The organism is Saccharopolyspora hattusasensis (assembly GCF_050972075.1).
GTDB lineage: Bacteria > Actinomycetota > Actinomycetes > Mycobacteriales > Pseudonocardiaceae > Saccharopolyspora > Saccharopolyspora hattusasensis.
Window position 1 is genome coordinate 733,364 of record NZ_JBPCDC010000001.1, and the last position, 227,517, is coordinate 960,880.

Sequence of the window (227,517 nt, forward strand, 5' to 3'; positions counted from 1 at the left end):
AAAGCGCCCCCTGCATCCGAATCGTGGATGCAGGGGGGACGCTTCAGCTGTCGCGCCAGGGGCGTAGGCGTCCACGTCGTGCGTGTAGCGCATCGCCACCTTGTGGCCCGTGCCGCTCACGGCGATGCCACGTTGCCCGCGCGGGGGCTATGTCCAAAGTGGACGTCGCTGTCGCATCCGGGGGTACGGGTCATCCGTGCAGCAGCGGTAGGAGCTGATCGCCCTGGCGCTTGATCTCCGGCAGGTAGGGGGTGTCGGAGAGCACGAAGTGGGTGATGCCGAGGCTCTGGTACTTCCGCAGCGACTTGGCCACGTCTTCGGCAGAACCGACCAGCCAGGTGGTGCCCGCACCTCCGCCGCCGAACTTGCCGGGCGTGGTGTAGAGGTTGTCGTCGAGGACCTCGCCCCGCGAGGCCAGATCAAGCAGCCGCTGCTGACCCGCGGCGGTCCGCCGGTTCGGATCGAGGAGGCCGATTCCCTTGACCTGCGCCATCTTCGCGACCTTCGCCTCGGCGTCGGCCCACGCCTGTTCGGTGGTGTCCCGCACCAATGTTGTGACCCGCAACCCGAACTCCAGCGGAGCGTGCTCGCGGCCCAGCTTCTCGCTGAGCCGCTTGAGCCGGTCGATCCGCTCGCTGATTCCGTCGAGCGGCTCGCCCCAGAAGAGCTGGACATCCGCTTCGGTAGCGGCCACCTCCTCGGCGGCTGAAGAGGCCCCGCCGAAGTAGAGCCGGGGGTGCTGGCGTTCGCCCCGGACGACCGGTCGGGGCAGCACTGTGGAGTCGGTGACGCTGAAGTGCTCGCCGCGGTAGGTGACGTTCTCCTCGGTCCACAGCTTGCGCACGATCTGGAGGAACTCCCGGGTACGGGAGTAACGGTGGGCCTGAGCGCCTTCGCTGTCGCCGTAGGCCGCCAGGTCGTCCTTGCCCGACACGATGTTCACCAGCACCCGACCGCGGGTTAGGTGGTCCAGCGTCGCGGCGGCGGCGGCGAAGTTCGCCGGACGCCAGTAACCGGGCCGGATCGCGATCAACGGCTGGAACGTCGTGGTCTGCGCGGCCAGCGCGGTGGCGACCGTGAAGGTGTCGGGTCTGCCCCATCCGGCGCCGATGAGCGCGCCGCCCCAGCCGTGTTCTTCGAGGGCTTTGGCGTGGCCGGTGAGGGTCGCCAGGCTGTTGTGTTCGTCGACGACGTCGTCGCCGCGATGGCCGGGATAGACCTGGTTCGGGATGTACCAGAGGAGTTCGAGGCTCATGGCTGAGTCCCCTGTTCTGATCGGTGGCCGGTTGTGCGAATTGCATGGGGCTCGCCCTGGAAAGCGATGCGCAGCGCGGACATCACGCCAGGGCCTTGAGCGCTGTCGGCAGTGGTCGGCTCGGCAACGGCAGCCCGAGACGCCCGCGGAGGGTGCGGTGGCCGTAGGCGTCCTGGAACAGGCCGCCCTCCGGCGTGGCGGAAGTGGCCGGGGGTCATCACCGACAGGTTGAGGTGGAATCCCTTCATGGTGTCCCTCTCGACGTGATGGCTCGGTCTGATCGCCCGGTGCGGTGGCCGGTTCCCACGAGAGGGCGGCCCGCCGGTTGCGCCGGGGACAGCGGTGCGGGTCGCCAGCCGAGCAGGGGCGCGAGTTCCCGCGCGCCGGAGGTGAGCAGGCGGACGTGTTCGTCGAAATCGGGCACCCCTGGGACGAAACTCACCAGCAGGTCGGTGATTTCGCGCAACGCGGGATCGGCGGCCAGCTCGGCGGCCAGTGCCTCCGGCGGACCGAGCAGCGCGCGGTCGCCCGTCAAGTACTCCTCGACGTCGAGGCCGGCGACGTCGCGCCGAGCGGAAAGCCAACTCTGCCAACGGCGAACGCCGGGCGTGACCAGCCGCACCGCCGCTTCGTGGTCCGGGTGCGGGTAGACGGCCCGGGAGACCTGCACCCGGGCCCGCCGGTCGGGCTCACGCCAGGCCGCGCGGTAATCCGCGATCCACCGCGCCTGCTGATGCTGCGCTTCGCGAACGGTCGTGCCGCGCCAGCCGGTCGCGCGGGAGAGCTGCAGCCCGTCGCCGGCGAGTGCGGCTGCGGCCGCCCCGGCACCGGCCCGTTGCGGGTCGCTGGTGGGGGCCTGCCACAACCGTCGCCGCACGCCGGCCGCGGGCGGGTGGAGCACCTCGCCGAGGCTGTTGAGCGCCGCACCCGCCAGCACCTCGTGCAGCCGTGCCACCGATTCGTCGAAGAGCCGGTGCCTGTCGGCCAAGTCCTTCCCGAATGCCTCCCAGGCACCCGGGAAGGGTCCCGACCCGACACCCAGCTCGAGCCGGCCGCCGCTGAGCTCATCGAGCGTCGCCGCGTCTTCGGCGACCTTGAGGGGATCCTCCAGCGGGAGTACCAGAACTCCGGTGCCCAGCGCGATCCGGCTGGTGTGCTCAGCGATCGCGGCGAGCAAGATCAGCGGCGCGGATACGTGCTCGTTGCCCTGCCGGAAGTGCCGCTGGATGACCCATCCCGAGTCGTAGCCCAGTTCCTCCGCGACCGCGAACAGCTCGATCGCTTCCCGGTACGCCCGGGCCGGCGGCTGATCACCGTCGAGGTGCAGGAGGAAGCCCAGGCGGAAGGGGCGGCCATCCTCGACACCGGCCCCGATCGTCTCAACGAGGTCGGTCATCTCAGAGCCTCAGCCCGGTACCGTGCACACCGTGCTCGTCGATCAGGGCCAGCTCTTCCTCCGTCAGCGGCGGGAATTCGAGCGCCTTGACGTTGTGGTTCAGCTGCCGCACCGAGCTGGCCCCGATCAGCGCCGAGGTCACCTGCGGCTGCCGCAGCACCCACTGCAGCGCCAGCTGCGCCAGGGACTGGCCGCGCTGCTCGGCGATCTGGTTAAGGGCGTTGGCCCGCTGCCGATAGGTGCCGTCGATGACGTCAGGTGAGAGGAACGTGCTGTTCTCCGCGCGCGCACCCGCCGGGATGCCCTCGAGGTACTTGTCCGTCAGCAGTCCCTGCGCCAACGGCGAGTAGACGACCAGGCCGAACCCTTCCTCGGCGGCCAGCTTGAGCAGCCCGTTGTGCTCCGGGCTGCGGTCGAAGATCGAGTACCGGGGCTGGTGGACCAGCAGCGGAACTCCCGACCGGCGCAGCAGGTCGGCCGCCTCGTGCGCCCGCCCGGGTGGGTAGTTGGAGATGCCGGCGTAGAGCGCCTTGCCTTGCTGCACCGCGCTGACGAGCGCACCGACGGTCTCCTCCAGCGGCGTGGTCGGGTCCGCGCGGTGGCTGTAGAAGATGTCGACGTAGTCGGTGCCCAGATCGCGCAGGCTGTGGTCGAGGGAGGCCAGCAGCGATTTGCGCGAGCCGCCCTTCTGGTAAGGGCCGGGGCCGATCGGGTTGCCGGCCTTCGTGGACAGGATCAGCTCGTCCCGGTACGGGGCCAGGTCCTTGCCCAGCACCCTCCCGAACAGCTGCTGCGCGGCGCGGTGCGGCGGGCCGTACCGATCGGCGTTGTCGAAGTGCGTGATGCCCAGGTCGAAGGCGTGCAGCACGATTTCGCGCTGGGTCTCGTAGGGGTAGTCGGTGCCGAACTTCTGCCACAGGCCGAAGGAGAACGCGGGCAGGTCAAGGCCGGAGTCGCCGGCACGCCGGTACTCGATCTTGTCGTAGCGGTCTTCGGCCGCCGCGTAAGTCTTCTCGAAAACGCCGTAGCTCATGGCTGGATTCCTTATCTGTTGCCGGTCAGCGGTTGCTCGTGCGGTCGCGGCGGAGCGCCGTCGGCTGCAGCGATGGGGTGTCGTGGCCGGTGTCCCGCTCGACGAAGTGCGTGCCGGGATCGACGATCTCGTCGATGCGGTCGAGGACGTCCGCACCGAGTTCGACGGTGGCGGCTTTGAGGTACGCCTCCAGGTGCTCCAGCGTGCGCGGGCCGATGATCACGCTGCTGACCGCCGGGTGGTTGAGCGCGAACGAAACGGCCAGCTCGACCAGTGCCAGGCCGTTGTCCTCAGCCAGCCGGGCCAGGGCGTCGGCGGCAGCCAGCTTGCGCTGGTTGCGCTCGAGGCTGATGTCGAACCGGCCGGGGACGAGGTCGGCGCGCGCGGATTCCGGCTGCTCTCCGCCGACGCGGTACTTCCCGGAAAGCCAGCCGGCGGCGAGCGGACCGTAGCTGAGCACGCCGACGCCGTACTTGCGCACGACGGGGAAGACCTCGCGCTCGGCGCTGCGAATGAGCGGGGAGTACGGCAGTTGCTCGGTGTGCGGGGCGATGAGCCCGTGCTTCTCGGCCAGCCAGTGCGCCTCGACGAGCTGGTGCGCCGGGAACACCGACGTGCCGTAGTAACGGATCTTGCCCTGCTTGATCAGGTCGTTGAGGGTCTGCAGCGTCTCCAGCAGGTCGGTGTGCGGATCCGGCCGGTGCGCCTGGTAGAGGTCGATGTGGTCGGTGCCGAGCCGGTGCAGGCTGTCCTCCACCGCACGGAGGATCCAGCGTCGGGAGTTGCCCGCGTGCTGGGGGTTGTCGCCGATCTGGCCGTGGAATTTGGTGGCCAGGAAGACATCGTCGCGGCGGCCCTTGATCGCCTTGCCCACGATCTCCTCGGACTTGCCCTGGGCGTAGACGTCGGCGGTGTCGACTGCCGTGATCCCGGCATCCAGGGCGGCCCGGATGATCCTGGTGCTCTCGCTTTCCTCCTGCCAGCGGCCGAAGTTCATGGTGCCGAGCGTCAGCGGTGTGACGAGGACGCCGGTGCGGCCGAGTGCGCGGTTGACTTCGATGGTCATCGGGTTCCTTTGGGTCGGTTTATCGGGTGGCTCAGAACAGCCCGGTTGTCGGCGGCTCCTCGCCGGTCAGGTGGTACGCGCCGGCCACTGCGGCTTTCCACTGCCGGGGGTTGTGGTTGGCGACCGTGCGGGCGTTGCGCCAGTGCCGGTCGAATCCGAGGTCGCGGTTGGTGATCGAGCCGCCGCCGACGTCGAAGAGCAGCTCGGCGGCGCGCAGCGCGGACTCGACGGCGATTACGCCGGTCTGCGCCACGGTGACCGCGGCCGCCGCGCCCGCGGCTCGCGCCTGCGGGCCGGTGAGGTCGTGCACGCCCGCCAGTGCGTCGGCGGCGAACAGCACCGCCGCGCGGGCTGCCTGTGCCCGGGCGGCGATCTCGCCCACGGTCTCGCGCACGTACGGGTCCTCGACGCTTTTGTCGGCTGTGCTGTGCTTGATCGGTCGCGCTTTCTCGCGGGCGAACCAGATGGCGTCGTCCAGCGCAGCGGCGGCGATGCCCGCTTCCACGGCCGCCAGGTAGAGCTGGGCGAAGGATCCCAGCCACGGGTTGTCGAACCGGGTGTTGTCGCGGACCTCGACTTCGTCCGCGTCGACTCGCACGTTCACCAGCCGCGTGGTGCCGCTCGCGGTGAGCCGCTGACCGACGGCGTCGAAGTCGTCGAGCCGCTGCACGCCCTCGCGATCCACCGGCACCGTGAAGCCCAGCACCGTCCCGTTCTCGTCGTGGGCCGAGCCCGAGAACCACGAGGCGTAGAGCCCACCGGTCGAGTAGTACTTCTCCCCGTTGATGACGTACCCGTCGCCGGCGCGCCGGATGGTGGTGTTGACCGTTCCACTGGCCCCGCCGGTGCGCTCGTTGGCGGTGCCGGCGAAGAGGTCGCCGTTGCGCAGCCGCTGCAGCGTCACCGCCCGGTTCGGCAGATCGCGCAGGGTCGCCACCCGGTTGGCGACGAGGTAGCTGTTTCGCAACGCCTGCGCCACGTTGGAGTCGGCCCTGGCGATGGCCATCACCAGGTCGGTGACGTCCCGCAGCGAGCCGCCGGCACCGCCGTCCTCCGCCGCGATGCCGACCAAGGTGATCCGCTGCTCGGCCAGTGCCCGGACGTCTTCGAAGGCGTACTCGCGGGCTCGTTCCCGCACGCCGGCGCAGGCTCCGATGCGCTGCAGGATCGGGGAAACCGCGGTGCGGATGCCTTCGACTGTGAACCGGCTGGGGGTGGGAAGCCGCGCAGCACGGGGCTCGGTCGCAGTGGCGCGTTCTGTGTCGACCAGTTCGGCACTCACCTCAGCGCCTCCGCGACCTCGCGCAGGCCGAACGCGGTCCGCAAGGTCGGTGGGAACGAGTCGGCAGCGGCGTCCGCGAGCTGCGGGACCAACCCCCGCAGCACGGTCACCACGTCCTCGGCGCCACCCGCGGGTACCAGTTCGAAACCGTCCAGCCGGTGCACGTCGGCCCAGGCACGGAGCTCATGGCCGACGGCTGCGGCGGCAGCCGGTTCGTCCGCGGCGACCTCGACGCGGCCGAGCAGCGCGACGTCCTCCCGGGAACGGCCGGCTCGCCGCAACGCCACCGTGAGCGCGGCGTCGGCACCGGCGGCACGCTCACGGTCGGCCACGACGACATCCGCTGATCGCGCCACCGCGGTCGGGTCGAGGTCCCCGAGATCTGCCACGAGAACGGGGCGTCCTTGAGCCGACGAGGGGCCGTCCAGGGGGCCTGCGACGCGGTAGAAGGCGGCTTCGTGGTTGATCGGTTCGATGAGCGCATCGTCGGCGACGAGGCCCGACTTCTGGTCACCGATCAGCGCCGCGCGCGGGAAGGACTCCCACAGCCGGGTCAGCACCAAGGCGTACTCCGCCCAGCGCTGGGCGGCATCGGTCGCGCTGGGGGCCGCAACGGTTGCCTCGCTCACCTCGTCGCCGCCGCCCGCGCGCAGGGCGACACCGGTTCGGCCACCGGCGGCCCGGTCCAGGGAGAGCACCCGGCGCGCGGCGTTGTAGGGCGCGTTGTGGGTCGTCGGGACCTCGGCGACGAAACCGACGCCGCCGTGGATGCCGGCGAGGTAGGCGCCTACGACGGTCGGGTCGAGCGTGCGGCCCGCTCCGCCGTCGACGAGCCGGATCGCTGCGACCCCGACTTCTGCGGCCACCGCCGCGATGGCGGCGGCTTCGGCGAGCGAGACCGGCGACGCGCCGTCGACCGGCCGGCCGGTCGCCTCGCCGACCGCGAGGGTGAGCTGGATCGCCTTGCTCATGCGGAGATCACCTGTCCTTCCTGGTACGGGTCGAGAAGATGGCGCTCGTGGGCCGCGGCGGGCACTGCGGGAAGACCGAGCCCGAGGTGCTCGCGCAGGGTCGTCCCGTCGTATTCGGTCCGGAACAGGCCTCGCTTCTGCAGCTCGGGAATCACGTGATCGGCGAAGTCGTCGAAGCCCGATGGCAGCACGTCGGGCATCACGTTGAAGCCGTCGGCCGCACCGGCGCGGAACCACGTTTCGATGTCGTCGGCGATCTGCTCCGGCGTCCCCACGACAATCCGGTGGCCACCGCCGCCGGAGAGCTTCTTCAGCAGCCGGCCGAGCGTCGGTCGTTCCCTCTCGATGATTTCCTTGACAACGCGGTAGAAGCTCTGCGAACCACCGGCCTCGTCGGGGTGGACGAGCAGCTCGGCCGGGATCGGTTCGTCGTCGCGCAGTCCGTCGAGGGAGATCCCGAGCTGGCCGGCCAACCGGTTTCGGGCGTAGGCGTCGGGGAGGATGTCGTCCAACAGCTCCCGCCGGGCCTTGGCCTCCGTCTCGGTGCTGCCCACGACGGTGGAAAGCCCCGGCAGCACCACGATTTCCTCGGGGCTGCGCCCGAACTCGGCTGCACCGTTGCGGATCTCGGTGCGGAACGCCCGGGCGTGGTCGAGGTCCTGATCGGCGGAGAAGATCACCTCGGCGACGCGGGAGGCCAGCCGCCGCCCGTCGCTGGAACCACCGGCCTGCACGACGACCGGCCGGCCTTGCGGGGAGGCGAATTGGGTCCTCGCCGCCCAGTCGGCGATGACCCGCTCGGTGAACTCGGCGGCGCGGCGGTAGCGCGAAGCGTGCTCGGGCTCGCTGGTGCGGCCGAAGTTGCGCGCCGCCACCGATCCCGCCGTGGTCACCACGTTCCAGCCGATGCGGCCGCCGCTGACGTGGTCGAGGTCGCCGAGCCGGCGCGCCAGTTCGGCGGGGTCGTTGTACGACGACGACAGCGTCCCGATCAGACCGATCCGCTCGGTCTGGGCTGCGATGCGCGCCAGAACCGTGGTGGGCTCCAGGTTGTTGCCGGTGCGGTGCTTGATACTCGGGTCGAGCAATGGGCTGTCCGCCAGGAAGACCGCGTCGAGTCTGGCTTCCTCGGCCTTCTTCGCGATCGAGGTGTAGTGCTCGATCCGGTAGCTCGCGGTGCCGTCGGTGTTCGGGAATCGCCATGACCCGCCGAAGACTCCCGCGTTGAGGATGTTGACGTTGATGTGCAGTTGACGTGACACGCTTTTCCTTGGGAGTGGTTTCAGGACGGCTTGCTTAGCGGTGCCGGTAGCGGGACCTCAGACCGCCCGGACGGTGGGAGCCCCTCCTTATGTATGTCCAGGGGCTGTCCTCGCCAGGCGACGTCTGAGAACCCGCGGCGGTGCAGGCTGAGTCCCACGCCGCAGAAGAGCCCGATTTCGCGCGAAATCGCCAACCGCCACGCCTGCAAGGTGGCGATTTCGCGAGAAATTGACCGTCACCCGGGTGAACGCCAATTTCTCGCGAAATTGCGCCGTCCACGAGGCTTCGCCGCCTCGACGGCCACCCACCCACGACGAACCTGACACCCACGGAAGCAGCAGAAGAGCCTTAATTCGGACCCTTTAGGGCACGCCGGCGGGGGCGAGCCGGGCGCCCGGGATCGCCGCCAGCAGATCCCGGGTGTACTCGTGCCGCGGCGAACGGAACACCCGCTCCACCGGGCCGGTTTCCAGCACGACACCGTCTTTCAGCACCGTGACGTCGTGCGCGATCAGGCGTACGACGCCGAGGTCGTGGGTCACGAACACGTAGCTGAGCCCGTACTCGGCCTGCAGGTCGACCAGCAGCTGCAGGATCTGCGCCTGGGCCGAGACGTCGAGCGCGCTTACCGCCTCGTCCAGGACGAGGACCTTCGGCGTGAGCGCGAGTGCCCGCGCGATCGCGACGCGCTGCCGCTGGCCTCCGGAGAGCTGGCTCGGGAGCCGGTGCAGGTAGCTCGCGTCCAGCGCCACCGCCTCCAGCAGCCCGACCACCCGGGCCGTCCGCTCCTGCTTGCGCGTCGCCAGTCCGAATGCGCGCAGCGGCTCCGCGATGATCCTGCTCACCGTGAACCGCGGGTCGAGCGAGGTGAACGGGTTCTGGAACACGAACTGCAGGTCCCGGCGGATCTCCCGCAGCTGCCCGCGGCGCAGGCCGCCCAGCACGCGATCGCCGACGCGCACCGTGCCGCTGTCCGCCGCGGTGAAGGCGGCCAGGATGCTCGCCAGCGTCGACTTGCCGGCCCCGGACTCCCCCACGATCGCGTGCGTCGTTGCCTTGCGCACCAACAGGTTTGCCGAGTCCAGCGCACTCAGCTCGCCCCGGCCCCGCAGGCGGTAGGTCTTGGTCAGCTCGCGTGCTTCCAGCACCGTCGGTGCTGCGGCGGGAACCAGCCGGGAGCCCGATGCCGGTTCAAGACGACCGAGGTGGCGCGCGGGGGCCGCGTCGAGCAACCGCCGCGTGTAGTCGTCGGTCGCGTTCTCCAGGACCTGGTGTACCGGGCCGTCTTCCACGATTTCGCCTGGCCGCATGACCAGAATCCGGTCGGAACGGTCCAGCGCGACGCCGAGGTCGTGGGTGACCAGGAGAACACCGATGCCGAGTTCCTCGCGCAGCCGCACCAGGTGGTCGAGGATGACCTTCTGGACGGTGACGTCGAGCGCGCTGGTGGGTTCGTCGGCCACGATGATCTTCGGCTTGCCGGCCAGCGCGATCGCGATGAGCGCGCGCTGCTTCATGCCGCCGCTGAGCTCGTGGGGGTATTGCTGGAACACCCGCTCGGCGTCGTTGAGGCCCGCGGTGCGCAGGCTCTCCAACGCGGCCTCCTTGTGCTGCGACGCGTTCTTCGCCGCGCGCTCGTTGAACCGGACCGCCTCGATCACCTGCTGCCCGATCTTCTTGACCGGGTTGAGCGAGGTGTTGGGGTCCTGCGGGATGAAGCCCACGTGGTTGCCCCGCACCAGTGCCATCCGCTGATCGTTCCAGCCGGTGACGTCGACGCCGGAATAGACGATGGAACCGGACCGGATCCGCGCGGAGCTCGGCAGCAGGCCGAGCGCGCCCTGGACCACGGTGGTCTTGCCCGAGCCGGACTCCCCCACCAGCGACACGAACTCGCCCGGCGCCACCCGCAGGCCGACCCCGCGGACCGCCCTGGTCCACCTGCGGTGCCCGGTGCGGTAGTCGATCGCCAGATCGGTGATCCGCAGCAGCGCCCGGTCATCCTCCGCCGCAGCGGCGGTCGCTCCAAAAGCGGTGGCAGTGTCGGCCATCAGTCGTGATCCTTCCTGAACGAGGTGCTGATCCGGTGGGTGGCGAGCACGACCACCGCCAGTGCCGCTCCCGGCAGGAGCGATATCCACGGGTAGACCGCTATGAAGTCACGTCCCTCGGCGACCAGGAGTCCCCACTCCGGCGTCGGCGGCGGCGCGCCGTAGCCGAGGAAACCGAGACCTGCCACGGCGAGGATCGAGGTGCCGATCTCCAGTGCCGCCAGCGCGAGCACCGAGCTCAGCGAATTCGGCACGATGTGCCGGAGCACCACGCCGAGCCGGCCGACACCGAGCCCGTACGCCGCGCGCACGTAATCCCGGGAGACGACGGTGAGCACCTCGGCTCGCATGACCCGCGCGAAGGAGGCGACGGACGAGATACCGACCGCGAGGGCGATGTTGTTGGTGGAGTAGCCCAGCACGGAGACGATGACCATGGCCAGCAACAGGTTCGGGATCGCGAGGAAGACGTCGACCACGCGCATGATCGCGGTGTCGGTCACGCCGCCGGCGAACCCGGCGGCCAGTCCCACAGCGGTGCCGGCACCGAACCCGATGAGCACGGCGAACAACGTGGCGGCCAGCGTGGTCCCCGCGCCGAAGACGCTGCGCGCGAAGAGGTCCCGGCCCAGTCGGTCGGTGCCGAACCAGTGTTCCGCGCTCGGCGGCGCGAAGCTGGCGCCGGGATCGCCGATGTAGGGGCTGTGGGCGGTGAACGCTCCGGGGAGCAGCGCCCAGCCGACCGCGACCAGCAGTATGATCCAGGCGAGCAGCAGTCCCGGCTTGCGGGCGATCCCACCGAGCCGGTCGAGCGCGCTGCGAGCGATGTCGGCCCACCGGCTGCCGGTGGGCGCGGTCAGGGCGTCGAATTCGACGGTCAACTGGTCCTCCTCAGGCCGCCGGACGGGCCGGTGGGCACGGCGAAGGTGGCGCGCAGCCGCGGATCCAGCAGCGGGTAGATCAGGTCCACGACCAGGTTGATCAGCGCGAAGGTGACGGCGACGAAGACGACGATTCCCTGCACCAGCGGGAGATCGAGCGTGTTGATCGCCGTCTGCGTCATTCGGCCGAGTCCCTTGCGGGCGAAGACCGTCTCGGTGATGACCGATCCCGCGACGAGGTTGCCGAAGGTGACCGCGGCGATGGTCAGCGCGGGCAGGCTGGCGTTGCGGAAGACGTCACCGACGATGACACGGCTGCGGGTGGCACCCTTCGCCCAGCTCGTCGTGACGTATCCCGAGCGGAACTCGGCGGCGAAGCAACGCACGAGGAGTTGCGCGATGGGACCGGAGACCGGGATCGCCAGCGTGATCAGCGGCAGCACCAGGCTCCGCCAGCCTTGATCCCCGAACGAGGGGAACCAGCCGAGCTTGAAGGAGAAGATCTGCAGCAGCAGGATGCCGGAGAGGAAGACCGGCACCGACACCGAGGCCGTCGGCAGCGACTCGACCAGGTTGCGCAACCACCGGTGCCGGGTCGAAGTCGCGACGAGCGCGATGGCGAACGCGATGACCAGCGCGAGCAGCAGCGCCCCGACGGCGAGCACCAGGGTGTGCGGGAGCACGTCGAGGACCACCGCGCTGACCGCCTGGCCCGACTGCACGGAGGTTCCGAAGTCGCCCCGCAGCGCGTGTCCGAGCCGGCCGAGGTATTGCAGGAGGACCGGCTCGTTGAAGCCGTAGCTGTCCGCGACCTGCGCGCGCACCTCCGGCGGCACGGAGTTGAGCTCGGTCGGGTCGAAGAGGAGATCGACCGGGTTGGCCGGCAGCACGAACAAGAGGACGAAGGTCAGGGTGAACGCCGCCCAGACCACGAATGCGGCCCGGCCGGCCTTCAGCGCAACGTAACGCAGCACGACTCTTCCTTTCGCAGGAGGGCGTGGCCCGCCGGGAGCCCGGGCTCCCGGCGGACGATCACTTCCGGTCGCTCTTCCAGGTGTCCACGAAGTGGTTGCGGGACTGGGCGTCGAAGACGATGCCGTGCACGTACGGCGCCTGGGCGATCACCTGCGAGGGGTTGTAGACCGGGTTCACCAGCGCGTACTTGTCGAGCAGGAGGTCCTGCGCCTCCTTGGCGTACTGGGTGCGCGCGGCCGGGTCGAGGGTCGTTTCGAGCCTGCCCAGCACCTGCGTGACCTCGTTCGCGTCGACCCCGGTGGAGTCCTTCGTGACGTACGCGCCGTTGCCGTTCTGCGGCCCGTACTGCAGGTTGAGGACCGCCGGATCGTTGCGGGAGCGGTTGGCGGCGACGACGTTCCAGTCGGTCTTCGCCTTGGCCTGCTGGGCGGTGTAGTCGGGGATCGGCACGACGGTGAGTTGCAGATCGATACCGATCTTCCGCAGGTCCTGCTGGATCGACTCGTAAGCCGGCTTGTTCACCACCAGGTTGTTGATGCCCAGCAGCTTGACCACCAGTTTCTTCCCGTCCTTGACCCGGATCCCGTCGGGGCCGGTCACCCAGCCGGCCTCGTCGAGGATCCGCGCGGCCTGCTCCGGGTCGTACTTCAGCACCGAGCCGCTGTAGTCGACGTGTCCGGGCACCGACGGTTCGAGGATCGAGTTCGCAACCGAGTAGGAGTCGGTCAGGATGGTCTTCTGGATCGTCTGCCGGTCCCAGCCGAGCTGGATCGCCTTGCGGACCGCGATGTCGTTGGTCGGGAACAGCGAGCTGTTGAAGTCGAACCGGATCGCCGTGCCGGACACGCCGCGGTGAAGTATCCCGAAACCCTGTGCGGACAAGGGCTTCTCGTCGGTCGTGCCGACGTCGAGGGTCGCGTCGATCGTGCCGGACACCAAAGAACCGGTGCGGACGCTGGCCTCCGGGATCGTGTTGAACACGATCCTGTCCAGGTATGCCTCGCCCTGGTGGCGCAGCGCGGGCGGAGCCCAGTCGTAGCCGTTTCGCTTGACCAAGACGGTTTTAGCCTGCGGCTCCCACGACTCGTATACGAACGGGCCGGTACCGATCACCTTCTTCGGGTCCGTCCGCTGCTCCGCGCTGAGCTTCAACGTCGAGGGCGACAGGAAGCCCGGTTGCGCATTGGCCGTGAACGAAGACGCCTGGAGGAAGCTCGCGAGCGGCTTCTCGAAACGGACCACGGCGGTGTACTCGTCCACCACCCTGGTTTCGAGGTAGCCGGGCAGCAGGGTGGCGCCGTTGGGCAGGATCCCCAGGCTCGGGTCGCCGTGCACGTACTGGTCGAAGTTGGCTTTGACGGCCTCGGCGTTGAACGGCGACCCGTCGCTGAACGTCACGTCCCGACGCAGGTGGAAGGTGAACTCGGTCAGTTCCTTGTTGTACTCCCACGACTGGGCCAGCCACGGCGTGATCTCACCGGTCTTGGGGTCCTGCCAGGTCAGCTTGTCGGTGATGTTGTTGCCGATCAGCGACTCGGCGTAGTTGGTGCCCCACTGCGGATCGGGGCTGCGCTGGTAGTCGATCAGCGCGAACTGCAGCGTGCCACCGCGGACGGGCGCGCCGTCGGCCGCGCCCGGATCGGCGCTGCCGCCCCTGGTTGCGGCGAAAGCGATTCCGGCGATCAGCAGGATGGCGAACGCGATCGCCGGCAACCGCCATTTCTTGCGCGCGAAGGTCGCGCTCTCGATGGAACTGCGAAGGTCGGACATGGACTTCTCCCGTGCTGGAAAGGCAGCGGACGACGGCACGAGCTGGTGACATCCGTCGTGGTCGGCAGGCATGGTCCTGCCACCGCGGGCGGATTTCTCTGCCGTTGGGCGGAAGAGGGCGCACAGCACTCTCACAGATTTGAAGGGCTCTGAAACCCGGAGGATTGCGCAGGTTCGCTGCCGGCATTCAGGCGCGAACGGTACGGCTGTCGATCAGCCCTGACACCGAGCGCTGGCGAAGAACACGAGGTCGACCTCTCGCCTGGACCATAGGAGTGAATCACTCACGAGGGGACTATATGTCGCGAAACAGGGCCAGCCAACGCATCCCACGAGGCAAGATCCCACGGAAAACACAACCGAAACACAAGGAGGCGGCCAGCTAATTAGGACGAAGCAATGTTGATGCCCTTGCCGAAGACGCCGCCGTCCGGTGGTGGCGGTCGTGGTCACGGTTGCCTCCTGGCAGGGGGATCCAGTCGTCGGCCGGGTCGGTGACGTCCGGAATCCGGCTACCGCGCAACGGAGTCTCCGGGTCGGAGTGTGTGACCGGCCTCCAGACCGGGAAACAACGACGGTCCGTGCGGGAGCGGCTGACGTCGAAGCCATGCCGTATCGGCAGCGGTGTTTCGGGCTCGGATGATCAGGAGGCCGAACACGCCGCGGAACCAATTCGCAGCAGATCCACGTGGCGGCGATTGGTCAGCAGCGGTCGGAGCACACGGCAACGCTATGGAGGCGGCCGACGCGATGTCAAGCGCGGTGCAGCATGTCACCGCCGGAGGCGCGAGGATTTCAGGTACTGGGACGGCAGCTGGCGGACGTTGACGTTCGAGATCTCGGGCAGCGATGCTTGGAAGACCGGATCGGCCACGCTACCCGGCGTGTGACGTCGCGGGCCGCTTCATTGGTCCGATGTGGATAGTGGAACTGAATCGGCCCGGATCCGTCCTTCCAAGGGGAGAAAATGGACGACCAGCGGAAACGCGCAGCGGTTCTCGATCGCCGACCAGGCGAGCTCAGGTCGATCGGCCTGGCACTGGACGAGATCGCGGCAGGCCGGCCGGCGATCGTCCACGGCTGCACGTCCGGTGACGGCGGCCTCGTGTTCGCCGCTTCGCGCGCGGACGTCGAGCTGACGGCCTTGGCGGTCCGCCATTCATCAGGCTTCCTGTGCGTGGCGCTGCCGCGCGGGCGCTGCGATGCGCTCGTGCTGCCGCCCATGTCTCCCCGGCTGCAGGAGCACCAGGGCGCGACGGTGTGCGTCACCGTGGATGCCAGCACGGGCGTGAGCACCGGCATTTCCGCCTCGGACCGAGCCAGGACCGCTCGCGTGCTCGCCGACCCCGACGCGGGCCCCGCGGACTTCACCCGGCCGGGCCACGTGGTGCCGGTGGCCGTCGGCGATGCCGGTGTGCTCGGCAACGCCGGACTCGCCGAATCGGCCTTCGACCTGGTCGGACTCGCCGGGATGCCACCGGTCGCAGTGTTCGCCCACCTGGTCAGCCCAGCGGACCCGACCCGGATGGCCACCGACGACGAACTGCGCGGATTCGCGGCGAGCGAGCACATCGCCGCCGTGTCGGTGCCCGAGATCGCAGCTGCTCGCCGGTCCGCCAGGTAAGACGACCAACTGCCGGGCACGCTCGCCACGGACGACGACAGTTGACCTTGCCTGGTCGAGGAAGTTCAAGCCGTGTTACTGACCGTGTACGTGACGGAGCCCCGATCGCATTGATCGGGGCTCCCAAAATTCTCGGCACTTGAAGCTACCGGCGATCCTGCGTATCGCCTCCCGTAACTCGGTCCCCCGGGGCACACCAAGCAATGGAACTTTGTCCGCCGCCTACCAGCCTATCTGGTCCAAATACCGTGTAGGGGCCGCGCCAACTCGCGCAAAACGCCACCGCGCGAAATCTTTCCCCTGGGTATTCGGCACGAAAACAATTGGAACCTGATCCCTCTTGATTTCCACTCACAACCCGTCCCGACGAACAGGAACCGGCCCGCGTGCCAACTCCCGTCGCCCCTTCGGCCGTACTGGTTCCTGCGAGCGCCACCGAGATCATTCCTGCGATCATCGCAGCAGTAATCACACGCCGTCGCATCATCCTGAACTCCTCTCAAGTTGACAGTCCGGGGACGAATGGAAGAGTAGTCGCCCGTCGCCGCATTCTGCTCGATAAAGCACCTTTGGTTCACCAAATCGGGGCCATTGTCCACCATCAGGGGGAGGCATACCGCACGAGAAGAAAACCTAAAGGCGGATTGTTTCCGCGTGCCGGGAAAGCATATTCCATAACGATATATGCACCTGCGCCGCGAACCGGCAGCGGGTCGTCGCGGGGTGGAACGTATATTGAATCCAAGTCCGGTTTGGCCGCAACGCCCAGCGCGAGTCATCGCGCCTGCGTGCGGCAGGAAGACTTGCGCTCGAACCCAGATGTCGTTTGTGGACGGATGCGTCAGTATTCGTGCATGAACCGGTCGAACGCGGCGTTGGCCACGCCCCACTCGTGAGTGATCAACTCGGTCGGCACGCCCGGCCGTGGTTCGGCGTCCACGGTGACGACGAACCCCGGCTCGGAAACGCGGCGGCGCAGCTGCACCAGGCATCCGCCGGCGGAGCGGCCGAACCGCTCCCCGTTGTCCTTGGACTCGACCTGCCCCGGCGTCAGGGCGGACAAGTCGTCGTTCGAGTTTTCCGCCATGCGCCCGTTGTAACCCAATCCGGCGGCCCCTGCACGGCGTTCAGCCCTCCAGCGACCTAATCAAGCACCCGCCGTTCGCCCGCACCCCGGTCCTACTGGTTCTTCGGAGCACCACCGGACGACGCCGGCACCGTGCTCTACATCGGCAACGATCACCCGCTTGCCGACCACTTCGGACGGTCGCGCGAGCTCGGCGAGATCGAGACCGGCCTGGTGAACATGGTCCAGGGCAACACGATCGCGCTCTATCAGAACCCGAAGCGGCCGTGGCACGCGCTGTGGCCGCGGATCCGCGCCAGCTGACGCTCAGCGAGGTCCCCAAGGCCCGCCGGGCCGTGGGCCGTTCGGGCCCGGCGGCTGCGGCGGACGCCCCGGCGGACGGTGCCCGCCAGGCGGGAACCCGCCGGGCGGCGGACCGCCGAAGCCCGGCGGACGCGGCTGGTAGGTCGGCAGCTGGCCCGGTGCCAGCTGCGCCGGCGGCGCGAAGAAGCCGGACCGCTCCTGCCGCGCCCACGGCGGCGGGGGCGCCTGCGGCATCCGCCGGAAGAACGCGTCCCGCGCAGTCCGCATCAACCCCAAGATGGCCTCCCGTCTGGCGAAGAACTTGTCCGGCGGGATCGTCTCCTTCTCCGCGTGCGCGTGCAAGAGTGCCAGTTCGGTTGCCGCCAACTGGTAGTCACCCATCGCCCGCGCCCCAGTCGCGCCCGCCTGCGCGCGCGCCCAGTGCCGGGCCTTCCGCCGCCCGGAGAGGCTGCCGAGCATCTGCACGTCGTTGGGCTGCACCAAGCCGCTCGGGATGTAGGCGGGCAGGTACTTGCGGATCAGGTGCACCAGCCGCTTGCGGTCCAGCACGACGACCACGACCAACGCGACCAGCACCAGGAAATCAACCAGGTACGCCACCACCATGCCCAGGAAACCGGCGAACGTCAGGCTCCCGTTCCACAGCGCGTGCAGGAAGACCGCGCCGCACCAACCGCCGACCACAGCGAAGAACCTGCCCGGGCCGCGGTGCGTCGCGGCGTAGGCGACACCGAGCCCGGTCATCGCGGTGTAAAGCGGATGCCCGAGCGGCGCGATCACGCCGCGGATCAGCACCGTCCCCCAGATCTCCCCGGTCTCCGCGCCCAATCCCTGCATGTAGTAGAGGACGTTCTCGACGAGCGCGAAGCCCAGCCCGCACATCCCGGCGTACACGATGCCGTCGGTCGGCCCGTCGATCTCGTGCCGCCGCACCCACAGCAAGTACAGCAGCAGCGCGCCCTTGAAGCTCTCCTCGACCACCGGGGCCACGACCGACACCGTGATCACCGAGGCGACCTCGGCACCCAGCGCCGGGGCCATCAGGAGCCCGCTGCCGGTGTTCACGATCAGCGCGCCGATGATGGCGACCCCGGCACCCCAGCCGAAGGCCAGCCACAGGTTGAGCTGCGGCTCCGGCTCCAACCGGTCGATGAGCAGGATCAGTGCGATGAGCACGACCGCGGTCGGCAGCGCCAGCGCGGTGCCGATCACGACGTTCAGCGGCCCGCCCTGCAGCAGGTAGAAGGCGAGCGCCAGCAGCAGGCAGAAACCGGACACCACCAGGCCGATGATCAGCGGTATCGGCGCGCGGTTGGAGCTGCGGCCTTCCAGGACGGACCGAGGACTGAGTGCGGGCATGCCCGCGAGCGTAGGAGATGGCCTCCGGATCGGCCCCGAGGACCACGCTCTTCCCCGGATCCGGCGCCTGCTATCGGCCATCCCGGTAGATCGACATCCCGGTGCCCACGTGGTCGAACAGCGTCGGCCCGAGCCAGAACCCGTCGGCCCCGCCGTCGACCTGCACGCCGCGCCCGTCCACCACCAGCTCGGCGCCCGCCTCGACCGGACGTCCATATAGGCGTTATGCGGTCCCGGTGGGCGGCGGTGACCGGCGGGCCCATGTCGCAGTTGCGCCGGCCGTCACCGACGTTGAGCTTGGCCATCCGCTCGGCGATCTTGGCGACGAGCTCGTCGCCGACCGGGTCGACGGCGAGGACCACGGAGATGGCCATGCACCGCTCCCCCGCCGAGCCGAACCCGGCGGACACCGCGGCGTCGGCGGCCAGGTCGAGATCGGCGGCCAACGCGACCCGCTTGGCCCAGCAGGCGCTACGGGATCTGGCCGAGGCGACGGCGCTCGCCGCCCGCAAGGCGAGGTTGCCGGTGCTGGTGGGGGTCATCGACGACGGCAGCCGAGCAAATTCCACCGCCTCGCTGGTGTCGTTGCACGTCGCGCTGCTGGCTTGGTCCCGTGAGTGGTTTTAGGCGCTCCAGCACCCAAAACCACTCACGGACCCAGGCACTTCCGGCACCTCATCGTCGGTCCTTGCCACCCCTCCCTGCGAAGCACGACCATGACCTCGCGCGCCACTGCGCACGGGGTGCGGGCGACGTCCTGCCAGCCGTACACCAGCCGGGCCGTTCCGCTGAGCTCGGCGAAGTTGTCCCGCCTGCGGTCCCGGAACGCCGTTTCGGCATCGCTGTGGTAAGTCCGCCCGTCCAACCGGACGATCAGCGGGACCCCGGTCGCCTCGTAGCTGCAGTCCTCCAGGAGTTTCCGGCCGAATGCGTTGACGGGCACCTGACGACGCGCGCGCGGAATCCCGTGTGCGCGCTCGACGTCGAGGAAGTAACGGGTTTCCAGCATCGACGTGAGCCCTTCGCCGAGCAGGCGAACTGCGCGATCAAGAGCGATCCGGTGGCGATAAGCAGGTCTTGCCGCCAACCGGGCGCGTATTTCCTCCGCGCCAACACGGTTCGCGGAGGCGACCGACAGCAATGTCCGCTCTGCTGACGCCTCATCGGGTTCGGCGGTGGCCAGGTCGATGACGGTATCCGCACGCGACGTCCGCGGCGGGTCGTGGGAAACGACGATTTTCTTGAAAGCGCGACTGCGGTGCACAACCACGCCGGCCTGCGGCAGGGCTGAAGTCCCGTACGGAACGGTGATGTGGATAGGGCCGTCATCGACCGGCCACCACCCCCATTCCTGCGCAGCGGTGCGGTGGCTGAGCGCGGCCGGGAGGTCGCCGTACAGGAGGGCGGCGGCAATCCGGGCCGATCGTGGGAGCGGACCGCTGAACAAGGCGACAACTCCGCGGTGGACGCGTTGCCACCTCCCGGCCTTGACGTTAGCCCGCACCACGTCGTCGCTGATCCCGAACTTCCGCAACTGTTTGCGGGCGAACACGGCGTGCTGGCTTCGGTTCAGCAGCTCCCAATCCGCCTGGTCCGATTCTCGAATGAGTAGAGGCACACCGTTAAAGAGAAGCGAGCTGCCCGCACGGATACACTCGTGAGCCTTTTAGGGGCCACAAGGCTTGGAATTACGCACGATCCGGGCATCCTCGACGGCAACATTCTGACGCATCCGCGCCGCCTCAGGATCCGGCGCCCCGAAAGCCCCGTGCGTACTTTTGGGCGTCATAGCACCCAAAAACACGCACGTGCACCTTCTGGTGGCGGGTGTAGCCGCACCTGTCCGGAGCCCGGACAGGTGCGGTTCGTCGACGCAGATCAGCGCGAGAACATCACCGATCGCACCTTGACCCCGGCCGGGGCGCTCTGCCCGGGCCGCAGCACGTAGAACACGTCGGTGGCGCAGCTGTCGTCCAGGTAGACGACCGCCGTGGCGTCGGTCCGGTTCTGCACCCGGTAGGCCGGGACGGACTGGTTGGGCAGGTCGAGCCGGTGGCAGAACCGCCCGGCCGGATCGAAGAGCCCATCCCGCTGGACCGCGCCGTACCGGTCGAACGAGTAGATGAACTCGCCCTGCGCCGCGAGCGCGGAACCGGGCAGGGTGAGCAGCAGACCGGCCGCACCGAGAGCCGCGGTGACAATTGCGCGTAGCCGCATCGAAATCGTCCCTTCTTCGGGAAAAACGGACACTACGCCGCAATAGTCGTGCGCCCGGCAGCACGCGCCACCCTGATCACCCGCCGGTGGGGTGATCACCGGCGGATTCACCGATCGGCCCTACCGCGCCACGGCCAGGGAGAGCGCGAAGTCCGCCGCGTCGTCCAGCCACCAGCGGTGCAGCTCGAAGCCTGCCACCGCGAGCTCGTCGCGGACGCGCTCGTGCCGGAACTTCGCCGAGACCTCGGTGCGGATCTCCTCGCCCTCGGCGAAATCCGCCGTCAACCCCAGTTCCGGCAGCCCGACCCGCATCGGCCGCTGCGCCCGCAGCCGCATCTCGATCCACTCCTGCTCGGCGTTCCACAACGCCACGTGCCGGAAGTTCCCGGGCTCGAAGTCGGCACCGAGTTCCCGGTTGAGGACCCGCAGCACGTTGCGGTTGAAATCCGCGGTCACCCCCCGCGCGTCGTCGTAGGCGCGGACCAGCCGGTCGGGTTCCTTCACCAGGTCGGTGCCCAGCAGCAGCCACTCCCCCGGCCGCAGCGCCGCGCGCACGGCGGCGAAGAACCGGGCGCGCTCGGCGGGGAGCAGGTTCCCGATCGTGCCGCCGAGGAACGCGACCAGCCGCCCGGCGCCCGCGTTCAACGCGGAGAGGCCGCTGGTGAAGTCGTCGACGACGCCGCGCACTCGTAGTTCCGGGTAGTCCAGCGCGATGGACTCCACCGCGGCGCGCAGCGCGGCGCCCGAGACGTCCAGCGGCACGAACCGCTCCAGGGTTTCGTTCTTGCGCAACGCGTCCAGCAACAGCCGGGTCTTCTCCGACGAACCGGACCCGAGCTCGACCAGGGTGGCCGCGCCGGTGATCTCGGCGACCTCCAGTGCGCGCTGCTGGAGGATCTGTTGCTCGGCCCGGGTCTGGTAGTACTCCGGCAGGACCGTGATCTGCTCGAAGAGGTCGCTGCCGACGGCGTCATAGAACCACTTGGGCGACAACCACTTCGGGCTGTCGGTCAGGCCCGCGCGGGCCTCGGTGCGCAGCTCCCGGGCCGCGTCTTCCTCGGTGAATCGGACTACCAGTTCCGGCTCGCTCATCGATCCCCTCCCGGCAACGACGACAGCTGCACGTTCTCGGTGTCCGCGACGAGCAGGCACCGGTCCGGGACCTCCACCCAGCCGGTGTCCGCGCCGAACGGCTCGGAGGCCACCGTCACCGCCGTCTCGGTGCGGCGCACCCACAAGGAATGCGTCCAGGTAGTGGCGATGAGCCGGGTACCGTCGGAGAGCAGCAGGTTCAGCCGCGAATCCGGCGCGGTGGCGACGACCTCGCCGACAAGCTCCCGCACCGCCTGATCCGGCTCCGCCCCCTCGACCAACCGCTGCCGCAACAACGCCCACAACACCGCCGAGTCGGTCGACGCCTCCAGGGTCAGCAGGTCCACGACTTCCAGTCGGACGGCCAGTTTCGCCAGCGAATCGGGCCAGCCGGTGACCCGGCCGTTGTGGCTGAACAGCCAGGTGTCGTCGGTGAACGGGGCGCACGCGCCAGGCGTCACCGGCATCCCGGCGGTCGCCGAGCGGACCGCCGCGACGACCGCGCCGCTGCGCACGTCCGCCGCGATCTGCCGGAAGGATCCGTCCGTCCACATCGGAATCGCGGCGCGGTAGCGGGCGGTGGCGCCGTCCGGCCGGTACCAGCCGACGCCGAAGCCGTCGGCGTTGACCGTGCCGCCGCCGCGCATGTCGTCGGGCGCCCACGCCTGCTCCAGCAGCGAATGGGCCGGTTCGAGCAGCAGTTCCGCCAGCGACACGGCTGGCCCCAAATACCCCACGTGTCGGCACATCGGTCAGTCGCGCTCCCCACGTCGTGGTGTCCGGGCGCACCGGAATCCGGCGAAGATCTGCCGCCGGATCGGGTAGTCCCAGTTCCGGAAGGTGCCGCGGCACGCGGCGGCGTCGGTGCCGAAGGAACCGCCGCGCAGCACCTTGTAGTCGGCCCCGAAGAACACCTCGGAGTACTCGCGGTACGGGAAGGCCGAAAAGCCGGGATACGGCAGGAAATCCGTCGCCGTCCACTCCCACACGTCGCCGATGAGCTGCCGCGCGCCGCACGGCGCGGCCCCGTCCGGGTACGCCCCGGCGGGTGCCGGTTGCAGGTGCCGTTGGCCCAGGTTGGCGTGTTCGGGCCGCGGATCGTCATCGCCCCACGGGTACCGGCGGGACCGGCCGCTGGCGGGATCGAACCGCGCGGCCTTCTCCCACTCGGCTTCGGTGGGCAGCCGCTTGCCCGCCCACGCCGCGTACGCCTCGGCCTCGTGGAAGCTGACGTGCACCACCGGCTCGTCCGGCGGTACCGGTTCGACGTGGCCGAACCTGCGCCGCAGCCACCGGTCGCCGTCGAGGCGCCAGAACCGCGGCGCCCGCGGGTCGGCGCGCTGCCGGTACGCCCAGCCCGCGCCGCTCCACCAGCGCGGATCGTCGTACCCACCGGCGTCGATGAAAGCCAGGTACGCGCCGTTGGTGACCGGCGTGCTGTCGAGGTAGAAGTCGTCGACGTGCACTTGGTGCGCCGGTCGCTCGTTGTCCAGCGCCCAGGGTTCCGCCGAAGTGCCCATCGTGAACGGCCCGCCGGGCACGAACACCTCGGCCTGCGGCGCTGCCGCACCGGGCGGCGGCGGGTCCGCGGTGAGGGCCGGCGGCCCGTCCCGCAACTGGTGGGTGGCCAGCATCGTTTCGTCGTGCTGCTGCTCGTGCTGCACGATCATGCCGAATGCGAAGGCTTGCTCGACCAGCCGCCGCCCCTCGAGCGGAACTCGGTCGATCAGGTCGTAGACCTTCGTGCGCACCGTCCCGACGTAGTCGCGCGCCTCGGCCGGCCCCAGCAGCGGCAGCTGCGGGCGGTCGGCGCGGGCGTGCTGGAAGGCGTCGTAGAGTTCGTCGATGTCCGGGCGGATCGCCGGCGCGCCGCCGACATCGCGCACCAGCCACAGTTCCTCCTGGCTGCCGATGTGCGCCAGGTCCCAGACCAGCGGCGACATCAACGGCGAATGCTGTTTGACGAGGTCCTCGTCGTCGACGGCGTCGGTCAGCACCGCGCTGCGCTGCCGGGTGCGCGCCAGTTCGGCGGCCACGTGCGAGCGCAAGTTCGATATCCCCAGTTCGGCCAGATCTTGCGTGCTTTCCACCGGTCACCTCCGGTTTTTCAGCGTTCGTCGGCCGCGGCGAGCCGCTTCGCCACGAAATCCGCCAGCCGGTCGGGCAGTCCCGCCGGGCTGTCCGGATCCTGCAAGTGCCGGCACGCCAGCTCGAATACGTCGTGGGCGGTGCGCGCCAACGCCCGGTCCCGCAGGCCGTGCCGTGCGGCGTGCACCCAGCGGCCGGCTGCCGGGGACGCCACCGAGAGCACCTTGTCCACCGTGGATTCCTCGCGGAACAGCGCGATCAGCGCCCCGGCGGGCAGCATCCAGTCCTGGCCGGGCTGCGCGTCGAGGTAGCGGACCTCGAAGTAGCCGCGCGGCCGCACCGGTGGGAACACCGTGGACAGGTGGTAGTCGAGATCGTCGCGGGTGGGAGGAGCCGGCAGCGCGCCGTGGATCCACTCGGCGAAGCTGATGCCGCTGGGCGCCGTCCAGTCGCCGTTGTCGCGGCGCAGGCACACGATCGTGGTGTCGAGCACCCGCTTGGCCCAGCCGGTGGCCGGGTCGACTGTGATCGGGCCGGGCCGGGTGCGCGGCGGATCGGTGCGCAGCAGCGCGCGGGTGCGGGTGGACACCCAGCCGGTACGTTCGCCGAACAGCATCGGCGAGTTCGCGAACATGGCCATCATCACCGGCCCCAGCGCGTGCAGCGCAGCCCAGCGAGCGGCCACCCGGTCCGGCTCGCCGGCGTCGAGGCAGACCTGCACCCCAGCGGTGCTGCACATCATCAAGCGGCCGTCCAGGCCGACGCGGTCGAAGGCGGTTTCCATCGCGGCGTAGCGCGGCACCCGCAGGATCCGGTTCGGGTACCGCCACGGGTCGGTGCCCTGGTCGCCGAGCACCAGCCCGGCAGCGCGCAACCGGCGCTCGACGTAATCGGCGTCGGCCGCGACGACTTCGAACAGCGACCGCATGGAAGTGGTGGGAAGGCTGGAGACCTCGACCTGGCCACCGGGTTCGACGGTGAGCGCGGATCCGTTGGGCAACTTCCGCTGCGGGCTGTCCGGGACCAGGGAGCGCGGGGCGTGCGGGCCGAGCGCGGCGATCAGCGTCGCCGGGTCGAGCGTTCGGGTCGGGTCGTCGGAGTGGTGCACGGTCCATTCGAGTTCGATGCCGAGCAGCCGCGGTGGGCCGTGCTTGAAGCACACCGACGCCACGTAGGCCTCCGCCTCGGCCCGGGTGCGGACCCGGGAGGCTGGGAAGTCAGCGGCTGCAGGATCGGTCGAAACGGGCAATATGATCACCGCCTGTAATTGGCCGGTTACCGACGCTACCGCTCCCTTCCGGCGTCCGCGACCCTTGTTCTTGAGCCCGGCAGCTGCTACGAGAACGGGGAATGTCGTTTCCCCGCCTGCTTTTCCCGACTAGCAACGCGGCACACGAGTAACGACTCCGCCGGCCGCGGCGACCATATGATTCGAGAGGGCCCACCAGGGGTGAGACGAGCGCAGCAAAACGTACGTACGGATTGCAATGTGGCGGCCGGACCTGGGACGATCAGACCATGCCTCGGGTCAGCCAGGACCACCTCGACGCCCGGCGCCGTCAGATCCTCGACGGCTCCCGGTCGTGCTTCGCGCGCTTCGGCTACGAAGGCGCCACCGTGCGACGGCTGGAAGAAGCGACCGGCCTATCCCGCGGCGCGATCTTCCACCACTTCAAGGACAAGGAATCGCTGTTCCTCGCGCTGGCCGAGGACGACGCGACCCGGATGGCCGACGTGGTCGCCGAGCAGGGGTTGGTGCAGGTTATGCGCAACCTGCTCGACGATCCCGCCGACGGCGGCGACACCCCCGGCGTGGACTGGCTCGGCGCCCGCCTGGAGGTGTCCCGCCGGCTGCGCACCGACGAGGAGTTCCGGGCGCGCTGGGCGCAGCGCTCCGAGCAGTTGACCACGGCCACCCGCGCCCGCCTGCAGCGGCAGCGCGACGCCGGGAACCTCCGCGACGACGTCGACGTGGACGTGCTGACCGCCTACCTAGAACTGGTACTCGAAGGCCTCCTGTCGCACCTGGCGATGGGCCTGCCCGCCGAGCACCTCGGCTCGGTGCTGGACCTGGTAGAGGAGAGCGTCCGCCGCCACCGCGGCGGCTGAGGGCCCGGGTCGGCGCCCTCGAAGCGGCGCTTGCGCTCCCACCGCCGCGGGGTTCTCAGCAGTCGTCCCGCAAGGACAGCCGCCCGGACATCCTGGAGTCCAGGCGACGTCCGAGCTTCCGTTGCTCGTGCCGCCGTGCAGAATGAGTCCGGAGACGAGGCCTGAGAGCCTGTCGGCGAATGCCGTCCGCGCCTTTGGAAGCGGCGTAGCCGCTTGCATTCACCTTGCCAAGACGACCATCGGCGGGTTCTGAGAGGTTTTCTGGCGAGGACGGCCCCTCCGCCGCGTATTGGACATACATCAGGAGGGGCACCCGCAGTCCAGGGAACCGCTCAGGTTCCGCTAAGCGACCACCCACCCAGGCCATTCACCAACAGGCTTTAAGGAGCAGTGCGGCGCATGTGGAGCGAGTGGTGGAACCGCTTCCTTGCTTCCGATCCGTCGCTTGCGCCGACTGCGCACCGCGGCTCAGGTGACGTTGTCGGTCGCGCTCGCGATCGCGATCATGCTACCGCTGCTCGCGTGGTGGGGGCAGCCGCTGCCGCTGGCGATGATCGGCGCGGTGGTGGCGATCAACTCCTCGCTCGGCGTCAACGACCCGGACCGGCGGCAGCAGCAGATCACCAACCTGCTGATGCCGCTGCCCGCTGCGTTCGCACTTCTGCTGTCGAGCTCACCGCGCCGTGGGCGCTGCCGCACAGCCTGCTGTTCCTGGTGGTGATCTTCGCGTCCACCTACATCCGGCGGTTCGGACCGCGGTTCTTCCCGCTGGGCATGGTCGCGTTCATGGGCTACTTCTTCGCGATGTTCCTGAGCCCGCAGCTGCCGCAGTTGCCCGCGCTGATCGCGGCTGCAGTCGCCGGAGCGCTGTCCGCGTTCGTGATGCGGTTCGTGGTGCTGCGCGACGATCCCGAAGGCGTGCTCGAACGCGGCCGCCGCACGCTGCTCGCCCAGGTGCACGGCCTGCTGCACGCGGTGCGCGACGTCGCCGAGCACCCGGATTCGGCGCAGCGCCGCCGCGAATTGCACAACCGCTCGGTCCGGCTCAACGAGACCTCGCTGATGCTGGAGAACACCGTCGGCCAGCTCGACACCTCGACGAGGCGGGCCGCGAGCTGCTGCGGCAGCGCATCCTGGACGTCGAGCTCGCGGCCGAGAACCTGCTCACCCCGCTGATGCGGCTGGTCGACCACCCCAGCGGCGGCGACACCGTGCCGCACGCGATCGGCGCGCTGCTCGCGGTGCTGCGCACCGAGCCGGAGGAGATCCGGGAAGCCACCCGGCTGGTCGCCGAGCGGATCGAGCAGCAGGGTTCGGTGGATGTCGCGATGGCGGTGCGGAGGCTCGGCGCCGGGCTCGCGGAACTGGCCGACGCGACCGGTGAACTCGGCTGGGAGCGCCAGGTCGAGGAAGCACCGGAACCGACCGAGGAAGCGGAACCATCCGACGACGGCGAGACCGGGCTGCAGCGGCCGGAGCTGCGGATGGCGATCCAGGTGACCTGCGCGACGGCGCTGGCGATCATGCTCGGCCAGCTGGTCTCGCCGAACCGGTGGTACTGGGCGGTGATCACCGCGTTCGTCGTGTTCATCAGCACCAACAGCCGCGGCGAGCTGCTGGTGCGGGCGTGGCAGCGCACCGCGGGCACCGTGCTCGGGGTGGTGGCGGGCATCCTGGTCGCCGCGCAGATCACCGGCAACACCCTGGCCGAGATCGCGATGATCCTGGTCTGCGTTTTCCTCGGCTTCTACTTCGCGGGCTACTCCTACGCGGTGATGACGTTCTTCATCACCACCTTGCTCGGCGCGCTCTACGGGATGCTCGGCACCTTCAACGTGGCGGTCCTGGAGGCTCGGCTGTGGGAGACCGCGGTCGGCGCGGCGCCGGGTGCGCTGGCGGCGGTGTTCGTGCTGCCCACCCGCACCCGCTCCCTGGTGCGCGACAACATCCAGGACTTCCTGCTGTCGCTGCGCGACTTCCTGCGCGGCACGGGCACCGAGATCAGCGAGCAGGGCACGGCCAACGGGCTGCAGGAGTCGATGCGGGAGCTCGACGATGGGCTGCAGCGGGTGATCAACAGCGCGAAGCCGCTGACCAGCTACCGGCTGCGCTCCCTGCGAAGCCAGGTCCAGCGGTCGGTGTCGATGCTCAGCGGCTGCGCCTACTACGTGCGCAACCTGGCGGTGGCGCTGTCGGCCACTGCCGACATGGTCGACGACGACACGCGCAACCGGCTTTCCGAACTGCTGTGGGCGCTGGCCGACGCGGTGGAGTCGATGACCGACGAGGCGCAGGTCAGCTTCGAAGCAGCGATGACCTCGGCGCACCGCACGGCCGACGCGCTGCACGACATCGCCGAATCACTGACCGACGGCCCCACTTCCCTGCACCGCAGCATCCGCTGGCTGGACCGCACCGCGCAGGTCGTCGAAGACCTGGCCCGCGAGCTCGGCGCGGCCACCCCCGAGAAACAACCGATCGGCTGAGCTCTCACGCGGAACCAGCGACCACCCCGGTGGGCGGAACGCCGATTTCGCGCGAAATCGCCGTTCTCCATGCTTGGCAGGTGCCGATTTCGCGCGAAATCGCCGCCTTCAGGCACCCACCGCGGAACGGGTCGCCGAGCTGGCCCGCGCCGTCACCGGGACCGGCGTCGCATTCCGCACCCCGACCGTCTACAAGGGAACCCCCGGTCGCGGACGCCCTGCGGGCGGCGTGCCCCGGGAACGGCCGGGGGACACGTACTTTCGCTGCCGGGTACGGTGTCGGATCAACGATTACGCTCCGTTCGATCCTGATCTCATTCCGTGAGGAGACGCATGTGAAGCGCTCGATCGCACTCGGTCTAGCCGTGACGGCGGTGCTGACCGGCACCGCCGTCACGGGGGTGATCGCCCAGGCCGCGCCTGGCCTGCAGTTCGGTACGTGCCCGGAGGACATCAGCAAGCCCCACCCGCAGATGCAGTGCGCCAACGTCGAAGTGCCGCTGGACTACGACGCGCCCAACGGCGAGAAGCTGCAGCTGCTGGTCTCGAAGACCCCCGCGCGCAAGCCCGAGGCCCGGCGCGGTTCGCTGCTGGTCAACCCCGGCGGTCCGGGCGGCCCGGGCATCGCCTTCGCCGGTTCGCTGTCCGGCAGGCTGCCCGCCGAGGTGCTCGACTCCTACGACCTGATCGGGTTCGACACCCGCAACACCGCGCACAGCAACCCGATCACCTGCGTGGACCCGGCGACCTTCTGGAAGAACCCGCTGCCCGACCCGGACTCTCCGCACACCCGGGAGCAGAACTGGCGGCGCGCCCAGGAGTACGCCGACGGCTGCCAGCAGCGCGCCGGCAAGTACCTGCCGCACCTGAACACCCCGGCCAACGCCCGGGATCTGGACCGGATCCGGGAAGCGCTCGGCGAGCAGAAGATCAGCTACCTCGGCTACTCCTACGGCACCTATCTCGGCGCCGTGTACGGCCAGCTGTTCCCGGAGCACGTGGACCGGATGATCCTGGACAGCGCGGTGAACCCGGACACCTCCGAGGTGTGGTACCGCAACAACCTCAACCAGAACATCGCCGCGCAGCTGCGGTTGGGCCGCTACTTCGACTGGATCGCCCGGCACGACCAGGTGTTCCACCTCGGCACCGACCGCGCCCGGGTGCAGGCCGCCTGGGACGGCATCCAGGCCGAGCTGCGCAAGGCCGCGCGCGGCAAGCTAGGCCCGTTGGAGTTCATCGACATCACATTCATGGCGCTCTATGGCGAGAACAATTGGACCGCGCTGGCCGAGGCGATCGCCGACTTCCGCCTCCGCAACGACGACCAGAAGCTCGTCGCGCAGGTCTCCACCAAGGATGCGGCCGCGGAGAACGAGAACGCCATCTACAACGCCGTCGAATGCGCGGACGCCCCGTGGCCGGCCCGCCGCCGCGAATGGGAGCGCGACTCCGCCGAGCTGGCCGCCAACAACCCGCTCGGGGCTTGGTACAACAGCTGGGGCGTCGCCCCGTGCCGGGTGTGGCACGGTCCCCGGCAGCAGCCGGTGAAGATCACCGGTGAGGGGCTGCCGCCGCTGCTGGTGTTCAACTCGGAGTACGACGTGGCCACCCCCTACGCGGGCGCCGTGGAGATGCACCGATCGCTGCCGTCCTCGGTGCTGGTCACCGAGAAGGACGCGGGCAAGCACGGGGTGTGGGCGTTGGCCGGCAACGCCGACGCCGACCGGATCGGCACCGACTACCTGGTCAGGGGCGTGGTGCCGAGCGGGAACGTCAGCGTGCCGGGCCACCCGGACCCGGACCCGAAGAACCCGGCGGCCGCCCGGACCTTCGACCTGCACTGAGTCCGTCCGCCGTGAGAAGGCCGGTTCCGGGATCGTCGGGACCGGCCTTCGCCCGCTTGCCCTGGCGGTCCGCTGTTGAAGCACCGCCACGCAGACGAGCCTGGAAATTCCCTAGTTCACGCCGTGCATGTAGCGCTTGATGCTCTTCGAGGCGAGCAGCAGCAGGACCGCGCAACCAATCGTGGCCACGCCGACGATGCCGAAGTAGACCTGCTGGTTGTCCACCGAGTACAGCTTCACGACCTGCGCGCCCAGACCCTGTCCCATCGCCGGGGCCAGGAAGTACAGGCCCATGGTCTGGGAGGCGAAGACCTTCGGCGCCAGCTTGGTGCTCACCGACAGGCCGACCGGCGAGAGCATCAGCTCGCCGACGGTCATGATCACGAACACCAGCGCCAGCATGACCGGCAGGTGCTTCTCGTCGCCGGCGACGAACTTCGACAGCACCACCCACAGGAACGAGACGCCGACGAAGAACAGCCCGCCGACGAACTTCTGCGGGGTGGACGGCTGCCGCTCGCCGAGCTTCGTCCACAGCCACGCCATCACCGGCGCCAGTAGGATGATCGCCAGCGAGTTGATGGACTGGAACCAGGAAGCCGGGATCACGAAGCCGAGGACGTTCAGGTCGGTGTCCGCCTCGGCGAGGTTCGCCAGCGTGTTCGGCTGCTGCTCGAACACAAAACACTTAAGAACCGGAACCGCGCATCTTGCGCGTGTGCTCCCGGAGCTGTTCCTTGCTGTCCTCCAGGTCGAACCTGGCTTGACCACCTGGCGTGAACAGCTCAGGTACCAAGATCCCAGCCTGCACGTACCTCGCCACTGAACGACGCGAGACCCCCAGCTCGTCTGCGAGCTGGGACGACGTGAGCAACTTCGGCCGGGGCATAAGCCCGAACGTGTCACGTTTGTCTGTCGTTGGCTCGGTTGCTGGCCCAGTCCGGTTAGCATAGCTCACATGTCCCAGTTGGCCCAGTCTGAGAGCGGCTACGACGCTGTCCTAGTCGACGGACGCCGTTGGTGGGTTTGCCCAATCGGTGGCCCTCGGTGCTACCGCGTGCTTGTCGACACGGGGCAGATGGCAACAGACGCTATGGAAATCCACGTAGAGCTACACGGCGTAGGAGTGCCCTGCCAGATATGCGGCAGCTGTCACGGAGCGCACTAGCATCATCTTCTCCGCAGAGCAACTCGGCTGTACCGTGGTCACATGAGTAACCAACGGTCACTAGGTGACCGCATACGGGAGCTGCGTGGGGCGATCTACACACAACAGGCGCTTGCGGACCGGGCGGGTCTGTCTGTTGTCCTGATCCGCAAGCTTGAGCAGGGTGCGAGGCAGACAACGAGCGTCGCAAGCCTCCACAAAATCGCCCGCGCTCTTGATGTGACACTCGCGGATCTACTGGTACCGGTCTCGATACCGGAACATGACCAGGACCAAGGGGTGACGGCGCTGAGACACGCTGTAAGTCTGGTGGGCGTCCCGAAGGACACCCCCGCAACGTTGCAAGAAGCAAGATTCGCGGAGATAGACACGTGGCGCATGTATTGGAGCGGTCAACACGACGTGGCAATGGTCAAATTGCCGCAGCAGATTAGACGCCTTGAGTCAGGGCTAGCGGCGTCAAACGAAACTGACCGGCCGGTTTACCTTCACTCCCTGTCTCAGGTGCTATGGGCTGCTGGACGGGTTCTTACCCTGCTACGTCACCCGGATGCAGCGTATCTAGCCACCCAGCGGGCTATCAGCCTGTCAGCCGAGTTGGGCGACCCTGTAATGACGGCAGCAGCTACGGGCTCTTTGGCCTGGCAACTGATAGTCGCCGGGCGGTATGCGGAATCACAAGACCTGTCGCTCTCCACAGCCGCATCAATTGAGCCGGGTAAAAACCACACGACTTCTCAAATGAGCGTATTCGGGTCCTTGCTTCTGCACGCAGGTAATTCGCATGCCCGTGCGGGTAACGCTGTGTCTGCAAAACACTATCTGGACGAGGCGAGGGAAATAGCCGCAAAGGTCCCAGACGGTCTACACAGCCACAACACTATCTTCGGGGCGTCATGGATAGCAATGCAGCACACTGATATAGCAATAAGCCTGGGGGAATTCGGGGATGCGCTAACGGCTTCCCAAACCATGCCGGGTGGACCTTCAGTATTGCCCCTGCAAACTCAGTGCAGACACAATACAGACCGAGCCCTACTTTATCTCAAGACAGGGTCCGCAGACAGGTCGATAGCGCTATTGTCTTCAATTTCCTCCGCTGCCCCATTTTGGTTTCGGAATCAGCGATTGCCGAAATCTGTTGTTGGGGACCTACTACACACCCCGGCATCGAAATCACCACAACTGCGCACTCTCGCTAGGACGTTGAACGTTCACTAGCCCAATCGGGTAGTGATACACGACGTATCACCTGCACTCGTCCTGCGCCGACAAACTTTCTCCCGGGCGGTCCCCGTCGATCGGGTACTCGCGAAGTGCCCCCCCGACCGATCGGCGGGGACTGCCCTACCAGAACAAGGAGGAGGAGCCAGTTGTGGGAACGAGTTCGCCGATGGCAGCTGGTCGGCCCGACCAGACGCCCGAGGGCAGCAACGTGCAGTGGTTCCGCTACAAACATGGCGTCGTCCGTGAATCGAAACGTGTCCTGCACTGCGCGGAGGGATCGGAAGAATCTCGGGATGGCACGGTGACGTCCGTGTCTGGGGAGAAGTTCCCACGCGTGCAGGTGGAGGTGTGCAAGGAAGGTGAGGGGGCACCGTGCGTTCCCTGCCTGCTAGTCGTCCTTGGCCGAGCGGATCGACTGGCCGATATTCCACCAGTGGTGAGTCAGGTTCCGGCCGACACGCTTGCTGTGATGCTTGCCGAAGTCCAATGGGCGATCAGCGATGCGCAGTTCAATATCGTGCGGGGGGACTACCCCCTGGAGAATCAGGTGGCGCTAGCGGACAAATTGCGGCGACTCTCCCATGTACTTCACGTTCGGGCGCATGCCATGAGATCAGGCGGGGGCACAGAGTGAGCGGACCAGTGTCCGCGATGGAGGGGTACGCGTGTGTGCCTGGGGTCCGGGTGGTTTGGACTGACCATCTCGGGTATGTGCACGAACGCAAGCCCGGCACCATTGCGACGTCGCGATGCGGGCTCAACATGGGCAAGTCCAATACGCCACCGCTCGTGAGACCGTGCCGCGACTGCCTTGAAGAGGCAATGCGGGAAGAGTCACCTGCCGAAGTGGCTATCGGACGGCATAGACGTACCGCATGACCCCAGACACGGCCCGGCATCGGTCCGTCGCGGCCGCACCCACGTGATTCCGTCATTTTCAAACTAGTACGAACGGTTTTAATGTAGTGAGAACTTCACCGCAAAGATTCAGCACCGATGAGTTGATAAATCTCACCAAGGGAGAGAGGGACGTCATATATTGTATTGCCTGCGAACTTACCGACAGTGAAATTGCGATGCGGTTGTTCATCTCGAAAGATACCGTAAAGTCGCGACTGGGTGGTCTCTACCGCAAGTTTAATCTACGCAACCGTGTCGGCGCGGTGATTCTGGGGTACGAGCTCGGCATCCTCAAGCCGTCAAATGTTGAGCAATTCAGAAATGTCGAAAGTTCGACGAGTGACCATACATCCCGCATATGTCTGCCGGTCCGCCAGCAAGACATGAAAGAAATGGAAGCTTTGGTGGATCTTCTTGCCAGGCGCGTGAAAAGACATCTCCTCACTGAGGCTATGTAGACGCGGCAGTAGCAGGCGGCGAATGTAGGACAAACAAAAAAGACCCCCTCCCGGCCGAAGCCGAGAGGGGGTTCTTGTGTTCTCTGACAACTAGAATGTACCGGTCCGGTTCGCTGTCCGGCAGGCTGCCCGCCGAGGTGCTCGACTCCTACGACCTGATCGGGTTCGACACCCGCAACACCGCGCACAGCAACCCGATCACCTGCGTGGACCCGGCGACCTTCTGGAAGAACCCGCTGCCCGACCCGGACTCTCCGCACACCCGGGAGCAGAACTGGCGGCGCGCCCAGGAGTACGCCGACGGCTGCCAGCAGCGCGCCGGCAAGTACCTGCCGCACCTGAACACCCCGGCCAACGCCCGGGATCTGGACCGGATCCGGGAAGCGCTCGGCGAGCAGAAGATCAGCTACCTCGGCTACTCCTACGGCACCTATCTCGGCGCCGTGTACGGCCAGCTGTTCCCGGAGCACGTGGACCGGATGATCCTGGACAGCGCGGTGAACCCGGACACCTCCGAGGTGTGGTACCGCAACAACCTCAACCAGAACATCGCCGCGCAGCTGCGGTTGGGCCGCTACTTCGACTGGATCGCCCGGCACGACCAGGTGTTCCACCTCGGCACCGACCGCGCCCGGGTGCAGGCCGCCTGGGACGGCATCCAGGCCGAGCTGCGCAAGGCCGCGCGCGGCAAGCTAGGCCCGTTGGAGTTCATCGACATCACATTCATGGCGCTCTATGGCGAGAACAATTGGACCGCGCTGGCCGAGGCGATCGCCGACTTCCGCCTCCGCAACGACGACCAGAAGCTCGTCGCGCAGGTCTCCACCAAGGATGCGGCCGCGGAGAACGAGAACGCCATCTACAACGCCGTCGAATGCGCGGACGCCCCGTGGCCGGCCCGCCGCCGCGAATGGGAGCGCGACTCCGCCGAGCTGGCCGCCAACAACCCGCTCGGGGCTTGGTACAACAGCTGGGGCGTCGCCCCGTGCCGGGTGTGGCACGGTCCCCGGCAGCAGCCGGTGAAGATCACCGGTGAGGGGCTGCCGCCGCTGCTGGTGTTCAACTCGGAGTACGACGTGGCCACCCCCTACGCGGGCGCCGTGGAGATGCACCGATCGCTGCCGTCCTCGGTGCTGGTCACCGAGAAGGACGCGGGCAAGCACGGGGTGTGGGCGTTGGCCGGCAACGCCGACGCCGACCGGATCGGCACCGACTACCTGGTCAGGGGCGTGGTGCCGAGCGGGAACGTCAGCGTGCCGGGCCACCCGGACCCGGACCCGAAGAACCCGGCGGCCGCCCGGACCTTCGACCTGCACTGAGTCCGTCCGCCGTGAGAAGGCCGGTTCCGGGATCGTCGGGACCGGCCTTCGCCCGCTTGCCCTGGCGGTCCGCTGTTGAAGCACCGCCACGCAGACGAGCCTGGAAATTCCCTAGTTCACGCCGTGCATGTAGCGCTTGATGCTCTTCGAGGCGAGCAGCAGCAGGACCGCGCAACCAATCGTGGCCACGCCGACGATGCCGAAGTAGACCTGCTGGTTGTCCACCGAGTACAGCTTCACGACCTGCGCACCCAGACCCTGTCCCATCGCCGGGGCCAGGAAGTACAGGCCCATGGTCTGGGAGGCGAAGACCTTCGGCGCCAGCTTGGTGCTCACCGACAGGCCGACCGGCGAGAGCATCAGCTCGCCGACGGTCATGATCACGAACACCAGCGCCAGCATGACCGGCAGGTGCTTCTCGTCGCCGGCGACGAACTTCGACAGCACCACCCACAGGAACGAGACGCCGACGAAGAACAGCCCGCCGACGAACTTCTGCGGGGTGGACGGCTGCCGCTCGCCGAGCTTCGTCCACAGCCACGCCATCACCGGCGCCAGTAGGATGATCGCCAGCGAGTTGATGGACTGGAACCAGGAAGCCGGGATCACGAAGCCGAGGACGTTCAGGTCGGTGTCCGCCTCGGCGAGGTTCGCCAGCGTGTTCGGCTGCTGCTCGAACAGCAGGAAGAACAGCGCGGTCGCCAGGAAAAGCGGGATGTAGGCGATCAGCCGGTCCCGCTCGATCTTGGTGATCTGCTTGCTGGAGAGCATCACCACGAAGTAGACGATCGGCAGCACGGCCGAGATCAGGCTGATCAGGTTGACCAGACCGTCCAGGCCCATCACACCGCTGACCGAAAGGCCCACCAGGACCGCGATGAACACCGCTGCGAGGCCGGCCGTGCGGCCCAGCACCCGGCCCTTGTGCCCGGCGCGCAGCGGGTTGACCGGTGCTCGCCCGGCCGAACCCAGGTTCTTGCGCCCGAGCAGGTACTGGACCAGGCCCAGCGCCATGCCGACGGCCGCCGCACCGAACCCGGCGTGCCAGCTGACCTTCTCACCGAGGGTGCCGACAACGAACGGGGCCAGGAACCCGCCGAGGTTGATGCCCATGTAATAGATCGAGAACCCGGCGTCGCGGCGAGTGTCGTTCTCGCCGTAGAGTCCGCCGACGAGGCCCGAGATGTTCGGCTTCAGCAGGCCGGTGCCGATCACCAGCAGCACCAGCCCGAGCACCACCGTGGCGACGCCGCCGGGCAGGGCGAGGCTGATGTGGCCGAGCATGATGACGCAGCCGCCGTAGAACACCGCCCGCTGGGCACCGACCACCCGATCCGCCAGCCAGCCACCGAGGACACCGGTCATGTAGACCGAGGCGCCGTAGACGCCGACCACCGACAGCGCGGTCGACTCGGGGATGCCCAAGCCGCCTTCAGCGACCGCGAAGTACAGGTAGTACCCGAGGATCGCTCGCATGCCGTAGTAGGAGAACCGCTCCCACATCTCGGTGAAGAACAGCGTCGACAAGCCGCGCGGGTGCCCGAAGAAGCCCCGCTGCGGTGCGTCCGCAACCGTGGGTGTGCTCACGATCACGTCCTCTCTTGTGTGACCTCGCGGCGGTGCCCGCCCGACGAACTGCGGCAGGTTACGGCTCCCAGAAGTGGCTCAGACCACCGGGGCGTAAACCCGCCGCGACGCGGATGCCGCGCACACCCCGATCCGGCCACACTGGACGCCTGGCCAGGGATTCCGCCGCCACCACTGGGCGCCCCGTGACCGAATTCACAGGAGGAATCATGCAGCTGTTGGATGCGCACCGCAGGGCCATGGCGGAGTTCGACAACCGGGTGGGGCACATCGGCGACGACCAGTGGGACTCCCCTACGCCCTGCGCGCAGTGGTGCGTCCGGGACCTGCTCAACCACCTGGTGTCCGAGCAGCTGTGGGCGCCATGGCTGCTCGACGGCGCCATTCTGGACGAGGTCGGCGACCGCTTCGACGGCGACGTGCTGGGCACCGAACCGGTCGGCGCGTGGCGGGAGGCAGCCGCGGCGGCCCGGCGCGCGTGGGACGAACCGGGGGCGACCAGCGGTGAGGTCAACGTCACCGGCGGCGTGATCCCGGCCGAGGACTACGGCTGGCAGATGACGCTGGACCTTGCCGTGCACGCCTGGGACCTGGCCCGCGGCATCGGCGACGACGACCGGCTGGATCCGGCTCTGGTCGCTGCCGTGCGCACGGTGTTCGCCCCGCAGATCCCGGCTTGGGAGGGCATGGGGATCTTCGCCCCGCCGCGACCGGTGGCGGCCGACGCCGACGAGCAGACGAAGCTGCTGGCACTGCTCGGGAGATCGTGGTGATGTTCTCGCCGCCGAATCTGCGACGGACACGTATACTGGCGACGTATTTTTCCGGATTTGCGTCTAGGAGTGACGTCTTCAGTGCGCGAAGCGCAATCCCCAGAGGGCAGTACCGGGCCGGGACATAGTCCCGGCTTTCCGCGACTGGTGGCCGATGCCCCGTTCTGGGGTGGTCGGTGATGGACATCCTGTTGGCCGTTCTCGGCCTTGTTTTCGTTGGCGTGTTGACGTTGGGCACCGGGTTGGCGGTTGCCGCGGAGTTCTCGCTGACGTCTCTGGAACGCAGTACGGTGGACGCGCATGTGCGTCAGGTCGGTGACCGGCGTGCGAGGGCGGTGCAGAAGGCACACCGGACGTTGTCGTTCCAGCTTTCCGGCGCCCAGGTCGCGATCACGTTGACCACGCTGGTCACCGGGTACGTGGCGGAGCCGTTGATCGGTGACCTGATCCGCCCGGGGCTGACCGCGCTCGGGTTGCCCGGTGAGGCGGCCGGGGCGGTGTCGCTGACGCTGGCGATCCTGCTGGCCACGACCCTGTCGATGGTCTTCGGGGAGATGGTGCCCAAGAACCTCGCCATCGCGCGCCCACTGCCCACCGCCCGTGCCGTGTCGGGCTACCACGCCCGGTTCTCGCAGGTCTTCCGGTGGCTGATCGATGCGATGAACAATAGCGCCAACTGGGTCGTGCGCCGTTTCGGCATCGAACCCCAAGAAGAACTCCGATCCGCCCGTTCCCCCGAAGAACTCGGCTCGATCGTGCGCTCCAGCGCCGAACACGGAACGCTGGACTCCTCGACCGCGCAACTGATGGACCGGTCGCTGCGCTTCGGCGACCGCACGGCCGAGGAATTGATGACCCCGCGCGTCCGCGTGGAATCCCTGACCGTCGGCGACAGCGTGATGGATCTGCTCGACACCGCCCGCCGCACCGGGTTCTCCCGCTTCCCTGTGCACGGCGGTGATTTGGACGAGATCCACGGTGTCGTCCACGTCAAGCAAGCGTTCGGCGTCCCCGCCGGACTCCGCGAAACGACCCCGGTGAGGTCGCTGGCCCGCCCGGTGCCGACCGTGCCGGAGACATTGGACGGCGACGCGCTGCTGAACCGGCTGCGCGGATCGGGGTTGCAGCTGGCCGTGGTGGTCGACGAGTACGGCGGTAGCGCGGGCATCGTGACCCTGGAGGACGTCGTCGAGGAGATCATCGGCGACGTCCGCGACGAACACGACCGCCGCGAAATCGCCGCGGTGCGCCGCCTCGGTGACGACACCTGGATCATCTCCGGACGACTGCGCCCGGACGAACTGGCCGAGGCCACCGGATTCGCCATGCCCGACGGGGAATACGAGACCGTTGCCGGCTTCGTGCTGGCTCGACTGGGACGCATTCCCGAGGTCGGCGACCACCTCATCCCGGACGGATGGCGGCTGGCCGTCACCCGGATGGACCGCCACCGGATCGCAGAACTGCGCCTCACCCACCAGCCGACCCACGCCGAGGCCGTGGAGGAGGTTCGATGAGCGACGGTTCCGCGATCGTGCTGGGTGTTGTCCTGCTGCTGCTCAACGCGTTCTTCGTGGGCGCGGAGTTCTCCCTGCTGTCCTCCCGCCGGGACCGGCTGGAAGCGCTGCTGGCCCAAGGCAAAACCCGCGCCCGAGTGGTGATCAAAGCCAGCCAGGAAGGCTCGCTGATGCTCACCAGCGCCCAACTCGGCATCACCCTCTGCTCCCTGGGCCTGGGCCGCCTCGGCGAACCCGCCGTCGCCCACCAACTCCGAACACCCTTCACCGCTCTCGGCATCCCCGACACCATCACCCACGCCGTGGCGTTCACCATCGCACTAGCGATCGTGGTCATACTCCACGTCCTCGTCGGCGAAATGGTCCCCAAAAACCTCGCCATCGCCGAACCCGAACGACTCGCCCTCTGGCTGGTCCCACCCCTGGTCGGCTTCGTCAAACTCGCCCGGCCACTCATCGCCCTGTTCAACATGATGGCCAACACCGTGCTCCGCCTGCTACGCGTAGAACCCAAAGACGAACTCGACACCGCCTACACCTCCGCCGAACTCGCCGAACTCCTCGTCGAATCACGCCGCGAAGGCCTCCTCGACCAATCCGAACACCGCCGACTCGCCCAAACACTGTCCTCAGTGGAACACACCGTCGCAGACGTCCTCGTCCCCCTACCCGACCTCACCACACTCCCGCAACACCCCACCCTCGGCGACGTCGAACAAGCCGTCGCCCACACCGGATTCTCCCGGTTCCCCCTCCGCCGCGGCGACGGAACACTCACCGGCTACCTCCACATCAAAGACGTTCTCGACCAAGCCGGACACGACCCCACAACCCCCATCGCCCCCGCCCGCATCCGACGACTACCCACCGTCCCAGCCCACGCCCGCCTCGACCACGCCATGACCTCCCTACGCCGCACAGGCAGCCACCTCGCCACCGCAACCGACACCACCGGCCAACCCATCGGCATCGTCGCCCTCGAAGACCTCGTCGAGGAATACGTCGGCACCGTCCGCGACGCCACCCACGTGCGCTGACGGCCGGGAGGTGCTTTCGGGTGCTGCAGCGTCCGAAAGCGCTCCCAGGCCGAGGCCGGGTGGGACGCCTTCGCGCAGGTAGACGTCGTGCTTGCCGGTCACGGGCCGCTGCAGGTCGACCGGCACCGGCTGCCACCTCTGCCCGTCCACCGAGGACGAGCCGCAGACCGGTCCGGGGACTTCCTGGACCTCGACTGGTTCCGGTTCCACCGCTGACCGCCGCCGCGAATTCGTGCTCGGCCTGCTGACCGCCACGGCGTCCCGCAAGGCCCGGCTCGGCTGCTTCGGCCTACACGAGTGGGCCATGGCCTACCGGACGCAACCGGAGGACTTCCGGCACACCGGGTGGCCGTTGCGGCTCGGCCACCACGGCACCGACGAGGTCGTCGAGTCGATTCCGGTCAACTGCACGCGCCACGACACGTTCCGGTTCTTCACCCCGCAGGCCCGACCGCGCAACGCCTGCAGCCCGAACGCGCCGACCAGGTGCGTCTGGAGCAGCCGGGCCGCCAGCACGTGAACATGGACATACCGAAGTTTCCGGTTCTTACAAGCCAAGGGCTTCTACGTTCTCCCGCCATTGACCTACCGAAGTTGGCCCTTCGGGCAAGGTACTCTAACCCGCTGATCTGCGGAAACTAACCAGCCAGAGCAAGCAAACGTTCTTGCAGCGCGCCACCTTGAGGACAGCGGCTAGACCTGGGTGTGTGATGTCGCGCTTGAACACTTCGCCCGCTGCTTCCTGGATGCCCCTCTCGTACGCCTCGATGATCTCTGGAGTAGCCCGCCTGCGTCCAGTCTCCACATTCCCGAGCGTGGACTTGGCGAAGTGTGTCGCCTTGGCCATGTCGTCAAGGCTCATCTTCACATCGTTCCGCCACGACTGCGCTCACGAACAAGGTGTCAAGAGGTGCACGGATGGCTAGTGACGATAAGGAAGATAAACAGCAGAACCCGGAAGAGGAGAAGCCAGAAAAACTCCCAACGCCGTATTGGCTTTGGAGCCAGCACTAATCAGTTGTCACCCGTTCAGGTGATTGCCTCAAGCCCCCAAATAAGGTAAGCAGGTTCCCATGTTCGCGATCACGCACCCGGGGCGAAAATGCTACATATGCAACGGCCGCAGGGTCATTGCAGTATCGATCCGGGACGACGATGGCGATGAGATTTTCGAAGATCGAATCTGCATTCGCTGTGGGGGCAAGGGAGTCATCACGGATGGATTCGGGCTTGAACAAATCCCAGAAGTACGAGAACCGAATTGGCCAAGTCAGACGTGTATCTGTGAGTACGAGCGAGACGGACCAATGGGGCACCCTCAGTGCCCCGCACGATAAGGAGAGACCTAATGCAGCCAAACACTCCTAGCCACAAGACGCCGCCTAGGTGCCCTGTGTGCGGGCATAACTTCTGCATTTGCCCCAAGTCGTAGAAACAAAAAAAGCCCCCTCGCGCAGAGGGAGGGGGCTTTCTTCATTGCACGGTCCTTAGAACCCGGTTGTACCAGAGCAGTTTACCACGGCGTACGGACCCTTGCTGGCGTTCTCGGCAAGCACCTTTCCGTCAACAGTGATCCGGGCACTTCAGCATCCGGCGACAACCCTGAGGATCTTGAAAATAGTCTGAGCCCGCCAGGGTTTATGAACGGGATCTTCGCCGAAATACTCCTCGTTTCACTTGACCGGGAAATTTCCGTAGTGCACGACTCCGCCGGGCCAGCGGGCCCAGTCGCCGAAGTGCCCTTTGTGAATCCCGGGTGCGCTCCATAATCGCTTCAACCTCGCCCTCGGCGACGCCCGCGATTACGTTAGCGACCATGCGACCGAACCAAGTCGAAAGGTCGAAGTCCTCGGTAACCGAGACAAGATCTTTCTCGTTCTCGAAACACCAAGACATGACCTTGTTCAGGTAGATACTGCCGGTGGCCAACCGATCGAGCTTCCAGGTAGCAACGATGTCCCAAGCATGGACCTTCTCCGGCTTGCTGAACCACGGCCCGAGCTCCGGCGCGTTGAACGGGTCCACGGACCGAGACACGTCGGTGTCGATCGCCCAATCGATCACTTCATGCCCGTTGGCCTTCGCCCATGAGCAGGTCAGCCGGGAAGTTACACCCTTCTAAGAGACTGTTGGGTAACTGGGGCGACACTGAGCGTGGCGTGATGTTGATCACGGTCGGTGTGTCGAGATGACAAAGAGATCATCCCCGCCGTGATCTTGTTGTGTGTGCAACTGCGATACCGGCGGGGATGATCGCCGCCCATGTTATCCGTCCAGTCTGACCGATGAGGTGTGGGCGGTCCTGGAGCCGTTGATGCCGGTACGAGACCGCCGAAAGGGCGGTATGGCAAGGAAATACGACGATCGCCTGGTGCTGGACGGGATCTTCTACGTGCTGCGTTCGGGTTGTCAGTGGCGGATGATTCCCCGTGATCTGCTGCCCTGGGACGCGGCCTATCGCTGGTTTCGGGACTGGAGTGCCGACGGCACGATCGACCGTGTCCACGACGCGCTGCGCGATCAGGTTCGGCGCCAGGCCGGACGCACGGCGGACCCGTCGGCGGCCGTGCTCGACGCCCAGTCCATCAAAAGCAGCGAGGGAGGGCAGGAACGCGGGTTCGATATGGGCAAGAAAACGACAGGCCGCAAACGGCACCTGGTCGTGGACACCCTCGGCCTGCTGCTGGTCGTCATGGTCACCTCCGCATCGGTGCAGGACCGCGCGGAGCGCGGCGGGCGCGAGATCCTGCGACGCCTGGCGGCCCGGTTCCCCTCGATCGCTCTGGTGTGGGCCGATGGCGGATACGCCAACTCCGTCGTCAACGGCCTGCTGGCCTGGGCGAAGGAAAAACTCGGACTGGTACTGGAAATCGTCAAACGCAGCGACGATGTCAAGGGGTTCCAGGTGCTACCACGTAGGTGGGTGGTCGAACGAACTTTTGGGTGGCTGATCCGCAACCGTCGCCTCGCCCGCGACTACGAACGCCTGACCGCGAACTCCGAAAACATGATCAAACTCGCGATGATCCGCCTCATGGCCACCCGGCTCGCCGGCCAGAGCATCCGGTGGTCCAACGCCACCGAACGCGAAGCCGCCCGCCGACTCACCGCCGAAACCAACATCGCTGCGTAACCACCCAGTTACCCAACAGTCTCTAAGAAGACCACGCATCGAGCTATCAATGTCGCTCGACCGTACGAGGGCTTGCCGGAACCGTCAGCATCGACGTCTTCAAATGGGCCTACAAGCTGGACCCGTTCGTTCCTGCGGAAATGGTCGCGGACTGCTTCGAGCTCGCGGTTCGGATCCGGGAGCTCGACATGCGGGCGCCCGTACGACCTGCGCGACCTCGGCTACGAGCCCGTACCGATCGAAACCCCCGACGGCCGCGCCGACTACGTCCGACGGCAGCGCACCTTCGCCACCGAGGCCGCCGTCCTGCGGCAACGCCTGATCGACACCTGCCACGAGATCCTCGACTGGGCCGCCCAGCCGGCGTGATCACCTTTCGCCGGCGGCGGCGCGGGCGGCGAGGATGCGGTTGACGTTGCGTTCGGACCAGTCGGCGATCGCTTCCACCGGCCCACGTAGGGAATGCCCGAGGTCGGTCAGCTCGTAGGTCACCTTCGGCGGCACCTCCGGGTACACGGTCCGGATCAGCAAGCCGTCGCGTTCCAGCGCGCGCAACGTCTGCGTCAGCACCTTCGGAGCCACCCCGCCGATGCCCGTGCGCAGCTGCGTGAAGCGCATCGGGCCGTCAGACAGCAGCGTCACTACCAGCACCGTCCATTTGTCCCCGATGCGGTCCAGCACTAGACGGGTCGGGCAGTTCGGATCCGTCAGATTCCCACGCTTGAGGATGCCGTCCTCGCTGGTAACCACGAGGTACTTATAACACGTTCGAGCAGTCGGTCACAACTGGTTACCTCAGGGCCGGGACCCGTGAGCACTTTTCGGTGCTATAGCACCGAAAAGTGCTCACGGATTTTTGGTAGTTCGCGATGCGAATCACCGGTTCGTTCGGTGGTAAATTGGATGAATGGGCAAGACCTCAGGTGAGGCGATGGGGGTCGTCACCGCGCTGGTACGTTCCGCTTTCCTCGTGAATGCCGTGTACGCCGAGTCGAGTCGCGAATACGGGCTGACACCGCAGCAAGGGCAGCTGCTGTGCGTGCTGATGGCGCAGCCGTACGGCATGGGCGAGCTGGGCGCGATGCTGGGACTGGCGAAATCGAGTCTCACCGGTCTGGTGGACCGGACCGCCCAGCGCGGCCTAGTCCAGCGCGAGGCGGATCCGGAGGACGCGCGCGCGGTCCAGGTCGCCCTCACCGCAGAGGGCCGCGATCTCGTCGACGAGTTCTACGCCGAGACCTGCCGCAGGATCGAAAGGCTGCCGGCCGGCCTCAGCGACACCGACCGCAGCGCACTCGCGGACCTGCTGGGCAAGGTGGTGCTGGAAAACGAGGTGCCGGTGGTCTTCCTGGAGCCCGCCCCGGCCATGCACCAGCGCTGAGGACGCCAAGCGATCCCAGAAAGCCGGTCACCGCGGAACGCGGGAACAGCAACGGGCGGCGAGGTCAGGTAATCCGGAAGCCGTAAGGCAGTTCGAGGCGGTGCGCGGCCAGCAGTTCGGCGTCGGCCAGCAGTTCCGCGGTGGGACCGTCCGCGACCACCGTGCCGTGGTCGATCAGCACGCTGCGCGGGCACAGCTGCAACGCGTACGGCAGGTCGTGGGTGACCATGAGCATCGTGCCGCCCCAGGCCAGCAGCACCTCGGCTAGTTCGCGCCGGGCCACCGGTTCAAGGTTCGACGACGGCTCGTCCAGCACCAGCAGCTCCGGCTGGCACGCGAGCACCGCGGCCAGCGCGACCCGCTTGCGCTGACCACCGGAGAGGTGCAGCGGCGAGCGGTCAGCGTGTTCGGCCATGCCCACCGCGTCGAGAGCCGACCGGACGCGTTCCGCCAACGCCTCGCCGCGTTCCCCGAAGTTCGCCGGGCCGAACGCGACGTCCTCCCGCACGGTCGGCATGAACAACTGGTCGTCGGGGTCCTGGAACACCAGCCCGACGCGGCGGCGGATCTCCTTCAAGTTCCGCGAATCCACCGGCAGTCCACCGACGTGGATGCTGCCCGACTCGGCGCGCAGCACGCCGTTGAGGTGCAGCGTCATGGTCGTCTTGCCCGCGCCGTTGGGGCCGAGCACCGCGACCCGCTCCCCCCGTTCGACGCGCAGGTCCACCCCGGTCAGCGCGCGGTGGCCGTCCGGGTAGCGGAACGCCAACCCGGAAACCTCCAGCGCCGGAGCGGAATCCGACTCGGCGGTGCGCTCCGGCAATGATTCGGTCAGGCGGTCCACAAGGCGACTCCCAGCACGACTGCGGCGACGGCCGGTGGCGCCATGCCCAGCCACCACGCCGCCGATGATGTCCGGCGCGATTCTCCCAGCTCGGGCATCGCACCCTGCCAACCCCGTGACACCATCGCCAGGTGCACGCGCTCGCCGCGCTCGTAGGACCGGATAAACAGGCTCCCGATCCCGCGCGCGGTCGCGCCGATCTGCCACAGGAACCGCGGATCGTGGCCGCGGCAGATCCGCGCGACCCGCATCCGCTTGGCCTCGGCGACGATCACCTCGGCGTAGCGCAGCATCAGCGTGATGATGGTGATCAGCAGCCTGGGCGCGCGCAGGCGCTGCAGGCCGACCACCAGCTCCCGGGGCGCGGTCGTGGCGGCCAGCAGCAGCGAGGTGGCCAGCCCGAGCGTGCCCTTCGCCAAGATGTTCCAGCCCGCCAGCAGCCCCTCGGTGGACAGCGCGAAACCCGCCACCTCCGTCGTCGCGCCGCCCGCGGTGAACGGCAGCACCAACGCGAGCACCACGAACGGCACCTCGATCAGCAGGCGACTGGCCAGCCAGCGCGGCGGAACCCTGGCCACCAGCACCAGCCCCGACAGCAGCCCGGCATACCCGCCGAAAGCCCAGAACACCTCGCGCGGCGTCGCCACCACGCACAGCACCATCAGGAAAGCCGCCACGATCTTGACCTCGGGCGGCAGGCGGTGCGGCGCCGAATCGCCGGGCAGGTGCAGCGCGCCGGCGTGGCCGGCACCCATCGCTACTCGCCTCCGGTCCGGCGACGCAGGCCCCAGAACAAACCACCCGCGGCACCGAGCGTGACCACCGCGCCGATCACGCCGGCCACCCCGGTCCAGCGGTCATCGCCACCGACGGCGTAATCCGCCAGCGGACCGCTGGCCAGCGCGTGGTCCTGGGCGTGCTGCGCGATGCACTGGCCGTCCAACCGCTCGCCCTGGTCGGTCTCGACCACGGTGCAGCCGCGCTGGGTGACCGCGTCCAGGCCGTCCGGGTCGGAATCCGCGAAGTAGGCGACCCCGCCCGCGATGACGAGGATGAACAGGCCGAAGACCAACAGGAAACTCCGACGCGGCGCACTCATCGCACGTTCTCCTTCGTCTGCTTCCCGATGCGCAACAGGTGGACCAGGTCCGGTCTGGCGGCTGCCACCGCACCCACCGTGGCGGCCGTGATCATGCCCTCTCCAATGCCGATGAGGCAGTGCACCCCGACCACCGCGAGCGCAGCGGTGCCCGTGCCGTAACCGGCGGCGCCGCCGAGCGCGTACTCGATGACGAAGCCGCCGGAGGCGGCGACGGTGTTCACCCAGGCCGCGACGAAGGCAGTCACCAGCAACCCGGCGCGGCTGCGCAGCGCGAGGCGGCGCAGCGCGAGCGCGACAAGGTAGCCGACGGCGGTGCCGATCAGCGCCATGTTGGTGATGTTCGCGCCCAGCATGGTCAGCCCGCCGTCGGCGAACAGCAGCGCCTGCACCACGAGCACGATCGCCACGCACAGCGCGCCGACCCACGGCCCGGCCAAGATCGCCGCCAGCGCCCCGCCGAGCAGGTGCCCGCTGACGCCGGGCAGCACCGGGAAGTTGATCATCTGCGCGGCGAAGACGAACGCGGCCACCAGCCCGGCCATCGGCGCCGTCCGGTCGTCCAGGTCGGCCCGCGCCTTGGCCAGCGCGACCGCCAGCCCGGCGATCGCCACGACCGCGAACAGCAGCGCCGTCTGCGCGTTCAGCAGCCCGTCACTCATGTGCATGGCGAGCGTGGTGGTCTGCACGACGCATTCCCTCCCAACCTGAGCAGTTGCGCATCGAGAGTAGTTGCCGCAATACCGCTATCACCAGTGTCTGGCAGGAGTCCTAGATCGCAGTTCGGCGCAAAAAACCGTCGACCCGGGCAAAACACCCGGGCCGACGGTTCAAGTCCCTTCGGTCAGTCGCGAACGGCCAGCGCCAGTTCACCGTTGGCGTCCTGCTCGGCGTCCAACACCTTGTCGCCGAGCAGCGTCGCGACCTGCGATTCGAGGAACACCCGCACGCCGGATTCCTCGATCACCTCGTCGCCGGCCTGCGGTTGGTCGGCGATCGACGCCTGCAGGCCCTGCTCAGCCGGCGCGATGCGCAGGCCGGAACCTTCCGGAGAGTCGCCGCCGACGAGGACGAGCTTGATGACCTCCGCCGCGCTCTCACTGATGGTGAGCATTGCTCCACTTCCTCTCGGAGCCGGTCAGGTGACCGGGCCACCGTGTCACCCCGCCCACACCGCACGCAAACCGAACCCGACCGGACGTGTCGCACCCACCCCGAACACGGAGGCGCCCCCGGCCGCAACGGCGGACCGGAGGCGCTCCCACCAACGGACGTCCCTCACGACTGGTAGGCGTCCAGGGGCGGGCAGGAGCAGACCAGGTTGCGGTCGCCGCGGGCCCCATCGATGCGGCGCACCGGCGGCCACACCTTCACCACATCGGTGCCCAGCGGGTAGGCCGCCTCCTCGCGGGAGTACGCGTGGTCCCAGTCCTTAGCCAGTGAGGCCGCCGTGTGCGGGGCGCCCACCAGCGGGTTGTCGTCGGCCGGCCACTGCCCGGCGACGACCTTGTCGATCTCCGCGCGGATGGCGATCATCGCCTCGCAGAAGCGGTCCAGCTCCGCCAGGTTCTCGCTCTCGGTCGGCTCGACCATCAGCGTCCCGGCCACCGGGAAAGACATCGTCGGCGCGTGGATGCCGTAGTCGGCCAGCCGCTTGGCGACGTCGTCGACGGTGATTCCGCTGGTCTTGCTGATCTGCCGCAGGTCAAGGATGCACTCGTGCGCCACGAAGCCGCCTTTGCCGGTGTAGAGCACCGGGAAGTAGGTGTTCAGGCGGCGGGCGACGTAGTTGGCGGCGGCCACCGCGGTCAGCGTCGCGCGGCGCAGGCCGTCGGCACCCATCATCCGCACGTACGCCCAGGAGATCGGCAGGATCGAGGCGCTGCCCCACGGCGCGGCGCTGATCGGGCCGACGCCGGAGACCGGTCCGGCTGCGGGCTGCATCGGGTGGTTCGGCAGGAACGGCGCCAGGTGCTCGCGCACGCCGATCGGGCCGACGCCCGGCCCGCCACCGCCGTGCGGGATGCAGAACGTCTTGTGCAGGTTCAGGTGCGAGACGTCGGAACCGAACTTGCCCATCCGCGCCAGGCCGATCAGGGCGTTGAGGTTCGCCCCGTCGACGTACACCTGGCCGCCCGCGTCGTGCACCAGGCCGCACACCTCGCGCACGGTGTCCTCGTACACGCCGTGCGTGGACGGGTAGGTGATCATGATCGCGGCGAGGTCGTCGGCGTGCTCGGTGACCAGCTCGCGCAGGTGCTCCAGCTCGATGTTTCCGGTGTCGTCGCAGCGGACCACGATCACCCGCATCCCGGCCATCACGGCGCTGGCGGCGTTGGTGCCGTGCGCGCTCGCCGGGATCAGGCACAGGTCCCGGTCGGCGGCACCACGGCTGCGGTGGTAGGCCCGAATCGCCAGCAGCCCGGCGAACTCGCCCTGACTACCGGCGTTCGGCTGCAGGCTCACCGCGTCGTAGCCGGTGACCTCCGCCAACCAGGTCTCCAGGTCCTTGACGATCGACAGCAGACCCTCGGCGTCCTGCGCGGGCGCGAACGGGTGCAGCGAACCGAACTCCGGCCAGGTGATCGGCTCCATCTCGGCCGTCGCGTTGAGCTTCATGGTGCACGAGCCCAGCGGGATCATGCTGCGGTCCAGCGCGATGTCCTTGTCCGACAGCTGCCGCAGGTAGCGCAGCAGCGAGGTCTCGGAGCGGTGGGTGTGGAACACCGGGTGCGTCAGGTACTCCGAGGTGCGCTCCAGCGCCGCGGGCAGCGCGTCCGGCGTCTCGATGTCGAGTTCGTCGGCGTCGCCGACGGTGACGCCGAAGGCCTGCCACACCGCCGCCAGGTGCGCCCGCGTGGTGGTCTCGTCGCAGCTGATGCCGACGTGGTCGGCGTCCACCCGGCGCAGGTTGATGCCGACCCGGCGGGCCGTGGCGACAACGTCGTCGGCCTTGCCCGGCACCCTCGCGACGACGGTGTCGAAGAACTCCCGGTGCAGCACCTCGACCCCGCCGCGGCGCAGCTGCTCGGCGAGCACGGCGGCCATCCGGTGCGCGCGGGTCGCGATCGACCGCAGCCCGGCGGGGCCGTGGTACACGGCATACATCGACGCCACGACGGCCAGCAGGACCTGCGCGGTGCAGATGTTGCTGGTGGCCTTCTCGCGGCGGATGTGCTGTTCGCGGGTCTGCAGCGCCAGCCGGTAGGCCTGGTTGCCGTCGGCGTCGACGCTCACGCCGACCAACCGGCCCGGCAGCTGCCGTTCGAGTCCCTTGGCCACGGCCATGAATCCGGCGTGCGGGCCGCCGAAGCCCATCGGCACCCCGAATCGCTGGGTGCTGCCGACCACCACGTCCGCGCCGATCTCGCCGGGCGAGCGCAGCAGCGTCAGCGCCAGCAGGTCGGCCGCGACGACGACCTTGGCGCCGCGCCGGTGCACCTCGGCGATGATCTGCTCCTGGTCGCGCACCGCACCGGAGGCACCCGGGTAGGACAGCAGCGCGCCGAAGAACTCGTCCTCCGGCAGCGCCTGCGCGCCAGCGGACAGGTCGGCGACGACGATCTCGATGCCCAGCGGCTCCGCGCGGGTCTCGATCACCGCGATGGTCTGCGGCAGCGTGTCGGCGTCCACCACGAACCGCGGCGACTTCGACCGGCCCGCGCGGCGCACCAGCGTCATGCCCTCGGCCGCCGCGGTGGACTCGTCGAGCATCGACGCGTTGGCCACCGGCACCCCGGCCAGGTCGGCCACCATCGTCTGGAAGTTCAGCAGCGCTTCGAGCCGACCCTGCGAGATCTCCGGCTGGTACGGGGTGTAGGCGGTGTACCAGGCCGGGCTCTCCAGCACGTTGCGCAGGATCACCGGCGGCGTGACCGTGCCGTAGTAGCCCAGCCCGATCATCTCGGCGTGCGGGCGACAGCGGCGCGCGAGCTCGCGCAGCTCGGCCAGCGCCTCGGACTCGGTGGCCGGCTCGGGCAGCGCCAGCTGCAGGTCGCCTTCCCGGATGGTGTCCGGCACGGCGTTCTGACCCAGCTCCTCCAACGAGCCGACGCCGATCACGTCGAGCATGCGGGCAAGCTCGGCCGGCATCGGCCCGACGTGCCGGTCGGCGAACGGCGTTCCGTGCTCCAGGGCGGCCAGTGGAATGCGATCGTGGGTCACGTCGGTCATCGCCAAACCTCAATTGTCGCGGCGGGCAAAGGGCGGCAGAACAGCCGGAACTGCTCTGCTCTCCCCCTCTGTCACTGTCCGCGAAGCGAACGCCTGAGAGCTTCACCCGGGAACCGGGCTTGCACCGTCGGCGGGATGCGCCACAGCCGTGGTGCATCCTCTTTCCAGAGGCATCTCGCCCGTGCGGTCCAGGTGGCCTGAGAGGTTGGCGGGGAGGTTTGCTCCTTCGGCGCCGACCACGGCCGAAGCCGGGCCGGACTCTCCCGCACGGGGTCGGCGATGTGCCGCAGCTTACCCGACCAGGGGGTCGAGCGGACCCGTGATGTCACCGGCCGCACACCACCGGCCGGGGCCGGCCGCGATCAGCCCGTTTCAGCCTGCCGGTCGCGCCGGCGGCGGGACAATTCGTCGTCGACCAGCGGCACCAGCTCGCCGCCGTCGGCCCGCTCGGCCGGGAAGTCGTGGATGGTGCCGCTGATCTCGCGCATCGCGCCGCTGACGGCGATGCCGAACACCCCTTGGCCACCTTGCAGCAGGTCGACCACCTCCTCGGCAGAGGTGCACTCGTAGACCGTCGTCCCGTCGCTGAACAGCGTGAGCCGGGCCAGGTCCTGCACGCCTCGGTTGCGCAGGTGGTCCACCGCGACCCGGATGTTGTGCAGCGAAACCCCGGTGTCCAGCAGTCGCTTGACCACCTTGAGCACCAGGATGTCCTTGAACGAGTAGAGGCGCTGCGAGCCCGAGCCGGCGGCGCTGCGGATGGACGGGCCGACCAGCTTGGTGCGCGCCCAGTAGTCCAACTGGCGGTAGGTGATGCCGGCGATCTGGCAGGCGGCCGGACCCCGGTAGCCGACCAGCTCGTCCGGCATTGCGGCGTCGGGGAACAGCTCGCCCTGCTCCGCGGCAGCATCCCGGTTGGGCGCTTCCTCGACCACGCCTGCCTCCCCTCGTCCGGCACGAAGCCGACGACGACGATCACCAGCGCCCGGACCGTCGCGATCCGGGGCCGCGAACACCGCCCAGCGACCGAATCACACCGGGGCAATTCGCGTAAGTTCGACGGTATGCCTGCCCCGCGGGGAGGTCAACGCGACGCGCGGGCCCCGGACGACCCGGCCCCCGCCCGCAGCGCGCGGACAGGGGCCGGGAGGTCTCGTCGGGTCGATCGGCAGGCTCAGGTGTCCGCGCCGCGGAAGTCCTCCGGCGACACGGAGTCGAGGAACTCGCGGAACTTCTCGACCTCGTCCTCCTGCTCGTCCGGGATGATCAGCCCGGCCTCGTCCAGCACCGATTCGTCGGCGTGGATCGGCACCCCGATGCGCAGTGCCAGCGCCACCGAGTCGCTCGGCCGCGCCGAGACCCGCACATCCCCGTCGAACACCAGCTCGGCGAAGAAGGTGCCGTCCTGGAGATCGGTGATCCGCACCTGTTCAAGGTCGCGTCCCAGGGCCCCAATGACGTCCTTCAGCAGGTCGTGAGTCAGGGGTCTCTGCGGCCGCACACCCTGCTGCTCGAGTGCGATGGCGGTCGCCTCGACCGAGCCGATCCAGATCGGCAGGTAACGCTCGCCGTGCGCCTCGCGCAACAGCAGAATCGGCTGGTTTGCTGGTAGTTCAACTCGCACGCCGACGACGCGCATCTCGCTGCTCATCGTCACATCGCCTCCTCCAGCGCGCCGAAGCGTGACATCCCCGTCGAGGATCGCGCACCGACGCCTCCGACGCTACCCGCGTTGCGGCGGACACGCCCATCCCTTAGCGGTCTGGTCGACCACCGAATTCGCGGCCTTCCTGCCGGTGCATCTGGCCCGAACCACAGGCTGAGCTCCTTATCGAGCATTACCAGCACGATACACCGCCCACCGCCCCGTTGGGCCGGTGGAAAGAGGACCGCTGCAACGTGGAAACCGGTTGCGACGTCGGGAAATTCCCCGCGCGAGGATGCAGTTGATCTCGGCTGCGCAGTACCTTGACGCGCTAGCGGGGCGACGCCGCTTCGGCGTCGCCCCGCTGGCGGGTCGACAAGTCGTTCCCAGGGCGTCCTCAGCGGGCGCCTGGGCCCCCATCGATCGGACCAGTAAGGAATACCAGGCGGAACTTCCCGATCTGCACCTCGTCACCGTTGGCGAGCACCGAGGTGTCCACCGGTTCCCGGTTGACGTAGGTACCGTTCAGGCTGCCGACGTCTACGACCACGAAGTCGTTGCCTTCGCGCCGGAACTCGGCGTGCCGACGGGAAACCGTGACGTCGTCGAGGAAGATGTCGCTGTCGGGGTGTCGTCCCGCGCTGGTGGTCTCCCGGTCCAGCAGGAATCGCGACCCCGCGTTGGGGCCGCGCTTCACCACCAGCAGGGCGGACCCTGCGGGCAGCGCATCGACCCCGGATGCGGATGCGGATGCGGATGCGGCGGCGGGCTCCGGGGACGCACTCTCGGTGCTTTCCGGCTCCGAGAGGAAGGGCCTGAAGACCGAGGTGGTCTCCGGTGACTGCTCCGGCGGAACATCGCCGTGCCCGGGGAATTGGCTCACCTGAGCTCTCCTCTACGCGGATAGATCGTGCCAAGTATGTACCCAACGTACAGTGCAGGTACAAGCACGGAACGCGGGACTCCCGACATCTTCCTCCCGGACCCCGACAGTCCGACGATCTTGCCTGGTCGGATCAGGATTCGGTCAGCTTCTGGTAGGCCTGGGCGTCGAGCAGGGCGTCCAGCTGGGCCGGGTCGGCGAGCTTGAGCTCGACCATCCAGCCGCCCCCCAGCGGTGCCGAATTGACCAGCTCCGGTTCGTCTTCCAGCTGGTCGTTGCGGGCCACCACCTCGCCGCTCACCGGGGCGTAGATCTCGGAGACGCTCTTGGTCGACTCGACCTCGCCCATCGACTCGCCAGAGGTGACCTGCTGGCCGGGTTCCGGCAGCTGCACGAACACCACGTCGCCCAGCTGCTGCTGGGCGTATTCGGTGATCCCGATGCGCACCGTGTCGTCGCCGGTGCGCTGAACCCATTCGTGCTCTTCGGTGTACTTGATCTCGTCCGGGGCCGCCACGTGGTCCCGCCTTCCTGGTCCGCTGGTGCTGTGGATCACCGGCCACGAGCTTCACGTGATCGGCTCGGCGAGCGTATTCACCACGCGGCACAGGCCGCAAGGCGACTCTCGAACCCATGCGCACCCATGCCGCACCAAGGGCACCTCTTGCCGATTTGCTCAACAAGAGGTGCCCTTCGCGCGGGACGACCGAACGGTGCTCAGACCGGTTTGGCGCGGGCCTGATGGACCGCCGCCACCACCTGCCCGAGGTAGAGGATGCCGGCCCACAGGTAGAGCGCGCCGCCCCAGCAGGTGAAGGCGTAGGCGATCGGGCGCACCACATCGGACAGCGGGAAGTCCTCCTGCACCAACAGCAACAGCGGGAACGCGTACATCAGGCAGAAGGTCGCGGCCTTGCCGAGGTAGTGCACGTCCGGCGGCTCGTAACCGTGCCATCGCAACGCCGGCAGGCACAGCGTGAGCACCACGTCGCGGATGACGAGCGCGGCGGCGACCCACCAGGGCACCACGTCGCGCAGCACGAAGGCGACCAGGGTGGCGACTATGTAGAGGCGATCGGCGGCCGGGTCGAGCAGTTCGCCGATGCGGCTGTACTGGTTGAGCCAGCGGGCGAGCTTGCCGTCGAGCCAGTCGGTGATACCGCTGATCACCAGCACCAGGAGCGCGAGCAGGTCAGCCTTGGGGCCGAGCAGCAGCCAGAGGAACACCGGCACGCCGGCCAGCCGGATCACGCTGAGCAGGTTCGGCAGCGTCCACCACGGATCGGCCCACACACCCGCGGCCGCCTCCCGGATCCGGGCTATGCCGGGATCGGGTCGTCCTGCTGCGGGTTCCTGGCCCGCCGGACCGGCGTTCATCCCGCCGTCTCCGCTCGTGGTGTTCTCCGTGGTGCGCTCAGCATCCTGCACCACGAGCCTCCCCTGAATGGTTGTGCGTCCTGCCCCCACTTCGGACGCAACTTGTGCATCCCGGCCAGATCAGGGTCTCACATTCCTCGCACAACACACTTGGCGGCCGGGCTCCCGCGAAGCCGGTCGATCGGGCTGCTCCGCGCGGCGGGAGCCGTCGGCCACCGGCGCGGGCTAGGCCTGCCTATGGCTCCAGCCGCGGCGGCGGAGATCCGCATCGGTGAGGAACCGGGCCCGGCCTCGGTCGTCGACACCCGCCCAGCGAGCCCCGGTGGACCCTTCGCGAACGTAGGAATGGCCACCGCTCCACACCACGCTGCACGGCGCGGTGGGCAGTTCGGCGGACGGGCTGCGTGCGGGTTCAACCCCGGCGGCAGCGGCCTCGGCGGACTGGGCGGCGAATGCCTGTGAAGACAGGGCCGGTTCCGTGCTCATCGTTGTAGCACCTCCGATTCGGTTGTCGGCGCGATGCGCCGTGGTGTTAGCCCGATCATCGACTTCGATTGATTGTGTTCGGCCGAGCACGCTCTGTCGCGCCGATCCGCCCACCCAGCGCCAAACGGACACGTTGTGTCGCCGAAGTGCATCCGGATATCCGAACGGCGCTCAGCGCGACCGAAGTCCGGTCACCGCTCGTCCGATCATCCGTGTTTCGGTTGTGACAAAAGCGTTTCGCACTTCGCTGCGGGTGACCCTGGCGCTACTCCGCGTTGTGCGGTAGGACCACAGGCGACATCGCAGCGGGAGCGGGAGGAATGTGGTCATGGGTGCGTATGCCGAGGCCTACCGGCGGAGCCTGGCCGACCCGGAGGGCTTCTGGCTCGACGCGGCGGCCGCGATCGAGTGGGAGCAGGCACCCTCGCGTGCCTTGGACGCCACCGGGGATCCGTTCTTCCGGTGGTTCCCCGACGGCGTCCTCAACACCTGCTTCAACGCGCTGGACCGGCACGTCCGCGATGGCCGCGGCGAGCAGACGGCGCTGATCTGGGATTCGGCGATGACCGGCGAGGTGCGCCGCTGGACCTACCGGGAGCTGCTGGACCGGGTGGCGCTGTTCGCCGGGGCGTTGCGGGCGCAGGGCGCCGAGCCGGGCGATCGCGTCGTGATCTACCTGCCGATGATCTCCGAGGCCGTCGTGGCGATGCTGGCCTGCGCGCGTATCGGGGCGGTGCATTCGGTGGTCTTCGGCGGCTTCGCGCCGAAGGAGTTGGCGGCGCGCATCGACGACGCCCGCCCGACGGTGATCGTCGCGGCGTCGTGCGGCCTGGAGCCGAACCGGATCGTCGAGTACAAGCCGATCGTCGACGAAGCGCTGCGGATGACCGAGCACCAGCCGAAGCGGGTGATCGTGTTCCAGCGCGAGCAGGCCCTCGCCGAGCTCGGCGAGCGCGACGTGGACTGGCAGGACGCGCTGGCGCAGGCCGAACCGGCCGATTGCGTGCCGGTGAAGGCCACCGATCCGCTGTACGTGCTCTACACCTCGGGCACCACCGGGCGCCCGAAGGGCGTGGTGCGCGACAACGGCGGGCACGCGGTCGCCCTGCGCTGGTCGATGGCCAACATCTACGACATCGGGCCGGGTGACGTCTTCTGGGCCGCCTCGGACGTCGGCTGGGTGGTCGGCCACTCCTACATCGTCTACGCGCCGCTGCTGACCGGGGCGACGACCGTGGTCTACGAGGGCAAGCCGGTGGGCACGCCAGACGCGGGGGCGTTCTGGCGGGTCATCGCCGACCACCGCGTCAAGGCGCTGTTCACCGCGCCGACCGCGTTCCGGGCGATCAAGCGGATGGACCCGGACGCGGAGCTGCTGGCCGCCCACGACGCCACGAGCCTGCAGACGCTGTTCCTGGCCGGCGAGCGGCTGGACCCGGAGACCTACCACTGGGCGTCGAAGCGGCTCGGCGTGCCGGTGGTCGACCACTGGTGGCAGACCGAGACGGGCTGGCCGATCTGCGCGAACCTGCGCGGGCTGGAGCCGATGCCGGTCAAGGCGGGGTCGCCGACAGTGCCCGTGCCCGGCTACGACGTCGTGGTGCTGGACCAGGCCGGGCAGCCGCTGCCGCCGGAGACCGACGGTGCGATCTGCATCAAGCTGCCGCTGCCGCCGGGCACGCTGCCGACGCTGTGGGGCGCCGACGAGCGGTTCCGCGAGTCCTACCTGTCGCGCTACCCCGGCTACTACCTCACCGGCGACAACGGCTACATCGACGCCGACGGCTACCTGTTCGTGATGGGCCGCACCGACGACGTGATCAACGTCGCCGGGCACCGGTTGTCGACCGGCTCGATGGAGGCGGTGCTCGCGGAGCATCCGGCGGTCGCCGAGTGCGCGGTGATCGGGGTGCACGACTCGCTGAAGGGACAGGTGCCGCGCGGGTTCGTGGTGCTGAAGTCCGGTGTGGACATCGCCGAAGAGACGCTGCGCGACGAGCTGATCGCGGCGGTTCGGACGCAGATCGGGCCGGTAGCGGCGTTCCGGGACGTGGCGGTGGTCGACGGGCTGCCCAAGACCCGCTCCGGGAAGATCCTGCGCAAGTCGATGCGCGAGATCGCCGATACCGGCGACACCAAGGTGCCCTCCACCATCGAGGACCCGGGGGTGCTGGACAAGCTGCGGCCCGCGCTTCGCGGCGAGGGGGGCCCAACTGTTCGGGGAGCTGGGTAAATATGTGTCGTTTCGGGTTGGCATGGTGTGCCGCGAAGGAACCTGGCAGGTAGGCCCGATACGCCCAGTTGGAGGCTGTCCGTTCGGAATTTGGTCTATACCTTTATGGGGCCGTTCCCCGATCATGGAGCGAGACACATGACCAGACCGCCCCTACCGACGGTTCGCAAGGCAGCGCTCGCCGTCGTGGCGGGTGCGCTGCTCACCGGTGGGCTCGTAGCTCCCGCCGGCGGCGCACCAGCCGTGGAGAACACCGTGATGGAAAACATCATCCCCGCCCCCGAGTCGGTGCAGCCGGCCCCCGGAACCACCTTCGAACTGACCGGGCAGACCTCGGTCAAAGCCGCCGGCGAAGCCGCCGAGGCCGGCGAGTACCTGGCCGGAATCCTGCGTCCGGCCACCGGATTCCCGGTGCCGGTCGACCAGCGCGCGCTCGGCTCCGGCGACATCTCGCTGGCGCTGGACGGATCGCCTGAGCTCGGCGCGGCCGGGTATCGACTGCAGGCGGCCGACGACAACATCGGCATACACGCGACCAGTGTCGAGGGCCTGTTCAACGGCGTGCAGACGCTGCGCCAGCTGCTGCCCGCCGCGATCGAGAGCCCGACCGAGCAGCCCGGGCCATGGACCGTGCCCGGCGGCGAGATCGTCGACAAGCCGAGGTTCGAGCACCGGGCCACGATGCTCGACGTCGCGCGACACTTCTTCACCGTGGACCAGGTCAAGCTCTACATCGACCAGGTCGCCCGCTACAAGATCAACTGGTTGCACCTGCACCTCACCGACGACCAGGGCTGGCGGATCCAGATCAACAGCTGGCCGCGGCTGACCGAGTACGGCGGTAGCACCGAGGTCGGCGGCGGCCCGGGCGGGTACTACACGCAGGAGGACTACGCGGAGATCGTCGAGTACGCCGCGTCCCGGCACATCACCGTCGTGCCGGAGATCGACATGCCCGGCCACACCAACGCCGCACTCGCTTCCTACACCGAGTTCAACTGCGACGGCGTCGCGCCGCCGCTGTACACCGGGATCGAGGTCGGCTTCAGCTCGTTCTGCGTGGACAAAGAGATCACCTACCGGTTCGTCGAAGACGTCGTCCGGGAGATCGCGGCGATCACCCCCGGGCCGTACCTGCACATCGGCGGCGACGAGGCGCACTCGACCACCGACGAGGACTACAAGCAGTTCTTCGAGCGGGTGATCCCGCTGCCCGCCAAGTACGGCAAGACCGCGCTGGGCTGGCACGAGTACGGCAAGGCGGCTCCGGAGGGCGACGCGGTGCTGCAGTACTGGGGCACCACCGACTTCGACCCGCTGCTCACCGATGCGGTCGCCCGGGGCAATAAGATCCTGGCCTCCCCGGCGAATAAGTCCTATTTGGACCAGAAGTACGACGAGAACACCGCGCTGGGCCTGCACTGGGCGGGCTACATCGAAGTCGCCGACGCCTACGGCTGGGATCCGGGCAGCTACCTGAAGGGCGTGCCGGAGGAGTCGATCCTCGGCGTGGAAGCACCGCTGTGGTCGGAAACCCTGGAGAACTCGGACCACATCGAGTTCATGGCCTTCCCCCGGCTACCGGCCATCGCCGAACTCGGCTGGTCTCCCAAGTCCGCCCAGAACTGGGAGTCCTTCAGCCAACGCCTGGCCACCCACGCCCCGCGACTGGCGGCATCGGGCATCGACTACCACCGATCCCCCCAAATCCCCTGGCAAGACTGAGTCGTTGAATAGTTGACTTTCTCCCCGCGCCTAAAGGCGGGGGAATCCAACCTTCACAGGTTGGGTTTCCTGCTTCATAGCCGACTGCGCGCGAGCAAGCTCGCCCCGGCTTACACCAGCTCCACAGGCATCGCCGGGTTTCCACCCGGCTACCGCTCGACCAGCGGCAAGGATGTTCTTCGCGGCGTTGTGGTCCCGGTCGTGCCGAGTGCCGCAGTCGGGGCACGTCCAGTGCCGCACCGACAGTTTCAGGTTCTTCAGCAGGTGCCCGCAGTTCGAGCAGGTCTTTGAGCTCGGGTACCAGCGGTCAACGACAACGACGATCTTTCCCGCTCGCTCGGCTTTGTATTCGAGCTGGCGCCGGAACTCGCTCCACCCGCAATCAGAGATCGCCTTGGCCAGTTTTCGGTTGCGGACCATGTTTCTCACCGCGAGGTCTTCGACCGCGACCAGGTCATTGTTACGAACCAGGCCCGTTGAGGTGCGGTGCAGGAAGTCCTGCCGCGCGTGCCGCACCTTGCGGTGCGCCCGAGCAACCTTGGCTTTAGCCTTGCGGCGGTTCGCTGAACCGCGCTGCTTGCGGGCCATCTGACGTTGATAGCGGGCAAGGTTGCGGGCCTTACGGTCCAAGTGACCGGCGTTGGGGATCTTCTCCCCGGTGGACAGGACAGCGAAGTCTTTCACGCCCAGGTCAACGCCGACCGTGCGGCCGGTGGCCGGGGCGTGTTCGGGCTCGTCGGTGTCCACGGCGAAGGTCACATACCAGCGGCCGTCAGGCTCGCGGGAAACGATCACCATAGTCGGATTCAGAAACTGAAGAACCTCTGCACCCCAGGACCACACATACTCAAGCGGCGCACCCAGCAACCACGACAAACGCCGATTTCGCGCGAAAACGCCACCCAGCAACCACGACAAACGCCGATTTCGCGCGAAAACGCCACCCAGCAACCACGACAAACGCCGATTTCGCGCGAAAACGCCACCCAGCAACCACGACAAACGCCGATTTCGCGCGAAAACGCGGCCCCTTCGACGGGGCGGGTCAGCGCGCGATGCCCTGGACGAAGCCCAGGTCCAGGAGATCCTGCGGGCGCAGGCGCAGGCGTCCGGCGAGTTCCGGCACTTCGGCCGGGTCGCGCTTGAGGATCGCGGCGCTGGATTCCGGTGCTATCACGGCGAAGTACGCATCCGAGGTGATCCAGGTCCGCTCCGGGGCCGCCAGCGCCAGGGCACCGCCCGAGCCGCCCTCGCCGACGACCAGCGTGGTGACCGGCACCTGCGCGTCGGCGACCGCGGCGAAGACCTCCGCGATGGCCGGCCCGATGGCACCGCGTTCGGCCGCCGCGTCGTTGGCCGCGCCCGGGGTGTCGACCAGCGTCAGCACGGGGATGCCGAGCTGGTCGGCGAGCCGAATCAGCCGGGCCGCGGTGCGGAACCCGGCCGGGGTGTTCGCTGTTCCTGTCTGGGCGGCGAAGGCGATGGTGCGCCCGTTGTGGTCGCCGAATCCGCAGATCATCCCCTCGTCGTAGCCACCGGCCCGGTCGCCGCTGATCTCGAAGCGCCGGGCGAGGTAGGCGTCCAGGTAGGCCCGGGCGCGCGGCCGGTCGGCCGAGCGCGCCCGCTGCACCGCGTCCCAGCCGGTCGCGGGCAGGGCGCCTGCGGTCAGCGCGGCCGGGACCGGGGCGGGTTCAGCCGGCCAGACCAGCTGCTGCGGGTGCAGCAGCGACAACAGGTCCGCCAGCACGCGGGGCAGTTCGGCATCGCCGACGACCCGGTCGACCTGGCCGTCGGCGAGCTTGCCCTCGGCGTGGAACGCCTCGCCGGTATCCCCCGCGCTGCGCACCCGGCTGCCACCGAAGGCGACCGCCGCGTCGGACGTCGCCAGCACGACGTCGGCCGCCGCCGCCAGCGCTACCCACATGCCGCCGGTGGTCGGGTTGCGCAGCACCGCGACGTGCGGGATCCGGTCCTTGCGGGTCAGCAGGCAGGCCCGCGCGATCTCCTGCAACTGGCGCAGGGCGCAGATCCCCTCCTGCATGCGGCTGCCGCCCGAAGCCACCAGCGAGATCACCGGCAGCCGGAGCTCCCGGGCCTGTTCGAAAGCCGCCACGATGCGCGCCCCGGACGCCTCTCCGACCGAGCCGCCGAGGAAGGCGAAGTCGAAGGCGACGAGCACCGCCTGCCGCGACCCGACCCAACCCCGCCCGCACAGGACAGACTCCTCCGCCCCGGTCCGCTCGGTCGCGCGGGCGCGCTGGTCGTCGTAGCCGGGCCAGCCCAGCGGGCCGTCCGCTGCCGACGGCCCGGCCGGGGGCTCGAACTCCTCGAACCCCCGGCTGATCGATTCGACCAGCGCGCGAGCCGCGGAGTGCTCAGCCATGCTGCAGCGCTTTCTTCTGCACCTTGCCCATCTCGTTGCGCGGCAACGCATCCAGGAACCGCACCTCGCGCGGCCGCTTGTGCGGGGTGAGCAGCCGGGCGACATGGTCGGCCAACTCCTGCTCGGCGACCTGCTGGCCGGGTGCGCGCACGATCCAGGCGATGATCCGCTCGCCCAGGTCGGCGTCGGGCTCGCCGGTGACCGCGACCTCGGCGACCGCCGGGTGCTCCAGCAGGCAGTTCTCGATCTCGCCCGCGCCGATCTTGTAGCCGCCGCTCTTGATGATGTCGGTGGCCTTGCGGCCGACGATCCGGATGTAGCCGTCCGGCGCGCGGGTGGCCACGTCACCGGTGCGGAACCAGCCGTCGACGAACGCCGCGTCGGTGGCGTCCGGCCGGTTGAGGTAGCCGCTGAACAGGTTCGAGCCACGCACCAGGATCTCGCCGACGGTCTCGTCGTCGCTGGCGGTGATCGCCTCGCCCTGCTCGTCGACGAGTTTGAGCTCGACCCCGGCGAACGGGCGCCCCACGTAGCCGGGCCGGCGGTCCCCGTCGGCGCGCACGCCGCAGTTCATGATCGTCTCGCTCATGCCGTAGCGCTCCACGACCCGCTGCCCGGTGAGGCGCTCGATGCGCTCGTGCTCGGCCGCGGGCAGCGCCGCGGAACCGGAGACCAGCAGCCGCGCCTTGCCGACCGACCGCCCGATCTGCGGGTCGCGCTCGGCGTCCTCGGCCAGCCGGTGGTACATGGTCGGCACGCCGAACATCATCGTCGCGGGCCCGGCGAGCTCTTCGGCCACGGCGGCGGACGAGAACTTGCCCAGGTGGTGGACCGTCCCGCCGAGCCGCACCGGGCCGAGCGTGCCGAGGATCAGCCCGTGCACGTGGAACAACGGCAGGGCGTGCACCAGCACGTCGCGGTCGGTCCACTCCCAGGCCTCGGCCAGCGCGTCGAGGTTGGCGCGGATCGCGCGGTGAGGCAGCACCACGCCCTTCGGCGGCCCGGTGGTGCCCGAGGTGTAGACGATCAGCGCGGGGTCGTCCTCGCCGGCCTCCGACGGCAGCTCACCGCCGCGGATGCCCAGGTCAACCTCGTGCACCGGCACGTCGCCGAGCCCCTCCGGGCGCTGGAAACCGGGCGGGGCCAGCAGGAGTTCCGGCTTGCTGTCGCCGAGGATGTGCACGAGCTCCCGCTCCCCCACCTTAGGGTTGATCGGCACCACCGCGACGCCAGCGCTCAGCCCTCCGATTACGGCGGCGCAGGTCTCCGGCGTGGCGGTCGCCCAAACCGCGATCCGCTTCGTGGTTCCGACCCGCTCGGCGATCGCGGCGGCCACCTCCGACAGCTCCCGGTAGTTCAGCGCGCGCGGCCCGAACCGCAGCGCCTCCTTCTCGTTGGGCTTTCGCAACTTGGGGAACAGCACGTGCGCCGCGCCGGCCATGACCACCTCCACGCTCCTCAATGTCCCGCCCGCGGACCGGCGATGCCCGGCGAGCCGGAAGCCGACAGTGGTCCACTGGCTTGACCACTTTCGCGCCGATCTCGACGCCGCGTCAAGGAAGTGTGGCAAAATTGGCTCATCCACTCGGCCAGATGGCCGGTGTTAGCCTTCTCACCATTGATTCCCGGCCTGGAGGAACCCGGTGCCCGAAGCCCTGCGCCCACTCGCCCGCCCCCGCCTGTACGAGCAGGTGGTGCAGCGACTGCGGGAGCACGTGGCTGATTCGGGCCTGCGCGTCGGCGACCGGCTACCGCCGGAGCGGGAACTCGCGGAGCGGCTCGGCGTCAGCCGGGCGTCGGTCAAGCAGGCGATCGTCGTGCTCGAAGTGCAAGGCCTCGTCGAGGTGCGCCACGGCGGTGGCACCTACCTTCGCCGCGAATCGCTGGACGCGGAACCGGTCGCCGACCTGGTCGCGCGCAAGCGCCGCCTGCCGGAGGTTCTAGAGGCGCGAGAGGCGCTGGAGACCAAGCTCGCGGAGCTGGCCGCGCAGCGGCGCACCGAAGCAGACCTCGCCGAGATCGACGCGGCGCTGGCGGACATGCGCCGCGAGATAGCCGAAGGCGGGCTCGGCAGCGAGGGGGACCGCCGGTTCCACGCCGCGATCACCGCCGCCGCGCACAGCTCGCTGCTGGGCGACTTCATGCGGACCATCGCCGCGGAGATCACCGAGAGCCGCCAGGAGTCGCTGCGCCAACCCAACCGGCCGGGCAAGTCGCTGGCCCAGCACGAACGCATCGCCGAGGCGATCCGGGCGGGCAACCCGCGCGCGGCGGTCACCGCCATGCGCCGCCACCTCCAAACGGTCAGCCGGGTTCGCCTCCTCTCCTGGGACCCGGACGCCGATCCCACCCGATCCAGCGAGGAGTGAGGGGCACCCGTCGCGGCGGAGGGTGGGCCGGTAGGCTCTGGCGGGCCTGTTCCAGCAGCTACGGAGCTTTCGACTTGATCCACCATCCAGGTTCGCAACGCGGGCGTGCCGTCGGCCGGGTGGTCCGGTGATCGGGTGGTTGCTGGCCACTGCGGGCACCGCCGCGCTCGGCAGCGTGTTCCCACTGGTCAACATCGAGCTCTACCTGCTCGGCGTGGTCTCCACCGTGGACGGCGTCAGCTGGTGGGCGTTCGGGCTGGCCGCGGCCGTCGGCCAAATCGCCGGGAAGACGCTGTTCTACCTGGCCGGCAAGGGCGGCTTCGCGCTCGGCGAGCGGTTGCGCAAACGCGTCGAAGTCAAGCGTCGCGGCAGGTGGTCCGCCTGGTTCGAGAAGTTCCACCAGCGGACGCAGGAACGCCCGTGGTGGGGACTGGGCGTGCTGTGCCTCAGCGCCGTCCCTGGCATCCCGCCCTACAGCCTGATGTGCTTTTTCTCCGGCGCGGCGGGCATTCCGCTGGTGGGCTTCCTGGCCGCAAGCCTCGTCGGCCGAGCGGCGCACTTCCTGATCGTCGCTGGTGCGCCGGAACTGCTGCACTGGCTCCCGTCCGCGCTGGGGTCGTGAGCGGTTGTTGCGGTAAGAACCGGAACAACAGCTCACGACCACACTTCACGCTGCGTCGAGTTCCTCGATGGCCTTGGCGCCGAGGGCGATAAGCGTGGCCAGGTTCTCCCGGCCAATGGTGAGGATGTATTCACTGCGATGTCCACAGTGGAGGGTTACGACGTCATTGCACCGATCGATCTCGTACCGCATCGTGACCTTCTCCGCCATCTCGACGTAGGACTCGACAGAGATACCGGAGTAGTGAAACAGGGCCATGCTCCCGACCTTCCTCAGTGGACGACTAGGGTGACTTCCCGGAAGAGCTTTAGATAAGTCCGACTGTCGGACTATCTTGAGATTAAGTCCAACAGTCGGACTTTGGTATCCCTCTGTCGGGTGCTGATCAGGAACTTCAGGAGGCATCGCATGGGCCAAGCTCGCCAGACCGTGGAGCGCCGACAGCTCGGCCTGATGCTTCGCAGATTGCGCAAGGAAGCCGCGAAGTCCCAGCAGGAAGCGGCGAAAGCGATCGGCAAGGTCCGGTCGCGCATCGTCGATCTGGAGGACGGTCGCAGCGCCACACCCGAGGACGATCTCATCAAACTGCTCGACTGTTACGGCATTGCCGACGAACAGCGCGAGACGGTGCTCGCCCTTGGCATGGAAGCCCGAAAGCGCCAGCGCAGAAGGACCTACACGGACCTGCTCCCCGGAGCCTTCCAACGCTTCGCCGACCTCGAAGCCAGCGCCACGGAGATCAGCAGCTACGAATCCGGCGTCATCCCAGGCTTGTTGCAGTCGCCGGGCTACGTGCGCGCAGTGATCGAAGAGTGCGACGGGGTCTGGTGGGACGCCACCACGACCGCCGAGCTGGAACAGCGCATCGCGTTCCGACTCGAACGGCAGGAGCGGAGCTTGAGCCTAGCCGAGCCGCGATCTTTTCGATTCGTGCTCACCGAGGATTCGCTACGAGCAGTCGTCGGTAGTCCGGAGGTGATGCGCGAGCAGGTACAACATCTGGCAGCCGTCATCGACACACGGGACGACCTCGTTGTGCAGCTCCTGAAACAGGACGCGATCCGAAATCCGGCCCGAGGTGGCGGTTTCACCGTCTTCGGCTTCGCCGACAGGGGATCCCCTGTCGGCTTCTCCAGCACGGTCTTCAGTCCCTCGACCTACCACAGCGACGAGGCCGACACAGCGGTCATGCTCCGCGCTTTCCGTGAGATTCAAAGCCTTGCGCTCGACCGCGACAGGTCACGACGATTGGTAGATCAGATCTTGAAGGGTGGCTGATCATGTCGCGAGATCAAACCGGCACCGGCTGGTTCAAAAGCTCCAGGAGCACTGGCAGCAGCGACAACTGCGTCGAGGTCCGGTTGCTGGACGGCTCCGTCCGGGTGCGGGACTCCAAGGCTCCCGAAGACGGCGTGCTGAGCTTCGGCTCCGCCGCTTGGAACACCTTCTTGAGCTCCTTAAAGCCGTAGCGTTTCCGCTGGTCACTACCCGTGAGTGGTTTTGGATGCCATAACACCCAAAACCACTCACGGGTCTTCGGCAGCGGAAATGGTGCGCCTTGCCAGTACGACCTCGGCGAGGGCTACGACCAGGGCGGCCGTGACGAAGCCGACCGAGACGATCAGGCCGTCCGAGATCGCCGCGTCGAAGCCGCTCGTCGTCAGGGTGCCGAAGAACAGACCCGAGGCCGCCGCCGTGCCCACCGCCGAGCCGATGCGCTGGCCCGTCTGCTGGACTCCCGCCGCCGTCCCGCCGTGGGCGGCGTCGATCTCGCTCAGCGTCACCGTCTGGTTCGGCGAGATCACCAGGCCGCTGCCGGTTCCGGCGATCAGCAGTGGCAGGGCCGTCACCATTCCGGCCGCCTCCCCCGGATGCGTGGCCAGCAACAGGTCCGTCGCCAGCAGGCCGAGCAGCGCCGCCGCTAAGCCGATGATCACCAATCGTCGGCCCATCCGGTGCACGATCCGGCCGCCGACGGCCGACGCCACCGCCGAGCCGACCGCGAACGGCGTCAGCGCCAGCCCGGCCTGCAGCGCCGAATAGCCGAGGCCGCGCTGGAAGTACACCGCCAGCACGAAAAAGATGCTCGTGAACCCGGCGAAGTACAGCAGCCCCAGCGTTGCGCCGAACGAGTAGCTGCGGATCTTCAGCAGCCGCAGGTTCACCAGCGGCGCGCGCCCCCTCGCCCGGTACCAGTACTCCCACGCCACGAACAGCGCCAGCAGGACCGCGGCGACGATCAGCAGGAACCACGGCGCGCCATGGCCGCTCTCCTGCTCGACCAGCGGCAACAACAGGCACAGCAGGCCACCGCCGAGCAGCAGCACCCCGACCAGGTCGAGGCTGCGGGACTGTTCGCGCGCGCCGTCGCGCGGCAGCACCCGCAGCCCATAGAGCACCGCCGCGATACCGATGGGCAGGTTCACGAAGAACACCCAGCGCCAGCCGTGCTCCTGCCCGGCAAGCTGGATGATCAGGCCGCCCAGCAGCGGGCCGATCGCCGTCGAGATGCCGACCACCGCGCCGAACAGGCCGAAAGCCTTGCCGCGCTCGCGGCCGTGGAACAGTCGCTGCATAAGGCCGAGCACCTGCGGGTTGAGCAACCCGCCGGCCACCCCCTGCAGCAGGCGGGCGATGACCAGCCACAGCGAGGTCAACGCGAATCCGGCCAGTGCGCTGGCCAGCGTGAAAGCCGCCAGCGCCAGCAGGAACATCCGGCTGCGGCCCCGGTCGTCGCCGAGCCGACCGGCCGGCACCAGGACCAGCCCGAAGGTCAGGGCGTAGCCGGAGACCACCCACGACAGCGCCGCCGCCGGCGCGTCCAGCCCCTGCTGGATCGACGGCAGCGCGACGTTGACGATGCTGACGTCGAGCAGGGTCATGAACCCGGCGACCAGGCAGATGGCCAGCACTCGCCAGCGCCGCGCGCTCTCCTGCCCCGCGGCGGTCTTCGCCACCGGCCTGGTGCTGTTCACGAGTTCAGCTCAGCACGTTCGTTCTGCGCTCGCACCATCCGAGACTCGCACCGGCATTGCGACCGACTGACTTATCAATCACAACCCACTCCATGCAGGATCGTCGCGACGGGCCATGTTAACGCGATTGGCCAAGCATGTTTCTCGAATGCGAGGCAGCCCACGGCAACCCGCCGGGATCGCAACACGCACAGTTCATTGCGATTCTCGCAACGTGCTGTTAGCGTTCCGTCCCGTGGAGGACACGACGGCCACGTTGCGCCAGCGAGTGCGCGATGTATTGCGCAAGTATCCCGGGAGCCAGCGTGCCTTCGCCGAGCGGATCGGACTGGACCCAACGAAGCTCTCCAAATCGCTGACCGGGACGCGCCGGTTCACCCCGGTCGAGCTCACCCGGATCGCCGAGCTCACCGGCGTCACGGTGAACTGGCTGATCAACGGCGGCGACGACATCGAGACGGTTGCCGCCGCGCCGCAGCGCACCGCACGGCCCGGGCGCGAACCCGGCGACCTCCGCGAAGCGGGCCGGTACCAGCAGATCCTCGACGCCGCCTGGACGCTAATCGCCGAGCGCGGCTACCACTCGGTGCGGATCGCCGACGTTGCCAAGGCCTGCGGCACCAGCGCCGCGACCATCCACTACTACTTCCCCGGCCGCAACGACCTGCTCACCGAGACCCTGCGTTACTCGGTGCGGCTGGCCTTCGACCGGCAGGTCGCCGAGCTGCACAGCATCGAGGACGCCCACGAACGCCTGCTGCGGCTGGTGGAGCTCCAGCTGCCCACGCCGGGTCTGCTGCGCGCGGAGTGGTCGATCTGGCTGCAGGTGTGGACCGAGAGCGCCCTGAACCCAGATCTCCAGGTGCTGCACAGCGATTCCTACACGCGCTGGCACGACACGATCGCCCGCACCATCCGGCAGGGCCAGCAGCAGGGCGTGTTCACCGACACCGACGCGGAAGAGCTCACCGTGACGCTGACCGCGCTCATCGACGGGCTGGGCATCCAGGTGCTCGCCGGGCGGCCCGGCCGGTCGGTGGAGCGGATGCGGCGGGTGCTGCGCGAGTTCGTCGAGCGCGAGATCGTCCGGCATTGAAGTGAAAACCCACCCGGGCGCGGATTCCGGTGCGCCCGGGCGATCAGCCGCATCCACGGAAGGGAGAGCCCCATGGGCAACGAAGTGATCATCACCGCCGCGCTCACCGGCGCCGGTGACACCACCGGCAAGAGCGAGTTCGTCCCGGTCACCCCGGAGCAGATCGCCAAGTCCGCGGTGGAGGCCGCCGCGGCCGGCGCGGCTGTGGTGCACATCCACGTCCGCAACATCGAGACCGGGCAGGGCTCCCGCGACGTGTCGCTCTACCGCGAGGTGCTGGAGCGGATCAAGGAGACCGGGATCGACGTGGTCATCAACCTGACCGCAGGATGGGCGGCGACCTGGTCATCGACGTCGACGACCCGCTCAAGCCGGTGGACGGCACCGACCTGGTCAACGGCCTGGACCGGCTGCCGCACGTCGAGGAGCTGTTGCCGGACATCTGCACGCTGGACTGCGGTTCGCTGAACTTCGGGGAGGGCAGCCAGCTCTACATCTCCACCCCGGACATGCTGCGCGCCGGCGCCAAGCGGATCCAGGAGCTGGGCGTCAAGCCGGAGCTGGAGATCTTCGACACCGGCAACCTGTGGTTCGCCACCAAGCTGATCGAGGAGGGTCTGATCGCCGCCCCGCCGCTGTTCCAGCTGTGCGCGGGCATCCCGTGGGGCGCCCCGCCGAACCCGGGCCTGCTGCAGGCGATGGTGAACATGCTGCCCGCCGGCGCGAACTGGGCGAGCTTCGCCATCGGCCGCGACCAGCTGCGCTGGGTGGGCCTGACGGCCGCGCTGGGCGGCAACGTCCGCGTCGGCCTGGAGGACAACCTCTACCTGAGCCGGGGCGTAAAGGCCACCAACGGACAGCTGGTCGAACGCGCGGTGACGATCGTCGAGGGCATGGGCATCAGGGTCGCCACCCCGAACCAGGCCCGCGAACAGCTCGGCCTCGAGAAGCGTTGACACCAGACGTTCCGTAGGCCCGGCGATTTCGCGCGAAATCGCCGCCCGTCCCCCATGCGGACCGGCGATTTCGCGCGAAATCGCCGCCCGTCCCCCGTACAGACCGGCGATTTCGCGCGAAATCGCCGCCCGTCCCCCGTACAGACCGGCGATTTCGCGCGAAATCGCCGCCCCCGACGCGAGCGGCTGCGGCCGCGTCGAAGACGACCTCGAAAAGGAAATTCCAAGTTGAACGAGAACACCCCCTCCCCCGCGGCGGTGCGGCGGGTCACGTGCATCGGTGCCGGTGTCATCGGCGGCGGTTGGGTCGCGCACTTCCTGGCGCGCGGCTACCAGGTGACCGCGTGGGACCCGGCCCCGGACTTCGAGGCCAAGCTGCGTCGGCTGGTCGACTCCGCCTGGCCCGCCCTGATCGAACTCGGGTTGGCCGACGGCGCCTCCCGCGACAACCTCGTCATCGCCCCGACGCTGGCAGAAGCCGTCGCCGAGGCCGATTTCGTGCAGGAGAGCGCGCCGGAAGACCTTGCGCTCAAACGGGATCTGCTGGCCCGCATCGACGGGGCGACCCCGGCGGGCGTCGTGGTCTCGTCGTCCACCTCCGGCTACGGCATGACCGAGATGCAGGTGGACTGCCCGACGCCGCAGCGGTTCGTGGTCGGGCACCCGTTCAACCCGCCATACCTCATCCCGCTGGTCGAGGTCGTCGGCGGCGAGCGGACCGAGCCGTGGGCGGTGCAGTGGGCAGCGGAGTTCTTCGAGGTCGCCGGCAAGTCGGTGATCACCATGGACCGCGAGGTGCCGGGCTTGATCGCCAACCGGCTGCAGGAAGCGATCTGGCGCGAGGCGCTGCACATGGTCGCCAACGGCGAGGCCACACCGGCGCAGATCGACGCTTCGATCACCGAAGGGCCCGGCCTGCGCTGGCCGCTGCTCGGACCGTGCCTGACCTTCCACCTTGCCGGTGGTGAGGGCGGCATGGCGCACATGCTGGACCACTTCGGCCCGTCGCTAAAGTCGCCATGGACCCGGCTGGAGGCGCCGGAGCTCACCGACGAGCTGCGCGACGCCATGGTCAAGGGCTGCGAGGAGGCCGCCGACGGCCGCAGCATCGCCGAACTGATCGCCGACCGCGACCTCGCGGTGATCGCCGTTATGCGTGCGATCGATGGCGTGCGCAACGGCAAGCCGTGACGGGGCTGCGGGAGTACCGGTGGATCGACTACAACGGGCCACCACAGCGAGGCCTACTACGTGCTGGTGTTCGGGTTCGCCACCGACGCGGTGATGGATCAGGTGGGGCTGGACGCGTCCTACCGCACCGACACGGGCTGCTCGCTTTACACGGTGGAGGCCCACGTGCGTTACCTGCGGGAGGTCAAGTCGGCTTCGGACCTGGTAGTGACCAGCCGCATTGTGGGCACCGGCGCCAAAAAGGTTCGCCTCTGCCACGAGATGTCAGTCGACGGTGCATTGGTGGCGACCGAGGAGATCATGGCGCTGCACGTGAACGGCCAGCAGGGCGGCACGACTCCGTTCCCGACGGCTGTGGCGGAGCGGTTCGCCGACCTGGACGAGCCCGCGCCGGAGTACGCGGGCCGATCCATCGGCTGAACGCCTCAGGTGGGCGGGACCCCTGGGTCCCGCTCACCTGGCGACAACAACCCGGTAGAGCACCGCACACCGCTGGCTAGGACGAGGAGCGTGCCGGCGGCAGCGAGCATCCGGGCTTCGGCATATCCGCCGACGGCGAGGAATCCGGGCGCAAGAGGCCGCTGCGCCCAACACCACCGCGAGGACGAGTTCCGCGGGTCCAGACCGACAATGCCGAGATCGTTTCGCGCCGTGCCACACCTGCATCAAATAGACCGTGCACAACACCTGGTTCAGGTGACCGCACCCGACACCACGAGCAGCCAGAAACCCGGATGCCGCAACAAGGTTGTGCGCTCTGCGCCGTGCGGACGGGACCACCGCCAGCCGGCCAAGGCTGCCACGGCGGACAAGACGATCAGGACGCCCAGGACGGCCGACACCATTTTCTCCCAGGTTGAAAGCGCGTTCGAGGCAGCGGCTATCCGGGGAAGGCGGGAGGTTGACCACGTCCATTCCCCCGCGCTGGGCGTACCGTTGACGGCAACAACCTGTGTCCTCGGGAGGTCGCGGGTGAACTCGACCGGTTTCGCGTCGGCGCACGACTGCGCCCGCGGGTTGTTCACAGGAGTCGGACTCGGCGACGCCATGGGCGCCCCGTTCGAAGGCAAGCCATCGGTCAGCGAGCTGACCTTGCGGGAGTTCGAGCACTCCAACCACCAGCTGCGCTACACCGACGATACCGCGCTGACCATCGCCGTGGCCAAACACCTGCTGGAGCGTGCCCGCCTCGGCGGGCACCTGCTAGACGAGGGCGAGCTCGCCGCCGCCCTCGCCTGCGCCTGGAACCGGGAACCGTGGCGCGGATTCGCAACCTCGGCGGCGGACCTGTTCGGGCAGCTCAACTCGGGCGTGCCGTGGCGGGATGCGGCCGTGTCGATGTTCCGCGGGCAGGGTTCGTTCGGCAACGGCGCCGCGATGCGCTGCGCGCCGGTGGCGTTGGCCGCGCAAAGCGCCCACCACGCCGCGGAACTGGGCCGCCGCGCGGCATCGGTGACCCATGGCCACCCCGACGGGCAGGAAGGCGCGGCGGTGCAGGCCTGCAGCGCGTACCTGGCCCTGCACACCAGCGGGTCGCTCGACCCGGAATCTTTCCTGCGCAAGCTGGCCCACGTCATCCACGAACCGGGGTGGGTGCGGCGGCTGCAAGCGGTCGCCGCACAGCTTGGGCACCGGGACCCGCACCGCGCCGCCGAGGAGCTCGGCAACGACGTGCGGGCCACGCATTCGGTGCCGCTGGCGCTGTGGGCGTTCCTCGGCCACGCCGAAAGCCCGGTCGACGTCGTGCGGCAGTGCATCCGGGCCGGCGGCGACACCGACACCATCGCCAGCATGGCGGCGGCGCTCACCGGGGCCATGCGCGGCGCCGCTGGCTGGCCGCAGTCATGGCTGCGCCGCTTGGAGGGTCTCGACCGGCTGCACGACCTGGGCGACCAACTCGCGCGGTTGTCGCCGTGAGCCGCGCGCCGTGTGGCCAGGCTCGTTACCGTTGTGGTTGATCCGGCCAGCAACCGACTGGAGGAATCGATGGACCCCGAAACCCCGGAAGCCGACGCCGCCGAACAGGCGCGCCAAGCCGAGGAAATGCCCGACGAGGAAGAGCCGGAACCGATCGAGGTCCCCCTCGACGCCGACCCCGCGGACCTCGCCGACCAGCACCGCCCGGTCCCGGTGGACGACTCCTACGACCACGACTGACCGGTCCACCGGCGATTCCAGCGAGCGTTCTCCAACCTCTTCTTGCATAGCGGTGCTGCGGGTAACGGAACCCCAGCGGCCTTCTCGGCTGTGGGAGCCCGGACGCACGTATGACCACGCGTCCGGGCTGTCCTCTCGGTCGGCATCGTGCTGGTCGACCCGATCCTGCGGAGCCTCGCCGAGGCCCGCAGCGCCACCGCCGAGCACTGAAGCCAGCCCCGCCAGCCGGGGTTGGCGCAATTTCGCGAGAAATTTACCGTCACCCGGGTGAACGTCAATTTCTCGCGAAATTGCACCCCGCCCCACGGCACGGCGCGGGGTGATCACGGAACGTGGTGGGTCGCTTCATCAGGGGTTGGTGCGATTTCTCGCGAAATTGTCCGCACCTGCGGGCTGGGCGGATCAGGGTTGGCAGTTGGGGCAGTGTGGTATGCGACTCGGGCTTCGACGCCGTCGAGAAGACCGCTGAGAACCCGCGGCGGTGCCAGTTACGAGGTGGGCCAAGGCGGCTACGCCGTTTGCGGCAGCCCCGTACCGATGGGGCTTCCGCATCGCGGCTGCGGATCGGCCAGTATGGGCTCAATGCGAATCGGCGCGCTGATTTCCGATTGAAATCGCCTCACACCGGGTCGGGGAGGACTCGGCCGGGGTTGAGGATGCCGTGGGGGTCGAGGGCGTTCTTGATCGTTCGCTGGGTCCATAGGCCCGCGTCGTCGAGCTCCTCGCCCAGCCAGCGCCGCTTGAGGTGGCCGACGCCGTGCTCACCGGTGATGGTGCCGCCGAGCTCCAGCCCCAGTTCCATGATCGCGTCGAACGCGTGCTGCGCGCGGACCACCTCGTCCGGGGCGTCGGAATCGAAGGCGACGACCGGATGCATGTTGCCGTCGCCGGCATGCCCGGCGCACAGCACCTGCACCCGGTGCTGCTCCGCGATCCTCTCCAGTCCCTCGACCAGGTCCACCAGCCGCCGCCTGGGCACGCACACGTCGTCGACCAGCAGCGACAGGCCGAGCTTCTCGTGGGCGTCCCCGACCAGCCGCCGGGCCCGCATCAGCAGCTCGCCCTCGGCCAGGTCGTCCGCGACGACCACCTCGGTGGCGGCGAAGGAACGAGCCACGCGCTCGAAGGCCGCCAGGTCGGCCGGAGCGGCCTCGCCGCGGTCGGACTGCACGAGGAGCATTCCTGCCACGCCGTCCGGGAAGCCGAGGTCTGCGATGCGCTGCACCGCGCGCACCGTCGGGGCGTCCATGAACTCCAGCACCGACGGCCGGTAGCCCTCCCCCAGGTATCCGGCGACGGCGCGGGCCGCGTCGGCGATCGTCGGGAAGAACGCGACCGCGGTCAGCGGCTGCGCTGCGGCCGGCCGCAGCGCGACGGTGACCTCGGTGACCACGCCGAGGGTTCCCTCGGAGCCGACCATCAGCCGGGTCAGGTCGTAGCCGGCGACGCCCTTGGCGGTGCGGCGCCCCGTGCGCATCACCCGGCCGTCGGCGAGCACCACCTCCAGGCCGCGCACGAAGTCGCCGGTCACGCCGTACTTCACGCAGCACATGCCCCCGGCGTTGGTGGCCACGTTGCCACCGATGGTCGAGATGCTGCGGGAACCCGGGTCGGGCGGGTAGAACAGCCCGTGCTCGGCGGCCTTCGCCGCGAACACGCCGTTGACAACGCCGGGCTGCACGACGGCGATCTGCTCGTCGGTGTCGATCTCGACGATCTGGTCCATCTTCTCCAGCGAGAGCAGGATGCAGCCGTCGATGGCGTTGGCCGCGCCGGACAGCCCGGAGCGCGCGCCCTGCGGCACCACCGGAACCCGGTTCTCGTGCGCCCACTTCAGCGTCGTCGCGACGTCCTCAGTGGACCGCGCGCGGACCAGCACCGATGGTTTTCCGGCCGGGCAGAAGGTGGCCCGGTCCCTGCGGTGGGCCTCCAGCACGTCGACGTCGTCGAACACGCGGCCCTCCGGCAACAGCTCCCGCAGCGGGTGCACGTCAGTGGCGGTCATCGGCTGCTCTCGTCTCCGGCCTCGGGGCGCATGGTCTTACTTCTGAACCTAACCCGTGCCTCCGCGGATCTCCCAGACCCGGACCCGCAGTGTGCGCTTGCTCGCCCGGGAACGATCATGGCCCACCCGCCGAGCGACGCCGCAGTTCACCCGCGACTATCCGGACCAAAGGCCGAACAAGGCGGCAAATCCCTCGCGCCAGCTCGGCCACATCGGCCGCCAGCCCAGCGTTTCGCGTAATCGGAAGTTGGTGGCACCGCGCTGCTCGGTCAGCTGGTGCACGGTCAACCAGTCCAGCTGCGCCCTGGCCTGGTCCATGGTCAGCGAAACCGGGGCCGGGCCGCCCGCCATCCGCGCGTAGGCCGGTAACCATTCCATCGATTCGGCGGGCTCGTTGTCCACGACGTTGTAGGCACCTGGCTCACCGCCGGTGACCAACGCGAGCACCGCCCCGGCCGCGTCGTCGACGTGGGTGAACGACGTCAGGCCGACGCCGTCGTCCACCAGCGGTAGCGCGCTGCCGCAGACCCGCGCGTGGATCGTCCCGCCCGGCGCGTAGTGGGTGTTCGGGCCGTACAGCGCGCCGTAGCGCAGCGTGACGCCCTCGATGTCCGGACAGGTCAGCACCGCTTCTTCTATCGCCGCAAGGGCTCGGACCGCGTCGCCCCAGCAGCCCGGCGCGTCTGTCCACAGTGGTGATTCCTCGTCCAGCACGTCGTGCCCGTGCGGGCGGTAGGCGGCGGTCATGCTCTGACCGATGATGCGCCGCGCGCCCACCTCGACGGCGGCCTCAACCAGATTCCGGGACCCGCGCTCGCGCAACTGCGCGGTGCGGCGCAAGCCCTCGTCCAGGTCGGCTCTTCCGAAGCCGGACGTCTGGTCGATGACCACGTCCGGCTCGACGCGGCGCAATTCCCGTCGCAATCCGGCCGAATCCAACAGGTCGGCGACTGCGACGTCGTCGGCCGGAGCCGCGCCGTCCAGCCGGTCCGCGTGGCGGACGAGCGCGGTCACGTGATGACCGCGGTCCCGCAGCAGCGGAAGCAGTGTTCTCCCGACCACGCCGGTCGCACCGGCGACAACCACACGCAGGGGCACTTCGACCTCGCACCGGGTTAAACGTCAGCGGGCTGGAAGCGTACCCCGGCGACGTACCCCTTAATGAGTGAAAAGGGTTGTCCTCCTCGGCGGCAGACCGGCACCGCAGGCGGCCCGGATCTGCCGCCCATCGGAGGCGGCATCAGAGCTCTCTCCGATGCGTCGTCATGCCTGTCCGGCACGACCTGGTTCAGATCACGCGGATGTCCGCGGCCTGCGGACCCTTCGGACCCTGAGCGATCTCGAACTCCACCCGCTGCTCTTCCTCCAGCGTGCGGAAACCGGTGGACTGGATCGCGGAGTAGTGGGCGAAGACGTCAGCGCCACCGCCGTCGGGGGTGATGAACCCGTAGCCCTTCTCCGCGTTGAACCACTTCACCTTACCGGTAGCCATTCCTTGTTTCTCCTGATTCTGCTGGCCAGGGTCGACACTGCGCAGACCCCCGGTCACCGAGCTGATCACCCGGTGCCCAACGCTGCTGCGGAGCACCACGGCACAAAAAAAGTGCCTGCGTTCTGGCAGGCACTTTCCAGTACTGCTGGGACCAAAACTGCAACCACCGCAAAGCTAGCACTCCGACTGCGGGTTGTCACACATCGATTGCCCCGTGTCAGTAACGAGCCAACCCGCAGTCGCAGCACCTCGAAACCGCTGGCGTCAGGGGATGCTCAGCAGCCCGCGACCAGCCGCCTCAGCGGCCCGATTCTCCTCGTTCCGGTGCTCGGCGAGCAGCAGTGCTGCGGTCCGCGGCGTGCGCCCCTCGGTGTCCCAGGCCGCCAGCAGCGGCGGGATCTTGGCCAGCATCTCCTCGCGCAACACCTGGAACGAGAGCACCGGATCGGCGTCGACCCGCCCGAGCAGCAACCACCACGCCCAAGCCACCGCGCCGGCGTTGGCGACGAAGTCCGGGATCACCGGAATGCCGCGCGTCGCGAGCATTTCCTCTGCGTCCGAGGTGACCGGGGTGTTGGCCGCCTCGATGATCACCTTCGCGGCGATCTCCGGCACCTGCGGCGCCTTGATCGTGAACGAGACCGCGGCCGGGATCAGCACGTCCACCTCGACGGAGAGGACGGCTTCGCGCGGCAGCCGCTGGACGTCCGGCGGCACCTGGGCCCGGTCGATCTCGCCGAAGCGGTCGCGGGTTTCCAGCAGCGCTGGGACATCCAGCCCGTCCGGGTGGAACAGGGTGCCCGCCGCGTCGGCCAGCGCGACGACCTTGAGCCCCGCCTCGTGCAGGTAGTAGGCCGCGCCGCCGCCCATCGTGCCGACGCCCTGCACGGCCACTGTGGTCTCCTGCTGCGCCCAGCCGCGGGCGTGCACGACGCCCAGGCAGCTCTGCGCGACGCCGTAGCCGCCGACCACGTCGCCGAGGAGCAGGCCGCCCGGCACCGGCGCGTTGAGCCCAGCGCGAACCCGGCGAAGCGTGCGCTCCGCGTCCGGCGCCCGGCGGATCGCCGCATGGTAAGACTGGTGCAGCCCGGCCTCGGCGAACACCTCGTCGATCAAGTGCTGCGGCACCCCGAGGTCTTCGGCCGTCACCCAGTGCGCATCGAGCCACGGCCGCATCGCCTGAACGAAACGGCTCAGCACGCCGCGGGCGGCGGGATCCTTCGGATCGCAGTCGATGCCGCCCTTCGCGCCGCCGACCGGCAGGTCGAACACGGCAGTCTTGCGCGCCATGCCTCGGGCCAGTGCCTCCACCTCGGACAGCGTGCAGCCGGCCCGCATCCGAGTCCCGCCGGTGGCGAGACCGGACACCAAGCTGTGCACGACCAGGTAACCGTTGCAGCCGGTCACCGAGTCCGTCCAGATCACCCTCATCAGCGGGTCGCGGTCGACGAGTGCCACGGGCCGAACCTCCTCTCAGAGCGCATACCTGACACGGGCGCGCGCGCCCGGGATCCATCAGTGATCGATGTTGCGGCGACCCGCGGGGCACCCGCGGCCGTCACCGGCACTGCCGAAGACTCCGGTCAGTGATGTCGCAGCCAAAGCGGGCAAGAAGACAACCAACGAGCCGGACTGGGGTTGCGATAAGACTCGGTTCGCATAGCACACCTCCCGCGTCCGGCTGGAATGGCTCGAAATTAAACGGGACCTCGTCGGATTGTCAACAATCTGCGCTCAGCGCTCTCGTTACGTCATCGGAACGGGTGCCTGCCCCCCGGTTACCTGGGAGTTCGGGGGGTCACAACTTGTTGCGAAACGTGATCAACTGGGCCGCGACGATCACCCGGACGGGGTCTTAAGCTTCCGGTCACGACGTACGACGGTGCCGCGCGAACCGGACCGGAACTTGGCCGAAACGGCTCCCACGGTTCCCGCGCGACTGGGAGGATGCAGGCATGAGCCAACCGGGACCCCATGACCGACCGGGATCGCTGGACGAGGTCGCGCAGCAGCAGCTGCTCCAGGAGATCGGCCGCGTCATCGTGCGCTCCCTCCCTCCCGGCTGGCAGCAAGCCACCGTCGAATACCGCGAACTCGGCGACCACCACGAACTCGTCGCGCAACTGCTCGCCCCCAACGGCACGGTCGTCCCGCTGGCCGTGCCCACCGAAGTCGCTGGTCTGTTCGTGCAGTTGCGCCACGGCATGTACCAGCCCGACCGCGGAACCTGGATCAGCGCGCTCTACCGGCTGCAGCGACCGGGTAGCTACACCGTCGACTTCAACGGCGACTACGAGCCGAACTGGCGCGTCGCTCCCCCACCCGAAGCCTTCGCCGAGGAGCTGCGCCGCTACCCGCGCCCCGCGGCGGCCACGCCGGACTGGCTGGCGCCGCCGAGCACCGGGCCGGGGCTGCGCACCGCGGAGGTCTTCGACGATGGCGGACGGCCGATCACCGAGCGGCCGGGGCTCGACCCGGCCGAGCTCGACCAGGTGGCGGAGTACCTGGAGCGGGCCCCGGTCGTGCTGGCCGCGCGCAGCTACGACACCGACCGGCTGGATCCGAACCGCAGCCCGGCGGTGCCAATGACCTTCCACACCGACGGCAGCTGGATCTGGCCCGGCGCGGTCGGCTACTACCTGCGCCAGCACGGCGTCGCGCCGGAGGCGGAGCTGGTGGCCCACATCCGCAGCCGCAGCTTCCAGATCCCCGAGGTCGACGAGTCCGCCCGCGAGCAGGCCGTCGCGGTCATCACCGGCGACGGCCGCTGACAGCCCGCTCGGCCCGGCGCGATTTCGCGCGAGACCGACAGCGCCTCGCGCGCTGAGGGGACGCCTCCGGGCGGAGTGGCGCGGCGAGCCGGACTTCTGGTTCGCCGAAGACCGGGCCGCTCCTCGGCGTGATGCTGCGACAATCTCGGCATGCGCGAGGTGGCCTTCATGGGCGGACCGGTGGCCACAATGGACGCCGCGCGCTCGTTCACCGACGCCGTCACGGTGCGCGGCGGCCGGATCGCGGCCGTCGGGGACGCCGCCGTACGAGCCCGGTTGACCCCGTCGACCGAGGTGATCGACCTCGGCGGCCGGCTGCTGCTGCCCGGTTTCCACGACGCGCACGTGCACCCGGTGTACGGCGGCATCGAGCGGCTGCGCTGCGACCTCACCGAATGCCTCGACGCCGCCGACTGCCTGCGGCTCATCGCCGAGTTCCGGCCGGATGCGGGCTGGGTGCTCGGCGGCGGCTGGGACACGGGGCAGTTCCCGCACGGCACAGCCGACCGCGCCGCCCTGGACGCGGTGACCGGCGACCGACCGGCGTACCTGCTCAACCGTGACCACCACGGCGCGTGGGTGAATTCCGCGGCGCTGCGGCTGGCCGGGATCGACCGGGACACTCCGGATCCGCCGGACGGCCGGATCGAACGCGACGCCGCCGGCGAACCCGCCGGGACCCTGCACGAGGGCGCCACCCGCCTGGTCGAGCAGGTGCTGCCGCCGGCCGGCGCGCAGGAGTACCTCGCGGGGCTGCTGGAGGGGCAGCGCTACCTGCATTCGTGCGGGGTGACGTCCTGGCACGACGCGATCATCGGCCCGTACCTCGGCTACGACGACCCGCTGGAGACCTACCTGAGCGCCGACCGGCAGAGCCTGCTGACCGGCAAGGTCCGCGGCGCGCTGTGGTGGGACCGCGCTCGCGGCAGGGAACAGATCGAGGAGCTCCGCCAGCGGCGCAGGCGGGCGCGCGGGCGGCGGTTCCGCGCCGACGCAGTGAAGATCATGCAGGACGGGGTTTGCGAGAGCTTCACCGCGGCGCTGCAGCTGCCCTACCTCGGCAACCACGGCCGCGGCATGTCCTTCGTGGACCCCGATGTCCTCTCGGCCGTGGTGCCCGAGCTCGCCTCCGACGGCTTCCAGCTGCACTTCCACGCCATCGGCGACCAAGCGGTGCGCGACGTGCTGGACGCGCTCGCCGCGGCCACCACCGGCCGGGACCTGCGCCACCAGATCGCCCACGTGCAGGTGGTGCACCCAAGCGATGTCCCGCGGTTCCACGAACTCGGCGTCACCGCGACGATCCAGCCCCGCTGGGCGGTCAACGATGCCGCCATGACCGAGCTGACCGTGCCGCACCTGGGACACCGGCGAGCCGGTTGGCAGTACCCGTTCCGGTCGCTGCGCGCCGCCGGAGCGGTGCTCGCCGCCGGCAGCGACTGGCCAGTCTCCGACGCCGATCCGATGCGGGCGGTGCACGTTGCGGTCAACCGGCGCGAACCCGGCACCGACGATGCGCCGTTCGTGCCGGAACAAGCACTGGACCTGGTGGATGCGCTCGCCGCCTACACCGCGGGCAGTGCCTGGGTGAACCACGTGGACGGGGACACCGGCACCGTCGAAGTGGGCAAGGCCGCCGATCTCGTCGTGCTAGACCGAGACCCGTTCTCGTTGCCACCAGAGGAAATCGGGCAGTGCCGGGTGGACCTGACGATGGTCGACGGCGTGGTCGTGCACGAGCGGAAGGCGTGACTCACCGCAGCGCCGCGCTGGGCTGGTCGGGCGATGCCGAATCCCGATCGTGTACAACCCGTTCCGCGGGCACTGGCCGTCGCGGCCTTCGCTGGTTTCGTGCCCAGGGTCGGCGACCATCGCAGATAGGTCAGGTGCGCGAACCAATGCAGCCCTTTCGACTGCCGGATTTCTACCTGTCCTACCCGGCGCGGCTGAACCCGAACCTCGGACGGGCGCGCGAGCACAGCAAGGCGTGGGCCTACGGGATGGACATGATCGACGTGCCGCAAGAAGGCAAGCCGATCTGGGACGAAGCGGACTTCGACCGTCACGACTACGCGCTGCTGTGCGCGTACACGCATCCGGACGCGGACAGTCCGGAGCTGGACCTGACTGGCACCAGGAATGCTGGCGATACTCCGACTCCGAGCTGCGCCACAACGCCTCGCTCGGGCCGGCACCGCTCAGCCCCACACCGCTCGGGCCGGCATCGAGCGTTCTCCGCGGTCCCAACGGCCTCGGCACCGCGCTGGCCCGCCTGGCATCGTCCTGGGACCCGGTGCTCGGCTGAGGCCCGACGCGGCGCAATTTCGCGAGAAATCGACCGTCACCCGGGTGAAGGCACAATTCTCGCGAAATTGCGCCAACCCCGGGTGACGGAGCCGGGCTTCAGCTACGGATCGTCATCACAGCTCACACCAGGGCGCCGTGCTGGATGACGTGGCGGGTGTGCTCGGGGTCGGCGAGGTTGGCGATGCCGGCCAGCGGGTCGCCGTCCAGAACCACGAGGTCGGCCAGGGCACCCACCCGCAGCGTGCCGATCTCGCCGGTCATGCCGAGGAGGTCGGCGGCGGTGCTGGTCGCCGAGCGGATGATGTCCAGCGGCTGCTGGACCTCGCTGCGGATCCGGAACTCCTCGTTCTGGCGGTGCATGCCGCCGAGCAGGTCGCTGCCATAGACGATCTTGACGCCTGCGCGGTGCGCCATTTCCAGCGCCGCCAACCCGGCCCCGAGCGCGTCGTCGACCTTGCGCCAGCTGTCCTCCGGCAGCCCGAACTCGCGGGCCTCGGCCTTCAAAGCCCGATAGGTCACCAGGGTCGGCACCAGGAACGCGTCGTGCACCAGGAACTCTGCCAGTGGCGTTTTCCCCTCGCTCGCACCGGGATTGGCGGTCGCCCAGGCCATCGCCGCCCAGCTGTCCACTGTGGATCCCGAGCGGATCCGCCGGTCCATCGAGGCAGCCGAGACCCAATGGTCGCGCTTCGGCCTGATGCACCGCCAGCCCCGCCGCAGTTGACACCGAAGGCAGTTCCGGGAGCGGATTTGCACGGCGGCGCGGTTAGCAGTCCTCGCGAGAACTACCGTCCTCGTCCCGCTGCAGGTCGCGTGAATACCCCATTCACCACGCCGGAACAGGAAATCACCGCGGTTGGGACCCCCGAAAATACAGGGGCCCCAACCCGCGAGCGGTTGACACAGCTCCCGCAACTCCTACATACCTGCCGCCCGCGAACTCTCCGACACCGGCCTCGGCCGAAAGGCCACGTCACTCGACGCGACCGGCGCTCCGGCCACGGCCGTCCAGTGCGCGAGGTACTTGGCCGCCTCGGCGGCCAGCAGCGCGTCCAGCTCGACCCGGTTCGCGTTCTTGCGCAGCCGCAACGGTTTGCCGCGACGCACGTCGAGCACCATCGGCGTCGCACCCGGCCGCAGGGCCGGCATCGCGCGCTCCAGGACCCGCAGCGCGAGGTTCGCGGAATCCGTGCCCAGCTGCGGCTCCTTCAGGTACGGCAGCACGACCTCGGTCCGACCGCCCCGGTGGCGCAACGCCAGCGAGCTGCGCTCCGAGATCGTGATCGCGAGCCCGCCGATCTCCCAACGCGTGGAAACGGTCGGGAGGCCGGTGACCTTGGCGCGCCCCCACCAGCGCTCGAATCCCGCATGCAGCTGCCGGAAGTGCGGTTGTTGCACCGGACGCGCCTGCCGCACCGCCGCCGCGACGATCTCCACCGCGTCCGGCGAGGTCACCGCCCGCCGCAGCGCCAGCCGGAACGGCCCGTAGAACGCCCACGCCATGCTCGTCTCATCGAGGTAGATCTCCCGCTGGTCCCGAACGATGCCCGCGCAACCACGCGGCGTGCTGCGCATGTAGTCGAGGAACGAACCGAGACTGATCTGCACACCGTCCACGAGTACCCCTTCCCGCAGTCGAGGGCAGCATCCAACGCCACAGCGAACCGCCCATCGAAACGACAGTCCACAGTGGTCTAAATGCGCCCAATCACCCTGCCCGACAACAATATTCTAGCACTTCAGAGACCCGTTTTAGAACACGCATTCGAGTGATTTTGGATCTTGTCGGATGGGCGGAGCACAGGCGACGACCGGACCGGCGCGATCATCTACGCGGACGCCACCGGCGTCCTGACCCGCGACGGTGCAATGCACGAGCCCGGCGGTCGTCAACCGCCCCGCGCGGCCCAGGTCACGCCAGCGCGCGGTATGCCGCTGCTCCCAGGGCTGCGATGGCGTCGCAGGCGGGGCCTCCCCGGTAGCCGGTGCGGGAGCGTTCGTCGGTGAGCTCGTCGACCAGCACCGCGACCACCGCTCGCGGCCGGTCGGCGCCGATCAGCCCCACGTCGTGGCGCAGCCCGAGCAGCTCGCCGGTCTTGTTCCAGCACTGCGCCCCGTCCGGCAGCAGCGCGGGCAGCCGGTCCCGAACCTGCTGCTTGGACAGGACTTCCAGCGCGTGCTCGGTCAGCTCCGGTGGCAGCGCCGCTCCCCTGGCCAACGCGTCGAGCACGCGCGCCTGGTCCAGCGCGGTGGTCTCGTTGCGGCCGTGGGCGTTGGGGTCCATCAGCCGGCGCTCGACACGGGTCGCCGTGCACCCCAAGTCGGCGGAGCAGTCCCGGATCGCCTCGAAACCGACCGCGTCGATCACCGCGTTCGTGGCGGCGTTGTCGCTGATCACGATCATCAGCGTGATCAGGTCACGCAGCGAAATCCGCGTCACGCTGGGAAGTTCCCGCAGGATGCCGAACCCGCCGACCCGCTCGGCGGGCAACTCGACGTATTCGTCCAGCTCGATCCGCCCGTCCTGCACGGCGCGCAGCGCGGCGATCATGATCAGCACCTTGATCGTGCTGGCGGCGTGCACGACCCGCTCCGCATCGACCAGCACGGGCTCCTGTTCGTCGAGGTCCCAGGCCGCGAACCCGGCCCGCCCGGGGAGGCCGTCGAACGCCAACTCGGCCCGCAACCGCTCCGCAAACCCCATCACTCGCCTCCCGTCGGGTGAAATTCGGCCTGGTGAGGGAAACCTTCGAGCGGCTGTGCCGACTGAAGAAGCGGCTGTGCCGCTGAAGAAGCGGCCGTGCCGATCGAGGGTGTCCCCACCCATCAGCTGCCCGGGCCGGATCAGGACGATGAACAGGACCGCGAACAAGGCCAGGTTGGCGACCATGATGGCCCACCCGTTGAACACCATCATCCGCAGGTTCCGGGAGCACGCCAGGCCCGGCTGCCCGATCATGTCCGGCCCAGGGAACGGCCCGGGGAACGGCCCGGACCAGTCGATCTGCGAGGAACGACACCAGCACCGCGGGCCAGGCTCTGCCGATCCCGGTCCCCAGCCGTCCCGCCCCGGCGGCCAGAACAGCAGGAACAGCCACAGCGGCAGTCCGGGCACGCGCAGCATCCGCCGGTCGGTTTGCTCCTCCGGTTTCGGTACCGTGCGGCGGAAGATCCCGTTCGGCCCGTCCCGAACAGCGACCCTCCGGTCTCAGCAGTCTCATCTCGCACCGAATACCTCACCGCTGGCGACGACGGTTCGCGCCCACGCGATGCGGGGACGTCTGTAGATGGAGATCATCCGGGAAAGGCGCGAAGCACGCAGCGGTAGCGATCCACATGTCGCCGCGGAAGGCGGGGAGAAGCACGTGTATCCCCTAACCAATCGAGCGCAAGCTGTGCTGTCGCTCAGGGGGAACAGAAATCACTCTTCTGATTCTCCGCGAACGCGCCCCCGGGGACTTACGGTGATCCCGGCGGCGGAGGTGTCGCGCGGCACACCTGCGCACTAGTACCCGAACGAGCTGGAAGAGGTGCATGTCGGTGCAGTCGACGTTGAACTCCGTGATCGGTCCGGACGCACCCGCCCGGGTCGACGGCGGAGGCGAGTACCTTTCGCGCAACCCTGCGAACCTGGAGGACGTCGTCGCCGAGGTCTCCCTCGGCGGACCCGGGACACTGCTGGCCGCGACCGAACAGGCGCAGCGGGCGCAGCGCGCATGGGCGCAGGTGCCCGCGCCGGTGCGCGGGCGGGTGGTGGCCGGGCTGGGCCGGTTGGTCGAGGCGAACAAGGAGCCACTGGCGCGGCTGGTGACCCGGGAGATCGGCAAGCCCTACGCCGAAGCGCTCGGCGAGGTGCAGGAGATCATCGACACCTGCGACTTCTTCCTCGGCGAAGGCCGCAGGCTCTACGGGCAGACGGTGCCCTCGGAGATGCCGGACAAGCAGCTGTTCACCTTCCGCGTGCCGGTGGGCGTCGCCGTGGTGATCACCGCGGGTAACTTCCCGGTCGCGGTGCCGTCCTGGTACATGGTGCCCGCGCTGCTGTGCGGCAACGCCGTGGTGTGGAAGCCCGCCGAGTACGCCGCGGGCGCGGCGCGGGCGCTGGCCGAGCTGGCCTGGCGCGCCGGGGTGCCCAAGGGCGTGCTCAACCTCGTCTACACCGACGGCGAGGCGACCTTCGAGGGACTGGAGTCCGCGCTGGCGGCGGGCACCGTCAACAAGGTCGGGTTCACCGGGTCCAGCGCGGTCGGCGCGCGGGTCGGCGAGCTGTGCGGCCGGTACCTGCAGAGCCCGTGCCTGGAGCTGGGCGGCAAGAACCCGATGGTCGTCGCCCCGGACGCCGAGCTCGACCTCGCAGTGGAGGGCGCGCTGTTCTCCGGGTGGGGTACCGCCGGGCAACGCTGCACCTCGCTGGGCAACCTGATCGTGCACCGCGACGTGCACGACGAGTTCGTGCGCCGGCTCGACGCGGCGCTGCGCGCGGCCACCATCGGCGACCCGACCGGTGACGTGCTCTACGGCCCGCTGCTGGACCAGAAGTTCGCGGACAACTTCGAGAACATCCTGGGCAACATCGCCGAGCACCACACCGTGCTGGGTTCGGAGTCGGTCGGGCGGATCGGGGATTCGGCGCCGCGCAAGGGCTTCCAGGGCGATGCCTCGACCGGGCTGTACTACCACCCGGTGCTGCTGGACGGGCTGCGGCCGGACGACCACGTGTTCCGCAACGAGACCTTCGGCCCGATCGTCGGCGTCACCACCTACGACGCGCTGGACGAGGCCATCGAGCTGGGCAACGCCCCCGGCTACGGGTTGTCCGCGGCGATCTACACCACCGACCCGGCCACCGCGTTCCGGTTCCGGCAGGGCATCGGGGCGGGCATGGTCAGCGTGAACAACTCGACCTCCGGCGCGGAGGCGCACCTGCCCTTCGGCGGAAACGGCAAGTCCGGCAACGGCAGCCGCCAGTCCGGCATCTGGGTGCTCGACCAGTTCACCCGCTGGCAGTCGTTGAACTGGGACTTCTCCGGCAAGCTGCAGAAGGCCCAGATGGACGTCGACACCGTCGAGCCGGACCTGGACTTCCGGCTGCCCCCGGAACTCGGCGGTGCCCGGTGATGCTGCCGGGCCGGGCCGAGGTCGTCGTGATCGGCGGCGGCGTGATGGGCATCAGCACCGCCTTCCACCTCGCCGAAGCCGGCGTGGACGTGCTGCTGCTGGAGCGCGACGATTTCGGCGAAGGCAGCACGAGCAAGGCCGCCGGCGGGGTGCGCGCGCAGTTCTCCGACCCGGTCAACATCGAGCTCGGGCAGCGCAGCCTGAACGCGTTCGAGGACTTCGCGCGGCGGCCCGGCGGCGAGATCGACCTCAAGCAGTTCGGCTACCTGTTCCTGCTGTCGGATCCCGACGACGTCGCGACGTTCGAGCGGAGCGTGCGGCTGCAGAACGGGTTCGGCGTGCCGAGCCGGATGCTGACCGTCACCGAGGCCTGCGAGCTCTCGCCGTACGTGGTGCCGGACGGGCTGCTGGCGGCCGCCTTCTCCCCCACCGACGGGCACTGCACCCCGGAGGCGGTGGTGCAGGGTTACGCGCAGGCTGCCCGGCAGCACGGCGCCCTGCTGCGGCGGCACTGCCCAGTGACCGGCATCGAGGTCACCGGCGGTGAGATCACCGCGGTGCACACCCATTTCGGTTCCGTCGAAACGTCGACCGTGGTCTGCGCGGCGGGCGCGTGGTCGGCGTCGGTCGGCGAGTTCGCCGGCGTCGAGCTGCCGGTCCGGCCGCTGCGGCGGCAGATCCTGGTCACCGAGCCCGTGCCGGACCTGCGGCCCCGGCTGCCGTTCACCATCGACTTCAGCACCAGCTTCTACTTCCACGACGAAGGACCGGGTCTGCTCATCGGCATGTCCGACCCCGACGAGGAGTACGGGTTCCGGCTCAACACCGACGACCGCTGGCTCGGGAGGCTCGCCGACACCGTGGCGCGGCGCGCACCGCGGCTGGCCGACATCGGCGTCGCGAACGGCTGGGCCGGGCTCTACGAGGTCACGCCCGACCACAACGCCCTGGTCGGGGAGGCGGCGAGACCGAGCCGGTTCCTATACGCCACCGGCTTCTCCGGCCACGGCTTCCTGCAGGGACCGGCCATCGGCGAAGTCATGCGCGACCTCGTGCTCGGCCGACCGCCGGTCGTCGACGTCACCGGCCTCGACGTCCGCCGTTTCGCCGGCACCGGGGTCCGGCCCGAGCACAACCGCGTCTGAAAGGCGGAACCCGGGCACATCCGCGGCCCTTTCGAGCGGATCCCCCGACACGCAGTGCGGCTCGGCCGCTTCGAGGACGAAGACTTCGTAAGACACGAGCGAATCCCCCCGATATCCGGGCTGTGCTCGGCGCAGCCGACGAAGGAGCGCGAACCGTGCGTGATCTGTTGCAGGAGATCGACGAGTGGGGCCCGGAGAAGGTGGTGTGCGTCTCGGACTCGCGCACCGGCATGCGGGGCGTGCTGGTCATCGACAACACCGCCCGCGGCACCGGCAAGGGCGGCACCCGGATGAGCCCGACCGTCACCGTCGGCGAGATCGCCCGGCTGGCCCGCGTGATGACCTGGAAGTGGGCCGCGGTCGACCTGTTCCACGGCGGCGCGAAGGCAGGCATCTTCGCCGACCCGGACGCGCCGGACAAGGAGCGGATCGTGCGGGCCTTCGCGCGGCGGCTGGCCGACCAGATCCCGGCCAGCTACGTCGCAGGGCTGGACATGGGGATGACCGAGCAAGACGCGGCGATCATCCAGGACGAGCTCGGCGACCGCGGCGCGGCGGTCGGCGTCCCCGAATCGCTGGGCGGCGTGCCCTACGACCAGTTGGGCGTGACCGGTCACGGCGTCGCCGAGGCCGTGGACGCGGCGCTGGTCCACCAGGGCCGCAGCGTGGCCGGGGCGCGGGTGGCGTTGCAGGGCTTCGGCGCCGTCGGGGCCGCCGCCGCGAAGCGGCTGCACGAGCTCGGCGCACAGCTGGTCGCGCTGTCCACGATCGACGGTTCGGTGCACGACCCGGCAGGGCTCGACGTGCCGCAGTGGCTGGACGCCCGCGCCGAGTTCGGCGACGCGTGCGTGGCCAAGGCCTCGGCGCAGCACCGGATCCCGCGCGGCGAGGAGCTTCAGGTGGACTGCGACGTGCTGATCCCGGCCGCCGGGCAGGACGTCATCGACGAATCCGTCGCCGCGGAGATCCGGGCCGGGTTGATCGTGGAGGGGGCGAACCTGCCGACCACGCCCAACGCCCGCCACCTGCTGGCGGGCCGGGAGATCACCATCGTGCCGGACTTCATCGCCAACGCCGGCGGTGCCATCGCAGCCGGTTTCGCCATGGACGCGCGGCATTCCGCGTTCCGGCCGGAACCGGCGGCGATCCTGCGGACGGTGGCGGAACGGACCCGCAAAAACACGGCTCTGGTCCTGGACACCGCGCAGGCCGGTGGCGTACTACCTCACCAGGCGGCGCTGGACCTGGCCAAGGAACGCGTGCGGACTGCGATGCAGCTGCGGGGCCGATTGCCGAGCGCCGCGACCGCGTGAGGACTGCCTTGAACTCACATCGCGCGGCGCTGCCGGCACTCGGGGCGAGCCGGCCCCGGGTGCACGGCTTCGAAGACGAGAGCAGAGGGGGTCAGGCGTGCTCAACCCGATCCACTTGAGAACCCTGCAGGAATGCGTTCGCACCGGCTCGTTCGCCGAGGCCGGGCGGGTGCTCGGCTACACGGCATCGGCGGTGTCGCAACAAATGGCGCTGCTGGAACGCGCGGTCGGCGCGCCGCTGTTCGAGCGTTCCGCGCGCAGCGCCCGCAGCACCGCGCTGGCGATCCGGCTCGCCGACCGCAGCCGCGACGCGCTCGGTGCGCTCGACGCGCTGGAGCGCGAGGTCCGGGCGATGGTCGCCGGGGAGGAAGGCAGCCTGCGGCTGGCCAGCTTCGCCACCGCCAACGCTCGCGTGCTGCCGGACGTGCTCGCCGCCGTGGTCTCCCAACGGCCGAGCGCCGAGGTGCAACTCGACGAGGGCGAGCCGGACGAGGTGCTCGGCGACGTGCTGGACGGCGTCCTGGACGCGGCCGTGGTCTTCGAGTATGACCTCGATCCGCGGCAGTGGCCGATCGAGCTGTGCGTGGAAGAGCTGATGGCCGAGCCGCTGCGGCTGGCGCTGCCCGAGGCGCACCGGCTGGCCGGGGCCGCGGAGGTGGACTTGCGCGAGCTCGCCGGGGACGCCTGGATCTGCACCCGGCCAGACACCGCGGGGGCGCGGGCGCTGGTGCGGCTGGCCGCCGCGGCCGGGTTCGTGCCGCGGATCACCTTCCGCAGCAACGACTACTCGGTGATCCGGGACCTGGTGGCCCGCGACCTCGGCGTGGCGGTGCTGCCCGGGCTGGCGATCCCCGACGACCACGTGCGCATCTCCCGGATCGCCGGCTGGCAGCCGCACCGCCGGGTAAAGGCCTTGTACCGCAAGCAGAACACGAACCCGCTGCTGCCGATCGCGCTGGAATGCCTGGCCAAGTCGTGCGCCCAGGTGGCCAACGACTGGCACGCGGTACCGGGCGCGTAGTGGGTGCCGTGAGTCTTGCGAATCGCTGTAGCGGCCCGAAGGGCTCACGGCACCGAGCCCTGTTGCAGACTCACAACCGCTCGCCATACGGAGGACCTATGAGCGACAAGACCGAACCCGTTGACGAGTTCTTCCGGACCGCCGTGGCCGGTTGGTCCGCCCGGCCGTCGACCGGGTCGGGGCAGGACGACGAACTGCTGGCGCTGTTCGACTCGCAAGCCGGCAGCAGGCACCTGGACTTCAAGGCGCGGCAACTGGGCTCGCAGGGCAAGGGCTTCTACAGCATCGGCTCGTCCGGGCACGAGTCCAACGCCGCAGTCGCCGCCGCGCTGCGGCCCACGGACCCGGCGCTGCTGCACTACCGCTCCGGCGGCTTCTACGTCCGCCGCGGCCGGCAGGTGCCGGGCCAGCACCCGCTGCGCGACGTGCTGCTGGGCATCGTCGCCTCGTCCGATGAGCCGATCTCCGCCGGTCGGCACAAGGTATTCGGCAACGCCGAGCTGTCCGTGATCCCGCAGACCTCGACCATCGCCTCGCACCTGCCGCGCGCGGTGGGCCTGGCTTTCTCGCTCGGCCGGACCGCCAAGCTCGGCGTCCCGGCCGCCTGGCCGGCAGATTCCGTCGTGGTGTGCAGCTTCGGCGACGCCTCGGCGAACCACTCCACCGCGACCGGCGCGATCAACTCCGCGCTGCACTGCGCCTTCCAGGGCCTGCCGATGCCGCTGCTGCTGGTGTGCGAGGACAACGGCATCGGGATCAGCGTGCGCACGCCGCAGGGCTGGATCGAATCCACCTACGGCGACCGCAACGGCCTGCGGTACTTCAAGGTCGACGGCGACGACCCAGTGCGCTGCCTGGCGGTCGCGCGGGAGGCCGCGGACTGGGTCCGCGAGCACCGCGCCCCGGCGTTCCTGCACCTGCGGACGGTGCGGTTGATGGGGCACGCCGGGTCGGACGTGGAGTCCGGTTACCGGTCGCGCACCGAGATCACCGCGGACTACCAGCGCGATCCGCTGCGCGCCACCGCAAAAGCACTGGTGGACAACGGGATTCTGCGCCCCGATGAGGTGCTCGCGCGCTACGAGGATAAGCGGGCCGAGGTCGCGCGCATCGCCGAGGAGGCGCTCGGCCGCCGGAAGCTGGGCAGCGCTGCCGAGGTGATGGCCTCGATCTGCCAGGACCGGCCGGACGTCGTCGCGCGCCGGGCGGGTGAGGTTCCGTCGTGGCGCTCGGAGTTCTTCGGTGATCAGCTCCCGGAGTCCGAGGGGCCGCTCACCCTGGCGCAGGCGATCAACCGTTCGCTGGCCGAAGAGCTGGCCCGCGATCCGCGCGTCGTGGTCTTCGGCGAGGACGTCGCCCGCAAGGGCGGGGTGTACGGGGTGACGCGCGGACTGCGCAAGAAGTTCGGCGGCACCAAGGTGTTCGACACGCTGCTGGACGAGCAGAGCATCCTGGGCACGGCGCTCGGCGCGGGGCTCGCCGGGCTGCTGCCGATCCCCGAGATCCAGTACCTCGCCTACGTGCACAACGCGGCCGACCAGCTGCGTGGCGAAGGCAGCACGCTGAGCTTCTTCTCCAACGGCCAGTACCGGAACCCGATGGTGGTGCGCATCGCGGGTTACGGCTACCAGAAGGGCTTCGGCGGCCATTTCCACAACGACAACAGCGTCGCCGCGCTGCGCGACCTGCCGGGCGTTGTGGTCGCGTCGCCTTCCCGGCCGGACGACGCCGCCGCGATGATGCGCACCTGCGTGGCGGCCGCGCACGAGGACGGCCGGCTGTGCGTGTTCCTGGAGCCGATCGCGCTGTACCACATGCGTGACCTGCACGAATCCAGCGACGGCGAGTGGCTGGCGCCGTACCCGGTACCGGGTGAGCACCACGTGCCGATCGGCCGCGCCCGGGAGCACGGCGACGGAGAAGATCTGACGCTGGTCAGCTTCGGCAACGGGGTGCCGATGAGCCTGCGGGTCGCGAAGCGGCTTGAGGAGCGTGGCATCGGGGCCCGGGTGCTGGATCTGCGCTGGTTGGCGCCGCTGCCGGTCGAGGACCTGCTCGCGTCGGCGCGCGCGACCGGGCGGGTGCTGGTGGTCGACGAAACCCGCCGCAGCGGCGGCGTTTCCGAGCCGGTGGTGACGGCGCTGGTCGACGGCGGGTTCCGCGGCCAGATCGGCCGCGTCACCAGCGAGGACAGCTTCATCCCGCTGGGCGCGGCGGCCAACCACGTCCTGCTCGACGAGGACAGCATCGAGACGGCGGCGCTGGAACTGGCGAAGAGGTGACCTTCGCCACTGGCCCGCGAGTGCTTTTGGGCTCAGCCAGGACGACTACGGTGCGCTCCGGGGCGCGCAGGCCGGGCAGCAGCTTGACGGTGATCTCGCGGACGCCGGGCAGGGCGCCGAGCTCGCCGCGGCGGTCCGCGTGATCACGCCGAGCGCAGGCCACCCCAACGTTAACCAACGCGGCCGCCGCCCCGGCCGCCGCCTGCGGCGGGCCCAACCGCAGGTCAGCGCGCGAGGGCATCCATAGTGAACTGCTCGGGGAAAGGTGAGCGCGCCACCGCCTGCTCCGCGGTGAGCGTCCCCGCCGCCACCGCCCGGCACAGCTCGGCCACGGCCGCCAGCTCGGCGCGCTGGCGCCGCACGAACTCGCGGTCCACCGGTTCGCCATGCCCGGGCAGCACGATCGGCGCGTTCAGCGCGAGGATGGCGTCCAGCGCGGCCGGCCACTCCTGCGGGTATGCGTCACCGAACTGCGGTGGTGCACCGTGCTCGACCAAATCGCCCGCGAACACGACGCCCGCGTCCGGCACGTGCACGACCAGGTCGTGGTCGGTGTGCGCCGGTCCGAAGTGGAGCAGCGCCACGTCACGCCCGCCGAGGTCGAGCACCGCCCGGTCATCGACCAGGTTGTCGGGCAGCGCGATCCGCACGGCGTTGATGCGGTCGGCGATCTCGTGCTCACCCCGCTCGCGGTAGTGCCGCGCCCACTTCTCGCGCTGACCCTCCCCCGCGGCCACGAGTCGGGTGCGGCACCTGTCGTGCGCCCAGACCGGGCACGGGGTGAACGCCTCGGTGCCGAAGCTGTGGTCGAAGTGCGCGTGGGTCAGGACCACCGACCAGGGCAGCGGCGTGACCTCGCGGACCGCCGCGGCGAGCTCGGCGCCCTGCCCGGCGTCCCCACCCGTGTCGATGACCAGGCAGCGTGCGCTTCCCACGACGAGGCCGACCGAGAGGTCCAGCTCGTCGTAGCGGCGCACCAGCACGCCGTCGGCCACGTCGATCCAGCTCCCCACTTCGCACCCACCTCGCAGTCACGGCGAATCGATACGAGCTCCACCCCGCGAGTGCATTCTCCGCCGTGCCTGGCACCGCGTCGGCCGCGCCCCGCTCCGGTGTCGGAGCTCAGTGCCCGTTCTTCGCGATGATGGCGTTCACCAGTTCGCCGCCCCCGGGAAGTCCATCATGATCCACACCGGTGCGGGGCAGGTCGTTGCCGGTGAGGTGTTTCAGGGCGTAGTCGTTGACGCCGCGGAAACCGGCGGCGCCGCACGACCGCCTCCGGGAAGGCGGCCGGGCTGGAGCCGCTGGAGAAGTTCAAGAACTTTGAGCTGGGTTCTTGGGTCCGGAGACGGGGGCACGCCGTTGCTTCGTCTAGGTTTCTGGCTTGTCCAGAGTCAGGAACTGAGGAGCGGAGAACGGCGTGCCGGAAGGCAGTTCATGGCGTGCCGTGGTGGGCGTCGTCGGTGGCGGGCGCTGTATCTCGCAACCACCCGGGTGTTTTTTGGAACGGAGCATTGCCACTCACGATGGGTGTCGGTCCGGTCGTGAGTGGCAATGCCGGTTCTTACCGGAACCATCACTCACGACGAGTGCCCGTCCGGTCGTGAGTGATGATGCCGGTACACCAATAGACGGGACAAACGGTCCGTTCACCTCATCCGCCCAAGAGCGCCACCCGGCGGCAGCAACGACGTACCCACCATCGCTGCACAACCCGCACCACATCCCGAACAGCCGCTATCAGCGCAAAAGCGCTCACGGGTCTCACGCCTGGAAGCCGTGTTGCCAGATCTCCCGGGATACCTTGATCGGATCGGCCACCACGGTCGACGGCACGTTCCACACCCGGGCCGAGCGGTCGGCGACGGTGTAGGCAGGCCACCCCGGGTCACCGGTCGCCGCGAACGAAACCCACGCCTTGCGCAGCTGGCCGGACAGCTGCTCGAAGCCCGGCGGGATCTCGCCGCCGAACATCGACTTGCCGAGCTCATCCGCAACGATTCCAAAGGTGAACGGCACGTCCAGCCCGTGGTGCGCGCCGAACGCACCGCCGCGCACCGGGCTCGACCAGGCGAACTCGTAGGCGTAGCTGCGGCCGCCAGCCGCGGCGTGCGCTTCAGCGCTCCACAGCGACGGCATCCGGAACAGCTGATCGCTGAGCATCAGCGAGAACAGCTCGGCATCCTCGATCCCCGGATACCCGGCGCGGTACCGGCCCACCACCGACGGATCCAGCCGCAGCCGCTGCGCCATCAGCACCGGGTCCTTGACCTCCGCGGGAAGGTCCACTGTGAACATTCGGGCTTCGTCGGCGGTGTATCCGCTGATCAGATCCACGTCGCGGCCCGCGCCGGCGCGCAGCGCGACCCACGGCAGGTCGTCGAGCACCTCGCCGTCGAGGATCACCGCGTACGGCGTGGAATTCGTCCAGTCCGCGCGGTTCTCGTTCTGCTCCGCCATCACTGGCAGCTGCGCCGCGTGGATCGCCTCCGACGGCACCGCCGCCAGCTCCTCGGCGGTGGCCGGGACACCGAGCGGACCGACGATGAGCTCGCTGAGCTTGCGCGCCTCGTCCTCGGCGCAGTACAGCGAGCCGACGCTCTGCGCGATCGCGCGGCGGAACAACCCGCTCCGGGCCGATCCCCCGATCAGCGTGGCCACCGAGGTCGCGCCCGCGGACTCGCCGAAGATCGTCACATTGCCCGGGTTGCCGCCGAACGCGGCGATGTTGTCGCGCACCCAGCGCAACGCCGCGAGCTGGTCCAGGATGCCGCGGTTGGACGGCGCATCGGCAACCCAACCGAAACCCTCATAACCGACCCGGTAGTTCACCGTCACCGCGACGACCCCGGCCTGCGCGAACAACGCCGGATCGTAGTCGGCGGCCGTACCTCCCAGATAGGCCCCGCCGTGGAACCAGACCATGACCGGCAGGCCGCCGCTGCGATCCGGGGTCCACACGTTGACGCTCAGGCAGTCGGTGCTGTCACCGGGATTCCACGGCGACGGGAACCCGGGGATCACCGCCGGTTGCGGCACCGACGCGCTGAACTCCAACGCGTCCCGCACCCCTTCCCACCGCTGCGGGGCAACAGGCGCCTGGAACCGGCGCGCCCCGTCCAGCGGTGCCGCGTACGGAATCCCCCTGAAAATGCTCAAGTCTTCGTTCGCGGTTCCCCGCACCGCGCCCTGTTCGGTCCGCACCAAAAGATCCATGCCCCCCATAAAACCAGCGAAAGCGCGGCCGTGTTGCCCGATCGACGTAGTGCACGGTTCACGACCGGTCGTCGAGTTCGGCCACCGCGAACGGCAGCGCTTCGCCGAGCTTCTCCAGGTCCGGCAACGCCGCGCGATTGGCGTGCACGCCCACGTGCACGGTGGCGCGGTACTGCGAGACCGCGATCGCCAGCGCGTGCCCGGCCACCAGCGGGGCCACCGGGTACAGCTCCGCCAACTCCGCCCCTCCCAGGGCGGCCCGGAAACCCGGCAGCGGCACGTTGGTGATCACGGTGTCGAACAGCAGCGCGGCACCTTGCCCGGCCAGCGGCGCGGCCACCTGGTGCACGATCTGCGGGACCCGCCCGGCAAGCACCGGGAACGCTCCCGGCCCGCGCAGCGGACCCGCGCTCTTGTTGCGACCCATCGCGACCCGGATCGCCTGCAGCCGCGCCACCGGGTCCGGCTCCCCCACCGGCAGATCGCACAGGTAGCCGGACAGCTGGTTGTTCCCTCGCGCGTTGTCGCCGCGACGACAGCTGACCGGGATCAGCGCCCGCAGCGGCAGCTTGTCGGCCGGGTGCCCGCGCGCGGCCAGCCACCGGCGGAACGCCCCGGCGAGCACCGCGAGCACGACGTCGTTGGTGGTGCCGCCGTGCCGGGCGCGGATCCGCCGCAGGTCAGCGAGGCCGATCGGGATCAGCGCCACCCGCCGCGCCGCGGAAGCGGAAGCGCGCAACGGCGAATCCGGGATCGGCAGCCGCATGCTGCGCACTACCGACGAGGCGATGCCGAGCGTTTCACCGGACTTCGACAGGGTTCCGCGAACCGCATCGAACAGCTGCTGCGGTTTGCGGAGCAGGTCCAGCGGGCTGCCGTCGGGTTCGGGCAGCGGTTCCGGCGCCTCGGGCGTGAAGCCGTCGAGCAGCCCCAAACCCGTCTCGACCGCTTCCCGGCCATCGGCGAGGGCGTGGTGGAACTTCGCCAGCACCGCGAACCGGTCCCCGTCCAGCCCGGTGATCAGGTGCAGTTCCCACAGCGGACGGCGCCGGTCCAGCGGGTCCGCGATGAGCTCCGCGACCAGCTCGGCCAATTCCTGCCGCCCGCCCGGCGAGGGCACCTGGTGGCTGCGCACCTGCTCGGCCGCGTCGAATTCCGGCGCTTCCGCCCAACGGGCCTGGCCGGGCAGCCACGACTGGCCGAGCCGCAGCCGCAGCCGCGCGATCCGCTGGGCCCGCTCGGCCAGCAGCGCCAGCAGCCACACCCGGTCCGCCGGTTCCGACGGCCGGAACACCGCGACCGCACCGATGTGCATCGGCGCGGTTTCCTGCTCCAGGCACAGGAACGCCCAGTCGAGCGCACTGACCTCGGTCGTCATCATCGCCGCACCTCACCACGCGATTCGAGAACAGCTTGCCGGAAACAATCCGGGCCGGAATCGGAATAGTTCACCGGACTGGTTACGGAATTGTTTCCACCCCGGAAATTCCCAGCGATCGGCAGACCCGGGAGGTGATCTGATCCGCGAGCGAATCGAATGACCGCCCCGACGAAGCGGAAAATCGATTCGTCTTCTACGGGCCGCCCGGACTCGAAACCGGGGCCGCCGCCGACGGGGCGGGCAGGGCCTGGAGGTGCTGGCGACAACGGCACTGAGGTGGTCCCTCCTGTCACGGCGGGCAACGCCCGACGACGCCGGGCACCGCCGCGGCAACGCTTGCGGCTCGCTCCTGACGGCGCGCGCGGTCCGGGGTGGGTGGCGATTTCGCGCGAAACCGTCACATCCCACGCGTGCCGGATGACGATTTCGCGCGAAATCGCCGCTCCCCTTGGACCGATTGCGGCCGGATCGACTGAATTGAGCCGACCGAGCCGCGAATGCGTCGACTTTAAACCAAAACGAGGACGGATGAAAACGAGGACCGCCGACAGCGACGAGCATGATGCAGGCCTTGATCGCTCCGATAGGTACCGATCAAACGCTCCGGGTCACCCATAAGTATGCATGGCGGCCGCCCGCGACGGCGCGGCGGACCGGATTCGATGACACCGCGCACCCGCCGCGCGCGGAGCACGACGTCGCGCGGTGAGCGAACTCACCCAGCTGCCGGACCCGGAACGCGAGAACCTCCGCCCGCTCGGGGACGGCGGTTCCCGGTCGCGCGAGGTCAGCTCACGGCGCCCAGTGGTCGAGCATGGCCGCGAAGGTCTCGAAGGCCGCCTTGTTGTAGCCGTAGGGCGCTTCCAGGTGGACGCTGAGCGGGAAGCCGAGGTCGTGCACCCCGTCGATGACCCGCTTGTAGAGGTCCACGACCCGCTGCTTGCGCTGCTCGAAGCCCAGGTCCGCGGTCTGCGCCACGAATTCCTGCTCGGCGGCCACGGCCGGGTTGCCCGGGTCCTGGATGAGCCACTGGATCAGATTCTTCCTGCTCTCCACACCCGGGATGAACCCGAAGGAAAGCAGGATCTCCGGGCGGTGCGGCGTGGTCCGGGCGAACTCAGCGAGGAACCGGACGATCGCGTCGGAGTAGAGCAGCTGGGTCATGCCGTAGGTGGCGCCGCGCTCGCACTTGAAGCCGAACCGGCCCTGCTCGCCGTCCCGGGTCGGGATCAGGATCGAACCGCGGTGCGGCACCACGTCCTGGAACTTGGCCAGGGCGTCGGTGGGCGCGACGCCGGGCCCCTCGCCGTCGGCCATGTTGCGCGGCACCCCGACGAACGCGATGCCGTCCATGCCCGCGTCGCGCAGGTTGTGCAGGCGCTCGGTCAGCTGCTGCTCGTCGTGGAAAGCGGTGACCTGCGTGCACAGCCCGCGCATGCCGCCCAGTTCGGGCTCGATCGTCCGCCAGAAGTCGATGGTGTCCATCTTCTCCCGGAAGTCGACCGGCCGGTCCCCGTCCTCCTGGATGATGCCGGGGATCATCACGTGTTTGATGTGACCGGCCAGCCCGGCGGCGCGGCTGAGCCCGGCGACCTTGCGACCTTCCGCGACGGCCATCTGCACGCCACCGTCGAGGGCGGGCGGTACCAGTTCGAGTGCGATGGTGTTCATGTCGGCCTCAGGTTTTCCTTCTGTCGGCTTTCGGTCACCGCAGCGCCCGGTCGAGATGCACTCCTGCGACTGCTCTTCTCGACGAGCAGGGACCGTTTTTCCTCTGATGACTGGGGATTCTTTCGCGGAAATGCGAATTGCGTTATCCTGAAAGGATCGTCGTTCAGCCACTCGCAGAAAAGGCTGTGCATTCGGATCAGCGACGCGGCCGAGCCCCGGCCGGGTACGCGCTTTCGCCGGTCGGCGAATCCTATGGGCGAAATCGGTTGCGCGGAGCGCGGTTTCAGCGCCGGGGCGGATGTCCGGCGGCTTCCCCGGCCGAGGAGAGCCGCCGTTGCGACCCGGTACCGCTGCGCGAAAGCGAAGCGGTACCGGGCAGTTCGATCAGTAGCGGTAGTGGTCGGGCTTGTAGGGGCCGTCGACGTCGACACCGATGTAGGCGGCCTGCTCCTTGGAGAGCTTGGTCAGCTTCACACCCAGAGCGTCCAGGTGCAGGCGGGCCACCTTCTCATCCAGGTGCTTGGGCAGCACATACACCTGCTTGTCGTACTCCCCCGGCTTGGTGAACAACTCGATCTGCGCGATCGTCTGGTTGGTGAAGGAATTCGACATCACGAAGCTGGGGTGCCCGGTGGCGTTGCCCAGGTTCAGCAACCGGCCCTCCGACAGCACAATGACCGAATGCCCGTCCTCGAACACGTACTCGTGGACCTGCGGCTTGATCTCCTGCTTACGGACACCAGGCGTTTTCTCCAACCCCGCCATATCGATCTCGTTGTCGAAATGACCGATGTTGCCCACGATCGCCTGGTGCTTCATCCGCCCCATGTGCTCGGCGGTGATGATGTCGAAGTTCCCCGTCGTCGTGACGAAGATGTCAGCGATCTCCACGACATCTTCCAGCGTGGTCACCTGATAACCGTCCATCACCGCCTGCAACGCGCAGATCGGGTCGATCTCGGTCACGATCACCCGCGCACCCTGGCCCCGCAGCGACTCCGCCGAGCCCTTACCCACGTCGCCGTAACCACACACCACCGCGACCTTGCCGCCGATGAGCACATCCGTGGCACGGTTGATGCCATCGATCAGCGAGTGCCGGCACCCGTACTTGTTGTCGAACTTCGACTTCGTCACCGAGTCATTGACATTGATCGCCGGGAACAACAGATCCCCGGTCTTGGCCAGCTCATACAGCCGGTGCACACCGGTCGTGGTCTCCTCGGTCACACCCTTGACCTCACCGGCGATCTTCGTGAACCGCTTGCCGTCCACGGCGACGCTGGCACGCAGCGTCTCCAGGATGACCTTGTACTCCTCCGGGTCATCATCTCCAGCCTGCGGCACCACCCCGGCAGCCTCGAACTCCACACCCTTGTGCACCAACAGCGTGGCGTCACCACCATCATCGAGGATCATGTTCGGACCCTCACCACCACCGAACTGGAACAACTGGTCGGTGCACCACCAGTACTCCTCCAGCGACTCACCCTTCCACGCGAACACCGACACACCCGCAGGCGCCTCCGGCGTCCCGTCCGGACCCACCACAACCGCAGCGGCGGCCTCGTCCTGGGTCGAGAAGATGTTGCACGACACCCACCGGACCTCGGCACCCAGCGCGACCAGCGTCTCGATCAACACCGCCGTCTGCACCGTCATGTGCAACGAACCCGCAATCCGCGCACCCCTCAACGGCTGCGAGCCCGCAAACTCCTCACGCGTCGCCATCAAACCCGGCATCTCATGCTCAGCCAACCGGATCTGATGCCGCCCGGCCTCAGCCAACCCCAGATCCCGGACAGCGAACTCCAGGCCGTTGACCTTCTGCAACTCGACGCTCATGACTACCTTTCTCTACTTCCGGATTCAGACAGGCGGGAATCAGGTGTTGAAGTACTTCGCCTCTGGATGGTGGGCGATGATCGCGTCGGTGGACTGCTCGGGGTGCAGCTGGAACTCCTCTGAGAGCACCACGCCGATGCGCTCGGCCGCTAACAGGTCGACGATCTTCGCCCGGTCCTCGATGTCCGGGCAGGCGCCGTAGCCGAAGGAGTACCGCGCGCCGCGGTAGCCGAGCTTGAAGTACTCCTGCACGTCGGCCGGGTCCTCCTCGGCCACCGAACCGCCCGAGGACCACAGAAGCTCCCGCCGGACGCGGCGGTGCCAGTACTCGGCCAGCGCTTCGGTGAGCTGCACGCCCATGCCGTGCACCTCCAGGTAGTCCCGGTAGGCGTTCTTGGCGAACAGTTCGTTGGCGAAATCGGCGATCGGCTGGCCCATGGTGACCAGCTGCATCGGCAGCACGTCCACCTGGCCGGTCTGCTCGGCCTGCTCCCGCGACCGGAAGAAGTCCGCCAGGCACAGCCGCCGGTCGCGCTTCTGCCGCGGGAAGAAGAACCGGTGCCGCTCCGGGGCGTCCGGCTCTTCCTTGTCCAGCACGACGAGGTGGTTCCCCTCGGTCACGCACGGGAAGTAGCCGTAGACCACGGCCGCGTGCTGCAGGATACCCGCGGTGGACAGCTCGTCGATCCAGTGCCGCAGCCGCGGCCGGCCCTCGGACTCGACGAGTTCCTCGTAGGACGGTCCCTCGCCCTTCTTCGCGCCGCGCAGGCCCCACTGGCCGAAGAACGTGGCCCGCTCGTCCAGCAGTGCCAGGTAGTCGGCGACCGCGACGCCCTTGACCACCTTCGAGCCCCAGAACGGCGGCGTCGGCACCGGTGCGCCCGCGTCCACATCGGACCGCGTGGTGTCGGTGTACTCCGGCTCCGGCCCCTGCTCGGCCTTGCGCTTCTCGGCGATGCGCAGCGACCGCTCGCGACGAGCCTTGCGTTCGGCCTTCTTCTCCCGCTCGGCCGCATCGTCGGCAGGCGCGTCACCGCGCTTGACGGCCATGATGCGGTCCATCAGGTGCAGGCCTTCGAAGGCGTCCTTCGCGTAGCGCACATCGCCCTGGTAGACCTCGTCCAGGTCGTTCTCCACATAGGACCTGGTGAGCGCCGCCCCGCCCAGCATCACCGGGTACTTCTGGGACATCCCCTTGGAGTTGAGCTCCTCCAGGTTCTCCTTCATGATCACGGTCGACTTCACCAGCAGCCCGGACATGCCGATGGCGTCGACCTTGTGCTCCTCGGCGGCTTCCACGATGGCGCTGATCGGCTGCTTGATGCCGATGTTGACCACGTCGTAGCCGTTGTTGGACACGATGATGTCGACCAGGTTCTTGCCGATGTCGTGCACATCGCCCTTGACCGTGGCCAGCAGCAGCTTGCCCTTGCCGCCGGAGTCGTCCTTCTCCATGTGCGGTTCGAGGTGGGCGACCGCGGCCTTCATCACCTCGGCGGACTGCAGCACGAACGGCAGCTGCATCTGGCCAGAGCCGAACAGCTCGCCCACGACCTTCATGCCGGCCAGCAGGTTCTCGTTGATGATCTCCAGCGGCGGCTTCTCCGCCATCGCCGCGTCCAGATCCGCTTCGAGCCCGTTGCGCTCGCCGTCGACGATCCGCCGCTCCAGGCGCTCGAACAGCGGCAGCTTCGCCAGCTCCTCGGCGCGCGAGGCGCTGCTGGACTTCGCGGTCTTGCCCTCGAAGAGCTCCATCAACTTCTGCAGCGGGTCGTATCCCTCGCTGCGCCGGTCGTAGACCAGGTCGAGCGCGACCTGCCGCTGCTCCTCATCGATCTTGCTCATCGGCAGGATCTTCGAAGCGTTCAGGATCGCGGTGTCCAGGCCTGCTTCCCGGCATTCGTTGAGGAACACCGAGTTCAGCACCTGCCGCGCCGCCGGGTTGAGTCCGAACGAGACGTTCGACAAGCCGAGCGTCGTCTGGACGTCCGGGTGGCGCTTCTTGAGCTCCCGGATCGCGTTGATCGTCTCGATGGCGTCCTTGCGGACCTCTTCCTGGCCGGTGGTGATCGGGAAGACCAGGCAGTCGATGATGATCGAAGACTTCTCCAGACCCCAGTTGGTGGTCATGTCCTCGATCAGCCGCTCGGCGACCCGCACCTTCCACTCGGCGGTGCGCGCCTGGCCTTCCTCGTCGATGCAGGTCACCACGACGGTGGCACCGTGCTCGACCACGAGCCTCATCACGCGCTCGTACCGCGAGCCCGGCTCGTGACCGTCCTCGTAGTTCACGGAGTTGACCGCGCACCGGCCGCCCAGGTGATCCAGACCGGCCTCGATCACGTCCGGCTCCGTGGAGTCCACCATGATCGGCAGGGTCGAGGAGGTCGCCAGGCGCGACGCCAGTTCACGCATGTCGACCGTGCCATCGCGGCCGACGTAGTCCACGCACAGGTCCAGCATGTGCGCGCCCTCGCGGGTCTGGGCCTTGGCGATCTCCACGCAGTCGTCGTAACGACCTTCCAGCATCGCCACGCGGAACGCCTTGGAACCGTTGGTGTTCGTGCGCTCACCGATGTTGAGGATCGACGCGTCCTGTTCGAACGGCACCGACTGATACATCGACGAGATCGACGGGATGTGCTCGGGCTGGCGCACCTTCGGCGGCAGCGACGCGACGGCCTCGGCCACCGCGCGCACGTGCTCGGTGGTGGTGCCGCAGCAGCCGCCGACCAGCCGGGCGCCGAAGTCGTTGACGAACCCGACCAGCGCGTCGGCCAGCTCGTCGGGCTGCAGCGGGTACACCGCGCCATTGGGGCCGAGCTGGGGCAGACCGGCGTTGGGCATTACCGAGATCGGGATCCGGGAGTTCTGCGCCAGCACCCGCAGGTGCTCGCTCATCTCCGCCGGACCGGTCGCGCAGTTCATCCCGATCAGGTCGATGCCCAGCGGCTCCAGCGCGGTCAGCGCCGCGCCGATCTCGGAGCCGACCAGCATCGTCCCCGTGGTCTCCACGGTGACCTGAGCGATGATCGGCAGCTGGCGACCGGCCTGGGCCATCGCCCGCTTCGCGGCCACGATCGCGGCCTTGGTCTGCAGCAGGTCCTGCGAGGTCTCCACCAGCACCACGTCGATGCCGCCGTCGAGCATGCCCAGCATCTGCTCGACGTAGGCGTCGCGCAGCACGGTGTAGGGCGCGTGGCCCAGCGTCGGCAGCTTGGTGCCCGGACCGACCGAACCGAGCACGTACCGCGGCCGCTCCGGCGTCGAGTACTCGTCGGCGGCCTCGCGGGCCAGCGCCGAGCCCTTCTCCGCCAGCTCCCGGATCCGTTCCGGGATGTCGTACTCGCTGAGGTTGGCCAGGTTCGCGCCGAACGTGTTGGTCTCGATCGCGTCCGAGCCGGCCTCGAGGTAGCCCCGGTAGATCGAGGACACCACGTCGGGCCGGGTCACGTTCAGGATCTCGTTGCAGCCCTCCAGGTTGGCGAAGTCGTCCAACGTCAGGTCGAACGCCTGCAGCGCGGTGCCCATGCCGCCGTCGGCGACGAGGACGCGTTCGCCGAGGGCGGTGAGGAACCCGCTCGGATCGTTCTGCCGGTCTGGCATGCCCTGCTACTCCCGTTCTCAGCGAAGCTTCGGCTGGACCTCGGCCGCGGCGGCGTCGCCATACGCCTCGGCGATGCGGGCGACGAACGAGTCGCGCTCCACCTCGTACTCCTGGGGGCCGTCGGTCTCCAGCGAAACGGTCGCCAGCGTGCAGCCGAGCTGCAGCGAGCGCTCCAGCCCGAAGTCGTGGGTCAGCCCGGCCAGGAACCCGGCGCGCAGCGCGTCGCCGACGCCGGTGGGGTCGCCCTTCTGGTTCTCCTTCGGCGGCACGACCTCGATGGTCGGGTCCGACTTGGACTCCACCTGCACGCCCTTCGGGCCGAGCGAGGTCACCCAGATGCCGACGCGCTCCAGCACGTCGGTGTGGGTCCAACCGGTGCTCTGCAGCAGCAGGCCGTGCTCGTACTCGTTGGTGAACAGGTACTCCGCGCCCTCGACGAGCTTGCGGATGTCGTCGCCTTCCATCCGGGCGAGCTGCTGGCCCGGGTCGGCGAGGAACCGGTAGCCGCGGTCCCGGCACTCCTGGGTGTGCCGCAGCATCGCGTCCGGGTCGTTGGCGGAGATCACCACGACGTCGAGGCCACCGAGCCGGTCGGCGACCGGCTTTAGCTCGATCTCGCGGGCCTCGGCCATCGCGCCCGCGTAGAACGAGGCGATCTGGTTGTGGTCGGTGTCGGTGGTGCAGAGGAACCGCGCCGTGTGCTTGGTCCCGGAGACGTGCACCGAGTTGGTGTCCACTCCGTGGCGCTCCAGCCATGCGCGGTACTCGTCGAAGTCCCGGCCGACGGCGCCGACGAGGGCCGAGCCGACGCCGAGCTGGCCGAGGCCGAAGGTGATGTTGGCCGCGATCCCGCCGCGGCGCACCTCCAGCTCGTCGACCAGGAACGACAGCGACACCTGCTCGAGGCGATCAGCGACGAGCTGATCGGTGAACCTACCGGGGTAGGACATCAGATGGTCGGTGGCGATCGAACCGGTCACCGCAATCCGCACTGCATTACTCCTTCACCAGGGTAGTCGGCTGCCGCTGCGGCACCGACCACGAAGCTCTACTGGACCCGGGCCGGCACAGCGGGCTGCGGGGCGCGCGCCACGCCCCGCAGTCCGCCGCCACGGCTTCGGTCAACGTCAGATGCCGGCGGCGCTCTTCAGCGCCTCGGCCCGGTCGGTGCGCTCCCACGGCAGGTCGACGTCGCTGCGCCCGAAGTGACCGTACGCTGCGGTCTGGGCGTAGATCGGCCGCAGGAGGTCCAGGTCACGCACGATGGCCGCGGGACGCAGGTCGAAGACGTCGTTGATCGCCGCCTGGATCTTGACCGGGTCGACGTTCTCGGTGCCGAAGGTCTCCACGAACAGGCCCACCGGGGCGGCCTTGCCGATCGCGTAGGCGACCTGCACCTCGATGCGGCTCGCCAGGCCCGCCGCGACCGCGTTCTTGGCCACCCACCGCATCGCGTAGGCGGCGGAGCGGTCGACCTTCGACGGGTCCTTGCCGGAGAACGCGCCGCCGCCGTGGCGGGCCATGCCGCCGTAGGTGTCGACGATGATCTTCCGGCCGGTCAGGCCCGCGTCGCCCATCGGGCCACCGACGACGAACCGGCCGGTCGGGTTCACCAGCAGCCGGCTGTCGGCGGACTCCAGGCCGACCCGCTGGATCTCCGGGTCGATGACCTTCTCCTTGATGTCCCCGGTCAGCATGCCTTCGAGGTCGATGTCGGCGGCGTGCTGGGTGGAGAGCACCACGGTGTCCAGGCGCACCGGCTGGTCGCCGGCGTACTCGATGGTCACCTGGGTCTTGCCGTCGGGGCGCAGGTACGGCAGCACGCCGTCCTTGCGAACCTTGGTCAGCCGCCGCGACAGGCGGTGCGCCAGCGCGATCGGCAGCGGCATCAGCTCGTCGGTGTCGGTGCAGGCGTAGCCGAACATCAGGCCCTGGTCGCCGGCGCCCTGTTTGGCGATCTCGTCGATCACGCCCTCGACCCGTGTCTCGTGCGCGACATCCACGCCCTGCGCGATGTCCGGCGACTGCGAGCCGATGGCGACGTTCACGCCGCAGGAAGCACCGTCGAAGCCCTTGGCCGAGGAGTCGTAGCCGATCTCCAGGATCTTCTCCCGCACGATCGTCGGGATGTCCGCGTAGGCGTCAGTGGTCACCTCGCCGGCCACGTGCACCTGGCCGGTGGTCACCATCGTCTCCACCGCGACCCGCGACTGCGGGTCCTGGGACAACAACGCGTCCAGCACGGCGTCGCTGATCGCATCGCAGATCTTGTCCGGGTGTCCCTCGGTCACCGACTCGCTGGTGAACAACCTGCGGTTGATCTCACTCACGACTGCTCCTCACCTCACAGCTGATGCAGCTCTAGATCCTTGCGTACGATAGTGGCGATTTACGGCACCGGGGGGTCCGAAACTGTTTCCAGTCTCATCTTGCGGGGCGGTACCGATTCCGTGCGTGGGCTTAACGGCTGCGCCGCGTTAAGAACGAAGACCGAACCCACCTCGGACACCTCTCATGCTCGAGCGTGGATGATGCCCCAGGCCAAGTTGCCCGCTTTGCCACCGGCGACCCAGTTCTTCAGACCGGCCTTCATCTTGATGCGGTACTCGTCGCTGATCCGGTCGGCGAGCTCCGCTTCCTTACCCTCCAGGACCTCCAGCACCCGCGCGTAGTGCGTCGGCAGGTATGCGGTCAGGTCTTCGAAGTCGAAGTCCTGCAGGCCGAGGCGGGCCAGTTCGCGGCGGTAGAAGCCGGGCGAGCCCATGGTGTCCAGGTTGAGCCGGTCCAGGATCGGCCCGAGGTCCCGCAGCTTGGCGTCGTCGGCGGCCATCGGATCGGTGAAGATGAAGGAACCCCCGCCCTTGAGCACGCGGGTCACCTCCTCCAGGACCCGCTCCCGGTCGCCGCTGTGCAGGATCGCATCCTGCGACCAGACGATGTCGAAAGCATTGTCCTGGAACGGGATGTCCTCGAAGGAACCATCCTTGACCTCGATCAACTCGTCCAGCCCGGCGGCGCGGTTGAACTCGATATTTCGGGCGTTCTCGACCTCGCTGAGATTCAGGCAGGACACCTTGCAACCGTAGGTCCCGGCCAGGTAGCGCGCCGCGCCGCCGTAGCCGGAGCCGATGTCCAGGATGCGGGTGCCCGGGCTGATCTGGACCTTGGCGGTCATCCGCTCCACAGTGCGCCGCGAGGCGGCGTCGATGTTCTCGTCCGGGGTCTCGTAGAGGCCGATGTGAATGTCGTTGCCGCCCCAGACGTGGTAGTAGAAGTTGTCCGCGTCCTCGGAGTTGTAGTAGTCCCGCGCGGTGTGTACCGCGGTCGAGTACACGTCGGAGAGTTCCTCGTCCGGGCGGTACTTCTTCTCGGCCACGTGAATGAAGAAGTCCGGCTCGGTGTCGTGGTAGGTCTCCTGGAAGTCGCCGTAGGTGTCGATCCGCTGGAAACCGACTTCGCGCATGAGCCGCCGCATGTAGTTCTTCCGCAGCGGATACATGTTCAGGAAGAATTCAGATCGATCGGGGAACGTGTACTTGAATCGCGCCAGGCCGTCATCGATGTAATCGGGTTCCGCGGAAACGTCTTCGCCGGCGTAGTAATAGGTGTGCTTCGAGGAGAATCCGCTGTCCAGAATCGAGTCGTAATTGCGCTGATCGATGATCAGCACGCCGTCGTGCTTGAGCATCGCGTAGAACTCGGCCAGCGCTTTGCGCCGATCCCGTTCGGAGAACAGGTGGGTGAACGAGTTGCCCAGGCAGATGATCGCGTCGTATTCGCCGTGGACGTCACGATTCAGCCAGCGCCAGTCGGCGTGCACCACCCGCAGGATGTGGCCGCCGTAGGTCAATCCGTTGCTGAACGCCTTGGCCAGCATCTGGGGGCTGCCGTCGGCGCTGACCGCCTCGAAGCCCTCCTCCAGCAGCCGCACGGAGTGGAACCCGGTGCCGGTGGCCACGTCGAGGACGGAGCGGACGCCGCGGGCCTTGAGCTGGTCGATGAAGAACGAACCCTCGCTCTGGTAGCGCTTCTTCCAGTCGATCAGCTCGTCCCACTTCTCGACGAAACCGCCGACGTACTCGTACGTGTAGTGGTCTGATTCGCGCACCTCCAGCGGATTTTCGCCGAACACCTGCTCCTCGCGGGCCACCAGATCAGCGGTATCCGGAGATCCTTGGTGCTCGGTCGAGGCAAGGTCGTCCACGCTCTTGACCATTCTTCACTCCCACCACTCACGTTGGTCATGCGCCACCGCAAACTCGGGTGCGCGCAAAAATCCGTGCCCCGAGCTCCTCCCGTGGCCGTGCCGGGTCGCCGCTGCGAAAAAGGCAACACCTGGACCGGCGTGGGCAGCCGAGAAACACTCAAGGCCGCAACACCTACGCCGATCACCAGCCAGTCGGCACCTTTGCCAACCGGCGCTGACGCGGTATTCCTGCGTCGATTAACCAAACTAGGCGAACGAGATCGCAAAGCAAGCATACAAACGTGTGACGCTAATCACCGGAATACTATGATAGCGTGGTTCGGATTGTCACCCTGGGTGAATAAATGCGCCGCCACCTGCGCCGATTCGGCGCATTTTGAAGAGAGATAACGATCGCACAAGTGCAAGTCGGCAACGATCTGTGTACACTGACGCGCGCATCGCGTACCACAGCAACTGCAAATTGCACAACCGCGACCGCCGACAAAAATATTAAAACTAGGCATCGCGGCGGTTGACTTTTCTTTTTCGGTCATTCCATCGCGGGATGGAGCACGGATGTTACGGTGCACGCATCCCGGAAGCGAGCCATTTTCGGCGCCGCCGGAGATCCCGCTTGTCGGCCACCACCCACCGCCCTCCCCCATCAGGCCTGCTCCACGTTCCCCCGGCCGGGGCGTCGACGGAAGAAGCATCGCCGCACCGGCCCCAGGGAAGTGTGGCACGCACCATTGGCGCGTGCCACCGGAGCCCCGCGGCGGCCCCGCGGCCAGGTGGTGGCCGGGTCGAGCAGCGGCACCGTGAGTGATTTGCGGTGTCATAGCACCCGAAAGTACTCACGGCTCCTGTTCTTTTGCGGAACCTCGCGAGCCCTACCGATCCATGCCGGTTGCTCCGAATTGCGGGCGCTCTTTCGGCCGCGTTGACTGTGCGTGCGTTCATGGTCATTGTTGCCGGTTGATGGTGATTGCTCTTCCCCTTTTTCGGCAAGTCCGTCTGGAGGCAATCGTGCTGCTGCGCGCCCTGCTGCTCACCACGCTGTTGGCCACCGCCTCCGGGGTCCCCGCGGCCGCCGCCGGTTCCGCCGCGGCCGCCGACCCGTGGCGCCCCAAGCCACCGCCGCTGACCACGCCGTGGACCGACCAGGTCGGCCCGGGCAACGCCCTCCCCGAGTACCCGCGCCCGCAGCTGACCCGCGAGCACTGGCTGAACCTCAACGGATTGTGGTCCTACGGCGGCGGAGCCACCCCGCCGACCGCGGCGACCGAGCAGATATTGGTGCCTTATCCCCCGGAATCCGGTCTTTCCGGCATCCAGCGCCACGACGACCACATGCTCTACCGGCGGACCTTCGAGGTGCCGCCGGACTGGTCCGGGCAGCGGCTGCTGCTGCACTTCGGCGGGGTGGACCAGAAGGCCGAGGTGTCGGTCAACGGCCGGACCGCGGCGGTTCACGAGGGCGGCTACACCGAGTTCAGCGCCGACATCACCGACGCGCTCCGCCCCGGCGCCAAGCAGGAACTGGTGGTGGCCGTCGAGGACCGCAACGACGCCAACCCCTACCCGGTGGGCAAGCAGCGCAACAAGGCGGGCGGGATCCTCTACACCGGGACATCGGGGATCTGGCAGACGGTCTGGTTGGAGCCGGTGCCCGACGCGCACATCGCCAAGCTCGACATCAACCCGGATCTGCGCGGTTTCGACCTGACCGCCCGGACTTCGGCGCGCGCCGGGGAACGGGTCGAGGCGGTCGTCCTCGACACCGATCGCAACGAGGTGTCGCGCGCCAGCGGCCCGGCCGGCACGGCCCTGCGGCTGCCGGTGGCAGATCCGCACCTGTGGACCCCCGACGACCCCTACCTCTACGACATCACGGTCCGGCTGGTCGGCGCCGACGGCCGCACCGTGGACGAGGTCGGCAGCTACGGCGGCCTGCGAACCGTCGAGCTGGTCGACGACTCGCAGGGGCGGCCGCGGATGGCGCTCAACGGCCGGATCCTGTTCCAGCACGGGCCGTTGGACCAGGGATTCTGGCCGGACGGGAGCTACACCGCGCCGACCGACGAGGCGCTGCGGTTCGACGTCGCCGAAACCAAGCGGCTCGGGTTCAACATGATCCGCAAGCACGTGAAGGTCGAACCGGCCCGCTGGTACTACTGGACCGACCGGCTGGGCCTGCTGGTGTGGCAGGACATGCCGTCGCTGCCGATCGACCTGGCCGACCCGCCCGGCAGCAACCCGCCGCCGGGCGAGGAGGCCCGCGCGAACTTCCGCGACGAACTCACCGCCATGATCGACCAGCTGCGCAGCGTCCCCTCGATCGTGGCGTGGGTGCCGTTCAACGAGGGCTGGGGCGAGTTCGAGACCGCCGAGGTCGCCGAGCTGGTCCGGCGCACCGACCCGACGCGGCTGGTCAACGCCAACAGCGGGGTGAACTGCTGCTACTCGCTGCCGGACACCGGCGCGGGCGACATCTACGACGACCACACCTACGTCGGTCCGGGCAGCCCGGAGGCGCGCGGCGAGCGGGCATCGGTGGACGGCGAGTACGGCGGGCTGGGGCTGGTCGAGGAAGGCCACCTGTGGCCCGGCGAGCCGGGCGCGTACGAGATGACCAACAGCCGCGCCGAGCTGACCGACCGCTACGCCGAGGTCAGCCGCGACCTCGCCCGCATTGTCGAGACCAACGGGCTGTCCGCGGCGATCTACACCCAGACCACGGACGTGGAGAACGAGGTCAACGGGTTCTTCACCTACGACCGGCGGATCCTCAAGCCCAACCCGGACGTCGTCCGCGCCCACAACCTCGCGGTGATCGACGCGGGTACGCCGTGACCACTGGCGGACGGGACCGCCACCGACCACAGTGGACGACATCACGACAAGTGATCAACGCTCGGCCTCATCACCCTGGACCGGCGCAATTTCGTGAGAAATCGCCCGTCACCCGGGTGAATGTCAATTTCTCACGAAATTGCCCACCCCCAGGAGGTTCAGGATGCGACGCTTCACCCGGCGGGCCGCGCTCGCCACCGCTGCGGGCGCGACGAGCGCCGCCGCCCTCGCCGGCCACGCCACCGCGCAGCCATCCGGTTCCGGTGGAGCGGGAGGCCGGCAGACCGCGAACGGGCGGCTGTACGAGATCCGCTCCGGGCGGCAGCGGGCGGTGATCGCCGGGGTGTCGGCGACGTTGCTGTCGTGGCAGGTCGACGGCGTGGAGATGCTCCTGACGCACCCCGCCGACGAGGTCGGCGAGGGCTTCCAGGGCAAGACGATCCTGCCGTGGCCGAACCGCATCGACCACGGCCGCTACACCTTCGGCGGCGAGGAGTTGCAGGTCGCGATCAACGAACCGAAGCGCGATGCGGCGCTGCACGGGATGATGAGCTTCGTGGAGTGGCAGCCGGTGCGGCACCGCGCCGACGGCGTGGTACTGGAGTACCTGCTGCCGCCGGACTACGGCTACCCATTCCGGCTGGCATTCCGCACCGAGTACACAGTGGACGATTCCGGGGTGCGCAGCACGCTCAGCGCGAAGAACGTCGGCGACGGCGCCGCGCCGTTCGGCACCGCCAACCACACCTACCTCGCCGCCGGCGGGGACCGCATCGACGACATCGTCTTCGAGCTGCCCGCGGACACCTACTACGTGGTCAATGACCGGCTGATCCCGACCGGCACCGCCCCGGTCGAGGGCACCGAGTACGACTACCGGTCGCCGCGGCGGATCGGACCGACCGAAATGGACACCGCGTTCACCGGGCTGCGCCGCGGATCCGACGGCAGCGCCGTGGTGCGGTTCGCCCGCCCGGACGGCGTGACCGCGGAGCTCTGGGTCGACCGCACGCACGGCTACCTGCAGGTCTACACCGACGACAGCCCGTCGACCGACCGCCCGGCGCGGGCCGGGATCACCGTGGAGCCGATGACGTGCGCGCCGAACGCGTTCGTCACCGGCGACGGCCTGATCACCCTGCGGCCGGGCGAAACCCACCGCGGCACCTGGGGTTACCGCATTTCTCGTGAGTGATCGTTCCGTTCTTACCGGAACTACCACTTACGAACCGTTCTGCTTACGCGTCCGGCTCGACCCAGTCCTGGTCGCCTTCCTGGAGCCAGTCGCTGATGTTGCTCAGCTTCGAGCCGAGCAGATCGGCTTGTTCTGGCCCGATCAGGATGTGCCGCCCGGCGGAATCGGTGACCCGCACTTCGGGAATCCGTAGCGCGACGGTGACCGGCCCTTTGTTGCCCTGTGGCGGAATGCGCCAGGTCTTCTCCTCGGCGGTCTCCGCCATGATCCGCAGGTCCAGTTCGGTCCGCTTCCGCGCGAGTTCGTCACTCATGCCCTCTCCCGAATTCCTCTCATGTTTGCCCTGGTCATGGGCGTGTCACGGGAGGGTGCGCCTTTGCGACAGCTGCAAACAAGTGCGCAATCGTGTGATTGATCATGGATTCGTTCGATGCCACCCTGGAGATTGTCCACATCGGATCCGAATGGGGGATCTCCGATTATGCCAGGAAACGGTCACACCTCTGTCCGCTCCCGCCAGGTCGCCGCGCAACTGCGCAGCCTTCGCGAGCGAGCACAACTTAGTTGCAGTGATGTCGCGCGCACGCTTGGGTTGTCGGTGAGCAAGGTCAGTCGAATGGAGACCGCCAGCAGCGGCATGCAGATCGAGGACGTCGCCGCGATGCTCGGCCTCTACAAGGTCTCGGCGACGAAACGCCAGGAAGTCCTCGACATGCTGCGCCGAGCCGACGAGAAGGGCTGGTGGCAACGCCAAGCGGGTCTCCCCCAGCTATGGCGGAACTTGATCGACTTCGAGGCCAAGGCGACCCGCATCCAGAACTTCGAGAACATGGTTGTGCCGGGGCTGCTGCAAACAGCGGAGTACTGCCGCGCAGTGATCCAGGGCATCAACGACACGCTCAGCGACGAGGAGATCGACCGTCTCGTGGCTACTCGGATGGCTCGGCAGGCGGCCCTGACGCGTACCCGTGCGCCGCAACTCCTCGCCGTAGTCGACGAAAACGTACTCCGGCGTCCCATCGGCGGTGATGGGATCATGCATCGGCAACTGCTCCATCTGGGTACTTTTGCCGAACGTCCGAACATCACTTTGCGGGTGGTGCAAAGCTCGGCCGGGGCCTACGTCGGCGCGCGAGGCTCGTTCATGATCCTGGAGTTTTCCGAGGAACCCGACCTCGCCTACATAGAGAACCAGGGTATGGCGATGTTGCTCGAAGAAGAAGCTGATCTTGCTTCCTACCGCCTTGCGCTGAGCAATATCCTCAGTGCGGCACTGAAGCCTGCCGAGTCGGCCGACCTGGTTCGCCAGCTGGCGGCCGAGAAATGATGCGAGAGGAGCGCGGAATGACTGCGCTGAACCTGACGACCGCCCGTTGGCGCAAGAGCAGCTACAGCACTGATCAAGCCAACTGCGTTGAGGTGGCGTTCCTGGACGCAACGTGGCGCAAGAGCAGTCGAAGCACCGACACCTCCAACTGCGTCGAGGTGGCGTTCGCCGGGCCTGCTGTCGGGGTGCGGGACTCGAAGGACCCCGACGGCGCCGTGCTGGCCTTCCCGGACGAGCGGTGGTCTCGGTTCGTTGACTCGCTGCGCTGAGGGTGTGTGGTTGTTCCGGTTCTTACCGGAACAACCACACACGAGCGAGACCAGTAAAGTGACCGGGTGGCCGAGTACATCCAGATTCCGACTCCTGCCGGGAAGTTCGACGCGCTGACCGCCGGTCCCGAGGACGGCCGCCCGGTGCTGCTGCTGCACGGCTTCCCGGAGGCGGCGGTGCAGTGGAGCGAGCAGTTGTCGGTGCTCGGCGGCGCGGAGTGCTTCGCGGTGGCGCCTGATCAGCGCGGCTACTCCCCCGGTGTGCGCCCGGAGCAGGTCGCCGCTTACCGGTTGGAAGAGCTCGTCGACGACGTGCTGGCGATCGCCGAACACTTCGGCTGGCAGCGCTTCGACCTGGTCGGCCACGACTGGGGCGCCGCCGTGGCGTGGGCGACCGCCGCCGAGCACCCGGACCGGGTCCGCACGCTGACCGCGGTGTCGGTGCCGCACCTGGACCCGTTCGGTGAGGCGATGCGCACCGACGAGGACCAGCACCAGCGCTCGGCGTACATGCAGGCGTACCGGTCCTCCACCGCGGAGAAGGCCCTGCTGGCCGACCACGCCAAGAAGCTGCGGCAGATCTACTACCCGGGCGTGCCCCAGCACCACGTCGACGACTACGTGCAGCGGTTCACCGAACCGGGCGCGTTGACGGCGGCGCTGAACTGGTACCGCGCGCACCGCTTCGAGAACCACAAGATCGGCCCGATCACCGTGCCGACGCTGTACGTGTGGAGCACCGAGGACGTTGCGATCGGCTCAACGGCGGCGCTGGCCACCGCCGAGCACGTTACGGGCCCCTACCGCTTCGAGATGCTGGAAGAAGTCTCGCACTGGATCCCGGAAGAAGCCCCGGAAACCCTCACCCGGCTCCTCCTCCAACACCTGGTCGCCCACCAGGACTGACCGGCGGGAAACCGCTGCTTGACGTACAGCGCGGTCGCTCGACCAGCGGCCGCCCGAGCGCGGCTGAAGCCGACTACTCGTCGGCGTCGAGGCTGCCCAGCGCGGCGGCGAGGAAGGTGACGAAGTCGGGGCCGATGGCTTCGAAGACCGACGGGTCGTGGCCGCCCGGGAGGACCGAAACCACCGGCGTGTGGGCGTATTCGTCGACCAGGCGGTTGATGCCGTCCAGGAACGGGTCCTCGTCTCCGGTCCACACGCCGACCGGCACGTCGCCGAGATCTCCCAGGCGGCGCACCGGGTCCACTGCGGACCAATCCTCCTCGGTGGCGAAGGCTTCCTTCTCCCGCATGCCTTCCCAGCTCACCTGCAGGGCCGGGGCGACCGCCGCGACGGCCGCGACCGGGTGACCGGCCAGGTTGCGGTCGGCGGCGTAGTTCAGCGCGCCGAAGCCGCCGGTGGAGATGCCCGCGACCGCGAAGGGCCGGCCGTCGCGGTCACCCATGCCGCGCTCCTGCAGCCAGCGCGGGAGTTCGTCGTGGAGCAGGGCGGCGAGGTCGCCGTTGGCCGATCCGTCGTTCCAGTACGGGTTGTAGCCACCGTCGACGACGGCGAAGCCGAACGCGGGGATGGAGTCCTCGCGGTAAAGCCGTTCCAGCGACGCGAGCGTGTCGTACGGGATCGGGGTCGGGTGGACTCCGTCGCGGCCGTGCAGGTAGAGCACCATCGGGAGATCCGCAGTGGACTCCAGCGCACCCGGGTACGCGAGGTAGAGCTGCACCGGGGCCTGGCGGTGCTCGGAGTACACGTACTCGGTGCGGATCACCGGAATGTCCTGTTCGGACAGTGCCGGCTCCACCGCCGGGGCCGGTGACGGCGCGTCGTGCGGCTGCGGCGCTGCGCAGCCGGCCAGGCCCGCGACCAGCAGCACCGCAATCAGCAGGCGGCGAGCAATCCGTTCGCGCACCACGTCACCCTTCACGGTCCGGTTGGTCCAGTTCGACACCTTAGGACCTGTTTCCGAAACCGTTTCGCGTGGGTGGTCGCCTGCCCGGACTGCGCGCTGATCAACTTCCAGGGCGACGGCAGCGCCGCCTACACCGTCCAGGCGCTGTGGACGAGGCCCGCGAGAGCCTCGAGTCACCGCGGTGATCTGCGCGAACTCCCGCTACCGGATCCTGGAAGCCGAGCTCCAGCGGGCGGGCATCGACGAGCCCGGGACGGCGGCGGCGAGCATAACGAGCCTGGCCGAGCCCGCTGCGGACTGGACGGCCGTGCTGTAGTACCTGGCGATTTCGCGCGAAATCGCCACCCGCCAGGCGTGCCGAACGGCGATTTCGCGCGAAATCGCCAGGGCGCACCTGGTGGCTCGGGGGCCTGGGGGGAGTCGACCGTGAGTCCCTTCGGACGTGGGTCCAAAGGGACTCACGGACCCCCAGTCATCAACCCGCGACGAGCATCCGCTCGTCGTCGAGCAAGCCGTGGCGCATCGCGAACGACGCCGCCTCCAGCCTGGAGTGCACCCCGAGCTTGGTCAGCACCGACTGCACGTGCGTTCGCACCGTCGTCGGCGCCACCCCCAGTTGCTTGGCCATCGCCGTCGTGTGCGCGCCGGCGACGAGCAGCCGCAGGCATTGCCTTTCCCGCGCGGTCAGGTGCGACGCCAGCCGCAGGGCGTCTGTGGTGCCGGCCAGGCGGGGCGCCCGCGAGGCCGCCAGCTCGACCACGGCCTCGCCGTCCATGACCCCGCGGATCGCCCCGGCCAGCACCGACAGCCCGCACATCTTGTTCACGTACCCCGCCGCCCCCTTGGCCAGCGCATCGCGCATGCCCCGGACGTCACCGTCGGCGGTGAGCACCAGGAGCCTCGTTCTCCCGCCTGCGTTGAGGATCTCGCCGATCGCGTCCAGCCCGTCGCCGTCGCCGAAGTAGCGGTCCAGCAGGCAGATATCGGGCTGGTGCTCGCGGACCGCCTCGACGACGCCTGGCACGTCGTGGGCGGTTCCCACGACGTCGCAACCGTGCCGCGGCAGCGTCGCGACCAGCGCATCGACGAAGATCACGTGATCGTCGCCGAGTACCAGATCGACCATGTTCTCGTTCCCCCCGCTCAGGGCGCGCGGCCGGACGGGAACACCAGCACGGCACACGTGCCCCGGCATGGCTCCGAGTCGATCTGCAGGTCGGCCCCGCAGCGCTGCGCCAGCGCCAGCACGATGCCCAACCCGAGCGATGACGCGCCCTGCGGTCCGTCGCCGAAACCCGGCCCGTCGTCGGTGATCTCGATGCGCACCTCGCCGAGCTCGCCGCGGCGAACCGCCACCGCGACCCGGCCGCCGCACCCAGCGGCGCGCACCGCGTTGTCCAGCAGGTTCGACACCATCCGCCACAGCAGCGTCTGGTCGGTTCGCATCCAGACGTCCTCGTCGGCGTGCAGCGAGATCTCGGCCTTCCCGGACAACGATTTCACCGCGACGAGCTGGGTCAGCAGTTCGCGCGGCGCGAAGAGCTCCTCGCTTGGCTGCCCGGCCCGCAGGGCCACCAGCTCAAGCAGCCGGTCCAGCTCCAGTTCCATCAGTTGCAGCCGGTGCGCCGCATCGCCGGGCAGCGCCGGGTCGCCGCGCAACCCGTCCGCGAGATAGGACAGCGTCGCAAGACCGTGCCCGAGATCGTGCAGCAGGCTGTGCAACTCCGCGCCACCTCGCGAACCTGGACCCCGCGTCCGCTGATGTCCAGGCGCCCTCGCCGAATCGGTAATCGTGTGCACCGCGACTCCTCTCCCCCAAACGGCAGTCTGTGCTACCTGACAAATCGGATGCGGCGGGCGCGGCGTTGCACCTGCTACCCGAAGGGGACCCCGACTACTCCACGTGCAGCAGGCGTCCGCACGACAGGCGCGGGGAAGTAGTGTTCTCGCGGTAACCCCGCTACCGTCGGTCACCAACAGGCTGCGCAGGATGTTTCGAAACACGTTTTCTGGAGCGGGTTCCGTACGCCCCGACGAGTGCGTCGGCGAGCGTCGCGATCCGGTAGCGGTCGTCCAACCGGGTGCGGGCCGTCGCGGCGAGCCGGTCGGCTACGTCGGGCGAGTCCAGCAGGTGCGCCACCGCCGCGGCCAGCAGTTCGGGGCGCCGGGGCGGCACCAGCAGCCCGGTCTCACCGGGGGCAACCACATCGCTGACCGCGTTGACGGTGGTGGCCACCACCGGCACGCCGCACACCATCGCCTCGACGACCGCCAGCGGCAGGCCCTCGTACCGGCTGGGCAGCGCGAACACGTCGAATGCGGGCAGCAGTTTCGCGACGTCGTCGCGCTCGCCCGCCAGTACGACGCGAGCCCCGCTCGCGGCTATCTGCGCGCGCATCCGCTCGGTCAGCTCGCCGCCGCCGATCCACACCCCGACCACGCCGGGTCGGTCCAGCAGGCGCAGCGCGGTGACGAAGTCCTCCGGCGACTTCTGGAAGGTCAGCCGCCCCACCGCGCCGACCACGACGTCCGTCGGTGCCAGCCCGAGCTCCTGCCTGGCGCGCTGCCTGGTCCGCTCGGTGCGCATCGGCACCTCGTGCTCGACGGCCACGCCGATAGTGCGGATGCGATCCGGGGCGATCAGCCCGCGCCGCAGCGCCTCGACCGCCACTCCGGTGCCCACGCACAGGGCGAGGTCGGTGATCCGCCCGAGGACGCGTTCGATCTCGACGTAGCCACGGCGCCGCAACCCGCTCTGGAACTGGTGGAACGGGAACCCGTGGTAGGTGTGCACGATCCGGTCGGCGCCGGCCCGGCGCGCCGCGATCCGGCCAACCGCACCAGCCTTCGAACAGTGGGTGTGCACGATGTCGAAGCGGCGCCGTTTCAGCAACGCCGTTAGGCGGTGCAGGGCGAGCAGGTCGTGGCCCGGCGAGATGGGCGCGCGCAGCGCGGGCTCCACGATCACCTCCAGCCCGGCGGCCTCGGCGTCGGCCAGCAGCCGGCCGGACCCCGTGATCACCGCGACCCGGTGCGTGGCCGGATCCAGCGCCTTGGCCCCGCGCAGGGCCATCACCCCGGCGCCGCCTTCCAGGCGCGTGATCATCGTGGCCACCCGCAACGGCTCCGCGCTCACCGCTCGGTGGTCCCGTCCGCTTCGCCGTCCACGCGCAGTCCGGCGGCGCAGGCGACGCTGACCGCCTCCAGCTGGCTGTGCACCCGGAGCTTGGCCAGGATGCTGCGGGTGTGGGTGCGGACGGTCTCGGTGGAGATCATCAGGTCCTCGGCGATCTGCGCGCCCCTCTTACCGGCGACCATGCCGGCGAGCACGTCCCGCTCGCGGTCGCTGAGCACGTCCAGCGGCCCGTTGCGCTGCCCCGCTCGCACGGCGTCCTCGCGCAGTCCGCGCAGCACGGCGCCGAGCAGTTCCGGCGGGTACCAGCTGTGCCCGCGGGGCACCCCGCGCAGCACCTCGGTGAGACCCTCGACGCCGCGTTCCTTCGGCACCCAGGCCGCCGCACCGGCCCGTGCGGCGTCGACGGCCTGCCGGGCATCGCGGCTCCCGGTCAGCACCACGATTCCCGCGGCGGGCCGGGCTTCCTGCAAGCGCCGCACCAGGCGCCCGGCACCGACCGGTTCCACGTCGACCGTGATCACGTCTGGTCGGGACTGCCACACCACGTCGGGCAGTCGCGGGTCGCCGGTCTGGCAGTGCCCCACGACCCACAGGTCAGGCACCTCCGCCAGCCGGGCGCTGAGCGCCTCGGCCAGCATGAGGTGGTCGTCCACCATGAGCAGCCGCACCACATCCACAGCCCCAGCGTGACGCCACCGGGCCGACGAGACCTCCCCCAGCTGCACGAGAACACCCTCCCGCGTGAAGCGCACCATTGCCCCGTCCGTGTCTGCCGCCGCAGAGTCCCGCAATTTCCATTGAAATCGAAGCTTCGATTTCAATGGAAATTGCGACACCACTTGCTCCGGGAGGTCTTGAGATGGGGCGTTGAGGAACTCCTTGGATGCCCTCCACCCCTTCACTTGGTCGGGGTCGTGCGCGGGGTGACGGGCGCGTCGATGGTGCGGCGGCCGGGGCTGCGCCACCGTCCAGAGGACTTCGACAGCCACGCCGCGGGTATCGCAGACAGTGCGATACCCGCGTCCAGCACTCGTAGCGCCAGGAAGAAGCATGCGAACAGCAGGAACCTCGGCTGCCGCTGCAACACCGCAACTATGCACGTCAGCACCAGATCCGGGACCACCACACCGAAGAACAGCGTCGGCAGCGTCGCGAAACCGGCGACGAAGTCGTGCACCTCGTCCACGACCGGCACCGCGAGCCCGTCGAACAGCAGGGGCACGATCAGCGCCAGCGCCACGAAGGGCAACAGCACCAGCATGAAGCTGCTGGCCAACATCTCCAGCAGCAGCAGCGCCAGCATCAGGCTGAACAGGTTGGCCCGCGGCGGGTGCAGCCGGACCGTCTGCCACAGGCCGAGCGACCAGCGCTTGCACTGCTTCACGTAGTCCTTGAAGTTGCCCGGGTCCTGGGTGGCCGCCACCGCCGACGGCGTGAAACCGACCTTCCCCAGCCGTTTCTGGTACACCTCGAAGGTCATGTTGAAGTCCTCGATGACCAGCCCCGGCGGGTTGACCTCGATGCGCGGCAGCACCTCGGCGCGGTACATGCTGGCGAAGCCGGGCACGATGTGGGTGGCGTTGACCCGCCGCCAGGTCTGGCCGAACTTCATCAGGTACTGGGTCATGGTGTAGATCCGCTGCCGGTGGAAGGCCACCAGCTTGCCGATCGGCCCGAGCGCGCGGTCCCGCCACGACGTCGTGACGCAGCCCGCCACCGCGACGACCGCGGGATCGTCGAACAGCGGCAGCGCCGCCCGGAAGTAGCCGGGCTCGACGTGCGTGTCGGCGTCCAGCAGCATCACGACCTCGAAGCGATCGACCAGCCCGAACCGGCGGATCGCCTCCTGCAGCGCGCCGGCCTTGCCGACGTTGCGCGCCGTGCTGATCACGTGCACCCCGCACTCTTCGGCGAGTTCCACCGTGCGGTCGGTCGAGCCGTCGGAGACCACGTGCACGTTCTCCGGCGGCACGAGGGCGGTGATCGCCTGGATGCTGTCGACGATGACGCGTTCCTCGTTGTGGGCCGGCATCAGCACCGCCACGTCCGCGACGCCCACCCGCGTCGGCGGGTCATGGCGGTGCTGCCGGTCCCGGCCGACCACGACGCGCTGGCCGGACACCGACGTCGCGCCCCGTTGCTGCCACCAGCGCTGCGTCGAGGAGTCGAGCAGGCGCATCAGCCCGATCAAGCCCCACAGCGTGAAGTTGGTGCCGAACACCGCGATGGCCAGCACCCACCAAGGAATCATCCAACTCTCCAAAGTAGACGAATCGCGGACGGTGTCATTGCGCGCCGTCGAGCGGCAGGCTCTGCCGCAGCTCCCGCCACGTTTCGGTGTCCTCGTAGCCGAACATCCACAGGTAGACGCCGCGGATGCCGGAGCCGCGCGCCGCCTCGAACTTCGCCTTGGAGCTCGCGGCGTTCTCGAACCACACCTCGTGCTCCCGTCCCTGCTCGTCGATGTAGCGGAACCACGGCGACTGCGTCAGCCCGTCGTAGTTGACCTTCGCCCGGTGCTCGGTGGACAGCCGGAAGGCCTGCAGCCAGGTCACCGCGGTGCCGTTGCCGTCCACCCAGTCGTAGCCGTACAGCGGCACGCCGAGCACGATCCGCTCCGGCGGGATCTGGGTCTTGGCGTAGTTCAGCGTTTCCCGGACCCAGGTGATCGGCGCGACCGGGCCAGGCGGCGAGGTGCCCCAGTGGTAGTCGTAGCCCATCAGCCGGACCTCGTCGGCCGCCCTGCCGATCGCGGCGTAGTCCTGCGCGACGTTGCGCTCGTCGTATCCGGCGTCAGTGGCCTTCGCGAACACCGCCACCGCCAGCGTCTTCCCCTCGTCATTCAGGGCCTTGCCCAGTTCGGTGATGAAGTCGGTGAAGACCTGCCGGTCGCCGGCGCGCAGGTTTTCGTAGTCGATGTCGATGCCCGAGTAGTCCTCGCGCTTGACGAGCTCGACGATCTCGTCGATGTGGGCGCGCCGCTTCGCCGGGTCGTGCAGCATCTTGGCGACCGGTTCGTAGGCCCATTTGCCGTCGGTGATGTTCGCCAGCGATGGCACGATCGGGATGCCCGCCGCGCGCAGCTGCCCGATCTGCCTGCCGACCTCGGCGGTCTGCTCCGGGGGGTACTGGTTGGCCAGCCGGCCGTCCTGGCTCAGCCCGTAGATCCAGGGCGAAACCTCGTTGACCGCCTTCCGGTTCTGGGTCACCATCGACGTGCCGTTGTTGAGGTTCCAGAACGGTAGCGATGCGACGGCCAGCGAGCCGGGCAGCGGTGGTCCTCCGCCGCGCGGCATCAGCGTCATCACGACGAGCACCACCGCCACCGCGATCAGCGCCAGGAACCAGATCGACCCGCCCAGCCGGCTGAAGGCCCGGACCCGGTCGGCGGGGGTGTCCGATGTGGATGGTTGGGATCCGCGGGGCTCTCGCGCGCTCGCCGCGGGCCGGGCCCTTTCCATGAGCCGGCGCATCGTATCGGTCTTCTGCCGCATGTCGCCCTCCGCACCTCAAGCCGTCGCGGGCTGCCCGGCTCGCACCTGCTCGTCGATCACATCGCGGACGATGTCGTCGAGCGTGCGCTCCGGCCGGAAGTCGATCAGCTCGCGCGCGCGGGAGCAGTCCGGGACGCGACGTTGCAGGTCCTCGTACCCCGGCCCGTACGCCTCCTCGTAGGGGACCTGGATGGTGCCGCTGGACGAGTCGGTCATCGCGATGATCCGGGCGGCGAGCTCCTCGATGGACACCTGCTCGGTGTTGCCGAGGTTGACCGCCATGCCCTGCGCCCGGTCCAGCAGCGCCAGCCGCATCAGCGCAGGCACCACGTCGGCGACGTGGCAGAAGCAGCGGATCTGCTTGCCGGTACCGAAGATCGTCACCGGTCGGCCCTGCAGCGCCTGCGCAACCAGCCGCGGGATGACCATGCCGTACCGGCCGCTCTGCCGCGGTCCGACCGTGTTGAACAACCGCACGATGACCGCCCTGAGCCCGAGCTCCCGCACGTAGTTGTGGGTGATGCTCTCGTCGATGGCCTTGGCCTCGGAGTAGGTCCAGCGCGATTTCAGCGGCGAGCCGATGATCCGGTCGTCGCCCTCGGAAAGCCCGACCTTGTCGTTCTTGCCGTAGATCTCGCTGGTGGAGGCGACCAGCACCCGCGCGTCGTGCCGCAGGGCGGCGTCCAGCACGTTCTCGGTGCCGTGGATGTTGGTCAGCAGCCCATGCAGGGTGCGTTCCTGGATGACGAACGCGCCGACGGCGGCGGCCAGGTGGAACACCACGTCCGCGTCGGCCATCACCTCATCGACCAGGGACGCGTCCAGGATGCTGCCCTGCACCATCCGCAGGTTCGGGTCGCCGACCGGGAGGTTCTCGACACGCCCGGTGCTCAGGTCGTCGAGCCCGACCACCTGGTGGCCGTCCGCGAGCAGCCGTTCGACCAGGTGGGATCCGATGAAACCGGCTGCGCCGGTGACCATTGCTCGCATCACGACCTCCCCACCGGTACGGCGCCGCCGCGCCGCTGCCACAGCCGCGCGTACAGGTCGTCGAGGCGGTCGGTGACCGCCTCGATGCCGTAGGCCCGGCGGATCGCGGGCTCGTCGGCGCGCGGCCGGGCGGCCAGGATCTCGGAGGCGATCTCCGCGCGCATCCGCTCCGCGTTGCCGGGCACCTGACGGGCCCGGTCGGTCTCGATGCCGATCAGCGCCGGGCAGGTGGTGTAGAGCACCGGGATGCCGTTGGCCATCGCCTCCAGCACGGACAGGCCGAAGGTCTCCTGCTCGGAGGAGGCGATGAAAAGGTCCAGCGCGGACAGCATCGCGGCGACGTCGTGCCGCTGCCCGGCGAAGATCACGTGCTCGGCGACGCCGTGCTCGCGAGCCAGTGCCTCCAGCCGCGCCCGGTCCGGCCCGTCGCCCACGATCAGCAGCTTGGTCTCCTGGCCCAGCATCGGGGCCATCGAGTCGATCACCAGGTTGAAGCGCTTGTTCGGGTCCAGGCGACCGAGCACGCCGACCACGTAGGCTTCGTCGCTGATCCCGTGCTCGCGGCGCACCCGGGCGCGCGCGGCCCCGTCGAACTCGACCCGGCCGAAGTCGACGCCGTTGGGGATGACGGTGATCTTGCGCGCGGGCATGCCCCAGTTGCGCAACCGCTCCGCGACGGTTTCGGACACCGCGATGGTGGCGTCCGAGCACAGGTCGGTGCCCAGGTAGAGCGCCCGGACCCCGAAGGTCATGCGGCGGCGCTCCAGGTGGGTCTCGCCGATGGAGTGCTCGGTGGAAACCACCACCTTGGTGCCGGCCAGCCGGGCGGCGAGCCGCCCGTACACGCACGCCCGGTACAGGTGGGTGTGCACCACGTCGTAGCGGCCTTCGCGGATCACGTCGCGCAGCCGCAGCACGGCGCCGACCTGGGTGTTGCGGGTCATGCCGAGGTCGCGCACCCGCACCCCGTCGCCGGTGATCATCCGGGCCACATCACCTGGGTTGTACAGCGAAACCACGTCGGCGTCGTGCTTGGTGTGCTGCAGGATCGACCGCAGCTGCAGCTCGGCACCGCCGACACCGAGCCCGGTGATCACGTGCAATACCTTCATTGCTTCCCCCCAATTGGTCTTCCGAGTCATTTCTCGCAGCGGCGCGGGCGTTGGCGTCGGGTTCCGGCCGCCCGCAGGACGATCGCGGCCGTGCGCGCCACGATCACGGCGTCCCACCACGGCGACCAGTACTCGATGTACTGGTTGTCGAACCGCGCGCGGTCCGGGATGGACGTGTCGCCGTGCAGGCCTTGCACCTGCGCCCAGCCGGTCATTCCGCCGCGCATCCGGTGCCGGTCGGCGTAGCGCGGGATCTCCCGTCCGAACCGCACCGCGTAGTACGGCCGCTCCGGGCGGGGCCCCACCAGCGACATGTCGCCGCGCAGCACGTTGACCAGCTGCGGCAGCTCGTCGAGGTGCGTGCCGCGCAGCCAACGTCCGAGCGCGGTGCACTGGTCGGCGGTCACCGACCAGTGCTCCCCCAGATCGCCGTTGACGGTGCGGAGCTTGACGACCTCGCTGGTCCGCCCGGTCCGCGTCACGCGCAGCTGGCGGAAGAACGTCCTGCCGCCACCGCTGAGCGCGACCAGCGCGGCCAGTGCGAGCAGCAGCGGTCCCGACACGAACAACATCAGTCCACTGAGGACTACGTCGGAGGCGCGCTTGACCAGCGCACCCGCCCGGCTGTGGCCGAAGCGGCGCAGCGGGATCAGCGGCACGCCCCAGATCTCGTCCATGCTGGCGCGCGGCAGCGCCATGCCCAGCTCGTGCAGCCGGGGCACAACGCAGACATCCGCCGGCAGCGGGCGGCAAGCGCGGATCAGGGTAACCAGGTACGCGTCTTCTGCGCACACGATCACCCGCGTGATGCGCTGCGTGGCGAGGATTTCCGCCAGCCCGCTCGGCTGGGCGAGCAACCGGGGCCGCAGCCCGAACTCGGGATGCTCGGCCGCCAGCTCGGCGATTTCCCCGGCCGGCGCGTCGGATCCGACGATCAGCGTCGGCTCGTTCAGCAGCCCGCGCCGATAGCCGCCGCGCAGCACCGAGTACAAGCCACCGCGAGCCACGAGCAGGCCGGCCAACCCCGAAGCGCCCATCAGGAGCAGCGCATCGCCGGAGTGCCATGGCAGCAGCACCACCAGCGGTGCACCGGCCGCGACCGCGAGCTGCGGCAGCTGGTCCGACACCCGCAGGCAGATCCGCAGCCGGTGCTGGCCCTGCGCGGCCAGCACCACCAGCACCGCCAGCGCGAACCCCGCACCGAGCAGCCAGTGCACGCCGACCACCGGGATCAGCACCACCAGCACCGCGATGTCGACCGCTGGCAGCACCCAGCCCCCGACCTGCCGCGACACCCGCAGCCCGTGGCCGCTCGCGGCAAGCGGCCACAGCTGCGCCACGGCGGGATCGGTCACGCTCATCCGGCACCCCCGACGACCACCGGCCGCGCCGTGGTCGCGTCGATCCGGGCGGTCATCATCCGAACCGCGTAGTCGGCGCCGTAGACGAACCGCATGACCGGCCCGTGGCTCGGCGCCACCAGCGGCCCGGCGAAGTACAGGCCCGGCACCGACGACTCGAAGTCCTTGCCGACGCGCGGCGTTCCGTCGATCGTGCGGATGGCCGACCGCAGCCCGGCCGACAGCATCGGCAGCCGGGTGATCTCCGGCGGGTAGCCGGTGGCGCAGATGACGTGGTCCGCGGTGAACGCGCGGACCTCGCCGCCGACGCGCACCCCGAGCCGCACCTGGTCGCCGGTGGCCTTGGCCCAGTCCAGCCGGTGCCCGACGTGCACCGGGAAGCGGCCCTCGACCCGCTCGCGCAGCCACCAGCCCCCGGCTGGCCCGAGCGCGGTGCGCGCCCGGTAGATCCTGGTTGCCCTGGGCAGGTGCCGGAACACCTTCGGGTGCTCGGAGTAGAACCAGGTGGACAGCCCCGAACCGAGCCCGGCCTCCGGCTCACGCATCCGGCTCCACAGCGGACGATCCGGTAGCAGCGGCTTCCCGTTCCACGCGATGCTTGGCGCGCGCGCCACCAGCCGCGCGTTGGCGCCGTTCTCGTGCAGCAGCGCCGCAGTCTCCAGCGCGGACTGCCCGGCGCCCACGACGATCACGTCCTGACCGTCGAAGGAGCTCAGGTCGTCGTGCACCGAGCTGTGCGTGCAAAGCTCGGCGGGCAGTTCGGAGAACACTCCCGGGATCCGCGCGAAGTACTCGACGCCGACCGCGACGACCACCTGGCTCGCCTCGACGCGCTCCCCGCTGCTCAACGTCAGCTCGAACCGGCCCGGCCGCTGCTCGATGTCGGCGACCAGCTCCTCCTCCACGTCCAGGCCGCGGCCCTGCTGGAACCACTCGCCGTAGTCGACGAAGTTCTCCAGCGACACCGGCACGCCGTAGTCCGCGTAGCGGCGCCCGGTCTCCAGGCAGAAGTTGCGCAGCGTGTGCGTGCCATCCGGGTCGGACAGGTTCGAGGCGAAGCCCTGCGACTTCAGGTACATGCCGCGCGGCATGTGGGCGCGCCACAGGTTCATCGGCAACCCGAACTGCCGGTAGGACAGGCCGGCCCGGCGCAGGTGCGCGGCCAGCGACAGGCCGTATGGCCCGGCACCAACGATGGCAACGTCAACGAGATCGCTCATCTGCACTCCTCGAACAGCCGCTTGCGGCGGCGTCTGGTCGGTTTCCCCAGGGCGTGGTTGCGCCCCGGGACGTACTGGGGCTCGGCGAGCTCCGGATGGCGGGTGCGGCGGTGCAACGGCCACGGCCGGGCAACCGCGCGGCAGACCATCCAGAGGCACATCAGGACGAACGGCAGCAGGTCGTCGCGGGCGAACCAGGCGGTCTCGTGCGCGCCGCGCACCGACGACACCCAGGACCGCAACCCCAATTCGCCGCGCCGCAAGTACCCCAGGGCCGCGATCGGGTCGTAGTTCTCCACCAGGAACCGCCTGCCGACCGGCTGCCGACCCTCCGGGACCTCTTGCCCCGTGAGGTCCAGGTAGGACGCGAGCGCGACGTCCACGCCCGCGTCGTCGCGGAACAACCGGAACTGGGCGCCCAGCCGCGGATTGAAGTCCAGCAGCTTGTAGCGCCGGTCGCGGGCGTCCCAACGGAAATCGAGGTCCACGATGCCGCTGAACGCCAACTGTTCCAGCAGTTTCGCGGATTCCTTCAGCAGCGCCTCGTTCTCCACGCAGCGCCCGAGACTGGTCAGCCCCGCGTGCGCGGGATAGGAGCGTTCCTTGACGCCGGTGAAGGCCGGGCGACACACCGACGCGGCGTCGCAGTAGCCGTGGAAGAACCAGTCGTCGCCCGGCCCGCCCGGGATGAACTCCTGCAGCATCAGGCCGCCGACGGCGGCGTCCCCGCAGCGGCCGTAGAGCTCGGCCAGCTCCTCCTCATCGCCGACGATCGTGGTGCTGCGCACCCCGCCCGGCGTCCCGAGCCACGGCGCGGAAAGCTTCGCCACCAGCGGATACCCCACCTCGGCCGCGAATTCCAACGCCTCGTCCCACGCGCCGACCAGCGTCGCCTCTGCGCAAGGTACATCCAGTTGGCGGCACAGCTGGAACATCGAGTACTTCCCGGCCAGCTGGCGCGGGAGATCGCGGGCCGGCTGGGCGAACCGGAAGAACGGCCGCAGCGGATCACCGTGCTCGGCCAGGAAGATCGCGGCCGCGTCGTCGGTAGGGATCAGCACCGACGGCCGGCCGATCCGATCGGCCAGCTCCGCGAGCCCGTCGCGGATCCGGTCGGTCTCCGCCGGATCCGGGCTCCACAGCCAACGCCCGCGCAGGTAGCGGGAATGCGCCGCCGGGGCCAGGGAATCCTCCTGCACGGCGTACACCGGCACCCCGGCCCGGCCGAGGCTGCGGATCACCCCGAGCCCGCCGTGGTGCATGACGTTCGGATCGAGTTTGAACACCACCGCGGGCGTGGACGTGTCGAATGGGAGCATCGGCGCCACCCCCGTCACAGCACGCGCCGGTGCGGCACGGCGTCGAACTGGTAGGTCGCGTCGAGAACCCGCGGGCAGTTTCGCGCCCAGCCGTAGTCGACGCCGGGGTGCAGGGTGTGCAGCACGGTGACGTCCCAGTCCCGGCCGCGCGGCGCCGGCTCGCTGACCATCCGGGTGCCGTCGGCCAGGGTGATCTCCGACAGCAGCGGGTCGAAGTAGTGCACGTCGATCCCGATCCGGCGCAGCCCGGCGAGGATCGGCAGCGCCGGGGACTCGCGGAGGTCCCGCACACCCGCCTTGTAGCTGACCCCGGCGACCACCACCCGGGCCCCGGAGTGGTCGATGCCCGCGGCGGCGAGCATCTCCACCACGCGCTGCACCACCTGGCCTGGCCGCTGGTCGATCGAGCGCATCGCCTGCTCGATGAGCGGCGCCGAAACGCCCTCCCGCCGCAGCTGCCACAGCAGGTAGTACGGGTCGCACGGGATGCAGTGCCCACCAACGCCGGGCCCCGGGAAGCTACCCAGGAACCCGTACGGCTTGGTCCCGGCCGCGATGGTCACCTCGATCGGGTCCAGGCCGAGCGCCGAGCACGCGTCGGCCATCTCGTTGGCCAGCGCCAGGTTCACCGCGCGGAAGATGTTCTCGTAGAGCTTGGTGAGCTCGGCGGCCTCCGGCGAGCTCACCAGGTACACCGAATCGGTCATCCGCGACACGACCTCGGCGGCCCGGTCGGCGCACCGCGGCGTGACGCCTCCGACGACGCGCGGGGTCTCCCGTTGCACGTGGTCGAAGTTGCCGGGGTCAATGCGCTCCGGGCTGAACGCGACGTGCACGTCGGTGCCCACCCGCATGCCCCGCTGCTCCAGCGGCTCGACCAGCAGCTGCCGGGTGGTGCCCGCGAACGTCGTCGAGGTCAGGATGATCGTCTGACCTCGGCGGGCGAACGAGACCACGGTCTCGCAGGCCGCCCGCAAGGCGGTCAGGTCCGGCTGGTGCGCGGTGTCGACCGGCGTCGGCACGCACACGATCACCGCGTCCGCGCCGGCGAGCACCGACGGATCGCAGGTCAGCTGCAGGTCGCCCGCGGCCAGTGAAGCAGCCAACGCGCGCCGCTCCAGCTCGGGCATGTCCACCTCGCCGGCCTTGATGGCTTGCAAGCGGTCCTCGCTGATGTCGAAGCCGATGACCCGCGCCGTCGGCGACTGCAGCGCGCACGCGGTGGGCAGTCCCACGTAGCCCAACCCGACGACGACCACCGATTCGGTGCGTTCGGGCAGCCTCGGCTCGAACGCGATCAGCCGGTCCGCCAACAGGCGTTCCCGGCCGTTGACCGCCAACGCAAGCGGATGTTCAGTCACGGTTCCTCCCCCAGTTCGCCGTGCTCAAAGCACTCTCGCACCTTGTTACCGACCGGTTCTCCCACAGCGGGGGGAGCTCGCTTACCGAATCCTGACGAGGCCCGCGGATCAGTCCCGTCCGGCGGCGCGGAGGCACGGCGATTTCGCGCGAAATCGTCACCTTGCAGGCGTGGCAAGCGGCGATTTCGCGCGAAATCGGCGGTTCTCGAACGAGCCACCTAGCGCTTGATCTTCAGCTCGTGGCGCAGTCGCTTGGCCAGCAGTCGCAGCGAGCCGTCCCGGTCCCCCACGTAGGTGCGCGGCAGGGCGTGCCGGCTGGACAGCGGCGAACGCCAGATCGCGCAGGCGTAGTCGTACCCGGCCGCCTCGACCGTGTTCATCACCCGCAGGTCGACATCGCCGTACGGGTAGCAGAATCCGCTGACGTCCTGGCCGGTGAGTTCGCCCAGCAGCTCCCGGCTCTCGGCCACCTCCACGAGCAGCTCGCCATTGTCCAGTTCGGACATCCGCCGGTGCAGCATCCCGTGCGAGCCGACCTCCATCCCCGCGTCGGCGACCTCGCGGATCTCCTCGGAGGTCAACAGCCGCTTGCGCGGGCCGTCGGCGTCCCAGGCGTTGTGCCCGCCGGGCCGCCCGGCGATCACGAAGACGGTCGCGGTGAAACCGTGCTTCAACAACGATGGCTGTACATTGTGGACGAAATCCGTGTAGCCGTCGTCGAAGGTCAACCCGACCAAACCGCGTCCGTTCCCGGTCCGGCGCGCCCACATCAGCTCGCGCATCGACACCCCGCGCAGCCCCTTGCGGCGCAACCAGCGCAGCTGGCGGTCGAAGCGCTGCGGGTCGACGGTCACCAGATACGGATCGCGGGCATAGGTAGCCACCGAGTGGTACATCAACACGTACGGGAACGGACGTTCGGTACCGGTCCGGACCCAATTGCTAACGGTCTGCGTCATGACGTGGCCGCTTTCCTCGGCAGCAGGTGCCGCAAAACGCTAGGCGCACGGCGGCGCACCTGGATCCGGCCACTGCGGTAAGCCCACTACCGCATCAGCAGGATTGTCACCAGGAGGGAGTGCAATTTCGTGAGAAATTGACGTTCACCCGGGTGACGGTAAATTTCTCGCGAAATCGCACCCCACCTGGGAAAACGGGCCGGGTAGGACACGGAGCGTGACGCTCGGCGTCACTCCGGGGCGGCGCGATTTCTCGCGAAATTGGCAGCTCAGAGCGCTCCGTATTCGCCGACGCGGCGGCCTCCCACCCAGGTCTGCAGGGTCTTGGTCTGCCAGCGGGCCCGGCCGGGCGGCGGGTCCAGCGGGTCCTGGTCGAGGATGACGAAGTCCGCCCACTTGCCCGGCTCCAGACCGCCGAGCACCCGTTCCTGGTGCGCGGCGAACGCGGCATCGAGGGTGAACGAGCGCAACGCCTCCTCCGGGCTCATCGACTGCTCCGGGTACCACCCGCCGACGGGCTGACCGTCGCGGTCGGTGCGGGTGACCGCGGCGTGCAGACCGTCGAAGGGATTTTCCGAGGACACCGGGAAATCCGAGCCGGCGGCGATGGTGATGCCCTGGTCGAGCATGGTCCGCCACGCGTAGGCACCCGCGATGCGGCGGTGTCCGACTCGCTTCTCGGCCATGTTCATGTCGTCGGTGGCGTGCACCGGCTGCATCGAGGCGATGATGCCGCGTGCCCGAAGTCGCGGAATGTCTTCCACCGCAAGGACTTGCGCGTGCTCAATGCGGTGCCGCATGCCGCCGCCGACTTCGGCCATGGCCGCTTCGTAGGCGTCGAGCACCATTCGGTTCCCAGCGTCGCCGATGGCGTGCGTGGCGACCTGGAAGCCGTCCCGCATCACCTGCGTAACGCGGCTCTTCAGCTCCGCGGCGTCCAGCTGCGGCAGCCCGGAGTTGCCCGGATCGTCGTCGTAGGGCCGGAGCATGGCGGCGCCGTGGCTGCCGAGCGCGCCGTCGATGTAAAGCTTGACGGTGCGGACGCGCAGCATGTCGTTGGCGACGGAGTCGGTGCGCGCCTTCGCGCCGAGCTCGTGGAAGGCGTCGTAGGTCAGAAACGAGTTGGTGCGGATGGTCAGCTCGCCGGAGTTCGCGAGCTGGTGCAGCACCGCGAGTTCGGCGGCCCCGGTGCCCGCATCACCGACCGAGGTGAGCCCGACCTCGTTGAGCTTGCGCTGCGCGGCGAGGAAGTTCTGCTTGATGTCCTCGATCGTCGGCTTCGGCAGGTGCTGTTCGACGAGGTCCTGCGCCGCATCGACGAAGGCCCCGGTCGGCGCGCCCTCGGCCCCGCGCACGATCTCGCCGCCGGGCGGGGTCTGGGTGTCGCGGGTGACGCCGACCTGCCGCAACGCGGCCGAGTTCGCCACCCCGGCGTGCCCGTCGACCCGGATCAGCCACACCGGCCGGTCGGGCACCACCGGGTCCAGGTCCGCCGCCGACGGCAGCCGGCCGAGTCCCCAGATCACGTCGTTCCAGCCGCGCCCGAGGATCCACTGCCGTTCCGGGTGCTGCGCCGCGAAGGTCTTGAGCGCCTGCATCGCCTCTTGCAGGGACTTCGTCCCGGCGAGGTTGAGCTGCGAGACATTGGCACCGAGCTGCCCGAAGTGCCCGTGCGCGTCGTGCAGGCCGGGGATCAGCACGCGACCGCGCCCGTCGATGCGCTCCGCTCCACCGGCGCTACCCACGTCGAGCCCGCCGACTCGGCCGTCCGCCTCGATCAGCAGGCTGCCGAAGGCGCGCGGCCCGTCCGCTGTCAGCGTGAAGCCCCGCACGTTGTCGATCAGCTTCCGCCCGCCCGGCGACCCCGCGCCGGTGCCACCGCTCGCGCAACCAGCGGAGACCGCCGCTCCGGCGGCGGCCAGCCCGACCAGCTTCAGGAACTGCGCGCGGGAGATCCGGAGCCGTGGGGAAGGCCGACAGTACTCCTGACACATCGCCGGACCTCCGTTGGTCGCGCTCGGTTGATCACCTGCAGGCGAACGTAATTCGAAAGCCCTTGGGCAGTCAATGAACCAGTGGAGGGGCGATGCACCACCAATGCTTGTGCTCAGCCGCTCGTGAGTGGCGAAGCCGGTAAGAACCGGCGTAGCCGCTCACGACCCCGTCGTGCCTGGATCAGCAGGCGACGGGCAGGGACTCGGGGCCGCGGTTGATCGTACCGCGACGCCAGCGCATCTCCTCGGGGCGGCACGCCAAGCGCAGTTGCGGAAAGTGCCGCAGCAATCCGGAAATCATGGTCAGAGCCTCCATCCGGGCGAGCGCGGCTCCGGCGCAGAAGTGGGCGCCGTGCCCGAAAGCGATGTGCGGGTTGTCGGCGCGTTCGACGTCCAATCGGTGCGGGTCGGCGAAGATCCCCGGATCGCGGTTGGCCGCGAGGTAGGAGACGTACACGGCATCGCCCTCGGCGATGGTGACGTCGCCGATGCGGATGTCCTCCATGGCGATGCGCGGCAGGCCGACACCGTTGCGGTGCGGCACATACCGGAACAATTCTTCGACCGCCTGCTGCACCAAGCCATCACCTAGCAACGCGCGCTGCTCGGGGTGGGTGAGCAGCACGTAGATCATGCTCGAACTGTTGTTGCGGACCGCGTCCATGCCGTTGAGCTGCAGGATGACAGCCAGGGAGATCAGCTCGGCCTGGCTGAGCTCGCCCGCCGTCCGCGCAGCAACCAGACCGCTGAACACGTCATCGCCCGGCTTCCTCCGAAGGCGCTCGGCGAGGTCGGTGAAGTACTGGCGGAGCTCGGCCTTGACGGCGTCTGCTTCGACGCGGGAATGCTTGCTGGACAACAAGATCTGCCGCCAGGAATGCATCTGCGGCCAGTCCAGGCGAGGCACGCCCATGAGTTCGCCGATGACCTGCGTGGACAGTGGTCCGGTGAAAGAGCCGACGAGGTCTGCGGGTGGGCCTTGCACGGCCACGCGCTGGAGCAGCTCATCCGCGATCCGCTCCGCGCGCGGCCGGATCGTTTCCACGCGGCGCGGGGTGAAGTTCTGCGAGAGCAGCCGCCGCAGGCGGGCGTGATCGGGTGGATCGGTACGTCCGATACCGCCGGGGAGCCCGACGACGTGCGGAGTCATGCTGGTGACGGGCCGATCGACGGTGGCGGCACGGCTGAACCCGGGATGCGAGGCGACGCCCCTGACGTCCTCGTACCGGGTGACCAGCCAAGCGTCGCCCTCGCCGAAGCGGAGCCGGATCCGGGCGACCGGCTCCTCGGCGAGGAGCCTGGTGAGGAACGGATCGAAGGCGAGCCCGTCGAGGTCGTCGACGGGCCACAAGTGCGCGACACGATCGGAGCCCGGCTGCACACCGCTCATGCGTGGTCTCCTCCACAGGGCAGCCAACACGGCACGAATGACCGCCACACGGTTCCCAACACGACGACCTCAGAGTCACCCCGGCCCACTCACCCCGCCGCCCGAAACCCCCGATCCAGTGCCCCGCACGAGTCATGAGCGGAAACCGCCGGACCACCGACCATTCCCGCCCACGTCCCCGCAACAGCGGTCACTTCCCGACGTCGCCCTGATTCGCCCGAAGCTCGCGGAGAGCACGTTCCCCTTGCGTCACAAGCCTTTCCAGACCCGGCTCAGTGAAGACGATGTCCATCCCCTCCAACTGCCCGCCGACGTGGAACTCCACCTCCTCGCCGAAGACCGCGTAGTCCATCGAGCAGTCCTCGATCCTGACCCACGCAGCAACCTGAAACCGACCCATGCTCGACCTTCCTTCTCCAACTGCTGCGAAACGAGTTCGAACTGGCGCATTTGAAGCGATGTCGCCAACAGCGCAGTCCCCGCCGCAGATCACAAAAACTATCGTGATCGATAATTTTCATCGCAGCAACGAGCGGCACTCGATCAGGTAAGCCGTTCACACGATCCGCCGAACAGACGCACGGTAGGCTGCGCACGGCGTATCGGCTGATCAACGGCAACGGATGTCAACGGAGGTGTCGGGTGGCACAGAAAGTCGCGAACGTCCGGCAGCGAAGAGTTGCTCGCACGCTACGCGATTGGCGCAGATCGAAGGGCGCGACGCAGGAAGAAGTAGCCAAACCGCTCCACTGGTCGGTGCCCAAGCTCAGCCGCTACGAACGCGCCGACACCATCGCGGGCCCCGCCGAGATCATCGCCATCGGCACAGTGCTCGGCGTCGAAGAAGCAGAACGCGACGGCTTGGTCCAACTGGCGGTCGCTTCGCTTGAGACCGGCTGGTGGAACACCTACGCACCCGACGCGGTTCGAGGGGACTTCGAGGACTACCTCGAAGTCGAGGAAGTGGCGACGCGCCTGCAAATATTCGAGATCCATCTCGTGCCCGGACTTCTGCAAACCGCCGAGTACTACGAGGCGATCCTCCGAGAAGCAGTCAAGGGCTCGCACGAAGAACTGCTGAACGCACGTCGGCAGCTTCGCCAGGAACGTCAAGCCAGACTGGACGCGGAAAGCCCGCTGGGCTACCACGCGATCGTCCACGAGTCGGCCCTGCGCCTGCCGATCGGCGGCTCCGAGGTCATGCGAAACCAGCTTGAGCACCTGCTGACCCGGAACGAGCTGCCCAACGTGACCCTCCAACTCCTTCCGATCGACGTGGGCGCCTATCCCGGGCTCGGATGCGCTTACCACCTGGTGACTTCCGGACCGGACGACGTCCAGGGCGTGTACCTGGAGAATCTGCACGACGGCGTCTACTTGGAGGATGACGCAGAGATCCAAGTATATACGCTGGCTTTCGAGCGCCTGACGGAAAGAGCGCTCAGCCCGGAGTCTTCGGTCCAGCAGATCATGGAACTCCGGGAGCATTGGAGTTAGAGACAAGGAGTCACGGCATGGCCGCGCCAGACTTCACGAGCGCCCGCTGGCGCAAAAGCACCTACAGCAACGAGGCGAACGCCTGCGTCGAAGTGGCGTCAGCAACCAGTTGGAGAAAGTCCACCTGCTCTCAGGGCGAGAACGCTTGCGTAGAGGTCGCTTCGACCCCCGACGTGGCCGGAGTCCGCGACTCCAAGCAACACGGCAGCGGCCCGATCCTCGCATTCGACCGTGGGTTATGGAACCGCTTCATCGGCAAGCTCAAGTCCGGAAGCTTCGATCAGCCGTAGCGCCAGGTCCAGCTCGGGGCCGTGAGTCTTTTCGGCAGCCACAGCAGCCCAAGAGACTCACGGTAGCACCTAGTGCTCGGTGACGAGCGGTGGTCAGCACTGGAAGTAGAAGTACCCCTCGTCGCCGATCGCGACGAGCTGCCGATCGCGGATCACCGTAGCCTTCAGTCGATCCGGCCGGGCACACGTCTCCACTGGTGGTTCCGCAAGAGTGTCCGTGTACTCGATGCCGATGACTCGATCATCGTAAACGGCGGTGTAATCGCCGCATTCGTCGTACTGCAAGCACTCCTCGGCCACGGCGAAATCGAAGCCTGCTTGTTCCTTGGCCCGGCTGCTCAGCTCTGCGGCGTTCTTCTGTCCGATGAGCAGGCCAGCGCCGTGTGCGACTCGTGCGAGTTCTGCCGCGAATGCCAGGTTGTCCTCAGCCGTGAGCGCTCCATCCGAGCGGCTGTAGGAATCCAGATTGTCGATCTCCACGGCGTCGAACCCCGCCGCCGAACATGACTTGATCGTCCGGTCCTCGATTTCGGTCAGCCGCCGCCGCTTGTCCGCCGTCGAGGTGTCGACGATGAGCTCGTCCGGCCATTCCTCGTCGACGACCGGAAGCCCGTCGTCGCCGAACAGGATCATGTCACGGCGATCGCGCAGCCACAGCTCGCGTTCCGCTGGCTGCGTCTGGAACCCATTCACGTAGCAGATGTTGTAGACACCGGGAGCGGGTTGGGCGGTGCTGTCCCGGACCACCACCCCGACACCCGCGGGCGGAGGATAAGCACCACCCAACTGGTAGTCGACCGCCGCAGCCGCGGGAAATTCCCGTGCGGCATCCGGATCTGCCACCTCCCGGACGGTCGCGGGTGCACGCGGCTCTTCGGCTGAGCCCGGAGGGAGCGAGCATCCAGCGATTGCGGTCACCGCAACGGCGACCACCCAGAACGATGAGCGCACCGCCGACTTCATGCCCTCTGCCTCCATCACGATGCTCGCGCGCACTCCCCGACCTGATTCGGCGATTCGAAGTCAAGACCGGAATGTTCGACCGAGCCTAGGCGGCATTCAGATCAGGTGATGCGCGAAGGGCGCCTTCGGGCAACTCAATTGCTCGAAGGCGCCCTTCGCCTACTTAGCTGGATGGGGCCAAGCTGCGCGAGAGGCACTCGGCGACCAAACCAGTTGGTCGCCAAGTGCCCTCACCCTGTCAGATGGTCCAGGAGTCGTTGCCCGTACGGTCCTCGGCGTCGATGAAGCGGAGCGAGACCGCCTGGTCCGCCTGGCCATGGCCTCGGTCGAAACCGACTGGTGGAGCGCATACGGCCCCGACGCAGTTCGCGGCGACTTCGAGGACTACCTCGAAGTAGAGGCTGCCGCCACTTTGCTGTTCAGCTTCGAAATCCACCTTGTGCCAGGACTTCTGCAAACCGCCGAGTACCAAAAGGCAATCCTTCACGAGGGCGTGCGCAGCCCGGACGACGAACTCGCGAGTGCACGCCGTGACGTTCGCCAAGAACGACAGTCGAGGTTGGATGCCACCAATGATCCGTTGAGCTATCACGCCATCGTTCACGAGTCTGCATTGCATCTGCCGATCGGCGGCACCGACGTCATGCGGGAACGGCTAGAATTCGTGCTTACCCGCAGCGAACTCCAGAACATCACGGTGCAGGTCCTTCCGATCGATGCCGGCGCGTATCCGGGCATGGGCACAGCATTCCACCTGGCCACCTTCGGTCCCGACAGCGCTGAGGGCGCGTACTTGGACAACTTGCACTACGGCATGTACGTGGAGGAAGAGTCGGAGATCCACGCGTATCGCCTCGCGTTCGAGCGTCTGCGCGAAAAGGCGCTCGACCCAGCGACGTCCGTCCTTCGGATCGCGGACATCCGAGACAGCATGACCTGAAGACAAGGAGTTACCGAATGCCTACGCCAAAGTTCGCCAGTGCCCACTGGCGCAAGAGCACCTACAGCAACGAAACCGGGGCCTGCATAGAGGTTGCTTCAGTTCCCGACCTGACCGGAATACGAGACTCCAAGCAACACGGCAGCGGCCCGATCCTCGCATTCGACCGCGAGTTATGGAGCGCCTTCATCAGCAAGCTCAAGACCGGGCGCTTCGACCGGCCGTAGCAGGATGCCTCATCAGTACCGATCAGATCATCCAAGTGTCTCTGTCCCAACCGGACAAACAGCCGGTCCGGCTCCTGCGAGTCCAGACCGGCTGTCATCCGCCAGGTTTTTGTTACTTGGGCAGCCTCGGCTCGATCTGGCGAGCGACCTTCTCGGCTTCGCCGCACGTGTCCGGCACCGAGTCGCGGGTGATCCCGACCACGTCGACGATCACGACGCCGCCGCCCGCGTCTACGACCAGGGAGCAGGCGCCCTGACCCGTTGCACCGGCCGCAACCCCACGCGCAGCTTTCCGGCCATTCAGGCCAATCGAGTCGTAGCTATCCCACTGACCGTTGTTCTTGTAGCTGTCTACAGTCTGTTTCTGGTTCTTGTACAGGGTCAACAGGGTCTTCTCACCTTCGAACCCGCAACCCGGTTCGTCCTTGAACTGCTCCCGCGCTTCACCAGGACCCACCACACCAGCTGCGTTCAGATCCTCTGACGTCAGGAAGCTGCACGGGTCGAATTCCGCCAACCCACCAGATCCTCCTGCTTGGGTCGTCGGGGACTCGCTGTTTCCACCATGAGAAGTCTCACCACTGGGTCCGCCTGAGCAGGCAGCTAGGCCGAGCATCGCCATACCTGCAACTGTCGAAATCAGCGAACGGGAACGTCGGGTCACTGCATACCTCGCTGAAGATCTTGGGCTTGCTGTTCGTCGGTCGCACGATAGTCCCTGGCTGCAGCTCTGAAGGCATCCGCCTGCTTCTGCAACTCGTCCTGCATCATTCGGATTAGCGTGAGTGCACCCGACCCCTCGTGGTTCGCCTTGTCCATGAACCGCTGCGCAAGCTGCTGCCCATCCGGGTAGTTCCCAAGCCCGCTGACACGGCTGATCTGGTTCGCGTCCCTCACCAGCTTGCCCAGTTCGCGGATCTCGTCATCACAGCGCTTGGCAGCCTTCTCCGCGACCTCGGGGTCCAGCGCCAGCTTACCGGCGCTCACCTGCTGGTTGATCCACTGAGTCTGATTTCTCACCGCTTGCAATCCCTCCGCTGCAGCAGCAAAACCAGCGTCTGGGCTCGACATGACACTCCCCACCTCGTCACCCGATCAAGCTAATCCGGTCGAAGACTAGCGTGGCAACGAAGCCGCAGGCAGTAATTCCGCTGAAGATCTCTGTTCTAATTAGCCTGCATCATTCATCTGGCCGCGAATAGGCGGGAACGCGCAGTGCGCACTTGATCCTTTTTCGGTCGCGCCGATCATTGTGACCTGCCGTTGACAGCCAGGAGTCCGTGGGAGGCGGGTTGCCGCGGCCCACGGACTCCTGGCCCTTTCGGTTCCGGTCAGATGGTCCAGGAGTCGTTGCCCGTCAGGAGGGAATGGAGGTCGGCGGGCTTGGCCTGCACCGCCTCCTCGACCTGGGCTCGGGCTTGGTCGTCGTAGGTCGGGCGGGTCACCGCTCGGAAGATGCCCGTTACCGCCGGGTTGAGGTCCTGGCCGCCCAGGCGGGACAGCGCGAAGGCGTAGGACGGGTCTTCGCGGTTGGCGTCGTGGACCACCACGTCGGACTCGTCCACTTCGGACAGCTTGGTGACCCGGAAGCCGTCGCGGTCGTTGATCACCGCGTAGCGCTCGTCTTCCGGGCCGAACACGATCGGCTCGCCGTGCTTGAGCGCGACGATCCGGCGCTGCTTCTCGTCGTTGTCCTTCAGCACGTCGAACGCGCCGTCGTTGAAGATCGGGCAGTTCTGGTAGATCTCCACCAGCGCGCTGCCGCGGTGCTCCGCCGCCGCCTTCAGCGTCTCGGTCACGCTCGCACGGTCCGAATCGATCACCCGTGCCACGAACGACGCCTCCGCACCCAGCGCCAGCGACACCGGGTTGAACGGGTGGTCCAGCGATCCGGCCGGCGTCGACTTGGTGACCTTGCCGACCTCGCTGGTCGGCGAGTACTGGCCCTTGGTCAGCCCGTAGATCCGGTTGTTGAACAGCAAGATCTTCAGGTTCACGTTGCGGCGCAGGGCGTGGATCAGGTGGTTGCCGCCGATGGACAGCGCGTCGCCGTCACCGGTCACCACCCACACCGACAGGTCCGGTCGGCTGGTGGCCAGGCCGGTGGCGATCGCCGGCGCGCGGCCGTGGATCGAGTGCATCCCGTAGGTGTTCATGTAGTACGGGAACCGGGACGAACACCCGATGCCCGAGATGAACACGATGTTCTCGCGCTTGAGCCCCAGCGACGGCAGGAAGCCCTGCACCGCGTTGAGCACGACGTAGTCACCGCACCCCGGGCACCAGCGGACTTCCTGGTCGGACTTGAAGTCCTTCGCCTTCTGCGGCTCGTCAGTGGTCGGCACGCCGGCCAGCCCGCCGAGGACCGGGATTCCCAGATCGGTGGTGGTCACGCGGGCACCCCCTGCACAACTTCGGTGAGCACGTTCTGCAGCTCCTCGGCCCGGAACGGGAGTCCGGCGACCTTCGTGTAGGACTGCACGTCTACCAGGTAGCGGGCGCGCAGCAGCATCGCCAGCTGGCCGAGGTTCATCTCCGGGATGATCACCTTGTCGTAACTCCGCAAGACGTCGCCGAGGTTTCCCGGCATCGGGTTCAGGTAGCGCAGGTGAGCCTGGGCGATCGACATGCCCTGCGCGCGCACCCGGCGGCAGGCGGCGCCGATCGGCCCGAACGACGAGCCCCAGCCGAGCACCAGCACGCGGGCGTCGCCGACGGGGTCGTCGACGGTGATGTCCGGAACCTGAACGCCGTCGATCTTGGCCTGGCGCAGCCGGACCATCTTGTCGTGGTTGTCCGGGTCGTAGGAGATGTTGCCCTTGCCGTCGGCCTTCTCCAGGCCGCCGACGCGGTGCTCCAACCCGGGCGTGCCCGGCACGGCCCACTCGCGGGCCAGGGTCTCGGGGTCGCGCACGTAGGGCCAGAACTCCCCGGAGCCGTCCGGGGCGTTGGGCTCGGTGGCGAACTCGACCCGCAGGTCGGGCAGCTGGTCGACATTCGGGATGAGCCACGGCTCGGAGCCGTTGGCGATCGCGCCGTCGGACAGCAGCAGCACCGGGGTCCGGTAGGCCAGCGCGATTCGCGCGGCGTCCAGAGCGGCCTCGAAGCAGTCCGCCGGCGAGCGAGGGGCGATCACCGGCACCGGCGACTCGCCGTTGCGGCCGTAGAGCGCCTGCAGCAGGTCCGCCTGCTCGGTCTTGGTGGGCAGCCCGGTGGACGGCCCGCCGCGCTGGATGTCGCACACCAGCAGCGGCAGTTCCAGCGTCACCGCCAGGCCGATGGTCTCGGACTTCAGTGCCAACCCCGGCCCGGACGTGGTGGTCACGCCCAGCGCACCGCCGAAGGAGGCGCCCAGCGCCGCGCCGACACCGGCGATCTCGTCCTCCGCCTGGAAGGTCGTGACGCCGAAGTTCTTGTGCTTGGCCAGCTCGTGCAGCACGTCCGAGGCGGGCGTGATCGGGTAGGTGCCGAGGAACACCGGCAGCCCGCTGCGCTGCCCCGCGGCGACGATGCCGTAGGCGAGCGCGGTGTTGCCGGTGATCTGCCGGTAGGTCCCGGTGGGCAGCTTGGCGGGCGCGACCTCGTAGGTGACCGCGAAGGCCTCGGTGGTCTCGCCGTAGTTCCAGCCCGCCCGGAACGCCAGGATGTTGGCCTCGGCGATCTGCGGCTTCTTCGCGAACTTCTCCCGCAGGAACCGCTCGGTGCCCTCGGTGGGCCGGTGGTACATCCACGACAGCAGGCCGAGGGCGAACATGTTCTTGCAGCGCTCGGCGTCCTTCTTGCCCAGCCCGCTGCCTTCGAGCGCGCCCTGGGTGAGGGTGGCCATCGCGACCTGGTGCACCGCGTAGCGCTCCAGTTCGCCGCTTTCCAGCGGGTTGGCCTCGTAGCCGACCTTCGAGAGGTTGCGCTTGCTGAACTCGTCGGTGTTGACGATCAGGATCCCGCCGTGCGGCAGATCGCCGATGTTGGCCTTCAGCGCCGCCGGGTTCATCGCCACCAGCACGTCCGGCCGGTCGCCGGGGGTGAGAATGTCGTAATCGGCGAAGTGCAGCTGGAAGCTGGACACACCGGGCAGGGTTCCGGCGGGGGCCCGGATCTCGGCCGGGAAGTTCGGCAGCGTTGCCAGGTCGTTCCCGAAGGCCGCGGCCTCCGAGGTGAAGCGGTCTCCGGTCAGCTGCATGCCGTCGCCGGAGTCACCCGCGAACCGGATCACCACCCGGTTCAGCTTCCGGGTGCCGTTCGACCGGTGCCCGTTCGTCGTACTCAATTGGCCCGTTCCCCTTCACCTGCAGGCAACGTTCATACTGTGGCGAACGATACAGCCCCGGTTCTTATTCCGATCACGACCAGGGCCCCACGCCCCACACTTTCCGCACGCGCCCGCACGAATCCCCCGAACCACCGCGATCTTCACCGAAACGATCGAGTTCCGCATTCGGCCGCAGGTGGCGACACCTGTATCGAACTACCCGGAACGCGGCACCCACAACCAGGCACGACGCGAAAACCCGGACATGTGAGCTCGACCATACCGATCAGCCGATCAGCCGGAAACTCATGTGATACCTGCCACTCTATCTGGTTTCTCATGATGCGGGAGCGCCTTTCCCCGGAACGGCCGATACCTTCCGCGCGGCATCCTCGGTTTACTGCGACGATCCACTGGCTGGAGGAAACATGCCGTTGCATCCGGAGGCCGAGCCGTTCGTCGCGCTCATGCAGGAGTACTTCCCCGACCTCGGCGGCGCGGTCACCGACGCCGCGCAAGCCCGCGCGATGATGTCCGAGGGCACGGCGGCGCGGCCCCGCCAACCGGTGGCGAAGGTCGAAGACCGGCTCATCCCCGGCCCGCCCGGCGTGCGGATCCCGGTGCGCATCTACTGGCCGCGAGCCAGCGGCGAGCCGATGCCGGTGGTCGTGTACTTCCATGGCGGCGGCTGGGTTCTCGGCGATCTGGAAAGCCACGACGGCGTCGCCCGCTCGATGGCCAACGGCACCGGGGCGATCGTCATCGCCGTGCACTACCGGCGCGCCCCGGAACACCGCTACCCGGCAGCCGCCGATGATGCTTACGCCGCAACGCAATGGGCCGCCGAACACGCCGTGGAGCTCGGCGGCGACCCGGCCCGCCTCGCGGTCGCCGGGGACAGCGCCGGCGGCAACCTGGCCGCGGTGACGTCGCTGCGGGCCAACGAGAACGGTGGCCCGGACATCGGCTTCCAGCTGCTCGTCTACCCGGTCACCGACCATGACTTCACCACCGAGTCCTATGTGGACAGCGGCCCGGACTGCCTGGTCATGACGAGCCACATGATGTGGTTCTGGGACCAGTACGTACCCGACTCAGCCGACCGCGACCACCCGCACGCCTCCCCACTGCGCGCCGCCGACCTCTCCGGGCTGCCGCCCGCGCACGTCCTGACCGCCGGCCGCGACCCGCTGCGCACCGAGGGCCAGCGCTACGCCGAGCGGCTGCAAGCGGCGGACGTGCCCACCAGCACCCAGCACTGCCCGGGCCTGTTCCACGGCTTCACCGGCGGCGTCGACCTGCTGCGGCCCGCCGGTGAAGCGATGGCCGAGGCGTACCGCGTGCTGCGAGAAGTCCTGAAACCGGAGGAGAAGTGACCGCGCGGGCAGAAGCTGTTCGAACACCTCGACGCCCGGCGCAGCGTGGGTTCGTCGGTTCCGACCCGGTGCCGCGCGAGGCGATCGAGAGCGCCGGGATCGCCTGCGGCATGTTCATCAGCGCGCTGCACACGATGGTCCCGGACCTGACCCGCAAGCCCATCGGCGAGGCGCTGACCTGGTCCTGACACCCGCGCGATCGGTCCGCACCGGAGTATCCCCGGCACCGGGCCCGCCCGATCGGAGTTCGAGGTGCGCGCCCCGACCTGCGGTGCTGGGCTGGTAGTCGACAGCGAACGAGGAGGTGGACACGGTGGTCGAAGAGGTCGACGTCGTGGTCATCGGCATGGGGCCGGGCGGCGAGGACGTGGCGGGACGGCTGGCGAGCGCGGGCCTGGACGTGGTCGGGGTCGAATCGCGGCTGGTCGGCGGCGAGTGCCCGTACTTCGCCTGCATCCCGACCAAGATGATGGTGCGGGCCGCCGACGCCCTCGGCGAGGCGCGCCGGATGCCCGAACTCGCCGGGCAGGCGACCGTGCGGCCGGACTGGACACCGGTCGCGAAGCGGATCCGCGACGAGGCGACCACCGACTGGAACGACGAGGTCGCGGTGCGGCGCTTCGAGGACACCGGCGGCCGGCTGGTGCGCGGCGTCGGCCGGATCAGCGCGCCCGGCGAGGTCACCGTCGACGGCCAGGTGTTCCGGGCCCGCCGCGGCATCGTGCTCAACCCCGGCACCGATCCGGTGGTCCCGCCGATCGACGGGCTCGCCGAGAGCCCGTACTGGACAAACCGCAACGCGGTGCCCGCGACCAGCGCGCCGGAGTCGCTGCTGGTGCTCGGCGGCGGCCCGGTCGGGCTGGAGTTCACGCAGGTCTTCGCCCGGTTCGGCACCGCGGTGACGGTTCTGGAGATGCATCCGCGGCTGCTGTCGGTGGCCGAACCAGAGGCCTCCGAGGTGGTCACGGAGGCGCTGCGCGCCGACGGCGTACAAATACGCACCGGCTGCGCGGTCGACCGCGTCAAGTACGACGACCAGTTCCAGGTGCACCTGGATTCGGGAGAGGTGTTGACCGCCGAGCGCCTGCTGGTCGCCACCGGTCGGGGCACCGACCTGCGCGCGCTGGGGGTCGCGGCCGTCGGGTTGGACGACCAGGCCAGGAGCATCCCGGTCGACGGCCGCATGCGGGCCGCCGACGGCGTTTGGGCGATCGGCGACATCACCGGTCGAGGCGCCTTCACGCACACCTCGGTCTACCAGTCCCGGATCGCGGCGGCCGACATCCTCGGTCAGGGCAGCGAGGTCGCCGACTACCGCGCGATGCCCTCTGTCATCTTCACCGACCCCGAGGTCGCCACCGTCGGGCTGACCGAATCCCGGGCCCGGAAGCAGGAAATCGCGGTGCGCACCGCCACCACCCAGATCTCCGCGTCGACGCGCGGCTGGATCCACAAGATCGACAACGAGGGGATCATCAAGCTCGTCGCCGACGCCGAACGGGGCGTGCTGGTCGGCGCCACCGTGGTCGCGCCCGCCGGCGGTGAGATCATCGGCGCGCTGGCCGTGGCCGTGCACGCCGAGGTCCCGGTGCAGCGCCTGCGCGAGATGATCTTCGCCTACCCGACGTTCCACCGGGCGATCGAGGCGACCCTCGCCGAACTGGACGCCTGACGGGCCGGTCAGCGGCCGCCGCCGTGCGCCTCCCGGCGGCGGCGCTTGCTGGCGTACATGTCGCGGTCGGCGCTGTGCAGCAGCATGTCCGGCGCGACAGCAGGGTCGGAAGTGGTGGTGTAGCCGACGCTGGCGCGCAGCCGCATTCGGGCCCCGTGCACCTTCACATCGGTGTTCAGGTGCTGCTCCACGCGATCCCGCAGGGACCGCGCCGCGTCCTCGTCCGGCAGCAGGCTGACCACGACGAACTCGTCGCCACCGATGCGGGCGACGGTGTCACCGGCCCGCACCGCCAGCTGCAGCTCGCGCGCGGTGGCGATCAGCAGCTGATCGCCCAGCGCGTGCCCGAAGCGGTCGTTGACCGGCTTGAGCTGGTCCAGATCGGCCAGCACTACCACCAGCACGCCGTCGTCGCGCGCCAGCTGCTGCAGACCGTGGTCGAGCCGGTCGGCCAGCAGCGCCCGGTTCGCCAGCCCGGTCAGCGGGTCGTGCAGTGCCAGGTGCGCGAGGTGGGCGTCCACCAGGCGTTGCTCGCCGATGTCCTCGTACTGGCTGACGACGAACGCCGGCGCGCCGTCAGCGCCCGGCACGGTGGTCGCCCGGATCAGCATCCAGATCGGGTGGCCGTTCTTGTGCCGGTAGCGCTTCTCGATGCTGATGCTGTCCCGGTTGCCCTCGATGAGTTCGTCGAGAGCGACCATGCCCTGCTCCTCGTCGTCCTCGTAGGTGACGTCGGCGAACGCCATCGACAGCATCTCCTCGCGCGTGTAGCCGAGCATGCCACAGAGCGTGTCGTTGACCTCCGTCCACGCGCCCTTGAGGTCCAGCACCGCCATGCCGATCGGCGCGTTGGCGAAGCTGCGCTGCCAGAGCAGCTCCGCCTCCCGGCGCCGGGTGATGTCCTGGATCTGCGACAGGAAGTGGATTGCCCGGCCGTGGCTGTCCCGGATGAACGACCGCGCCACCGACGCCCAGATGACGCTGCCATCGGAGCGGATGTAGCGCTTCTCCAGAAGGTCCGGGGACTCCACCGGCCCCTCCGGGTCGATGTCGTCGGGGTGCGTGACGGCCCGGTAGTCCAGGCCCTCCAGCTCCTCCCTGCGGTAGCCGAGCATCCGGCACATGGCTTCGTTGACGTACCGGTAGTGGCCCTGCAAGTCGAGGATCGCCATCGCAGACGCCGCCTGGTCGAAGACGCGCAGCCAGGGCACGCCAGCGGCGAAGTTCGGCTCCGAGGGGGACATGAGAACCGAACCATAGCGGGCCGGACCCCGGCACGCATCGGCCTGGTGGTCCGCCTCGCGTGTCAGGCGTCGCCGCGGTTCATCGCCAGCAGCCGGTCCAGCACCGCTGGCGAGGCCTTGACGCCGTCGTGCTCGTACTCGCCAGCAGCTCGGCGGCCTCCCGCAGCCGCACCAGCGACGGGTCCTGTCCGAACAGCCAGGGGTAGATCATCTCGCCGGTGAAGTTGACCCGCCCGGACCGGGGCCAGTCGAACTCGTCGAACTCCGCACGCACCCGGTGGGCGGACCACTGCGACGCGGCGCCCTGGCAGTAGATGGCGTCGTGCAGCGCGGCGAAGGATCGGTGCCGTTTGCGGCGGTGATGCGCACCTCGTCGGCCTCCTCCAGCAGGCCAGAACACCCGTGAGCGTTTGTGGGTGCCATAGCACCTAAAAACACTCACGGCTGTTCTTGGCTTACCGATGCCATGCAGGCCTTCCGCGAGAAGCGCAAGCCCGAATTCCGGGGTCGGCGACCACTGTGGACGGACGGCTGCACCTTCGGTCGGCGGCGATTGCTGCTAACCGCTGCGCTCGGGGCGATCACCAGCTCCGGCGGGGCGGGCGGCGCTCGCCGCAGGCGAAACCGGCCTCTGGGAGCGGCTCACAGCCTGAGCTGCCGCCACGCGCGTCGGGGACAGTGCCGTCGTCGCGATGCGAGGCCGGGACGGGCAGACGCGGTGGCAGAATCACTGGCACGTACCGTGCCAGCCACATCCCGTTCCCCGCACCATGCCCGATCCCCGGCAGCACCCCGTATTCTGTCGGTGTGACGGTGGCATCCGAATCCTCGGCCCACAACGGCTCCGCCATTCCGCGCGGCCAGGGCGGCGACGCGCTCTCCGTCGCGGCGCGCGAGATCTTCGCCGAGCGCGGATACCACGGCGCATCCATCCGCGACATCGCCAAGCGGGCCGGATTGAGCCTGTCCGCGCTGTACTACTGGCATTCCAGCAAGCAGGAGCTGTTCGCCGGGCTGCTCGAGGACAGCGTCAACGATTACGTGCAGGCCTGCGACGCGGCTCTTCGCGACTGCGGCGACGATCCGGTCGAGCGGCTACGCGCGATCGTGCGCGCCACGGTGGACTACCGGGTGCGGCGGCGGGTGGAAAGCACCATCGCGGTGCGGGAGATCCGGAACCTGGAGGACGAGCACGCGCGGCGGCTCGCCGCGCTGCGCGAGTCGGCGACCCGGCTGTTCCAGGACATCATCGACGATGGCGTGCGGCGCGGGGCCTTCTCCTGCGAGCACCCCGTCGAGGCCCGCCTCGCGATCCAGGCCGCCTGCAACGCGATCCCGCAGTGGTATGACCCGGAAAGCGATGTGGGACCGGCCGAACTGGCCGACCGCTACGTCACCATCGCGTTGCGCATCGTGGGCGCCTAGCTCCGGCGCGGGACGGCGAAACCTGACCGTTCTTCGGACCGCTTCAGCCCGCAGGGCGCGCTCGGCGACGAGCAGCTGGCAGCAGCCCGCGAGCTCGCGCCGCGCCGGGCTGTCCGGGCTGGCCGCATCCTCAGCCACGTCTACCAGCACGCAGCCTTGTATCGGCTTCCATGGGCCAGATGATTGAATGACCGTCGTGAAGGCGCATACGGCGATGAAATTCCGTCGGTACCCGATGCGGGGCGCTCTCCCGCCTGAAGGCAGGCGGAAGATTCCTTCACCGGCACGGCGCATGGAGTACCGGAAACGCACCAAACAGCCCAATCCGGCCGACTTCCGGCTGCTGGGCGGGGAAAGCGAGTGAGTATGTCCGAAGTGGAGTACCGGCAGTCGCGGTTCTCGGCACCTGCCGGATCCACCGACATCCTGCTGATCCGGCACGGGGAATCCGCCCCGGCGCGCCCGGACCAGCCCTTCCAGCTGGTGGACGGCCAGGGCGACCCGGAGCTCGCCCCGGCGGGCTGGGAGCAAGCCGAGCTGGTCGCGGACCGCCTCGCCGCCGTGCAGCTGGACGCCATCTACGTGACCACCCTGCAGCGGACCGCGCAGACCGCCGCACCGCTGGCGGCCCGCCTCGGCCTGACCACGCTGGTCGAGCCCGACATGCGCGAGGTGCACCTGGGCGACTGGGAAGGTGGGCTGTTCCGGCAGAAGGTCTCGCAGAACGACCCGGTGATCCAGCAGATGCTCGCCGAGCAGCGCTGGGACGTCATCCCGGGCGCGGAGTCCACCGAGGCACTGACCACGCGGCTGCGCGGCGCGATCGAACGGCTCACCGCCGCGCACCCGGACCAGCAAATCGCGGTGTTCACCCACGGCGGCGTCATCGGCCACGTGATGGCCATGGCTACGGGCTCGCGGCCGCTCGCGTTCCTGGGAGCGAACAACGGCTCGATCTCGCAGATCGTGATCACCGAGGACCGCTGGATCGTCCGCCGTTTCAACGACTCCGCCCATATCGACGACGGTCTGAGCAAAACGGCCTCCCCCCTGAGCTGACCACTTTTCGAAGAGCTCGTCTGTGAACTTGTCAGCCCGACGTGGTCCGTGCGGGCTCGGCCGAGGGCGACGTGCTCGCGCTGCACCCGGCCATCCTCGACGACGGTCACACGATGCGCTCCAGCTCTCCGAACAGTCGCTTGTTCTGCTTGGCGTTGGGCACCACGAAGGCGCCTTCGGCTTCCACCAGCACGGTGTCGGGGTCGTCTGCGGTGCTTATCGTGCCCACCGAGTTGGTCCACCGCCCGTCGAGCCGCACCACCCGGCCGACGATGCGCAGCGGCGTCGTCAGTGGCACCGGGCGCCGATAGCGCAGCGACAGCTTCACGGTCATGCCGGGCTTGCCGTTCGCCGCGTGCGCGTGCCCGAGGATCTGGTCCAGCAGCAGCGCGCTGATGCCGCCGTGCACGTAGCTGGGCGGGCCCTCGTAGGCCAGGCCCAGCGTGCAGGTGCCGATCGCGATCCCGTCGACGATCTCCACCCGCATCGGCGGCGCGATCGGGTTGCCCGGCCCGGCCGCCGGGTTGTAGAGCCGCCGGGGCCGCCGACCATCGTCCGCAGTGGGCGGTTGGCCGCGCTCGCGGCGCGCGGAGGACAGCGCCGGCACCAGGGCGCGGACCTGCTCCGCGGCCTCGACAAGGGTCTCGGTGTCGACCTCCGTCGACACCGCCGCCTCGGTCAGCTCGCGCAGCGCGGCACCGAGCTCGCGCACCGCGCGGCGTCGGTCCCGCAGGTCGGATTCGGCGTCGTACGACAAGGCGCTCATTCACCTCGCCAAACCGGTGCGCGCTTCTCGGCGAACGCCCGCGCGCCCTCCTGGGCGTCGGCGGAGGTGAACACCGAGGTCTGACGCAGGTCCAACACCGCACAGGCCCATAGCCACGATCAATTACAGCCTCCTATCCTGCGGTGATGGATCTGCGGTCGGTTGAATACTTCATGGCGGTCATCGACCACGGTAGCGTCACGAAGGCCGCGCAGGCCCGCTACATCGCACAGCCTTCGCCGTCGCAGGCGATCCGGAGCCTGGAGCGGCACGGGATGCAGCTGTAGTGCACGCGATGGCCGTCGTGCCGGTGAGCCATTCGCCGCAACCTTCTGGTCGCTTGGCGTTCGCGGTGCCGACCGCTTCTGGTGGTTCACAATGCCGTCAATTTCCGGAAAAGTCGGGCCCCGACTTGGCCAAACCGGCGTGGAGGTGACGGGAAGTTGGGTCCGGACGGCCAGTTCAGCCGTGGCGAGCGGTTCGGCCGTGGCGAGCGGTTCACCGCAGTGACGACCGGCCTGATGGTCGCGTTGTTGCCGGTGCTGGCGCTGCACGGCGATTCCCCGATCGAACCCGCCGACCAGTCCGCGCAGGCCGCGCCGGGACTCCCGCCGGGCGTGGCCGCCGACGGAGAGCTGCCCGCCGACGATCGGCTGAGCCCCGAGTTCCTGGAAGAGGTGCGCACCGAGCCCGACCTGTCCGCGCACGCCGAGCCCGCCGACCAGGTGCCACCCGGCCCGCTGGGCATCCCGGCACCGGCGCTGGCCGCCTATCAGCGCGCCGAGCGGACGTTGGCACGTACCGATCCGGGGTGCGGCGTGCACTGGTCGGTGCTGGCCGGGATCGGGCGCATCGAGTCGAACCACGCGCGGTCCGGCCGGGTGGACGTGAACGGCCGGACCCTGTCGCCGATCCTGGGGCCGCAGTTGTCCGGTGGACCAGGTGTGGCCGCCATCCGCGACACCGACGGCGGCCGACTGGACGGCGACCGGACGTGGGATCGCGCGGTCGGTCCGATGCAGTTCATCCCGTCCACCTGGCGCAGCCACGCCGCCGACGGCAACGGTGACGGCGTCAGCGATCCCCACAACGTCTTCGACGCGACGCTCGCATCCGGCGAATACCTGTGCAGCGGCAACGGGAATCTCCGTGACCGCGCGCAGCTGGCGGCGGCGGTGTTCCGCTACAACCACTCGGAGTCCTACGTCCGCTCGGTGCTCACCTGGGCCGACGCCTATGCCCGCGGCGCCATGCCCACCCCCAGCGACGCTTCGATCCCTGGCGATCCAACCCTTCTCGCGTTCGCCCCGCCACCACCGGTCGCCGCCCCGGTGCCCGGTGGTGGCGCAATGGCCGCTCCCCCGCCCGCCGCGGCTCCACCTCCCGCCGCCGCTCCACCTCCTGGCGGAGCTCCGCCACCTCCCCCACCAGTCGCGACCACGCCGCCGCCACCACCGTCGTCCGAGCCGCCTCCCCCACCACCACCGTCGTCCGAGCCGCCACCGCCGCCACCACCGTCGTCCGAGCCCCCTCCGTCGTCCGAGCCCCCTCCGTCGTCCGAGCCACCGCCTCCGACGAGCTCGGCGCCGCCGCCGAGCAGCTCACAACCACCGCCCAGCGCCTAGCAGCAGCCCTACTGGTCGCATGGGCACAGTGCCCACCTCCATCGAAGGCATCTGAGGTGAGGGGCACCCTTGGGCGGGTGACCGCTTCGTCAGGCGGGTGAACCGCTCAAAGGTGCCCCTCACCTCGAATAATTACGTGATTGGGCGGTCTGTTGGGGCGATTGGAGTTGGGAGGATGGCTCGGCCGGTCAGGTAGTGGTCGACTCCTGCTGCCGCCGAGCGGCCCTCGGCTATCGCCCAGACGATCAGGGACTGGCCTCGGCCGATGTCCCCCGCCGTGAAGACCCCGTCCACACTTGACATGAAGTTCTCGTCGCGGGCGACGTTGCCGCGTGCGTCCAGGGTGACGCCCAGCTGTTCCAGCAGACCTGCTCGTTCCGGGCCCACGAAGCCCATCGCGAGCAGCACCAGCTGTGCCGGGAGCTCCCGCTCTGTGCCTTGCACCGGCTCGAAGCCGGCGTCGGTGCGCCGCACCTCCACCAGGCGCAGCGCTCGCACCTCGCCTTGGTCGTCGCCCAGGAACTCCTGGGTGTTGACCGAGTACAGGCGCTCCCCGCCCTCCTCGTGCGCCGAGGAGACCCGGTAGATCATCGGGTAGGTCGGCCACGGGTGCGACTCGGATCGGGACGCCGGCGGCATCGGCATGATCTCCAGCTGCGTGACCGAAGCCGCGCCCTGCCGGTGCGCCGTACCCACGCAGTCCGCTCCCGTGTCACCGCCGCCGATGACCACCACGTGCTTGCCCTCGGCGTGGATCGGCGAGCGCGCCAGGTCGCCCTCCTGCACCTTGTTCGCCAGCGGCAGGTACTCCATCGCCTGGTGCACGCCGTCCAGTTCACGCCCCGGCACCGGCAGGTCGCGGGCCTGCGTCGCGCCGCCCGCGAGCACCACCGCGTCGTAGTCGGCGCGCAGCTGCTCGACCGTCACGTCCACGCCGACGTTCACGCCGGTGCGGAATTCGGTGCCTTCGGCCCGCATCTGGCCCAGGCGCCGGTCCAGCCGGCGCTTCTCCAGCTTGAACTCCGGGATGCCGTAGCGCAGCAGCCCGCCGATGCGGTCCGCCCGCTCGTAGACAACCACCCGGTGGCCCACGCGGGTCAGCTGCTGCGCCGCCGCGAGTCCGGCGGGCCCGGAGCCGACCACGGCGACTTTCTTGCCCGTGACGGCGCGAGGCAGCTGCGGCCGGATTAAGCCGTCGTCCCAGGCCTTGTCGGTGATCGTGATCTCGACCTGCTTGATGCTGACCGGGTCGGAGTTGATGCCGACGACGCAGGCCGTCTCGCACGGCGCGGGGCACAACGTCCCGGTGAACTCCGGGAAGTTGTTCGTGGCGTGCAACCGCTGCGCGGCCTCCTGCCAGTCGTCCCGCCACACCAGGTCGTTCCACTCCGGAATCAGGTTGCCCAGCGGGCAGCCCTGGTGGCAGAACGGGATCCCGCAGTCCATGCAGCGGCCGGCCTGCTTCTGCAGCTTGGGCTGTTCCAACTCCAGGTAGACCTCGCGCCAGTCCTTGATGCGCACGTCCACCGGGCGACGCTGCGGCATTTCCCGCGGTGTCGTCATGAATCCCTTGGGATCAGCCATGTGCGGCCTCCATGATCGCCTCGTTGACGTCGCGCCCGTCGCGTTCGGCGGCGCTTCGGGCTGCGAGCACCCGCTTGAAGTCCTTCGGCATGACCTTCCCGAAGCGTTCGACCGCGGTGTCCCAGTCGGCCAGCAGTTCCCGCGCCACGGCCGACTCGGTCTGCTCGTAGTGCCGCCGCAGCCGGTCGTGCAGGAACTCGCGGTCCGCGGCGTCCAGCGGGTCCAGGTCGGCCATCTCGGGGTTGATCCGCTTGGGGTTCAGGTCCAGCAGGTACGCGATGCCGCCGGACATGCCGGCCGCGAAGTTGCGCCCGGTGCTGCCGAGGATCACCACGCGACCACCGGTCATGTACTCGCAACCGTGGTCACCGACGCCTTCGACGACGGCCACGGCACCCGAGTTGCGCACCGCGAACCGCTCGCCGACCACGCCGCGCACGAACATCTCGCCACCGGTCGCGCCGTAGAGCAGCACGTTTCCGGCGATGATGTTCTGCTCGGCCGCGAACGGCGCCGAAGCGTCCGGGCGAACCACGATTCGCCCGCCGGACAAGCCCTTTCCGACGTAGTCGTTGGCGTCGCCCAGCAGCCGCAGGGTGATGCCCCGCGGCAGGAACGCGCCGAAGGACTGCCCGGCCGATCCGGTGAACGTCACGTCGATGGTGTCGTCCGGCAGGCCTTCGCCGCCCCACCGCCGGGTCAGCTCCGAGCCGAGCATGGTTCCGACCGTGCGGTTGACGTTGCGCACCGGCATGTCCAGCCGGGCCGGGGTGCCTTCCTTCAGGGCCCCCTCGCACAGCTGGATCAGCGTGTTGTCCAGCGCCTTCTCCAGACCGTGGTCCTGCTCGGCGGTCTGGTGCCGCGCAGCGCCGCGCGGCAGTTCCGGCACGTGCGTGATCGGCGCCAGGTCGAGACCCTGAGCCTTCCAGTGCCGCACCGCCTCGGAGGTGTCCAGCAGGCCGGCGTTCCCGATCGCCTCGGCGAGTGTCCGGAATCCCAGCGCTGCCAGGTATTCCCGCACTTCCTGCGCGATGAACTCGAAGAAGTTCACCACGTATTCGGCCTTGCCGGTGAACTTCTCGCGCAGCTGCGGGTTCTGGGTGGCTACGCCCACCGGGCAGGTGTCGAGGTGGCAGACCCGCATCATGATGCAGCCGGAGACCACCAGCGGCGCGGTGGCGAAACCGTATTCCTCGGCACCCAGCAGAGCCGCGATCACCACGTCGCGGCCGGTCTTGAGCTGACCATCGGTCTGCACCACGATCCGGTCGCGCAGGTCGTTGGCCAGCAGCGTCTGCTGCGTCTCGGCCAACCCGAGTTCCCACGGACCACCCGCATGCTTGATCGACGACAGCGGCGAAGCACCGGTGCCGCCGTCGTGCCCGGAGATCAGCACGACATCGGCGTGCGCCTTGGACACCCCCGCGGCAACCGTGCCGACCCCGACCTCGGACACCAGCTTGACGTGGATCCGCGCCCTGGGGTTGGCGTTCTTCAGGTCGTGGATGAGCTGCGCCAGGTCCTCGATCGAGTAGATGTCGTGGTGCGGTGGCGGGGAGATCAGGCCCACGCCCGGAGTGGAGTGCCGGGTCTTGGCCACCCACGGGTACACCTTGTGGCCGGGCAGCTGCCCGCCCTCGCCGGGCTTCGCGCCCTGCGCCATCTTGATCTGGATGTCGTCGGAGTTGACCAGGTACTCGCTGGTCACGCCGAACCTGCCGCTGGCGACCTGCTTGATCGCCGAGCGCCGCGAATCGCCGCTGGTGTCCGGGGTGAAGCGCTCGGCGTCCTCGCCGCCCTCGCCGGTGTTGGATTTGCCGCCCAACCGGTTCATCGCGATGGCCAGCACCTCGTGCATCTCCTGCGAGATGGAGCCGTAGGAGATGGCGCCGGTGGCGAACCGCTTCACGATGGACGAGACCGGCTCGACCTGCTCGATCGGCACCGGTTTTCGCGCGCCCTCGCGGAATTTGAACAGCCCGCGCAGGGTCATCAGCTCCCGCGACTGGTCGTCGACGGCCCTGGTGTACTCCTTGAACACCTCGTAGCGGCCGCTGCGGGTGGAGTGCTGGAGTTTGAACACCGTCTGCGGGTTGAACAGGTGCGGCTCGCCTTCGCGCCGCCACTGGTACTCGCCGCCGACCTGCAGCGTCCGGTGCGGCGCCGCCACGCCGTCGGACGGGTAGGCCCGGCGGTGGCGTTCGGCGATCTCCTGCGCCAGCACGTCGAATCCGACGCCGCCGAGCCGCGAAGTGGTGCCGGTGAAGCACTGCTGCACGACCTCGTCGCCGAGCCCGATGGCCTCGAAGATCTGCGCACCGGTGTAGGAGGCCACAGTGGACACGCCCATCTTGGACATGGTCTTGCGAACGCCCTTGCCCAGCGCCTTGATGAGGTTCGCGGTCGCTTGCTTTGCGTCCACGCCCTGGATGACTCCGCCGCGAACCAGGTCCTCAACGGTGGCCATCGCCACATACGGGTTAACGGCGGCGGCGCCGTAACCGATGAGCAAAGCGACATGGTGCACTTCGCGGACGTCACCGGCTTCGACGATCAGGCCCACCTGGGTGCGCTTCTTCTCGCGCACCAGGTGGTGGTGCACGGCACCGGTGGCCAGCAGCGACGGGATCGGCGCGTGCTCGGCGTCGGCCGAGCGGTCCGAGAGCACCAGCACGTGCGCCCCGTCCGCGACGGCGGCCGAGACCTCTTCGCAGATCTCGTCGAGCCGCGTGCGCAGCGCCTCGCCACCACCTGCGACGTGGTAGGTAATCTGGATCACCGCGGGCTTGAGGCCCGGACGGTCGCCGTCGTCGTTGAGGTGCACGATCTTGGCGAGCTCGTCGTTGTCCAGCACCGGGAACGGCAGCGCCAAGTTCCGGCAGGCCCGCGGGTCGTGGTCGAGCAGGTTGTGCTCGGGCCCGACGTGGGTGCGCAGCGAGGTGACCAGCTCTTCCCGGATCGCGTCCAGCGGCGGGTTGGTGACCTGCGCGAAGAGCTGCGTGAAGTAGTCGAACAGCTGCCGTGGCCGCTCGGAGAAGGCGGCGAAGGGCACGTCGTTGCCCATCGAGCCGATCGGCTCGGCGCCGGTGGTGGCCATCGGCTTGAGCAGGACGCCCAGCTCTTCCTGCGAGTAGCCGAAGACCTGCTGCCGGTGCACCAGCGAGTCGTGCGAGGGCAGCTCGCGCTCGCGGTCCGGCAGGTCCGCCAGGTGCACCACGCCCGCGTCCAGCCACTCCTGGTACGGGAATTCGGCGGCGAGTTCGCCCTTGATCTCGTCGTCGTCGATGATGCGGCCCTTGCCAGTGTCGACCAGGAACATCCGGCCCGGCTGCAGGCGGCCCTTGCGGACGATCCTGTCCGCGTCGACCTCCAGCACGCCGACTTCGCTGGCGAGCACCACGAGCCCGTCCTCGGTGACCCAGTAGCGCCCCGGCCGCAGGCCGTTGCGGTCGAGCACCGCGCCGATCTGGGTGCCGTCGGTGAACGCCACCAGCGCCGGGCCGTCCCAGGGTTCCATCAGGTAGTTGTGGAACTCGTAGAACGCGCGGCGGGCCGGGTCCATCTCGGCGTGGTTCTCCCACGCCTCCGGGATCATCATCAGCACCGCGTGCGGCAGCGACCGGCCGCCCAGGTGCAGCAGTTCCAGCACCTCGTCGAAGGTCGCCGAGTCGCTGGCGTCCGGGGTGGCGATCGGGAACAGCCGCCGCAGGTCACCGGGGATCAGGTCGGTGGCCAGCATGCTCTCCCGGGTCCGCATCCAGTTGCGGTTGCCCTTGAGCGTGTTGATCTCGCCGTTGTGCGCGATGAACCGGTACGGGTGCGCCAGCGGCCACGACGGGAACGTGTTGGTGGAGAACCGGCTGTGCACCAGGCCGATCGCGCTGGCGAAGCGTTCGTCGCGCAGGTCGGGGTAGAACCCGCCGAGCTGGGCCTCGGTCAGCATCCCCTTGTAGACGATGGTGCGCGCCGACAGGCTCGGGAAGTACACGTCGGCTTCGTGCTCGGCCCGCTTGCGGACGCAGAACGCCCGCCGCTCGAACTCCAGCGCCGTCTCGCCGTGCGCGGCATCGGTGCCGTGGCCGACGAAGAGCTGCCGGAAGCCGGGCATCGTTTCGCGCGCCGAACTGCCGGCGCAGCCGGTTTCCACCGGCAGTTCGCGCCAGCCGAGCAGCCGCAGGCCCTCCTCGGTCACGATCCGCTCGATGGTCGCCACCGCGTGCGCCGCGTCATCGGTGTCGGCGGGCAGGAACGCGGTTCCCGCCGCGTAACCGCCGCGTTCGGGCAGCTCGAAGGGTACGACGGCGCGGAAGAACTCGTCCGGGATCTGGGTCAGCAGACCGACGCCGTCCCCGGTCTCGGGGTCGGCGCCCTTGGCGCCGCGGTGCTCCAGGTTGCGCAGCGCCGTCAGCGCTTTCGCAACCAGGTCGTGGCTACGCCGACCGCGCAGGTCGGCGACGAAGGCGACACCGCACGCGTCGTGTTCGTTGGCCGGGTCGTAGAGACCGTGGGCAGCGGCGCTACGTTGCGCCGATTTTCTTGCATGGTGGGAAAGGGGCATCAGACCTCCCGTCGTCAGGCCGCGGGCTGCAGCAGGGCATGACCCACCCACTGAGATCCCGCAAGAGCCTTTGGGGGCACTGACAAAAGGATGCGCCGTTGCACTCTTGGTCAGTTTGAGGCACTCTACATAGCGAGCGGCCGAAAAGCTACCGTTGAGTAACACGAAGTTAAGCGAAGATTACGGGGCTCCCGGCCATTGGGACATCGTTGTCGCAGCCCCTGCGGGCTCGGGAATTCTGCACCACGGCAATGTCCATACGCGACCGTTTGGCGCTCCGAGTGGCGTTGTTCACGATCTTCTTGCGGAGCACCGAATCATTGCCCAACCCTTCGGATTCGGTTCTCCAGCCAAGCGTTTTCCGTAATCGACCGCACACCGAGCGTGCAGTACGGCAGAATCATCCGGTCCCGACGAATTCGTCCCGTTGACCGTCCAATGTCGAGAAGATGCCGGAAAACCCGGCGCCGGAGGAGCGGCGGGCAGCCGAATCAACTCCGGATCGCGGGCGTCGCGAACGGTTCTTCCGGCGCAACCACCAACGGACAATTTAGGGCAAACCGACCGAGGAGCGTGACCAGCACCAAACCGAGCAGCAGATAGGGGTTGCCGAACAGGTGCTGCAGCGGCGTCCACGGCGGGCCGGTGGGCAGCATCCTGAACGATGCGACGAGCACGGTCACCAGGGTCACCCCGGCGACCACGAGCCAACCCGGGCTGCGCAGTCGGGCTGCGTAGGCGAGCAGCACCAGCAGCCCGGGCCCGCACCAGACCCAATGATCCGACCACGACGTCGGCGACACCAGCAGCGCCAACAGGCCGTTGGCGGTCACGGCGAGCGTCGGCTCGGACCGGCGGATCGCGAACGCCACGACGGCCACGCAGGCCAGCGAGATCGCCAGCCACAGCCCGTTCTGCGCCACCGCGGGCAGTTCCAGCCGGGCCAAGCCGCCCATGATCGACTGGTTGGTGTGGAAGGCGGAGCCGCTGACGCCGTGCGCCGGACCTTTGCCGAACCAGTACTCCACTGCCGCCTGGTAGTTCAGCGCGAAGCCCGCCAGGGTGCCGAGCGCGGCGGTCGCCACCGCGGTCACCACCGCCCGGAAGTCCTTTCGGAACAGGAAGAACAGCAGGAATGCCGCAGGGGTGAGCTTGATCGCCGCGGCGATGCCGATCAGCAGCCCGCGCGGCCAGCGCGGGTTGCGCGCCAGGCAATCGACGATCACCAGGCCCATCAGGGCGATGTTGATCTGGCCGAGCCCGAACGAGGCGTAGACAGGCTCCAGGAACAGCGTCCACGGCAGCAGCGCCACCGCCACCGCGAACGCCCCGCGCCTGCCGACCACCGGCCACAGGTGCCGGGTGACCAGGTACAGCGCCGCGCCGATGGCGAGCAGGTCCACGACGTAGAGCGCGACCAGCCCGGCGACGAACGGCAGCAGCGCGAACGGCAGCAGCGGCAGCAGCGCGAACGGCGGGTACACCCAGGGCAGCACCCGGCCGATGCTGACGGTCGGGGCGGTGTTCATGATGTCGCCACCGGCCAGCCAGGTGTGCACCGCCCAGCGGTACACCTGGTAGTCGATGCCGGATCCCTGGTCCAGGCCGGCCCGGCGCATCAGCACCAGCAGCGTGAAGGATGCGATCAGCAGCGGCACCGAGAGCGCGATGATGACGCGAGAGTAGTTCACGACGATTCGGCGAAGCCGGCCCGGCAGGCCGCCGAGGTTCAGGACAGCATGGCCGGACTCGAACTGCACCGTGGCCAACTGGGTCCTCTCGATCAGGCGACCGGCGTCGACCACCGTCGCGTGATCACCCGATCATGCCGAGTTCGCCAGGTCGCGGGAAACACCCGTGAACAACCGAGGAACTCTAACCCACCTCCGACCTCGGCCGGCACGCGCCTCGCCGCCGGACAACGAGTTACCGGGCGGTTCCATAGAGTGATTCCAGCACCTTGGCCAGCAGTTCGCCCAGTTTCTCCCGTTCGTCCGCCGCACGTCGAGCTCCCGGCGGTCGCGCCGGGACGAGGTGCGGGTGATCAGACCTCCGCCTCCAGCCGGGCCAGCCGCTTGGTGGTGGCCGCCCCGGAGGACAGCGTCTCCTTGGTGAGCCCGACCCGTGGTGTACGAGATGGCGCTGGATCTCCTCCGCGTCGAACCCGAGCAGAGCATGCTCGTCGCGGCACACCCCTGGGACCTGCGCGCCGCAGCGGCGAAAGGCAACCGAACGGCATACGAAGGCTAACGTTCCGCCATCGCGATCCTTGGTGTCCCGAACCCCGACAAGACCGGGCGCGAACCCGACCTCGACGCAGTTGTGGGTTTCATTGCTGCGGCTGGACTTTCGCCAACCTGTGAGCTGACTTTCGTTCTCCACCTTGTTTATTCCTCGCCTCACGGACCAGTTGCAATGACCTGTCGGCCGACGCCGCAGCGCCGAGCACGTGACGCCACGTGCGGCGATACGTGCCGACGGCCTCCCGATCGTCCACGTAGCGAGCTTCTCCCAACAGATCGAGATAAACCAGGCCCGGATGGCCCTGCAACGATGGCGGAAACGTCATCAGCGTCCAAGATGTGCCCTGCCCCTGATGTGCGCCGGCATTGAGTGGCAGGACTTGCAGATCGACAGTCGGAGTCCGTGCGACCTCCAAGAGGTAGTCGAGTTGCTCCCGCATCGCAGCAGCGTCCCCACGATTCCGGTACAACACGCTTTCTTCGACAACGACATGCAGTTCGACCGGCCGATCTGACCTGATGAAGATCTGCTTGCGCTCCATGCGCGCCTCGACCAGTTGCTTGACCTCCAGATCCGACCGGTTCGGATCGGCACGAAACGGCTGGACCAACCCCCGAGCACGAGTCATCGTCGAAGCCTGGTGCCCGTGCGCGCGCCCGGGACCAGGGTCCTGAGCGCCCCGGTCCTCAGCTCTCCTCCGGGTCCAGGTGGTACAGCTCAGGGAGGTTGACCACGATCGCCTCCTGGGTGCTGCGGGCGATCACCACCACCGCCGGGTCGTTCGGGTCCGGGTTCTCCTCGCGGTGCGGCACGAATGGCGGCACGAAGATGTAGTCGCCCGGCTCGGTCTTGATCCGGATCTCCTCGACGCCGTCGTGGAAGACGAATTCCGGGTGGCCGCTGACCACGTAGATCGCCGTCTCCGCGTCGCCGTGGTGGTGGTTGTCCGACGACGTCGACGGGCCGACGTGCGTCTCCCCCATCCAGATCCGCTCCGAACCGACCAGGTCACCGCTGATCGCCGCGAGCCGCCGCATGCCCTCGGTCTGCGCGGTCTTGTTGTCGAGGTCGGCGGCCCGGACGTGGTGCAGCCGGGTGCGCAGCGAGCGGCGCCGTTCCTCGGGCACCGAGGTCGCGAGATCCGGGTGGAACGCGTCATGCTGGGTGGTCATCAGATTCCTTCCTTGCTCACCGATCGCCGACCAGCGGCGCCCCGTCGAGGAACGCGGCGACCTGACGGCCGAGCTCGCGCCACACCTCGGCGCCGGGTGAACCGTTGTGCACCGAGGTAACCCCACCTTCGACCGCTCGCACAACCTCGCCGATGGTGATCTTCTCGGCCGGCCGCGCCAGCGAGTAGCCGCCGTCGCAGCCGCGCTGGCTGGTCACCAGCCCGGCCCGCCGCAGCTCGACCATCAGGTTGACCAGCGAATTCAGCGGGATACCCTGGTTCCGGGCGATGACCTCGCACTTGACCGGTTCGCTGCCGCTCCCGACCAGTTCACGCAGCGCCCGCACCGAGTAGTCGGTACGGGCCGAGATGTGCACCGGAGCGGACCTGCGGGCGCGCGGCGCGGCCAGCGTCTCGGGCAGCAGCACCGCGCCCTTGCCGATCTCCTCGCAGAACAGCACGATGCGCGCGGCCACGCTCCGGTGGAACTTGTCGTTGAGGATGTCGTGCACGCCGTCCTTGAACACCGCCAGCGAACTCTGCGGGTGCTTGGCCGCCAGCGAGGTCACCGGGGCGACCGGCGCGAGCGTGTCCGCGTCGCCGTGCAGCAGCAGGACCGGCACGTCGGGCAGCTGCTTCGGCGGCTCGGGGACGTCCTCGGTCAACCGGCCCCACTCGAACTCCGGATCGTTCTCCAGCAGTTCGCGGTGCACCGGGCACGACGTGCGCGCCCCGATCTCGTCGGCCCGGTCGACCGGACTCTGCCCCCGGGCGAGCGGGGTGCCCGCGAGGATCAGGCCGTCCACCTCGATCTCCAGCCCGAGCGCCCACGCACGCAGCGCCCCGACGTCGGTGCCGACCAGGAACCGAGCCGCGCCGGGGTGGAACCACGTCTCGGGATCGGTGTCCGGTTCCGGCACCACCACGCCGTAGCCGTCGGCGGACAGTCTCCGGCCGAAGCGCTGGTAAACGGCCGGGTTCTCGCCTCTGCCGAGCAGCACCGCCAAGGTGCCGCGGCAGGCCCCCTCAGGAGCCCAAGTCCGGCTCATGTCAACTCCTCACTTGCCGGGGTACAGGTCCCGGTCGCAGGCCTTGGTCACGTCCACCCGCTTGCGCAGCACGCCCGCCTCGTAGTAGCGGTCGGCCACGGCTTGCAGGCCGGCGACCACATCATCGGTCAACGGCCGGACCTCCTGCTTGGTCCGGGTCAGGATCTGATGCGCCACCTGCGGTTCCAGCGACGTCAGCTTCTCGTAGACGCGCTGGTACTCCTCGGGGTGCTCGTCGCTCCACCGCCACGCCGCCTCGAACCGGCGCATCGCGTCGGCCAGCGCCTCCCGCTTGAGCGGGTCCGCGGCGGCCGCGGTGGACACCGACAGGATGCCGTTGCGGCCGTTGATGCCTTGGCCGTCGCGGATCACCCGGGCTCCGGCGTTTTCCGCGATCGACAGGTACGGGTCGAAGGTCGCCCAGGCATCGATGTGCCCGGCGCTGAAGCCCGCCTGCGCGTCTGTCGGCAGGCTGAAGGTGATCTGCACGTCCTGCTGCGTCAGCCCGGCCTCCTCCAGCGCGCCGAGCGCGGTGTAGTGCGAGACGCTGCCGGGCGCGGTGGAAACCACGAGGTGCTTGCCGCGCAGGTCGGCCACGGTGCGGATCGGCGATCCCGGGGGCACGATGATCGCCGTCGATGACGGGGACGCCGCGGTGGCCACGGCGGGCCGGGCCGGCACGCCACCGGCGATGGCCTGCACCGTGGGCGCGTCGGCTGCGGTCGCGGTGTCCACGTCGCCGGAGCGCATGGCCTCGAAAAGCGGTGCCGCGCCTTGAAAGTTGGCCCAGCGGATCTTGTAGGGGGCGTCCTTGAACGCTCCGGACGCTTCCACCCTGGCGCGCAGTCCACCGGCCTGGTCGCCGAGCACCAGGGTCACGTCGGACAGCGATTTGGGCGAGTTGCTCCCGGCGCAGCCGGCCACGGCGAGAAGCACCGCGCCCAGCACCGCCACCAGGGTTCTAGTCGTTCGCACTCTGTTGTCTCCAGTCTCAGTCGAGCAGATCCGGCTGCTCGTGCACGATCTCCTCGAAGAGCGGGGCGAAGGTCACCCAGCCCGGATCGCGGTGCTCCTGGTACCGCTGCCGGGTGTGCTGCGCGATCTCGTGCGGGATCAGCTGCAGCGGCCCGGCCGCCTGGGCGACGACCTGGACCTTCGGGTTCCGCTCGGCGGCGGCGTACAGCGACACCGCCTCCTCCAGGCTGCGGCCGACGGTCAGCAACCCGTGGTTGGCCAGAATGGCCAGCCTGCGCTGTCCGAGCGTCGAGGCGATCCGGCGGCCTCGATGTCGTCGAAGCCGGGCCGGGCCGGGAAGCTGTTCTGCCGCAGGGAAAGCGACCGGGCGAACTCGGATCGCCCAGGTGCGGCGGTGGTCATGATGTTCTCCTCTTGGTGTCTCCGCGCGCTGACCGGTGGCGATTTCGCGCGAAATCGCCGTTCCCCACGCCTGGCAGGTGGCGATTTCGCGCGAAATCGCCGTTCCCCACGCCTGACCGGTGGCGATTTCGCGCGAAATCGCCACACCTCGTGTCAGGCCGCGGCGCGGCGGGCGATTTCCTGGCGCACCAACGGGATCAGCTCGCGGCCGTAGTCGACCGCGTCGTCGAACGGGTCGTAGCCGCGGATCAGCAGGGTCGTCACGCCGATGTCGACGTAGTCCAGCAGCGCCGCCGCCACCGTCTCTGGAGTTCCCACGAGCGCGGTCGAGTTGCCCGCCGCGTTCGTGGCCGCCGCCGTGGGTGTCCACAGTGCACGGTCGTGCAGCTCTCCCGCCTCGGCGGCGGCGAGGAGTCGCTGCGAGCCGACGTTGGCGACCTGCTGGCCCGGTTTGAGGGTCTTCGGCCCGGTGAACGACGCCAATCCGCCGCGCGCGGCGTTGATCCGGTCGAGGATGCGGTGCGCCCGCTCCCACGCCTGCTCCTCGGTCGCGGCCAGGATCGGCCGGAACGACACGCTGATCCGCGGCGGCTCGGAGCGCCCGGCATCGGCTGCGGCCTTGCGGACCGCAACGATCTGCTCGGCCGTCTGCGCCAGCGGCTCGCCCCACATCGCGTAGACGTCGGCGTGCTTGCCTCCGACGCGAAGCGCGGCCTCCGAGGAGCCGCCGAAGTACAGCGGAATCCCGGACTGCTGCACCGGGCGGACGACCGCGTTGTAGTCCTCGAAACGATAGTGCGCGCCCTCGTGGCTCACGGGCCCCTCGGCGGTCCACACCCGGCGGAGGACGTCCAGGTACTCGTCGGTGCGCGCGTATCGCTCGTCCTTGCCCAGGTAGTCGCCGTCGCGGCGCTGGTCCGCGTCGTTGCCGCCGGTGATGATGTGCACCGCGATCCGGCCGCCGGTGAGGTGGTCGGCGGTGGCGAAGGTGCGGGCCGCCAGCGTCGGGGCCACGAAGCCGGGCCGGTGCGCGATCAGGAAGCCGAGCCGCTCGGTGTGCGCCGCCGCGTAGGCGGCCAGCTGGGTGTTCTCCGGGCTGCTCGACCCGTAGCCGATCAGCACCCGGTCGAACCCGGCCGCCTCGTGGGCCTGGGCGAACTTGCGCAGGAACGCCGGGTTGACCACCGGTCCGTCGGCGGCGTGGATCTCCGAGACGTGCTGCGCCCCGATCATCCCGATGAACTCGACGGTCATGACGAACTCCCTTCTCCGGTCCCGACACCCAGCCAGGACAGCAATTCCGCGCGCAGCGCCAGGAAAGCCGGATCGGTCACATCGCGTGGGCGGTCCAGGTCCAGTACCTGGTCGTAGCCGATGCGGCCGTCGCGCATCACCAGCACCCGGTCGGCCAGCAGCAGCGCCTCCTCCACGTCGTGCGTGACGAGCAAGATCGCGCAGCCGTGGCGTTGCCACAGCTCGCCGACCAGCTGCTGGGCCTTGATGCGGGTCAGCGCGTCCAGCGCCGAGAACGGCTCGTCCAGCAGCAGCAGGTCCGGTTCTCGTACCAGTGCGCGCGCCAGCGACGCCCGCTGCGCCTCCCCGCCGGAGAGCACCTTCGGCCACACGTCCACGCGGTGGCCGAGACCGACCTCTTCCAGTGCCGCCACCGCCCGCGCCTTGTCCTGGCGACCGGAAAGTCCGAGGATCACATTGCGCCACACGCGTTTCCACGGCATCAGCCGCGGCGCCTGGAACGCCACCGCGCGCCGGACGGCCACCTCGACCTCGCCGGTCACCTCTCGGTCGAGGTCGGCCAGGATCCGCAGCAGCGTGCTCTTGCCGCAGCCGCTCGGGCCGAGCAGCGCCACGAACTGACCGGGTTCGATCTCCAGGTCCAGGTCGTCGAGCACGGTGCGGTCGCCGAAGCGTCGGCTCAGGCCGCGCACCGACGCGGGTTTCACTACGCTCCGCTGAACGCCGGTCGCCATGCCAGCACGGTCCTTTCCAGCAGTCGGACGATGAAGTCGGCGACGAGGCCGAGCAGTGCGTACAGCACCAGGCAGACCACGATCACGTCGGTCTGGAAGAACTCGCGGGCCATGTTCATCTCGTAGCCGATGCCCGCGGTGGCGTTGATCGTCTCGCCGAAGACCAGCGCCAGCCACGCCGAACCCAGCGAATACCGCAGCCCCACCAGGGCGTTGGGCATCGCGGCGGGCAGGATGATGTGCCGCACCTGGGCGAACCAGCCGAGCCCGAGCGTCTTGGCCGCCTCCACCAGGCCCGCGTCGACGTTGCGGATACCGCCGTAAATGTTCATGTACAGGGGGAAGGTCACGGCCAGCGCGATCAGCACGATCTTGGGCTGCTCGCCGATGCCGAACCAGATGATCAGCAGCGGGATCAGGCCGATCACCGGCACCGTGCGCAGCATCTGCATCGGCGCGTCGATGAGGTCTTCGCCGCGCCGGAACAACCCGGACAGCGTCGCCAGCACGATGGCGACGACGACGCCGACCACCAGCCCGGCGCCGACCCGTTGCAGCGAGGCCGCGATCGCCTCCTGCAGCCGCCCTTCGTCCCAGAGCTCTACCGCGGTGCCGGCGACCGTCGCGGGCGAGGCGAGGGTGTCGTCGCTGAGCACCCCGGTGCTGCTGAGGACCTGCCAGAGCACTACCAGCGCGATCGGGCTGATCAGCTTGAAAAGCCAACGGGGAACCCGGTTTTCACGCCGGGCGGTGCGGGTTTGCACGGTGGTGACGGGGATCGGGTTTCGTTCGGTCGGTGCGCCGGTGGGCGCGCGTTCGGTGGATACAGTCATCTGCACTCTCCGGAGGGCATGAGGACGCAGCGCGGCCACGACTGATCGGCCGTGCTCGGGAATTACGTAGCGCCGGAGCTGTTTCCACTGGTCAAGTGCCGTGCGCGTTTTCAGGTGCTATGGGATCCTGGTGGTTAATTGGTTCAGGCTGCCAGGCTGAGTTCGAGGCGGGAGAGGTGGCTGGTGCGGGTCCGGTCGAGCGGGTGGCCGTTCCACCAAGCGTCGAGTCTGATCAGGTTCAGTGCGGCGGCTGAGTAGACGTGGTCGAGGTGGGTCTTGGCCAGGCCTCGGTAGCGGGCACGGCGTAGTCCGGTGACGGCCGTGGCCTGGCGGATCGTGCCTTCGACGCCCGCGCGGAGGGCGTAGTCCTTCTGCCAGTCCTGGGTCTCCTGCTCGGCGCGGGCCCGTCGCAGTGCCTCGGTCATCTCCCTGGGATGTAAGGAGATCTGTCGGCGTCCGCTTTTCGCGGTGGTGCACTGCGCCCGATGTGGGCAGGAGCCACAGACCGTCTTGGAGAACGTGACCACCGTCTTGGGGACCCCGTCTTGGACACAAGGAGTCCACGACGAGCTGAGTTGTCCAGCCGGGCAGGTCACCCGTTGGGCCTGCCAGTCGACGGCGAAGTCCGACGCGGCGAATCCCTCGTGGGCCTTGGCCTGGCGGGAGCGGTCCAGCAGCACAGGGGTGATCAGCGCGATGCCGAAGTTCTCCAGGGACCCCACGATCAGTTCGGCGGACGGGTAACCGGAATCAAGGTAGTGCTCGTCGGGCAGCAGATCCCGTTTCCGCAGAGCCTGATGGATCGGTTCGAGCATCGTGCTGTCAGAGACGGTGGCGTCGGTCGTGGCGACGTTCGTGATCAGATTCGGCTTCTGCGCGGCAGGACAGCGACAGCCGGCATCCTCGGCGGGTTCCGTCGGGGCGGGAGCCGCACAGGTCTCACTGATGTGGACCTTGAAGCCGTTCCAGAACATATCCCGCTTGACGCCCCAACGGGCGTCGGTGTCGTAGGGTGAGGTCAAGCGCCGACAGCCGGGCGGGAGACCACCATCCTTATCGATGTCATTCCCCCGCCGCTTGATCACCTCTCGTCCATTCCTGGCCACGGTGCGCGTGTAGTTCTGGACCAGCACCACGCGCAGGATCTCCACGGCCGGGAGTTCACGCAGCCACGTCGGCGAGGCGGGCGCGTAGACGGCTGCCAGTAACGTGAAGCCGTCTTTGCCGTAGGACAGGGCGAGTTCGTCCTTCTTGGTCTGCGAGGCCGGCAAGCGCCAGGTGTCGATCCGCTGCTGGTAACGCCGGCTCCAGCCCGGAACGTCGAGCACCTCGGCCACCCAATGCGGGGCCGCGGCGGACAGGGCTTCCAGACAAGCCCGCACCGCCTCACCCGCCAACTCCAGCCGGTTGAGGTCCCGCACCGCGGCGATCACATGCGTGGAGTCCGTGCGTTGCTTGCCACCAGCGGTGACCAAGCCCTTGTCCCGCAACACCGCCAGCAGCAGGTCCAGGGCCTTCTCCTCCAGCCGGTGCTGGACAACGCGGGCACGGAACTCGCTGAGCACCGTGTGGTCGAAACCGGGGTCGGTCAACTCCAGCCCCAGCGCGTATTTCCAGGCGAGGTTGGTGCGCACCGCGTCGGCGGCCTGTCGGTCGGTCAGATCCTCCGCCTTCTGCAGCACCGTGATCATGGCGAGCATGCCCGGCGACCAGCCGGGCTTGCCACGAGCCCCGAACGCCGAGGCGAACTCAGCGTCCGCGAACAGCTCACCGAGCTGATCACGGACCTGCACAGCCAACGGCACCTCACGTCGCCCGCTGTACATCGCCCGGATCGCCGCGGCGATCTCCGGGACCGGCTCCGGCCAGGGCTGCGGCTGCACCGACACCACGATCTCCATCCTGCGGCCAGACACCACAAGACTGCCGCAAGATCATCATCCCGGGCCTACCCAACACACCCTCACCCAACCCGAGAATTAACCACCAGGGTCCTATGGCACCCGAAAACGCGCACGGGTTTTCTACGACGCGCGTGAAGCAGCGGAGAAAGCCGTTACCGGCAACAGAGTGCGGAGGACACGCGCACGAAGTCCACGTAACCTCGTGTCGTCAGGGCCGCTGTCCGGATCATGCCCAAGACCGTAACCGGACACCCAGGTCGTGTAAACCCAACTCCACAGATTGGGATTGTGATCGGATCCACCCGTTCAGCTGGAAGCGGAACGCGCCCACCTGGCGTAACTGTCCACAGTGCACCCCACGACGTTCACCGGCCGCTGGCTGGTCCGCGGCGGCCTCGTCGTCGCCACCATCACCCGCACCCGATCAGACGACGAGTGAAGGGCACCTCCCGCCAAGTTGGTTGGCTGAAGAGCCAAGTTGCTCGGCAAGAGGTGCCCTTTACACCGATCTCAATCGGTCGGGTCAGGCATTGGCGCCGTTCTTGAGGGCCTGGGCGACCGCGACCACGCGCTTGGCCTGGACCGCCGCGGCCGCGCGCGTGACGTCGTCGACCTTGTTCGCACCCTGGGCGTCAACGTGGCTGGTGCCGTATGGGTTGCCGTCGGCGAACTTCGCACCGTCGGTGTAGCCCGGGGCCACCACGATGCCGCCAAAGTGGTGGAACGTGTTGTACAGCGCCAGCAGCGTCGACTCCTGGCCGCCGTGCGCGGTGGAGCTGGAGGTGAAGCCGCTGTAGACCTTGTCGGCCAACTGCCCCTGCGCCCACTGGCCGCCGAGGGTGTCGATGAACTGCTTGAGCTGCGACGCGATGTTGCCGAATCGGGTCGGCGAGCCGAACAGCACCGCGTCGGCCCACACCACGTCCTCCGGGGTGGCCTCGGGGATGGACTTGGTGGCCTCGACGTTGGCGCGCCACGCCGGGTTGCTGTCGATCGCCGCGTCGGGGGCGAGCTCCGGAGCGCGCCGCAGCCGAACCTCGGCGCCGGCCGCCTCGGCCTCGGCGACCAGGGTGTTGGCGATCTCGGTGCCGGTTCCGGTGGCCGAGTAGTAGATGACGCTGACCTTGACGGGGGTGCTCACTGTCTGACTCCTGTTCGCCGGGCTGGGCGGCTGTGCCGGAACCAGTCGCCTTATCTCTTTCGAGGAAAACAATACCCGGGCGAAATCTTCTTTGCAAGAGATTTCCTGGCGAGCTGTTTCAGGTAGACTGGCGGGGCCGCAAACGCAGGAAGGAGCATCCCGGTGAGCAGCAAGACCGGCCCGGACCCATGCACCGACGATGACGAGATCATCACCTGGTGGGGACTGGTGATCGAGGGCTACCACGTCACGCAGGAGCACATCGCGGCCGAGATCAGCGAGCGCTTCCGACTCCCCCAGGCGTCCTTCGACATCCTGCTCCGCCTGGTCCGCACCCCCGAGCACCGGATGCCCATGACCAAGCTCGCCCACGAGGCGGCGCTCAGCAGCGGCGGCTTCACCAAGGTCGCCGACCGCCTCGCCAAGGCCGACCTGATCCGCCGCGAGCCGTGCGACACGGACCGACGGGTCACCTACGCGGTGCTCACCGAGCACGGCCGCGACATCGCCGAACGCTCCCGCGCAGCGTGTGCCGAGATCCTGCGCAAGCGCGTCCTGGCGCCACTCGGCAAGGCCGACTCCGCCGCGCTCGCCGACGCCATGCGCACCCTCCGCGCCGCCAACAGCCCGGACTGACCGCAGCCCTTCGGCCTGCCGACGAATGACACCGGCCCGACGTATCCACCGCGGCGCTGTGCTACGAACGAAACGGCGGCGGAGTGGCCGCCACCGGGACTCGAAGGAGCAAGCGATGCGCGAAGCGGTGATCTGCGAACCGCTGCGCGGAGCCCGATCGGCCGGTTCGGCGGGGTGTTCAAGACCGTGCCCGCCGGCGAGCTGGCGTCGACGGTGATCAAGGCCCTGGTGGACCGCACCGGGCTGCCCGGTGGGGCGATCGACGAGGTGATCCTCGGCCAGTGCTACCCGAATTCCGACGCCCCGGCGATCGGTCGAGTCGCCGCGCTGGACGCGGGCCTGCCCGTCGAGGTCGGCGGCACCCAGGTGGACCGGCGTTGCGGGTCCGGTTTGCAGGCCGTGCTGGACGGCGCGATGCAGGTGCAGACCGGCGTCAGCGACGTGGTGCTGGCCGGCGGCGCGGAAAGCATGAGCAGCGCGCCGTTCTACACCACCGAGGCGCGGTGGGGTATCCGCGGCAGCGGGCTGGAGTTGCACGACGCGCTGGCACGCGGCCGGGTGACCGCGGGCGGCAAGAAGTTCCCGGTGCCGGGCGGGATGCTGGAAACAGCGGAGAACCTGCGCCGCGAGTACGAGATCTCACGCACCGAGCAGGACGAGCTCTCGGTCCGCTCGCAGCAGCGCGCCGCCGCCGCGCAGCAGGCCGGGCGGTTCGACGACGAGATCGTGCCGGTGACGGTGCGTTCCCGCAAGGGCGACACCGTTGTCGACGTGGACGAACACCCGCGCCCGGATACCACTATGGAAAGCCTGTCGGCGCTGAAGCCGGTGCTCGGCAAGTCCGATCCGGAGGCGACTGTCACCGCGGGCAACGCCAGCGGGCAGAACGATGCCGCCGCGGTTTGCGTGGTGACGACGCCGGAACCGACGGAACTCGGACTGCGCCCGCTGGTGCGGCTGGTGTCCTGGGCGCGGGCCGGCGTGCCGCCGCGCACGATGGGCATCGGCCCGGTCCCGGCGACCGCGAAAGCCTTGCAGCGCACCGGAATCTGCCTGGCCGACGTCGATCTGATCGAGCTCAACGAGGCATTCGCGGCGCAGGTGCTGGCCTGCACCCGCGAGTGGGAACGCTCACGGGACCTATCTGAGCACGCGCCCCTGGTTCCGGCGAGTTCCGGGGGTGATCCCGGGCAGGGCTCTGACCATCAGCGATCGCCCGCGCTCAACCGGGAATCGGCACGGCCGCGCCGGTGACGGTCACCTGGGGATCAGCGGGGTCGATGCTGACGACGAGTTCGCTGCGCCGCCCCATGTCCTGCCCTTGCACAATGGTGATCCGGCTCGAGCTCGACATCTTCCCCAGGGTCCGCAGGTAGCCGCCGTACGCGGCCGCGGCCGCGCCGGTCGCCGGGTCCTCGACGACGCCTCCGATCGGGAACGGGTCGCGGGCGTGCACGATCTCGGCGTCCTGCTGCCAGAAGATGTGCACCGTGGTCCAGCCGTGCTCCCGCATCACGTCGGCGAGCCCGTCGAAGTCGTAGTCGAGGTCGGCCAGGCGTTCGCGGGATCGCGCGGCCAGCACGAGGTGGTCGTTGCCGCCGAACGCGACGTGCGGCGGCCAGGCGGGATCGAGGTCGCCGCGAGACCAGCCCAGGACGTCCAGGGCGCGGTCGAGTTCCGCGTCGGTCGCCGACCGCGACCGGGTGGGCACGCTGGTGAGACTGGCGACGATGCCGTCCTGCTTGTCGGTCCGCACCTCGATGGTGCCCGCCGGGGTTTCGAAGACCAGGTCGCCGACCCCGTCGCGTTCGGCCAGCGCGACGGCGGTGGCGATCGTGGCGTGACCGCAGAAGGCGACTTCGGCCAGCGGGCTGAAGAAGCGGAGCCCGTAGCGGCGCGCGGCCGGATCGATCGGGCTGAGGAACGCCGTCTCGGAGTAGCCGACGTCGGCGGCGATCCGCTGCATGGTGGGGTCGTCGAGCTCCTGGGCGTCGAGCACGACCCCAGCGGGGTTCCCGCCGCTGGGGTCGGTGGTGAAAGCGGCGTAGCGCTGCACATCGGTCATGCCACGAACACTGCCCGCAACGCGCTCTCGTGTCCAACCATAGTTACCGATCATCCCCATTTCAGAAGTCGATACCATTGACCTCACCGGCCACGTGATGCTGGAGCTGATGCTGACCCGGCCCGGCGACCGGGGTTCGACGATCGTCCTATGTGGTCAGATCTCGTAGGTGGCGTCGGCCCGGACCAGCTCCGCGGGGCCGTCGAAGGCTTCGGTGGCCTCTTCGAGGAGTGCTCTTGTACCGTCCACGGGGAGTAGTGGGTGAGCAGCAGTTTGCCGACTCCCGCCGATGCCGCCGCTGCGCCTGCTTGTTTGCCCGACAGGTGCATTCCGCTTGGCTGGCCCGGGGAGTCCAGCCAGGATTCTTCGGACAGCACGACGTCCGCTCCGGCCGCCAGCTTGGCGATCCCGTCGCTGGGGCCGGTGTCTCCAGTGAAGGCGAACACCCTGCCCTCCGCCTCGATGCGCAGGCCCCAGGTCGGGCACAGGTGGTCGACCGGGACCGCGCGGATCTCGAACGCACCGACCTGCACCGGATCGACCGGTGGGGCCAGGAACTCGAAGGTGTCCGAGAGGTCCGTGTCAGCGAGCTGCTCGGCCTTCGCCGCGTAAAGCGCGGCCAGGCGGCTCGGCGCTTCCGGCGGCGCATACACGGGCAGGCGTTGCTGTTTCGGGTCGCGCGGCGGGTTCGGCCGGTAGCGCAGGTACCCCGCCAGCGGGGCGACGTCGTGTTCAGGTTCACCGGCACATTGATCGACGCCGCGAGGTTCCCCGCCGAACGGCCCGGCACCCCATCGGCCGAACGGCCGAATCGTGAACCCGCAGGTGGGCCAAGTATCGGCATCGGCATGTGTCCTCGCCCCCCGAATACCCGGATGGTCGACCGCCCGCGCACCGAACGAGGAACGCTGGCGCCGGCAATGGAAGTGGCGCCCCAACCGTGGCCCACGACGGCTCAATCAGGCGGAGGAGATCGGATAAACAAACAGCTGCGCGATTTCGCGCGAAATCGGCACTTGCCAGGCGTGGCCAACGCCGATTTCGCGCGAAATCGCCGGTCCTCGTGGGGGGAGGGCGGCGATTTCGCGCGAAATCGCCGCGTCGTGCGTCGCGGGCCGCAGCGACCGGGTGTTGCGTAGCTAACGGCGCTGGCTGCGGCTGGTGCGTCGTGGTCACCGCGTCCGGTAGCGTGATCTAGCAGGGACCAACCCGGACTATGGGGTGAATGCAATGCTTTGGACGGTCATCGGCTGGCTCGTTTTCGGGCTCATCGCGGGCTTCATCGCTCGAGCGGTCGTGCCGGGCAAGGACGACATCGGCATCCTGATGACGATCGTGATCGGCGTCGCGGGATCGGTCGTCGGCGGTTTCCTGTTCGGCCTGCTCACCGTCGGTTTCCGCGGATTCCAGCCTGCCGGGTGGATCGGCTCCATCATCGGCGCCGTCATCGTCCTGGTCATCTACAACAAGGTCACCGGGCGCAAGCGGCTCCGCCGCTGACCTGCGCACCCGGTGGGCCAACGAGCGCCCGGCCCACCGGGACGAGCCCGGCTTCAGTCGTCGTAGGGGTCGTCGTTGCCCGCGGTACCGTACTCGCTGGCCTGGCTGGGATCGACGATCGCGAAGCGCGCCCCGGTCGGATCCCGCAGGACGGCGACGCGGCCGAGGCTGGAGTCGTAGGGATCGACCCGGATCCGGCCGTCCAGGGCGACCGCCCGGTGCACCAGTTCGTCGGTGCCCACCTCTTCGTCCACGCCGAGGTAGAGCAGCCAGTGCGGTCGGGCTTCGGTGCTCATGTGCTCCCGGATCATGCTGACCCGGGCGAGCACGGAATCCTCGTCGAGGTACCACACCTCGTATCCGGTGCGGTGTTCGGTGCCGAACTGCTCGGCGGTGTAGCCGAAAAGTTCGGCGTAGAAGTGGTCCGCGGTCTGGGCCTTGATGGTCACCAGTTCGGCCCAGACCAGGGTGCCCGGCAGGCCGACGTCGAACTGCCAGGAAGGATCCGGTTCCAGCAGCCCGAATTCGTCGCCGGCGGGGCTGGTCAGCACCAGTTTCACGCCCAGCTCTGGCACGCGGCTGCGGGGCACGATGATCTGCGCACCGAGCTTTCCGGCTTCGGCGGCCGTTCTCGCGCTGTCCTCGGCGGCGAGGAACAGCCGCCACTGGGACCGGCCGTCGGCGGAATCCCGGATGCTGGCCACCGGAAAGCCCTCGTGGGCGGCGATCACGTGCAAGCCGGCGCGCGGGTCGTGGTGGGTCTCGTAGTCCCAGCCGAACAACCCGGCGTAGAACTCGCAGGCCTTGTCGACGTTGGTGGTGACGAGTTCGATCCAGCACGGCGTCCCGTCGAGGAGGTTCCCGCGCGACGCATCCAATTCAGTTCCCATGACGAACGCACCCCCAGCGGCCGGCCCGTGATCATCACCATTATCTCCCGCCGGTCGCCGGTCAACTGATCGGCGCGGATCACGATCCGGCCAAACATCCGGATATTTCGAATATTTCCCGACGAGCACCCCGGAGCCCTAATTGGACTTCGGCGCTGCGGCGCGAGGATGCGCGCGCCCCGCGGCATGGCTACGGGGTCACCGACGAGCTCACCCTCGCAGCTCACACCGCCGCCCAGAACGAACCGGGAAACAGCCTCCTGTTGCCGCCGCGTTCAGCGTTCTCGGTGCAGGCCTCTGCTGATGCCCGCCGCGACCGTCGTGGCCAACGTCCAGCCGACGGCGATGAGGACGACGGTGACCCACTGCGAAGCGCCGCGCGCTTGCCACATGTCGTCGTGGCCGAGGGTGACCACCGGCAGCATCTGGTCCAATGCGTACAACAGCGGGTTCCAGACCGGGTGGTCCTGCTCGTTGATCGGGATCAGCGGGTGGAAAGCGAACCACGCCGTGCCACCGGTTACGAACAGGAGCATCCAGGCCAGCGCCCGCAGCGGCCGATATCCGTAGCCGACCGTGATCCGCTGCAAGAGGCTCCACAGCCGCACCGGCCATCGCAGGCCTGGACGGGCGGCGGCACTGATCGCCGCATAACGGTGGCGCTGCTTCTCGATGAGCGTCGTGACCGCGTGCTCTTCAAGCCCGTTGGCCCGGAATACCTTGGCGAGCTGGTCGTACGGGCCCGGCTGGTACACGTCGTCCGAGGTGGCGCGCAGCAGGCCGAGCCGTCGCCGCACCCGTTCCTGGTCCGCGAGCTCGTAAGACTCGGAGAAGTTCTCGTAGGCGAACTCCTCGAAGTCGAGGCCACCGGTGGCCGCCCAGAGCTCGGCGTTGTCGGCGAGCAGTTCGCACTGCGCCTGCCGCAGCGTGATCCTCCCCTGCGGCGCGGTGCGCGGGAAGAGGGTCATCTCCTGCGTCACCACGCCGAATGCGTTCAGCGCCGCTGGTGAAGCACCGTCGCCGAGCTCGCAGCCCCAGAAGTTGAGGTGTCGGCCGACCGCGGTCCACCGCAGTTCCACCGCGCCCTCGGCGCGGAACGGCCGGCTGCCCTCCGCGCACACCAGGTCGCGTTCGATCCGGGCGGCTCGCAGGTCCAGCGATGCCTTGTACGCCTTTCGGTGCTGGTGCCATGCGGGCTTGGTCAGGTGCGCCGAACGCAGGTCGATGTTCGCGCCGACCCGCACGCCCTGCAGCTGGAGCGATCCGGCGATCGCGGTGTCGCGGCATTCCAGGTTGCTGCCCACGACCGCCCTGCTGGCCCGCAGGACGTCGGTGCGCGGCCCCACCAGTTGCGCGTCGTTGAGCTGGATGCTGCCGCTGACCTGGATGTCGGTCATCCGGAACTGCCCGTGCACGACGATCTTGCGCGCGTCGAGGTTGCCGAGGATCTGCGTGCCGTCGAGGTGCGCCGCGCGCAGCGGATGCTCCACCGAAGCTGCTGGTGAGCGCAACCAGCCCAGGTCGAGCCGGGCGCCCGCCATCCGTAGGTTGCCGCCGACGGTGGCGCTGACGAGCCGAAGCGTGCCGCCGCTGCGGAAGTTCTGGTCGAGCTGGATATCGCCGCGGATCTCCGCGCGGTCGGCGATCAGGGTCGCGGCCGGGTCGTCGTGCTGCGAGTCGCCGTGGCGCGGCGGCTGGACGCCAGGTTCGAGCACCGCGTCTCGCAGCCGCAGATCACCTGAGATGCGTGCGCTCGGCAGCAGCAGCCGTCCGGCCGCCGTGAACGGCCTGCCGGTGCCCGGGTCGACGTCCAGTCGCAGCGAGCCGCCGATCTGGATCCCGGTGGCGTTTAGCGCATTGCGGCCTCGGTTGCGCAGAACTCCGCCGGACAGCGTCAGGTTGCCGCCGACCTGCGCGCCGGGGATGCGGATCTCCCCCGCAGCCTGCAGGCGGATGCCCAGCAACGCACCGGATACCTTCAGCCGGTCGCCGTAGATCGCGCGGTGTCCGGGATTGCGCAGTTCGCTGTCGTTGAGCAGCAGCGAGCCGCCGAGATCTGCGTCGGCCAGATCCAGGACTCCGCCGATGCTCCGGCAGCCGCGCAGCACTGTGTCGTTGCTGACGCTGAGGTTGCGCGCGTTGAGGCCGGGGAACCGGCAGCGCCACATCACCAGCCCGGCCAGGCGGGCCTGCCGCAGGTCCGGGGCGTTCTCGAACCGGCAGCCGACGAATTCCAGCAGGTAGGGCAGTTCGGCGTTGCGCAGCTCGACCCGGCCGGTGATCGCCGCGTCCTCGATCTGGATCACCAGCGGTTGGGCGCCGCGGCGGTTGAACAGGCGCCAGCCGCCGTCTTCCAGGGAGTCGATCAGCCGGCGGGCGAGGTATTCGCCACGGATCTCCCGTTCCGCCGCCTCGCCGTGCCCGTCCACCGGCGGCGCGGCCTCGTCGGCCGGCACCGTGCCCGGCCTGAGCAGGTCGTCGAAGCGCCGCTCGGCGACGCTCTGCGGTCCACCGTTGTCCCACGGTCTGCCCGGCACGGCGTGCTCTCCATCGCTGTTCGGCCAAGTGATCCACACGTACGGTAGCCGATCGGCCACCCCCGCATGAGACGTTCGGCCGGATCCGCGGGTCGCGCGCACCCCCGGGAATTTCGTCCACACTGGACAAATCTCGGCCCCGGACGGAGGGACGGATGAGATCAACGTCACGACTCCTCGATCGGGGGCGAGCCCTGACACTGGGATCTGGGATGCTGCGCCCGCCAGGCCAAGATCGAAACGCCAACGCAGGGAGGATGCCCATGAGCATCATCGGCTGGATCGTGCTGGGACTGCTCGCCGGCGGTATCGCGAAGGTGCTCATGCCGGGCCGGGACCCCGGCGGCTGCATCGTCACGATCCTGCTCGGCGTCGCGGGAGCCTTCGTGGGCGGCTGGGTCGGCAAGACCCTCTTCCACGTCGAGCTCGGCACGTTCTTCGACCTGCGCACCTGGGGCCTGGCGATCCTGGGCGCGCTGATCCTGCTGATCGGCTACCGCCTGATCTTCGGCAAGCCCCGCGACTAAGGCCTGTTTCGGAAGTGGTTTGCGTAGCGGTGCGGGTAGCGGAACCTCAGACGCCTTCTCACTGCGGGATCCCCGACATCATGATGCCGAGCCCGCGGCCCGCGTTCGCACCAACCGGCTGGCGGCGCGGGCGTTCGCGCTGGTGATGGAGAATGCGGGCATGCGCATTTCGGCCAAGGTGGATTACGCGGTACGTGCTCTCGTCGAGCTCGCGCGCCTGTCACCGGGAACGGTGGCAAGGGCCGAAGATGTGGCCGCCGCCCAGGACATCCCGCGCAACTTCCTGCTGGCGGTGTTGGCCGACCTGCGCCGGAGCGGGATCGTCGCCAGTCGGCGCGGCCAGGCCGGGGGCTGGGTGCTGGCCCGCCCGGCGGAAGCGGTGTCCGTGGCGGACGTGATCCGGGCCGTGGACGGGCCGCTGGTGAGCGTGCACGGGGTGCGACCGGAAGACGTCCGCTACGAACCTTCGGTGGCCGTGCTGCAGCAGGTGTGGATCGCCGTTCGCAGCAGCCTGCGGGAGGTGCTGGAGGAGGTCACCCTGGCCGACCTGATGCACGACAACCTCCCGGTCGCCGTGGCCGGACGCACCCGCAGCCCCGAGGTGTGGCAGAGCCGGTCAACGCGGCGGCGTCCTACCACGTGAGACCACGTGCTCAACTGGCGGATCAAACTGTACTGTCCCTATCGACTTTGTCGCCAATACGACGAAAGAGCAGGTCGGAACGGGTCTGGCGGGCCGAAGCAAGGCCCCGGCACCGGTTCTGCTCCCGTCGTCCGAAGGGACCGCAACGTGAGCATCGCGCCACGCAAACCACGGGCACTGGCCGTGGCGGCCGCCGCACTCTCCTTGTTCGCCGCCGTGGCCGGGTGCTCGCGCGCCGAACGCACCACCTCCGATGCCGAGGCGCCGCCGGCGAACACCGCCCCGGCCGCCGAGGTGCGCCTGGGTTACTTCCCGAACGTCACCCACGCTTCGGCACTGATCGGCCTGGACAAGGGCCTGTTCGGCAAGGAGCTGGGCGCCACCAAGCTCACGCCGGTGCAGTTCAGCGCCGGGCCAGAGGAGGTCTCGGCGCTGCTGGGCGGCTCGCTGGACATCGGTTTCATCGGCTCCGGCCCGGCGATCAACGCCTTCGCCAAGTCCGGCGGGCAGACGGTTCGCCTAATCTCGGGGGCCACCTCCGGCGGCGCCCAGCTCGTCGTCGCGCCGCAGATCAACAGCCCGCAGGACCTCCGGGGCAAGACCGTCGCGGCGCCGCAGTTCGGCAACACCCAGGACGTCGCGCTGAAGAAGTGGCTCGCCAACAACCAGCTCGGCGACGTCCAGGTGCAGAACATCGAGAACTCCCAGACCCTCGACCAGTTCCGGCAGGGCCGGCTGGCCGGTGCCTGGCTGCCCGAGCCGTGGGCATCGCGCCTGGTGCACGACGCGGGCGCCAAGGTGCTTCTCGACGAGAAGCAGCTGTGGCCGGAGGGGAAGTTCCCGACCACGGTCGTCGTGGTGCGCACCGAATTCCTCAAGCAGCATCCGCAGACCGTGCAGGCCGTCCTGCGCGGCTTGCTCGCCGCCAACGACCTCGCCGCCGCGAATCCGGCCGAAGCCAAGACCGCCGTCAACAAGCAGCTCAAGGAGCTGACCGGCAAGGAGCTGTCGCCCGAGGTCATCGACCGGGCGTTCACCGGGATCGAGCTGACCGCCGACCCGCTGGCCTCCCGGTTCCCGCAGCTGGCCCAGGACCAGGTGACCGCGGGGATCGAGCGGCAGGCCCCCGACCTGAAAGGCCTGGTGGACGTCACCGCGATCAACGCCGTGCTGGAAGCGGCCGGCAAGCCGAAGGTCGCCGACGGCGGACTGTCCGGATGATCGACCACGTCGCGAGGAAGGCAACCGAGAAATGACCGCCGTCCTGCACGCCCCCGCGAACGCCGACCACGTGGTCCGGTTGACCGGGGTGCACAAGAGCTTCGGCGAGGCACGCCGCAGCATCACGGCGCTGCACGGCATCCATCTGACCGTCCGGCCGGGCGAGTTCGTCTGCCTGCTCGGCGCGTCGGGGTGCGGCAAGACGACGCTGCTCAACCTGATCGCCGGGTTGGACGAGCCGTCGCGGGGCACGATCGAGCTGAGCGGCTCGCGGCCCGCCGTGATGTTCCAGGAAGCCGCGCTGATGCCCTGGCTGACCGCGGCGGGCAACGTCGAACTGCCGCTGCGCCTGGCCGGAGTCGACCGCGCCACCCGCCGCGAACGCGGTCGCGAACTGCTGGACCTGGTCCGGTTGGGGAACGTGGGCGGCAAGCGCCCGCACGAACTCTCCGGCGGGATGCGCCAGCGGGTGGCGCTGGCCCGCGCGCTGGCGTCCGCGCTCGGCGCCTCCGACGACGACGCGTCCGCCTCGCTGCTGCTGATGGACGAGCCGTTCTCCGCGCTGGACGCGATCACGCGGGACGTGTTGCAGTCCGAACTGCTGCGCGTGTGGGAGTCCACCGGGGCCGCGGTGATGTTCGTGACCCACGACGTCCGGGAAGCGGTCCGGCTCGGCCAGCGCGTGGTGCTGCTGTCGTCCCGGCCGGGCCGGGTCGTGCAGGAGTGGACCACCGATCAGTCCACTTCGGACGGTCCGGGTCTCGTCGAGGTGATCAACCGTCGGCTTCGGGAGGTGATCAGCGACCATGCCTCGGCCTGACAGCATCCGCACCACCACGCCGGACACCGATCTCGACGCCGCGGTAGAAGCCGGTCTCGACGCCCTGGACACCCCGCCCGACCCGCAGCCGGACACCCGCAACCGCTGGCGCCGGTTCGCGGGCGCCGTCCTGCCTCCACTGGTCGCGCTCGCCTTGGCGCTCACCGCCTGGCAGGCGCTGTGGGCATCCGCGCTGTGGCCGGAGTTCAAGCTGCCGGAGCCGCAGGCGGTCGGCTTGGAACTGTGGGACGAGATCACCAGCGGCAACGCGCTGAGCTTCATCTGGACCTCCGTGCACCGCGCCGTGATCGGGTTCCTCATCGGCATCGCCATCGCGACCCCGTTGGGACTCCTGGTGGCCAAGGTCCGGGTGATCCGCTCGGCGATCGGCCCGCTGTTGTCCGGTCTGCAGAGCCTGCCGTCGGTGGCCTGGGTTCCGGCCGCCGTGCTCTGGTTCGGCGTCACCCCCGCGACGATGTACACGGTGCTGCTGCTGGGTTGCGTCCCCTCGATCGCCAACGGCTTGGTCGCCGGGATCGACCAGATCCCGCCGATCCTACCGAGGGTCGGCAAGGCGCTGGGTGCGGGCCGACTCGCGACGGCCCGGCACATCCTGCTGCCCGCCGCGCTGCCCGGCTACCTGGCCGGGTTGAAGCAGGGATGGGCGTTCTCCTGGCGCTCCCTGATGGCCGCCGAGATCATCGCCACATCCCCCGAACTGGGCAAGGGCCTCGGGGCCTACCTGGAAAACGGCCGCCTGCTCTCCGACATGCCCACCGTCATCGCCGCCATCGCGCTGATCCTGCTGGTGGGCGTGGGCATCGAACTGCTGGTCTTCCGTCCGCTGGAACGCGGCATCCTGCGCGCCCGCGGCCTCGGGACCGCGTGAGAGGGCCAAGGCTGTTCGGAACTCGTCTTCGCGTGGCGGCGCGGGTGGCGGCCGCGGCACCCCGATCGACACCGGGAAACCCCAGTCGTACGGGTGGCCGGCCAGTGCTCGATGAAGATCGCGCGGATCTCGGTCTTCGCCGACTCGCCTAAGCCACGGCGCAGCAACGAAAACCAGGGCACGCGAAGGCGCCACCCCACCACACCACACCACCGGCACGATTGTCGTGAGCGGTTTCGAGCGCTATAGCCCCGAAAACCGCGCACGGGCCACCTCGGAACGCACCGATCATCACCACCGCCCGCACCTCCTAGGCGAATGGCCGACCGAGACGAATCCCGCACCTGCCAGCGAAAAGCGACTACCGGTCAAACCCGGCTACGGATCAACCTGCAACCAAACCGCCACAAGCCCGGCCCCGGGATTCCGCCACCCTGCAATGCAAAAGCCCCACCCCGCCAGACCGCTCCTGGCCATCCCCGTGGCACAAAGCCGAACCGGGGCTGCGGGACGGAGGTCAAGCCGTTCACCCCCGAAGGGGCGGCCGAAGGCCGGGCTTGACCTCCGGCCCGCACCCCCACACTCCACCCACCACGGGGATGGCCCACCCACAACAGAACCGCCGCAAGCCCCAAACCCGGCAAAAGCCCAACCTAGAAAGCGAAACACACCGCCACTCCCCCCCGCCCCCTTTGCCGGCGCCGTTGTCGCCGACGTCGTGGACGTTGTCAAGCCTCCGCGATGATCTTCCGTGGTACGAGCAACCGGCATTGTCTGTTGGCGTCCCCGACTCCGAAACAGGCGCGCTCGCCTGGCAGGCCCAACCCCCGATGTTTCCGGCGAACGGCACCAACGCGGAACCCGTCGACTACTGGTTGGGCGGACTGCACCACACGCCGATGGACGCACACACGGAAGTACCGATCGACCTCGTCCTACGGGCCGTTGACGAGTGATCGCCGGCAGCACCGGGCCGCCTCGCACATTGGTTGACGCAAGGCACGCCACCAGCGGTGATGGCGTCCCCGCCCGGTGTCGGGGCGCTTGGTGCGCGGCGCCGTCCAGCCGGAGGGCCGGGGCGGGCGCGAGGTTTGGGACAGATCATCCAAAGTGGATCTTTCGACGACCCCGCAGCAGGCGATGTTCATCTCTTGCTCGTCGGTCCTTGTGGCTCGCCGCGCCACCGGCGAAATCCGGTCTGCCCCGATGTCGACCACAGTGGATGAACTCGACGCGATGCAGATGCGGGTGCGTCCGCAGGACAAGTCCGTCCTACCTGCGCTTCTCGTCGTTCGTGCCAGTGCCCAGAACTGCCGGAACAAGATCCAGATAGCGGATTTGTCCTGGTCAGGAATCAAACGGGAACCCCGGGACCGGCCGGGTTCGGGTATACACTGCACCCTGTTGAGAAACGACGGGTCACCTGATCTCACGGGGGCCGGTACGCCGCAGATCCCCGCACCGGCCGCCCGCCCGGCCGACGGCGTCGTCGCAGGGCTCAGGTGTCCACGACAGCGAATGGAAGTGCACCCATGGGTTCGCTCAGTGCCTGGCACTGGCTGATCGTGCTCGCTGCGGTCCTGCTGCTGTTCGGATCGGCAAAGCTGCCGCAGATGGCGCGCTCGCTCGGCCAGTCCGCCCGCGTGCTCAAGGCCGAGGCTCGCGGCCTGAAGGAGGACGAGCAGGCCGCCTCCCGGCCCACCACCGAGCAGGACCGGCTGGACACCGGCAAGCCCAGCCCGCAGCAGGCCGACGACAAGCAGCAGGCCGACGACAAGCAGCAGGTCGACGACAAGCAGCGCAACGACCCCAAGAACTGACGGGTCCTCCCCGGCCGGGTTCGACCCGGCGCGCGAGGAGGACCACCGGCAGTACCGGCTTCCGGCCCCGGCCGCCCACGACGACCGGGGCCGCCGCGCGTCGGCCGGGCTCAGCCACGGCGGAAGCACCGTGTTCTGCACCGCCCGCACCCAGAACAGCGTGTCGGCGTAGACGCCGGGCCCATCGGCCCTAGCGGGTGTTGTTCGCGCTCGCGACCCTCTTCCTCAGCGGGCTTCAGGTTCGCCGGTAGCACCAAACGCGGGTGGTGGGCACGCGCGACGACCGCAGGGAGGCACCGGATGCGCCAGGAGAGACCCAAGCGGCACGACCGGTCCGAAGACGAGGCACCTGAGCCGACGCCCAGCGGCCAGGACCGGCGCGACGAGCTCGACGACACCACCGACGCCATGCTGGACGAGATCGACGACGTCCTCGAGGAGAACGCCGCCGAGTTCGTGCGCTCGTACATCCAGAAAGGCGGCGAGTGACCGCACCGGCATCGGCTCGTCGTCCCCCGGAATCGTTTCCGCCATGCGCCTCGTCCGTCTGGGCGATATGGGCGTTTCCCGGTGACAGTCCACACTGTTCTGTCCGCGACCCGCCGTGATGCCCGCCGGCAAGCCTCCTGCCGGAAGTCCACCCGTCACCGGGCGGTCGCTGGGGAGGCACACTGGAGGAAAGGCTGAGTCCGGCGGGTTGCGGGGTGCGGTCATGCGCGGAACGGTCCCGGTGGGGCGAGTAGCTGGGGTGCGGATCGGGCTGCACTGGAGCGTGCTCGGCATCGTCGTCCTGGTCGCCGCCGGATTGGCCGTCTACCAGCTGCCGCTGGCGTTTCCCGGGCACTCCTCGCTCGGCTACGCGCTGGCCGGGGTCGCCGCCGCGGTCCTCCTGGTCGCCTCGCTGCTGGCGCACGAACTCGCGCACGCGATCGTGGCCCTCCGCAACGGCGTCGCCGTCGAGGGCATCACGCTGTGGCTGCTGGGCGGTATCGCCCGGCTGCGGGGCGAAGCGCGCAGCCCCGGCGCTGACCTGCGCATATCTATCGTCGGTCCCGCAACCAGCGCGGCCGTGGGCGTGGTCTTCGGCGCGCTGGCCTGGGGCGCGGCCCGGTCGGACGCGAGCGACCTGATCGTCGGGGTGCTGAGCTACCTGGCCCTGCTGAACCTCGTGCTGGCGGTGTTCAACCTCGTTCCGGCGGCTCCGCTGGACGGTGGCCGCGTGCTGCGCGCGGCGCTGTGGCGGTGGCACGGGGACCGGTTCAAAGCGGCCGTGTGGTCGGCGCGCGCCGGGCTCGGGCTCGGCTACCTGCTCATCGCCGCCGGATTCGCGCAGTTGATCACTCAGGGGGCCGCCGGACTGTGGTGGGTCCTGCTGGGGTTGTTCATCACGAACGTGGCCTTCGCCGAGGAGCGCCAGGCCCGCGTGGGGTTGGCCCTGGCCGGAGTGCGGGTGCGGGATGTGATGTCGCACCCGGTCGAGGCGGTGGACGGCCGGTTGACGGTCGGCGATTTCCTGATCCGCGAACGCGGGCACGCCAGCTTCCCGGTGCTGCTCGAGGACGGCAGCGTCGGCGGATTGGTCTCCCTCCGCCGCGTCCGCTCCCTAGCCGCGCACGACCGACCGACGACCGCCCTGCGCGACGCCGCCTGCCCGATGGACCGCGTGCCCACCGCGGCACCGGACGAGCCCCTGGCATTGGTCCTGCCCCGGCTGTCCGAGTCCACCGACGGCCGCATCCTGGTCTTCGACGACAGCAGGTTGGTGGGCATCGTGTCGCCTTCGGACATCAGCAGGACCATCGTGGCGCACGGTCTCGAAGTCGCCCTGCCCGCAACCGTTGAACGCGAAGCGAACCGGAAAGCCCCGCCGTCGAACTGGTGGTATCCCGGCCAGCCGCACTCCCGCTGACCGGCGGCGTTCACAGTGCCTGTTCGAGGCGGTGCCGGACGGCTTCGGCGGACCGCACCAGCACTTGCGTCGGGAGCACGTCCACCGATGTGGGGCCGGTGAGCAGGCGAGCCGACTCGGGTAGCCACCGCAGGTCTCGCGCGAACCGGCGCCGCGCGGTCTGGACCGGCTCCGGCTGAGCGGCCCGCACGCCACCGCACATGACGGGCTGTAGGAGCGGTTCGCGCCCGGCTGGGGGCTTTTCGGTGCGCAGCGCGAGCAGATCGGGTTGTCCGGGTTCGCCGCGGTAGACCTGCTTCGCGCCGGGTGCGGTCAGCTTGCCCGCAGACAGCTTCATCACCGGCATTCCGCCGTATTCGACCAGCTTGTAGGCGCTGTCCAGGGACGGCGCGTCAGCGGACACCCCCATGCGGGTGCCCACGCCGAACAGGTCTATCGGCGTGGCGGCGAGTTCCGCGAGCGCGTGTTCGTCGAGCCCGCCGCTGGCCATGATCCGAGCGCGGGTCAGCCCGGCGTCGTCGAGCAGCCGACGCGCCTGCACCGCCAGGTCCCCGAGGTCGCCGGAGTCCAGCCGGATCCCGATGCGGTTACCGGCCGGCAGGTCCTTGGCGACCTCGATCGCCGTGCGCACGCCGCGCAGGGTGTCGTAGGTGTCGACCAAAAACACCGTGGCATCCGGGAAATCGGCGGCGAACGCCCGGAACGCGGTGCGCTCGTCGGGGAACGCTTCGACGTAGGAGTGCGCCATCGTGCCAGCGGCCACCAGTCCGAACTCGCGTGCGGCGGCCACGTAGCTGGTGCCCGCGAATCCAGCGATGGCCGAGGCACGAGCGACCGCCCGGGCGGCCTCCAGACCGTGGGTTCGGCGGGCGGCGAAATCGACCAGATCCGCTTGCGGTGCGGCGATCCGGCACCGCGCCGCCTTGGCCGCCACCGACGACTGGAACGTCACGAAGTTCAGCAGCGCCGTCTCCACCAGCTGCGCCTGCGGCAGCGGCGCCGTCACTTCCAGGAAGGGCTCACCGGCGAAAACCACCCGCCCTTCGGGCACGGCCCACACGTCACCGGTGAAGCGCAGCTCCGCCAACGCCGCCAGGTCGCTTTCCGCCAGGTGCACGACGTCGCCGAGGTACGTCAGGTCGTCGGCGCTGAAATGCAGCCGCGCCAGGAAGTCCAGGCAGTCGGCGAGTCCTGCCGCGACGAGAAAACCGCGTTCACGCGGGAGTTCCCGCGCGAACAGGCTGAAGGTCGCCGGGGCCGTCATGTCCCGGCGCAGGTAGCTGGCCGCCATCCTGAGCTCGTACAGATCGGTGCGCAGACCCGTCATGGCCGTCGTCACCTCTCAGCAATGAGCCGACGGGGTCCTCCGACCGTCGCGCAGCCCGCGCGCCGTCTGCAAGGGGAGATGGTCACCGGACGCGAGTTGCTCGTGGGAGCCGTGTGAGCGGCGTTCGCGGTGTGGCGCAACGGCGGTGGCAACAGAGGACCTTCGGCCGCATGACTGCACGCCCTGCGCCCGCAACGCTCGACGAACATCCCGTTCACCGAGGCCCGCCGGGAGGAATCGATGAGTGTAGGCCACGAGATGCGCTGGGGCGGGCTGGCCGGCCTCGCTTCGCTCGTGCTCGCCATCGTGGCGGGCATCCTGCTCCGCGGCGCTCCCAGGATCACCGCTCCAGCGACACCATCGCCTTGTACCTGACCAGGGCGTTGCAGGTGACGGCCGCGCAGCGGGCCGGCATCGATCCGCTGCTGGCCGCCGCCGCGAACGGCTCCGGGGGCGTGCTCGGCAAGATGATCTCGCCGCAGAACCTGGCCATCGCCGCCGGGGCGGTCGGCATGGCGGGCCGGGAGGGCGACATCTTCCGCCGGGTGCTGCCGTGGAGCATCGGCTTCCTGGCCCAGATGTGCGTGCTCGTCTACCTGCAGTCCCTGCCGGTCCTGGCCTGGATGGTCGTCTGACCACCGCTGATCGCTCCCGATCCGGCGTGATGTTCGCGGGCCGCTTGGATACGGCGGCGGAACGGAATTCGAACAATCCCTTAACGGCGGGCGAGAAGATGCTGCCCGCCGGCCCGCGAGCACGACTTGGCGCCGGGGAGCTTCCATAGGATGGGCCGAGCGGCGACTCCGCCAACGGGCGGTGTCGGCTGCTGCCCGAATGTGATTGGTGCGCTGGGGTGAGGATGGAAGATCAGGCCACGACGACCAGAGCGAGCGCGGCCGAGCGGGTCGGCGACCTGCTCACCGCGTGGGTCGACCGGTTCCCGGCCTGGCTTCGCCGCGCGGTCTCCCGCGAGTTCGTCGGCTTCGCGATCCTGGGCGGGTTCACCTTCCTGATCGACCTCGCCATCCTGGCGTCGCTGCGCACTTGGACCCCGTTGCCGCTGCCGGTCGCCGTGACCGTGTCATACGTGTTCGCCTTCGGGCTGAACTTCGTGCTCAACCGAACGGTCAACTTCCGGTCGCACGCCCCGGTCGGCGGCCAGGTCCTCCGCTACGCGATTGTCGTCGTCTGCGACTACGGGCTCACCATTGGCGTGACCACGGGGTTTGCCGCGCTGGGCGTGGACTTCCGGCTGGCCAGGCTGGTCGCCGGGGCGTGCGTAGCGCTGTTCACCTACACCGCCTCCCGCCGGTGGGTGTTCCGACAGGAGGAACGCGACCGGCCTGGCACGGCGCCCGAACCCTACGAAGCCCGCTGACATACGTCCACTGAGGACGATGCGGCGAAGCCCCAACGTCAGAGCCGCACACGCGGTGTGGAGGGACGACTGCGGTGACGGTGGATGGGCTACTGCGCCAGGTCGGCCTTCCTGGGCTTCGTCCTGGTCACCGCCGTCGACCTCGTCCTCAACTGGTGGGACGCCACGTCGTGGCCGGGGTGGCTGACGTTCCTGGCGGTGGTCGCCATCTCGGTGGCGGTCATCCCCGTGCAGGCCGCCACCGAGGAATACGTCTGCCGCGACTGGCTCGTGCAGAACTTCGCGTCCTGGGCCCGCACGCCGTGGCCCGGTGCGGTGGCCAGCTCGTTGCTGTTCGTCGTACTGCCAGCGGTGCCACGGTGCTAGCTAGCAAGGTGCTTCACCGCGTCGCAGTAGTCGATCACGCGATCTGCATACTCTGTCGCGGCCTCCACTCGTCGCCGATTCCGACGTGTGGACTGGAGGTGGCCTTCGTGCGGTCAGCGTCGCTGCGCCTCGACCAGCCAGTTGGCCGAGTCGTAGAGCACACCGCGATCGGTGCAGTGCTCGGTCATGCTCGCCCGCAGGTCGTCGAGAGCTCGTTCCCTGCCATCCGCGTCGAGGCCCTCGAGCAGGCCGGCGAACTGGCCGGAGACGAAATCGCAGGCGTCGTCGACGTCGCGGCCGAAGTACATCGGCTCGTTGAGACCGCGCAACCGAACGCCGGAAAGCCCGGCCGAGGTCAGCAGCGCCCGCACCCGGCCGGGGTCGCCGAAGGAGAACGGCGGCGGTTCCGGCAGATCCCGGCCGGAGGCCAGCGCCGTCCGGAAGGCGCTGATCCACTCGTTGCGCTCGATGGGCTGCCAGACCAGCAGGACCATGCGCCCGCCCCGGCGTATGGCGCGCACGACGTTCTCGAAAGCCGCTGCGGGATCGCCGAAGAACATCACGCCATGCCGGCTGATGGCGACGTCGAAGTGCTCCTCGGCGAACTCGTGGATCTGGGCGTCTGCTTGCAAAAAGGTCGCGTTCGCCACCTGCTCCCGCTCCGCCCGCGCGCGGGCGAGCTCGACCATCTGCGAGGAGAGGTCCACGCCCAGCGCAGCGCCGGTGGCCGCCCGGCGGGCGGCGTCCCGGGTCGTCTGCCCGGTCCCGCACCCGATGTCCAGCACGTTCAAAGCTGGACCGATCCCCGCCGCGTCGAGGAATTGGTCGCGGTAGCGGGCGACGCCTTCGTCGATGCGGTCGGCGCGGGCGGTCCAGTGGTCACCCTGGGCGCCGTCCCAGGCGCGAAGCTGCTCGACGTTGGACGAATCGACCTGCACTGCAACACGCTCGTTCACCAGACCCCCAAGTACGAAGCAACGTTGGATGAGACTAGAGGGACGAGAGTCCGTGAGTGATTTTGGGTGCTATCGCGACCAAAACCACTCACGGTAGGGTCTCACCGAAGGCGGCGCACTGCGGCACTGCCGCCGATCAACAGGAGCAACATCGCCAGGGCCCAGCGCCGCTTCTCCTTGGTGTCATGCCCAGCGTGATCAGCGCCAGGTTCCTGCGTCGGCGGAGCGTAGGCGCCGGGCTCCGGAGGCGGTGCGGGGGGCGGTCGGGAGGACGTCGGCAGGGTCGGTGGCGGAATCCGGCTCGGCGTGGGCGCAGTGGAGCTTTGGCCGGGACGCGTCGGGGTCGGCGTCGGAGCTAGGGTCGTCGAAAGCGGCGGCTGGGTCGATGGAGTCGTGGTCGGCGGCTGGGGCGGCGGTGGGCTGGGCGGTGGGGTCTGGCGTAGGCACCCGGCGGCGTCGGAGCTCGACATCGGTGGCATCGTGGCCAGCCTCGTCACCGAACCGTCGCGGCTGACCCGGTACAGCCCGCCGACCTGGTTGGCCGTGACGTAGAGGGCCCGGTCGGGACCGATCACCACCGATCCGTAGCCGCTCGGCGGCAACCCCGGCGCATCCGCGAGCTTGCTGACGCGCCCGCTGCCCCGGTCGATGCGCACGACCGCCGGCAGGCCGTGGTGGGTCATAGAAACCCCGTACAACTCGCCGTCCACCGGATCGACGTCGAAGTCGTCCAACGCGAACGGCCCGTGCCACGGCTGGATCGCCGTCATCGACAGCACGCTCAGGTACATCGCACTCGTCGGATCGACGTCCACTGCGTACAGGAATCCGCCATCCCCGACGTACCAGCGGTTCCCCTTGATCGCACCGGCTTTCGGGGAGGTCAGCGGACGCGCGGCGGCTCTCACCGGGCCCAGGTCATGCGCCCGTCCGGCCCGGTCCAGCGCCACCACGTGGGCGCCGTCGGGGAACCGCCCGAACGGGCCCCGCTCGGCCATGCCGTACACCAGGCCCTGCGAACCGGAATAGCCGCCGGAATAGCCGAGCGCGTTCATCTGGTACTCCAGCATGCCGAGCCCGGTGCTGTCCGCAGCCGGTAGCACCACCCGGTACAGCGCGGAAACCGAGCCCGGCCCGATGTTGCGGACCTGCAGTACCGTGCATCCCGGTGCCGCCCCCGCGGACACCACCCAGCCCGCCGGGGCCACCAGCACCACCGCCACAAGAGCCGCCGCAAGGGCCGCCGCAAGGGCCGCGAAACGCCACCGCATCAACTTCGACCGAGCCGTTCGAGCGCCCACAGGAATGCGTCCGGACCGATCCGCGATCCGCCGCTGAACGGGTTCTGCAACTGGAAGATCGCGAACAGCAGCAACGCCAACGCACCGGCCAATGTGGACACCAGCACGATGTGCGGGAACAGCTTGGTGCCGCCGAAGAGGTTCGTCAGCAGCACGCACACCACGTTGCCCAGGATCAGCACGAACCACACGACCGCGACCACGCCGCGGTCGAACGCCCTGGTGAGCCGCTCGTGCCGCTCCTGGTAGACCTGGCCGAGCTGGGTGATCGCCTCGGTCTTGCGGTCCTCCTGGAACTCCCCGTCGGCGGGCGCCTGCAGCACCGTCGCCCGCAACCGGTCGAGCTGCGCCCAACCCGGGCCGTCCACCTGGCCGCTCTGCTGCATGACGGGCCATTCCCCGTCGATGACCGTGCGCACGTACTGCGTGCTGAGCTCGCGCGCCTCGTCACCGGTCGACCCGGGCAGCGCATCCGCCGCCCAGGAAACCGAAACCAGGGCCTGCGCCTCCCGGTAGACGCCTTCACGCGCGTCGGTCACGGTGTCGAACAGCGTCACCAGCACGAAGGCCAGCACCACCGCCTGCAGACCGCAGACGATGGTGAACACCTGGCCGGCCGCGTCGTTGTTGCTCGGCCACCCCTCGTCCTGACCGAGCCGGCGCACCAGGTAGCCGATCATCGCGGCGGCCACCGACGCGCTCAGCACCCAGATCAGGCCGTTGAGGTAAATGCTCATTCCGCTCCTCCGACGGCGGATTCGCCGCGCACCACGACCTGCCGCGGCTCGGGCAGCAGCAGGTCGCCGACGCCGCACCCGAGCACCGCGCAGATGATGTCGAGGTCGTCCAGCTTCAGGCTGGCCGGGGTCTTGGACCACAGACCGGACATCTTCCCGGCGGAAATAACCAGGCCACGCTCGGCGAGCCGCCGTTGCATGTCGGTGGCCTTCCAGATGCCGCGCTGGGCCGCGACCAACCGCAGGTTCCACTTCATGCCGACATCTCCCCCCGAGTCGCTCCGAGCGACTGGACGCCGCATTCGCACACGCTCCCCCGCCTCCCAAACTCAAGCCGCGGGCGCCGACAACGTCTGGTCGACGCGATTTCAGGATTTCCGAAGAAGAACCGGGCAGAACCCGGTTTCAACGTGAACCGAACAGTACTCCTCGATCACCAGAACTCGGATAACCCGATTCGTGGAATCCGAGATCACAGCTTCGTCGCCCACCCGGAGCAATCCCCCCGGGGAATATGCCAGAAATTGCGCATTTGATTGGCGCGAACGGAATCCATTTGGCCGAATACCGGAATGCGATCGCATCGACGATCACGCTGCGTTCCGCGCAAGCCGCGATTCAGGTGATCTTGACGATGCGACATTCGCGCCGGTCCGGGCCATCGCACGCAGCACGTTCGGGTGACTGTACGGCCGAGATCGCTGGTGCTAACGTCGCCGTCGGCAGCGAGAAGGCACGCTGCGGAACCGACGGCATTCCCGCCTCGGGACATTCCATTCGGACTCCTCGAATTCACTGAACAATCACTGTTGAAGATTTCCTGGCCGCCCCTTCACGAACAGAGATGATTGGTGGTATTGGCGTGACTGTGACGGATCCGCTCAACACCGGCGACGCCGAAGCGCCGCAGTTGAGCCTGAGCACGGCGGCGGCGCGGAACCTGGCCACGACGACGAAATCCGTCCCGCAGATGCAGGGCATCACGTCGCGGTGGCTGCTGCGGATGCTCCCGTGGGTGCAGGCCTCCGGCGGTGCGTACCGGGTCAACCGGCGGCTGAGCTACACCCTCGGCGACGGGCGGGTCACCTTCACCAACACCGGCGCCGACATCCGGGTCATCCCGCAAGAGCTGCGGGAACTCCCGCTGCTGCGCGGATTCGACGACGATTCGGTGCTGGGTGCGCTGGCCGACCGCTTCGAGCAGCGTGAGTTCGAGCCGGGCCAGGTGATCGCCACCGCCGGGCAGCCGGCGGACCAGGTCGTGCTCATCGCGCACGGCAAGATCAACAAGATCGGCACCGGCGAGTACGGCGACGACACCGTCCTGGGCGTGCTCGCCGACGGCGAGTACTTCGGCGCGCACATCCTCGGCGGCGAACCGACCACCTGGAACCACACGTACAAAGCGGTCACGCCTTGTACCGTGCTTTCCTTGCGGCAGCAGTCCTTCCACGACATGAACGGCAGCTCCGAGGCGCTGCGCGAATACATCCGGTCCGCGCTGTCCGGACCGAAGGGCGCGCACAACGTGCACGGCGAGGCGGACATCGAGGTCGCCTCCGGGCACTCCGGCGAACCGACGCTGGCCGGCACCTACGTCGACTACGAGCTCGCGCCCCGGGAGTACGAACTCAGCGTCGCACAGACGGTTCTGCGCGTCCACAGCCGCGTCGCGGACCTCTACAACCAGCCGATGAACCAGACCGAGCAGCAGCTACGGCTGACCATCGAAGCGCTGCGCGAGCGGCAGGAAGAGGAGCTGATCAACAACCGCGACTTCGGCCTGCTGCACAACGCGGACCTCCGCCAGCGGATCCACACCCGCACCGGCCCGCCCACCCCCGACGACCTCGACGAACTGCTTGCGCTCGTGTGGAAGGACCCCGGGTTCTTCCTCGCCCACCCGCGCACGATCGCGGCGTTCGGGCAGGAGTGCAGCAAGCGCGGCATCTACCCGCAGAGCATCGACCTCGGTGGCCACCAGGTGCCGGCGTGGCGCGGGGTACCGATCCTGCCGTGCAACAAGCTGCACGTCAGCGACACCCGCACCAGCTCCATTCTGCTCGTCCGCACCGGTGAGGAGAACCAGGGCGTCGTCGGCCTGCACCAGACCGGCATCCCGGACGAGTACCGGCCCGGCCTGTCGGTGCGCTTCATGGGCGTCAACGACCAGGCGATCGTCTCGTACCTGGTCAGCGCCTACTACTCGGCGGCGATCCTGGTCCCCGACGCGATCGGGGTGCTCGAACACGTCGAACTCGGCCGGGAGAGCTGATCCCGCGTCCGTCCACATCGGAACGCCTTGGGAGTTCGAGGAAAACGCGCCGGAGCGGGTGGCCGCGACCCGTCCGCTCCGGCCCCCAGTGCACATCCGACGACACCGCCATGAACCCGGCATCAGCTTCGCGCCTCAAGGAGAAAAGACATCGTGACCGTGACAGAGCCGGATCTCGGCGTCGAGGAGCAGAACGCGCAAAGCCTTAGCACGGCGGCGGCGCGGAACCTGGCGACGACGACCAAGTCCCAGCCGCAGATGCAGGGCACCACCTCTCGGTGGTTGCTGCGGATGCTGCCGTGGGTGGACGTGTCGGCGGGAACCTACCGGGTCAATCGGCGGTTGACCTACGCCGTCGGTGACGGGCGGATCACCTTCACCAACACCGGCGCCGACGTACGGGTCATCCCGCAGGAACTCGGCGAACTGCCGCTGCTGCGCGGATTCGACGACGATTCGGTGCTGGGTGCGCTTGCCGACCGCTTCGAGCAGCGTGAGTTCGAGCCGGGCCAGGTGATCGCGACCGCCGGAGAGCTCGCGGACCGGGTCGTGCTCATCGCGCACGGCAAGGTAAACCAGATCGGCACCGGCGAGTACGGCGACGACACCATGCTGAAAGTGCTCGCCGACGGCGAGTTCTTCGGCGCACACGCGCTGGCCGCCGATCAGGCGACTTGGAACCACACTTACAAAGCGGTCACGCCGTGCATCGCCCTGGCGCTGAGCATTCGGGCACTGCATGAGGTGAACAGCCAGTTCGAGCGCCTCCGGACGCACATCGCCAACAACCGCGACAACCCGGCGCCGGCCCAGAACAAGCACGGCGAGGCGGAAATCGAGGTCGCCTCCGGGCACTTTGGCGAACCGACGCTGGCCGGCACCTACGTCGACTACGAGCTCGAACCCCGCGAATACGAACTCAACGTCGCGCAAGCGATCCTCCGGGTGCACAGCCGCGTCGCGGACCTCTACAACCAGCCGATGAACCAGACCGAGCAGCAGCTACGGATGACCATCGAAGCGCTGCGCGAACGGCAAGAGCACGAACTGATCAACAATTGCGACTTCGGCCTGCTGCACAACGCGGACCTCCGCCAGCGGATCCACACCCGCACCGGCCCGCCTACCCCCGACGACCTCGACGAACTGCTCTCCCGCCGCCGCAAGACCCGGTTCTTCCTGGCCCACCCGCAGACCATCGCCGCCTTCGGCCGGGAGTGCAACCGCCGCGGCATCTACCCGCAGACCACCGAGGCCCAGGGCCGCCAGGTGCACGCCTGGCGGGGCGTGCCGCTGCTGCCCAGCGACAAGATCCCGATCAGCGACCGCGGCACCAGCTCCATCCTGGCGATGCGCACCGGCGAGGACGACCAGGGCGTCGTCGGCCTCCAGCAGACCGGCATCCCCGACGAGTACCGGCCCGGCCTGTCGGTGCGATTCATGGGCATCAACGACCAAGCGGTCATCTCCTACCTGGTCAGCACCTACTTCTCCACCGCCGTCCTGGTCCCGGACGCCCTCGGCGTCCTCGAACACGTCGAGATCGGCCGCTGACAACGCTTCTTCCCACAGCACAGCAAGATCGGTTGAAGGGAAATCGGATGACCACCATTCACCAGGATGCCAACAAGGCGGGTACGGCCTACGAGGCGCTGACGCGTAGCCGCGCGATGGTCGAGCCCGCCCTGCGGGCAGCGGTCGACCGGTTGCCCACCCGCATGCAGCAGATCTCCGGCTACCACCTCGGTTGGCTGGACGAGCGCGGCAATCCGGTCCGCGCCGACCGGGGAAAGGCGTTGCGCCCCACGATGGTGCTGCTCGCCGCCGGCGCTGTCGGTGGAGATCCGGCCGACGCGGTACCCGCAGCCGTCGCGGTGGAGTTGGCGCACAACTTCTCGCTGCTGCACGACGATGTGATGGACGGCGATGTCAGCCGGAGACACCGCCCGACGGCGTGGACGGTGTTCGGCAGCGGCCCCGCCATCCTCGTCGGCGATGCCATGCAGTCACTCGCCGCCGACGTGCTGTGCTCGTGCCGGCATCCCGAGGCGGCCACTGCGCTGCGGACCTTGAACACCGCCGTGCTGAACCTTGTCAACGGCCAGATCGCGGACCTCGCCTTCGAGGACCGGCGCAACGTCGAACTGACCGAATGCCAGCGGATGGCCCGGGACAAAACGGGGGCGCTGCTGGGTTGTGCCTGCGCTCTCGGCGCGATGTTCGGCGGCGGCAAGCCCGACCAGATAGCCCGGCTCCGCAGCTTCGGCGAGCGGCTGGGGCTGGCTTTCCAGCACGTCGACGACCTGCTCGGGATCTGGGGCGATCCGGCGGTCACCGGTAAACCGGTGTTCTCCGACCTGCGCACCCGCAAGAAGACCCTGCCGGTGGTTTCCGCGCTGACCTCCGGCACGCCGGCCGGTCGGCGGCTGGCCGCCCTCTACCTCCGCGACCAGCCGCTGTCCGGCAGCGACCTGGCCCAAGCCGCCGATCTGATCGCGCTGGCCGGCGGGCGCGCCTGGAGCCAGAACCAAGCGGACGACCTGCTCGCATCCGCGCTGAGCGACCTGCACCGCTGCGACCCGGCCCCGCGCGCGGCCGAGGAGCTCAGCGCCCTCGCCCACCTGGTGACCCGCCGCGACCACTGACGCCGACCGCCGATCACGGCCGCCACCCGCATCTGGGAACACCGCCTCCGGGCAGCGGCCGGTGTTCGGCAACAGCCGACCGATTTTGGAGTGCAGTCATGCCGAGTCAACAGCGCACGGTGCTGCTCGCCGCACCGCGCTCGTTCTGCGCCGGGGTCGACCGCGCCATCGAGATCGTGGAGCAGGCGCTCGCGCTCCGCGGCGGCCCGATCTACGTGCGCAAGCAGATCGTGCACAACACGCACGTGGTGGCCGATCTGGAGAGCCGGGGCGCGGTGTTCGTCGATGAGCTCGACGCGGTGCCCGACGGCGCCACCGTGGTCTTCTCGGCGCACGGGGTTTCCCCTGCCGTACGGGAGGAAGCGCAGCGGCGGGGCCTAGCGGTCATCGACGCGACCTGCCCGCTGGTGGCGAAGGTGCACGCCGAGGTGCGGCGGTTCGCAGGGCGCGGCGACACCCTGGTGCTCATCGGCCACAGTGGACACGAGGAGGTGGAGGGCACGCTCGGCGAGGCGCCCGACCAGACGGTGCTGGTGGAATCCGTCGAGGACGTCGGCGAGATCGAGGTGCCGGACCCGAGGCGGGTGTCCTACCTGACGCAAACCACCCTCGCCGTAGACGAGACGGCGGACATCGTCGCCGCGCTGCGGCGCCGCTTCCCGGCCGTCCGCGGGCCATCCTCGAAGGACATCTGCTACGCCAGCACCAATCGGCAGGACGCGCTGTCGGCGATCGCCGGGGAGTGCGACCTGGTGCTGGTGATCGGCTCGGCGAACTCGTCGAACTCGAAGCGCCTGGTGGAGCTGGCCCGCCGCCAGGGCACCGCCGCCCACCTGATCGACGACGTCACCGACATCCAGCCCGCATGGCTCGCCGGCGCCGAGACGATAGGCCTCACCGCGGGAGCATCGGCTCCGCCGGGCCTGGTCGAGGACGTCATCGACCACCTCGAACCGGCCACGGTCATCGAGCACGAGACGACCCGCGAAGAGATCCGCTTCGGCCTGCCAGCCACACTCCGCTGAACGGGTTGCCAGGGCGATGGACCGGAACCCAGGGCGTGGGTCCACGTGCAGATGGGTGTTGATCAGCGGACTAGCAGTTGGTTGAGGGGCACCCACGACCTTCGCCACGGTTGCCCCTGAACTCAGCTTTCCTCGGTGCGGCGGCGGAAGGCTCCGATGATCGCAGCCGCGAGGGCCGCCACGAGGAATGAGGTGAGGGCAGCGCTCATCCACGTCGGTACTGTGAAGCCGAGCGCGTCCCGCACACCCGTCCACAGCCGGCTCCACCAGCCGAGCTCACCCGGGTTGATCAGCTGGAACGCCGAGAAGCCGAGCAGCCAGGCCAGCAGCATGCCCCAGCGGGACGGGGCCTGCGCGGACAGGTCCCAGTCGCGGCGGCGGGCGTGCCCGAAGTAGTCCACCGCAAGCACGCCGAACATCGGCACGAACACCGAGCCGATCAGCAGCAGGAAGTTCGAGAACTGGGCGATGTCCAGGGTCAGCGCGAGCAGCGTGATCACCGCGCCGATGACCAGGCACAGCACCCGGCGGTCCGCGCTGGGCCGCAGGTTCTGGATGGAGACCGCGGTCGAGTAGGTGTTGGCGAAGGACTGGTCGACCTCGCGCAGCACCAGGATCCCGAAGAAGATCACCCCGAGCGGCACCGCCAGCAGCGGGTCGAACGCCTTGTCGGCATCGCCGGCGACCAGCGCCAACCCGAGTAGCCCCAGCAGGTAGCAGGCGATCTGGGTGACTGAGTAGCCCACCGTCGCGGCGGTGAACGCGCCGGTCGCCGACTTCGAGTGCCGCGAGTAGTCCGAGGCGACCGGGATCCAGGACACCGCGACCGCCAGCGCGGCGTCCGCACCCGGCCAGAACCCCTGCCAGGAACCGGTGTTCATGTCCGGCAGCGGGTGGCTAACCAGCAGTTGGACGAAGAAGTACACCATCGCGATCGCCACCGCGATGCTGACGTAGCGCCGCAGCAGGCGCAGCGCGCCGAGCGGGCGCAGCGCGAGCGCGGTGGTCAGCGCCCCGGCCAGCACCACGTACAACCACCGCGGGCCGCCACCGAACAGCGCCTCCGCGCCCTGCGCGATCACCAGCAGCTCGAAGGTGCCCCAGCCGACCAACTGCAGGGCGTTCAGCACGGTCGGCAGGTACGACAGCTTGGTGCCGAAAAGGCCGCGCAGCAACATCATCGCGGGCGCCCCGGTGCGCGCCCCGGGGATCGCCGAAATGCCGACCATGATGCTGCCGATCACGGTGCCCACCACGCACGCGGTGACGGCGGCCGTGAAGGACAGCTGCGGCACTCCGCTCGGCGCGAGCACGGCCAGCGCCCCGCTGAACCCGAGCAGGCTCACCCCGAGATTTCCCCAGAAAGCGCCCTGGTCGAGCACGCCCAGCGTCTTGGGCGCCGGTTCGTCCAGGGTGTGCGGAACTTCGGCACGATCGACGTCAAGCGCCATCAACAGCTCCCTACGCCGGCATTATCCGGACAGGTTCTGCGGTCGGTGGCGCGTGCGGTGCCACCCTCTCAGCCCGGTACGCCCGAGCTCCCGCGTGGATAAGTCGGAGGCACCTTACCCCGACGAGGTGACTGATGTCAGGTGGGCCCGATCACCTGCGGAGGTTGCTTCGGGCAGCTCCGGCGCGGCGACCTTCTTCGCCAGCAGTTCGTAGGCGGATTCCCGATCGACGGCCTGCTCGTACTTTCCGCGAAAATCGGACGACGCCGCGGCGGCCCGCACCCGGACGAGCGATGCCTGAACCGGTCCGGCTGCGGGTCCCATTGACCTCGACCTTGGTCTAACTCCTAGCCTCGGGAGTAGCGCAGCACGACGAGGAAAGCGAGCAAACCCATGGCCGTCCAACTCAACCACACGATCGTCGCCACTTCCGACAAGATCGCCAACGCGCGGTTCGTCGCCGACCTGCTGGGGCTACCCCAACCGGAACCCTTCGGGCCGTTCATGTGCGTCCAGACCAGCAACGACGTCACGTTGGACTACCTGGAGACCGGCGAGGAGATCAACCCGCAGCACTACGCGTTCCTGGTCACCGAAGGCGAGTTCGACGAGATCTTCGCGCGGATCCAGGCTCAGGACCTGCCGTACTGGGCGGACCCGGGGCACCACGAGGCGGGGCGGATCAACACCCGGGACGGTGGGCGCGGCGTCTACTTCGACGACCCCGACGGCCACGTCCTGGAGATCCTAACCCGCCCCTACGGCAGCGGCGACCAATCCAGCTGACCCACCACCTGGCCATGTCAGGACCCGCGAGCGTATTGGCCTCTGCTGAGGCGTTTTTTTGATTCGTAGGGCAAATGTGTGGTCTCAGGCGGCGTAGCGGACTTCGGGTTTGCCCGGTGGAGGAAGGAGCGGGCCGCTTGTTTCAACTCGTCGCGGGTTTTCGATGCTGTGCCGGTGGTCATGGTCCTTTTGAGGTCGGCACCCTGGATCTCGTCGGGGTTGAGCTCGGGGCTGTATCCGGGCAGGAAGTGCATCCCGATCGCCGCAGCGTGATCGTCCACCCACTTGCGGACGGTCTTACGGCGGTGGACAGGACGACCGTCGACGATCACCTGGACCGTACGGTCCAGGTGACGGGTCAGACTGTCCAGGTGACGGGTCAGACTGTCCAGAAACGGCACGAACACGCCGGCGTTGAACGACCCGGTGTAGACGGTGAAGTACAGCTCGCCCCTTGTTACCGATCGCGCACATGGCGTTCACGCTGAACCGTTTCCCCGGTCTTGCCCACCACCGGTGTCCGGCCGGCCGGTGCCCAGGTTCGGCAGGTTCGGCCCACTGCGGCATCAGAGCGGATCCCGGTCTGGTCCAGCCACACGATCACCGCACCTCGCGGCAAGCGCGAGCAACGATGGCCGGATAGTCCTCCCCCCATCGGCGCACGGCCTCGGGGTCCCGCTCGTAGGCCTGCGGATCGGTCTCTACGGCGACACACCCCAACAGCGCAGATAGTCGCCGACGGTGCGCAAACTCAACACGACGCCGTGGCGCACCCGGATCAACTCGGCCACCGCCTTGCGGGTCCACACCACCCCAGCCGAACGCAGCGGAGCTGCACGACCAGCCCGAAAAGGGACCGCATCCGCACCTGCATGCGCTGCCGACACACCCTCACCACCCGCCTGTGGTCACCCGAGGACGGCGCAATTTCGCGAGAAATTGCGCCCACCCCGGGTGACGGGGCATCGTCGCGCTTCGTGATCGCCGCAGTGCGTTCGTGCAGGTGGTGGCAATTTCGCGAGAAATTGACCGTCACCCGGGTGAACGTCAATTTCTCGCGAAATTGACCCCACCCTTCGCCCCACCGAAGGAGAACCACCGATGTCCTGGGCCCAGCTCAGCACGTTCGTCCTGTTCACCCTGCTGATCCTCGCCATATTCACCACCCAGCTACCCGCAAGAGCCCTCGCGTTCTCGATCCGGCCAGCACGCCGGAGGCGGCGGCGAAGCCGCCTACACGGTCTGGCACCTCATAGCCGACATCGAAGCCGAAACCCGCAACGAAGACACCGGGCGGAACAAGAACACCCCCACAGACCACCGGGATCCCCACAGCCGACCCAGGCCAGCCCGGCGCCCCAGGAGGAGCCCACCCGGCGGCACCTCCTGTGTGCCTGAACGCTCGTGAGTGATCCTTCCGGTTCTTACCGGAAGGATCACTCACGAGGAGTACCGGGACCTGTGGATCGTGCGGTTCGCCCCGGACGGGAAGTGCCTGGCCTTCGAAGAATGGCCCTTCTGGCCCGGCAAGGACTACCGCGCCGAACCCCGCTGACGCGCCGATTCTTCGCCAAGCGGTCGCCGGTTAGTCACCGCCGCCTCACCGCCGCAGGAGGCTCGGCGATCACCATGCTCACGTGCAGGACGCGATCACGGCGGGCCCGCCCGGCCCGCGACGAACACGGACCCTGGCGGTGCTCGGCGATTCGGTCGCCGTGGGCATGGGCGATCCGGTGGTCGGCGGGTGGCGCGGGTTCGCGCCGCTGCTGGCCGAAGCGCTCGGCGCCGCGGAGGTCGCGAACGTGGCATCGAGCGGGGCGCGCGTCGCAGCCGTGCGCGACGCCCAGTTGCCCGCCGCCCTCCGCGCCGCGCCCGATGCGGCCGTGGTGATGGTCGGCATGAACGACACGATGCGCTCCGACTTCGACGCCCGACGGCTGCGGCGGCAGCTCAACGACGTCGTGCGCGCGCTCACCGCCGCGGGCGCGACCGTCGTTACGATCCGTTACCACGACCACGGCCGGGTCTTCCGGTTGCCCGGGCCGCTGCGGAGGGCACTGGCCAGGCGTATCGGCGAGCTCAACCGGATCTTGGACGCCGTCGCCGAGACGCATGCCGTCGCTGTGGTGGACCTGGACCTGTTGCCGGGCGCCTACAGCCCGGCAACGTGGAGCGTCGACCGCTTGCACCCGTCCGAACTCGGGCACCGGATGCTCGCGGCAGCCTTCGCCGACCGGTTCGCGGCAGCCGGGTTGGCCGTGCCCGGCGAGGTCTCGCTGGAATGCTCCGGGGGCGCGCGGGTCAGCGGCTTCGACCACCTGCGGTGGCTGCTCGCCAAGGGCCTGCCGTGGCTGCTCGGGCGCGGTCACGACCTGCTCTGGTTTTCCTTGCGGACGCTGCTGGACGCCGTGCTGGGCAAGCGGCGAACCGGACCGCATCTGTCCATTGAGGACATTCGGAGCCCAGAGGGGAAAACCGGCTGAGCGCGTAGCCGGTTTCATCAGGCGAGTTCTCGGTACCGATCAACCGATTGGCGCATGCCGTGACCTGGGTCGGCGTCGTAGGTGCCATCCGGGTTGCGCAGGCCGAACGCATTGGACCTACACGAATCGGATCCCGGAGTCCAGGCGGCGGAACTGAGGGCCTGTCGGCGAATGCCGTCCGCGCCTTTGGAAGCGGCGTAGCCGCTTGCATTCACCTTGCCAAGACGACCATCGGCGGGTTCTGAGAGGTTTTCTGGCGAGGACGGCCCCTCCGCCGCGTATTGGACATACATCAGGAGGGGCACCCGCAGTCCGGATGTCTCTCAGGTTCTGCTAAGCGACCACCCACCCAGACCATTCACCATCAGGCTCTGAGGTTGCGCTACCCGCACCGCCACGCAGGACGGGCCTGGAAACGGCCGCTACAACAGGGTCAGGTCAGGAACCTGTCCAGGGTGATGGGCAGGTCCCGGACCCGGATTCCGGTTGCGTGGTGCGCCGCGTTGGCTATCGCCGCCGCCGTGCCCACGATGCCGAGCTCGCCGATCCCCTTTGCCCCCATCGGATTCACGTACGGGTCGTGCTCGTCGATCCAGTCCGCCTCGATGCTGCCGATGTCGGCGTTGGCCGGGATGTGGTACCCGGCGAAGTCGTGGTTGACCACATGGCCGAACCGGGGGTCTACGACGCTGCGCTCGTGCAGCGCCATGGACAGCCCCATGGTCATCCCGCCGATCAGCTGCGACCGCCCGGTCTTGGCGTTGATCATCCGGCCGACCGCGAATATCCCCAGCAGCCGCGGCACCCGCACCTCCCCGGTGCTGGTGTGCACCCGGACCTCGGCGAACTGCGCGCCGAAGCTGTGCATCGACATCTGCCCAGCGTACGGGTTGTCCGGGATAGCCCCGGTGACCTCGACGCCCTCGTCGGGGATCGGGCTGCTGTTGGGCAGCTCCGCGCGCAGCCGGCGGGCCGCGTCCACGATCGCCGAGCCCCAGCACAGGATCCCGGTCGAGCCGCCGGCACCGGAGGCGTACGGCAGATCGGTGTCGCCGATGCTCAGCACCACCTCGGACATCTCGACCCCCAGCGCGTCCGCAGCTATCTGGGTGAGCGCGGTCCACGCCCCGGTGCCGATGTCGGCGGCCCCGATGTGGACCCGGTACCGGCCGTCCGGCCGGGCCTGGATGGTGGCCCGCGAGCCCGGCATGCTGAACACCGGATACGTCGAGGCGGCCACCCCGGTGCCGACCAGCCAGGGCCCGTCGCGGTGCGCGCGCGGCGCCGGGTCTCGCGCCGCCCAACCGAACCGCTGGGCGCCCTCGCGCAGGCAGGCGACCAGGTTCCGGCTGGAGAACGGCCGCCCCGTTTCGGGGTCGGTCTCCGGTTCGTTTCGGATGCGGAACTCGACGGGGTCCAGGCCGCAGGCGATCGCCATCTCGTCCATCGCGACCTCCAGGCCGAACATGCCCGGGGCTTCGCCGGGCGCGCGCATCCACGACGGCACCGGGACGTCGAGCTCGACGAGCCGGTGCGTGGTGCGGCGGTTCGGCGCGGCGTACATGACGCGGGTCGGCACGGCGGTCTGCTCGGCGAACTCCTTGATCCGGGAGGTCTGCTCGACCACGTCGTGGCTGATCGCGGTCAGCCGGCCGGACGCCTCGCTGCCCATGCGGATCCGCTGGATGGTGCCGGTGCGGTAGCCGACCACCGAGAACATCTGCTGCCGGGTCAGCACGAGCTTCGCCGGGCGCGGGGCGACGAGCTGCGCGGCCATCGCGGCCAGGACCACGTGTGCGTGCGGCAGCCCCTTCGAACCGAAGCCGCCGCCGGTGTGCGGGCAGACCACGTGGATCCGTTGCGGATCCATGCCGAACAGTGCCGCGATGGAGTCGCGCACCCAGTGCACACCCTGCGTGGAGTCGTAGAGGGTGAGCTCGTTGTCGGACCAGATCGCGATGGTGGCGTGTGGCTCCAGCGGGTTGTTGTGCTCCTGCGGCGTGGTGTAGGTGGCGTCGAGGATCACTGCCGCCGAGGCGAGGGCGCCGTCCACGTCACCGTCGGTGGTGTCGGTCTGGAAGCCGCCGTTGACCTCGTCGGGTTTGACCAGGTCGGCGCGGGCGGCGTGGAACGAGACGTCGTGCTCGCGCGGTTCGTAGCTCGGCCGCACCAGGCTCGCCGCGCGCCGGGCGGCTTCCGCGGTCTCGGCCAGCACGCCGCCGATGAACTGCCCGCGGAAGGCGACCTCGGGCGACTGCAGGATCGCCAGTTCGGCGTCCTGCGTCGAGGCCAGCCGCGGCGCGTTCTCGTGGGTCAGCACGCCCACCACGCCCTGTTCGGCCATCGCCTCCGTGGTTTCGATGCCGGTGATGCGGCCAAGCGCGATTTCGGACTGCAGCGGGAACACGTACACCGGCTGGTCGACCGGGTGCTCGGCGGCGTACAGGGCTGCGCCCCGGACCTTCTCGGCACCCTCGATGCGGTCGATCGGCGCACCGATCAAGGGGGTCGTGACGGTCATCGCCGCACCTCCAGGAGCTCAATGAGGACTGCCACAATCATGTTGCGCGCCAACTGGATCTTGAACTCGTTGCCGGGAAGCGGGCGGGCGTCGGCGAGCTCCGCAGCGGCTGCCTCACGGAACTCCTCCTCCGTCGCGGCGGCGCCGCGCAGCACCGCCTCGGCCCGCGTCGCCCGCCACGGCTTGTGCGCGACCCCGCCCAACGCCAGCCGGACATCGCGCACCTCGCCGTCGACGGCGTCCAGCGCAGCGGCCACCGATACCAGGGCGAACGCGTAGGAAGCGCGGTCGCGGGCCTTGCGGTACCGGGAGTTCGCCGCGAAGTCCAGCGACGGGATGTCGATGGAGGTGATCAGCTCACCGTGCTCCAGGACCGTGTCCCGCTCGGGCTCGTCCCCGGGCAGCCGATGCAGCCCGACCAGCGGAATCGCCCGCTGCCCGTGCGGCCCCTGGGTGTTGACCACCGCATCGAGCGCGACCATCGCCACCGCCATGTCGGACGGGTGCGTGGCGGCGCACAAGTCGGAGGCGCCGAGGATCGCGTGCTCGCGATGGAAGCCGTCCCTCGCCGAGCAGCCCGTCCCGGGATCCCGTTTGTTGCAGGGCGTCGTGACGTCCTGGAAGTACGCGCATCTGGTGCGCTGCAACAGGTTCCCGCCGGCCGTCGCGAGGTTGCGCAGCTGCCCGGAAGCGCCCTCCAGCACCGCCTGCGACAACATCGGGAAGCGCTCGCGGATCACCGGATCGGCCGCCAGGGTGCTGTTGGTGACCGCGGCGCCGATGCGCACGAACTCGGGGTGCTGCTCGACCCGGTCGGAGGTCAGCTGCCGGACGTCGACCAGCACGTCCGGCTGCTCGACCTCCAGCTTCATCAGATCGACCAGGTTCGTGCCGCCCGCCAGGAACGCCGCGTTGGGCGTCGCGGCGAGGGTGCTCACCGCGGTACCGACGTCGGGGGCGAGCTGGTAACGGAACGGCTTCATCGCTGCGCCACCTCCGCGATGGCGGGGATGATGTTGGCGTACGCGCCGCAGCGGCAGAGGTTTCCGCTCATCCGCTCGCGGATCTCGTCGTCGAGCCCGGCACCGTCCGCGGTGACCGCGCTCGGCTCACCGTCGTGCATCTCGCACAACACGCCGACGGCCGACACCACCTGGCCGGGCGTGCAATATCCACATTGGAACGCGTCGTGCTCGATGAAAGCCCGCTGCACCGGGTGTAGATCCGCCCCGGCCAGGCCGTCCGCGGTGCGGAACTCCGCGCCGTCGAAGGCGACCGCCAGCATCAGGCAGCTGTCGACCCTACGGTCCCCCAGCAGCAGGGTGCACGCGCCGCACTGGCCGTGGTCGCAGCCCTTCTTAGGGCTCATGATCCCCAACCGCTCCCGCAGGGCGTCGAGCACGGTCGTCCGCGTGTCGACCGTGAGGCGGTGCTCGATCCCGTCCACGACGAGGGTGATTTCGGCTTCCACGGTGCCCTCCCCTCCAACCTGTTATCAGGCTTACCCGGGAGGCTGCCGCGTCACGCACGCCGCTTCAGAGCTCTTCTTCCGCCGCGGCTCGCTCGTCGGTGGTCTCGTCGAGGCCGTCGTAGCGCAGTGCTCGGACGAGCTCGACACCCGCTCCACAGGTCTCCGCCGAGCTCGTCCGCGTCGACGCTCTCCGCGTCCTGCAATGTCGTCGGCTTCGGTTCTTCGCGCGGCACCTCGGTTCCCTGCTGCGGCTACGACATGCCAGTCACCGTTCGGCGAGCGTGACAACATCCACACTGCCGAGTCGCTGCCGAGTCGCTGCCGAGCCGCTGCCTTGCGGCGCCGACCTTGACCACACACCCATTTCCGGCTAATCCTGGTTGCCGGGATGCGGAAAGTCGCTCCCGGATCGCGCATCTTCCAGCCCCGCCCAGGGGTCGTCCTTCTGTGCCAGCCGCCGCGCCATGTTCGCCAGGCCGTAGGACTGCGGTGCCACGCGGCCGAGCTCGTCGAGGTCGAGCGGGGTCGCGGCCGGGGCTCCCGCGCGGGCGCGCAGCGAGTAGGGCGCGATCATCGTCTGGCCGTAGGCGTTGCGGTTGGTGTCCAGGAAGATCCGGTCGCCACGCTTGTCCTTGCGCTGCTCGACGGTGAGCCGGTCCGGCTCATCGCCCGCCATTGCATCGGCTAGCTCCCGGATGGCCGCCCGAACCTCGTCGAATCCCCGTTCGCCGCGCAGCGGGGCGGCGACGTGAAATCCCTTGCCGCCGGTCGCCTGCACGTGCGGCGACAGCCCGGCGCCCCGGAACCGCTCGCACACCAATCGCACCACGTCGCGGAGTTCGGCCAGGTCCGTTCCCTCCGGCGGGTCCAGGTCCAGCACCGCGAGGATCGGCCGATCCAGATCATCCACTGTGGACAATCCGGCGTGGAACTCCAGGCACGCCTGGTTTGCCAGGTAGAGGAGCGTCGCCGCGTCGTCGACGACGGCGTGGTGCACCACGCCCTGGCCGCCTCGCTGCGGCACGGACGCCACGCGCACCCATTCCGGGAAGTGGTTCGACGCCTCCTTCTGGAAGAACCCGCCGGAGCCGATGCCGTCTGGGAAGCGGCGCAGCGTCAGCGGTTTGCCGCGCGTGTGCGCGACCATCACCGCCGCCACCGACCGGAAATACTCGACCACGTCCTGCTTCCGGTAGCCGTCATCGGGGTACAGGACCTTCTCCGGGTTGGACAGCTCGATCCGCCGCCCCTCGACCTCGAGCTGCGCAGCCACGGGCGATCACCGCAGCTCGTCGTTGGTCCGACCGGTCAGCACTGATTGGGGCTGCGTGCTGACCGGGTTGCGCCGCCGGTCGGCGCCCTCGTCGTCCACCTTCACCAGCAACCACTGCTCGCGGCCGCGGAAGTCGGTGCGGGACAGGGCGAAAGCCCCGCGCAGCTTCTCGCCGTCCAGCCAGACCTTGACGTGCCCGGCGGAGAGCCCGTCTGCCATGGCGACCGGTTCGCCACCCCGCTCGGTGTCGTTGCGGTACGTTCCGGTGTCCCAGACGACGACCGTGCCCGCGCCGTAGCCCTCCGGGATCCCGCCCTCGAACTCGACGTAGTCGAGCGGGTGGTCCTCGGTCGGGGTGGCCAGCCGTTTCTCGCGTGGGTCCAGCGACGGCCCCTTGGGCACCGCCCACGACTTGAGCACGCCGTCAACTTCCAGCCGGAAGTCGTAGTGCAGGCTCGACGCGTCGTGCTTCTGCACCACGAACCGCGGCTCGTCGCCCGGCTCGCCGCCGGAGGGTTCCCCAGAACGTTCGAGAGCGCGTTTGCGATGGTAGGTAGCCAGCTTCTTCCCAGACATGCCGTCGGCGTACCCGGCGCACGGCCGGGTTTAACCGGCACCGGCACCCGGTCGTTCAGTTACCGGGCAGGCCGGCAGGAGGCGGGTGAGGCGAACGGACAGTTCGTGCCGCCTACCGAGGCGAACAGTCCGTTCGCTTCGAACCCCGAGGCCGACCACCGCACTCACCGCGCTACCCGGAACCGGCTCGGAAAGCCCCCGAGGGGCGCTCCCGGGGTCGTTCGGTGGCGGGTGTGCCGTCAGCGGGGTCCGGACAGCACGTTCCCGGCCTCGGTGAGCAGGTTCGCCAGCGCCTCCGCCAGCACCTCCGCCAGCACCGAGACCCGTGAGTGTTTTAGGGTGCCACAGCGCCCAAAAACACTCACGGGACATCGCCGGCGAGTTCGACGATCTTGGGCACCAGCAAGAACGTGCCGACGCCACCGGCCTGGTCCGCCCGGGCGGCGACGGCTACCGGGTCGACGATTTCCGACGCGCCTTCCTGGAGAGCAGCGGGCGCCGGATCGCCCGCGGCACCAAACCAGATCCAGCGCAACATCATCGCCGAACGCGACCTCGGTCTGCCAAAGTGCCCACGCGGCGCACGTCGGCCCGGCTTGATGCCATTGTGCGCGGAGTGGGGTGGTCGCGTTGAGACGATCGGGTGAAGTCTGGTACCGGGCGCAGCCGATTTTGTTCCCATGGGACGAGAAACCGACAGGCGGTGCGCCAACCCCAGGGAGACGAACCATGCAGCAGCACGTGCACGCCGAACTGATCGGCGGCCCTGAAGACGGCCGCTCGTTCATCATCCCCGCCCCGGAGACGGACTTACCGATCGGGCAGTTCACCTTCCCGGCGCCCTGCGACGGCGAGGCACCGTGCGCCCGCTACGACCGGCAAGACCGCCGCGCGGACGGCGTGTGGCGCTACCAGTACGCGGGCGAGCAAGCCATCTTCCACTGACCAGGCTCCCGTGCCCGCAGCAGGAATCACCGCGCGGTGACCGCTTCCGGCGTGGGCTTCGGCTCTTCCCCGGCGATCCGCGAATCCGCGTTCCTGATGTCGGGGATCTCCCGAGGTTCCACCACCCGCACCGGCCATGGCGCTCTCCCCCGGCGACATCCATCACCTCATCTGGCCAATTGCCACAACTACACATCTGGCGCGCCGGTCGATCGCGACCGCGGCGGTCACGCCGGCAATCGCGGATCGGCCGAGTCACCTCCCAGCCGCGCGCCCGATGGGTGCGCCTCACCTAGTTGACGGGTGGTGTGACAGGGTTCGGGTTATGCGGATCGCTTCCTGGAACGTCAACTCCGTCGGTGCTCGGTTGCCCAAGCTGCTCGACTGGCTGAGCACCGCTGAGCCGGACGTGCTGTGCGTGCAGGAGCTCAAGTGCGCCGCCGACGCCTTCCCCTTCGACGAGGTCGGCGAGCTCGGCTACGAGGTCGCCGCGCACGGCACCGGCCGCTGGAACGGCGTGGCCGTGCTGTCCCGGGTCGGCATCGACGAGGTACGCCACGGGCTGCTCGACGAGCCGGGCTTCCAGGCCGACGGCGCGATGTTCGAGACCCAGGAGCCCCGGGCGATCGGCGCGACCTGCGGCGGCGTCCGGGTGTGGTCCGTATACGTCCCCAACGGCCGCGAAGTCGGCCACCCGCACTACGTCTACAAGCTGCGGTGGCTCGACGCGCTGCGCGCCACCGCCATCGAGGAGATGGCCGCCGCCCGGCCGTTCGCCGTGCTCGGCGACTTCAACATCGCCCCGACCGACGCCGACGTCTGGGACGTCGCCGCCTTCGCCGACAGCACCCACGTCACGGAGGACGAGCGCAAAGCGCTTGCCGCGCTTGCGGAAACCGGCCTCGCCGAGGTCTACCCGCGGGCGCTGAAGTACGACATCCCGTTCACCTACTGGGACTACCGGGCGCTGCGCTTCCCGAACAACCAGGGCATGCGCATCGACCTGGTCTACGGCAACGAGCAGTTCACCGGTGCGGTCACCGATTCCTACGTGGACCGCGAAGCCCGCAAGGGCAAGGGCATCTCCGACCACGCCCCGGTGGTCGTCGACCTCGACCTGCCGTGATCGATCCCCAGCGCGATTCCTCGATCGTCCGGTCGGCACGAGCCTGGACCCGAGCCCAGCAGCGGGACAGCTCGACGCCGAATCCGCCGTCACCGGCGACGTCTGAAGGCCGACCCCTGGCGACGGCGTCGGCCTCCAGGTCTTCGATCAGCGGTTGTAGACGGCCACGTAGTCGACCAGCATCGGGTGGCCGGGTTCGGTGGCCGGGTTGGGAGTCGTCGTACCCGAGTCGCCGTTCGGGAACCCTCCCCCCATCGCCACGTTGAGCAGCAGGAAGTATCCCTCGTGCGAGGTCATGTTCTGCCAGGCCTTCGGGCTGATCTGGGACTCGCGCACCGAGTGGAACTGCTGGCCATCGACGTACCAGCGCAGTTCCTCGGTGGGACCGGCCCGGTCCCACTCGACGCGGTAGGTGTGGAATCCGGCCTGGCAGGCCACGTCGGGGCAGGGGCGGCTGCCGCCGAGACCGGTCATCTCGTTGCACGACCCGCCGGGGGCGACATCGCAGTGCAGGACGCCATGCGTCTCGTCCTTGCCGTTGACGTTCTCCATCACGTCGAACTCGCCGATGCCGGGCCAGTTCTGGTAGTTGCCGCGGTACGGCGACCCCAGCGCCCAGAACGCGGGCCAGTAGCCGAGCGCCGCCTCGCCGGTGACGCTGGGAACCTGGAGGCGTGCCTCGATGCGGAGGACGCCGCCCTCAGCTGCTTTGAAGTCGGCCCGCTTTGTTTCGATCCGCGCCGAGGTCCAGTTCCCTGCGACGTCGCGTAGCGGCGTGATCTTCAGGTTCCCGTCGCCGTCGTGGGCGAGGTTGGCCGGGTCGGAGGTGTAGGTCTGGATCTCCCCGGTGCCCCAGTTGGGCGGCCCGCCGGGGTAGGAGGTCCCCGCGTCGATGATCCACTCGGATGACGGCCCCGTGCCGGCGGCCCCGGTGAAGTCGTCGCTGAAGGTCAGCTTCCAGCCCGCCTCCGGCGGCGGCACGTCGGCCGAAGCGGAGGGGACAGCGAATCCGACGATGGCCAGCCCCGCGGAAAGGGCAGCGGCGGCGATGCGGCGGCGTGTCAACCTGGTTGTCAAGTGTTCCTCCCGACGGTCCTTAACCTTCCAGTGAGCGCCCCCGAGGAACGGGGATCTCGATCACGGGATCCGCTACCCATCAAAACTTTTGTGCCTACAACAAACAACCGGCAAACGCACCATTCCCCTGCAAAAGGCAGGGCAACGCCTTCTCGGGGTTCCCAGATTCCCAGGCGCGCCAGAAACCCGTCCGACGATTTGGTACTTCGTGTTCAGCCTTTTTCGCCTAAAACGCAACAGGCTCCAGCACCTTCCAAACCGCCCGGTTGGCGCCCAAAAACGTTCACGGTCCATCACGCCTCTGCGGATTCGGCGGTGGCGTGGTCGTAGTAGGTGAGGGTGCCGCGGGCTCCGTGGAGGGCGAAGTCGGCCTCCGGGGTTGCCGGTTTCCCCGCCATCTCGATGATTTCGCGCATCGTCACGTTCACCAGGTCGTCGAGGGCCCGCCAGCGGGCCGCCGGGTCGGTGGGTTCCTGGGCCTCCGGGGCGAAGTCCGCCTCGCACCGCCGCAGGCCCTCGCGCAGTTGCCGGATCAGCTTCATGAACGTGTCGTGATCTCCGCTGGGCACCAGGTCGTCGGCGCGGGATGCCAGCTGCCCGGCCATGTAGGCGATGTCGTCGACGTGGTTGCCGAGCCACTTGCGGCGGCGGTAGATGCCGCCCAGCTCCGGCCACCGCTTGCGGGCCGCCTGCCGCGACCGGCCGGTGATCGCGCTCAGGTCCGCGAGGCTCGCGCCCAGCCACACCGTCTCCTCCGCAGCCGAGGCGGTCTGCCGCCACGCCGCCTCGGACATCAACTCCTCCACCTCCAGCGCGGCCCCCAGCCTGCCGAGCGCGGCCACCCGGCGATCCTGCTCGTCGCCGACGTCGCTGCCCTTCGGGCCCGGATCGATCGCCTCCACCGGTACCGCTACCGCCAACTGGCGAACCAGCCGCTCGGCCTCTTCCGCCGACATGTCCAACCTCCTTGTGAACCTTTGGTTCACAGTATCATTGTGAACCTCGGGTTTACACTCGGATTTCTTCGACGCGGCCGTGCACGGAGCACCGCACGACGCTGCTATTCCGGCCAAACCCGCACGCCCCACCTTGGACGACGTCGTCCTCGCGCTCACCGGCCGAAGCCTCCGCGAAGCCGAAAAATCCTGAAATCCCAACCGAAAACCCGGTCCCGCACCTCGCCGAAGCCGGGCGGGCGCTGTTCTCCGGCCAGCTCCTGGACCCGTCGGTGCCGCAGGGGATCATCGCGGCCGCAGCGATCGCCGTGGCCGGCCTCTGGTCGGGAACTCGTGCGATGAAGCGCGGCAGCTGAGCCTTCCTCGCATAGGCTGGGGGCCAGCGACCTAGGAGGAGGATCCGTGTCGGTCACCGGTGAGCAAGCCGCGGATGTCCGCGTTCCCCTGCGCGACCAGGTGCGCGAGGAGTTGCAGGCCCGCATCGCCGACGGTCGGCTGCGCCCCGGTGACCGGATCTTCGAGCAGGACCTCGCCGCCGAACTCGGGATCTCCCGGGTTCCGGTGCGCGAGGCCATCCGGATGCTGCAGAGCGAAGGCTTCGTCGACGTGCTGCCGCGCCGGCGTGGTGTGTTCGTCCGCGGGCTGGACCGCCAGCAAGCCAAGGAGCTGTTCGAGGTGCGCGAGGCCCTCGAGGTCTACGCCGCGCGCCTGGCGCAGCTGGCCGATCTGGCCCGCCGGGCGCGGGAGGCTCACGAAGCCGGCGACGTCGACACGATGTCCAGCTCCAACGCGTCCTTCCACGACAAGCTGGTCTCGCTCGCGGGCAACGATCTGATGGCGTCGATCCTGGAACCGCTGCATGGCCGGCTGGCGTGGCTGTTCCGGATGAACCTCGAACCCGAGCGGGTCTGCACGGAGCACGAGCAGCTCCAGTCCGCGATCGCCGCCGGCGACGCCGACCGGGCCGCCGCGGTCGCGCAGCAGCACGTCCTGTCCAGCCAGCGAATGGTCCTGGAACGGATGCTGCCCTGACCGCTCGCTGCAGCGCCTTGATCGGTGCGGCCGCGTTCACCGACGATCGGCACGAACCCGCGCGACGGCAAGCGATTCCGGTTCGTGAGCGCGCAACCGGGTTGGAGCCCGGTTGCGCGCTCACGAGGTGTCATGCCTTGGGGACCCGGAGGATCAGGGCATCGCCCTGGCCTCCGCCGCCGCACAACGCCGCCGCACCGGTGCCACCACCACGACGCTTGAGCTCCAACGCCAGATGCAACGCCAACCGCGCACCCGACATGCCGATCGGATGCCCCAACGCGATCGCACCACCGTTGACGTTGACCCTGTCCTCACCCACACCCAACGCACGAGCGGACACGATCCCCACCGCCGCGAACGCCTCGTTGATCTCCACCAGATCCAGACCCGCGGCGTCGACCCCCTCCTTGACACACGCGGCCCTGATCGCATTCGACGGCTGCTCATGCAAACTCGCATCCGGACCCGCCACCACACCATGCGCGCCGATCTCGGCCAACCAGCTCAACCCCAGCTCCTCGGCCCTGGCCTTGCTCATCACCACGACCGCCGCCGCACCATCGGAAATCTGCGACGCCGAACCCGCCGTGATCGTGCCATCCGCAGCGAAAGCCGGACGCAACTTCGCCAACGTCTCAACCGTGGTGTCACCACGAATACCCTCATCGGCATCCACCACCACCGGATCACCCTTACGGCGCGGCACCTCGACCGGGGCGATCTCCTCCGCGAACACACCCCGCTCCACCGCCGCAGCGGCACGCTGGTGCGAACGAGCCGCGAAAGCGTCCTGCTCCTGCCTGCTCACGCCATACCCAGCGTTGTACTTCTCGGTCGACAAACCCATCGCGACCTGGTCAAACGCGCAAAACAGGCCGTCGTGGGCCAGGTGGTCGAGCATCTGCACGTCGCCGTACTTGAAACCCTCCCGCGACCCGGTCAGCAGATGCGGCGCCTGCGTCATCGACTCCTGACCACCGGCCACCACGATCTCGAACTCACCCGCCCGGATCAGCTGATCAGCCAACGCGATCGCATCCAACCCCGACAGACACACCTTGTTGATCGTCAACGCCGGCACATCCATCGGGATACCCGCGGCCACCGCCGCCTGCCGCGCCGGGATCTGCCCCGCACCAGCGGTCAGCACCTGACCCATGATCGTGTACCCGACCTGATCCGGACCCACCCCAGCCCGCTCCAACGCCGCCCTGATCGCGACCCCACCCAGCTGCGCACCAGAGAAGTCCTTGAGCGAGCCGAGCAACCGCCCCATCGGGGTCCGCGCACCCGCCACGATCACAGAACTACCGGTCGTTCGTGCTCTTTCCATTGGTCCACTCCCAAAATCGGTCCGTCGCGTCCGAAAGCTGCTACGTCTGACCGGGATTGACGCCCGGGTCACCGACGAGACCGGCGTCGGTGCTCGTGAGCATCACCGCGTCGCAACCGGTTCCAGGATCGGGGCCCCGGTCTTGTCGCGGACCTCGCTCTCGGGGACGCCGGGGGCGAGCGAGACCAGGCGCAGCCCCTCCGCCGTCACGTCGAGCACCGCCAGGTCCGTGACGATCCGGTCGACCACGCCGGCACCGGTCAGCGGCAGCGTGCACCGCCCGACGATCTTCGGGGTGCCGTCCTTGGCCACGTGATCGGTGAGCACGACGATCTTGCGGGCACCGACGACCAGGTCCATCGCACCGCCCATGCCCTTCACCAGGGCACCAGGGATCGTCCAGTTCGCCAGATCGCCGCCTTCGCTCACCTGGAGGGCGCCCAGGATGGCGATGTCGATGTGCCCGCCGCGCATCATCGCGAACGACTCCGCCGAATCGAAGTAGCTCGCTCCGGGATTGACCGTGACGGTCTGCTTCCCGGCGTTGATGAGGTCGGCGTCTTCCTCTCCCTCGAAGGGGAAGGGCCCCAGGCCCAGGATGCCGTTCTCGCTCTGCAGCGTCACCTGCACGCCGTCCGGGATGTGGTTGGCGACCAGCGTCGGGATGCCGATCCCGAGGTTGACGTAGTCGCCGTCGCGGAGTTCGGCGGCGGCGATCGCCGCCATCTCGTCGCGAGTCCAGGTCATGGGTTGCTCCTAATCGGCCAGGGCGGGGACGCGGGGCCGCACCGTGCGCTTCTCGATGTCCTTGATGCGGGGCCGGGCGAGGACCAGGCGGTCGACGTAGATGCCCGGGGTGATGACTCGTTCCGGGTCGAGGTACTCCTCACTCAGGTGCTCGGCCTCGACCACCGTCACCTTCCCGCTGGTCGCGATGACCGGGTTGAAGTTCCGCGCGCTCGCCCGGTAGACGAGGTTGCCGGCCGGGTCCGCGGTGTGGGCGTGCACGAGCGCCACGTCAGCGACGATCCCCCGTTCCTGGACGTAGGTCTGCCCGTCGAACTCCGCCAATGGCTTGCCGTCGGCTACCGGGGTTCCGACGCCCGCGCGGGTGTAGAATGCCGCGATTCCCGCGCCGCCGGCCCGCAACCGCTCGGACAGCGTCCCCTGCGGCGCGAACTCCACGACCAGCGCCTTGTCCAGGTACTGCTGCGCGAACAGCTTGTTCTCACCCACGTAGGACGCGATCACCTTGGCCACCTGGCGGTTCTCGAGCAGCAGCCCGAGTCCCTTGCCATCGACACCCATGTTGTTGGAGACCACCGTCAAACCGGTGACCCCGCTGTCACGGACGACCTCGATGAGGTCGCTCGGGATCCCGCACAGGCCGAAGCCGCCGACGGCGATCGTCATCCCGTCTTCGAGCACCTCGGCCAGTGCCTCCGCCGCACTCGAGCGCAGCTTTGACAACTCATCACCCCTTCATCGGTCCGCTGCATGAACAGCAGCAGTAAAGGAGCAACCTCGTGTTCACCGCAACAAACAGGGACGAACCACTGCCGAATCGCTCGTCGGGTGACCGTTGATCGACCTCGGCGTTCACTCAGTGGACGCTAGGGTGGAGGCATGAGCGCTAGCCCCAACGCCCATTTGATCGGCCGGGTCGGCTCGGTGCTCCGGGCGCTGTCCGCCGCCAACGAGGCGGGGGCGGCCACCAGCGATCTCGCCCGGGCCACCGACCTCCCCCGGCCGACCGTGCACCGCCTGCTCAGCTCCCTGGCGGATGAGGGGTTCGTCGACCGCGACCGGCGCACGGGCCGGTGGTTCCTGGGCCCCGAGCTGTACCTGCTGGGGCAGACGGCCGGCACCCGCTACGACGTGACGCACCACGCCCGCGCGAGCGTGCACCGGCTGGCGGCCAAGACCGGTGAAAGCGCGTTCTTCTCGGCACTGCGAGGAGAGGAAACGGTGTGCCTGCTCCGCGAGGACGGCGACTTCCCGATCCGGTCCTTCGTGCTCTACGAGGGCGCCCGGTTCCCGCTCGGAGTCGTCTCCGCCGGCCTGGTCATCCTCGCCTTCCTTGACGACGCTGAGATCGACGCCTACCTGGAGCGGACCGACTTGATCAGCCGATGGGGCCAGACGCACGCCCCCGAGGAAGTGCACGCCCGCATCGCCCGCACCCGGCGCGACGGCTACTCCGTAAACCCCGGTCTGGTGGTCGAGGGGAGCTGGGGCATGGCGGCGGCGGTGTTCGACCGCGCGGGCCAACCCGCGTGGGCCCTGACGCTGACCGGAATCGAGCCCCGCTTCCGCCCAGAGCGGCAACCCGAACTCGGCGCCCTCCTCCTGCACGAGGCCCACGCCCTCAGCCGAACGCTGGAGACCTCCGCCCGCAAGGCGCACCTTTGATCCGGAAGCAGTAGAAGCCAGCACGGACTCTGGCCCTTGGTCTGCCCCGCTTGTTCGTTGGCGAGTGGTCTCCGCCTGCAAGGGAGGGCTGTGCCCTCTTCCCCGTCGACCTGGCGCAGCCCGATCAGGCAGCGTCCTTCCGGGAGGCGACAGTGACCGGTTCAAGATCGCAGCGGTAGCTCACGCCAAGATGTAACTCCTGTAGTTCTGGTGAGGCTACGCATCTTGGGTGCTGGTAGACGCTTAAGCGGTTAGCCTGCCACAGCATCTGGTGTGATCATCTGAGCATTTGGCATCCATACGTACTCCGCCCCTGGGTGTCCGTCTGAGCGGCTTCCGGAGCGTTTCGGCGGGTTCCACCCGACCGCGTAGAGCGGGCCGGTGAGGTCGAGTCCGAGTTCTTCGCGGACTTCTCGTCCGCATGCTGCGGTGGGTGGCGCGTTTTGTTCGATCAGTCCGCCCGGTAGGTGCCATCGCTGGTCGTCGACCGGGCGGACGATCAGCCATCGGCCGTCGTGGTCCTGGATGAGACCGCGTGCTGTGCCCGGGGTCCGCCGGGGTGCGCCGGTGCTGTTCGGCTCATTTCCGGGTTGCGATGATCAGCCTTCGCGCGCCCCGCCGGAGGAGGTCTCCAGCGACCCATGCGCCCAGGCTGGCCGGGTCGTCGAGGGGGCTCCAGCCGTGGGAGCGGACCCATTGGGAGCCGTCGCGGTTGAAGACCATGCCGAACAGGCTGAGTTTCCCGTCAGCGGTGGTGTGGGTTGTCCGGCTATGGGGCTGTTGCGGTGCCCCCGGAGCATGTGCAGCATCGTCCGTTCGGCTGCGATGTGGCGGGCGATGTCCGGGTCGTTGAGTTCTTCCAGCAGCCGCGTGACCGGTTCGTCGGCCGCGACTTTCCGCTACCGACCCTACGCGCCGCCGCGGCGAAGGTCGCCACCTGGCCGTGAGTGATTTTGGGTGCCATAGCACCAAAAAACGCTCACGGGCGTGGAGTCGAGGTGGGAAAGGAGGTGGGACGATCTCCCACCTCATGCCGAAGGCATACGAAGCGCTGCCGCCTGCTTCTCCACTGGCGACAACATCATCAGCGGCCAGTATGCCGATGCCGGGCAGCCGCCGGGCGGCTCAGCGTCCGAAGTCCTGCGTCCAGTAGTAGCCATTGGTGTCGACGGCGACGCCGATGGTCTTGTTGGAGCAGTTGAGGATGTTGGCCTTGTGGCCGTCGGACTTCATCCAGCCGTCCATGACCTGTTGTGCGGTCTGGTAGCCCATGGCGATGTTCTCTGCGCCCGGCGACGGGTAGCCGGCCTTCGAGATGCGCTGCGAGAAGGTCACACCGTCGGGGGTGGTGTGATCGAGGTAGGCGCGTTTGGCCATGTCGGCACTATGGACCTTGGCCGACGAGGAGAGCCGGGAGTCCACCGAAACGGACTTGCAGCCGGCGTCGGCGCGCTTCCCGTTCACGAGGCTGACGACCTGGTCCTCGACCGAGGGAGCCGCGCCCGCTGCGGGGGCCCATGCGGCGGCGGTTCCGACACCGATCAAGAAAGCAGTCAGGACAGTTACGGAGCGTCGATAATTCGGGGATTTCATGCCGTTGCAAGCTACCCCATTCGAATGAGATCAAACCGTAACCTGTGGAGACAGTCACTCTTTGTAGTACGGAGAGTAGTGGTGCAACCACTGGACGGTTCGATCGCAGCCCACAGGCGCTCGGCCAGCAGGGGGTCCTCGATATATAGTGATGCGTGCATGTGTGCATGCTTTGCGCGATATCCGCCGCGACCGGCCTGATCGCGCCACTGCCGCAGACGGCGACGGTGAACAGTACTCCCGTAAGTCCGGCAACGCCGAGCCGCGCCGAGCCGCGCCGACGCACGCCACGTCGTCGCCCCCGACGGACGGAACCCCGCAAGTCACGCTGACTTCGGGCTCGACCTGCTCGGCGGCTGCTGCGGCTCGACGCAGACCGGATTTCCCCACGGCGCAACGGCACTCGCCGACGCCGCGCTGACCCGGTCCACCGAACTCGGGTGCGCGCACACGGAATTCCACGCGCAATCACGAAGCGGGCGGCCAGTTCCGGAGGACGGCGTCGAGGGCATCCAAGGCCCTGGACCAGGAGATGTCCGCCTCGCGCGGGTGGTGGCGGAACCCGCCCGCCGCCTCCAAACTCACGTACCCGTGGATGACGCTGCCCAGCAGCCGCACGGCATCCGTCTGGTCGGGCTCCGACAGGTCGTAGCCGCGCAGGATCGCCCGCGTCATCTCCGAGTGCCGACGCGCCGCATTGGCGGCCGCCGTCTCCGCATCGAGCTCGATCTGCGCCGCCGCGAACCTCCCCGGGTGCTCGTTGGCGTAATCCCGGTAGGCATTGGCGAAGGCGACGAGGGCGTTACAGGCTCGCGTCCGTGACGCCGAATCGGCGCGCGAGCGCCGAGACGGTCACGTTCTCGAAGCCGGCCTCGTCGGCCAGTTCCGCCGCAGCCCGGATCAGGCGTTCGGCGTTCAGCCCCGCGCGTGCCATCCGCACCCCTTTCCTAGAGTCGAAGGACGTCGAAATCCGGCCGCCACAGGCGGAAACCACGGAGCTGGCCGCCCTGCGCACCGACGCCCACGGCTACCGCACGGCTTAGCGCCAATGGTGGTAGATCAGGTCGCGAGGATCCCCGCCCCCGATGCCGATCAAGAACTCCGGCGTATCCCCCATAAGGGCGGCAGGTGGCGACGCGCCATCGGATCTGCTACCCACACGCCCGAACGTCACGAAAGATGCCCATCCGTGACCAGCATCGACGAGGCCCTGCAGCTCTACCCGGAGCTCGCTGTCCTAATCGCGCTATCGCACGCCCTGTGGACCTTCTGGTACCTGACCGACACGGCCGGGCGCCCGGAGTGGCTCGTCGGTGTGCTGAACTGGCCGGAGTACAGCGATGCGCTGTGGATCGTCGATCGCGGAGAGGCCCTCGCGGTTCGGCTGCGCGTCGACTCGCCGGGCACGCGCGGAGGGGTCGTCTGGCAATCCGCGGGCTCGTTGACCGCCGCCATCGACGCGCTTCGCGCGCTCCCCGCGCCGGATGAGCCCGGTGCGCCGAGCCGGGTGATCCGGTCCGGACCGTTCTGGCCGCCGCGCGGTTTCTGCTGACTCCGTCCCGCCGGCTCTTCGATCGGCGTCACGGGTAGCGCACCCGCGGATGCGCGGGATCGAAGGCCTGCCTGGCGCGATCACGACGTTCGAGGGCGGCGAAGAACCGGACCATGCCGGCCTGCCCGCGCAGGCCCGCCGCCAGCTCACGTCGGCTGCACTCCTCGGTCGGGCAATTGTCGAGCAGGTCTCGCGCGGCCCGGTCCAATTCGGCGGCGAGCCTCTCCAGCAGGGCGGCCCGTTCGGCGTGGTCGTGGGTGATCGCGCATCGTCGCATCAGATCTCGGATGCGCACGACGGTGGTCCGTGGATACATCGAGAAGGGCACGTCCGCGGCTGTCATGCGCTTTCTCCCTGCGAATCCGGCGACACGCCGAGTACTACCGCATTCGCCAGACCTGGGCAGCGCGCCCGGGGCCCGCAACCCCGCAGTCGCGGCGTCCAACGCCGCCAGCGGAGCTCATTCCCCCAGCGTGGCAAGGTCTTGCCACTCAACCGAGCGGATTTTGGGTCGACGGCCGTCGTCAGCACCCGAGTGACCTCGTGCACTCCGCGCGGGAACTTCGCCGGATACCGATGAGTTCGCGTATCTGCTTCAGTCAGTATCGGCCGCGGGATCGGTACCGGGCGAGGAGCGCTTGGCCCGGACCCGCGCGTCGTCAACGAGACAGGAGATCCACCGATGGGCAAGATCCGCGTTCAGGAGTTCGTCAGCCTCGACGGCGTGTTCGAGAACCCGAGCTGGACCGCCGAATACGGCTTCACCGACGAGATGGGCGAGTCGATCGGCCACCTGACGGAATCCAGCTCGGCGATCCTGTTGGGACGCACCACCTACGAGATGTTCGCCCCGGCCTGGTCCGGCCGCACCGCCGAGGACGACCCGGGCGCGCCGTTCTTCAACAACTCCCCGAAGCACGTGGTGTCGTCCACCCTGACCTCCGCCGACGAGTGGCAGAACTCAACGGTGCTCGGGGCCTACGCCCCTCAGGCGATCCGCAAGCTGAAAGAGGAGACCGACGGCATCTACATCAGCGGCAGCGGCACCCTGGTGCGCGCGCTGCTGGCCGACGGCCTGATCGACGAACTGCACCTGCTGGTCTACCCGGTCGTCCTGGGCTCGGGGGCGAAGCTGTTCCCGGAGGGCACGCAGCGCATCCCGCTGGCCCTGGCCGCGCAGGAAGCGTTCCGGAACGGGGTTGTGCACCTGACCTACGGCCCCGCCAAGTCCTGAGCCGCTCTGCTGAACAGATCCCGTGAGTGTGCGCCGTCCGGTTCTTTTTCGTTGCTATAGAGACGGTTTCCAAACTCGTCCCGCGTGGCGGTGTACTGTCGTTCCGGGACCGCGCCTCCTCGCCGTGGAGGTCACACAAAGCTGCGGATGTGCTTGAGTCCTAGCGGGTGGTGTTCGAGTCGATCACGCTGAGCTTGCGGCTGCCGACTGTGACCGTGACCGGTGCGGAGGACGTCAGACGTACTCGCGTCGAGAGGGGTCACCAGCGCGGTCCGGCCACGAACAGGGCGGCGATAATGCGTTCGACCATCCGTCGGTGCCGATCAAGTGCAGGCCTGGACTCGATTCCGATGTAAAGACGCTGTGGAGCCGCCTGCCGTCGTCGGCGGCGACAGGCGGCCCAGATGGCCCAGATGGTCCGATCAATCCACCAGGCTTCGATGCCGCTCTCCCGCAGTGGGTGTCTGCCCAGTTAGGCCACCTGCGGGTACCGGCGTCCAGGTGCGCGACTGCCAGGTGCCGACGGACATTTCGGCGGTGATTCCCGGGCCGAACGCGGCGATCATGCCGCGGGCGGCGTCGGGCAGGGAGCCCTCGTCGAACAGGCGTCGCAGCGCGTCGAGGACGACGACGCTGGCGATGTTCCCGTACTCGGTCAGGGGTGGCCCAGCTGTGCCGGAACGAGGTCTTCGGCACCTGCAGCAGGCGCTGGAGGTCCTCAAGGATGCGAGGGCCACCAGCGTGCATGATGTAGAAGTCGAGATCCGAGACGTTCCAGCCGTGACTCTCCGCCAGTCCACGAAGGGCAGGCGCCACAGGCTCCATGGTCGTGGGCACACGTCGGTCCAACCGGAAGTGAAAACCGGTACTCCTGACCGAGTAGGAAATCCAGTCCTCGGTATCCGGTATCAGGTGTGCTGCGTTGCGTTCCAGCCGTATGCCCTCACCGCCTTCCCGCGCACGACCGCGGCTCCGACGGCGTCAGCGAACAATCCGTCACAGAGTATGTCGCCGAGGCTGTCGTCGGTGGGCTGGTAGCACAACGAGCAGAACTCGCACGCGACGATTAGTGCGTTCGCTGCCGGTTGGGCGGCACAGAAATCGTGCGCGCGGTTGATCGCCGCGGCGCCCGCGGCGCATCCCAGTTGTGCGATCGGCAGTTGCCTGGTATCCGGACGGAATCCCAGTGAGTTGATCATCCACGCGGTCATGGACGGCATCGTGAACCCGGTGCAGCTCACGTAGATGATCAGGTCGATGTCGCCAGCGTCGAGCCCAGCGTTGCCGAGGGCTCGGTGGACCACAGCGGGCACTCGGGACTTCGCTTCTTCGGCGTAGATCGAGTTCCTGGTTTCGAATCCCGGGTGCCGGAGTGTCTCCTCGATCGGCCGGATGATATGCCGTTTGCGCACGCCGGTGTTCTCGATCAGTCGCAGCGCCAATGGCAGCTGCGGGTGGTCTCGGTACATGCGGCGTGCCAGATCGAGGGTTTCGTCCAAAGTGACGATGTGCTCGGGAACGGCCACTGCGGGCCGGCATAGCACTGGCACTTCAGATTTCCGCCTTCGTCTGGCCGTCGCTCGTGTCGGAGGTCAGGCGGCGGGCCGTGACGAACAGGTAATTGTTCGGGGACCAACTGTCGATGATCTCGAACCCCATTTCACGGATCCGGCTCGTGAGCACGTCTCGATCGAAGGAGGACACGTTGAACGCCGTTTCGTGACGCCGTTGGAAATGTCTCTGCAGGGGCCGGGCCGTGGTCCGAAAGGTGAGCAGGGTCAGCGAACCGCCCGGCCGCAGGACACGGGCCATCTCACTGAGCGCGGCCCAGGGGTTCGCGAACAGTTGGAGCGCGTTCCAGCAGTTGACCGCGCCCACCGACCCACTGGCGATGGGCAGGCTGGTCACGCTCGCGCGACCAATCGGGATTCCGGGAAGCGCGGCGTGGAACTGATCGACCATCGCCCTGCTGACGTCCACACCGACGACCCGGTCGGCGCCCACGATGTCGGCCAATGGCCGGGTCCACCTGCCCGATCCGCACGCGACGTCAAGGACCGGGCCATCCACCGGGCGGATATGGTCCCGGAGGTACGCGTACTCGTCCTCGAAGGTGATCTCGCCCGCCCAGTCCGCAGCCATGAGCGCCACGAAACTCAGCCGGTGGGACTCATATCTGGCCACGTGCAGGGGATCCTTGAGGAACATCAGGCCTAGCCCCGCCTGGCTGAATTCCGTGCCGGGTAAGAAGTCGACGACCGTGTCGGCGATGTCGTACCCCTTGCCGCACCGCGGACATTCAGACGGGACAGCCAGGTCCAGTGGGTTAAGACAGTCGGGGCAGCAGAAGACATCGTGTTGGTGGTGCGGCACCGCCGCGCTCGTGGCCGTGTTCTGGGTGCCGGGTGCGGGTTCACGGACGTCGAGACGTTCGCGGGTGTCCTGGAGTAGTTCCGCTGGTGTCTGTCTTGCACCCGGGAGATCTGCCGATTCGCGATCCGCCGCGTCCTCCGCCTGCGCGCCGAGGAGCGCCAGGATCGCCATCGTTTCCAGATCCCGGATCTCACGATGGTCCTCGTCGGGCAGGGCGAGGCTCGCCCGCCACTCCTGGTCGATCTGCTTCTCGTGGGTGTCCAGCACCCAGTGCGTCGGTGAGGGCCAGCACCGGCCGAGTGGGAAGCGGGATTCGGCAGCCGGGTCCTCGGTGCACCGGGCCACCCGTGCCGCATCCGGTGCGGACACGTGCGGAGACCGCGTCAACCCCTCGATCAGGTCGCCCTGGGCTGGGAAGTGGGCCAGTAGGTACAGCAGTGACGTCCTGGCCGCGTTTTCCGTCGACCCCAGCCGGCTGAGGAGCTCTCGGTATCCGTCATAACCCTTCGCGACCGCGGCGTACACCGCATCGGACAGGGCCGGGTCCGGCGCGTGCCCTTCGGCGAACACTCCGAGCGCCAGAGCCAACCACGGGCGCCACGCCGGGGCGACGGCCGGCAACATGGTACTCAAGTGCTCAGCGGCGTCGACGGTGGCCGGATACACCCTTCCCTCGAACCAGACATCCGAAAGAAGCTGATCGAACAACGCGGGGCGGTAGGCAAGCTGGCCCGATTCGGCGATCAGGCGTGCGGCCTGAAAGAAGTTGGTAGCGGGACCGAAGCGGCCCACCGAAGGTGGAACTGAATCGATGTTTCGCACCAGGATCTCCTAACAAACACGCCGGGTGCCCGACGCGGTCACGACTGTGGTCTAATTAGCCCAAGCTGTGTCCGGCTAGTAGGTCAGCGGACAGGCCAACCCTTCTCCACGAGAATTGCCAGCAGCAGAGTTGGGCGTGGTGGTGGGCGTCATCGCCTTTTTCAACCGGCACCCAGACAGAAATGGTCTTTGTATTCGATGTCTCTGCACTCCTGCCGATAGGTCGACGTAGGTAGCTGCAGTCGTATCGTGGCCGATAGAGCCTGATGGCCGACGCTGGCATATACCACCCTTTTGTTATTATGTGACATATTGCCGCAGGCAGACGCCGGTCGGCGCACCGTTGCCCTTTTGTACTAATTCCGCTGCCCGCTTGTGCACCCTTGGAAACTTTGACGACCGCCTCCGCTGCCAAGGCAGCATGATCAACCCCCGAAGGCCTTACGAACTCGACCACTTAAAAGGAACTGCCGGGGAACAAGACGTAACGTCCCGGTTTTTTGAAACATATTGTGGTATGGGTGATTTCGTGGTGACCGAGGCGGAGCTTGCGGCGAAGTTCTCGGTGGTGCTGCCGCATCTGGATGAGCGGCAGTGTCGGTTGGTGTTGGGCGCCGTGGCGCGGGCAGCGGGTGTGCGTGAAGCGACGGTGTCTCGCGGGGGACCAAGCTGGAATCGGGTGAGCCGCCGGTGAGTCGGGTCCGTCGGCCCGGTGGTGGTTGTAAGCGGGTGGCTGAGATCGATCCCGGGCTGGTCCCGGCGTTGTTGGCGCTGGTCGAACCCGACGAGCGTGGTGATCCGGAGTCGCCGTTGCGGTGGACGACGCGCTGACCCGTAACCTCGCCGCCGCGTTGTGCGACCAGGGTCACCTAGTCCTAGTGTCCGCCGATGTGGTGGCCGACCTGCTGCGCGAGCAGGGGTTCAGTTTACAGGCGAATGCGGAAACCCTGGAAGGCAAACAGAACCCGGATCGCGATGCTCAGTTCCGATACATCAACGACCAGGTCAAAACTCATCAGGACGCCGGTGAACCGGGGGTGAACCGGTCAGGGCGTGTGCAAGGTTGATCTGAGGGTTGCGGCGGGTTTCTGTCCAGGTGGGATGCGAGACGAGGGCGCGGTTTCCGGTGGGAGATCATCGGGTTGTCCGAGCCGTGACGGTTTATCCAGGAGCCGCGCTCTCGTGTTCTTGGCTTCCCTGATTCCGGTTGTGCTTGACCGGCCCACCCTCACAGTCGAGTCCATGCGGGGTCGTGTGGACGGTCTCTGGCGGGCTCTGGAGGCGGTGGGCGGCGAATCCTGTATGGGTTTGCCGTTACTGCCGTTACTGCCGTTACTGCCGTTGCTGCCGTTGCTGCCGGCTCTGGCGGCCCTGCCGGCCCTGGCGGCCCTGGCGGTGAACGCCGTTGCGAAGACGTTCATCGAGTCCGCCTCGGCGGAGAGAACCCGCAAGTTCCATTGAAATCGAACCTTCGATTTCAATGGAACTTGCGGAACGTCGGCGTGTCGCACCCCGACACGCCGATGCCTGTGGACAACCTCCGCAATTTCAATGGAAATCGTGGGCGGGCACGGACGTGCCGGGGCCCGCAGCCTGGAAGGTCCTTGTTCTGGACAGAAACCTGCGAACCGATCTGCTCGGGGCCCGGCAGGGCATCCGGATGGCGCTGGCGCCGCCCGAACGGCAGCTTCCCAGGACCCGACCTTTCGCGCGGGCATCACCCACGTCACGATCGATGTGTCCACTGTGTACAACTCGATGGTCGCCGCCAGCGGCCTACTACCGGGCGCCACCCTGATCGTGATGCCTTTCACGTGGTTCGACTGGCCAACAAGATGGTCGGCGACGTCCGCCGCCGGGTCTCCTTCGAGCACTACCGGCGCCGTGGCCGCGTGGGTGATCCCGCGAAATCCGAAATGCTCGTCGCAGCCGCTTTCCGGCCGGTGTTCAACGATCGAGAGGGTGAACGCGCTCTGCGGCTGCTTTCCTCGTTCCCCTTACTGAGCTTTCGCGATCTGGGGTGACGGTCGTGTGATCTCGACTGGCTGTGTCGATGATCAACCAGCGTGTGGTGGCGTGACGGGATCGGGCTGCGATCGAGCACGGCGGGTGTTCGGTGGCGCGGACGGTGTCGACGCCACGCTTGGCACAGGTGATGGCCTCGTCATAGTGTCGGGGCAGAGGTTTGGCCAGTTCGACGCCTTTGACGCTCGGCCAACACCCGAAATCCCCTTCCAAAACACGAAGTCAGTTCTGGCGTTCCGCGACAACCTCCCAAGCGGGGAACTGGGCGAATCCGTCGCTGAATGCCACCTCGTCCCCGGAAGGTTCGGGAAGGTTGATCGCCGCGCATACTGTGCGGAGCAGATCAAGAGTATAGGCAACACTGATCACGCCAGGGGTGATGTCGGTGATGGCCCACCCCGCTGGCGGCAGCGTCGCATACAACTCGTCGCGGGTGATGCGGAACGGGCCGGGCAGTGTCGCCGGCAGCGCCTCAGAGACGCAGGTCATCAGGAGGCGAGCGTCTGTCCGGCACACTCTGTGCAACTCACGGATGTATACCTGGCGTTGCTCGATGGTTAGGCAGTGATACAGGGCGGAGTCGATCACCGTGTTGTAGGCAGTAGGCAACTTCAGGTCGATGGCGTCGGCGACCGTGAATCGCACCGGGAGGTCATCATTGGCACGAGTACGGGCAATATCCAATGCGTGCGGGGCGGCGTCGAACCCGGTGACCTGGTAGTTGTGCTGGGCCAACCACACTGCGTTGGAACCGGTGCCGCAGCCAGCATCCAGCACGTGCCCGGTTATCAACCCGGCGTCGTGCCAGCGCACTACTGTCGGACTTGGGTCAGCTGAATCCCACACGGGTATATCTAGGGAAATACCGGGTAATGGCTTGCGAGCGTAGAGAGCATCATATTGGAGAGGGGTCAGATACAGTTCGCCAGTGGGCGGGATGGTCATGGTGGGGTTCCTTCTAATCGGGGGTGCGCAGCGCCATAGCACCAGGGCAAAGTCACGTTGACTTATGTGGTCCGTTGCGGCTTCGCGGATCATTCCACGCCCACCCGCCCACCAACGGCGGGATGGTCTGTGTTGACGTCGGCGTGGGTGAGGGAACGAGGCCGGTGTCAATGGCTTTTGGAGCGGTGGCTGTTGTGACGGCGAGGAAGGCGTGGGCGGGCATCGCGAGGGTGATGTGCCGGCGCCGGGCGTGGTAGCAGCGTATCTGGTAGTGGTACGACTTCATTTTTCTCGCCCTGGAGCCATTCCTCGACACCCATTGTCTGGACACTGGTATTACGAGCAGTCGCTTTCTTCACTCCCGCCTACAAGCTTCATTGCGGCCGAAGTAACAGAAACCTCCTACACATCTAAGCTTCTGTCACACCCCACTGCCCAACCGTACATTCTTCGATGCCCTAACGGGCACACCACGTGACCTCGCTCCGTCACCCGAAGCCCTCATCGCCCTCGCCATGCTCGCCCTCGGCGGCCACCGACCCACCCTCCCCGGACGCGCCTAACCCACCCACGGAAGCAGCAGAAGAGCGATTTCGCGCGAAATCGCCACGCGGCACACGTGGCGAGCGACGATTTCGCGCGAAATCGCCGCACTCTCCGCTACCCGCAAGCATTCGAAGTGCTGTCCAGTTCGCCTCAGCCGGCGAGATCGCCTGAACCGGTCGGGGCGCCGAGGCGTAGCTCCAGGCCGTCCACCAGCGCTCGCAGGCCCTGCTTTAACAGGTCGTCCAGGACTA

216 protein-coding genes, 10 pseudogenes and 2 riboswitches (1 of these 228 running past the window's edge) are annotated in these 227,517 nt (G+C 68.7%); of the genes and pseudogenes, 89 read left to right on the top strand and 137 right to left on the bottom strand.

Translation table 11 applies throughout. The annotated features are described in order from the left end of the window. Positions 1–190: 190 nt before the first annotated feature. The 12 genes from ACRXBZ_RS03445 to ACRXBZ_RS03500 form a co-directional block, all read right to left on the bottom strand. Entirely contained in the window at positions 191–1,255 is a 1,065-nt protein-coding gene (locus ACRXBZ_RS03445; protein ID WP_433877746.1) for an LLM class flavin-dependent oxidoreductase, read from the bottom strand. A 244-nt stretch (positions 1,256–1,499) separates the two neighbouring features. Further along, on the bottom strand, positions 1,500–2,651 hold the full coding sequence (locus ACRXBZ_RS03450) for an LLM class flavin-dependent oxidoreductase (RefSeq protein WP_433877747.1): 1,152 nt from the start codon (positions 2,649–2,651) through the stop codon (positions 1,500–1,502). A 1-nt stretch (position 2,652) separates the two neighbouring features. Then, on the bottom strand, positions 2,653–3,684 hold the full coding sequence (locus ACRXBZ_RS03455; RefSeq protein WP_433877748.1) for an aldo/keto reductase: 1,032 nt from the start codon (positions 3,682–3,684) through the stop codon (positions 2,653–2,655). A gap of 25 nt (positions 3,685–3,709) precedes the next feature. Further along, the gene (locus ACRXBZ_RS03460; protein ID WP_433877749.1) at positions 3,710–4,750 is read right to left on the bottom strand and encodes an aldo/keto reductase; all 1,041 of its coding nucleotides are present in this window, start codon (positions 4,748–4,750) and stop codon (positions 3,710–3,712) included. 31 nt (positions 4,751–4,781) lie between these two features. Further along, positions 4,782–6,032: an acyl-CoA dehydrogenase family protein gene (locus ACRXBZ_RS03465; protein WP_433877750.1), complete on the bottom strand. Its 1,251-nt coding sequence runs from the start codon at positions 6,030–6,032 to the stop codon at positions 4,782–4,784. Next, positions 6,029–7,003, bottom strand: a complete 975-nt coding sequence (locus ACRXBZ_RS03470) for an LLM class oxidoreductase (RefSeq protein ID WP_433877751.1) — start codon at positions 7,001–7,003, stop codon at positions 6,029–6,031. The genes ACRXBZ_RS03465 and ACRXBZ_RS03470 overlap by 4 nt, the downstream gene beginning before the upstream one ends. Next, positions 7,000–8,265 carry an LLM class flavin-dependent oxidoreductase gene (locus tag ACRXBZ_RS03475; protein WP_433877752.1) on the bottom strand — a complete coding sequence of 422 codons (1,266 nt, stop codon included), beginning with the start codon at positions 8,263–8,265 and terminating at the stop codon, positions 7,000–7,002. The genes ACRXBZ_RS03470 and ACRXBZ_RS03475 overlap by 4 nt, the downstream gene beginning before the upstream one ends. Before the next feature lie 363 nt (positions 8,266–8,628). Continuing rightward, the gene (locus ACRXBZ_RS03480) at positions 8,629–10,317 is read right to left on the bottom strand and encodes a dipeptide ABC transporter ATP-binding protein (RefSeq protein ID WP_433877753.1); all 1,689 of its coding nucleotides are present in this window, start codon (positions 10,315–10,317) and stop codon (positions 8,629–8,631) included. Continuing rightward, positions 10,317–11,198: an ABC transporter permease gene (locus ACRXBZ_RS03485; protein ID WP_433877754.1), complete on the bottom strand. Its 882-nt coding sequence runs from the start codon at positions 11,196–11,198 to the stop codon at positions 10,317–10,319. Before ACRXBZ_RS03485 ends, ACRXBZ_RS03480 begins: the two co-directional genes overlap by 1 nt. Continuing rightward, positions 11,195–12,172 (bottom strand): ABC transporter permease, encoded by a 978-nt coding sequence (locus ACRXBZ_RS03490; protein ID WP_433877755.1) that lies wholly within the window; start codon positions 12,170–12,172, stop codon positions 11,195–11,197. The genes ACRXBZ_RS03485 and ACRXBZ_RS03490 overlap by 4 nt, the downstream gene beginning before the upstream one ends. 58 nt (positions 12,173–12,230) lie before the next feature. Continuing rightward, the gene (locus ACRXBZ_RS03495) at positions 12,231–13,943 is read right to left on the bottom strand and encodes an ABC transporter substrate-binding protein (protein ID WP_433877756.1); all 1,713 of its coding nucleotides are present in this window, start codon (positions 13,941–13,943) and stop codon (positions 12,231–12,233) included. A gap of 643 nt (positions 13,944–14,586) precedes the next feature. After that, positions 14,587–14,664: a putative leader peptide gene (locus ACRXBZ_RS03500; RefSeq protein WP_371812942.1), complete on the bottom strand. Its 78-nt coding sequence runs from the start codon at positions 14,662–14,664 to the stop codon at positions 14,587–14,589. Between the two features lie 246 nt (positions 14,665–14,910). Here ACRXBZ_RS03500 and ACRXBZ_RS03505 point away from each other — a divergent pair, with 246 nt between their 5' ends. Next, the gene (locus ACRXBZ_RS03505) at positions 14,911–15,567 is read left to right on the top strand and encodes a 3,4-dihydroxy-2-butanone-4-phosphate synthase (RefSeq protein ID WP_433877757.1); all 657 of its coding nucleotides are present in this window, start codon (positions 14,911–14,913) and stop codon (positions 15,565–15,567) included. An 841-nt stretch (positions 15,568–16,408) separates the two neighbouring features. Here the strand turns inward: ACRXBZ_RS03505 and ACRXBZ_RS03510 are convergent. Beyond that, the gene (locus ACRXBZ_RS03510; RefSeq protein ID WP_433877758.1) at positions 16,409–16,654 is read right to left on the bottom strand and encodes a hypothetical protein; all 246 of its coding nucleotides are present in this window, start codon (positions 16,652–16,654) and stop codon (positions 16,409–16,411) included. Positions 16,655–16,786: 132 nt separating this feature from the next. Here ACRXBZ_RS03510 and ACRXBZ_RS03515 point away from each other — a divergent pair, with 132 nt between their 5' ends. Next, positions 16,787–16,957 (top strand): hypothetical protein, encoded by a 171-nt coding sequence (locus ACRXBZ_RS03515; RefSeq protein ID WP_433877759.1) that lies wholly within the window; start codon positions 16,787–16,789, stop codon positions 16,955–16,957. 3 nt (positions 16,958–16,960) lie between these two features. On the opposite strand, the gene ACRXBZ_RS03520 is transcribed toward ACRXBZ_RS03515, so the two are convergent. Beyond that, positions 16,961–18,316 (bottom strand): PrsW family intramembrane metalloprotease, encoded by a 1,356-nt coding sequence (locus ACRXBZ_RS03520; RefSeq protein WP_433877760.1) that lies wholly within the window; start codon positions 18,314–18,316, stop codon positions 16,961–16,963. Positions 18,317–18,395: 79 nt separating this feature from the next. After that, positions 18,396–18,756, bottom strand: a pseudogene (locus tag ACRXBZ_RS03525) (aldehyde dehydrogenase family protein); the annotation flags it as partial. Positions 18,757–18,772: 16 nt separating this feature from the next. On the opposite strand from ACRXBZ_RS03525, the gene ACRXBZ_RS03530 reads away from it, so the two are divergent. After that, on the top strand, positions 18,773–18,943 hold the full coding sequence (locus tag ACRXBZ_RS03530) for a hypothetical protein (protein WP_433877761.1): 171 nt from the start codon (positions 18,773–18,775) through the stop codon (positions 18,941–18,943). Positions 18,944–18,965: 22 nt separating this feature from the next. Here ACRXBZ_RS03530 and ACRXBZ_RS03535 read toward each other — a convergent pair whose 3' ends face one another. From ACRXBZ_RS03535 to egtA, 6 genes are all read right to left on the bottom strand, one after another. Continuing rightward, positions 18,966–19,868 (bottom strand): hypothetical protein, encoded by a 903-nt coding sequence (locus ACRXBZ_RS03535; RefSeq protein ID WP_433877762.1) that lies wholly within the window; start codon positions 19,866–19,868, stop codon positions 18,966–18,968. 326 nt (positions 19,869–20,194) lie between these two features. Then, positions 20,195–20,533 (bottom strand): hypothetical protein, encoded by a 339-nt coding sequence (locus tag ACRXBZ_RS03540; protein ID WP_168589421.1) that lies wholly within the window; start codon positions 20,531–20,533, stop codon positions 20,195–20,197. Positions 20,534–20,653: 120 nt separating this feature from the next. Beyond that, the gene (gene egtD / locus ACRXBZ_RS03545; RefSeq protein WP_433877763.1) at positions 20,654–21,625 is read right to left on the bottom strand and encodes an L-histidine N(alpha)-methyltransferase; all 972 of its coding nucleotides are present in this window, start codon (positions 21,623–21,625) and stop codon (positions 20,654–20,656) included. After that, the gene (egtC, locus tag ACRXBZ_RS03550) at positions 21,622–22,374 is read right to left on the bottom strand and encodes an ergothioneine biosynthesis protein EgtC (protein WP_433877764.1); all 753 of its coding nucleotides are present in this window, start codon (positions 22,372–22,374) and stop codon (positions 21,622–21,624) included. The genes egtD and egtC overlap by 4 nt, the downstream gene beginning before the upstream one ends. Positions 22,375–22,377: 3 nt before the next feature. Then, complete coding sequence (gene egtB / locus ACRXBZ_RS03555) at positions 22,378–23,715, bottom strand: ergothioneine biosynthesis protein EgtB (protein WP_433877765.1); 1,338 nt, start codon at positions 23,713–23,715, stop codon at positions 22,378–22,380. A gap of 17 nt (positions 23,716–23,732) precedes the next feature. After that, on the bottom strand, positions 23,733–24,962 hold the full coding sequence (egtA, locus tag ACRXBZ_RS03560; protein WP_433877766.1) for an ergothioneine biosynthesis glutamate--cysteine ligase EgtA: 1,230 nt from the start codon (positions 24,960–24,962) through the stop codon (positions 23,733–23,735). Between the two features lie 269 nt (positions 24,963–25,231). Here egtA and ACRXBZ_RS03565 point away from each other — a divergent pair, with 269 nt between their 5' ends. From ACRXBZ_RS03565 to ACRXBZ_RS03585, 5 genes are all read left to right on the top strand, one after another. Further along, a complete protein-coding gene (locus ACRXBZ_RS03565; RefSeq protein ID WP_168589426.1) occupies positions 25,232–25,822 on the top strand; it encodes a TetR/AcrR family transcriptional regulator in 591 nt (196 codons plus the stop codon). A gap of 427 nt (positions 25,823–26,249) precedes the next feature. Continuing rightward, positions 26,250–26,543: a hypothetical protein gene (locus ACRXBZ_RS03570; protein WP_433877767.1), complete on the top strand. Its 294-nt coding sequence runs from the start codon at positions 26,250–26,252 to the stop codon at positions 26,541–26,543. Then, positions 26,537–26,998, top strand: a complete 462-nt coding sequence (locus ACRXBZ_RS03575) for a hypothetical protein (RefSeq protein ID WP_433877768.1) — start codon at positions 26,537–26,539, stop codon at positions 26,996–26,998. Before ACRXBZ_RS03570 ends, ACRXBZ_RS03575 begins: the two co-directional genes overlap by 7 nt. After that, on the top strand, positions 26,998–28,308 hold the full coding sequence (locus tag ACRXBZ_RS03580) for an FUSC family protein (RefSeq protein ID WP_433877769.1): 1,311 nt from the start codon (positions 26,998–27,000) through the stop codon (positions 28,306–28,308). Before ACRXBZ_RS03575 ends, ACRXBZ_RS03580 begins: the two co-directional genes overlap by 1 nt. Positions 28,309–28,643: 335 nt before the next feature. Next, complete coding sequence (locus ACRXBZ_RS03585) at positions 28,644–30,155, top strand: alpha/beta hydrolase (protein ID WP_433877770.1); 1,512 nt, start codon at positions 28,644–28,646, stop codon at positions 30,153–30,155. 111 nt (positions 30,156–30,266) lie between these two features. On the opposite strand, the gene ACRXBZ_RS03590 is transcribed toward ACRXBZ_RS03585, so the two are convergent. After that, positions 30,267–30,836 (bottom strand): oligopeptide:H+ symporter, encoded by a 570-nt coding sequence (locus ACRXBZ_RS03590; RefSeq protein WP_433877771.1) that lies wholly within the window; start codon positions 30,834–30,836, stop codon positions 30,267–30,269. A 7-nt stretch (positions 30,837–30,843) separates the two neighbouring features. Continuing rightward, the gene (locus ACRXBZ_RS03595; RefSeq protein WP_168589428.1) at positions 30,844–31,044 is read right to left on the bottom strand and encodes a MerR family transcriptional regulator; all 201 of its coding nucleotides are present in this window, start codon (positions 31,042–31,044) and stop codon (positions 30,844–30,846) included. A 321-nt stretch (positions 31,045–31,365) separates the two neighbouring features. Here ACRXBZ_RS03595 and ACRXBZ_RS03600 point away from each other — a divergent pair, with 321 nt between their 5' ends. The 4 genes from ACRXBZ_RS03600 (at position 31,366) to ACRXBZ_RS03615 (ending at position 35,227) form a co-directional block, all read left to right on the top strand. Continuing rightward, complete coding sequence (locus ACRXBZ_RS03600) at positions 31,366–32,544, top strand: helix-turn-helix domain-containing protein (RefSeq protein WP_433877772.1); 1,179 nt, start codon at positions 31,366–31,368, stop codon at positions 32,542–32,544. A 154-nt stretch (positions 32,545–32,698) separates the two neighbouring features. Beyond that, the gene (locus tag ACRXBZ_RS03605; RefSeq protein ID WP_433877773.1) at positions 32,699–33,184 is read left to right on the top strand and encodes a hypothetical protein; all 486 of its coding nucleotides are present in this window, start codon (positions 32,699–32,701) and stop codon (positions 33,182–33,184) included. Positions 33,185–33,515: 331 nt separating this feature from the next. After that, positions 33,516–33,908 carry a response regulator transcription factor gene (locus ACRXBZ_RS03610; protein ID WP_433877774.1) on the top strand — a complete coding sequence of 131 codons (393 nt, stop codon included), beginning with the start codon at positions 33,516–33,518 and terminating at the stop codon, positions 33,906–33,908. Positions 33,909–34,003: 95 nt separating this feature from the next. Next, entirely contained in the window at positions 34,004–35,227 is a 1,224-nt protein-coding gene (locus tag ACRXBZ_RS03615) for an alpha/beta hydrolase (protein WP_433877775.1), read from the top strand. Positions 35,228–35,338: 111 nt separating this feature from the next. Here the strand turns inward: ACRXBZ_RS03615 and ACRXBZ_RS03620 are convergent, their stop codons facing one another. Continuing rightward, a complete protein-coding gene (locus ACRXBZ_RS03620; protein ID WP_433877776.1) occupies positions 35,339–36,814 on the bottom strand; it encodes a peptide MFS transporter in 1,476 nt (491 codons plus the stop codon). A 209-nt stretch (positions 36,815–37,023) separates the two neighbouring features. Between ACRXBZ_RS03620 and ACRXBZ_RS03625 the strand changes: the two genes are divergently transcribed. The 4 genes from ACRXBZ_RS03625 to ACRXBZ_RS03640 all read left to right on the top strand — a co-directional run bounded on the left by ACRXBZ_RS03625 (position 37,024) and on the right by ACRXBZ_RS03640 (position 40,661). After that, positions 37,024–37,587 carry a TIGR03086 family metal-binding protein gene (locus ACRXBZ_RS03625; RefSeq protein WP_433877777.1) on the top strand — a complete coding sequence of 188 codons (564 nt, stop codon included), beginning with the start codon at positions 37,024–37,026 and terminating at the stop codon, positions 37,585–37,587. A gap of 179 nt (positions 37,588–37,766) precedes the next feature. Then, complete coding sequence (locus tag ACRXBZ_RS03630) at positions 37,767–39,104, top strand: hemolysin family protein (protein ID WP_433877336.1); 1,338 nt, start codon at positions 37,767–37,769, stop codon at positions 39,102–39,104. After that, positions 39,101–40,141 (top strand): hemolysin family protein, encoded by a 1,041-nt coding sequence (locus tag ACRXBZ_RS03635; protein WP_433877778.1) that lies wholly within the window; start codon positions 39,101–39,103, stop codon positions 40,139–40,141. Before ACRXBZ_RS03630 ends, ACRXBZ_RS03635 begins: the two co-directional genes overlap by 4 nt. Before the next feature lie 91 nt (positions 40,142–40,232). After that, the gene (locus ACRXBZ_RS03640; protein WP_433877779.1) at positions 40,233–40,661 is read left to right on the top strand and encodes a hypothetical protein; all 429 of its coding nucleotides are present in this window, start codon (positions 40,233–40,235) and stop codon (positions 40,659–40,661) included. 96 nt (positions 40,662–40,757) lie between these two features. Here ACRXBZ_RS03640 and ACRXBZ_RS03645 read toward each other — a convergent pair whose 3' ends face one another. Beyond that, on the bottom strand, positions 40,758–41,009 hold the full coding sequence (locus tag ACRXBZ_RS03645; protein WP_433877780.1) for a helix-turn-helix domain-containing protein: 252 nt from the start codon (positions 41,007–41,009) through the stop codon (positions 40,758–40,760). Positions 41,010–41,779: 770 nt separating this feature from the next. Further along, positions 41,780–42,241: a recombinase family protein gene (locus ACRXBZ_RS03650; RefSeq protein ID WP_433883792.1), complete on the bottom strand. Its 462-nt coding sequence runs from the start codon at positions 42,239–42,241 to the stop codon at positions 41,780–41,782. Positions 42,242–42,365: 124 nt separating this feature from the next. Here ACRXBZ_RS03650 and ACRXBZ_RS03655 point away from each other — a divergent pair, with 124 nt between their 5' ends. Both ACRXBZ_RS03655 and ACRXBZ_RS03660 read left to right on the top strand, forming a co-directional pair. After that, positions 42,366–43,274: an IS5 family transposase gene (locus tag ACRXBZ_RS03655; protein WP_433877464.1), complete on the top strand. Its 909-nt coding sequence runs from the start codon at positions 42,366–42,368 to the stop codon at positions 43,272–43,274. 86 nt (positions 43,275–43,360) lie between these two features. Beyond that, positions 43,361–43,643, top strand: a pseudogene (locus ACRXBZ_RS03660) (3-methyladenine DNA glycosylase); the annotation flags it as partial. On the opposite strand, the gene ACRXBZ_RS03665 reads toward ACRXBZ_RS03660, so the two are convergent. After that, positions 43,644–44,024, bottom strand: coding sequence for a winged helix-turn-helix transcriptional regulator (locus ACRXBZ_RS03665; protein WP_433877781.1), 381 nt, complete (start codon positions 44,022–44,024; stop codon positions 43,644–43,646). Between the two features lie 157 nt (positions 44,025–44,181). On the opposite strand from ACRXBZ_RS03665, the gene ACRXBZ_RS03670 reads away from it, so the two are divergent. Further along, entirely contained in the window at positions 44,182–44,655 is a 474-nt protein-coding gene (locus ACRXBZ_RS03670; RefSeq protein WP_433877782.1) for a MarR family winged helix-turn-helix transcriptional regulator, read from the top strand. Positions 44,656–44,719: 64 nt separating this feature from the next. Here ACRXBZ_RS03670 and ACRXBZ_RS03675 read toward each other — a convergent pair whose 3' ends face one another. From ACRXBZ_RS03675 to ACRXBZ_RS03730, 12 genes are all read right to left on the bottom strand, one after another. Further along, positions 44,720–45,499, bottom strand: coding sequence for an energy-coupling factor ABC transporter ATP-binding protein (locus tag ACRXBZ_RS03675; protein WP_433877783.1), 780 nt, complete (start codon positions 45,497–45,499; stop codon positions 44,720–44,722). Next, on the bottom strand, positions 45,487–46,254 hold the full coding sequence (cbiQ, locus tag ACRXBZ_RS03680; protein WP_433877784.1) for a cobalt ECF transporter T component CbiQ: 768 nt from the start codon (positions 46,252–46,254) through the stop codon (positions 45,487–45,489). Before cbiQ ends, ACRXBZ_RS03675 begins: the two co-directional genes overlap by 13 nt. 2 nt (positions 46,255–46,256) lie before the next feature. Further along, entirely contained in the window at positions 46,257–46,598 is a 342-nt protein-coding gene (locus ACRXBZ_RS03685; protein WP_433877785.1) for a PDGLE domain-containing protein, read from the bottom strand. Beyond that, on the bottom strand, positions 46,595–47,266 hold the full coding sequence (locus ACRXBZ_RS03690; protein ID WP_433883793.1) for an energy-coupling factor ABC transporter permease: 672 nt from the start codon (positions 47,264–47,266) through the stop codon (positions 46,595–46,597). Before ACRXBZ_RS03690 ends, ACRXBZ_RS03685 begins: the two co-directional genes overlap by 4 nt. 176 nt (positions 47,267–47,442) lie before the next feature. Beyond that, positions 47,443–47,712, bottom strand: a complete 270-nt coding sequence (locus tag ACRXBZ_RS03695) for a HesB/YadR/YfhF-family protein (protein WP_168589439.1) — start codon at positions 47,710–47,712, stop codon at positions 47,443–47,445. Positions 47,713–47,876: 164 nt separating this feature from the next. Continuing rightward, entirely contained in the window at positions 47,877–50,771 is a 2,895-nt protein-coding gene (gcvP, locus tag ACRXBZ_RS03700; protein WP_433877786.1) for an aminomethyl-transferring glycine dehydrogenase, read from the bottom strand. A gap of 174 nt (positions 50,772–50,945) precedes the next feature. Next, positions 50,946–51,047, bottom strand: a riboswitch (glycine riboswitch). Between the two features lie 86 nt (positions 51,048–51,133). After that, positions 51,134–51,706 carry a MerR family transcriptional regulator gene (locus ACRXBZ_RS03705; protein WP_433877787.1) on the bottom strand — a complete coding sequence of 191 codons (573 nt, stop codon included), beginning with the start codon at positions 51,704–51,706 and terminating at the stop codon, positions 51,134–51,136. A gap of 239 nt (positions 51,707–51,945) precedes the next feature. Then, the gene (locus tag ACRXBZ_RS03710) at positions 51,946–52,422 is read right to left on the bottom strand and encodes a bifunctional nuclease family protein (RefSeq protein WP_029534961.1); all 477 of its coding nucleotides are present in this window, start codon (positions 52,420–52,422) and stop codon (positions 51,946–51,948) included. A gap of 391 nt (positions 52,423–52,813) precedes the next feature. Beyond that, positions 52,814–53,299 carry a glycogen accumulation regulator GarA gene (gene garA / locus ACRXBZ_RS03715; protein ID WP_433877788.1) on the bottom strand — a complete coding sequence of 162 codons (486 nt, stop codon included), beginning with the start codon at positions 53,297–53,299 and terminating at the stop codon, positions 52,814–52,816. 133 nt (positions 53,300–53,432) lie between these two features. Next, positions 53,433–53,816: a glycine cleavage system protein GcvH gene (gene gcvH / locus ACRXBZ_RS03720; protein ID WP_433877789.1), complete on the bottom strand. Its 384-nt coding sequence runs from the start codon at positions 53,814–53,816 to the stop codon at positions 53,433–53,435. Positions 53,817–54,016: 200 nt separating this feature from the next. After that, on the bottom strand, positions 54,017–54,730 hold the full coding sequence (gene clsA / locus ACRXBZ_RS03725) for a cardiolipin synthase ClsA (RefSeq protein ID WP_190815259.1): 714 nt from the start codon (positions 54,728–54,730) through the stop codon (positions 54,017–54,019). Between the two features lie 171 nt (positions 54,731–54,901). Then, positions 54,902–55,162 (bottom strand): hypothetical protein, encoded by a 261-nt coding sequence (locus tag ACRXBZ_RS03730; RefSeq protein ID WP_168584147.1) that lies wholly within the window; start codon positions 55,160–55,162, stop codon positions 54,902–54,904. Positions 55,163–55,490: 328 nt separating this feature from the next. Here ACRXBZ_RS03730 and ACRXBZ_RS03735 point away from each other — a divergent pair, with 328 nt between their 5' ends. Continuing rightward, positions 55,491–57,395, top strand: a complete 1,905-nt coding sequence (locus ACRXBZ_RS03735) for a propionyl-CoA synthetase (RefSeq protein WP_433877790.1) — start codon at positions 55,491–55,493, stop codon at positions 57,393–57,395. Between the two features lie 138 nt (positions 57,396–57,533). Further along, positions 57,534–59,120 carry a beta-N-acetylhexosaminidase gene (locus ACRXBZ_RS03740; protein ID WP_433877791.1) on the top strand — a complete coding sequence of 529 codons (1,587 nt, stop codon included), beginning with the start codon at positions 57,534–57,536 and terminating at the stop codon, positions 59,118–59,120. Between the two features lie 30 nt (positions 59,121–59,150). Here the strand turns inward: ACRXBZ_RS03740 and ACRXBZ_RS03745 are convergent, their stop codons facing one another. The 3 genes from ACRXBZ_RS03745 to ACRXBZ_RS03755 form a co-directional block, all read right to left on the bottom strand. Beyond that, a complete protein-coding gene (locus ACRXBZ_RS03745; protein WP_433877792.1) occupies positions 59,151–59,918 on the bottom strand; it encodes an RNA-guided endonuclease InsQ/TnpB family protein in 768 nt (255 codons plus the stop codon). A 247-nt stretch (positions 59,919–60,165) separates the two neighbouring features. Further along, complete coding sequence (locus ACRXBZ_RS03750) at positions 60,166–61,503, bottom strand: carboxyl transferase domain-containing protein (RefSeq protein ID WP_433877793.1); 1,338 nt, start codon at positions 61,501–61,503, stop codon at positions 60,166–60,168. Then, entirely contained in the window at positions 61,496–62,944 is a 1,449-nt protein-coding gene (locus tag ACRXBZ_RS03755) for an acyl-CoA synthetase (RefSeq protein ID WP_433883794.1), read from the bottom strand. Before ACRXBZ_RS03755 ends, ACRXBZ_RS03750 begins: the two co-directional genes overlap by 8 nt. Before the next feature lie 202 nt (positions 62,945–63,146). On the opposite strand from ACRXBZ_RS03755, the gene ACRXBZ_RS03760 reads away from it, so the two are divergent. Both ACRXBZ_RS03760 and ACRXBZ_RS03765 read left to right on the top strand, forming a co-directional pair. Continuing rightward, positions 63,147–63,872, top strand: coding sequence for a FadR/GntR family transcriptional regulator (locus ACRXBZ_RS03760; protein WP_433877794.1), 726 nt, complete (start codon positions 63,147–63,149; stop codon positions 63,870–63,872). Positions 63,873–63,999: 127 nt separating this feature from the next. Continuing rightward, complete coding sequence (locus ACRXBZ_RS03765; RefSeq protein WP_433877795.1) at positions 64,000–64,494, top strand: VTT domain-containing protein; 495 nt, start codon at positions 64,000–64,002, stop codon at positions 64,492–64,494. Between the two features lie 45 nt (positions 64,495–64,539). On the opposite strand, the gene ACRXBZ_RS03770 is transcribed toward ACRXBZ_RS03765, so the two are convergent. Beyond that, positions 64,540–64,752, bottom strand: coding sequence for a hypothetical protein (locus ACRXBZ_RS03770; RefSeq protein ID WP_433877796.1), 213 nt, complete (start codon positions 64,750–64,752; stop codon positions 64,540–64,542). 171 nt (positions 64,753–64,923) lie between these two features. Between ACRXBZ_RS03770 and ACRXBZ_RS03775 the strand changes: the two genes are divergently transcribed. Both ACRXBZ_RS03775 and ACRXBZ_RS03780 read left to right on the top strand, forming a co-directional pair. Beyond that, positions 64,924–65,772: a helix-turn-helix domain-containing protein gene (locus ACRXBZ_RS03775; protein ID WP_433877797.1), complete on the top strand. Its 849-nt coding sequence runs from the start codon at positions 64,924–64,926 to the stop codon at positions 65,770–65,772. Positions 65,773–65,774: 2 nt separating this feature from the next. Then, entirely contained in the window at positions 65,775–65,963 is a 189-nt protein-coding gene (locus ACRXBZ_RS03780) for a DUF397 domain-containing protein (protein ID WP_433877798.1), read from the top strand. A 57-nt stretch (positions 65,964–66,020) separates the two neighbouring features. Here ACRXBZ_RS03780 and ACRXBZ_RS03785 read toward each other — a convergent pair whose 3' ends face one another. Next, positions 66,021–67,469 (bottom strand): MFS transporter, encoded by a 1,449-nt coding sequence (locus ACRXBZ_RS03785; RefSeq protein WP_433877799.1) that lies wholly within the window; start codon positions 67,467–67,469, stop codon positions 66,021–66,023. Positions 67,470–67,704: 235 nt separating this feature from the next. Between ACRXBZ_RS03785 and ACRXBZ_RS03790 the strand changes: the two genes are divergently transcribed. From ACRXBZ_RS03790 to ACRXBZ_RS03805, 4 genes and pseudogenes are all read left to right on the top strand, one after another. After that, positions 67,705–68,565 (top strand): TetR/AcrR family transcriptional regulator, encoded by an 861-nt coding sequence (locus ACRXBZ_RS03790; RefSeq protein ID WP_433877800.1) that lies wholly within the window; start codon positions 67,705–67,707, stop codon positions 68,563–68,565. 72 nt (positions 68,566–68,637) lie between these two features. After that, positions 68,638–69,521: pseudogene (locus ACRXBZ_RS03795) on the top strand (beta-keto acid cleavage family enzyme). A gap of 228 nt (positions 69,522–69,749) precedes the next feature. Continuing rightward, positions 69,750–70,712, top strand: coding sequence for a 3-hydroxyacyl-CoA dehydrogenase NAD-binding domain-containing protein (locus ACRXBZ_RS03800; RefSeq protein WP_433877801.1), 963 nt, complete (start codon positions 69,750–69,752; stop codon positions 70,710–70,712). Between the two features lie 60 nt (positions 70,713–70,772). Then, complete coding sequence (locus ACRXBZ_RS03805; RefSeq protein ID WP_433877802.1) at positions 70,773–71,132, top strand: thioesterase family protein; 360 nt, start codon at positions 70,773–70,775, stop codon at positions 71,130–71,132. Positions 71,133–71,404: 272 nt separating this feature from the next. Here the strand turns inward: ACRXBZ_RS03805 and ACRXBZ_RS03810 are convergent, their stop codons facing one another. Further along, positions 71,405–71,554 (bottom strand): hypothetical protein, encoded by a 150-nt coding sequence (locus ACRXBZ_RS03810; protein WP_433877803.1) that lies wholly within the window; start codon positions 71,552–71,554, stop codon positions 71,405–71,407. Between the two features lie 130 nt (positions 71,555–71,684). On the opposite strand from ACRXBZ_RS03810, the gene ACRXBZ_RS03815 reads away from it, so the two are divergent. Beyond that, positions 71,685–72,629 (top strand): ADP-ribosylglycohydrolase family protein, encoded by a 945-nt coding sequence (locus ACRXBZ_RS03815; protein WP_433877804.1) that lies wholly within the window; start codon positions 71,685–71,687, stop codon positions 72,627–72,629. 69 nt (positions 72,630–72,698) lie between these two features. Further along, positions 72,699–72,869, top strand: coding sequence for an Rv3202a family protein (locus tag ACRXBZ_RS03820; RefSeq protein ID WP_433877805.1), 171 nt, complete (start codon positions 72,699–72,701; stop codon positions 72,867–72,869). A gap of 619 nt (positions 72,870–73,488) precedes the next feature. Here the strand turns inward: ACRXBZ_RS03820 and ACRXBZ_RS03825 are convergent. The 4 genes from ACRXBZ_RS03825 to ACRXBZ_RS03840 form a co-directional block, all read right to left on the bottom strand. Further along, complete coding sequence (locus ACRXBZ_RS03825; protein ID WP_433877806.1) at positions 73,489–74,874, bottom strand: FAD-binding oxidoreductase; 1,386 nt, start codon at positions 74,872–74,874, stop codon at positions 73,489–73,491. 156 nt (positions 74,875–75,030) lie between these two features. Continuing rightward, complete coding sequence (locus tag ACRXBZ_RS03830; protein WP_433877807.1) at positions 75,031–75,972, bottom strand: NAD-dependent epimerase/dehydratase family protein; 942 nt, start codon at positions 75,970–75,972, stop codon at positions 75,031–75,033. A gap of 190 nt (positions 75,973–76,162) precedes the next feature. Further along, positions 76,163–76,366, bottom strand: coding sequence for a cold-shock protein (locus ACRXBZ_RS03835; RefSeq protein ID WP_168589461.1), 204 nt, complete (start codon positions 76,364–76,366; stop codon positions 76,163–76,165). A 264-nt stretch (positions 76,367–76,630) separates the two neighbouring features. Further along, complete coding sequence (locus ACRXBZ_RS03840; protein WP_168590607.1) at positions 76,631–77,797, bottom strand: Glu/Leu/Phe/Val family dehydrogenase; 1,167 nt, start codon at positions 77,795–77,797, stop codon at positions 76,631–76,633. A 524-nt stretch (positions 77,798–78,321) separates the two neighbouring features. Here ACRXBZ_RS03840 and ACRXBZ_RS03845 point away from each other — a divergent pair. The 3 genes and pseudogenes from ACRXBZ_RS03845 to ACRXBZ_RS03855 form a co-directional block, all read left to right on the top strand. After that, entirely contained in the window at positions 78,322–79,137 is an 816-nt protein-coding gene (locus tag ACRXBZ_RS03845) for a hypothetical protein (protein WP_433877808.1), read from the top strand. A gap of 168 nt (positions 79,138–79,305) precedes the next feature. Beyond that, positions 79,306–80,889 (top strand): amidohydrolase, encoded by a 1,584-nt coding sequence (locus ACRXBZ_RS03850; protein WP_433877809.1) that lies wholly within the window; start codon positions 79,306–79,308, stop codon positions 80,887–80,889. Positions 80,890–81,035: 146 nt separating this feature from the next. After that, a pseudogene (locus ACRXBZ_RS03855) lies at positions 81,036–81,263 on the top strand (germacradienol/geosmin synthase); the annotation flags it as partial. A 301-nt stretch (positions 81,264–81,564) separates the two neighbouring features. Here ACRXBZ_RS03855 and ACRXBZ_RS03860 read toward each other — a convergent pair. From ACRXBZ_RS03860 to ACRXBZ_RS03870, 3 genes and pseudogenes are all read right to left on the bottom strand, one after another. Next, positions 81,565–81,999, bottom strand: a pseudogene (locus tag ACRXBZ_RS03860) (amidohydrolase family protein); the annotation flags it as partial. Between the two features lie 363 nt (positions 82,000–82,362). Further along, entirely contained in the window at positions 82,363–83,061 is a 699-nt protein-coding gene (locus ACRXBZ_RS03865; RefSeq protein ID WP_433877810.1) for a hypothetical protein, read from the bottom strand. 295 nt (positions 83,062–83,356) lie between these two features. Further along, the gene (locus ACRXBZ_RS03870; RefSeq protein ID WP_433877811.1) at positions 83,357–84,559 is read right to left on the bottom strand and encodes a serine hydrolase; all 1,203 of its coding nucleotides are present in this window, start codon (positions 84,557–84,559) and stop codon (positions 83,357–83,359) included. A gap of 419 nt (positions 84,560–84,978) precedes the next feature. Between ACRXBZ_RS03870 and ACRXBZ_RS03875 the strand changes: the two genes are divergently transcribed. The 5 genes from ACRXBZ_RS03875 (at position 84,979) to ACRXBZ_RS03895 (ending at position 92,323) form a co-directional block, all read left to right on the top strand. Beyond that, entirely contained in the window at positions 84,979–86,562 is a 1,584-nt protein-coding gene (locus tag ACRXBZ_RS03875; protein ID WP_433877812.1) for an aldehyde dehydrogenase family protein, read from the top strand. Beyond that, on the top strand, positions 86,562–87,707 hold the full coding sequence (locus ACRXBZ_RS03880; protein ID WP_433877813.1) for an NAD(P)/FAD-dependent oxidoreductase: 1,146 nt from the start codon (positions 86,562–86,564) through the stop codon (positions 87,705–87,707). The genes ACRXBZ_RS03875 and ACRXBZ_RS03880 overlap by 1 nt, the downstream gene beginning before the upstream one ends. Positions 87,708–87,862: 155 nt before the next feature. Beyond that, positions 87,863–89,020 carry a Glu/Leu/Phe/Val family dehydrogenase gene (locus tag ACRXBZ_RS03885; RefSeq protein WP_433877814.1) on the top strand — a complete coding sequence of 386 codons (1,158 nt, stop codon included), beginning with the start codon at positions 87,863–87,865 and terminating at the stop codon, positions 89,018–89,020. A gap of 97 nt (positions 89,021–89,117) precedes the next feature. Further along, positions 89,118–90,041 (top strand): LysR family transcriptional regulator, encoded by a 924-nt coding sequence (locus ACRXBZ_RS03890; protein ID WP_433877815.1) that lies wholly within the window; start codon positions 89,118–89,120, stop codon positions 90,039–90,041. A 98-nt stretch (positions 90,042–90,139) separates the two neighbouring features. Then, positions 90,140–92,323, top strand: coding sequence for a thiamine pyrophosphate-dependent enzyme (locus ACRXBZ_RS03895; RefSeq protein ID WP_433877816.1), 2,184 nt, complete (start codon positions 90,140–90,142; stop codon positions 92,321–92,323). 224 nt (positions 92,324–92,547) lie between these two features. Here the strand turns inward: ACRXBZ_RS03895 and ACRXBZ_RS03900 are convergent, their stop codons facing one another. From ACRXBZ_RS03900 to ACRXBZ_RS03940, 9 genes are all read right to left on the bottom strand, one after another. Beyond that, on the bottom strand, positions 92,548–93,336 hold the full coding sequence (locus tag ACRXBZ_RS03900; RefSeq protein WP_433877817.1) for an MBL fold metallo-hydrolase: 789 nt from the start codon (positions 93,334–93,336) through the stop codon (positions 92,548–92,550). Between the two features lie 751 nt (positions 93,337–94,087). Continuing rightward, positions 94,088–95,527 (bottom strand): carboxylesterase/lipase family protein, encoded by a 1,440-nt coding sequence (locus ACRXBZ_RS03905; protein ID WP_433877818.1) that lies wholly within the window; start codon positions 95,525–95,527, stop codon positions 94,088–94,090. A 70-nt stretch (positions 95,528–95,597) separates the two neighbouring features. Further along, positions 95,598–96,920 carry a wax ester/triacylglycerol synthase family O-acyltransferase gene (locus ACRXBZ_RS03910; RefSeq protein ID WP_433877819.1) on the bottom strand — a complete coding sequence of 441 codons (1,323 nt, stop codon included), beginning with the start codon at positions 96,918–96,920 and terminating at the stop codon, positions 95,598–95,600. A gap of 792 nt (positions 96,921–97,712) precedes the next feature. Beyond that, a complete protein-coding gene (locus ACRXBZ_RS03915; protein ID WP_433877820.1) occupies positions 97,713–98,591 on the bottom strand; it encodes a mycobacterial-type methylenetetrahydrofolate reductase in 879 nt (292 codons plus the stop codon). Between the two features lie 384 nt (positions 98,592–98,975). Next, positions 98,976–100,436 carry an adenosylhomocysteinase gene (gene ahcY, locus ACRXBZ_RS03920; protein WP_433877821.1) on the bottom strand — a complete coding sequence of 487 codons (1,461 nt, stop codon included), beginning with the start codon at positions 100,434–100,436 and terminating at the stop codon, positions 98,976–98,978. Between the two features lie 39 nt (positions 100,437–100,475). Next, positions 100,476–104,042 carry a methionine synthase gene (metH, locus tag ACRXBZ_RS03925; protein WP_433877822.1) on the bottom strand — a complete coding sequence of 1,189 codons (3,567 nt, stop codon included), beginning with the start codon at positions 104,040–104,042 and terminating at the stop codon, positions 100,476–100,478. 18 nt (positions 104,043–104,060) lie between these two features. Then, the gene (locus ACRXBZ_RS03930) at positions 104,061–105,035 is read right to left on the bottom strand and encodes a carbohydrate kinase family protein (RefSeq protein WP_433877823.1); all 975 of its coding nucleotides are present in this window, start codon (positions 105,033–105,035) and stop codon (positions 104,061–104,063) included. A gap of 135 nt (positions 105,036–105,170) precedes the next feature. After that, positions 105,171–106,373 carry a methionine adenosyltransferase gene (gene metK, locus ACRXBZ_RS03935; RefSeq protein WP_433877824.1) on the bottom strand — a complete coding sequence of 401 codons (1,203 nt, stop codon included), beginning with the start codon at positions 106,371–106,373 and terminating at the stop codon, positions 105,171–105,173. Between the two features lie 182 nt (positions 106,374–106,555). Beyond that, positions 106,556–108,259 carry a glycine/sarcosine N-methyltransferase gene (locus tag ACRXBZ_RS03940; protein WP_433877825.1) on the bottom strand — a complete coding sequence of 568 codons (1,704 nt, stop codon included), beginning with the start codon at positions 108,257–108,259 and terminating at the stop codon, positions 106,556–106,558. A 999-nt stretch (positions 108,260–109,258) separates the two neighbouring features. Between ACRXBZ_RS03940 and ACRXBZ_RS03945 the strand changes: the two genes are divergently transcribed. Beyond that, a complete protein-coding gene (locus tag ACRXBZ_RS03945; RefSeq protein ID WP_433877826.1) occupies positions 109,259–111,085 on the top strand; it encodes a glycoside hydrolase family 2 protein in 1,827 nt (608 codons plus the stop codon). A gap of 163 nt (positions 111,086–111,248) precedes the next feature. Then, positions 111,249–112,280 carry an aldose 1-epimerase family protein gene (locus tag ACRXBZ_RS03950; protein ID WP_433877827.1) on the top strand — a complete coding sequence of 344 codons (1,032 nt, stop codon included), beginning with the start codon at positions 111,249–111,251 and terminating at the stop codon, positions 112,278–112,280. Positions 112,281–112,323: 43 nt separating this feature from the next. On the opposite strand, the gene ACRXBZ_RS03955 is transcribed toward ACRXBZ_RS03950, so the two are convergent. After that, positions 112,324–112,593: a hypothetical protein gene (locus ACRXBZ_RS03955; protein ID WP_433877828.1), complete on the bottom strand. Its 270-nt coding sequence runs from the start codon at positions 112,591–112,593 to the stop codon at positions 112,324–112,326. A gap of 168 nt (positions 112,594–112,761) precedes the next feature. Here ACRXBZ_RS03955 and ACRXBZ_RS03960 point away from each other — a divergent pair, with 168 nt between their 5' ends. From ACRXBZ_RS03960 to ACRXBZ_RS03970, 3 genes are all read left to right on the top strand, one after another. Continuing rightward, complete coding sequence (locus ACRXBZ_RS03960; RefSeq protein ID WP_433877829.1) at positions 112,762–113,607, top strand: helix-turn-helix domain-containing protein; 846 nt, start codon at positions 112,762–112,764, stop codon at positions 113,605–113,607. A gap of 17 nt (positions 113,608–113,624) precedes the next feature. Then, entirely contained in the window at positions 113,625–113,876 is a 252-nt protein-coding gene (locus ACRXBZ_RS03965; protein WP_433877830.1) for a DUF397 domain-containing protein, read from the top strand. A 66-nt stretch (positions 113,877–113,942) separates the two neighbouring features. Next, entirely contained in the window at positions 113,943–114,782 is an 840-nt protein-coding gene (locus ACRXBZ_RS03970) for an alpha/beta fold hydrolase (RefSeq protein ID WP_433877831.1), read from the top strand. 73 nt (positions 114,783–114,855) lie between these two features. Here ACRXBZ_RS03970 and ACRXBZ_RS03975 read toward each other — a convergent pair whose 3' ends face one another. Beyond that, positions 114,856–115,785 (bottom strand): alpha/beta hydrolase-fold protein, encoded by a 930-nt coding sequence (locus ACRXBZ_RS03975; protein WP_433877832.1) that lies wholly within the window; start codon positions 115,783–115,785, stop codon positions 114,856–114,858. Positions 115,786–115,927: 142 nt separating this feature from the next. On the opposite strand from ACRXBZ_RS03975, the gene ACRXBZ_RS03980 reads away from it, so the two are divergent. After that, positions 115,928–116,062, top strand: coding sequence for a hypothetical protein (locus ACRXBZ_RS03980; protein ID WP_433877833.1), 135 nt, complete (start codon positions 115,928–115,930; stop codon positions 116,060–116,062). Positions 116,063–116,221: 159 nt separating this feature from the next. On the opposite strand, the gene ACRXBZ_RS03985 is transcribed toward ACRXBZ_RS03980, so the two are convergent. The 16 genes from ACRXBZ_RS03985 to ACRXBZ_RS04060 form a co-directional block, all read right to left on the bottom strand. Next, positions 116,222–116,872 carry a LuxR C-terminal-related transcriptional regulator gene (locus ACRXBZ_RS03985; RefSeq protein WP_433877834.1) on the bottom strand — a complete coding sequence of 217 codons (651 nt, stop codon included), beginning with the start codon at positions 116,870–116,872 and terminating at the stop codon, positions 116,222–116,224. A gap of 17 nt (positions 116,873–116,889) precedes the next feature. Next, positions 116,890–117,468 (bottom strand): sensor histidine kinase, encoded by a 579-nt coding sequence (locus ACRXBZ_RS03990; protein ID WP_433877835.1) that lies wholly within the window; start codon positions 117,466–117,468, stop codon positions 116,890–116,892. Between the two features lie 238 nt (positions 117,469–117,706). Further along, positions 117,707–118,882, bottom strand: a complete 1,176-nt coding sequence (locus ACRXBZ_RS03995) for a glycosyltransferase (RefSeq protein WP_433877836.1) — start codon at positions 118,880–118,882, stop codon at positions 117,707–117,709. Then, the gene (locus ACRXBZ_RS04000) at positions 118,879–119,637 is read right to left on the bottom strand and encodes a response regulator transcription factor (protein WP_433877837.1); all 759 of its coding nucleotides are present in this window, start codon (positions 119,635–119,637) and stop codon (positions 118,879–118,881) included. The genes ACRXBZ_RS03995 and ACRXBZ_RS04000 overlap by 4 nt, the downstream gene beginning before the upstream one ends. Before the next feature lie 143 nt (positions 119,638–119,780). Further along, positions 119,781–121,133 carry a glycosyltransferase family 2 protein gene (locus ACRXBZ_RS04005; RefSeq protein ID WP_433877838.1) on the bottom strand — a complete coding sequence of 451 codons (1,353 nt, stop codon included), beginning with the start codon at positions 121,131–121,133 and terminating at the stop codon, positions 119,781–119,783. 34 nt (positions 121,134–121,167) lie between these two features. Further along, positions 121,168–122,376: a glycosyl hydrolase family 18 protein gene (locus ACRXBZ_RS04010; protein WP_433877839.1), complete on the bottom strand. Its 1,209-nt coding sequence runs from the start codon at positions 122,374–122,376 to the stop codon at positions 121,168–121,170. 15 nt (positions 122,377–122,391) lie between these two features. Next, positions 122,392–123,366: an NAD-dependent epimerase/dehydratase family protein gene (locus ACRXBZ_RS04015; protein ID WP_433877840.1), complete on the bottom strand. Its 975-nt coding sequence runs from the start codon at positions 123,364–123,366 to the stop codon at positions 122,392–122,394. Further along, a complete protein-coding gene (locus ACRXBZ_RS04020) occupies positions 123,366–124,478 on the bottom strand; it encodes a glycosyltransferase (RefSeq protein WP_433877841.1) in 1,113 nt (370 codons plus the stop codon). The genes ACRXBZ_RS04015 and ACRXBZ_RS04020 overlap by 1 nt, the downstream gene beginning before the upstream one ends. Positions 124,479–124,504: 26 nt before the next feature. Further along, entirely contained in the window at positions 124,505–125,839 is a 1,335-nt protein-coding gene (locus ACRXBZ_RS04025) for a sugar transferase (protein ID WP_433877842.1), read from the bottom strand. Beyond that, positions 125,836–127,059, bottom strand: a complete 1,224-nt coding sequence (locus tag ACRXBZ_RS04030; RefSeq protein ID WP_433877843.1) for an NAD(P)-binding domain-containing protein — start codon at positions 127,057–127,059, stop codon at positions 125,836–125,838. Before ACRXBZ_RS04030 ends, ACRXBZ_RS04025 begins: the two co-directional genes overlap by 4 nt. After that, on the bottom strand, positions 127,056–128,378 hold the full coding sequence (locus ACRXBZ_RS04035; protein ID WP_433877844.1) for a carboxylate--amine ligase: 1,323 nt from the start codon (positions 128,376–128,378) through the stop codon (positions 127,056–127,058). Before ACRXBZ_RS04035 ends, ACRXBZ_RS04030 begins: the two co-directional genes overlap by 4 nt. A gap of 14 nt (positions 128,379–128,392) precedes the next feature. Beyond that, positions 128,393–129,739 (bottom strand): nucleotide sugar dehydrogenase, encoded by a 1,347-nt coding sequence (locus ACRXBZ_RS04040; protein WP_433877845.1) that lies wholly within the window; start codon positions 129,737–129,739, stop codon positions 128,393–128,395. A 218-nt stretch (positions 129,740–129,957) separates the two neighbouring features. Beyond that, positions 129,958–130,698, bottom strand: coding sequence for a polysaccharide deacetylase family protein (locus tag ACRXBZ_RS04045; protein ID WP_433877846.1), 741 nt, complete (start codon positions 130,696–130,698; stop codon positions 129,958–129,960). 269 nt (positions 130,699–130,967) lie between these two features. Then, entirely contained in the window at positions 130,968–132,692 is a 1,725-nt protein-coding gene (locus tag ACRXBZ_RS04050; RefSeq protein ID WP_433877847.1) for an amidohydrolase, read from the bottom strand. 181 nt (positions 132,693–132,873) lie between these two features. Beyond that, positions 132,874–134,082, bottom strand: a complete 1,209-nt coding sequence (locus ACRXBZ_RS04055; RefSeq protein WP_433877848.1) for a cytochrome P450 — start codon at positions 134,080–134,082, stop codon at positions 132,874–132,876. 190 nt (positions 134,083–134,272) lie between these two features. Next, entirely contained in the window at positions 134,273–134,482 is a 210-nt protein-coding gene (locus ACRXBZ_RS04060; protein ID WP_433877849.1) for a hypothetical protein, read from the bottom strand. Between the two features lie 242 nt (positions 134,483–134,724). On the opposite strand from ACRXBZ_RS04060, the gene ACRXBZ_RS04065 reads away from it, so the two are divergent. Together ACRXBZ_RS04065 and ACRXBZ_RS04070 are read left to right on the top strand one after the other, a co-directional pair. Then, on the top strand, positions 134,725–135,579 hold the full coding sequence (locus ACRXBZ_RS04065; protein ID WP_433877850.1) for a helix-turn-helix domain-containing protein: 855 nt from the start codon (positions 134,725–134,727) through the stop codon (positions 135,577–135,579). A 17-nt stretch (positions 135,580–135,596) separates the two neighbouring features. Then, on the top strand, positions 135,597–135,869 hold the full coding sequence (locus tag ACRXBZ_RS04070; protein WP_433877851.1) for a DUF397 domain-containing protein: 273 nt from the start codon (positions 135,597–135,599) through the stop codon (positions 135,867–135,869). Positions 135,870–135,962: 93 nt separating this feature from the next. Here the strand turns inward: ACRXBZ_RS04070 and ACRXBZ_RS04075 are convergent, their stop codons facing one another. Beyond that, entirely contained in the window at positions 135,963–136,865 is a 903-nt protein-coding gene (locus ACRXBZ_RS04075; protein WP_433877852.1) for an endo alpha-1,4 polygalactosaminidase, read from the bottom strand. Positions 136,866–137,148: 283 nt separating this feature from the next. Between ACRXBZ_RS04075 and ACRXBZ_RS04080 the strand changes: the two genes are divergently transcribed. Continuing rightward, the gene (locus ACRXBZ_RS04080; protein WP_433877853.1) at positions 137,149–137,772 is read left to right on the top strand and encodes a DUF5753 domain-containing protein; all 624 of its coding nucleotides are present in this window, start codon (positions 137,149–137,151) and stop codon (positions 137,770–137,772) included. Positions 137,773–137,789: 17 nt separating this feature from the next. Beyond that, positions 137,790–137,999, top strand: a complete 210-nt coding sequence (locus ACRXBZ_RS04085; protein ID WP_433877854.1) for a DUF397 domain-containing protein — start codon at positions 137,790–137,792, stop codon at positions 137,997–137,999. 112 nt (positions 138,000–138,111) lie between these two features. On the opposite strand, the gene ACRXBZ_RS04090 is transcribed toward ACRXBZ_RS04085, so the two are convergent. From ACRXBZ_RS04090 to ACRXBZ_RS04105, 4 genes are all read right to left on the bottom strand, one after another. Next, positions 138,112–138,621 carry a DUF3558 family protein gene (locus ACRXBZ_RS04090; protein ID WP_433877855.1) on the bottom strand — a complete coding sequence of 170 codons (510 nt, stop codon included), beginning with the start codon at positions 138,619–138,621 and terminating at the stop codon, positions 138,112–138,114. Between the two features lie 38 nt (positions 138,622–138,659). Beyond that, positions 138,660–139,070: a hypothetical protein gene (locus tag ACRXBZ_RS04095; protein WP_433877856.1), complete on the bottom strand. Its 411-nt coding sequence runs from the start codon at positions 139,068–139,070 to the stop codon at positions 138,660–138,662. A 260-nt stretch (positions 139,071–139,330) separates the two neighbouring features. Beyond that, positions 139,331–140,392, bottom strand: a complete 1,062-nt coding sequence (locus ACRXBZ_RS04100; RefSeq protein WP_433877857.1) for a 2-oxoacid:ferredoxin oxidoreductase subunit beta — start codon at positions 140,390–140,392, stop codon at positions 139,331–139,333. Then, positions 140,389–142,266: a 2-oxoacid:acceptor oxidoreductase subunit alpha gene (locus ACRXBZ_RS04105; protein WP_433877858.1), complete on the bottom strand. Its 1,878-nt coding sequence runs from the start codon at positions 142,264–142,266 to the stop codon at positions 140,389–140,391. Before ACRXBZ_RS04105 ends, ACRXBZ_RS04100 begins: the two co-directional genes overlap by 4 nt. Before the next feature lie 410 nt (positions 142,267–142,676). Here ACRXBZ_RS04105 and ACRXBZ_RS04110 point away from each other — a divergent pair, with 410 nt between their 5' ends. The 3 genes from ACRXBZ_RS04110 (at position 142,677) to ACRXBZ_RS04120 (ending at position 145,296) form a co-directional block, all read left to right on the top strand. Then, complete coding sequence (locus ACRXBZ_RS04110; RefSeq protein ID WP_433877859.1) at positions 142,677–143,624, top strand: alpha/beta hydrolase; 948 nt, start codon at positions 142,677–142,679, stop codon at positions 143,622–143,624. After that, positions 143,621–143,812, top strand: coding sequence for a hypothetical protein (locus tag ACRXBZ_RS04115; RefSeq protein WP_433877860.1), 192 nt, complete (start codon positions 143,621–143,623; stop codon positions 143,810–143,812). The genes ACRXBZ_RS04110 and ACRXBZ_RS04115 overlap by 4 nt, the downstream gene beginning before the upstream one ends. A gap of 116 nt (positions 143,813–143,928) precedes the next feature. Continuing rightward, positions 143,929–145,296, top strand: coding sequence for a dihydrolipoyl dehydrogenase family protein (locus ACRXBZ_RS04120; RefSeq protein WP_433877861.1), 1,368 nt, complete (start codon positions 143,929–143,931; stop codon positions 145,294–145,296). A gap of 8 nt (positions 145,297–145,304) precedes the next feature. Here the strand turns inward: ACRXBZ_RS04120 and ACRXBZ_RS04125 are convergent, their stop codons facing one another. Together ACRXBZ_RS04125 and ACRXBZ_RS04130 are read right to left on the bottom strand one after the other, a co-directional pair. Continuing rightward, complete coding sequence (locus tag ACRXBZ_RS04125) at positions 145,305–146,540, bottom strand: PAS domain S-box protein (RefSeq protein WP_433877862.1); 1,236 nt, start codon at positions 146,538–146,540, stop codon at positions 145,305–145,307. Positions 146,541–146,619: 79 nt separating this feature from the next. Next, a complete protein-coding gene (locus tag ACRXBZ_RS04130; protein ID WP_433877863.1) occupies positions 146,620–146,940 on the bottom strand; it encodes a hypothetical protein in 321 nt (106 codons plus the stop codon). Between the two features lie 413 nt (positions 146,941–147,353). On the opposite strand from ACRXBZ_RS04130, the gene ACRXBZ_RS04135 reads away from it, so the two are divergent. Together ACRXBZ_RS04135 and ACRXBZ_RS04140 are read left to right on the top strand one after the other, a co-directional pair. Continuing rightward, positions 147,354–147,965 (top strand): TetR/AcrR family transcriptional regulator, encoded by a 612-nt coding sequence (locus tag ACRXBZ_RS04135; RefSeq protein ID WP_433877864.1) that lies wholly within the window; start codon positions 147,354–147,356, stop codon positions 147,963–147,965. Between the two features lie 366 nt (positions 147,966–148,331). Beyond that, positions 148,332–149,024, top strand: a complete 693-nt coding sequence (locus ACRXBZ_RS04140; protein ID WP_433877865.1) for a histidine phosphatase family protein — start codon at positions 148,332–148,334, stop codon at positions 149,022–149,024. A 106-nt stretch (positions 149,025–149,130) separates the two neighbouring features. Here ACRXBZ_RS04140 and ACRXBZ_RS04145 read toward each other — a convergent pair whose 3' ends face one another. Both ACRXBZ_RS04145 and ACRXBZ_RS04150 read right to left on the bottom strand, forming a co-directional pair. After that, complete coding sequence (locus ACRXBZ_RS04145) at positions 149,131–149,790, bottom strand: PaaI family thioesterase (protein WP_433877866.1); 660 nt, start codon at positions 149,788–149,790, stop codon at positions 149,131–149,133. Then, positions 149,787–149,864: pseudogene (locus ACRXBZ_RS04150) on the bottom strand (crotonase/enoyl-CoA hydratase family protein); the annotation flags it as partial. The gene ACRXBZ_RS04145 and the pseudogene ACRXBZ_RS04150, both read right to left, overlap by 4 nt. A gap of 72 nt (positions 149,865–149,936) precedes the next feature. Between ACRXBZ_RS04150 and ACRXBZ_RS04155 the strand changes: the two are divergent. Both ACRXBZ_RS04155 and ACRXBZ_RS04160 read left to right on the top strand, forming a co-directional pair. Further along, entirely contained in the window at positions 149,937–150,077 is a 141-nt protein-coding gene (locus tag ACRXBZ_RS04155) for a LysR family transcriptional regulator (protein ID WP_433877867.1), read from the top strand. A gap of 156 nt (positions 150,078–150,233) precedes the next feature. Further along, on the top strand, positions 150,234–151,415 hold the full coding sequence (locus ACRXBZ_RS04160) for a lytic transglycosylase domain-containing protein (RefSeq protein ID WP_433877868.1): 1,182 nt from the start codon (positions 150,234–150,236) through the stop codon (positions 151,413–151,415). A gap of 132 nt (positions 151,416–151,547) precedes the next feature. Here the strand turns inward: ACRXBZ_RS04160 and ACRXBZ_RS04165 are convergent, their stop codons facing one another. From ACRXBZ_RS04165 to wrbA, 13 genes are all read right to left on the bottom strand, one after another. After that, positions 151,548–152,999 carry a glutamate synthase subunit beta gene (locus tag ACRXBZ_RS04165; RefSeq protein WP_433877869.1) on the bottom strand — a complete coding sequence of 484 codons (1,452 nt, stop codon included), beginning with the start codon at positions 152,997–152,999 and terminating at the stop codon, positions 151,548–151,550. Continuing rightward, complete coding sequence (gltB, locus tag ACRXBZ_RS04170; RefSeq protein ID WP_433877870.1) at positions 152,992–157,557, bottom strand: glutamate synthase large subunit; 4,566 nt, start codon at positions 157,555–157,557, stop codon at positions 152,992–152,994. Before gltB ends, ACRXBZ_RS04165 begins: the two co-directional genes overlap by 8 nt. A 491-nt stretch (positions 157,558–158,048) precedes the next feature. Then, positions 158,049–159,362, bottom strand: a complete 1,314-nt coding sequence (locus ACRXBZ_RS04175) for a glycosyltransferase family 87 protein (RefSeq protein WP_433877871.1) — start codon at positions 159,360–159,362, stop codon at positions 158,049–158,051. A gap of 524 nt (positions 159,363–159,886) precedes the next feature. Continuing rightward, positions 159,887–160,429, bottom strand: a complete 543-nt coding sequence (locus ACRXBZ_RS04180) for a DUF5753 domain-containing protein (RefSeq protein ID WP_433877872.1) — start codon at positions 160,427–160,429, stop codon at positions 159,887–159,889. 58 nt (positions 160,430–160,487) lie between these two features. Continuing rightward, positions 160,488–160,973, bottom strand: coding sequence for a cupin domain-containing protein (locus tag ACRXBZ_RS04185; RefSeq protein WP_433877873.1), 486 nt, complete (start codon positions 160,971–160,973; stop codon positions 160,488–160,490). A 16-nt stretch (positions 160,974–160,989) separates the two neighbouring features. Continuing rightward, complete coding sequence (locus ACRXBZ_RS04190) at positions 160,990–162,021, bottom strand: Rrf2 family transcriptional regulator (protein WP_433877874.1); 1,032 nt, start codon at positions 162,019–162,021, stop codon at positions 160,990–160,992. Between the two features lie 9 nt (positions 162,022–162,030). Then, positions 162,031–162,996 carry an ABC transporter substrate-binding protein gene (locus ACRXBZ_RS04195; protein WP_433877875.1) on the bottom strand — a complete coding sequence of 322 codons (966 nt, stop codon included), beginning with the start codon at positions 162,994–162,996 and terminating at the stop codon, positions 162,031–162,033. Between the two features lie 16 nt (positions 162,997–163,012). Next, complete coding sequence (locus tag ACRXBZ_RS04200) at positions 163,013–163,543, bottom strand: class II aldolase/adducin family protein (RefSeq protein WP_433877876.1); 531 nt, start codon at positions 163,541–163,543, stop codon at positions 163,013–163,015. Positions 163,544–163,551: 8 nt separating this feature from the next. Next, entirely contained in the window at positions 163,552–164,652 is a 1,101-nt protein-coding gene (locus ACRXBZ_RS04205) for an LLM class flavin-dependent oxidoreductase (protein ID WP_433877877.1), read from the bottom strand. Beyond that, positions 164,649–165,386, bottom strand: coding sequence for an ABC transporter ATP-binding protein (locus ACRXBZ_RS04210; protein WP_433877878.1), 738 nt, complete (start codon positions 165,384–165,386; stop codon positions 164,649–164,651). Before ACRXBZ_RS04210 ends, ACRXBZ_RS04205 begins: the two co-directional genes overlap by 4 nt. Then, on the bottom strand, positions 165,359–166,219 hold the full coding sequence (locus tag ACRXBZ_RS04215) for an ABC transporter permease (RefSeq protein WP_433877879.1): 861 nt from the start codon (positions 166,217–166,219) through the stop codon (positions 165,359–165,361). Before ACRXBZ_RS04215 ends, ACRXBZ_RS04210 begins: the two co-directional genes overlap by 28 nt. Before the next feature lie 143 nt (positions 166,220–166,362). After that, positions 166,363–168,135 carry an IS1182 family transposase gene (locus ACRXBZ_RS04220; protein WP_433877880.1) on the bottom strand — a complete coding sequence of 591 codons (1,773 nt, stop codon included), beginning with the start codon at positions 168,133–168,135 and terminating at the stop codon, positions 166,363–166,365. A gap of 511 nt (positions 168,136–168,646) precedes the next feature. Beyond that, complete coding sequence (gene wrbA, locus ACRXBZ_RS04225; RefSeq protein ID WP_010311680.1) at positions 168,647–169,264, bottom strand: NAD(P)H:quinone oxidoreductase; 618 nt, start codon at positions 169,262–169,264, stop codon at positions 168,647–168,649. A 162-nt stretch (positions 169,265–169,426) separates the two neighbouring features. Between wrbA and ACRXBZ_RS04230 the strand changes: the two genes are divergently transcribed. Both ACRXBZ_RS04230 and ACRXBZ_RS04235 read left to right on the top strand, forming a co-directional pair. Next, the gene (locus tag ACRXBZ_RS04230; protein WP_433877881.1) at positions 169,427–169,900 is read left to right on the top strand and encodes a MarR family winged helix-turn-helix transcriptional regulator; all 474 of its coding nucleotides are present in this window, start codon (positions 169,427–169,429) and stop codon (positions 169,898–169,900) included. A gap of 115 nt (positions 169,901–170,015) precedes the next feature. Beyond that, positions 170,016–171,028, top strand: a pseudogene (locus ACRXBZ_RS04235) (acetyl-CoA C-acetyltransferase); the annotation flags it as partial. A 94-nt stretch (positions 171,029–171,122) separates the two neighbouring features. Here the strand turns inward: ACRXBZ_RS04235 and ACRXBZ_RS04240 are convergent. Both ACRXBZ_RS04240 and ACRXBZ_RS04245 read right to left on the bottom strand, forming a co-directional pair. Beyond that, positions 171,123–171,965, bottom strand: a complete 843-nt coding sequence (locus tag ACRXBZ_RS04240) for a PhzF family phenazine biosynthesis isomerase (RefSeq protein WP_433877882.1) — start codon at positions 171,963–171,965, stop codon at positions 171,123–171,125. Positions 171,966–172,048: 83 nt separating this feature from the next. Further along, a complete protein-coding gene (locus tag ACRXBZ_RS04245) occupies positions 172,049–172,618 on the bottom strand; it encodes an MBL fold metallo-hydrolase (protein WP_433877883.1) in 570 nt (189 codons plus the stop codon). A gap of 577 nt (positions 172,619–173,195) precedes the next feature. Between ACRXBZ_RS04245 and ACRXBZ_RS04250 the strand changes: the two genes are divergently transcribed. After that, complete coding sequence (locus ACRXBZ_RS04250) at positions 173,196–173,465, top strand: GlsB/YeaQ/YmgE family stress response membrane protein (protein WP_168589524.1); 270 nt, start codon at positions 173,196–173,198, stop codon at positions 173,463–173,465. Between the two features lie 53 nt (positions 173,466–173,518). On the opposite strand, the gene ACRXBZ_RS04255 is transcribed toward ACRXBZ_RS04250, so the two are convergent. Then, positions 173,519–174,355, bottom strand: coding sequence for a VOC family protein (locus ACRXBZ_RS04255; protein WP_433877884.1), 837 nt, complete (start codon positions 174,353–174,355; stop codon positions 173,519–173,521). 275 nt (positions 174,356–174,630) lie between these two features. Continuing rightward, entirely contained in the window at positions 174,631–176,892 is a 2,262-nt protein-coding gene (locus tag ACRXBZ_RS04260) for an oxidoreductase (protein WP_433877885.1), read from the bottom strand. Positions 176,893–177,155: 263 nt separating this feature from the next. On the opposite strand from ACRXBZ_RS04260, the gene ACRXBZ_RS04265 reads away from it, so the two are divergent. From ACRXBZ_RS04265 to ACRXBZ_RS04305, 9 genes are all read left to right on the top strand, one after another. Beyond that, positions 177,156–177,419: a GlsB/YeaQ/YmgE family stress response membrane protein gene (locus ACRXBZ_RS04265; RefSeq protein ID WP_190815494.1), complete on the top strand. Its 264-nt coding sequence runs from the start codon at positions 177,156–177,158 to the stop codon at positions 177,417–177,419. Positions 177,420–177,579: 160 nt separating this feature from the next. Next, positions 177,580–178,062, top strand: coding sequence for an RrF2 family transcriptional regulator (locus ACRXBZ_RS04270; RefSeq protein ID WP_433877886.1), 483 nt, complete (start codon positions 177,580–177,582; stop codon positions 178,060–178,062). A 147-nt stretch (positions 178,063–178,209) separates the two neighbouring features. Beyond that, on the top strand, positions 178,210–179,283 hold the full coding sequence (locus ACRXBZ_RS04275; RefSeq protein ID WP_433877887.1) for an ABC transporter substrate-binding protein: 1,074 nt from the start codon (positions 178,210–178,212) through the stop codon (positions 179,281–179,283). Positions 179,284–179,314: 31 nt separating this feature from the next. Continuing rightward, a complete protein-coding gene (locus ACRXBZ_RS04280) occupies positions 179,315–180,103 on the top strand; it encodes an ABC transporter ATP-binding protein (RefSeq protein WP_433877888.1) in 789 nt (262 codons plus the stop codon). Next, entirely contained in the window at positions 180,090–180,992 is a 903-nt protein-coding gene (locus ACRXBZ_RS04285) for an ABC transporter permease (RefSeq protein WP_433877889.1), read from the top strand. The genes ACRXBZ_RS04280 and ACRXBZ_RS04285 overlap by 14 nt, the downstream gene beginning before the upstream one ends. A gap of 770 nt (positions 180,993–181,762) precedes the next feature. Next, complete coding sequence (locus ACRXBZ_RS04290; RefSeq protein WP_433877890.1) at positions 181,763–181,948, top strand: hypothetical protein; 186 nt, start codon at positions 181,763–181,765, stop codon at positions 181,946–181,948. Between the two features lie 576 nt (positions 181,949–182,524). Further along, positions 182,525–182,812: a Sec-independent protein translocase subunit TatA gene (tatA, locus tag ACRXBZ_RS04295; RefSeq protein WP_433877891.1), complete on the top strand. Its 288-nt coding sequence runs from the start codon at positions 182,525–182,527 to the stop codon at positions 182,810–182,812. Positions 182,813–183,112: 300 nt separating this feature from the next. Then, positions 183,113–183,301 (top strand): ubiquitin-like protein Pup, encoded by a 189-nt coding sequence (locus tag ACRXBZ_RS04300; protein WP_168589534.1) that lies wholly within the window; start codon positions 183,113–183,115, stop codon positions 183,299–183,301. Between the two features lie 223 nt (positions 183,302–183,524). Beyond that, positions 183,525–184,721: a site-2 protease family protein gene (locus tag ACRXBZ_RS04305; RefSeq protein ID WP_433877892.1), complete on the top strand. Its 1,197-nt coding sequence runs from the start codon at positions 183,525–183,527 to the stop codon at positions 184,719–184,721. A gap of 10 nt (positions 184,722–184,731) precedes the next feature. On the opposite strand, the gene ACRXBZ_RS04310 is transcribed toward ACRXBZ_RS04305, so the two are convergent. Next, positions 184,732–186,048 (bottom strand): nicotinate phosphoribosyltransferase, encoded by a 1,317-nt coding sequence (locus ACRXBZ_RS04310; protein ID WP_433877893.1) that lies wholly within the window; start codon positions 186,046–186,048, stop codon positions 184,732–184,734. A 240-nt stretch (positions 186,049–186,288) separates the two neighbouring features. Between ACRXBZ_RS04310 and ACRXBZ_RS04315 the strand changes: the two genes are divergently transcribed. The 4 genes from ACRXBZ_RS04315 (at position 186,289) to ACRXBZ_RS04330 (ending at position 187,792) form a co-directional block, all read left to right on the top strand. Beyond that, positions 186,289–186,423: a hypothetical protein gene (locus tag ACRXBZ_RS04315; RefSeq protein WP_433877894.1), complete on the top strand. Its 135-nt coding sequence runs from the start codon at positions 186,289–186,291 to the stop codon at positions 186,421–186,423. Between the two features lie 14 nt (positions 186,424–186,437). Then, entirely contained in the window at positions 186,438–186,683 is a 246-nt protein-coding gene (locus ACRXBZ_RS04320) for an L-lactate permease (RefSeq protein WP_433877895.1), read from the top strand. Positions 186,684–186,907: 224 nt separating this feature from the next. Next, on the top strand, positions 186,908–187,426 hold the full coding sequence (locus ACRXBZ_RS04325; RefSeq protein WP_433883795.1) for a GtrA family protein: 519 nt from the start codon (positions 186,908–186,910) through the stop codon (positions 187,424–187,426). Positions 187,427–187,510: 84 nt separating this feature from the next. Continuing rightward, complete coding sequence (locus tag ACRXBZ_RS04330) at positions 187,511–187,792, top strand: CPBP family glutamic-type intramembrane protease (RefSeq protein WP_433877896.1); 282 nt, start codon at positions 187,511–187,513, stop codon at positions 187,790–187,792. 113 nt (positions 187,793–187,905) lie between these two features. Here the strand turns inward: ACRXBZ_RS04330 and ACRXBZ_RS04335 are convergent, their stop codons facing one another. The 4 genes from ACRXBZ_RS04335 to ACRXBZ_RS04350 form a co-directional block, all read right to left on the bottom strand. Continuing rightward, positions 187,906–188,748: a class I SAM-dependent methyltransferase gene (locus tag ACRXBZ_RS04335; RefSeq protein ID WP_433877897.1), complete on the bottom strand. Its 843-nt coding sequence runs from the start codon at positions 188,746–188,748 to the stop codon at positions 187,906–187,908. Between the two features lie 101 nt (positions 188,749–188,849). Next, positions 188,850–190,019 (bottom strand): DUF6923 family protein, encoded by a 1,170-nt coding sequence (locus tag ACRXBZ_RS04340; protein WP_433877898.1) that lies wholly within the window; start codon positions 190,017–190,019, stop codon positions 188,850–188,852. Continuing rightward, complete coding sequence (locus ACRXBZ_RS04345) at positions 190,019–190,786, bottom strand: bestrophin-like domain (protein ID WP_433877899.1); 768 nt, start codon at positions 190,784–190,786, stop codon at positions 190,019–190,021. Before ACRXBZ_RS04345 ends, ACRXBZ_RS04340 begins: the two co-directional genes overlap by 1 nt. After that, the gene (locus tag ACRXBZ_RS04350) at positions 190,783–191,043 is read right to left on the bottom strand and encodes a helix-turn-helix domain-containing protein (RefSeq protein ID WP_168589541.1); all 261 of its coding nucleotides are present in this window, start codon (positions 191,041–191,043) and stop codon (positions 190,783–190,785) included. The genes ACRXBZ_RS04345 and ACRXBZ_RS04350 overlap by 4 nt, the downstream gene beginning before the upstream one ends. Positions 191,044–191,648: 605 nt before the next feature. Between ACRXBZ_RS04350 and ACRXBZ_RS04355 the strand changes: the two genes are divergently transcribed. From ACRXBZ_RS04355 to ispH, 4 genes are all read left to right on the top strand, one after another. Continuing rightward, the gene (locus ACRXBZ_RS04355; protein WP_433877900.1) at positions 191,649–193,061 is read left to right on the top strand and encodes a family 2B encapsulin nanocompartment shell protein; all 1,413 of its coding nucleotides are present in this window, start codon (positions 191,649–191,651) and stop codon (positions 193,059–193,061) included. Between the two features lie 153 nt (positions 193,062–193,214). Continuing rightward, complete coding sequence (locus tag ACRXBZ_RS04360; protein ID WP_433877901.1) at positions 193,215–194,615, top strand: family 2B encapsulin nanocompartment shell protein; 1,401 nt, start codon at positions 193,215–193,217, stop codon at positions 194,613–194,615. A gap of 47 nt (positions 194,616–194,662) precedes the next feature. Continuing rightward, complete coding sequence (locus ACRXBZ_RS04365; protein WP_433877902.1) at positions 194,663–195,706, top strand: family 2 encapsulin nanocompartment cargo protein polyprenyl transferase; 1,044 nt, start codon at positions 194,663–194,665, stop codon at positions 195,704–195,706. 98 nt (positions 195,707–195,804) lie between these two features. Then, positions 195,805–196,731: a 4-hydroxy-3-methylbut-2-enyl diphosphate reductase gene (gene ispH, locus ACRXBZ_RS04370; protein ID WP_433877903.1), complete on the top strand. Its 927-nt coding sequence runs from the start codon at positions 195,805–195,807 to the stop codon at positions 196,729–196,731. Positions 196,732–196,853: 122 nt separating this feature from the next. Here the strand turns inward: ispH and ACRXBZ_RS04375 are convergent, their stop codons facing one another. Together ACRXBZ_RS04375 and ACRXBZ_RS04380 are read right to left on the bottom strand one after the other, a co-directional pair. Further along, the gene (locus ACRXBZ_RS04375) at positions 196,854–198,182 is read right to left on the bottom strand and encodes a purine-cytosine permease family protein (protein WP_433877904.1); all 1,329 of its coding nucleotides are present in this window, start codon (positions 198,180–198,182) and stop codon (positions 196,854–196,856) included. Next, positions 198,173–198,286, bottom strand: a riboswitch (TPP riboswitch). Its footprint overlaps the gene before it by 10 nt. Positions 198,287–198,296: 10 nt before the next feature. Continuing rightward, positions 198,297–198,596 carry a helicase HerA-like domain-containing protein gene (locus ACRXBZ_RS04380; RefSeq protein ID WP_433877905.1) on the bottom strand — a complete coding sequence of 100 codons (300 nt, stop codon included), beginning with the start codon at positions 198,594–198,596 and terminating at the stop codon, positions 198,297–198,299. Between ACRXBZ_RS04380 and ACRXBZ_RS04385 the strand changes: the two genes are divergently transcribed. Beyond that, positions 198,576–198,968 carry a VOC family protein gene (locus ACRXBZ_RS04385; RefSeq protein WP_433877906.1) on the top strand — a complete coding sequence of 131 codons (393 nt, stop codon included), beginning with the start codon at positions 198,576–198,578 and terminating at the stop codon, positions 198,966–198,968. The genes ACRXBZ_RS04380 and ACRXBZ_RS04385 overlap by 21 nt on opposite strands. Positions 198,969–198,985: 17 nt before the next feature. On the opposite strand, the gene ACRXBZ_RS04390 is transcribed toward ACRXBZ_RS04385, so the two are convergent. Together ACRXBZ_RS04390 and ACRXBZ_RS04395 are read right to left on the bottom strand one after the other, a co-directional pair. Next, positions 198,986–199,414, bottom strand: coding sequence for a transposase (locus ACRXBZ_RS04390; RefSeq protein WP_433883796.1), 429 nt, complete (start codon positions 199,412–199,414; stop codon positions 198,986–198,988). Positions 199,415–199,669: 255 nt separating this feature from the next. Next, positions 199,670–199,855, bottom strand: a complete 186-nt coding sequence (locus ACRXBZ_RS04395) for a winged helix-turn-helix domain-containing protein (protein WP_433877907.1) — start codon at positions 199,853–199,855, stop codon at positions 199,670–199,672. 521 nt (positions 199,856–200,376) lie between these two features. Here ACRXBZ_RS04395 and ACRXBZ_RS04400 point away from each other — a divergent pair. After that, positions 200,377–200,523, top strand: a complete 147-nt coding sequence (locus tag ACRXBZ_RS04400; RefSeq protein ID WP_433877908.1) for a hypothetical protein — start codon at positions 200,377–200,379, stop codon at positions 200,521–200,523. An 82-nt stretch (positions 200,524–200,605) separates the two neighbouring features. Then, positions 200,606–201,451 carry an SGNH/GDSL hydrolase family protein gene (locus ACRXBZ_RS04405; RefSeq protein ID WP_433877909.1) on the top strand — a complete coding sequence of 282 codons (846 nt, stop codon included), beginning with the start codon at positions 200,606–200,608 and terminating at the stop codon, positions 201,449–201,451. A 17-nt stretch (positions 201,452–201,468) separates the two neighbouring features. On the opposite strand, the gene ACRXBZ_RS04410 is transcribed toward ACRXBZ_RS04405, so the two are convergent. The 8 genes from ACRXBZ_RS04410 to ACRXBZ_RS04445 all read right to left on the bottom strand — a co-directional run bounded on the left by ACRXBZ_RS04410 (position 201,469) and on the right by ACRXBZ_RS04445 (position 207,830). After that, on the bottom strand, positions 201,469–201,744 hold the full coding sequence (locus tag ACRXBZ_RS04410; protein ID WP_433877910.1) for a hypothetical protein: 276 nt from the start codon (positions 201,742–201,744) through the stop codon (positions 201,469–201,471). Between the two features lie 140 nt (positions 201,745–201,884). Beyond that, the gene (locus ACRXBZ_RS04415; protein WP_433877911.1) at positions 201,885–203,972 is read right to left on the bottom strand and encodes a xanthine dehydrogenase family protein molybdopterin-binding subunit; all 2,088 of its coding nucleotides are present in this window, start codon (positions 203,970–203,972) and stop codon (positions 201,885–201,887) included. Beyond that, positions 203,969–204,955 (bottom strand): FAD binding domain-containing protein, encoded by a 987-nt coding sequence (locus ACRXBZ_RS04420; RefSeq protein ID WP_433877912.1) that lies wholly within the window; start codon positions 204,953–204,955, stop codon positions 203,969–203,971. The genes ACRXBZ_RS04415 and ACRXBZ_RS04420 overlap by 4 nt, the downstream gene beginning before the upstream one ends. Continuing rightward, a complete protein-coding gene (locus ACRXBZ_RS04425; protein ID WP_433877913.1) occupies positions 204,952–205,443 on the bottom strand; it encodes a 2Fe-2S iron-sulfur cluster-binding protein in 492 nt (163 codons plus the stop codon). The genes ACRXBZ_RS04420 and ACRXBZ_RS04425 overlap by 4 nt, the downstream gene beginning before the upstream one ends. 370 nt (positions 205,444–205,813) lie before the next feature. Continuing rightward, positions 205,814–206,716, bottom strand: a complete 903-nt coding sequence (ligD, locus tag ACRXBZ_RS04430; RefSeq protein WP_433877914.1) for a non-homologous end-joining DNA ligase — start codon at positions 206,714–206,716, stop codon at positions 205,814–205,816. A gap of 6 nt (positions 206,717–206,722) precedes the next feature. Beyond that, positions 206,723–207,292 (bottom strand): DNA polymerase ligase N-terminal domain-containing protein, encoded by a 570-nt coding sequence (locus tag ACRXBZ_RS04435; RefSeq protein WP_433877915.1) that lies wholly within the window; start codon positions 207,290–207,292, stop codon positions 206,723–206,725. A gap of 239 nt (positions 207,293–207,531) precedes the next feature. Continuing rightward, positions 207,532–207,657: a hypothetical protein gene (locus tag ACRXBZ_RS04440; protein WP_433877916.1), complete on the bottom strand. Its 126-nt coding sequence runs from the start codon at positions 207,655–207,657 to the stop codon at positions 207,532–207,534. After that, positions 207,654–207,830, bottom strand: coding sequence for a hypothetical protein (locus ACRXBZ_RS04445; protein WP_433877917.1), 177 nt, complete (start codon positions 207,828–207,830; stop codon positions 207,654–207,656). The genes ACRXBZ_RS04440 and ACRXBZ_RS04445 overlap by 4 nt, the downstream gene beginning before the upstream one ends. A gap of 191 nt (positions 207,831–208,021) precedes the next feature. Between ACRXBZ_RS04445 and ACRXBZ_RS04450 the strand changes: the two genes are divergently transcribed. Both ACRXBZ_RS04450 and ACRXBZ_RS04455 read left to right on the top strand, forming a co-directional pair. Next, positions 208,022–208,237, top strand: a complete 216-nt coding sequence (locus ACRXBZ_RS04450; protein WP_168589554.1) for a DUF8847 domain-containing protein — start codon at positions 208,022–208,024, stop codon at positions 208,235–208,237. 325 nt (positions 208,238–208,562) lie between these two features. Continuing rightward, on the top strand, positions 208,563–209,363 hold the full coding sequence (locus ACRXBZ_RS04455) for an exodeoxyribonuclease III (RefSeq protein WP_433877918.1): 801 nt from the start codon (positions 208,563–208,565) through the stop codon (positions 209,361–209,363). 147 nt (positions 209,364–209,510) lie between these two features. On the opposite strand, the gene ACRXBZ_RS04460 is transcribed toward ACRXBZ_RS04455, so the two are convergent. After that, positions 209,511–210,440: a glycoside hydrolase family 16 protein gene (locus ACRXBZ_RS04460; protein ID WP_433877919.1), complete on the bottom strand. Its 930-nt coding sequence runs from the start codon at positions 210,438–210,440 to the stop codon at positions 209,511–209,513. Between the two features lie 293 nt (positions 210,441–210,733). After that, complete coding sequence (locus ACRXBZ_RS04465; RefSeq protein ID WP_433877920.1) at positions 210,734–211,396, bottom strand: hypothetical protein; 663 nt, start codon at positions 211,394–211,396, stop codon at positions 210,734–210,736. A 402-nt stretch (positions 211,397–211,798) separates the two neighbouring features. On the opposite strand from ACRXBZ_RS04465, the gene ACRXBZ_RS04470 reads away from it, so the two are divergent. Continuing rightward, positions 211,799–212,428, top strand: a complete 630-nt coding sequence (locus ACRXBZ_RS04470; RefSeq protein ID WP_433877921.1) for a GntR family transcriptional regulator — start codon at positions 211,799–211,801, stop codon at positions 212,426–212,428. Between the two features lie 130 nt (positions 212,429–212,558). On the opposite strand, the gene ACRXBZ_RS04475 is transcribed toward ACRXBZ_RS04470, so the two are convergent. From ACRXBZ_RS04475 to ACRXBZ_RS04485, 3 genes are all read right to left on the bottom strand, one after another. Then, complete coding sequence (locus ACRXBZ_RS04475) at positions 212,559–213,764, bottom strand: acetyl-CoA C-acetyltransferase (protein ID WP_433877922.1); 1,206 nt, start codon at positions 213,762–213,764, stop codon at positions 212,559–212,561. A gap of 102 nt (positions 213,765–213,866) precedes the next feature. Then, positions 213,867–214,511 carry a 3-oxoacid CoA-transferase subunit B gene (locus ACRXBZ_RS04480; RefSeq protein ID WP_433877923.1) on the bottom strand — a complete coding sequence of 215 codons (645 nt, stop codon included), beginning with the start codon at positions 214,509–214,511 and terminating at the stop codon, positions 213,867–213,869. A 9-nt stretch (positions 214,512–214,520) separates the two neighbouring features. Next, the gene (locus ACRXBZ_RS04485) at positions 214,521–215,234 is read right to left on the bottom strand and encodes a CoA transferase subunit A (RefSeq protein WP_168589560.1); all 714 of its coding nucleotides are present in this window, start codon (positions 215,232–215,234) and stop codon (positions 214,521–214,523) included. Between the two features lie 156 nt (positions 215,235–215,390). Between ACRXBZ_RS04485 and ACRXBZ_RS04490 the strand changes: the two genes are divergently transcribed. Continuing rightward, complete coding sequence (locus tag ACRXBZ_RS04490; protein ID WP_433877924.1) at positions 215,391–216,176, top strand: IclR family transcriptional regulator; 786 nt, start codon at positions 215,391–215,393, stop codon at positions 216,174–216,176. 251 nt (positions 216,177–216,427) lie between these two features. Here the strand turns inward: ACRXBZ_RS04490 and ACRXBZ_RS04495 are convergent, their stop codons facing one another. After that, positions 216,428–216,703 carry an NUDIX domain-containing protein gene (locus tag ACRXBZ_RS04495; RefSeq protein ID WP_433883797.1) on the bottom strand — a complete coding sequence of 92 codons (276 nt, stop codon included), beginning with the start codon at positions 216,701–216,703 and terminating at the stop codon, positions 216,428–216,430. A gap of 234 nt (positions 216,704–216,937) precedes the next feature. Here ACRXBZ_RS04495 and ACRXBZ_RS04500 point away from each other — a divergent pair, with 234 nt between their 5' ends. Continuing rightward, positions 216,938–217,123 (top strand): hypothetical protein, encoded by a 186-nt coding sequence (locus ACRXBZ_RS04500; RefSeq protein ID WP_433877925.1) that lies wholly within the window; start codon positions 216,938–216,940, stop codon positions 217,121–217,123. A 178-nt stretch (positions 217,124–217,301) separates the two neighbouring features. Here the strand turns inward: ACRXBZ_RS04500 and ACRXBZ_RS04505 are convergent, their stop codons facing one another. Further along, positions 217,302–217,721 carry a CAP domain-containing protein gene (locus tag ACRXBZ_RS04505; protein ID WP_433877926.1) on the bottom strand — a complete coding sequence of 140 codons (420 nt, stop codon included), beginning with the start codon at positions 217,719–217,721 and terminating at the stop codon, positions 217,302–217,304. A 516-nt stretch (positions 217,722–218,237) separates the two neighbouring features. Continuing rightward, positions 218,238–218,703 (bottom strand): annotated as a pseudogene (locus tag ACRXBZ_RS04510) (TetR/AcrR family transcriptional regulator). 255 nt (positions 218,704–218,958) lie between these two features. Between ACRXBZ_RS04510 and ACRXBZ_RS04515 the strand changes: the two are divergent. Beyond that, positions 218,959–219,321, top strand: coding sequence for a hypothetical protein (locus tag ACRXBZ_RS04515; RefSeq protein ID WP_433877927.1), 363 nt, complete (start codon positions 218,959–218,961; stop codon positions 219,319–219,321). Between the two features lie 28 nt (positions 219,322–219,349). On the opposite strand, the gene ACRXBZ_RS04520 is transcribed toward ACRXBZ_RS04515, so the two are convergent. After that, positions 219,350–219,664, bottom strand: a complete 315-nt coding sequence (locus tag ACRXBZ_RS04520; RefSeq protein WP_433877928.1) for a hypothetical protein — start codon at positions 219,662–219,664, stop codon at positions 219,350–219,352. Between the two features lie 339 nt (positions 219,665–220,003). On the opposite strand from ACRXBZ_RS04520, the gene ACRXBZ_RS04525 reads away from it, so the two are divergent. Further along, positions 220,004–220,555: a dihydrofolate reductase family protein gene (locus ACRXBZ_RS04525; protein WP_433877929.1), complete on the top strand. Its 552-nt coding sequence runs from the start codon at positions 220,004–220,006 to the stop codon at positions 220,553–220,555. A gap of 422 nt (positions 220,556–220,977) precedes the next feature. On the opposite strand, the gene ACRXBZ_RS04530 is transcribed toward ACRXBZ_RS04525, so the two are convergent. The 4 genes and pseudogenes from ACRXBZ_RS04530 to ACRXBZ_RS04545 all read right to left on the bottom strand — a co-directional run bounded on the left by ACRXBZ_RS04530 (position 220,978) and on the right by ACRXBZ_RS04545 (position 223,750). After that, positions 220,978–221,277: a hypothetical protein gene (locus ACRXBZ_RS04530; protein WP_433877930.1), complete on the bottom strand. Its 300-nt coding sequence runs from the start codon at positions 221,275–221,277 to the stop codon at positions 220,978–220,980. A gap of 7 nt (positions 221,278–221,284) precedes the next feature. Next, positions 221,285–221,494 (bottom strand): annotated as a pseudogene (locus tag ACRXBZ_RS04535) (type III polyketide synthase); the annotation flags it as partial. Next, positions 221,464–222,105 carry a hypothetical protein gene (locus ACRXBZ_RS04540; protein ID WP_433877931.1) on the bottom strand — a complete coding sequence of 214 codons (642 nt, stop codon included), beginning with the start codon at positions 222,103–222,105 and terminating at the stop codon, positions 221,464–221,466. The gene ACRXBZ_RS04540 and the pseudogene ACRXBZ_RS04535, both read right to left, overlap by 31 nt. Position 222,106: 1 nt before the next feature. Continuing rightward, positions 222,107–223,750 carry a class I SAM-dependent methyltransferase gene (locus ACRXBZ_RS04545; protein WP_433877932.1) on the bottom strand — a complete coding sequence of 548 codons (1,644 nt, stop codon included), beginning with the start codon at positions 223,748–223,750 and terminating at the stop codon, positions 222,107–222,109. 517 nt (positions 223,751–224,267) lie between these two features. On the opposite strand from ACRXBZ_RS04545, the pseudogene ACRXBZ_RS04550 reads away from it, so the two are divergent. From ACRXBZ_RS04550 to ACRXBZ_RS04560, 3 genes and pseudogenes are all read left to right on the top strand, one after another. After that, a pseudogene (locus tag ACRXBZ_RS04550) lies at positions 224,268–224,793 on the top strand (ISAzo13-like element transposase-related protein); the annotation flags it as partial. A 139-nt stretch (positions 224,794–224,932) separates the two neighbouring features. After that, positions 224,933–225,211: a hypothetical protein gene (locus tag ACRXBZ_RS04555; RefSeq protein WP_433877933.1), complete on the top strand. Its 279-nt coding sequence runs from the start codon at positions 224,933–224,935 to the stop codon at positions 225,209–225,211. A 374-nt stretch (positions 225,212–225,585) separates the two neighbouring features. Then, positions 225,586–225,774: a hypothetical protein gene (locus tag ACRXBZ_RS04560; RefSeq protein WP_433877934.1), complete on the top strand. Its 189-nt coding sequence runs from the start codon at positions 225,586–225,588 to the stop codon at positions 225,772–225,774. Between the two features lie 223 nt (positions 225,775–225,997). On the opposite strand, the gene ACRXBZ_RS04565 is transcribed toward ACRXBZ_RS04560, so the two are convergent. Next, positions 225,998–226,720: a class I SAM-dependent methyltransferase gene (locus ACRXBZ_RS04565; RefSeq protein ID WP_433877935.1), complete on the bottom strand. Its 723-nt coding sequence runs from the start codon at positions 226,718–226,720 to the stop codon at positions 225,998–226,000. Between the two features lie 696 nt (positions 226,721–227,416). After that, a protein-coding gene (locus tag ACRXBZ_RS04570; RefSeq protein ID WP_433877936.1) for a TetR/AcrR family transcriptional regulator crosses the window boundary here: on the bottom strand, positions 227,417–227,517 show its 3' portion. It continues 706 nt past the right edge of the window; only the last 101 of its 807 coding nucleotides appear in the window; the start codon falls outside the window, past its right edge; its stop codon occupies positions 227,417–227,419.

Excerpts from the sequence above, each read along its gene's own strand:
- metH (WP_433877822.1), bottom strand. The coding sequence starts at position 104,042 with ATGCCAGACCGGCAGAACGATCCGAGCGGGTTCCTCACCGCCCTCGGC.
- ACRXBZ_RS03825 (WP_433877806.1), bottom strand. The coding sequence starts at position 74,874 with ATGACCGCCACTGACGTGCACCCGCTGCGGGAGCTGTTGCCGGAGGGC.
- ACRXBZ_RS04010 (WP_433877839.1), bottom strand. The coding sequence starts at position 122,376 with ATGCGGCAGAAGACCGATACGATGCGCCGGCTCATGGAAAGGGCCCGG.
- ACRXBZ_RS03495 (WP_433877756.1), bottom strand. The coding sequence starts at position 13,943 with ATGTCCGACCTTCGCAGTTCCATCGAGAGCGCGACCTTCGCGCGCAAG.
- ACRXBZ_RS04145 (WP_433877866.1), bottom strand. The coding sequence starts at position 149,790 with ATGAGCGCCTTGTCGTACGACGCCGAATCCGACCTGCGGGACCGACGC.
- ACRXBZ_RS03695 (WP_168589439.1), bottom strand. The coding sequence starts at position 47,712 with ATGCTCACCATCAGTGAGAGCGCGGCGGAGGTCATCAAGCTCGTCCTC.
- ACRXBZ_RS03460 (WP_433877749.1), bottom strand. The coding sequence starts at position 4,750 with ATGACCATCGAAGTCAACCGCGCACTCGGCCGCACCGGCGTCCTCGTC.
- ACRXBZ_RS03455 (WP_433877748.1), bottom strand. The coding sequence starts at position 3,684 with ATGAGCTACGGCGTTTTCGAGAAGACTTACGCGGCGGCCGAAGACCGC.
- egtC (WP_433877764.1), bottom strand. The coding sequence starts at position 22,374 with ATGTGCCGACACGTGGGGTATTTGGGGCCAGCCGTGTCGCTGGCGGAA.
- ACRXBZ_RS04315 (WP_433877894.1), top strand. The coding sequence starts at position 186,289 with ATGAGTGTAGGCCACGAGATGCGCTGGGGCGGGCTGGCCGGCCTCGCT.
- ACRXBZ_RS04325 (WP_433883795.1), top strand. The coding sequence starts at position 186,908 with ATGGAAGATCAGGCCACGACGACCAGAGCGAGCGCGGCCGAGCGGGTC.
- ACRXBZ_RS04350 (WP_168589541.1), bottom strand. The coding sequence starts at position 191,043 with ATGAAGTGGAACCTGCGGTTGGTCGCGGCCCAGCGCGGCATCTGGAAG.
- ACRXBZ_RS04525 (WP_433877929.1), top strand. The coding sequence starts at position 220,004 with ATGGGCAAGATCCGCGTTCAGGAGTTCGTCAGCCTCGACGGCGTGTTC.
- tatA (WP_433877891.1), top strand. The coding sequence starts at position 182,525 with ATGGGTTCGCTCAGTGCCTGGCACTGGCTGATCGTGCTCGCTGCGGTC.
- ACRXBZ_RS04375 (WP_433877904.1), bottom strand. The coding sequence starts at position 198,182 with ATGGCGCTTGACGTCGATCGTGCCGAAGTTCCGCACACCCTGGACGAA.
- ACRXBZ_RS03780 (WP_433877798.1), top strand. The coding sequence starts at position 65,775 with ATGTCGCGAGATCAAACCGGCACCGGCTGGTTCAAAAGCTCCAGGAGC.
- ACRXBZ_RS03635 (WP_433877778.1), top strand. The coding sequence starts at position 39,101 with ATGAGCGACGGTTCCGCGATCGTGCTGGGTGTTGTCCTGCTGCTGCTC.
- ACRXBZ_RS03745 (WP_433877792.1), bottom strand. The coding sequence starts at position 59,918 with ATGGTGATCGTTTCCCGCGAGCCTGACGGCCGCTGGTATGTGACCTTC.
- ACRXBZ_RS03845 (WP_433877808.1), top strand. The coding sequence starts at position 78,322 with ATGAGCCAACCGGGACCCCATGACCGACCGGGATCGCTGGACGAGGTC.
- ACRXBZ_RS04385 (WP_433877906.1), top strand. The coding sequence starts at position 198,576 with ATGGCCGTCCAACTCAACCACACGATCGTCGCCACTTCCGACAAGATC.
- ACRXBZ_RS04095 (WP_433877856.1), bottom strand. The coding sequence starts at position 139,070 with ATGTCGAGCCCAGACGCTGGTTTTGCTGCTGCAGCGGAGGGATTGCAA.
- ACRXBZ_RS03520 (WP_433877760.1), bottom strand. The coding sequence starts at position 18,316 with ATGCCCGCACTCAGTCCTCGGTCCGTCCTGGAAGGCCGCAGCTCCAAC.
- ACRXBZ_RS03770 (WP_433877796.1), bottom strand. The coding sequence starts at position 64,752 with ATGGCCCTGTTTCACTACTCCGGTATCTCTGTCGAGTCCTACGTCGAG.
- ACRXBZ_RS03910 (WP_433877819.1), bottom strand. The coding sequence starts at position 96,920 with ATGATGACGACCGAGGTCAGTGCGCTCGACTGGGCGTTCCTGTGCCTG.
- ACRXBZ_RS03730 (WP_168584147.1), bottom strand. The coding sequence starts at position 55,162 with ATGAGCACGGAACCGGCCCTGTCTTCACAGGCATTCGCCGCCCAGTCC.
- ACRXBZ_RS04490 (WP_433877924.1), top strand. The coding sequence starts at position 215,391 with ATGAGCGCTAGCCCCAACGCCCATTTGATCGGCCGGGTCGGCTCGGTG.
- ACRXBZ_RS03735 (WP_433877790.1), top strand. The coding sequence starts at position 55,491 with ATGGGTGCGTATGCCGAGGCCTACCGGCGGAGCCTGGCCGACCCGGAG.
- ACRXBZ_RS03840 (WP_168590607.1), bottom strand. The coding sequence starts at position 77,797 with ATGAGGGTGATCTGGACGGACTCGGTGACCGGCTGCAACGGTTACCTG.
- ACRXBZ_RS03510 (WP_433877758.1), bottom strand. The coding sequence starts at position 16,654 with ATGGCGGAAAACTCGAACGACGACTTGTCCGCCCTGACGCCGGGGCAG.
- ACRXBZ_RS03750 (WP_433877793.1), bottom strand. The coding sequence starts at position 61,503 with ATGGCTGAGCACTCCGCGGCTCGCGCGCTGGTCGAATCGATCAGCCGG.
- ACRXBZ_RS04045 (WP_433877846.1), bottom strand. The coding sequence starts at position 130,698 with ATGACGCAGACCGTTAGCAATTGGGTCCGGACCGGTACCGAACGTCCG.
- ACRXBZ_RS04055 (WP_433877848.1), bottom strand. The coding sequence starts at position 134,082 with ATGAGCGGTGTGCAGCCGGGCTCCGATCGTGTCGCGCACTTGTGGCCC.
- ACRXBZ_RS04520 (WP_433877928.1), bottom strand. The coding sequence starts at position 219,664 with ATGACAGCCGCGGACGTGCCCTTCTCGATGTATCCACGGACCACCGTC.
- ACRXBZ_RS04085 (WP_433877854.1), top strand. The coding sequence starts at position 137,790 with ATGCCTACGCCAAAGTTCGCCAGTGCCCACTGGCGCAAGAGCACCTAC.
- ACRXBZ_RS04110 (WP_433877859.1), top strand. The coding sequence starts at position 142,677 with ATGCCGTTGCATCCGGAGGCCGAGCCGTTCGTCGCGCTCATGCAGGAG.
- ACRXBZ_RS04255 (WP_433877884.1), bottom strand. The coding sequence starts at position 174,355 with ATGGGAACTGAATTGGATGCGTCGCGCGGGAACCTCCTCGACGGGACG.
- ACRXBZ_RS03755 (WP_433883794.1), bottom strand. The coding sequence starts at position 62,944 with ATGGCCGGCGCGGCGCACGTGCTGTTCCCCAAGTTGCGAAAGCCCAAC.
- ACRXBZ_RS04140 (WP_433877865.1), top strand. The coding sequence starts at position 148,332 with ATGTCCGAAGTGGAGTACCGGCAGTCGCGGTTCTCGGCACCTGCCGGA.
- ACRXBZ_RS04465 (WP_433877920.1), bottom strand. The coding sequence starts at position 211,396 with ATGTCGGCGGAAGAGGCCGAGCGGCTGGTTCGCCAGTTGGCGGTAGCG.
- ACRXBZ_RS04090 (WP_433877855.1), bottom strand. The coding sequence starts at position 138,621 with ATGGCGATGCTCGGCCTAGCTGCCTGCTCAGGCGGACCCAGTGGTGAG.
- ACRXBZ_RS04450 (WP_168589554.1), top strand. The coding sequence starts at position 208,022 with ATGCAGCAGCACGTGCACGCCGAACTGATCGGCGGCCCTGAAGACGGC.
- ACRXBZ_RS04125 (WP_433877862.1), bottom strand. The coding sequence starts at position 146,540 with ATGTCCCCCTCGGAGCCGAACTTCGCCGCTGGCGTGCCCTGGCTGCGC.
- ACRXBZ_RS04480 (WP_433877923.1), bottom strand. The coding sequence starts at position 214,511 with ATGACCTGGACTCGCGACGAGATGGCGGCGATCGCCGCCGCCGAACTC.
- ACRXBZ_RS04060 (WP_433877849.1), bottom strand. The coding sequence starts at position 134,482 with ATGGGTCGGTTTCAGGTTGCTGCGTGGGTCAGGATCGAGGACTGCTCG.
- ACRXBZ_RS03880 (WP_433877813.1), top strand. The coding sequence starts at position 86,562 with ATGCTGCCGGGCCGGGCCGAGGTCGTCGTGATCGGCGGCGGCGTGATG.
- ACRXBZ_RS03685 (WP_433877785.1), bottom strand. The coding sequence starts at position 46,598 with ATGAGTGCGCCGCGTCGGAGTTTCCTGTTGGTCTTCGGCCTGTTCATC.
- ACRXBZ_RS04455 (WP_433877918.1), top strand. The coding sequence starts at position 208,563 with ATGCGGATCGCTTCCTGGAACGTCAACTCCGTCGGTGCTCGGTTGCCC.
- ACRXBZ_RS03630 (WP_433877336.1), top strand. The coding sequence starts at position 37,767 with ATGGACATCCTGTTGGCCGTTCTCGGCCTTGTTTTCGTTGGCGTGTTG.
- ACRXBZ_RS04240 (WP_433877882.1), bottom strand. The coding sequence starts at position 171,965 with ATGACCGATGTGCAGCGCTACGCCGCTTTCACCACCGACCCCAGCGGC.
- ACRXBZ_RS04210 (WP_433877878.1), bottom strand. The coding sequence starts at position 165,386 with ATGGCGACCGGCGTTCAGCGGAGCGTAGTGAAACCCGCGTCGGTGCGC.
- ACRXBZ_RS03875 (WP_433877812.1), top strand. The coding sequence starts at position 84,979 with ATGTCGGTGCAGTCGACGTTGAACTCCGTGATCGGTCCGGACGCACCC.
- ACRXBZ_RS03950 (WP_433877827.1), top strand. The coding sequence starts at position 111,249 with ATGCGACGCTTCACCCGGCGGGCCGCGCTCGCCACCGCTGCGGGCGCG.
- ACRXBZ_RS04190 (WP_433877874.1), bottom strand. The coding sequence starts at position 162,021 with ATGAGCCGGACTTGGGCTCCTGAGGGGGCCTGCCGCGGCACCTTGGCG.
- gcvP (WP_433877786.1), bottom strand. The coding sequence starts at position 50,771 with ATGACCGACGTGACCCACGATCGCATTCCACTGGCCGCCCTGGAGCAC.
- ACRXBZ_RS04280 (WP_433877888.1), top strand. The coding sequence starts at position 179,315 with ATGACCGCCGTCCTGCACGCCCCCGCGAACGCCGACCACGTGGTCCGG.
- gltB (WP_433877870.1), bottom strand. The coding sequence starts at position 157,557 with ATGCCCCTTTCCCACCATGCAAGAAAATCGGCGCAACGTAGCGCCGCT.
- ACRXBZ_RS03565 (WP_168589426.1), top strand. The coding sequence starts at position 25,232 with ATGCCTCGGGTCAGCCAGGACCACCTCGACGCCCGGCGCCGTCAGATC.
- ACRXBZ_RS04365 (WP_433877902.1), top strand. The coding sequence starts at position 194,663 with ATGACCACCATTCACCAGGATGCCAACAAGGCGGGTACGGCCTACGAG.
- ACRXBZ_RS04330 (WP_433877896.1), top strand. The coding sequence starts at position 187,511 with ATGGGCTACTGCGCCAGGTCGGCCTTCCTGGGCTTCGTCCTGGTCACC.
- ACRXBZ_RS04420 (WP_433877912.1), bottom strand. The coding sequence starts at position 204,955 with ATGAAGCCGTTCCGTTACCAGCTCGCCCCCGACGTCGGTACCGCGGTG.
- ACRXBZ_RS03600 (WP_433877772.1), top strand. The coding sequence starts at position 31,366 with ATGAGTAACCAACGGTCACTAGGTGACCGCATACGGGAGCTGCGTGGG.
- ACRXBZ_RS04310 (WP_433877893.1), bottom strand. The coding sequence starts at position 186,048 with ATGACGGGTCTGCGCACCGATCTGTACGAGCTCAGGATGGCGGCCAGC.
- ACRXBZ_RS03835 (WP_168589461.1), bottom strand. The coding sequence starts at position 76,366 with ATGGCTACCGGTAAGGTGAAGTGGTTCAACGCGGAGAAGGGCTACGGG.
- ACRXBZ_RS04015 (WP_433877840.1), bottom strand. The coding sequence starts at position 123,366 with ATGCGAGCAATGGTCACCGGCGCAGCCGGTTTCATCGGATCCCACCTG.
- ACRXBZ_RS03965 (WP_433877830.1), top strand. The coding sequence starts at position 113,625 with ATGACTGCGCTGAACCTGACGACCGCCCGTTGGCGCAAGAGCAGCTAC.
- ACRXBZ_RS03450 (WP_433877747.1), bottom strand. The coding sequence starts at position 2,651 with ATGACCGACCTCGTTGAGACGATCGGGGCCGGTGTCGAGGATGGCCGC.
- ACRXBZ_RS04305 (WP_433877892.1), top strand. The coding sequence starts at position 183,525 with ATGCGCGGAACGGTCCCGGTGGGGCGAGTAGCTGGGGTGCGGATCGGG.
- ahcY (WP_433877821.1), bottom strand. The coding sequence starts at position 100,436 with ATGAGCGTCGAGTTGCAGAAGGTCAACGGCCTGGAGTTCGCTGTCCGG.
- ACRXBZ_RS04025 (WP_433877842.1), bottom strand. The coding sequence starts at position 125,839 with ATGAGCGTGACCGATCCCGCCGTGGCGCAGCTGTGGCCGCTTGCCGCG.
- ACRXBZ_RS03850 (WP_433877809.1), top strand. The coding sequence starts at position 79,306 with ATGGGCGGACCGGTGGCCACAATGGACGCCGCGCGCTCGTTCACCGAC.
- ACRXBZ_RS03690 (WP_433883793.1), bottom strand. The coding sequence starts at position 47,266 with ATGCACATGAGTGACGGGCTGCTGAACGCGCAGACGGCGCTGCTGTTC.
- ACRXBZ_RS03710 (WP_029534961.1), bottom strand. The coding sequence starts at position 52,422 with ATGAGCAGCGAGATGCGCGTCGTCGGCGTGCGAGTTGAACTACCAGCA.
- ACRXBZ_RS04165 (WP_433877869.1), bottom strand. The coding sequence starts at position 152,999 with ATGGCTGATCCCAAGGGATTCATGACGACACCGCGGGAAATGCCGCAG.
- ACRXBZ_RS04020 (WP_433877841.1), bottom strand. The coding sequence starts at position 124,478 with ATGAAGGTATTGCACGTGATCACCGGGCTCGGTGTCGGCGGTGCCGAG.
- ACRXBZ_RS04000 (WP_433877837.1), bottom strand. The coding sequence starts at position 119,637 with ATGGTGCGCTTCACGCGGGAGGGTGTTCTCGTGCAGCTGGGGGAGGTC.
- ACRXBZ_RS04415 (WP_433877911.1), bottom strand. The coding sequence starts at position 203,972 with ATGACCGTCACGACCCCCTTGATCGGTGCGCCGATCGACCGCATCGAG.
- ACRXBZ_RS03740 (WP_433877791.1), top strand. The coding sequence starts at position 57,534 with ATGACCAGACCGCCCCTACCGACGGTTCGCAAGGCAGCGCTCGCCGTC.
- ACRXBZ_RS04565 (WP_433877935.1), bottom strand. The coding sequence starts at position 226,720 with ATGACCATCCCGCCCACTGGCGAACTGTATCTGACCCCTCTCCAATAT.
- ACRXBZ_RS03625 (WP_433877777.1), top strand. The coding sequence starts at position 37,024 with ATGCAGCTGTTGGATGCGCACCGCAGGGCCATGGCGGAGTTCGACAAC.
- ACRXBZ_RS03615 (WP_433877775.1), top strand. The coding sequence starts at position 34,004 with ATGTACCGGTCCGGTTCGCTGTCCGGCAGGCTGCCCGCCGAGGTGCTC.
- ACRXBZ_RS04080 (WP_433877853.1), top strand. The coding sequence starts at position 137,149 with ATGGCCTCGGTCGAAACCGACTGGTGGAGCGCATACGGCCCCGACGCA.
- ACRXBZ_RS04270 (WP_433877886.1), top strand. The coding sequence starts at position 177,580 with ATGCGCATTTCGGCCAAGGTGGATTACGCGGTACGTGCTCTCGTCGAG.
- ACRXBZ_RS04070 (WP_433877851.1), top strand. The coding sequence starts at position 135,597 with ATGGCCGCGCCAGACTTCACGAGCGCCCGCTGGCGCAAAAGCACCTAC.
- ACRXBZ_RS04340 (WP_433877898.1), bottom strand. The coding sequence starts at position 190,019 with ATGCGGTGGCGTTTCGCGGCCCTTGCGGCGGCCCTTGCGGCGGCTCTT.
- ACRXBZ_RS03940 (WP_433877825.1), bottom strand. The coding sequence starts at position 108,259 with ATGGTCAAGAGCGTGGACGACCTTGCCTCGACCGAGCACCAAGGATCT.
- ACRXBZ_RS03895 (WP_433877816.1), top strand. The coding sequence starts at position 90,140 with ATGAGCGACAAGACCGAACCCGTTGACGAGTTCTTCCGGACCGCCGTG.
- ACRXBZ_RS04185 (WP_433877873.1), bottom strand. The coding sequence starts at position 160,973 with ATGACCACCCAGCATGACGCGTTCCACCCGGATCTCGCGACCTCGGTG.
- ACRXBZ_RS04410 (WP_433877910.1), bottom strand. The coding sequence starts at position 201,744 with ATGTATGTCCAATACGCGGCGGAGGGGCCGTCCTCGCCAGAAAACCTC.
- ACRXBZ_RS03820 (WP_433877805.1), top strand. The coding sequence starts at position 72,699 with ATGGACCCCGAAACCCCGGAAGCCGACGCCGCCGAACAGGCGCGCCAA.
- ACRXBZ_RS03595 (WP_168589428.1), bottom strand. The coding sequence starts at position 31,044 with ATGCCCCGGCCGAAGTTGCTCACGTCGTCCCAGCTCGCAGACGAGCTG.
- ACRXBZ_RS04050 (WP_433877847.1), bottom strand. The coding sequence starts at position 132,692 with ATGTGTCAGGAGTACTGTCGGCCTTCCCCACGGCTCCGGATCTCCCGC.
- ACRXBZ_RS03960 (WP_433877829.1), top strand. The coding sequence starts at position 112,762 with ATGCCAGGAAACGGTCACACCTCTGTCCGCTCCCGCCAGGTCGCCGCG.
- ACRXBZ_RS04035 (WP_433877844.1), bottom strand. The coding sequence starts at position 128,378 with ATGCTCCCATTCGACACGTCCACGCCCGCGGTGGTGTTCAAACTCGAT.
- ACRXBZ_RS04445 (WP_433877917.1), bottom strand. The coding sequence starts at position 207,830 with ATGTTGCGCTGGATCTGGTTTGGTGCCGCGGGCGATCCGGCGCCCGCT.
- ACRXBZ_RS04155 (WP_433877867.1), top strand. The coding sequence starts at position 149,937 with ATGGATCTGCGGTCGGTTGAATACTTCATGGCGGTCATCGACCACGGT.
- ACRXBZ_RS04205 (WP_433877877.1), bottom strand. The coding sequence starts at position 164,652 with ATGACCGTCGAGTTCATCGGGATGATCGGGGCGCAGCACGTCTCGGAG.
- ACRXBZ_RS04180 (WP_433877872.1), bottom strand. The coding sequence starts at position 160,429 with ATGACTCGTGCTCGGGGGTTGGTCCAGCCGTTTCGTGCCGATCCGAAC.
- ACRXBZ_RS03985 (WP_433877834.1), bottom strand. The coding sequence starts at position 116,872 with ATGGTCGATCTGGTACTCGGCGACGATCACGTGATCTTCGTCGATGCG.
- ACRXBZ_RS04560 (WP_433877934.1), top strand. The coding sequence starts at position 225,586 with ATGGTCGGCGACGTCCGCCGCCGGGTCTCCTTCGAGCACTACCGGCGC.
- ACRXBZ_RS04300 (WP_168589534.1), top strand. The coding sequence starts at position 183,113 with ATGCGCCAGGAGAGACCCAAGCGGCACGACCGGTCCGAAGACGAGGCA.
- ACRXBZ_RS04265 (WP_190815494.1), top strand. The coding sequence starts at position 177,156 with ATGAGCATCATCGGCTGGATCGTGCTGGGACTGCTCGCCGGCGGTATC.
- egtD (WP_433877763.1), bottom strand. The coding sequence starts at position 21,625 with ATGAGCGAGCCGGAACTGGTAGTCCGATTCACCGAGGAAGACGCGGCC.
- ACRXBZ_RS04250 (WP_168589524.1), top strand. The coding sequence starts at position 173,196 with ATGCTTTGGACGGTCATCGGCTGGCTCGTTTTCGGGCTCATCGCGGGC.
- ACRXBZ_RS03955 (WP_433877828.1), bottom strand. The coding sequence starts at position 112,593 with ATGAGTGACGAACTCGCGCGGAAGCGGACCGAACTGGACCTGCGGATC.
- ACRXBZ_RS04030 (WP_433877843.1), bottom strand. The coding sequence starts at position 127,059 with ATGAGCGATCTCGTTGACGTTGCCATCGTTGGTGCCGGGCCATACGGC.
- ACRXBZ_RS03580 (WP_433877769.1), top strand. The coding sequence starts at position 26,998 with ATGCGGCTGGTCGACCACCCCAGCGGCGGCGACACCGTGCCGCACGCG.
- cbiQ (WP_433877784.1), bottom strand. The coding sequence starts at position 46,254 with ATGGGTGCCGGCCACGCCGGCGCGCTGCACCTGCCCGGCGATTCGGCG.
- ACRXBZ_RS03915 (WP_433877820.1), bottom strand. The coding sequence starts at position 98,591 with ATGAACACCATCGCACTCGAACTGGTACCGCCCGCCCTCGACGGTGGC.
- ACRXBZ_RS04475 (WP_433877922.1), bottom strand. The coding sequence starts at position 213,764 with ATGGAAAGAGCACGAACGACCGGTAGTTCTGTGATCGTGGCGGGTGCG.
- ACRXBZ_RS04345 (WP_433877899.1), bottom strand. The coding sequence starts at position 190,786 with ATGAGCATTTACCTCAACGGCCTGATCTGGGTGCTGAGCGCGTCGGTG.
- ACRXBZ_RS04435 (WP_433877915.1), bottom strand. The coding sequence starts at position 207,292 with ATGTCTGGGAAGAAGCTGGCTACCTACCATCGCAAACGCGCTCTCGAA.
- ispH (WP_433877903.1), top strand. The coding sequence starts at position 195,805 with ATGCCGAGTCAACAGCGCACGGTGCTGCTCGCCGCACCGCGCTCGTTC.
- ACRXBZ_RS03670 (WP_433877782.1), top strand. The coding sequence starts at position 44,182 with ATGGGCAAGACCTCAGGTGAGGCGATGGGGGTCGTCACCGCGCTGGTA.
- ACRXBZ_RS03470 (WP_433877751.1), bottom strand. The coding sequence starts at position 7,003 with ATGAGCAAGGCGATCCAGCTCACCCTCGCGGTCGGCGAGGCGACCGGC.
- ACRXBZ_RS03480 (WP_433877753.1), bottom strand. The coding sequence starts at position 10,317 with ATGGCCGACACTGCCACCGCTTTTGGAGCGACCGCCGCTGCGGCGGAG.
- ACRXBZ_RS04215 (WP_433877879.1), bottom strand. The coding sequence starts at position 166,219 with ATGACTGTATCCACCGAACGCGCGCCCACCGGCGCACCGACCGAACGA.
- ACRXBZ_RS03445 (WP_433877746.1), bottom strand. The coding sequence starts at position 1,255 with ATGAGCCTCGAACTCCTCTGGTACATCCCGAACCAGGTCTATCCCGGC.
- ACRXBZ_RS03540 (WP_168589421.1), bottom strand. The coding sequence starts at position 20,533 with ATGCGGCTACGCGCAATTGTCACCGCGGCTCTCGGTGCGGCCGGTCTG.
- ACRXBZ_RS03505 (WP_433877757.1), top strand. The coding sequence starts at position 14,911 with ATGGACGACCAGCGGAAACGCGCAGCGGTTCTCGATCGCCGACCAGGC.
- ACRXBZ_RS04005 (WP_433877838.1), bottom strand. The coding sequence starts at position 121,133 with ATGATTCCTTGGTGGGTGCTGGCCATCGCGGTGTTCGGCACCAACTTC.
- ACRXBZ_RS04285 (WP_433877889.1), top strand. The coding sequence starts at position 180,090 with ATGCCTCGGCCTGACAGCATCCGCACCACCACGCCGGACACCGATCTC.